General features: G+C 46.6%; 217 protein-coding genes and 4 tRNA genes (1 of these 221 cut by a window edge). 65 read left to right on the top strand and 156 right to left on the bottom strand.

Annotated features, from left to right (window positions below; all coding sequences use genetic code 11):
• Positions 1–4: 4 nt before the first annotated feature.
• The 11 genes from AWU77_RS18330 to flhA all read right to left on the bottom strand — a co-directional run bounded on the left by AWU77_RS18330 (position 5) and on the right by flhA (position 12,839).
• On the bottom strand, positions 5–487 hold the full coding sequence (locus AWU77_RS18330) for a hypothetical protein (RefSeq protein WP_062066974.1): 483 nt from the start codon (positions 485–487) through the stop codon (positions 5–7).
• A 42-nt stretch (positions 488–529) separates the two neighbouring features.
• Positions 530–1,405: a flagellar motor protein MotD gene (gene motD / locus AWU77_RS18335; RefSeq protein ID WP_062066977.1), complete on the bottom strand. Its 876-nt coding sequence runs from the start codon at positions 1,403–1,405 to the stop codon at positions 530–532.
• Between the two features lie 47 nt (positions 1,406–1,452).
• Positions 1,453–2,199 carry a flagellar motor protein gene (locus AWU77_RS18340; RefSeq protein WP_062066980.1) on the bottom strand — a complete coding sequence of 249 codons (747 nt, stop codon included), beginning with the start codon at positions 2,197–2,199 and terminating at the stop codon, positions 1,453–1,455.
• Complete coding sequence (locus AWU77_RS18345; RefSeq protein WP_062066983.1) at positions 2,199–3,329, bottom strand: chemotaxis response regulator protein-glutamate methylesterase; 1,131 nt, start codon at positions 3,327–3,329, stop codon at positions 2,199–2,201. The genes AWU77_RS18340 and AWU77_RS18345 overlap by 1 nt, the downstream gene beginning before the upstream one ends.
• Before the next feature lie 86 nt (positions 3,330–3,415).
• The gene (locus AWU77_RS18350; RefSeq protein WP_062066986.1) at positions 3,416–5,740 is read right to left on the bottom strand and encodes a chemotaxis protein CheA; all 2,325 of its coding nucleotides are present in this window, start codon (positions 5,738–5,740) and stop codon (positions 3,416–3,418) included.
• A 45-nt stretch (positions 5,741–5,785) separates the two neighbouring features.
• Positions 5,786–6,589, bottom strand: a complete 804-nt coding sequence (locus AWU77_RS18355; protein ID WP_062066989.1) for a protein phosphatase CheZ — start codon at positions 6,587–6,589, stop codon at positions 5,786–5,788.
• A 36-nt stretch (positions 6,590–6,625) separates the two neighbouring features.
• Positions 6,626–7,009, bottom strand: coding sequence for a chemotaxis response regulator CheY (gene cheY, locus AWU77_RS18360; protein ID WP_039914554.1), 384 nt, complete (start codon positions 7,007–7,009; stop codon positions 6,626–6,628).
• Positions 7,010–7,209: 200 nt separating this feature from the next.
• Entirely contained in the window at positions 7,210–7,953 is a 744-nt protein-coding gene (locus AWU77_RS18365; protein WP_062066993.1) for an RNA polymerase sigma factor FliA, read from the bottom strand.
• Positions 7,954–8,048: 95 nt separating this feature from the next.
• A complete protein-coding gene (locus tag AWU77_RS18370; protein WP_062066996.1) occupies positions 8,049–8,873 on the bottom strand; it encodes a MinD/ParA family protein in 825 nt (274 codons plus the stop codon).
• A gap of 171 nt (positions 8,874–9,044) precedes the next feature.
• Positions 9,045–10,598: a flagellar biosynthesis protein FlhF gene (flhF, locus tag AWU77_RS18375; protein ID WP_062066999.1), complete on the bottom strand. Its 1,554-nt coding sequence runs from the start codon at positions 10,596–10,598 to the stop codon at positions 9,045–9,047.
• A 21-nt stretch (positions 10,599–10,619) separates the two neighbouring features.
• Positions 10,620–12,839, bottom strand: coding sequence for a flagellar biosynthesis protein FlhA (gene flhA / locus AWU77_RS18380; RefSeq protein ID WP_062067002.1), 2,220 nt, complete (start codon positions 12,837–12,839; stop codon positions 10,620–10,622).
• A gap of 154 nt (positions 12,840–12,993) precedes the next feature.
• On the opposite strand from flhA, the gene AWU77_RS18385 reads away from it, so the two are divergent.
• Positions 12,994–13,242 (top strand): type II toxin-antitoxin system CcdA family antitoxin, encoded by a 249-nt coding sequence (locus AWU77_RS18385; protein ID WP_062067005.1) that lies wholly within the window; start codon positions 12,994–12,996, stop codon positions 13,240–13,242.
• On the top strand, positions 13,239–13,553 hold the full coding sequence (locus tag AWU77_RS18390) for a CcdB family protein (protein ID WP_062067008.1): 315 nt from the start codon (positions 13,239–13,241) through the stop codon (positions 13,551–13,553). Before AWU77_RS18385 ends, AWU77_RS18390 begins: the two co-directional genes overlap by 4 nt.
• Positions 13,554–13,566: 13 nt before the next feature.
• On the opposite strand, the gene flhB is transcribed toward AWU77_RS18390, so the two are convergent.
• The 18 genes from flhB to fliE form a co-directional block, all read right to left on the bottom strand.
• Positions 13,567–14,721 carry a flagellar biosynthesis protein FlhB gene (flhB, locus tag AWU77_RS18395; RefSeq protein WP_062067011.1) on the bottom strand — a complete coding sequence of 385 codons (1,155 nt, stop codon included), beginning with the start codon at positions 14,719–14,721 and terminating at the stop codon, positions 13,567–13,569.
• A gap of 9 nt (positions 14,722–14,730) precedes the next feature.
• Complete coding sequence (fliR, locus tag AWU77_RS18400) at positions 14,731–15,516, bottom strand: flagellar biosynthetic protein FliR (protein WP_062067014.1); 786 nt, start codon at positions 15,514–15,516, stop codon at positions 14,731–14,733.
• 28 nt (positions 15,517–15,544) lie between these two features.
• Entirely contained in the window at positions 15,545–15,814 is a 270-nt protein-coding gene (gene fliQ, locus AWU77_RS18405) for a flagellar biosynthesis protein FliQ (protein ID WP_062067785.1), read from the bottom strand.
• Positions 15,815–15,827: 13 nt separating this feature from the next.
• Positions 15,828–16,688, bottom strand: coding sequence for a flagellar type III secretion system pore protein FliP (gene fliP, locus AWU77_RS18410; protein WP_062067018.1), 861 nt, complete (start codon positions 16,686–16,688; stop codon positions 15,828–15,830).
• Between the two features lie 8 nt (positions 16,689–16,696).
• Positions 16,697–17,365, bottom strand: coding sequence for a flagellar biosynthetic protein FliO (gene fliO / locus AWU77_RS18415; protein ID WP_062067021.1), 669 nt, complete (start codon positions 17,363–17,365; stop codon positions 16,697–16,699).
• A 9-nt stretch (positions 17,366–17,374) separates the two neighbouring features.
• Positions 17,375–17,779 carry a flagellar motor switch protein FliN gene (gene fliN, locus AWU77_RS18420; protein ID WP_062067024.1) on the bottom strand — a complete coding sequence of 135 codons (405 nt, stop codon included), beginning with the start codon at positions 17,777–17,779 and terminating at the stop codon, positions 17,375–17,377.
• A 28-nt stretch (positions 17,780–17,807) separates the two neighbouring features.
• Complete coding sequence (fliM, locus tag AWU77_RS18425) at positions 17,808–18,845, bottom strand: flagellar motor switch protein FliM (RefSeq protein ID WP_062067027.1); 1,038 nt, start codon at positions 18,843–18,845, stop codon at positions 17,808–17,810.
• A gap of 9 nt (positions 18,846–18,854) precedes the next feature.
• Entirely contained in the window at positions 18,855–19,406 is a 552-nt protein-coding gene (locus AWU77_RS18430; RefSeq protein ID WP_062067030.1) for a flagellar basal body-associated FliL family protein, read from the bottom strand.
• A gap of 224 nt (positions 19,407–19,630) precedes the next feature.
• The gene (locus AWU77_RS18435; protein WP_062067033.1) at positions 19,631–21,136 is read right to left on the bottom strand and encodes a flagellar hook-length control protein FliK; all 1,506 of its coding nucleotides are present in this window, start codon (positions 21,134–21,136) and stop codon (positions 19,631–19,633) included.
• Positions 21,137–21,271: 135 nt separating this feature from the next.
• Complete coding sequence (locus tag AWU77_RS18440) at positions 21,272–21,604, bottom strand: Hpt domain-containing protein (RefSeq protein ID WP_062067036.1); 333 nt, start codon at positions 21,602–21,604, stop codon at positions 21,272–21,274.
• 52 nt (positions 21,605–21,656) lie between these two features.
• Positions 21,657–23,366: a fused response regulator/phosphatase gene (locus AWU77_RS18445; protein WP_062067040.1), complete on the bottom strand. Its 1,710-nt coding sequence runs from the start codon at positions 23,364–23,366 to the stop codon at positions 21,657–21,659.
• 50 nt (positions 23,367–23,416) lie between these two features.
• Positions 23,417–23,722: an STAS domain-containing protein gene (locus tag AWU77_RS18450; RefSeq protein WP_062067043.1), complete on the bottom strand. Its 306-nt coding sequence runs from the start codon at positions 23,720–23,722 to the stop codon at positions 23,417–23,419.
• A gap of 191 nt (positions 23,723–23,913) precedes the next feature.
• Positions 23,914–24,369 carry a flagellar export protein FliJ gene (gene fliJ / locus AWU77_RS18455; protein WP_062067046.1) on the bottom strand — a complete coding sequence of 152 codons (456 nt, stop codon included), beginning with the start codon at positions 24,367–24,369 and terminating at the stop codon, positions 23,914–23,916.
• A 25-nt stretch (positions 24,370–24,394) separates the two neighbouring features.
• Positions 24,395–25,780 carry a flagellar protein export ATPase FliI gene (fliI, locus tag AWU77_RS18460; protein WP_084618548.1) on the bottom strand — a complete coding sequence of 462 codons (1,386 nt, stop codon included), beginning with the start codon at positions 25,778–25,780 and terminating at the stop codon, positions 24,395–24,397.
• A 2-nt stretch (positions 25,781–25,782) separates the two neighbouring features.
• Entirely contained in the window at positions 25,783–26,712 is a 930-nt protein-coding gene (locus tag AWU77_RS18465; RefSeq protein ID WP_084618549.1) for a flagellar assembly protein FliH, read from the bottom strand.
• 55 nt (positions 26,713–26,767) lie between these two features.
• Entirely contained in the window at positions 26,768–27,799 is a 1,032-nt protein-coding gene (gene fliG / locus AWU77_RS18470; protein ID WP_062067049.1) for a flagellar motor switch protein FliG, read from the bottom strand.
• Positions 27,792–29,492, bottom strand: a complete 1,701-nt coding sequence (gene fliF, locus AWU77_RS18475) for a flagellar basal-body MS-ring/collar protein FliF (RefSeq protein ID WP_062067051.1) — start codon at positions 29,490–29,492, stop codon at positions 27,792–27,794. Before fliF ends, fliG begins: the two co-directional genes overlap by 8 nt.
• Positions 29,493–29,558: 66 nt before the next feature.
• Positions 29,559–29,933, bottom strand: a complete 375-nt coding sequence (gene fliE, locus AWU77_RS18480; protein ID WP_062067054.1) for a flagellar hook-basal body complex protein FliE — start codon at positions 29,931–29,933, stop codon at positions 29,559–29,561.
• Between the two features lie 227 nt (positions 29,934–30,160).
• Between fliE and AWU77_RS18485 the strand changes: the two genes are divergently transcribed.
• The 9 genes from AWU77_RS18485 (at position 30,161) to AWU77_RS18525 (ending at position 35,356) form a co-directional block, all read left to right on the top strand.
• Positions 30,161–30,361, top strand: a complete 201-nt coding sequence (locus AWU77_RS18485; RefSeq protein WP_062067057.1) for a PA3496 family putative envelope integrity protein — start codon at positions 30,161–30,163, stop codon at positions 30,359–30,361.
• Between the two features lie 224 nt (positions 30,362–30,585).
• A complete protein-coding gene (gene folD, locus AWU77_RS18490; protein ID WP_062067059.1) occupies positions 30,586–31,431 on the top strand; it encodes a bifunctional methylenetetrahydrofolate dehydrogenase/methenyltetrahydrofolate cyclohydrolase FolD in 846 nt (281 codons plus the stop codon).
• Between the two features lie 89 nt (positions 31,432–31,520).
• A complete protein-coding gene (locus tag AWU77_RS18495; RefSeq protein WP_062067062.1) occupies positions 31,521–31,841 on the top strand; it encodes a hypothetical protein in 321 nt (106 codons plus the stop codon).
• 102 nt (positions 31,842–31,943) lie between these two features.
• A complete protein-coding gene (truC, locus tag AWU77_RS18500) occupies positions 31,944–32,705 on the top strand; it encodes a tRNA pseudouridine(65) synthase TruC (RefSeq protein WP_062067065.1) in 762 nt (253 codons plus the stop codon).
• Positions 32,705–33,400, top strand: a complete 696-nt coding sequence (gene rsuA / locus AWU77_RS18505; RefSeq protein WP_062067068.1) for a 16S rRNA pseudouridine(516) synthase RsuA — start codon at positions 32,705–32,707, stop codon at positions 33,398–33,400. The genes truC and rsuA overlap by 1 nt, the downstream gene beginning before the upstream one ends.
• Complete coding sequence (locus AWU77_RS18510; RefSeq protein ID WP_062067071.1) at positions 33,397–34,464, top strand: methyltransferase; 1,068 nt, start codon at positions 33,397–33,399, stop codon at positions 34,462–34,464. Before rsuA ends, AWU77_RS18510 begins: the two co-directional genes overlap by 4 nt.
• Positions 34,465–34,667: 203 nt before the next feature.
• A tRNA-Asn gene (locus AWU77_RS18515) sits at positions 34,668–34,743 on the top strand.
• 93 nt (positions 34,744–34,836) lie between these two features.
• Positions 34,837–35,118, top strand: a complete 282-nt coding sequence (locus AWU77_RS18520; RefSeq protein WP_062067075.1) for a pyrimidine/purine nucleoside phosphorylase — start codon at positions 34,837–34,839, stop codon at positions 35,116–35,118.
• A 162-nt stretch (positions 35,119–35,280) separates the two neighbouring features.
• Positions 35,281–35,356, top strand: a tRNA-Asn gene (locus AWU77_RS18525).
• Between the two features lie 83 nt (positions 35,357–35,439).
• On the opposite strand, the gene AWU77_RS18530 is transcribed toward AWU77_RS18525, so the two are convergent.
• Entirely contained in the window at positions 35,440–36,942 is a 1,503-nt protein-coding gene (locus tag AWU77_RS18530; RefSeq protein WP_062067079.1) for an alpha/beta fold hydrolase, read from the bottom strand.
• The gene (locus AWU77_RS18535) at positions 36,942–37,658 is read right to left on the bottom strand and encodes a TIGR01621 family pseudouridine synthase (protein WP_062067082.1); all 717 of its coding nucleotides are present in this window, start codon (positions 37,656–37,658) and stop codon (positions 36,942–36,944) included. Before AWU77_RS18535 ends, AWU77_RS18530 begins: the two co-directional genes overlap by 1 nt.
• 377 nt (positions 37,659–38,035) lie before the next feature.
• On the opposite strand from AWU77_RS18535, the gene AWU77_RS18540 reads away from it, so the two are divergent.
• From AWU77_RS18540 to rhlE, 7 genes are all read left to right on the top strand, one after another.
• Positions 38,036–38,656 carry a DapH/DapD/GlmU-related protein gene (locus tag AWU77_RS18540; RefSeq protein ID WP_062067791.1) on the top strand — a complete coding sequence of 207 codons (621 nt, stop codon included), beginning with the start codon at positions 38,036–38,038 and terminating at the stop codon, positions 38,654–38,656.
• A gap of 26 nt (positions 38,657–38,682) precedes the next feature.
• Entirely contained in the window at positions 38,683–39,750 is a 1,068-nt protein-coding gene (locus AWU77_RS18545; protein WP_202966676.1) for an extracellular solute-binding protein, read from the top strand.
• Complete coding sequence (locus AWU77_RS18550; protein WP_062067086.1) at positions 39,750–41,501, top strand: diguanylate cyclase domain-containing protein; 1,752 nt, start codon at positions 39,750–39,752, stop codon at positions 41,499–41,501. Before AWU77_RS18545 ends, AWU77_RS18550 begins: the two co-directional genes overlap by 1 nt.
• Before the next feature lie 14 nt (positions 41,502–41,515).
• A complete protein-coding gene (locus AWU77_RS18555; RefSeq protein WP_062067089.1) occupies positions 41,516–43,057 on the top strand; it encodes an FMN-binding glutamate synthase family protein in 1,542 nt (513 codons plus the stop codon).
• Positions 43,058–43,093: 36 nt separating this feature from the next.
• Complete coding sequence (locus AWU77_RS18560; protein ID WP_062067092.1) at positions 43,094–43,666, top strand: DUF3806 domain-containing protein; 573 nt, start codon at positions 43,094–43,096, stop codon at positions 43,664–43,666.
• Between the two features lie 207 nt (positions 43,667–43,873).
• Positions 43,874–45,109, top strand: coding sequence for a multidrug effflux MFS transporter (locus AWU77_RS18565; protein WP_062067094.1), 1,236 nt, complete (start codon positions 43,874–43,876; stop codon positions 45,107–45,109).
• Positions 45,110–45,333: 224 nt separating this feature from the next.
• Positions 45,334–46,728: an ATP-dependent RNA helicase RhlE gene (gene rhlE, locus AWU77_RS18570; RefSeq protein WP_062067097.1), complete on the top strand. Its 1,395-nt coding sequence runs from the start codon at positions 45,334–45,336 to the stop codon at positions 46,726–46,728.
• A 97-nt stretch (positions 46,729–46,825) separates the two neighbouring features.
• Here rhlE and AWU77_RS18575 read toward each other — a convergent pair whose 3' ends face one another.
• The 9 genes from AWU77_RS18575 to AWU77_RS20210 form a co-directional block, all read right to left on the bottom strand.
• A complete protein-coding gene (locus AWU77_RS18575) occupies positions 46,826–47,032 on the bottom strand; it encodes a hypothetical protein (protein ID WP_062067100.1) in 207 nt (68 codons plus the stop codon).
• 200 nt (positions 47,033–47,232) lie between these two features.
• Positions 47,233–49,167 (bottom strand): response regulator, encoded by a 1,935-nt coding sequence (locus tag AWU77_RS18580; protein ID WP_062067103.1) that lies wholly within the window; start codon positions 49,165–49,167, stop codon positions 47,233–47,235.
• 28 nt (positions 49,168–49,195) lie between these two features.
• Positions 49,196–49,645: a response regulator gene (locus AWU77_RS18585; RefSeq protein WP_062067106.1), complete on the bottom strand. Its 450-nt coding sequence runs from the start codon at positions 49,643–49,645 to the stop codon at positions 49,196–49,198.
• Positions 49,646–49,699: 54 nt separating this feature from the next.
• Positions 49,700–51,193, bottom strand: a complete 1,494-nt coding sequence (locus tag AWU77_RS18590; protein WP_062067109.1) for a CHASE3 domain-containing protein — start codon at positions 51,191–51,193, stop codon at positions 49,700–49,702.
• Between the two features lie 30 nt (positions 51,194–51,223).
• Positions 51,224–51,439 (bottom strand): histidine kinase dimerization/phospho-acceptor domain-containing protein, encoded by a 216-nt coding sequence (locus tag AWU77_RS18595; RefSeq protein WP_062067112.1) that lies wholly within the window; start codon positions 51,437–51,439, stop codon positions 51,224–51,226.
• Positions 51,440–51,479: 40 nt separating this feature from the next.
• Entirely contained in the window at positions 51,480–52,802 is a 1,323-nt protein-coding gene (locus AWU77_RS18600) for a sigma-54 dependent transcriptional regulator (RefSeq protein WP_062067114.1), read from the bottom strand.
• 335 nt (positions 52,803–53,137) lie between these two features.
• A complete protein-coding gene (locus tag AWU77_RS18605; protein ID WP_062067117.1) occupies positions 53,138–53,614 on the bottom strand; it encodes a hypothetical protein in 477 nt (158 codons plus the stop codon).
• Between the two features lie 9 nt (positions 53,615–53,623).
• The gene (locus tag AWU77_RS18610; protein ID WP_238582526.1) at positions 53,624–53,917 is read right to left on the bottom strand and encodes a hypothetical protein; all 294 of its coding nucleotides are present in this window, start codon (positions 53,915–53,917) and stop codon (positions 53,624–53,626) included.
• Positions 53,918–53,970: 53 nt separating this feature from the next.
• A complete protein-coding gene (locus AWU77_RS20210) occupies positions 53,971–54,132 on the bottom strand; it encodes a DUF1328 domain-containing protein (RefSeq protein WP_084618550.1) in 162 nt (53 codons plus the stop codon).
• A gap of 501 nt (positions 54,133–54,633) precedes the next feature.
• Here AWU77_RS20210 and AWU77_RS18615 point away from each other — a divergent pair.
• From AWU77_RS18615 to AWU77_RS18640, 6 genes are all read left to right on the top strand, one after another.
• On the top strand, positions 54,634–55,305 hold the full coding sequence (locus tag AWU77_RS18615; protein ID WP_062067121.1) for a BON domain-containing protein: 672 nt from the start codon (positions 54,634–54,636) through the stop codon (positions 55,303–55,305).
• Between the two features lie 214 nt (positions 55,306–55,519).
• Positions 55,520–56,575, top strand: a complete 1,056-nt coding sequence (locus AWU77_RS18620) for a PhoH family protein (RefSeq protein ID WP_152625406.1) — start codon at positions 55,520–55,522, stop codon at positions 56,573–56,575.
• A 1-nt stretch (position 56,576) separates the two neighbouring features.
• Positions 56,577–57,044: an rRNA maturation RNase YbeY gene (gene ybeY / locus AWU77_RS18625; RefSeq protein ID WP_062067124.1), complete on the top strand. Its 468-nt coding sequence runs from the start codon at positions 56,577–56,579 to the stop codon at positions 57,042–57,044.
• 21 nt (positions 57,045–57,065) lie between these two features.
• A complete protein-coding gene (locus AWU77_RS18630; protein ID WP_193747559.1) occupies positions 57,066–57,923 on the top strand; it encodes an HlyC/CorC family transporter in 858 nt (285 codons plus the stop codon).
• 77 nt (positions 57,924–58,000) lie between these two features.
• Complete coding sequence (lnt, locus tag AWU77_RS18635) at positions 58,001–59,539, top strand: apolipoprotein N-acyltransferase (RefSeq protein ID WP_062067127.1); 1,539 nt, start codon at positions 58,001–58,003, stop codon at positions 59,537–59,539.
• A 37-nt stretch (positions 59,540–59,576) separates the two neighbouring features.
• Positions 59,577–60,089, top strand: a complete 513-nt coding sequence (locus tag AWU77_RS18640; protein WP_062067130.1) for a methylated-DNA--[protein]-cysteine S-methyltransferase — start codon at positions 59,577–59,579, stop codon at positions 60,087–60,089.
• 76 nt (positions 60,090–60,165) lie between these two features.
• Here AWU77_RS18640 and rpoS read toward each other — a convergent pair whose 3' ends face one another.
• The 17 genes from rpoS to AWU77_RS18725 form a co-directional block, all read right to left on the bottom strand.
• Positions 60,166–61,167 carry an RNA polymerase sigma factor RpoS gene (rpoS, locus tag AWU77_RS18645; protein ID WP_062067133.1) on the bottom strand — a complete coding sequence of 334 codons (1,002 nt, stop codon included), beginning with the start codon at positions 61,165–61,167 and terminating at the stop codon, positions 60,166–60,168.
• 147 nt (positions 61,168–61,314) lie between these two features.
• Positions 61,315–62,088: a peptidoglycan DD-metalloendopeptidase family protein gene (locus AWU77_RS18650; RefSeq protein ID WP_062067805.1), complete on the bottom strand. Its 774-nt coding sequence runs from the start codon at positions 62,086–62,088 to the stop codon at positions 61,315–61,317.
• Positions 62,089–62,365: 277 nt separating this feature from the next.
• Positions 62,366–63,040, bottom strand: a complete 675-nt coding sequence (locus tag AWU77_RS18655; RefSeq protein ID WP_062067136.1) for a protein-L-isoaspartate(D-aspartate) O-methyltransferase — start codon at positions 63,038–63,040, stop codon at positions 62,366–62,368.
• A gap of 111 nt (positions 63,041–63,151) precedes the next feature.
• Complete coding sequence (gene truD / locus AWU77_RS18660) at positions 63,152–64,135, bottom strand: tRNA pseudouridine(13) synthase TruD (RefSeq protein ID WP_062067139.1); 984 nt, start codon at positions 64,133–64,135, stop codon at positions 63,152–63,154.
• A gap of 76 nt (positions 64,136–64,211) precedes the next feature.
• Positions 64,212–64,688, bottom strand: a complete 477-nt coding sequence (ispF, locus tag AWU77_RS18665) for a 2-C-methyl-D-erythritol 2,4-cyclodiphosphate synthase (protein ID WP_062067808.1) — start codon at positions 64,686–64,688, stop codon at positions 64,212–64,214.
• A 27-nt stretch (positions 64,689–64,715) separates the two neighbouring features.
• Positions 64,716–65,444 (bottom strand): 2-C-methyl-D-erythritol 4-phosphate cytidylyltransferase, encoded by a 729-nt coding sequence (gene ispD / locus AWU77_RS18670; protein ID WP_062067142.1) that lies wholly within the window; start codon positions 65,442–65,444, stop codon positions 64,716–64,718.
• Between the two features lie 46 nt (positions 65,445–65,490).
• On the bottom strand, positions 65,491–65,769 hold the full coding sequence (locus tag AWU77_RS18675; RefSeq protein ID WP_062067145.1) for a septum formation initiator family protein: 279 nt from the start codon (positions 65,767–65,769) through the stop codon (positions 65,491–65,493).
• A gap of 92 nt (positions 65,770–65,861) precedes the next feature.
• On the bottom strand, positions 65,862–67,151 hold the full coding sequence (gene eno, locus AWU77_RS18680; protein ID WP_062067149.1) for a phosphopyruvate hydratase: 1,290 nt from the start codon (positions 67,149–67,151) through the stop codon (positions 65,862–65,864).
• Between the two features lie 80 nt (positions 67,152–67,231).
• A complete protein-coding gene (gene kdsA, locus AWU77_RS18685; protein WP_062067152.1) occupies positions 67,232–68,083 on the bottom strand; it encodes a 3-deoxy-8-phosphooctulonate synthase in 852 nt (283 codons plus the stop codon).
• A gap of 78 nt (positions 68,084–68,161) precedes the next feature.
• Entirely contained in the window at positions 68,162–69,781 is a 1,620-nt protein-coding gene (locus tag AWU77_RS18690) for a CTP synthase (RefSeq protein ID WP_062067155.1), read from the bottom strand.
• 217 nt (positions 69,782–69,998) lie between these two features.
• Positions 69,999–70,475: a regulatory protein RecX gene (locus tag AWU77_RS18695; RefSeq protein ID WP_062067158.1), complete on the bottom strand. Its 477-nt coding sequence runs from the start codon at positions 70,473–70,475 to the stop codon at positions 69,999–70,001.
• Positions 70,476–70,539: 64 nt separating this feature from the next.
• Positions 70,540–71,121: a DUF4136 domain-containing protein gene (locus AWU77_RS18700; RefSeq protein ID WP_238582528.1), complete on the bottom strand. Its 582-nt coding sequence runs from the start codon at positions 71,119–71,121 to the stop codon at positions 70,540–70,542.
• Positions 71,122–71,312: 191 nt separating this feature from the next.
• Positions 71,313–72,356, bottom strand: coding sequence for a recombinase RecA (gene recA, locus AWU77_RS18705; protein ID WP_062067164.1), 1,044 nt, complete (start codon positions 72,354–72,356; stop codon positions 71,313–71,315).
• 351 nt (positions 72,357–72,707) lie between these two features.
• Positions 72,708–73,751, bottom strand: a complete 1,044-nt coding sequence (locus AWU77_RS18710; RefSeq protein ID WP_062067167.1) for a hypothetical protein — start codon at positions 73,749–73,751, stop codon at positions 72,708–72,710.
• 171 nt (positions 73,752–73,922) lie between these two features.
• Complete coding sequence (locus AWU77_RS18715) at positions 73,923–74,675, bottom strand: LytTR family DNA-binding domain-containing protein (protein ID WP_062067169.1); 753 nt, start codon at positions 74,673–74,675, stop codon at positions 73,923–73,925.
• Entirely contained in the window at positions 74,668–75,798 is a 1,131-nt protein-coding gene (locus AWU77_RS18720; protein ID WP_084618551.1) for a sensor histidine kinase, read from the bottom strand. The genes AWU77_RS18715 and AWU77_RS18720 overlap by 8 nt, the downstream gene beginning before the upstream one ends.
• 220 nt (positions 75,799–76,018) lie before the next feature.
• Positions 76,019–76,600 carry a hypothetical protein gene (locus AWU77_RS18725; RefSeq protein WP_062067174.1) on the bottom strand — a complete coding sequence of 194 codons (582 nt, stop codon included), beginning with the start codon at positions 76,598–76,600 and terminating at the stop codon, positions 76,019–76,021.
• Between the two features lie 342 nt (positions 76,601–76,942).
• Here AWU77_RS18725 and AWU77_RS18730 point away from each other — a divergent pair, with 342 nt between their 5' ends.
• Positions 76,943–79,063: a winged helix-turn-helix domain-containing protein gene (locus AWU77_RS18730; RefSeq protein WP_062067176.1), complete on the top strand. Its 2,121-nt coding sequence runs from the start codon at positions 76,943–76,945 to the stop codon at positions 79,061–79,063.
• Between the two features lie 192 nt (positions 79,064–79,255).
• Entirely contained in the window at positions 79,256–80,218 is a 963-nt protein-coding gene (locus tag AWU77_RS18735) for a glycosyltransferase family 2 protein (protein ID WP_062067178.1), read from the top strand.
• Here AWU77_RS18735 and AWU77_RS18740 read toward each other — a convergent pair.
• Positions 80,195–80,686 carry a CinA family protein gene (locus tag AWU77_RS18740; RefSeq protein WP_062067180.1) on the bottom strand — a complete coding sequence of 164 codons (492 nt, stop codon included), beginning with the start codon at positions 80,684–80,686 and terminating at the stop codon, positions 80,195–80,197. The genes AWU77_RS18735 and AWU77_RS18740 overlap by 24 nt on opposite strands.
• A 139-nt stretch (positions 80,687–80,825) precedes the next feature.
• Between AWU77_RS18740 and AWU77_RS18745 the strand changes: the two genes are divergently transcribed.
• Entirely contained in the window at positions 80,826–82,403 is a 1,578-nt protein-coding gene (locus AWU77_RS18745; protein WP_152625407.1) for a serine/threonine-protein kinase, read from the top strand.
• Here the strand turns inward: AWU77_RS18745 and AWU77_RS18750 are convergent.
• On the bottom strand, positions 82,400–83,929 hold the full coding sequence (locus AWU77_RS18750) for a hypothetical protein (protein WP_062067188.1): 1,530 nt from the start codon (positions 83,927–83,929) through the stop codon (positions 82,400–82,402). The two genes, AWU77_RS18745 and AWU77_RS18750, sit on opposite strands and share 4 nt — an antisense overlap.
• Positions 83,916–85,358 (bottom strand): rhomboid family intramembrane serine protease, encoded by a 1,443-nt coding sequence (locus AWU77_RS18755; protein WP_062067190.1) that lies wholly within the window; start codon positions 85,356–85,358, stop codon positions 83,916–83,918. Before AWU77_RS18755 ends, AWU77_RS18750 begins: the two co-directional genes overlap by 14 nt.
• Positions 85,359–85,639: 281 nt before the next feature.
• On the opposite strand from AWU77_RS18755, the gene AWU77_RS18760 reads away from it, so the two are divergent.
• The 3 genes from AWU77_RS18760 to AWU77_RS18770 all read left to right on the top strand — a co-directional run bounded on the left by AWU77_RS18760 (position 85,640) and on the right by AWU77_RS18770 (position 91,975).
• A complete protein-coding gene (locus tag AWU77_RS18760) occupies positions 85,640–88,351 on the top strand; it encodes a TonB-dependent receptor (protein WP_062067193.1) in 2,712 nt (903 codons plus the stop codon).
• Between the two features lie 94 nt (positions 88,352–88,445).
• Positions 88,446–89,567: an arabinogalactan endo-1,4-beta-galactosidase gene (locus tag AWU77_RS18765; protein ID WP_062067196.1), complete on the top strand. Its 1,122-nt coding sequence runs from the start codon at positions 88,446–88,448 to the stop codon at positions 89,565–89,567.
• Positions 89,568–89,650: 83 nt separating this feature from the next.
• Complete coding sequence (locus AWU77_RS18770; RefSeq protein WP_062067811.1) at positions 89,651–91,975, top strand: glycoside hydrolase family 2 TIM barrel-domain containing protein; 2,325 nt, start codon at positions 89,651–89,653, stop codon at positions 91,973–91,975.
• A gap of 138 nt (positions 91,976–92,113) precedes the next feature.
• Here AWU77_RS18770 and AWU77_RS18775 read toward each other — a convergent pair whose 3' ends face one another.
• From AWU77_RS18775 to ffh, 6 genes are all read right to left on the bottom strand, one after another.
• Positions 92,114–92,998 carry a J domain-containing protein gene (locus AWU77_RS18775; RefSeq protein ID WP_062067199.1) on the bottom strand — a complete coding sequence of 295 codons (885 nt, stop codon included), beginning with the start codon at positions 92,996–92,998 and terminating at the stop codon, positions 92,114–92,116.
• Positions 92,998–94,689, bottom strand: a complete 1,692-nt coding sequence (locus AWU77_RS18780; RefSeq protein WP_062067203.1) for an Hsp70 family protein — start codon at positions 94,687–94,689, stop codon at positions 92,998–93,000. The genes AWU77_RS18775 and AWU77_RS18780 overlap by 1 nt, the downstream gene beginning before the upstream one ends.
• A 183-nt stretch (positions 94,690–94,872) precedes the next feature.
• Positions 94,873–95,880, bottom strand: coding sequence for a glycosyl hydrolase 53 family protein (locus AWU77_RS18785; protein ID WP_062067206.1), 1,008 nt, complete (start codon positions 95,878–95,880; stop codon positions 94,873–94,875).
• 179 nt (positions 95,881–96,059) lie between these two features.
• Positions 96,060–96,815, bottom strand: a complete 756-nt coding sequence (locus AWU77_RS18790) for a phytanoyl-CoA dioxygenase family protein (protein ID WP_062067814.1) — start codon at positions 96,813–96,815, stop codon at positions 96,060–96,062.
• Between the two features lie 162 nt (positions 96,816–96,977).
• Positions 96,978–97,589: a DJ-1/PfpI family protein gene (locus AWU77_RS18795; protein WP_062067209.1), complete on the bottom strand. Its 612-nt coding sequence runs from the start codon at positions 97,587–97,589 to the stop codon at positions 96,978–96,980.
• A gap of 81 nt (positions 97,590–97,670) precedes the next feature.
• A complete protein-coding gene (gene ffh, locus AWU77_RS18800) occupies positions 97,671–99,059 on the bottom strand; it encodes a signal recognition particle protein (RefSeq protein WP_062067212.1) in 1,389 nt (462 codons plus the stop codon).
• 255 nt (positions 99,060–99,314) lie between these two features.
• Here ffh and AWU77_RS18805 point away from each other — a divergent pair, with 255 nt between their 5' ends.
• On the top strand, positions 99,315–100,115 hold the full coding sequence (locus tag AWU77_RS18805; RefSeq protein WP_062067215.1) for an inner membrane protein YpjD: 801 nt from the start codon (positions 99,315–99,317) through the stop codon (positions 100,113–100,115).
• A 19-nt stretch (positions 100,116–100,134) separates the two neighbouring features.
• Here AWU77_RS18805 and AWU77_RS18810 read toward each other — a convergent pair whose 3' ends face one another.
• The 14 genes from AWU77_RS18810 to AWU77_RS18875 form a co-directional block, all read right to left on the bottom strand.
• The gene (locus AWU77_RS18810) at positions 100,135–100,425 is read right to left on the bottom strand and encodes a hypothetical protein (protein ID WP_062067217.1); all 291 of its coding nucleotides are present in this window, start codon (positions 100,423–100,425) and stop codon (positions 100,135–100,137) included.
• 32 nt (positions 100,426–100,457) lie between these two features.
• Positions 100,458–101,303 carry a Cof-type HAD-IIB family hydrolase gene (locus tag AWU77_RS18815; protein WP_062067219.1) on the bottom strand — a complete coding sequence of 282 codons (846 nt, stop codon included), beginning with the start codon at positions 101,301–101,303 and terminating at the stop codon, positions 100,458–100,460.
• Positions 101,304–101,307: 4 nt separating this feature from the next.
• The gene (locus tag AWU77_RS18820; protein WP_062067222.1) at positions 101,308–101,508 is read right to left on the bottom strand and encodes a hypothetical protein; all 201 of its coding nucleotides are present in this window, start codon (positions 101,506–101,508) and stop codon (positions 101,308–101,310) included.
• Between the two features lie 10 nt (positions 101,509–101,518).
• A complete protein-coding gene (gene cysS, locus AWU77_RS18825) occupies positions 101,519–102,919 on the bottom strand; it encodes a cysteine--tRNA ligase (RefSeq protein ID WP_062067224.1) in 1,401 nt (466 codons plus the stop codon).
• 1 nt (position 102,920) lies between these two features.
• On the bottom strand, positions 102,921–104,642 hold the full coding sequence (locus tag AWU77_RS18830; RefSeq protein WP_062067228.1) for a glutamine--tRNA ligase/YqeY domain fusion protein: 1,722 nt from the start codon (positions 104,640–104,642) through the stop codon (positions 102,921–102,923).
• Between the two features lie 121 nt (positions 104,643–104,763).
• Positions 104,764–105,828: an endolytic transglycosylase MltG gene (mltG, locus tag AWU77_RS18835; RefSeq protein WP_202966677.1), complete on the bottom strand. Its 1,065-nt coding sequence runs from the start codon at positions 105,826–105,828 to the stop codon at positions 104,764–104,766.
• 13 nt (positions 105,829–105,841) lie between these two features.
• A complete protein-coding gene (gene pabC, locus AWU77_RS18840) occupies positions 105,842–106,714 on the bottom strand; it encodes an aminodeoxychorismate lyase (RefSeq protein ID WP_062067231.1) in 873 nt (290 codons plus the stop codon).
• Between the two features lie 72 nt (positions 106,715–106,786).
• Entirely contained in the window at positions 106,787–108,028 is a 1,242-nt protein-coding gene (gene fabF, locus AWU77_RS18845; protein WP_084618554.1) for a beta-ketoacyl-ACP synthase II, read from the bottom strand.
• A 189-nt stretch (positions 108,029–108,217) separates the two neighbouring features.
• Complete coding sequence (acpP, locus tag AWU77_RS18850; protein WP_007640684.1) at positions 108,218–108,454, bottom strand: acyl carrier protein; 237 nt, start codon at positions 108,452–108,454, stop codon at positions 108,218–108,220.
• A gap of 193 nt (positions 108,455–108,647) precedes the next feature.
• Entirely contained in the window at positions 108,648–109,391 is a 744-nt protein-coding gene (fabG, locus tag AWU77_RS18855; RefSeq protein ID WP_062067820.1) for a 3-oxoacyl-ACP reductase FabG, read from the bottom strand.
• 56 nt (positions 109,392–109,447) lie between these two features.
• Positions 109,448–110,389, bottom strand: coding sequence for an ACP S-malonyltransferase (gene fabD / locus AWU77_RS18860; protein ID WP_062067237.1), 942 nt, complete (start codon positions 110,387–110,389; stop codon positions 109,448–109,450).
• A 31-nt stretch (positions 110,390–110,420) separates the two neighbouring features.
• Positions 110,421–111,425 carry a phosphate acyltransferase PlsX gene (plsX, locus tag AWU77_RS18865; protein WP_084618555.1) on the bottom strand — a complete coding sequence of 335 codons (1,005 nt, stop codon included), beginning with the start codon at positions 111,423–111,425 and terminating at the stop codon, positions 110,421–110,423.
• A gap of 24 nt (positions 111,426–111,449) precedes the next feature.
• Entirely contained in the window at positions 111,450–111,632 is a 183-nt protein-coding gene (gene rpmF / locus AWU77_RS18870; protein WP_062067242.1) for a 50S ribosomal protein L32, read from the bottom strand.
• A 40-nt stretch (positions 111,633–111,672) separates the two neighbouring features.
• A complete protein-coding gene (locus AWU77_RS18875) occupies positions 111,673–112,206 on the bottom strand; it encodes a YceD family protein (protein ID WP_062067244.1) in 534 nt (177 codons plus the stop codon).
• Between the two features lie 130 nt (positions 112,207–112,336).
• Between AWU77_RS18875 and AWU77_RS18880 the strand changes: the two genes are divergently transcribed.
• Entirely contained in the window at positions 112,337–112,954 is a 618-nt protein-coding gene (locus AWU77_RS18880; RefSeq protein WP_062067246.1) for a nucleoside triphosphate pyrophosphatase, read from the top strand.
• Here AWU77_RS18880 and AWU77_RS18885 read toward each other — a convergent pair.
• Together AWU77_RS18885 and rluC are read right to left on the bottom strand one after the other, a co-directional pair.
• A complete protein-coding gene (locus tag AWU77_RS18885; RefSeq protein WP_062067248.1) occupies positions 112,921–113,568 on the bottom strand; it encodes an HAD-IA family hydrolase in 648 nt (215 codons plus the stop codon). The two genes, AWU77_RS18880 and AWU77_RS18885, sit on opposite strands and share 34 nt — an antisense overlap.
• 13 nt (positions 113,569–113,581) lie before the next feature.
• Positions 113,582–114,580, bottom strand: a complete 999-nt coding sequence (rluC, locus tag AWU77_RS18890; protein WP_062067251.1) for a 23S rRNA pseudouridine(955/2504/2580) synthase RluC — start codon at positions 114,578–114,580, stop codon at positions 113,582–113,584.
• A gap of 847 nt (positions 114,581–115,427) precedes the next feature.
• Here rluC and rne point away from each other — a divergent pair.
• The 7 genes from rne to AWU77_RS18925 all read left to right on the top strand — a co-directional run bounded on the left by rne (position 115,428) and on the right by AWU77_RS18925 (position 120,901).
• Positions 115,428–118,268 (top strand): ribonuclease E, encoded by a 2,841-nt coding sequence (rne, locus tag AWU77_RS18895; RefSeq protein WP_062067254.1) that lies wholly within the window; start codon positions 115,428–115,430, stop codon positions 118,266–118,268.
• Between the two features lie 156 nt (positions 118,269–118,424).
• A tRNA-Ser gene (locus tag AWU77_RS18900) sits at positions 118,425–118,514 on the top strand.
• Between the two features lie 235 nt (positions 118,515–118,749).
• Positions 118,750–119,433 carry a Bax inhibitor-1 family protein gene (locus tag AWU77_RS18905; protein ID WP_062067257.1) on the top strand — a complete coding sequence of 228 codons (684 nt, stop codon included), beginning with the start codon at positions 118,750–118,752 and terminating at the stop codon, positions 119,431–119,433.
• A 65-nt stretch (positions 119,434–119,498) separates the two neighbouring features.
• Positions 119,499–119,888, top strand: coding sequence for a sulfurtransferase complex subunit TusD (gene tusD / locus AWU77_RS18910; protein WP_062067260.1), 390 nt, complete (start codon positions 119,499–119,501; stop codon positions 119,886–119,888).
• A 5-nt stretch (positions 119,889–119,893) separates the two neighbouring features.
• On the top strand, positions 119,894–120,256 hold the full coding sequence (tusC, locus tag AWU77_RS18915; RefSeq protein WP_062067263.1) for a sulfurtransferase complex subunit TusC: 363 nt from the start codon (positions 119,894–119,896) through the stop codon (positions 120,254–120,256).
• A 2-nt stretch (positions 120,257–120,258) separates the two neighbouring features.
• On the top strand, positions 120,259–120,567 hold the full coding sequence (gene tusB / locus AWU77_RS18920) for a sulfurtransferase complex subunit TusB (protein ID WP_062067266.1): 309 nt from the start codon (positions 120,259–120,261) through the stop codon (positions 120,565–120,567).
• Position 120,568: 1 nt separating this feature from the next.
• Entirely contained in the window at positions 120,569–120,901 is a 333-nt protein-coding gene (locus tag AWU77_RS18925) for a TusE/DsrC/DsvC family sulfur relay protein (protein WP_062067269.1), read from the top strand.
• Positions 120,902–120,911: 10 nt separating this feature from the next.
• On the opposite strand, the gene AWU77_RS18930 is transcribed toward AWU77_RS18925, so the two are convergent.
• From AWU77_RS18930 to AWU77_RS18970, 9 genes are all read right to left on the bottom strand, one after another.
• Entirely contained in the window at positions 120,912–122,261 is a 1,350-nt protein-coding gene (locus AWU77_RS18930) for a sodium:alanine symporter family protein (protein WP_062067272.1), read from the bottom strand.
• Between the two features lie 79 nt (positions 122,262–122,340).
• Positions 122,341–122,685 carry a preprotein translocase subunit YajC gene (yajC, locus tag AWU77_RS18935; RefSeq protein WP_062067275.1) on the bottom strand — a complete coding sequence of 115 codons (345 nt, stop codon included), beginning with the start codon at positions 122,683–122,685 and terminating at the stop codon, positions 122,341–122,343.
• A gap of 105 nt (positions 122,686–122,790) precedes the next feature.
• Positions 122,791–123,234 carry an AraC family transcriptional regulator gene (locus tag AWU77_RS18940; RefSeq protein ID WP_062067277.1) on the bottom strand — a complete coding sequence of 148 codons (444 nt, stop codon included), beginning with the start codon at positions 123,232–123,234 and terminating at the stop codon, positions 122,791–122,793.
• A gap of 226 nt (positions 123,235–123,460) precedes the next feature.
• Positions 123,461–123,934, bottom strand: a complete 474-nt coding sequence (bcp, locus tag AWU77_RS18945) for a thioredoxin-dependent thiol peroxidase (protein WP_062067280.1) — start codon at positions 123,932–123,934, stop codon at positions 123,461–123,463.
• Between the two features lie 94 nt (positions 123,935–124,028).
• Positions 124,029–124,724, bottom strand: a complete 696-nt coding sequence (locus tag AWU77_RS18950; RefSeq protein ID WP_062067283.1) for a GGDEF domain-containing protein — start codon at positions 124,722–124,724, stop codon at positions 124,029–124,031.
• A gap of 136 nt (positions 124,725–124,860) precedes the next feature.
• Complete coding sequence (locus AWU77_RS18955) at positions 124,861–125,757, bottom strand: carbon-nitrogen hydrolase (RefSeq protein WP_062067286.1); 897 nt, start codon at positions 125,755–125,757, stop codon at positions 124,861–124,863.
• The gene (locus AWU77_RS18960; protein WP_062067288.1) at positions 125,757–126,800 is read right to left on the bottom strand and encodes an agmatine/peptidylarginine deiminase; all 1,044 of its coding nucleotides are present in this window, start codon (positions 126,798–126,800) and stop codon (positions 125,757–125,759) included. Before AWU77_RS18960 ends, AWU77_RS18955 begins: the two co-directional genes overlap by 1 nt.
• 74 nt (positions 126,801–126,874) lie before the next feature.
• Positions 126,875–127,297, bottom strand: coding sequence for a hypothetical protein (locus AWU77_RS18965; RefSeq protein ID WP_152625409.1), 423 nt, complete (start codon positions 127,295–127,297; stop codon positions 126,875–126,877).
• Positions 127,298–127,523: 226 nt separating this feature from the next.
• Complete coding sequence (locus AWU77_RS18970) at positions 127,524–129,218, bottom strand: hypothetical protein (protein ID WP_152625410.1); 1,695 nt, start codon at positions 129,216–129,218, stop codon at positions 127,524–127,526.
• A 159-nt stretch (positions 129,219–129,377) separates the two neighbouring features.
• On the opposite strand from AWU77_RS18970, the gene AWU77_RS18980 reads away from it, so the two are divergent.
• Entirely contained in the window at positions 129,378–129,890 is a 513-nt protein-coding gene (locus AWU77_RS18980) for a molecular chaperone DnaJ (RefSeq protein ID WP_062067301.1), read from the top strand.
• Here the strand turns inward: AWU77_RS18980 and AWU77_RS18985 are convergent.
• The gene (locus AWU77_RS18985) at positions 129,880–130,698 is read right to left on the bottom strand and encodes a methyltransferase domain-containing protein (protein ID WP_062067304.1); all 819 of its coding nucleotides are present in this window, start codon (positions 130,696–130,698) and stop codon (positions 129,880–129,882) included. The genes AWU77_RS18980 and AWU77_RS18985 overlap by 11 nt on opposite strands.
• Before the next feature lie 38 nt (positions 130,699–130,736).
• Between AWU77_RS18985 and AWU77_RS18990 the strand changes: the two genes are divergently transcribed.
• The 4 genes from AWU77_RS18990 (at position 130,737) to AWU77_RS19005 (ending at position 138,117) form a co-directional block, all read left to right on the top strand.
• Positions 130,737–131,051 (top strand): GIY-YIG nuclease family protein, encoded by a 315-nt coding sequence (locus AWU77_RS18990; protein ID WP_062067307.1) that lies wholly within the window; start codon positions 130,737–130,739, stop codon positions 131,049–131,051.
• Positions 131,048–134,635 (top strand): DTW domain-containing protein, encoded by a 3,588-nt coding sequence (locus AWU77_RS18995; protein ID WP_084618557.1) that lies wholly within the window; start codon positions 131,048–131,050, stop codon positions 134,633–134,635. Before AWU77_RS18990 ends, AWU77_RS18995 begins: the two co-directional genes overlap by 4 nt.
• Before the next feature lie 136 nt (positions 134,636–134,771).
• A complete protein-coding gene (locus tag AWU77_RS19000) occupies positions 134,772–135,638 on the top strand; it encodes a PP2C family serine/threonine-protein phosphatase (RefSeq protein ID WP_062067310.1) in 867 nt (288 codons plus the stop codon).
• Positions 135,639–135,723: 85 nt separating this feature from the next.
• Complete coding sequence (locus AWU77_RS19005) at positions 135,724–138,117, top strand: bifunctional serine/threonine-protein kinase/formylglycine-generating enzyme family protein (protein WP_062067313.1); 2,394 nt, start codon at positions 135,724–135,726, stop codon at positions 138,115–138,117.
• 19 nt (positions 138,118–138,136) lie between these two features.
• Here AWU77_RS19005 and AWU77_RS19010 read toward each other — a convergent pair whose 3' ends face one another.
• The 4 genes from AWU77_RS19010 to uvrB all read right to left on the bottom strand — a co-directional run bounded on the left by AWU77_RS19010 (position 138,137) and on the right by uvrB (position 142,951).
• Complete coding sequence (locus AWU77_RS19010; RefSeq protein WP_062067316.1) at positions 138,137–139,573, bottom strand: RsmB/NOP family class I SAM-dependent RNA methyltransferase; 1,437 nt, start codon at positions 139,571–139,573, stop codon at positions 138,137–138,139.
• 118 nt (positions 139,574–139,691) lie between these two features.
• Positions 139,692–140,381, bottom strand: a complete 690-nt coding sequence (locus tag AWU77_RS19015) for an HTTM domain-containing protein (protein WP_062067319.1) — start codon at positions 140,379–140,381, stop codon at positions 139,692–139,694.
• Positions 140,378–140,818, bottom strand: coding sequence for a hypothetical protein (locus AWU77_RS19020; protein ID WP_062067323.1), 441 nt, complete (start codon positions 140,816–140,818; stop codon positions 140,378–140,380). The genes AWU77_RS19015 and AWU77_RS19020 overlap by 4 nt, the downstream gene beginning before the upstream one ends.
• A 120-nt stretch (positions 140,819–140,938) precedes the next feature.
• Complete coding sequence (gene uvrB / locus AWU77_RS19025) at positions 140,939–142,951, bottom strand: excinuclease ABC subunit UvrB (protein ID WP_062067326.1); 2,013 nt, start codon at positions 142,949–142,951, stop codon at positions 140,939–140,941.
• A gap of 194 nt (positions 142,952–143,145) precedes the next feature.
• On the opposite strand from uvrB, the gene AWU77_RS19030 reads away from it, so the two are divergent.
• Both AWU77_RS19030 and AWU77_RS19035 read left to right on the top strand, forming a co-directional pair.
• Entirely contained in the window at positions 143,146–144,522 is a 1,377-nt protein-coding gene (locus tag AWU77_RS19030) for an aspartate ammonia-lyase (RefSeq protein WP_062067329.1), read from the top strand.
• 134 nt (positions 144,523–144,656) lie between these two features.
• Positions 144,657–145,073 (top strand): hypothetical protein, encoded by a 417-nt coding sequence (locus AWU77_RS19035; protein WP_062067332.1) that lies wholly within the window; start codon positions 144,657–144,659, stop codon positions 145,071–145,073.
• Here AWU77_RS19035 and AWU77_RS19040 read toward each other — a convergent pair.
• From AWU77_RS19040 to sdhC, 16 genes are all read right to left on the bottom strand, one after another.
• Entirely contained in the window at positions 145,063–145,566 is a 504-nt protein-coding gene (locus AWU77_RS19040; protein ID WP_062067342.1) for an RNA methyltransferase, read from the bottom strand. The two genes, AWU77_RS19035 and AWU77_RS19040, sit on opposite strands and share 11 nt — an antisense overlap.
• A 57-nt stretch (positions 145,567–145,623) precedes the next feature.
• A complete protein-coding gene (gene nspC / locus AWU77_RS19045; protein ID WP_062067826.1) occupies positions 145,624–146,811 on the bottom strand; it encodes a carboxynorspermidine decarboxylase in 1,188 nt (395 codons plus the stop codon).
• 79 nt (positions 146,812–146,890) lie between these two features.
• Positions 146,891–148,090 carry a saccharopine dehydrogenase family protein gene (locus AWU77_RS19050; RefSeq protein ID WP_062067345.1) on the bottom strand — a complete coding sequence of 400 codons (1,200 nt, stop codon included), beginning with the start codon at positions 148,088–148,090 and terminating at the stop codon, positions 146,891–146,893.
• 65 nt (positions 148,091–148,155) lie between these two features.
• Positions 148,156–150,075: a biosynthetic arginine decarboxylase gene (speA, locus tag AWU77_RS19055; protein ID WP_062067829.1), complete on the bottom strand. Its 1,920-nt coding sequence runs from the start codon at positions 150,073–150,075 to the stop codon at positions 148,156–148,158.
• Positions 150,076–150,254: 179 nt separating this feature from the next.
• Positions 150,255–151,886, bottom strand: coding sequence for a pectate lyase (locus AWU77_RS19060; RefSeq protein ID WP_062067348.1), 1,632 nt, complete (start codon positions 151,884–151,886; stop codon positions 150,255–150,257).
• A 165-nt stretch (positions 151,887–152,051) separates the two neighbouring features.
• Positions 152,052–152,672, bottom strand: coding sequence for an NAAT family transporter (locus AWU77_RS19065; RefSeq protein ID WP_062067352.1), 621 nt, complete (start codon positions 152,670–152,672; stop codon positions 152,052–152,054).
• A gap of 139 nt (positions 152,673–152,811) precedes the next feature.
• On the bottom strand, positions 152,812–153,837 hold the full coding sequence (locus AWU77_RS19070) for a hypothetical protein (RefSeq protein WP_062067356.1): 1,026 nt from the start codon (positions 153,835–153,837) through the stop codon (positions 152,812–152,814).
• 146 nt (positions 153,838–153,983) lie between these two features.
• A complete protein-coding gene (gene sucD, locus AWU77_RS19075; protein ID WP_062067360.1) occupies positions 153,984–154,856 on the bottom strand; it encodes a succinate--CoA ligase subunit alpha in 873 nt (290 codons plus the stop codon).
• A gap of 10 nt (positions 154,857–154,866) precedes the next feature.
• Entirely contained in the window at positions 154,867–156,033 is a 1,167-nt protein-coding gene (sucC, locus tag AWU77_RS19080; protein ID WP_062067363.1) for an ADP-forming succinate--CoA ligase subunit beta, read from the bottom strand.
• A 122-nt stretch (positions 156,034–156,155) separates the two neighbouring features.
• Entirely contained in the window at positions 156,156–157,595 is a 1,440-nt protein-coding gene (lpdA, locus tag AWU77_RS19085; RefSeq protein ID WP_062067366.1) for a dihydrolipoyl dehydrogenase, read from the bottom strand.
• A 104-nt stretch (positions 157,596–157,699) separates the two neighbouring features.
• Complete coding sequence (odhB, locus tag AWU77_RS19090) at positions 157,700–158,893, bottom strand: 2-oxoglutarate dehydrogenase complex dihydrolipoyllysine-residue succinyltransferase (protein ID WP_062067369.1); 1,194 nt, start codon at positions 158,891–158,893, stop codon at positions 157,700–157,702.
• 62 nt (positions 158,894–158,955) lie between these two features.
• Entirely contained in the window at positions 158,956–161,787 is a 2,832-nt protein-coding gene (locus AWU77_RS19095) for a 2-oxoglutarate dehydrogenase E1 component (protein ID WP_062067372.1), read from the bottom strand.
• Between the two features lie 210 nt (positions 161,788–161,997).
• Positions 161,998–162,702: a succinate dehydrogenase iron-sulfur subunit gene (locus tag AWU77_RS19100; protein WP_062067375.1), complete on the bottom strand. Its 705-nt coding sequence runs from the start codon at positions 162,700–162,702 to the stop codon at positions 161,998–162,000.
• A 45-nt stretch (positions 162,703–162,747) separates the two neighbouring features.
• The gene (gene sdhA / locus AWU77_RS19105; RefSeq protein ID WP_062067378.1) at positions 162,748–164,520 is read right to left on the bottom strand and encodes a succinate dehydrogenase flavoprotein subunit; all 1,773 of its coding nucleotides are present in this window, start codon (positions 164,518–164,520) and stop codon (positions 162,748–162,750) included.
• A complete protein-coding gene (sdhD, locus tag AWU77_RS19110) occupies positions 164,520–164,891 on the bottom strand; it encodes a succinate dehydrogenase, hydrophobic membrane anchor protein (protein WP_062067381.1) in 372 nt (123 codons plus the stop codon). The genes sdhA and sdhD overlap by 1 nt, the downstream gene beginning before the upstream one ends.
• Positions 164,885–165,259 (bottom strand): succinate dehydrogenase, cytochrome b556 subunit, encoded by a 375-nt coding sequence (sdhC, locus tag AWU77_RS19115; RefSeq protein WP_062067384.1) that lies wholly within the window; start codon positions 165,257–165,259, stop codon positions 164,885–164,887. The genes sdhD and sdhC overlap by 7 nt, the downstream gene beginning before the upstream one ends.
• Positions 165,260–165,890: 631 nt before the next feature.
• Between sdhC and AWU77_RS19125 the strand changes: the two genes are divergently transcribed.
• Positions 165,891–167,171 carry a citrate synthase gene (locus AWU77_RS19125; RefSeq protein WP_062067391.1) on the top strand — a complete coding sequence of 427 codons (1,281 nt, stop codon included), beginning with the start codon at positions 165,891–165,893 and terminating at the stop codon, positions 167,169–167,171.
• Positions 167,172–167,352: 181 nt separating this feature from the next.
• Here AWU77_RS19125 and AWU77_RS19130 read toward each other — a convergent pair whose 3' ends face one another.
• Positions 167,353–168,597: an alginate export family protein gene (locus AWU77_RS19130; protein WP_062067394.1), complete on the bottom strand. Its 1,245-nt coding sequence runs from the start codon at positions 168,595–168,597 to the stop codon at positions 167,353–167,355.
• A gap of 484 nt (positions 168,598–169,081) precedes the next feature.
• Positions 169,082–171,547: a glycoside hydrolase family 3 protein gene (locus AWU77_RS19135; RefSeq protein ID WP_062067397.1), complete on the bottom strand. Its 2,466-nt coding sequence runs from the start codon at positions 171,545–171,547 to the stop codon at positions 169,082–169,084.
• A 556-nt stretch (positions 171,548–172,103) separates the two neighbouring features.
• Here AWU77_RS19135 and glk point away from each other — a divergent pair.
• A complete protein-coding gene (gene glk / locus AWU77_RS19140) occupies positions 172,104–173,108 on the top strand; it encodes a glucokinase (RefSeq protein WP_062067400.1) in 1,005 nt (334 codons plus the stop codon).
• Between the two features lie 71 nt (positions 173,109–173,179).
• On the opposite strand, the gene AWU77_RS19145 is transcribed toward glk, so the two are convergent.
• Positions 173,180–174,211: a LacI family DNA-binding transcriptional regulator gene (locus AWU77_RS19145; protein ID WP_062067403.1), complete on the bottom strand. Its 1,032-nt coding sequence runs from the start codon at positions 174,209–174,211 to the stop codon at positions 173,180–173,182.
• A 271-nt stretch (positions 174,212–174,482) separates the two neighbouring features.
• On the opposite strand from AWU77_RS19145, the gene AWU77_RS19150 reads away from it, so the two are divergent.
• On the top strand, positions 174,483–175,805 hold the full coding sequence (locus tag AWU77_RS19150; protein WP_062067406.1) for a sugar MFS transporter: 1,323 nt from the start codon (positions 174,483–174,485) through the stop codon (positions 175,803–175,805).
• Between the two features lie 61 nt (positions 175,806–175,866).
• Here AWU77_RS19150 and moaE read toward each other — a convergent pair whose 3' ends face one another.
• The 3 genes from moaE to moaC are packed head-to-tail and all read right to left on the bottom strand — an operon-like array spanning position 175,867 to position 177,051.
• Entirely contained in the window at positions 175,867–176,319 is a 453-nt protein-coding gene (gene moaE / locus AWU77_RS19155) for a molybdopterin synthase catalytic subunit MoaE (RefSeq protein WP_062067410.1), read from the bottom strand.
• Between the two features lies 1 nt (position 176,320).
• A complete protein-coding gene (gene moaD / locus AWU77_RS19160; protein WP_062067413.1) occupies positions 176,321–176,569 on the bottom strand; it encodes a molybdopterin converting factor subunit 1 in 249 nt (82 codons plus the stop codon).
• Positions 176,566–177,051 (bottom strand): cyclic pyranopterin monophosphate synthase MoaC, encoded by a 486-nt coding sequence (moaC, locus tag AWU77_RS19165; protein ID WP_062067416.1) that lies wholly within the window; start codon positions 177,049–177,051, stop codon positions 176,566–176,568. Before moaC ends, moaD begins: the two co-directional genes overlap by 4 nt.
• A 124-nt stretch (positions 177,052–177,175) precedes the next feature.
• On the opposite strand from moaC, the gene dusA reads away from it, so the two are divergent.
• From dusA to AWU77_RS19180, 3 genes are all read left to right on the top strand, one after another.
• Positions 177,176–178,192, top strand: a complete 1,017-nt coding sequence (gene dusA, locus AWU77_RS19170; protein ID WP_062067419.1) for a tRNA dihydrouridine(20/20a) synthase DusA — start codon at positions 177,176–177,178, stop codon at positions 178,190–178,192.
• 133 nt (positions 178,193–178,325) lie between these two features.
• Positions 178,326–179,279, top strand: a complete 954-nt coding sequence (gene tal / locus AWU77_RS19175) for a transaldolase (protein ID WP_062067422.1) — start codon at positions 178,326–178,328, stop codon at positions 179,277–179,279.
• Positions 179,272–179,745: a TerB family tellurite resistance protein gene (locus AWU77_RS19180; RefSeq protein ID WP_084618558.1), complete on the top strand. Its 474-nt coding sequence runs from the start codon at positions 179,272–179,274 to the stop codon at positions 179,743–179,745. Before tal ends, AWU77_RS19180 begins: the two co-directional genes overlap by 8 nt.
• A 12-nt stretch (positions 179,746–179,757) precedes the next feature.
• Here AWU77_RS19180 and AWU77_RS19185 read toward each other — a convergent pair whose 3' ends face one another.
• From AWU77_RS19185 to trmJ, 21 genes are all read right to left on the bottom strand, one after another.
• Positions 179,758–180,240 carry an STAS domain-containing protein gene (locus AWU77_RS19185; RefSeq protein WP_062067425.1) on the bottom strand — a complete coding sequence of 161 codons (483 nt, stop codon included), beginning with the start codon at positions 180,238–180,240 and terminating at the stop codon, positions 179,758–179,760.
• Entirely contained in the window at positions 180,240–181,439 is a 1,200-nt protein-coding gene (locus tag AWU77_RS19190) for a PP2C family protein-serine/threonine phosphatase (protein WP_062067428.1), read from the bottom strand. The genes AWU77_RS19185 and AWU77_RS19190 overlap by 1 nt, the downstream gene beginning before the upstream one ends.
• A gap of 173 nt (positions 181,440–181,612) precedes the next feature.
• On the bottom strand, positions 181,613–183,016 hold the full coding sequence (gene der / locus AWU77_RS19195; protein WP_062067835.1) for a ribosome biogenesis GTPase Der: 1,404 nt from the start codon (positions 183,014–183,016) through the stop codon (positions 181,613–181,615).
• Positions 183,017–183,173: 157 nt separating this feature from the next.
• Positions 183,174–184,403: an outer membrane protein assembly factor BamB gene (gene bamB / locus AWU77_RS19200; protein ID WP_202966678.1), complete on the bottom strand. Its 1,230-nt coding sequence runs from the start codon at positions 184,401–184,403 to the stop codon at positions 183,174–183,176.
• Complete coding sequence (locus AWU77_RS19205; protein WP_062067431.1) at positions 184,400–185,092, bottom strand: tetratricopeptide repeat protein; 693 nt, start codon at positions 185,090–185,092, stop codon at positions 184,400–184,402. The genes bamB and AWU77_RS19205 overlap by 4 nt, the downstream gene beginning before the upstream one ends.
• A 100-nt stretch (positions 185,093–185,192) precedes the next feature.
• The gene (gene hisS, locus AWU77_RS19210) at positions 185,193–186,464 is read right to left on the bottom strand and encodes a histidine--tRNA ligase (protein WP_062067434.1); all 1,272 of its coding nucleotides are present in this window, start codon (positions 186,462–186,464) and stop codon (positions 185,193–185,195) included.
• A 34-nt stretch (positions 186,465–186,498) separates the two neighbouring features.
• The gene (gene ispG, locus AWU77_RS19215; RefSeq protein ID WP_062067437.1) at positions 186,499–187,623 is read right to left on the bottom strand and encodes a flavodoxin-dependent (E)-4-hydroxy-3-methylbut-2-enyl-diphosphate synthase; all 1,125 of its coding nucleotides are present in this window, start codon (positions 187,621–187,623) and stop codon (positions 186,499–186,501) included.
• Between the two features lie 26 nt (positions 187,624–187,649).
• On the bottom strand, positions 187,650–188,609 hold the full coding sequence (locus tag AWU77_RS19220) for a RodZ domain-containing protein (protein ID WP_062067440.1): 960 nt from the start codon (positions 188,607–188,609) through the stop codon (positions 187,650–187,652).
• A gap of 16 nt (positions 188,610–188,625) precedes the next feature.
• The gene (pilW, locus tag AWU77_RS19225) at positions 188,626–189,429 is read right to left on the bottom strand and encodes a type IV pilus biogenesis/stability protein PilW (RefSeq protein ID WP_238582529.1); all 804 of its coding nucleotides are present in this window, start codon (positions 189,427–189,429) and stop codon (positions 188,626–188,628) included.
• Between the two features lie 22 nt (positions 189,430–189,451).
• Positions 189,452–190,630: a 23S rRNA (adenine(2503)-C(2))-methyltransferase RlmN gene (gene rlmN, locus AWU77_RS19230; protein ID WP_062067443.1), complete on the bottom strand. Its 1,179-nt coding sequence runs from the start codon at positions 190,628–190,630 to the stop codon at positions 189,452–189,454.
• 49 nt (positions 190,631–190,679) lie between these two features.
• Complete coding sequence (ndk, locus tag AWU77_RS19235; RefSeq protein WP_062067445.1) at positions 190,680–191,105, bottom strand: nucleoside-diphosphate kinase; 426 nt, start codon at positions 191,103–191,105, stop codon at positions 190,680–190,682.
• A 180-nt stretch (positions 191,106–191,285) separates the two neighbouring features.
• Complete coding sequence (locus AWU77_RS19240) at positions 191,286–191,708, bottom strand: SufE family protein (protein ID WP_062067448.1); 423 nt, start codon at positions 191,706–191,708, stop codon at positions 191,286–191,288.
• 22 nt (positions 191,709–191,730) lie between these two features.
• A complete protein-coding gene (gene sufT, locus AWU77_RS19245) occupies positions 191,731–192,267 on the bottom strand; it encodes a putative Fe-S cluster assembly protein SufT (RefSeq protein ID WP_193747560.1) in 537 nt (178 codons plus the stop codon).
• A gap of 23 nt (positions 192,268–192,290) precedes the next feature.
• The gene (locus tag AWU77_RS19250) at positions 192,291–192,647 is read right to left on the bottom strand and encodes an iron-sulfur cluster assembly accessory protein (RefSeq protein ID WP_062067454.1); all 357 of its coding nucleotides are present in this window, start codon (positions 192,645–192,647) and stop codon (positions 192,291–192,293) included.
• Between the two features lie 85 nt (positions 192,648–192,732).
• Positions 192,733–193,983, bottom strand: coding sequence for a cysteine desulfurase (locus AWU77_RS19255; RefSeq protein WP_062067457.1), 1,251 nt, complete (start codon positions 193,981–193,983; stop codon positions 192,733–192,735).
• Positions 193,976–195,298, bottom strand: a complete 1,323-nt coding sequence (gene sufD, locus AWU77_RS19260; protein ID WP_062067460.1) for a Fe-S cluster assembly protein SufD — start codon at positions 195,296–195,298, stop codon at positions 193,976–193,978. The genes AWU77_RS19255 and sufD overlap by 8 nt, the downstream gene beginning before the upstream one ends.
• 2 nt (positions 195,299–195,300) lie before the next feature.
• Positions 195,301–196,050, bottom strand: coding sequence for a Fe-S cluster assembly ATPase SufC (sufC, locus tag AWU77_RS19265; protein ID WP_062067846.1), 750 nt, complete (start codon positions 196,048–196,050; stop codon positions 195,301–195,303).
• Between the two features lie 77 nt (positions 196,051–196,127).
• Positions 196,128–197,564, bottom strand: coding sequence for a Fe-S cluster assembly protein SufB (sufB, locus tag AWU77_RS19270; RefSeq protein WP_062067463.1), 1,437 nt, complete (start codon positions 197,562–197,564; stop codon positions 196,128–196,130).
• A 39-nt stretch (positions 197,565–197,603) separates the two neighbouring features.
• Positions 197,604–198,764 (bottom strand): aminotransferase class V-fold PLP-dependent enzyme, encoded by a 1,161-nt coding sequence (locus AWU77_RS19275; RefSeq protein WP_193747561.1) that lies wholly within the window; start codon positions 198,762–198,764, stop codon positions 197,604–197,606.
• A gap of 60 nt (positions 198,765–198,824) precedes the next feature.
• On the bottom strand, positions 198,825–199,313 hold the full coding sequence (gene iscR / locus AWU77_RS19280) for a Fe-S cluster assembly transcriptional regulator IscR (protein ID WP_062067465.1): 489 nt from the start codon (positions 199,311–199,313) through the stop codon (positions 198,825–198,827).
• A gap of 177 nt (positions 199,314–199,490) precedes the next feature.
• Entirely contained in the window at positions 199,491–200,318 is an 828-nt protein-coding gene (trmJ, locus tag AWU77_RS19285; RefSeq protein WP_062067852.1) for a tRNA (cytosine(32)/uridine(32)-2'-O)-methyltransferase TrmJ, read from the bottom strand.
• Positions 200,319–200,585: 267 nt separating this feature from the next.
• Here trmJ and AWU77_RS19290 point away from each other — a divergent pair, with 267 nt between their 5' ends.
• On the top strand, positions 200,586–201,389 hold the full coding sequence (locus tag AWU77_RS19290; RefSeq protein ID WP_062067468.1) for an inositol monophosphatase family protein: 804 nt from the start codon (positions 200,586–200,588) through the stop codon (positions 201,387–201,389).
• An 83-nt stretch (positions 201,390–201,472) separates the two neighbouring features.
• Here the strand turns inward: AWU77_RS19290 and AWU77_RS19295 are convergent, their stop codons facing one another.
• The 5 genes from AWU77_RS19295 to queA all read right to left on the bottom strand — a co-directional run bounded on the left by AWU77_RS19295 (position 201,473) and on the right by queA (position 209,078).
• A complete protein-coding gene (locus tag AWU77_RS19295) occupies positions 201,473–203,482 on the bottom strand; it encodes a PAS domain-containing protein (RefSeq protein ID WP_062067471.1) in 2,010 nt (669 codons plus the stop codon).
• A gap of 140 nt (positions 203,483–203,622) precedes the next feature.
• A complete protein-coding gene (gene secF / locus AWU77_RS19300; protein ID WP_062067474.1) occupies positions 203,623–204,777 on the bottom strand; it encodes a protein translocase subunit SecF in 1,155 nt (384 codons plus the stop codon).
• 12 nt (positions 204,778–204,789) lie between these two features.
• Positions 204,790–206,703, bottom strand: a complete 1,914-nt coding sequence (gene secD, locus AWU77_RS19305; protein ID WP_062067477.1) for a protein translocase subunit SecD — start codon at positions 206,701–206,703, stop codon at positions 204,790–204,792.
• A gap of 109 nt (positions 206,704–206,812) precedes the next feature.
• Positions 206,813–207,952, bottom strand: a complete 1,140-nt coding sequence (tgt, locus tag AWU77_RS19310) for a tRNA guanosine(34) transglycosylase Tgt (protein ID WP_202966679.1) — start codon at positions 207,950–207,952, stop codon at positions 206,813–206,815.
• 31 nt (positions 207,953–207,983) lie between these two features.
• Positions 207,984–209,078, bottom strand: coding sequence for a tRNA preQ1(34) S-adenosylmethionine ribosyltransferase-isomerase QueA (gene queA / locus AWU77_RS19315; RefSeq protein WP_062067855.1), 1,095 nt, complete (start codon positions 209,076–209,078; stop codon positions 207,984–207,986).
• A gap of 223 nt (positions 209,079–209,301) precedes the next feature.
• Here queA and AWU77_RS19320 point away from each other — a divergent pair.
• The 3 genes from AWU77_RS19320 to AWU77_RS19330 all read left to right on the top strand — a co-directional run bounded on the left by AWU77_RS19320 (position 209,302) and on the right by AWU77_RS19330 (position 210,980).
• Positions 209,302–209,387, top strand: a tRNA-Leu gene (locus AWU77_RS19320).
• Between the two features lie 179 nt (positions 209,388–209,566).
• Entirely contained in the window at positions 209,567–210,463 is an 897-nt protein-coding gene (locus AWU77_RS19325; protein WP_062067858.1) for an adenylate/guanylate cyclase domain-containing protein, read from the top strand.
• A gap of 40 nt (positions 210,464–210,503) precedes the next feature.
• A complete protein-coding gene (locus AWU77_RS19330; RefSeq protein WP_062067861.1) occupies positions 210,504–210,980 on the top strand; it encodes an RDD family protein in 477 nt (158 codons plus the stop codon).
• 3 nt (positions 210,981–210,983) lie between these two features.
• On the opposite strand, the gene AWU77_RS19335 is transcribed toward AWU77_RS19330, so the two are convergent.
• From AWU77_RS19335 to lptF, 4 genes are all read right to left on the bottom strand, one after another.
• The gene (locus AWU77_RS19335; protein WP_152625412.1) at positions 210,984–211,349 is read right to left on the bottom strand and encodes an acyltransferase; all 366 of its coding nucleotides are present in this window, start codon (positions 211,347–211,349) and stop codon (positions 210,984–210,986) included.
• 145 nt (positions 211,350–211,494) lie between these two features.
• Positions 211,495–212,079, bottom strand: a complete 585-nt coding sequence (locus tag AWU77_RS19340) for an acyltransferase family protein (protein WP_062067487.1) — start codon at positions 212,077–212,079, stop codon at positions 211,495–211,497.
• Positions 212,080–212,084: 5 nt separating this feature from the next.
• On the bottom strand, positions 212,085–213,143 hold the full coding sequence (gene lptG, locus AWU77_RS19345) for an LPS export ABC transporter permease LptG (RefSeq protein ID WP_062067490.1): 1,059 nt from the start codon (positions 213,141–213,143) through the stop codon (positions 212,085–212,087).
• On the bottom strand, positions 213,136–214,236 hold the full coding sequence (gene lptF / locus AWU77_RS19350) for an LPS export ABC transporter permease LptF (RefSeq protein WP_062067493.1): 1,101 nt from the start codon (positions 214,234–214,236) through the stop codon (positions 213,136–213,138). Before lptF ends, lptG begins: the two co-directional genes overlap by 8 nt.
• 246 nt (positions 214,237–214,482) lie before the next feature.
• Between lptF and AWU77_RS19355 the strand changes: the two genes are divergently transcribed.
• From AWU77_RS19355 to AWU77_RS19365, 3 genes are read left to right on the top strand one after another with little or no spacing between them, the layout of a single operon-like run.
• The gene (locus tag AWU77_RS19355) at positions 214,483–216,033 is read left to right on the top strand and encodes a leucyl aminopeptidase (protein WP_193747562.1); all 1,551 of its coding nucleotides are present in this window, start codon (positions 214,483–214,485) and stop codon (positions 216,031–216,033) included.
• A gap of 2 nt (positions 216,034–216,035) precedes the next feature.
• A complete protein-coding gene (locus AWU77_RS19360) occupies positions 216,036–216,455 on the top strand; it encodes a DNA polymerase III subunit chi (protein WP_062067496.1) in 420 nt (139 codons plus the stop codon).
• Positions 216,456–216,493: 38 nt separating this feature from the next.
• Positions 216,494–217,141: a hypothetical protein gene (locus tag AWU77_RS19365; RefSeq protein WP_062067499.1), complete on the top strand. Its 648-nt coding sequence runs from the start codon at positions 216,494–216,496 to the stop codon at positions 217,139–217,141.
• Positions 217,142–217,175: 34 nt separating this feature from the next.
• Here the strand turns inward: AWU77_RS19365 and AWU77_RS19370 are convergent, their stop codons facing one another.
• Positions 217,176–218,396 carry a sugar efflux transporter gene (locus tag AWU77_RS19370; RefSeq protein WP_238582530.1) on the bottom strand — a complete coding sequence of 407 codons (1,221 nt, stop codon included), beginning with the start codon at positions 218,394–218,396 and terminating at the stop codon, positions 217,176–217,178.
• 181 nt (positions 218,397–218,577) lie between these two features.
• Here AWU77_RS19370 and AWU77_RS19375 point away from each other — a divergent pair, with 181 nt between their 5' ends.
• Entirely contained in the window at positions 218,578–218,895 is a 318-nt protein-coding gene (locus AWU77_RS19375; RefSeq protein WP_062067504.1) for a hypothetical protein, read from the top strand.
• 19 nt (positions 218,896–218,914) lie between these two features.
• Entirely contained in the window at positions 218,915–219,853 is a 939-nt protein-coding gene (gene ylqF, locus AWU77_RS19380) for a ribosome biogenesis GTPase YlqF (RefSeq protein ID WP_062067505.1), read from the top strand.
• A gap of 39 nt (positions 219,854–219,892) precedes the next feature.
• Here the strand turns inward: ylqF and AWU77_RS19385 are convergent, their stop codons facing one another.
• The 3 genes from AWU77_RS19385 to AWU77_RS19395 form a co-directional block, all read right to left on the bottom strand.
• Positions 219,893–220,831: a YidC/Oxa1 family insertase periplasmic-domain containing protein gene (locus tag AWU77_RS19385; protein WP_062067509.1), complete on the bottom strand. Its 939-nt coding sequence runs from the start codon at positions 220,829–220,831 to the stop codon at positions 219,893–219,895.
• Between the two features lie 137 nt (positions 220,832–220,968).
• Positions 220,969–221,862 carry a thioredoxin gene (trxA, locus tag AWU77_RS19390; protein ID WP_152625413.1) on the bottom strand — a complete coding sequence of 298 codons (894 nt, stop codon included), beginning with the start codon at positions 221,860–221,862 and terminating at the stop codon, positions 220,969–220,971.
• A 5-nt stretch (positions 221,863–221,867) separates the two neighbouring features.
• Positions 221,868–222,401 (bottom strand): YaeQ family protein, encoded by a 534-nt coding sequence (locus tag AWU77_RS19395; RefSeq protein ID WP_062067516.1) that lies wholly within the window; start codon positions 222,399–222,401, stop codon positions 221,868–221,870.
• A gap of 28 nt (positions 222,402–222,429) precedes the next feature.
• Here AWU77_RS19395 and AWU77_RS19400 point away from each other — a divergent pair, with 28 nt between their 5' ends.
• The gene (locus AWU77_RS19400; RefSeq protein WP_062067518.1) at positions 222,430–223,284 is read left to right on the top strand and encodes an RluA family pseudouridine synthase; all 855 of its coding nucleotides are present in this window, start codon (positions 222,430–222,432) and stop codon (positions 223,282–223,284) included.
• A gap of 121 nt (positions 223,285–223,405) precedes the next feature.
• Positions 223,406–224,668 (top strand): DUF418 domain-containing protein, encoded by a 1,263-nt coding sequence (locus tag AWU77_RS19405; protein ID WP_062067519.1) that lies wholly within the window; start codon positions 223,406–223,408, stop codon positions 224,666–224,668.
• Between the two features lie 78 nt (positions 224,669–224,746).
• On the opposite strand, the gene AWU77_RS19410 is transcribed toward AWU77_RS19405, so the two are convergent.
• The 4 genes from AWU77_RS19410 to AWU77_RS19425 all read right to left on the bottom strand — a co-directional run bounded on the left by AWU77_RS19410 (position 224,747) and on the right by AWU77_RS19425 (position 229,900).
• Positions 224,747–226,396 (bottom strand): glycosyl hydrolase family 18 protein, encoded by a 1,650-nt coding sequence (locus AWU77_RS19410; protein WP_062067520.1) that lies wholly within the window; start codon positions 226,394–226,396, stop codon positions 224,747–224,749.
• A 348-nt stretch (positions 226,397–226,744) separates the two neighbouring features.
• The gene (locus tag AWU77_RS19415; protein ID WP_062067521.1) at positions 226,745–227,974 is read right to left on the bottom strand and encodes a lipoprotein-releasing ABC transporter permease subunit; all 1,230 of its coding nucleotides are present in this window, start codon (positions 227,972–227,974) and stop codon (positions 226,745–226,747) included.
• Positions 227,974–228,669: a lipoprotein-releasing ABC transporter ATP-binding protein LolD gene (gene lolD / locus AWU77_RS19420; protein WP_062067522.1), complete on the bottom strand. Its 696-nt coding sequence runs from the start codon at positions 228,667–228,669 to the stop codon at positions 227,974–227,976. Before lolD ends, AWU77_RS19415 begins: the two co-directional genes overlap by 1 nt.
• Positions 228,662–229,900 carry a lipoprotein-releasing ABC transporter permease subunit gene (locus tag AWU77_RS19425; protein WP_062067524.1) on the bottom strand — a complete coding sequence of 413 codons (1,239 nt, stop codon included), beginning with the start codon at positions 229,898–229,900 and terminating at the stop codon, positions 228,662–228,664. The genes lolD and AWU77_RS19425 overlap by 8 nt, the downstream gene beginning before the upstream one ends.
• Before the next feature lie 125 nt (positions 229,901–230,025).
• Here AWU77_RS19425 and AWU77_RS19430 point away from each other — a divergent pair, with 125 nt between their 5' ends.
• Positions 230,026–230,598, top strand: coding sequence for a PilZ domain-containing protein (locus AWU77_RS19430; protein WP_062067527.1), 573 nt, complete (start codon positions 230,026–230,028; stop codon positions 230,596–230,598).
• Positions 230,599–230,638: 40 nt separating this feature from the next.
• Positions 230,639–230,686 carry the 5' end (the start) of a hypothetical protein gene (locus AWU77_RS19435; RefSeq protein ID WP_084618559.1) on the top strand. 273 nt of this gene lie beyond the right edge of the window, so 48 of the gene's 321 nt are visible here — the first part of the coding sequence; the start codon lies at positions 230,639–230,641; the stop codon falls past the right edge of the window.

Consider the following 230,686-nt stretch of genomic DNA (forward strand, 5'->3'; position numbering starts at 1 on the left):
GTTTCTAAGGTGTCCGATATTCGCGGTAGGGATCAAAGCGAGCCTGATCGCCAGTGCGAATTAAAAAAACACGATGGTCGCTCAAATTTTTTAACAGCCGAAATCGAATAGGCAATAACTGCTGGGGCGCATTGGCATTGTGCGGCATCCAGGTTACATCAACCCGCCCAAGCTCTATTTCGCGTAGAAGCCGATTATTGATTGGCATTACCGGTACAAAGTTAATTTGATAGGGGCCATGTGTTTCTGCTGTTTTAGCCAAAACCAATTCTAATAATTTACTAAAATAATAGTCGTCATGATCAGGTGTAAGATGTTTTTCACATGAAATCACCACTCTCATTAATGGTTTTATTTCATCGGCATAGGAATATTTAGACGTAACAACAAAGAAGCACAGAAAACAAATAAACGAACCTAAGAGTCCGACCACTATTTTTGGCGCAACGGAAGCTACAGCGCCTTTTATTTTTTGTTTAATAACCATAATGCTACCAAGCTCAATTTATGCTAATTGGCTGTTTGCAGGTTAATTTGACTGTGATGCACTGGATGCTGGAGGTGAAACTGCTGGCAGCGACACATTGATTTTAGGACGCTCCATTTTGCGCTTCGCCACCATGATGGTAACGCGACGGTTTTGCGCCCTGCCCTGCTCTGTATCATTTGCAGCCACAGGTTGATATTCACCATAACCCACCGCAGATAAACGCTCTGGCGCGACGCCTTTAGATGCAAGATATTTTACAATCGCACTAGCGCGCGCCGTAGAAAGCTCCCAATTCGTAGGATACTTAATGCTGTTAATAGGAATGTTGTCGGTAAACCCTTCAACTTGCACAGGGTTAGAATAATTTTTCAAAATTCCGGCGATCTCATCAAAGATTGTTTGCGCCTGATTGCTGGTATCTGCACTTCCCGACGTAAACAAAATACTGTCTTTTAACTCAATTTGCAGCCACAGCTCGTTGCTGGAGATTTGGATCAACTGATCGTTAATTAACTGGGTAAATTTTTCAGCCACCAAATCAGAAATTTGCGTTAATTCGTCGCTGGTTTTAAGTGATTCGTCTGCTCCTTGTGGCGCAACATCTGTTTGCGCATCAAGCGCAGACACTTGCTCGCCTACTACTGGTTCCAGCGCAGTTTGCCCCACATCAATAGGCGTAATAATATTATTGGATGGGGATGCATTATCTTGTGGCTCAGTGCTGGTTTGCGCATTAGTAGGCTGATTAAAAGCTTCGATAAAGGTATCGGATAGTACGCGATATTTGCTGTCATTGACTTGTGAAATAGAATACATCACCACAAAAAAAGCAAACAGCAGCGTAATAAAGTCGGCATAAGAAATTAGCCAACGCTCTTGATTAACATGAACCTCTTGCCGTCTGCGACGCGCCATAAAAACACTGCTATTGATTGTGATAAAAATCAGATGGAACAAACTACTTAATGAGGATGCAAATAACCGTTTAACTTCATTTCAATCGAACGAGGATTTTCACCATCAGCAATGGCAATAATGCCCTCAATTATCAGCTCACGGTATTGCGAGTTTTCATTCACACACATACGCAATTTATTGGAGATAGGAATAAATACCAAATTAGCCAAGGCGACGCCATAAATGGTTGCGACAAACGCAATAGCAATCCCTGGACCAAGAGTGGCAGGATCGGCCAAATTGTTCATCACATGAATCAACCCCATTACCGCACCAATAATACCGATAGTAGGTGCATACCCCCCCATAGATTCATAAAACTTAATCGCATCAAAATCGCGCTGCTCATCGACGATCAAATCGGATTCCAGAATACGGCGAATCACTTCCGGTTCGTTGCCATCGACCAATAGTTGTAGACCTTTTCTAGCAAACTTATCTTTTTCGCGCTCAGAAATTGTTTCCAGCCCCAGCAAACCATCTTTACGTGCGGCTGCCGCCCAGCGAACAATATTGGCGACGCCTTGTTTAAACGGAACGTATGGCGGTTTAAATACCCAACCAACTATTTTTAGCGCGCGCCGCAAGCTGTGTTTTGAGGTCTGCAACATGGCAGCACCCAATGTGCCTCCAAAAACAATAAATGCAGCAGGCCCATTGGCCAATGTAGCCAGGCCTCCGCCTTCCAAAAAGTTCCCACCAATAATTGCAGCAAATGCAATAATAACCCCGAAGATACTAAGTAAATCCATTACATAACCTCTCGCACCAAGCGTGGGCCTATGTCCTTCAAACTAAGCACTTTATCGGTTAAGCCGGCACGAGCGACTGCCATCGGCATGCCGTATATCACACAGCTCGCCTCATCTTGCGACCAGAGTGCTGAGCCAGCCTCTTTCAGCAAGCGCGCGCCATTACAACCGTCCGATCCCATTCCCGTTAATACAATACCAAGCACTTTATCGGCATACATATTCGCAGCGGATCCAAACGTAATATCCAACGAAGGCTTGTATGTAACTCGTTCGTCATCTGGCAATACACGCACCGAACCACCGTTGCGCTTATCGAGCATTAACTGTTTTCCGCCCGGCGCAAGCAGTGCCAACCCAGGTTGCAATTGATCCCCGTCAACTGCTTCACGTACACGAATATTGCATTGTTTATTTAACCGCTCAGCAAATGCTTTGGTAAAGTTTTCTGGCATATGCTGTACCAATACAATAGGCAAGGGAAAATTAGCTGGCAGAGTAATGAGTACTTCAGCCAATGCAACTGGGCCTCCCGTGGATGCGCCAATCACCAGTAATTTGGGTTGTTTTTTTAATCGATAACTATCAGACCCAGGTGATTTTGCAGAATCATCTTGCGATGCGCTCATCGGTGCGCGCGCTGGCACTGGAGCGACTGGAACTGGCGAACGAAAATTTGCAGGGGATGCAATCGATGAGGGCTTTGGCTCTGCAACTGGCGACACTCGCCCACTAACACCTGCCAGAGTAATTAAACGCTCGTGCAATTTTTTCTTGAGTGATGCAGAGCTGCGTGATACTTCCGCAAAATCTTTGGGGATAAAATCCAGCGCACCTGCAGCCAATGCATCCAGAGTCACTTTCGCCCCCTCATAAGTGAGGGAAGAAAACATCAAGATGGGCACCTTGCGACTCGCCATAATCAATTTTATTGCAGTAACACCATCCATCACTGGCATTTCAAAATCCATAGTGATGATATCTGGTTTAAGCTGCTCTGCCTTTTCTACCGCTTCGCGACCATTACTGGCAATACCAATAACTTTTAAATCCGGGTGCTCATTAATAATATCTTTCAGGCGGTGCTGAAAGAAATTTGAATCATCGACTACCAATACCCGGACAGGCATTTAACTCACTCCGCAGTAATAACTGCTTTGGAAAATACAATGGTTTAAATAACCCGACGTAAAAATGGGGGGCTTTTCAATGACCACTAGCTATGACCCCAACTGGTCGACCCTTTAGCATAGCGACGTAATAAGCTGGGAATATCCAAAATTAATGCGATAGTGCCATCACCTGTAATTGTTGCCCCTGCCATACCCGGGGTTCCTTGCAACATTTTTCCAAGAGGTTTAATCACTACCTCTTCTTGACCAATAAGTTGATCAACAACAAAACCAACACGGCGAGTCCCTACCGTTACAATCACGACATGAGCACTATCCGGACGCTCGCCATAGGCATTTTTGACTAGCCAATCCTTCATATAAAACAGTGGGATCGCCTGATCGCGAATTGCGATGCAATCTTGTCCATCAACTATATGGCTCTTATTAAGATCCATATGGAAAATTTCATTTACGCTCACAAGTGGAAACGCAAATGTTTGCTGGCCCAACATGAACATTAATGTTGGCATAATTGCCAATGTCAGCGGCACTTTGATAATAAAGCGCGTGCCTTTTCCTAATTCAGACTTAATTTCAACTGTGCCGTTTAGCTGGGTGATTTTGGTTTTCACCACATCCATGCCCACACCGCGACCTGACACGTCAGAAATTTCTTTTTTGGTTGAAAAACCCGGCGCAAATATTAAATTATAAGCTTCAGTGTCTGATAAACGATTCGCCGCGTCCTCATCAAACAAACCTTTTTCAACCGCAATATTGCGCAACTTAACCGGGTCCATACCTGCGCCATCATCACTGATAGACAACAATATATGGTCACCCTCCTGCTCCGCAGAAAGCACTACCTGCCCGATCCTGGCCTTCCCAGCCGCTTCACGCACATCAGGAAATTCAATGCCGTGATCTACCGAATTGCGCACCAAATGTACCAGCGGGTCAGCAAGCGCTTCCACCAGATTTTTATCCAAATCGGTTTCTTCGCCCACCAACTCCAAATTAATTTCTTTTTTTAAGCTACGTGCCAAATCGCGTACTACACGCGGAAAGCGACCAAAAACTTTTTTGATGGGCTGCATGCGGGTTTTCATTACCGACGTTTGTAAATCGGCAGTGACCACATCGAGATTTGCAACCGCTTTTACCAAGGCTTCATTGGTAGAGCTATTACCTAAACGCACCAAGCGATTGCGTACCAATACCAGCTCGCCCACCATATTCATAATATCGTCGAGGCGCTGAGTATCCACACGCACTGTTGTTTCGACTTGCGGTGCTTCTTTTTCACTGGCAGGTGGCGATGAGGCAACAGGTGTAGTGGTAGTTTTAGGCAGCTCAACTTTCTTAGGCGCAACCGACGCAGGTGCAGGCTTAGCCGCAACAGCAGCGGGCTTGGCCTCTGGTGCTTTTGCGGCAGGCGCTGCGGGAGTGGGCGCTACTGGCGCAGGCGCTGTGGCACTAACCCCCGGCCCCTTGCCTTTACCGTGAAGTTGATCAAGCAACGCATCAAATTCATCGTCACTGATTAAATCGCCTCCTGATGCTGCAGCCACAGGAGGAGGTGATGTTGTTGTAGGAATTGCTGGAGTAGATGTTTGAGCAACTGAGCCCGGACCAGGACCCTTTCCTTTACCATGCAGTTGATCTAGCAGTGCTTCAAACTCATCTTCTGATATTTCATCATTCGATGAACCGGCAGCAATCGGGGCAACTGCCGGTGCCGAAGCTGCCAAACCAGGTGCACCGCCTTTACCGTGTAATTGATCCAGCAAAGCGTCGAACTCGTCCTCAGTAATTTCATCATTACCAGACGCACTCACCGGGGTGGAAACAGAAGTGGGCGTAGCAGATACAGAAGCAATCGCCGTTGGTTGCCCTGCTATCGCATCAAGCAATTGTTCAAATTCTGCGTCGGTAATATCACCGCTAGGTGTTTCGGTAACAGGAACGCTCGCTGGGATAATCTCTTCATTTGCAGCAACTTCAGCAACCTCACTTTCAGCTGCTTCATTTAAGTCGGCACATGAAACTAAACGCTCCAGCGAAGCAATTAAGGCATGATCAACAGGAGGCAATTCTTCACGCTGGGAAACCAATTCAAATTGTTGGTTAACCATATCCAATGCTTCTAACACTACGTCCATTAATTCAGACGTTACCGCGCGCTTTCCATTACGCAAAATATCGAACAGGTTTTCAGTTAAATGACAGCATTCAACCATGGGAGTCAACGCTAAAAAGCCCGCACCACCTTTAACAGTATGAAAACCGCGAAAGATTGCATTAAGCAAATCTTTATCTTCAGGGCGCTGCTCCAGATCAACTAATTGCTGGCTAAGGCGCTCGAGAATTTCTCCCGCCTCTACCAGAAAATCCTGGAGAATATCCTCGTCATCACCAAAACTCATTCAACGTTCCTCGCGTGACCCGCAGATCTGCAAACTTAAAAAAATTTAGAACCCGAGACTCGACAACAAATCATCTACATCGTCTTGTCCGGAAACAACATCTGCACGCTCTTTATTTATTTGTGGGCCTTCAGCTTCGGTTTTACGCTTATGCATAATTTCCATATCGTGCTCTGCTGTTTCACTATCGTTAGAGAGCCCAGCAATTTCTTCAACTTGGCCAGCAATACGTACCAAACTGACTAAATCTTTTTCAACATCATTAATCAAACCAATTACGCGCTTTAATACTTGTCCGGTTAAGTCTTGAAAGCCTTGCTCAAGCACAATGTCCTGTAAGTTTTTACTTAATTGTTCGGTACCCGTAACCATCTGTCCTAAAAAACTATCCATGCGATCATAGAGCTGGCGAAATTCATCTGGCCCCATTTCGCGACGTTTAAGCCGCGCCCATTCGGTGCGCAGGCTATTCGCTTCCTGTCCAAGATTCATCGCTATAGGTGCAGCTTCATCGACCATATCCATGGTTTTTTCAGCAGCTTTTTGCGTAAGATCGATAACATAATTCAAGCGATTAGAGGCATCGTGAATATCTGAATTGGCAATCTTTGGCGGCTCTTTGGTTAAATCAGCATCCACATTGAAATTGACAATCGCGTTATGCAACCCACGTGTTAGCCGCCCTACCGATTGAAAAATATGCCGATCCCGCGCTTGGGTGATGGTATGAATCAACACCGATGCATCTTCGAATTGATTGGCCTGCAATTTTTCAGTGAGCAACTTAGCGCATTCTTTCAACTCGACAACAAATTCGTCATTGAAGGATGTTTGAAGTTCAGATGCCATAACAACGCCTTATTTATTATTTGATCGAGTTTTTAATTAACCTACACGATCAAAAATTTTCTCGATTTTTTCCTTGAGTGCTTGCGCAGTAAATGGCTTGACAACATAACCATTAACACCGGCTTGCGCCGCCTCAATAATCTGATCGCGCTTGGCTTCAGCGGTCACCATTAACACAGGTAAGGTGCGCAGCTTTTCATCAGCACGAACAGCTTTCAATAGATCGATACCAGTCATACCTGGCATGTTCCAGTCAGTAACCAAAAACTGAAAGTCGCCACTTTTAAGCATGGGCAACGCAGTAACGCCATCGTCCGCTTCATGGGTATTGGAAAAACCCAAATCCCGCAGCAAGTTTTTAATAATCCGTCGCATTGTTGAAAAGTCATCAACAATTAAGATTTTCATATTCTTATCCAACGCAACCTCCACTCACCCTGACGGGATTTTCATTTAATCATAGTCTAGTAGGAGTTGAAGGTTCGGCCAGTTCCGGCATACAAATCTTCAACTTTTAATTCGAATCATAGTCCAAATTGCTGAAAATACAGAGTTTTTGGTGATTTCACTGTATTTGGCCGACACTTTTTTAGCCAAGCCGCCTGAGATTTGATCGCACCCTAGTCCGATTGCCAATCGGCAAGTTTATGGCGCAACCGGGCGGCCGCTTGACTATGAATCTGACTCACGCGGGATTCACTGACCCCCAGCACCATGCCAATTTCTTTCAGGTTTAACTCTTGATCGTAATAAAGCGCCAAAACCATGCGTTCACGCTCAGGCAATAACATGATGGCATTCATCAGCGCCTGCTTTAGCCCATCGCGCTGAATTCCATCGAGCGGGCTGGCAAATGCACTGCTGTGCTCCGATGCATCTATATTGCTATCTTCTTCACCAAAAGTTTCTTCATAACTAAACAATCGGCTGCCATTGGAATCTTGCAGCATCTCAAAATATTCGTTTAGTTCAACACCTAATTCAGCAGCAACTTCAGCATCACTTGCATCGCGCCCGGTGCGCGCTTCAACGGCCGCCACAGCTTGCGATATACGGCGCGCATTGCGATGAACCGAGCGTGGCACCCAATCGCCACGGCGCATTTCATCGACAATCGCACCGCGAATGCGAATACCGGCATAGGTTTCAAAACTCGCGCCACGCGAGCCGTCGTATTTTTGAGAGGCTTCGATAAGGCCGATCATGCCGGCCTGGATCAGATCGTCTACCTGCACACTGGCAGGCATCCGCATCATCATGTGATAGGCAATACGCTTTACTAGAGGCGCGTAGTCTTCAATATTGATCTGAACATCAAGTAAGGTTTTTTTATCGTACATGGCTAAACCATTGACTGCGGCCATTGAGCACCTTCTTTTCAGCAACAACCCGGCGTTTTACCAACAGCCTTGCGGCACAACTTATTACATCCATCGCTTGTTCTGCACAGCGCCGTGTACTAACGCGCATTCGCAGCCTGCAGTAAACGCTCAACAAAAAACTCTAACCGCCCGGTGGGCGAATTGGGTAGCGGCCACTTGTCTACAACTTGTGCAAGCCCGCGAATCGCAACTGCCGCTTTAGATGTGGGTGCGAACTCCAGTAGCGACTTTTGTTTTTGTACTGCTTTGCGTACATTTTCATCAAACGGTACCTGCCCGACAAATTGCAACGCCACATCCAAAAAGCGCTCACACACCATATTCAGTTTATTAAACATATTGATGCCTTCCTGCGGTGTACGCGTCATATTGGCGACCACCCGGAACCGTTGCATACCATACTCTTTATTGAGCAATTTGATTAAGGCGTAGGAATCGGTAATCGATGAAGGCTCGTCGCAAACAACGATAATGACTTCGTTGGCGGCTCGAACAAAACTCACCACCGTATCGGATATACCGGCAGCTGTATCAATTACCAAAATATCAACCTGATCGGAAAGTTCATTAAACGCATTGATTAGCCCAGCGTGCTCAGCAGCACTGAGTTCTGCCATCCGCTGCACACCGGATGACGCCGGAACAATCTTCATACCGGCTGGGCCAGTTACTAATACATCCGCCAAACTGTGTGTACCGGCAAGTACATCGGCCAATGTGTGAGTGGCTCGAATACCTAGCAGTACATCGACATTCGCCAACCCCAAATCGGCATCCAATAACACCACTCTGCGGCGCAATTCTGCCAGCGCAATGCTGAGGTTTACGGATATATTGCTTTTACCCACTCCGCCCTTGCCGCCGGACACAGCGATCACTTGTACTGGTCGCATTTGGCTCATCTATACATAACTCCAAACCTATTTCTTCGAGTGGTGCCCTGCACTATTAATCTATTCGAGGGCACACCAATGGTGATCTGAGTATAGATAGGGATTATCAATTCATCCGACTAATTTCAGTTTCACCGACAAATTACTCTGGTTATAACCGTAACTGTTGATCTTTGCTGCTTACGAGACTGCCGTTGCTGGATTCGATTTAAGCAGGGCAACCGCTTTTGATACCAGTTGATGCGCACGCGCCACATCCAAATTTTTGGGGATATCCTGACCATCGGTTGTGTAAGCAATCGACAACCGGTTTTGAATCGCTACACCCAAAGCTTCACCAATACTCGCGGTTTCATCCAACTTAGTGAGAATACAGCCTTGAAGGCGCGCCTCGCCGTAAGCGTGGATCGATGCTTTGAGCATTTGCACTTGGCTATTGCACGACATTACCAGATAGGTTTTTACCAGCTGTTGATCGGCCAGCGCTTTAAGCTGGGCTTTTAAATGTGGGTCACCGTGGCGAAAACCAGCGGTATCGATCAATACCAACGAACAGTGCCGCAGGCTGCGCAATACCGAATCCAGCGGGTTTGCTTCATCCACCACACGCACTGGCACACGCAAAATACGCGCAAGTGAGCGCAGCTGGTCATGTGCCGCAATGCGGTAGGTATCCGTAGTAATCAGAGCCACTTTGTCAGCGCCGTGTTGCAATACATAGCGCGCGGCGAGCTTGCCAATGGTGGTGGTTTTACCTACGCCGGTCGGGCCGACAAAGGCAAACACCCCGCCCTGCTCGACTATATCGCGACCGTTAATGGGTAACTGATGCGCAAGATTTGCCAAGGCATCCGGCCAGGCATCGCTCAAGGTTTTGGTTTTTGTGCAAGCACTAATGACCGAGCTAATAACATCTTTCGGTAAATTCAAGCGTTCAAGGCGACGTGCCACACTGGCCAGCACAGGCGAGCTAATCGGGGCAGATTGTTGGCCGGTCAAGCGATCTAATTGCTGCTCTAACAAGAAGCGCATATCGGCAATTTCGGCCTGCAAATCGGTGAGCTGTGAGGATTGATCAACACTGTCATCACCACCGACTTGCGCGTTAAAGGATTCTTGTAAACGCCCCTCGTTAAGCAGGGTTTCGCGAAACGAGATGGCTTCTTTGCTCAGTGCCGGCGCGGGAGCTGGCACAGGGCTTGGCGTAGCGACTGGCGCAGGAGCGGCATCAATCAAAGGGTATTTTTCAGCTGCACTCATACCCACCATAGGTCTTTGCGCAGGTGCCGGAGTATTACGGGGAATACCCGCGTTAACAACGGTGTTTTTTCCAACGAGAAATTCTTTTGCTGACTCTTCGGCTTTGCGCGCAGCGAGCATACGCAAACGCGCTTTTTCGATATCTTCAGCCAACTGTGCACCGCTTTTACCTGCATTTGGATGGGCGGCAGCTGGTGTAATAACAGGCACCGCCTTGCGCGATGGGTTGGCGCCCAGCGCACGGGGGGATATATCGCCATCACTTAATAAAGGTTCGCTCAGCGCAAAAGTCGATTCCGCAAATGGGCGATTCTGCAGTTGTTTGAGCTCGTAATCGGACCCCATAGTAGTCAACAATTCCACCCCTTCCGGGATGCGATTGCTCGAGAGAATAATGGCATCTGGCCCCAACTCCTGGCGAACCAATTCCAACGCACGGCGCATATCAGCAGCTACGAAACGTTTGACTTGCATATTCAACTCCTACCACTTGGGCTACTTTTTATCAGCGCCGACACTCGCATCGATACTGATCTGTTTGTTTTCCGGTACTTCGGTATAAGCCAGTACACGCATATCGGGAACACTGTGGCGAACAAAGCGCGACAACATTGGCCGAAGCGGTGCAGCGACCAGCAAGACGAGTGGCTTGCCTGATAACTCTTGCTGCTGCGCTGCGCTGATCAGTGATTGCTGCAACCGATCCGCCAAGCCAGGCTCAATAAATGCGCTGTCGTCCGCGCCAGCTTTTTGGGCCTGCTGTACGGTATTTAGCAACAATTGTTCCAATGTAGGTTCAAGCGTGATAACAGGCAGGTTTCGCTCGTTTCCAATGATGTTTTGGACAATTTGACGACACAAAGCCACCCGCGCCAAGGCGGTAAGAGCGGCGGGATCTTGACTCTTTGCTCCTGCACCCGCCAAGGCTTCGGCGATGGAGCGGATATCGCGAATGGGCACTCGCTCGCGCAGCAAGTTCTGCAATACCTTGAGCAGTACGTTGATGCTCAAGGTGTTGGGCACCAACTCTTCCACCAATTTGGGGGATGATTTGGCCAACATATCCAACAGCTTTTGCACGTCTTCGTGGCCGAGTAACTCAAAAGTATGCTGCTGCAGGATTTGGTTGAGATGGGTCGCCACCACGGTACTCGGATCCACTACGGTGTAACCCAAGGTCTGCGCCTGCTCACGTTGACTGGGGCTAATCCAGATAGCATCCAGGCCAAATGCGGGGTCTTTGGTTTTAATGCCTTCGAGTGTGCCGAACACCTGCCCGGGGTTGATAGCCAGCTCCCGGTCCGGATAAACATCTGCCTCCGCCATGGACACACCCATCAAACTCAGGCGATAGCCAGTGGGGGTCAAATCCAGATTGTCGCGAATATGTACCGACGGAATTAAAAAGCCCATCTCCTGCGATAGCTTTTTGCGCACGCCTTTAATACGACCCAACAGCTCGCCACCCTGATTTTTATCGACCATGGGGATCAGGCGATAACCCACTTCCAGCCCAATCACATCCACCGGCTGCACATCATCCCAACCGAGTTCTGGCGATTCCGGTGTACCTTGCGGCAAAGCAGGCGCCGAGCGTTGCGGTGCAATACTGGCACCACCGCCCGAAGGTTGAGGCTCTCCGGCTGCAGCACGGCTACCGGCGGGGATAAAGTTATTGTCTTCCACCACCGCCGGTTGCTGTTTACGCCAATGAATGTAGTAAGCCAAACCGGCACACAACAAACCCAGACCAAGGAAAGCAAGGTGCGGCATACCGGGAACAGAACCCATAATAATCAACATGATGGCCGCAACTGCTAAGGCTTTAGGCGAGGTAAACATTTGGCCAACGACTTGTTTACCCATGTCTTCCGAGGTGTTTACACGGGTCACCAAAATGGCAGACGCAACTGATAATAAGAGGCCGGGAATCTGAGCGACCAAACCATCGCCAATGGTCAAAATGGTGTACTTTTCAAACGCATCGCCAAACGTCAGATCGTGCTGCATCATGCCGATGGCAAAACCACCAATAATATTGATAAACATAATCATGATGCCCGCGACCGCATCGCCGCGCACAAACTTACTCGCACCGTCCATCGCGCCATAAAAATCCGCCTCGGAAGAGACTTCTTTACGGCGCTCCCGCGCCTGATCCTGATCGATCAATCCCGCATTTAAATCGGCATCAATTGCCATTTGTTTACCGGGCATTGCATCCAAGGTAAAACGCGCACTCACTTCCGATATACGGCCAGCACCCTTGGTGATTACCACGAAGTTGATGATCATCAAAATGATAAACACCACAATACCCACGGCCAGATTGCCGCCAATCACCACATTGCCAAAGGCCTCGATTACCTTACCGGCAGCATCCCCACCCTCATGACCTTCAAGCAATACCACCCGCGTAGACGCCACGTTCAAACCCAGGCGCAGCAAGGTGGCAATCAACAAAATCGTGGGGAAAGCGGCAAAATCCAGCGGGCGCATGGCATAAACCGACACCAACAGCACAACGAGAGAAAGCGCGATATTGAAAGTAAAAAACATATCGAGCAGTAGCGGCGGGATTGGCAAAATAATCATTGCCAACAGCATGATCAATAATATTGGAATACCCAGATTGCCGCGCCCCATTCCCTGTAGGGAGTTTAGCGCCGCTTTGCCGTTAATATTATTGAGCTGGTTAAACGTTGGTAAGGCCATAAGCACGGATTCTTGACGGTTAGATCATTTATCCGTGATATCGCAAGAAGCATACCGATTTAAGCAGTCAGCTGAAGATAGTTAACCAGTGTTTATTATTTGACCTTTCAATTAAGTGCGCATACGATATGCGCATCACAAAAGGGCATTAATTATGAACAACATCTACGACGCCAGCGCGCCCAAAAAACCCACAAATGTGAGTATTAACAGCGAGTTACTGCGCAAAGCTAAAGAGTTTGAGATCAACCTGTCCGCCACTCTGGAACAGGCACTCGCAGAGAAAGTAAGGCAAAAACAGCAAGAGTTATGGCTGTGCGCCAATAAAAGTGCGATAGATGACTACAATCAATACACCGAACAAAACACCAGCCTCAGTGATTCACTGCGGAGTTTCTCATGAGCCAATTCCGCGCCTATAAAAATCACAACCCCGAAAACCAACACATTCCTTATTTACTCGATGTGCAAAATGACCTGCTGGAAGGTCTGGATACCCGCATGGTGATACCGCTTATCCGCGAGTCCAGCTTTAAAGGGAGTGGCATAACCACATTAACACCCAGAATAAATTTACACGGCGAAACACTACTGCTGCTCACCCCACAAATGGCCAGCATCAGCAAACATTTACTGGCTGACGAAGCCGCCAATCTCGTCGACTTTCGCTATGAAATTTTGGCGGCGATTAATTTGTTGATTGAGGGTTTTTAGGCAGAGTTGTAACTCAATCCTGCTTACCGCTAGCATCGTAACGCAGATCGCGCGGTACGTTGATGTTGCGTGGGTAACTTGGTTTTTCGCCTTTGCCTTTGCGGAAGTTACGCAGCTGGAAGACATAAGCCAAAATTTGCGCGACGGCCAGATACAGACCCGAGGGGATTTCTTGATCGACTTCAGTGGTATAAAAAATCGCACGGGCGAGCACCGGCGATTGAATGATTTCGATTTTATGGGCATTCGCAATTTCACGAATTTTTAATGCAGTATGATCCCCGCCCTTGGCAATCAAAATCGGGGTGTCCATTGCTTCTGGATCATATTTCAATGCCACCGAAAAGTGTTCAGGGTTGGTGATAATCACATCGGCCTGCGGCACGTTGGACATCATTCGGCGCTGCGCCATTTCCCGTTGCAACTGGCGAATACGCCCTTTCACTTCCGGTTTACCATCGGTATCTTTGGATTCGTCTTTTTGATCTTGCCGCGACATTTTTAACTTTTTGTTGTATTCGTAAATTTGCAGCGGAACATCAATAGCGGCGATTAAAATCGTCGTCGCCGACAGCGCAATCGTGGCAAAAATCGAAATTTCCAGCGAGTGAATAATCGAATTGCCAATGCTTTCATCCACCAGGCGAAACATATCCTGCGCATAGAATTTTAATAGCCAGATGGTCGCGCCCAAAATCACCAGCACTTTACCCAAGGCTTTCAACAATTCAATTAAGGATTTAACCGAAAACATGCGTTTAATGCCGGCGATTGGGTCCATACGGCTAAGCTTTGGTTGCATGGCTTTACCGCTATAATTCCAACCACCCAAAGCGATTGGCCCAACAATGGAGGCAATTAATAACACTGCCATCAACGGCGCAATACTGATAAGGCCGTCGTAAATTGCGCTGGCCAAATGCGCAATCATGGCGTTGGGGTCAAAAATAGTGGCGCGATTAAGAATAAAGTTTTCGCGAGTGAGGCCAATTAATTTTCCGCCCATAAAATCGGCCGAAAAATAGATACCCAATGCCGCCAACATCAATACGGCCGTAGTGGTTAAATCGCGGGATCGGGGAATCTGGCCTTCTTCGCGCGCTTTCTCAATCTTTCGCGCACTGGCCTCTTCCGTCTTTTCCTGACTGCTATCGTCTTCTTCAGCCATTGCAGTAACCTAGGGTGTTAATGCCAATGTGCGCAGCGCACCAATACCTTCTTCCATAATTTCAAAATACACCGGCAGGAAGTTGGCAAAAGTAAACCACATAAGAATAAAGCCAAAAATTAATGTGATGGGAAAACCCACGGTAAATACGTTCATTTGTGGCGCTGAACGGCTCATCACCCCAAACGACATATTGACGATCATCAACGAGGTAAACAGCGGCAAGGTAATTAATAATGCCGCGCTGAATAACCAGGAACCGAGATCAACAATCGTCATAAAATGCGCTCTGTTCATCCCTGCCCCACCAATCGGAAAAGTGGTAAAACTATCGATCATCAATTGCAAAACAACCAAGTGCCCATTGCTACTTAAAAACAACAGTGTCGACAAAAGCAAATAGAATTGCGACAAAATAGTCACACTGACGCCACTGGAAGGATCATTCATGGCGGCAAAACCCAAGCCCATTTTCATCGCCATAAATTGCCCTGCCAATACAAACACATGCAATACCACTTGCATTGCAAAACCCAGCGCAAGGCCAATTAACACCTCTTGTATAACCATCATAAAACCCTGCGCCGATAAAAACGAAACCACGGGTGCAGGCGGCAATACCGGAACAATGATGATGGTGGTAAAGAGAGTGAGAATAATACGAACACGCGCAGGAACCGTACGCGCACCAATAACGGGTACTGCAAAATAGAAAGCGCTGATGCGCAATAAGGGCCAGAGGTATTGGCCAATAAATTGTGAGAGCTGCTCTTCACTAATGATTAGTTCTTGCATAGCACGCGCTACCCGATGAGGCTCTACTCTACCCAATAAGCGATGGAACGCTCGAATACAGCCGATCAAACAAATCCATAAACTTGGTAATCAGCCAAGGACCCGCCATCATCAAGGTAATCAGTGTCACGATCAGGCGCGGCAAAAAACTCAGGGTCTGTTCGTTAATTTGCGTAGCTGCTTGAAACATACTGACGATTAAACCCACGATTAAGCCAGGACCAATAATGACCAGTAGCATTAAAATAACCAGATAAAATGCTTCTGCAAATAAATCCATAACAACTTCTGGTGTCATCATACAGCCTCCGTCATACCCCGTAGCTGGCGGCCAGTGTACCTACCACCATCGCCCAACCATCAACCAGAACAAACAGCATAATTTTGAACGGCAGCGAAATAATCAGCGGTGACAGCATCATCATACCCATTGCCATCAGCACACTGGACACCACAATATCGATCACCAAAAAAGGAATAAAAATAATAAAACCAATTTGGAATGCCGTTTTTAATTCACTGATAATAAAGGCGGGCACCAAAATATTAAAAGGCGTTTCTTCCGGCTCAGCAATAGGCGGATGTTTGGCAATGCCAACAAATAAGGCGATATCAGACTCGCGCGTTTGCGCCAGCATAAACGCATGGAACGGTGCCGCTGTTTTTGCCAAAGCTTCTTGCGCACCAATCTGCTGATTGATATAGGGTTGCAATGCATCTTCATTCACCTTGTTTAATACCGGCTGCATAATAAACAAGGTTAAAAATAGCGCGAGGCCAATTAAGATTTGGTTCGATGGCGACTGCTGTAAACCCAGCGCCTGACGCAAAATTGAAAACACAATAATAATTCGCGTAAACGATGTCATCATCATTAACAGCGCAGGCAAAAATGTCAGCGCCGTCATAATCGCGAGGATTTGCAGGGTTACCGTATATTCCTGGGTGCCGTCAGCATTGGTTTTTACGGTTAAGGCTGGCAACCCAGGAATCGCAGGTAAAGCGCCTAAATTTGACGGTGCGGTTTGTGCTAGTGGCAAACTATTCGCGGCATTATCCACTACCGGTGGCGTTGTGCTTTGTGCAGACACAAAACCTGCACACAAAATCAGCACCAAGGTTACGACAACTCGACAATAATCCCACTTTTTTTCTAGCGCATTTTTCAGCATGGCGTTTCCTAAGGCGCAGAGTTATTGTTGTTATGATCTACTGCAGATGATGACGACGATTTTTGCTGCAAGATTGCCATTAACTTACGGCTAAAATCTGACTGGGAATCCGCTTTAGTATCCAGCGCAATAGGCGTTTCAAACACATGTAAGGTATTTATAGTCGTGGATGTAATACCCAACAATAATTGCTGCCCACCCGCATCAATTAATACGATTCGCTCGCGCGTGCCCAATGGCATAGCCGATATCACTTTAATATGCGCATTTGCTGCAAAAGTCCCTTGACTGAAACGTTTTACAAACCAGGAAATCGCAAAAATCAAACCGATAATGCCCAATAGCGCCAGCGTTACATTCAATAGATGACGGCCACTGCCAATAGGTGCAGCATTGGTTTGTGCCGATTGATTGTGTGTCTGGATGTTGGCTGGTGTAACAGATTTGCTAACGGAGTGAACCTTCGTTTGCTCACTCGCGGGGACAACGTGTGAATCTGTTGTTGCACTGACAGTTGCAACTACCGCAGGTTGTTCGACCACAACTGCAGGTTCAACCTCACCTTTCACTGAGGCGTCTTGCGCATAGGCAGGCAAAACCAATAGCAACAACAACAGCCCTAGCCTTTTAACTACGAGCAATGACACAACAAGATTTTGCACAGTGACAAGATTCATTCGGTATTCCTAACGCAACTTTTTAATGCGCTCTGCAGGGCTAATAACATCCGTCATACGAATACCAAATTTTTCGTTAACCACCACCACTTCACCATGCGCAATTAACGTACCGTTGACCAATACATCGAGCGGTTCACCCGCCAGACGATCCAATTCAATCACCGAGCCTTGGTTAAGCTGTAACAAATTGCGAATAGTAATTGAGGTGCGCCCCACTTCCATCGAAATAGAAACGGGAATATCCAGAATTACATCTAGATCAGGGCTACCCGGCGCCTGTTTTGATACCTCGTTTTTTAATTCATCAAATGAAACTGTATTGGCCATGGTTTCATCAACATCCGCCTGCTCCGCCATAGCAGCAGCCCAATCATCTGCCATTGAGTCTTGATCAACATCATCATCAGCCATTTTAATCACCCTTAGTTGCAGTCACGCCTTACTCTTTAGTTTTAGTGTCAATTGCACCGCGCGCTTTAGCAATTTCACCTTTGGTACCAGTAATGTTGTAGGCGCTGCTGCGGTCAATAAACTCTCTAATTTTCAAACTTAAAAAACCATTGGATTGCCCCAGCTGGGTTCTAAACATAGGAACGCCATTCGCAGTCAGAACATGGTAGTCGGGAAATTCAATGGGAATAATATCGCCTGCTTTTAAGTCGACAATATCGCGCAAGGTAATATCGCGCCGAACAATATCGCACTCCAAATCTACACTCGCTGAAAGCACATCTTCGCGCAGCGCTTTTTCCCAGCGTTCGTCGTGTTCATCGCTGTCACTTTGCAAGCCGGCGTCTAGCACTTCGCGAATCGGTTCAATCATTGAATAGGGAACAGTGATGTGCATTTCACCACCACCGCCGTCTAACTCGATGTGAAAGGTACTCACCACTACCACTTCGCTAGGGCTAACAATATTTGCTAGAGATGGATTCACTTCTGAATGCACATACTCAAAATTGATAGGAAAAACCGCTTTCCATGCTTCAGTTAAATCAATAAACGCTTGATTCAACACCATTTGCACAACGCGCAGTTCAGTGGGCGTGAACTCGCGGCCTTCAATTTTTGCGTGGCGACCATCGCCACCGAAAAAATTATCCACCAATTTAAAAACTAAACGCGCATCGAGAATAATCAATGCCGTGCCACGCAACGGACGAAACTTCACCATATTTAAACTGGTGGGCACATAAAGCGTGTGCACATATTCGCCAAATTTTTGAATTTGTACACCGCCAACAGACACATCGGCTGTTCTGCGCAACAGATTAAACATACTAATGCGGGTATAGCGGGCAAAACGTTCATTGATCATTTCAAGCGTAGGCATTCGCCCACGCACAATACGATCCTGACTGGTGAGATCATACGTTTTTACCGTACCGGGCTCACTATCGCCCTCGGTATCTATGTCACCATCATCGACACCATGAAGGAGCGCGTCGATTTCGTCTTGCGAGAGTAGATCTTGCACTGTGGTTCCTTATTGCATTACAAAGGTGGTAAACAATACTTGCTCGACATTCGCCGAAGAAACCTTATCAGCCTTACCACTAGCAGCGAGTGCTTCTTGTTCTTTTTGCAATTGGTTGCGAATAATTTCCAAAGCCTCTGCACGGAGAGTTTCCTTCCCCTCGGTGGTCTGCAATTCATCAAAATTTTTGGCGCTCAATAACATCACCAAACCGTTGCGAATAGCGGGCATATGCAGTTTCAGCAACTCTTCCAAGAGTGGATCCCGATACAACAGCGTAATTGCGGCTTGTAAATAACGCTGGCGACCATTCACATTGAAGTTAATAGTGAAATTAGGAGTCATCGCATAATAAATAGCTGGCGCAAGTGTGGTGGGCGCATGCTGCTCAGCAGCTGCTGCTTCACCGGCTGGCGGTGCGGGTGACAATATCTTTAACGCAACCACAGTGCCGCCAATAGAAATAACAATCAGCGCGACCGCAATGCCAATCATTAAAAACAGTTTCTTTTTAGAACCTGACTCCGCACTGCCTGCGTCTGCTTTTGGGGCTGCCGCCATGTCAAAACTCCGTCACTTTCAAAGACTAAAATGGGTTGAGCAATACCTATGCCAGTATCGCCTCTGAAAGCTTAGCAGTGGATTATGGGTTTGCGAGCAAGAGCGCCCTAAGAGAGATAAGAATGTGTAAAAAAAAATTATAGAAAACAAAGATGTAGAGAACATAATCAATCTGATCAGGTTCTCTACAAAAAGAGCGAGGCAAATGAAGATATAGACTGGAATTACGCGTAGTGATCGACCAAGCGCATAGATATTGTTTGGCTGACAGCAACCTGAGACAACTCTTCATCATCGTCACCGCCGTTACTTTGATGCCCGGCAGATTCTTCCTGCTCTCGCTTAGTAAAAGACTTATCGGATACGTCGACATTAACCAGATTTAATCCCTGCTCGGAAAACATTTCACGCAACCGGTTTAACTGCTGATCCAAGGCTTCACGCACAGCCGGATGTGGACTGCTAAAGGTAACGCTAGCTTGATCCTGATTTACGCTCACCTTCACCTGCATTGGGCCAAGTTCCGGTGGATCCAAGCGAATTTCTGCCGCACTGACATTTTGCGCTGCAAGCCATAACACTTTATCGCCTACCGCTTGGCTCCATTGCGGGCTACCCACTGTGACTGGCACTCCGGTTTGAACAACAAACGCACGAGCGGCGGGTGATTGCGCATCAGTTAAGCGTGTCATTGCCTCTACCGCCGCACTAATGATTGCGGGTTTTACATCTACGGCGGAACTCGTTTTATCCAAATTTGCTGCCGCCATGGTGGTTTCGGCCAGCTTATTTAATGCTGCTTTGGAGTTCAATAACGCAAAATCCGGGTTATCTCCTGTTTCTGTATCTAGCAGAACATCTGCATCTGTATTGGGAGCAAGATCTATTTCAGCATTTGCTCCGCCCTGCGTTGCACCTGTGGCTATTCCAGCTGGGGCGGATTGGGCATCAACTCCTGCAGTCGCAGCACCTGCAACTAACTGGGTTTTCGAAACAAGTTGAAGACCAACCAATACCGCCTGCTCGCCATCGGCTGCCGCATCGCCCTCAATTTCGATGGGTCGCAAGGGAGTATTCATCGCTACAAGGCTTGGATCTATGACTATCATATCCTCGGATGATACCGATACATCGATCTCGTCTTCATTAGCAGACCCCTGTGTTGCCAAGGGCTGGAGTGAAACTTGACCAAGCAGGTGGGCAGATGAATCAACCGCATTATCAAGTTCACCTGAATCAGTAGCTACAGCTAATGCGGGATCATCAAGTGCAATATCTGCTTGTGCAACTTCACTCAGGTCGGACTTTTTCTCCTGTGCGGCGTTTCTAGTACCCAGTTGATCATGAGGCGCCGCAGATTGTTCCTCGCTGACGTCTTTTTCCTGTGCCACATACTCATTTTTTTCTTGAACCGAGTGATCGGCTACAGCTGTTGTTTGCTGATCATTTTTGTCAGTTTTTGATGAAGTGTCTGAACGCGCGAGCTCCCTCTGCGAATCCTGCCGAGCTGGTACTTTAGCGGCAGCGCGGGTGGCGTTCAGCGGTTCAGCGGGAGGATTTTCTTTGCGCACTACTGGTTTACGAGCGGCAATTTCTGGCCGCACTTGTTCCAGTGCCTGATGAAATTTTTCAGTCGATTCCACACGCGCTTTGGCCGCCATACTCTTAGTAGCCGCGGGATTAGCACTGGTTAAACCCAGTAAACTGTTTAAAAAATTACTATTGTTCATCTGCTGCTCCTGCGCTTGATCACGGCAAGGCTTTGCCGCTTGATCAGCCAACTATTCGGTTCAGGAGATACGTTGCAAAGCAGGTGCCAATTCAGAAGATCGGCCCTGTACAGAAGGGGCAGAGGTGAAGATGAATTACGAAAAAGAGCGCAGCAAATTCAGGACTTGCGCAAACTCTTGCTCAATTGAGTCAAGATCAGCCACAAGTCCATCAAGATTATTCTCAAACGCTTTTTTTTCCAATGCAGCACAGAGTGCCGATAACTGCAGCGCGCCAACATTACTACTACTACCTTTAAAACTATGTGCTGCACGGCGAATAAGGTCGGCATCTGAACCCTGAATAACCTTGCGCAAAGTAGCAATTCGGTCAGTAGAATCCTGCACAAAGGTGTCAATCAGCAAGGCAAAATCATCTTCCATGACTTGTTTCAGGGTGTTTAACGTTTCGTAGTCCAGATGTTCCATGGCCGGCTTCTCATTGATTGAAATGAAGAGTCACAGTTACTTCAATTTATCGTCAATCATCATTAACCCATGAAAAATCGACTTCGACAATATTACCGCATCCAATATAGGTAACAGTACCACAAAGTTTCTCCACCAGCGCGATACCACGCCCGCTATAACCGAAGGATGAAAGATTATCTGTTGTGCGCTGTTGATGATCAAAACCCTCGCCACTATCCTCAATACGAACCTTTAACAATCCGCCACTGTCGTTGGTTTTGTGAGAGATACGGATACGCACAAAGCCTTCTGTCACCTGGTTAATACGCTGTTCGCGCAACTCATAGTAATCAGAAAAACCTTCGGGTGTTTTTTTAAGATCAGAATCTAACTTTAATACGCCGTGCTCCAAGGCATTGGTGTATAACTCAGCGAGAATGGTGTACAGCGTGCTGCTGAAGGCGCGCAAGCTGGGCACTTCCATTAAAACGTTTAATAACATGGGCAACGGATCAAACACTTTAAAGCTGGTAGGTTTTACCTCAAACCCCATGAGCCATTCAATTTCCGAGTTGGCAAACTTATGGCTGGCTTCTTGGGCAAAACTATTCACCCGCGCGGGTTCATCCATGCGGATTTCCAATAGCGACAAATCGTCATCTTTTTCTCCGCTACCGACGAACTGTTGCACACCTTCAATAATTTCATTAAATAGATGCTCAGGGTTTTGGTTGCGATTAAACACTTCCTTCAGTCGCTCTTCGCCAAACATATCTCCCTCTGCATTGCGCGCCTCATGAATTCCATCGGACCAGACAAAAATCCGATCTTCTTTTTGTAGCTCAAAATATTCACAATTATCTTTAAAAGCGCGGTTGGATAATACACCCAAGGGCAAATGGGTTGATTTAACCGGTGTGATATTGCCATCTTGATGATGATGTATAAAACAATCAGGTAACCCGCCGTTCCAAATTTTTAAACGCTTTTTACGGAAGTTGATATCCATCATGGTGGCGCAACAAAAAATACCTACGGGTAAAATATTTTTTAGCTTTCCATTAATCTCGCGCAGTATATCGGTCATGGAAAAGCCTTTTGGCACCATGCCGTAAAAGGTCGAAGCCAAGGGCATAGCACCTATCGCAGCGGGCAAACCATGGCCGGTGAAATCACCCAGCAACACCATCATGCTGCCATTGGGGCGCATGGCGGCGACCAGTACATCGCCATTAAAAACAGCGAGCGACGATAAAAAATAACGCACGTTACTGGCATTCAAACAACCGCTGTGCGCGACGTTATCAAACACATGCTTTGCAACTGTTTGCTCTTGCAACAAACGATTGTTGTACTGCACGATTTGATTGCGCTGGGTAAGCATAGTGCTATGCATTTCGCGCATACGATTGAAGGATTTTATTTTGGCTTGCAGGATAATGCGGTTGTAAGGTTTGGAGAGAAAATCATCGCCCCCCGCATCCAAACATTGCACCAGTGATTCAGTATCAGAAAGGGAAGTGAGGAAAATAATAGGGACTAATTCATCGCCTGCCAGCTCTTTGATTTTTCGCGCCGCACCAAAACCATCAAGCTCAGGCATTAATGCATCAAGCAAGACGATATCGGGTTTCTCAGCAGAGTACACCTGAATTGCCTCTAGGCCATTGCAAGCGGAAACCACATGATGACCTTCTTTGCGAACAATGCTTTCAAGAATGAGCCTGTCGGTGTCTGTATCATCGGCAACTAGAATTTTTAAACGACGTACATCATTCATAAAATTGCTTCCATACATCACACAACATGCAGTAGCGCATGCCCGGCCACCTATTGAATATCAAACAGCTGCTCGAAATTAGAGATCAATAAAATCTTTTTTACGTCCGGCGCACAATTCACAATTTGAATATTGGATTGCTCTCCGCCAGCATAATCACGCAATAACAACAACATGCCCAGCGCGGAACTATCCATATAAGAGGTGCCCTGTAGATCAACTCGGTAATGGATGGGCGCCTGAGCAAGTTTTTCGTAGGCACCGCGAAATTCCTGATGGGAACTAAAGTCGAAGCGGCCTTGTATATATATAGTGACTTGATTGCCATCAGGGGAAACTGTTGACGTGATCGCCATGTCTTACCTCATCAAAAAAACGCTAAACATTCCTAGTGCCAGATAATCAAGAGGCAACCCTCCTGCACCAACACATCCTAAGGATAGCCTATAAAACTATAGTTGCTGGAGACTTCAAGCATTATAGTCTGTAAGCAACAAAATCATCCCCAAAAACCATTTACTCCGACAATTGCGCCTCTTGAGCACACTTATGTTGCGCTGTCTGACTGGCGCTGTAGCTGCTGAGAGCTTAATTCATCCATCTCTTTCTGCAAACGTTTATCGAGCAGAAGATTATCTTCACGCTGCAATCGAGCAATTAAATCCTCAATGGATTTACGCTTTTGGTACTTTAATCGCCACTGTTGCTGCAGCGACTCAAACAACACTTTATAGCGCTCAACCTTGTTTGCCTGCTCATTGCAGGCTGCATTAACCCGATTAATAAAACTGCTGTAATTGATTAATTCGTGGGCGAGAATTCCCTCCCGCAGTGCACCTTGGGCGGTCAAATACTGATCGGCATAATCGCGCAACTCCGCCAATTGGCGCTCTTCTTGGGCGAGCTGATCGCGGAATTGACTGAGCTTTTTAGCTGCTTCATCCTCCTGACGCAGCGCCAGAGACAACACAACCTGCATACGTTTAGCGCGGGACTCGGCCATGTTTCACACTCGCTGCATAAATGATTTAGCGTTGCCGATGCTGTTGTGCCAGCGGGCTATTGGCTTTGGTATTGGCAGGCGGCTTGAGCAGCACTTTGAGATTCGCAATGGATTCAGGCAGGCGCACACCCTGCTTGATCCCCTGCTGGATAAACGCGCGCAAATGAGGGAACCGCTCAATCGCTGCATCTGTTTCCGGGTCAGCACCCGCGGTGTAGGCACCAATGGCGATCAAATCGCGGTTCTGTTGATAGCGCGCGAGCAATTGTTTAAAGCGCTGCATCATTTTCAGGTGTTCATCATCAACGATATTTTGCATCGCCCGGCTGATGGAGGCTTCTACATCAATGGCGGGATAAACCCCCTCCTCAGCCAACCGCCGCGATAGCACCACATGGCCGTCAAGAATCGCCCGCGCCGAATCGGCAATTGGGTCTTGCAAGTCGTCGCCTTCAGTTAACACGGTATAAAAAGCAGTGATCGAACCTTCACCTTCCGCCGCATTACCAGCACGTTCCACTAATTGCGGAATCTTGGCAAACACTGAGGGCGGATAACCTTTGGTCGCCGGTGGTTCGCCAATAGCCAGCGCAATTTCCCGCTGTGCCTGGGCAAAACGGGTGAGTGAATCCATTAGCAGCAATACATTTAACCCCTGATCGCGATAATACTCGGCGATACGGCTGCATAATTGCGATGCGCGCAAACGCATCAAAGGCGCATCGTCCGCCGGTGATGCCACTACCACGGCGCGGCGCAAGCCTTCTTCGCCGAGAATATGGTCGATAAATTCTTTTACCTCACGACCCCGCTCACCCACCAAACCTACCACCACCACATCGGCCGTGGTAAAACGGGTCATCATGCCCAGCAGTACACTTTTACCCACGCCAGAACCAGCCATTAGGCCCAAACGTTGGCCGCGCCCGACGGTAATCAAGGCATTAATCGCGCGCACCCCCACATCCAGCGGCTCGCTAATGGGGTGACGTTGCAGTGGGTTAATTTCTTGTGGCGTGAAATCGAGAAACTCATCGCCGATGAGAGGGCCTTTGCCATCGAGCGGCTGGCCTATGCCGTTAACCACCCTACCCAACAACTGCGGGCCAACCCGCATGCCCATTTGAGTAGCGACGGGAATAACCCGTGCGCCCGGCTGCAAGCCTTCAACACGTTTGATCGGCATTAAAAAGACTTTGTCGCCCGAGAACCCAACCACTTCGGCTTCTATGCGGCGATTGTCACTATTGATAATTTCACACTGGCGACCGACAGAAACATTCAAGCCTACCGCTTCCAAGGTCAAGCCGACTGAGCGAGTGATGCGCCCTTCGGCCTGGGGTTCAACCGGCACCAATTTACGCGGTGCATAACTACGCAGACGGGAGCTTATGGATTGGCGTTCCGACATGATTATTCTTCATCCTGTTGCGCAGGACTTACGTCAATTTTTTTCTCACTCGTTACGTTTTTTTCTGCCACAGAATTTTCTGTTTTCGCATTGCCAAGCTCACTATCAGTAGGCAAGTTGCTTTGCGTAAATGAATCTTCATCTTCGTCATCATCGCTGTCGCCACCGGCCAACTGCTTGGAAATAAATTGCTCCAGCACCGTTTGCAAACGCGACGACACGGAAAAATCAACCCGGCTTTCGGGTGTTTCAATTCGACAACCACCGGGCAATAAATCCGCATCGCCAAAAAAACTCCAAGCTAGCTGCTGCTCTGCGGCATAGGTTTCTACTGCCGCCAGATCGTCGGGATTCAAACAAACACGAATATTTTTATTGCCGATGGGCAAGGCATCGACGGCATCTTTCACCAAGCGGACAATGTGTGATGAATCGGTCAGCAACTCGCGCTGCACGACACTTTGGGTAAGGGTACAAATCACATCTAACAACAGATGTTCTACGTCAGTATCCTGTTCATTGATGGGGTCGAGCAAGGCATTGGCCAGCGCCTGAAAACGTTGCTGCTCGGCAACCAATTGCGCGCGCATCTCCATCAAACCCTGCTGGCGCCCTGCTTCATAACCTTCAGTATTGCCCTTGGCAAAGCCAGCTTTATGGCCTTGTTCAAACCCGTCTTTTTCGGCGGTATCAAAAATGGCCTGCATCTCCTCTGCCGTCATGCCCATTTGCGGAGCCGCTTCAGGTTCGGGAATTTCAACCGTTTCGATGGTTTCTTTTTCGCGGCGCAATAATCGCTCGCGCCTTTCGCGTGCTTCCTTTTCCACTGACGACAAAATTTTGCCGTGTTCAGTGATCGGGGGAATCACCCAGGTCGTGGCACTCTCAACCGCTTCTGCGGGAATACGATTTTGCAAATTGTTATCCGACATGGATGTATTATCTCAATTGACGCTGGGTCTGCTTACCAACAATGCTTTGTGCGCATTAAACCATCTGGTCGCCACCACCACCCAACATAATTTCGCCCGCATCGGCCATACGGCGCGCCGTGATAAGAATTTCTTTTTGCGCTGCTTCCACATCGGCCAAGCGCATTGGCGGTTTGGTTTCCAAATCGTCGCGCAGCAATTCCGCAGCGCGTTTGGACATATTTTTGAAGATTTTTTCTTTGAGTTCGTCGTCTGCACCTTTGAGTGCAACCACCAACACATCGGAGGACACTTCGCGCAACAGCGCTTGAATACCGCGATCGTCCACCTCTTTGAGGTTTTCAAATACAAACATCAAATCCTGGATTTGATTGCCCATATCCTCATCGATTTCTTTGATGCCTTCCATCAATTCGGCCTCGATAGAACCATCCAAATTGTTCATAATTTCCGCTGCCACCTTGTAACCACCCATGGCTTTGGTTTGCGATGCCGCATTACCGGAGAATTGTTTTTCCAGAATATCGTTTAATTCCTGCAACGCGCTGGGCTGCACTGTATCGAGTGATGCAACCCGCATCATAATGTCGAGGCGAACCTTTTCCGGAAAATACGTCAGAATCTCGGCGGATTGATCCGAATCCAGATAGGCGATAACAATCGCCTGAATTTGCGGGTGTTCGTTACGGATGATATCGGCAATTGAACGCGCCTCCATCCATTTGAGTGTGTCTAACCCAGTGGTATTGCCGCCAATCAAAATACGGTCAATCAAACTGTTGGCTTTATCTTCACCTAATGCCGTCACCAACATTTTGCGAATGTAATTATCTGCCCCTACACCCAACCCGGTCAGGGTTCTGACTTCATCTAAAAAGTTGCCCAAAACGGATTGTACTTCTGACTGCTGAATATTTTGCAGCTGGGTCATTGCCGCGCCGATACGCTGTACTTCTTTTGGCCCCATATGCTTCAAAATTTCTGCCGCGTCAGCTTCACCGAGCGACATCAATAACACTGCCGCTTGGTCTACATAACGCATTTTGAATTTGGGTTTATCGACAGCTTTGTCGTTGGCATCAGTCATCGCGATTTATCCACTTCTTTACTACCTGAGCCACGCGGCCCGGGTCATCGGCAATTAAACCTTTAATTGCATTGAGTTGCTCTTCGTAGCCCTGCTCAGGGCTAGGTAACATTAGCGCATGGCCGCCGGTAAGGGTCACGGTTTCGTCAGACATTCCATCCAAACCGCCAGCGCCTGCAGCCTCCAAGGCCGCCAATTGCCGCGCCTCTTCTTGTTCCGCGAGCGCGCCACCCTGCTTGGACAGACTTTTAAACATAGGCCGCAACAGGCCAAATACGATCAATAAAATCACCAACACACTGGCGATGTATTTGATGTTTGGCATGATCCATTGCTCCCACCAAGGAACATCCAACCCCAGTGTAGGATCTTCTACCCGGTTGGCAAACGCAGAGTTCAATACATTGACACTATCGCCACGCACCGCACTGAAGCCCACTGCATCCCGTACCAGTATAGACAAGCGCTCCAATTCGTTTTCCGTCCAAGGCACCAGTGTTTCTGTGCCATCGGCATTTTTGACTAGTTTATCGTCCACCACCACCGCAACCGTCAGGCGTTTTAGGGTTCCCTGTTGATGTTTGGTATAGCTAACCGTGCGATCCAATTCATAGTTGCGCGTCGCCTGTTCGCGATTATTGGTTGGCTGCGCCGGGGCGACAGGCTGACCGGTGGCGGGATCAATTTGCTCCGGCGCTTCTGCGGCGCCAGGAGGCTGATTGGTTAAGGCACCGGGAATACCGGCGGCAACATCACCCGCACGGCGGGTTTCATTGAGTGTTTGCTCTGAGCGAATCGCCGGTAAATCCGGATTAAATGTTTCCGCCGCTTGCTCTACCGCAGTGAAATCTACATCGGCACTCACTTCGGCGCGGAATTTACCGCCACCCACTACCGGCTCCAGAATACCGTTGATGCGTTTTATGATGCTGTTTTCAACATCTTTGGAGTATTGATGTTGTTTCGCGGCCATCAATAAGTCAGCGCTATCCTCACCGGTAGAAATTAAATTGCCGTGTTGATCTACCACCGTTACATCAGCCATTTTCATTCCAGGCACAGATGAGGCTACTAAATTCATAATCGCTTTCACCTGCGCCGGTTCTACACTGCGCCCAGCAAACACTTCTACAAAAACCGATGCGGTCGGGTTAGCAGCATCGCGTACAAATACGGTTTTTTTCGGAATCGCCAGATGCACGCGAGCATTGCGAATACTGGTAATGCTGGTAATAGTGCGCGCAAGTTCGCCCTCAATACTGCGCTGATAACGGGTGTTTTCTACAAATTGGCTGGTGCCCAGTGGCTGCTCTTTATCCATTAATTCGAAACCCTGAGTCGGGCTTGATGGCAAACCAAACTCGGCGAGTTTCAACCGCGCCATGTGCACATCTTCACTCGCCACTAAAATGGCGCCGCTGTTTTGATCGACTTTAAAATTGATCCGATTTTGCTCCAACACATCCACCACATTGGCCGCATCCAGATTGTCCATGCGGCCATAGAGCGGGCGGTAATCTTCACCCTGCATCCACATCACAATGGCAAAACCAATCGCCACACTGGCAGCCAGCGTGATCATCAAGCCAACTTGACGCAACAAATTAAGGTTGCTTAAACCTTCCAAAAAATCGCCGCCAAGTTTTGACTGCGCAGGTGAGTTTTCGGATTCAGGGGCGGCACTGGTAGCCATAATCTCAACACCTTAAACAAATTTAAAACGTGCATGACAGGGTGCAAACAGCAGGAGAAACCAACACTAAATTGGCATATTCATCACATCGCGATAGGCATCTACTAATTTATTACGTACCTGCACCATTGCCTGAAATGACACAGACGCTTTCTGCGAGGCGATCATCACATCGGTAATATCCACACCGGCGACACCGCGCTCATAAGCATCCGCCATAGAGCTGGAGGTCTTTTGCACTTCGTTCACTTTATTCACGGCTTGCGTCATTAAATCGCCGAAACTCGGTGCTTTTGTCGCCCCCTCAACTGGCACAGCGCCGAGGTTGCGCATACCGTTAGGCGTATCACCCACACCTTGCGAGCGCTGAAACACTTGGGTTTGCGCCTTCAAACTACGCATATCGCCTAATAAGCGGTTGATATCTACGCGATCAGTCATGATGAGCCCCTCTTCACTTACGCAATTCACAGTGACAAATATTTGGCATTAAAGCCTTCAAACCTGCCTTTGCAGTGGAATTTGCACAAAACAGGCCAACCTTTGCCGCATGGCAAACACTTGCCCAAGCTGCCTGCGCTTTAATCAATTTGTCGCGATTTTTTAATCTAATTGTCACTCACCTGGCCTAGCATCAAGCCAGCTTCCAACCTATCAAGGAGTTTTTCATGAACAACATGAACGCGCTGAGTGAGCAGGAACTGATCGACAATGCCATGGCCAGTTTTATCGCCGACGTAGTCGTATCAAAATCTAAAAAACAACAGCTGCGCCGCAATATGGAATGCCGCCGCAAGCTGGAAGAAAAGAAAGAAGAACAAAAGTTACGGCGGGAAACTTGTGAATATGAGTTTGAGTATTTGCATTAACCTTAAAATGCAGGCTTCCAAACGCGCCATGGAAGCTCAGCCAAGGCCCCGCAAAACAGATTGCTAATCTTTGTTTTACTATACCGAACACGTATTCCCTACCACTATCACCAACTCATAATCCCCCAATCAAGAAATTCCCTTGGCGCTCCACCCTCACTGTGGGAAAATGCGCCCCCTCAGACTTATACCCTTCTCATTTACTACACAGGTAATTAGCGCCCATGTCCGCACTTGTATTGGATGGCAAAGCCCTTGCCGAAAAAACTGAACAGGAACTCTCTGCTCGTATCGCCGCCCTCAAGGCGCGCAGCAATGGCCAAACGCCTATTTTGGCCACCATTCTGGTGGGCGATGACCCGGCTTCTGCAACCTACGTAAAAATGAAAGGCAATGCTTGCACCCGTATCGGGATGGAATCATTAAAAGTGGAGATGCCTTCATCTACCACCACCGAGCAATTGCTCGCGAAAATTCAGGAATTGAACAACAACCCAAATGTGCACGGCATTTTGTTGCAGCACCCGGTTCCTCATCAAATTGATGAACGCTTGTGTTTTGATGCAATCAGCGCCGAAAAAGATGTAGACGGCGTAACCTGTTTAGGTTTTGGCCGTATGAGCATGGGCGAAGAAGCCTATGGCTGCGCGACACCAAAGGGCATTATGCGCCTGCTGGAGGCTTACGGAATCGAGCTCGCTGGCAAACATGCCGTTGTGGTAGGCCGCAGCCCAATTTTAGGTAAACCAATGGCGCTGATGCTGCTCAATGCCAATGCGACTGTAACTATCTGCCATTCGCGCACCCAAAATTTACCGGCATTAATTAAACAGGCCGATGTTTTGGTAGGCGCGGTGGGCAAACCGGAATTTATTAAAGCCGAGTGGATTAAAGATGGCGCTGTAGTGGTTGATGCTGGTTATCACCCTGGCGGTGTAGGCGATATTGAATTGAAACCGCTGGTTGATCGCGTTGCTGCATACACACCGGTTCCTGGAGGTGTCGGCCCAATGACGATCAATACCCTTATCTACCAAACCGTAGATTCAGGTGAAAAGAAAATCGGTTAATGCTTTAGTTGTCGTCTTTTGTGTTGCTGTAAACGTTGTTGATTGGTAGGGCTTGTTTCGCTATTTAACTTTTAAGGAGTAAAGATCAAATGCGTAAATTTATTTTATTGGGTAGTTTGTTGGCAGTGAGCATGTCTGCCACAGCAAATGATGCTATTAAATACACCTGCACTATGAGCAATACAGAGCGCGTTATTGAGGTTGTTTATGCCTCATCCGATAAACCCGTGCCCTGTTCGGTTAGTTACACCAAAGATGGCACAAGCCAAACGCTGTGGAACTATGAAAACACGGAAGGCCAGTGCGAAGCCAAAGCCGCAGAATTTGCCGAAAAGCAAAACAGCTGGGGGTTCAACTGCAGCAGTAAAGCAAGCAGCGAGACAACTGAAGCGACAGCAAGCGCACAATAGTTTTTAGAGTTTTACACTTCACGCACAAAAGCAGGCACTCGCCTGCTTTTGTTTTTATAGTCCAGATAATTACCAAGCAAAACCAACCTACAAGCCAATGCAATGACTGACATACTGCCGATCATTTACCGCGATGAATATCTGGTTGCCATCAATAAACCGGGCGGTTTATTAGTACATCGCAGCGAAATTGATCGCCACGAAACTCGCTTTGCGGTGCAGATATTGCGTGATCAAATCGGCCAAATGGTTTACCCCATTCATCGCTTGGATAAACCCACTTCTGGCGTTTTAGTGTTTGCCCTCTCGTCAGAAATCGCACGGCAACTCGGAGATATTTTTTCTCGCCACGCCGTGACCAAAACCTATGTCGCATTAGTGCGCGGCTTTGCGCCAGAGAAAGGTATTATTGATCATCCACTCGTTGAAGAGGCGGATAAGTACACCGACAAAAAAGCGCGCGCAAACAAACCAGCGCGAGAGGCCATTACCGAATTCAACAGACTGGCGCAGATTGAATTTCCATTCAGTATCGATAAGTATCCCTGCACCCGCTATTCACTGGTGCAATGCAAACCCAAGACCGGGCGCAAGCATCAAATTCGCCGCCATTTAAAACATATTAGCCACCCTATCATTGGCGATGCAAAACACGGCAAAGGCAATCACAATCGTTTTTTTCAAGAAAAATTTGCCTGCCCCGGTCTAATGTTGGCATCAACCAACATGGAATTTGTACATCCGGTTACGCAAGAAACACTTTCACTGACTGCGCCACTTGCAGCACAATTCACCCAGATTATTCACCAATTTGGCTGGGCAGATACCCTACCCGCCGATTGGCTTACTGCTCAGGATTATTAATGCGTCTCGACAAATTTCTCAGCCAGAATAGCGACTCATCGCGCTCACTGATCCAACAGGCAATCAAAGCCGGTAGAGTCTTCGTGAATAATGTAATCGCTAAAAAAGGCGATCAAAAATTACAGGGCGATGAAGTCATTACGCTCGATGGAAATATCGTAGAAGCATTTAAAACGCGCTACCTTATGCTGCATAAACCAGCAGGTTATGTGTGCGCCAATAGCGACAGTGACTACCCAGTGGTAGTGGATTTAATTCGCCTGCCGCGCTGGCAAGAATTACAAATTGTGGGGCGACTGGATATAGATACCACGGGATTGGTGCTACTGACCGATGATGGCCAATGGAATCACCGGATCACCTCGCCGCGCCATGAGTGCAATAAAATCTATCGCGTCACCACCGCTAATCCCATCAGCGCTGAAACCGCTGAACTATTTGCCACAGGGGTACAATTACACGGCGAAAAAGCAGCCACTCGCCCGGCACAATTAGAATTAATTTCCAGCCATGAAGCACGCTTAACCATTCATGAAGGCAAATACCACCAAGTTAAACGCATGTTTGCTGCTGCGGGAAATTTGGTGGTGGCGCTGCATCGCGAAAGCATCGGTAACATTCAATTAGATCCTGCATTAGCGCCTGGTGAATATCGCCCCCTAACGCAAGCAGAAATTATGAGCGTAACGCCATGAACGATTTACCTTTAAATTGGATCACTCAGGTGCTAACCAATACGCGCGCCGAAAGCGATGCACGTTTTCTCTGGTGTACCGATGAAAATGCACTCAATACCCTGCCTGCTGCATTGCATCAAGAACAATTATTAGTGCTCACCAATCGTTGGGATGTTGCCGAGCAAGCCAAAACGCGCGGCTTCACCACCGAATTTAATGATTTTGATTGCAGTGCAATTACGGACAACAGTCTCGATAAAATTTTCTATCGCATATCCAAAGAAAAACCCATCGTGCACCACTTGCTCAATCAAGCCTGGCGCTGCTTAAAACCCGGCGGGCAATTGTTGCTGGCCGGATATAAAAATGAAGGTACTAAAACCTATATCGAAAAAATCGCCAAGCTGATGGGCTGCGGAAAAAATAGCGAAAAAAATGGCCCCGTTTATTCCGCCGTACTGAGCAAGTACACCGAGTATGATTCAACCCAATTGTTGGATGATAACGATTACCGGCAGCCGCGGGCGATTGCACAGGATTCAAATTTAATCCTATTAAGCAAGCCCGGCTTATTCGGCTGGAATAAGGTAGATGCAGGCAGCGCATTGCTGATCGAACAACTCAAACACTTATCGCCGCCAGCGACGCCCTTTACCTGCTGTGTGGACCTAGGCTGTGGTTATGGCTATCTCACTATGGCGGCGGCCAAGCTCGATATCTGCCAAAACATCTCGCACTGGGTGTTAACCGACAACAATGCCGCCGCACTGCAATTAGCGCAGCAGAACCTATTAAACAATCAGTTAGCCGGTGAAGTAGTTGCTGCCGATGCAGGCAAAGGCATTCACACTAAAGCCGATCTACTACTGTGTAACCCACCCTTTCATCAAGGGTTTGGCATAGATGGCGATCTGACCGACAAGTTTCTGCACAGCGCCAAACACCTCTTGGCACCGCACGGAGTGGCACTTTTTGTGGTGAACCAATTTATCCCGCTGGAACGCAAAGCAGCGCCCTTGTTCAGCCAAATCAAACTGGTGCTTGATAATGGCAGCTTCAAAGTTATCCAATTAGGGCTTTAAACTCGCAGATCAAAATACAGCCAACACAAACCAGCTGACCAGCTTGTTTTGCACACTGTAAATACAGCTTGCAGAATTAATAAACAGCATTGAATTTGTTGAGGTTTTTTTACCGGAAAAGTTACCCAAAAGGGCTAAAAGCGGTTGACCAACCAAAACCTCACCTATATTATGCGCACCACTTCCGCAGAGGAAGTCACCGATCCGCCTTAGCTCAGTCGGTAGAGCAAATGACTGTTAATCATTGGGTCGCTGGTTCGAGTCCAGCAGGCGGAGCCAAATTTAAATAAAAAGGTCGCATTTATGCGGCCTTTTTTGTGCCTGTATTTTTTATCGGCTTGCATTCACTACCCACCTTGAACGGAGAACCCTATGTTTACAGTTAACGAATACTTTGGTGGCGCAGTTAAATCCATCGCATTCCAAACCGAAACCCTGCCAGCAACCATCGGTGTAATGGCCAAGGGCGATTACGAATTCGGCACCAGCCAAAAAGAATATATGACCGTTGTTAGCGGCAGCCTGACCGTTGTGCTGCCAGGCAGCGATAAAGCAGAAACCTTTGCCGCTGGCCAAACCTTCATTGTTGAAGCTAATCAACGCTTCAAAGTGTCTGCTGATGTAGAAACCTCCTACTTGTGCAAATACGAGTAAGTCGATTTTTAGCAACAGATAAAAAAGGCGCTTCGGCGTCTTTTTTGTTTTTGCCTTAGAGAAAAAAGTGAGGCAAAACACAATATTCGCTATTAAAACGGTTGACCGTTATTTTTTGTCTCTATATCATGCGCGCCTCTTCTGCGATATGAAGAGCACAATTCCGCCTTAGCTCAGTCGGTAGAGCAAACGACTGTTAATCGTTGGGTCGCTGGTTCGAGTCCAGCAGGCGGAGCCATATTGAACAAAGAAACAAAACAAAAAGGCCGCACTGAGTGCGGCCTTTTTGTTTTTTCGGGAATCAAAATCCTGCCGCTTTTACTAATCTCCCTCCTCTGCACAAGCAGTGAATGTCACATTGGGTTGATCGAAAAAGTCATCAATATGCTCCAACAGACAAGTATCAGTGCCCAGCACTGAATGGGCGACTTTCTCTCGCACACGCAATTGGCTATGTGGCCATTGTTGATGCATTGCTTGCGCCCAGCTCACCGGTGTAATTGGGTCCAATGCCCCTGCAAGCATTAAGGTTGGTATTTGCGGTGATCCACGCACTAACGGCGACTCACTGGTTAAATCATGGCACAGCTGATAGCGCCACTGATCGCGAGTATAGGCTTGCAACAAGGGATACTTAATTAAAGCCGCCACATAATCAACCTCTGCCAGCACCGGATTATCCGCACAATCCACTGCGACAAACGTCAAACTATTAAAGTCAGCGGTCATGCTGTGATTAATATAAGGTTCGATTAAGGGCTTTAATAAATCTGCATCGCGCGTATTGACTGCTCTCATCGCATCGATAATCACCGGCCAATCACTCGGGGTATAAACAGCGGAAAAACTGGCCGATAAAAAACGATGATCATTCACCACAAAATTAACCGGCACCTCACCATCCCAACGTTTGACGGTAATAGTCATTGGATGTGTTTGTAACTTGTGCAGTGTTTGCATAAACAATTCGGCCAACGTAGCTGTGGATGCATCTAATTCCTTAATACATTCTAGTTGCGCACTACAACCGTTAAAAAACTGTTTCATCCCGTCATCCAATACCTGCGGCCAGGTTTGTACGCCACCAAAACCAGCGGGATAAACAGAATCCAGCACCATCGATTTTAATTTAGCTGTTTGCGGGGCCAGCTGTTCTTGCCGGGCGATTTCCAGCGCTAGCCGCGTACCATAGGAAACGCCGAGAATATTCCACTGTTGATAATCAAGTTGCGCCATGAGCGCGCGAATATCCTGCGCGGATTTTTGCGTGCTGAAATTGCGATAATCCAATTGCGGATTTATTTGTGCGGCAGTGGAAAAACATTGCGCCGCCACCTGATAACCTTGGGATAACTCATCCTCCAGCGCACTGTTTTGTGGCAGTAACTGCTGATTAAATTGATTGTATTCACTGCACACCAACGCTGGTTGGCTGCGGCCAGTGCCGCGTGTATCGATTAAAATTAAATCGCGCTTTGTGTTGCTATAACGCAGCCAATTCAACCAATTTTTTATTCCATCGCTATGCAAACGTGCACTCGCACCCGGCCCGCCTTGCAGATACACAATGGGATCAGCGCGGCGCTGTTCGGCATCGTTGTGCAAAATCACCACTGATAAACGAAATTGGTCTGGCGTTTGCAATTCACCGCAGCTAATTGTTGCAGTCCAATCAGCATCAAACCAACAGCTTATTTTGATAAATTTATATTCATCATTAGCGACTGATTTTTCTGCTGTGGCAAATAAGGGATAACAATAGATCGCCAGCGCAGCCAATAATGCCAACACACTGGTTACACCAAGGCCGATTAACAATCGCATCAGAATTTACCACTCTGATATGCAGCAGACGACAGCTGTGGCCAAGGCAACAACCAGGGTTCACGCCACTCCTGCAGCGCAGCAGCAAACACATCACCGCTAAATAATTCACCTTCACGCGGCAGCTCGGTAAAACGATACTGTTTTTCACCCAATGAAAAGGCGAGGCTGTATGCGTGCAAATAACAGCGATCGCAAGCTGCACTTTGAGTTGCATCACCATAGAGTGAATCGCCGGCAATAGGTGCACCGATACTTTTTAACGCAACGCGAATTTGATGTGTTTTACCGGTGTGAGGTTTCACCACAAATAAACGCCGCCCCGCACTAATACTTTTGCTAAAAAATTGCGTGACGGCAGGATTCTCTTGTGCGTTGAGCAATTTCCACGCACCGCGCCGTGCGGCTGCCATATCGCCTTTTATTAAGCCTTGTTTTTTATTCGGTTTTTTTTCACTGATCGCAAGATAATATTTTTGTACCCGACGTTGACTAAAGGCATCACACAGCTGCCGATTAATATCCGGTGTTTTGGCCATGACCAATAAACCCGATGTCACCTTATCAAGGCGATGCACGGGAAACAGCTCCGTGAAACTCTCTTTTTGTTTCACTGTTTCGAATAAACCTAAGTCACCGGATTCGCTGTGGAAGCTGATGCCCGGTTTTTTATAAATCACCACAAATTCCGGATTATTTTCAACCATGTCATACATAAAAAGTGGCTCAATTAACGATGCAACGCAGGGTAACAGCCGGAGATTATTTCAGCTATAAGATTATTTTGGCTATAAAAAGCCTCGACTTGTTACTTATCAAACTAATGAATGGCTAGCGACAAAAGTGAGCCTGACTATAATCAATTCAGGTGTCCGCTTCGGTTGTCGTAATGACGGGTTTTCCCTAAGAGCGCTTATCTCAGTGCTCCATGTTTTGAATTGTGCCCAGCTTTTTGCTTAGGCAAAAGCGCCAGAGGCCAAGCAAACAAACCAATCACCTACAACCGGCGGACACCTTTTTTATTCCCTCATTTCCTGTTTGTCGCCCTGCCCTCTATAATTCCGCGCTCTTTCTGCCTGCTGCAATCATTGTTATGAATGACACCACTGAACGCTATCGCCAACAACATAAGCTGCGCTTGAGCTATATGCCTTGGCTTTATGCAAACCTGAAGCCCAACCATCGCAGCTGGGCGCAAGCCTGGCAAGAAGAATGGCAAGCCTATTTGATGGCGATGGAAACCATCGAGATCGGCAACAACTGTTTTATCGCCCCAGAAGCCAAATTATTTGCTGAACCCGGCCGAGCTATCGTCATTGGTGATAACTCTTATATCGCCGCTGATTGCGTGCTGCACGGGCCGATCACGCTAGGCCGCTCGGTGTCGATTAATCACCATGTGAGCCTCGATGGCGGCCGCAAAGGCATTTATATCGGCGATAACACCCGCATCGCAGCCTATAGCTATGCCTACGCGTTTAATCACGGCATGGATGAGCAAATGCTAATCAAGGATCAACCGGTCAGCTCGCAAGGTATTCACATAGGCAAGGATGTGTGGATTGGCGCTAACACAGGTATAGTGGACGGCGTGATTATTGGTGACCATGCGGTGATTGGTATGGGCAGCGTAGTCACCAAAGCTGTTGCCGATCACACCAAAGTAGCAGGCAACCCCGCCCGCGTGATTGGCAGCCGCATACCCAGCAAGTAAGCATCGGTGGTGCCCAGCAGCACCGCTTGAATGAACTAGAATCAAATGACTTCAGCATATTAGGTTCGGCAATGCGCTATTACTTTCGCTATTTCACTCTTTTGCTCAGCCTGATGTTGACGCCTTTGGTCAGCGCCACGCAAGTTTTAAAAGTGTTGGCCTGGGATGGATATGCCGATGCAGATTTAATTCAGGAGTTCGAGCAACGCCATCAAACAAAGGTAGTATTAACGCTTGTCTACTCCGATGACGAGCTCTGGAGTAAGGTCACCGAGGCCACCAATGGTGGCTACGATTTAATCGCAGTCAACACCGCCGAGTTGCAGCGATATATCCAAAAAGGTCTGGTGCGAGCAATTAATACCGAAAAAATTGCCAACCTCTCACTGCAGCTTCCGCGTTTTCAACGGCGGGAAGCCATTCCCGGGTTGATTAAAAATGAACAAACGTTTGCCATTCCCTATACCTATTCTGAAATGGGGCTTATTTACAACCGCAAATTAATCGAGCGCCCGCCCGAAAGCATCAATACATTGTGGGACTCAGCTTACGCAGGCAAAGTACTGGCATTTAATACCAGCAATCACAATTTCACCCTGGCCGCACTCGGGCTGGGCATGGAAAATCCTTTCAATCAATCGCCCGAACAATTACAGCAATCTGCGCGTCGCCTCGTTGAATTGCGCCGCAATATACTGACCGTTTATACATCGCCACAAGAAGCGGTTAAATTATTCAAGACCCACGAAATAGCACTGATCTACGCTAACTATGGCAGCCAACAATTAAAAGCCCTGTTGGATGCTGGCGCGGATGTAGGTTACGCAATGCCAAAAGATGGCACCCTCGCCTGGTTAGACTGCTGGGCTATAGGTGAACATGCAGGGCCTCTTGCGGAACAGTGGATTAATTTTATGCTGGAAGAAAAAGCCAGCCGCCGTTTAACCAATGCACAAGGGCTAGCCAATACCACACAGGAATCCGCCACCCATAACGCAGAAAAGATCATCTGGCTTGCACCTATTGAAAACGCAGATGCACGTGTCAGCTTGTGGGAGCAAATTATTTCCGGCGATGTCATGGAGCGGTTCTAATGATGGGATCAAGGATTGTTATTAAGCTCACTATCTTAATTGGATTGCTCAGTATTTTAAGCGCCGGGATCAGCGTATATTTCACTTACACCCACAGCCGGGCGCTGCTCATTCAGTCAGCCAAAGATAAGTTGGCCACTGCAACCCAAGTCCTCGCCAATCGCTACTCGTTTTTTATTACCGACATCACTAAAGATTTATTATTTATCGCCCAGCTTCCGGCAGTTGAGGAAATCGCTTCCAGTAAATCACCGCAGACTTCACTGCAGCGCAAAAGATTAGCCTTTGCGCTATCCGGTTTTCTTCGCTCACATGAAGAGTACAATCAGGTGCGGCTGATTGGCGCGCAAGACTTCGGCCGCGAATTAGTGCGTGTGGATAAAGCACACAACACAGTTCATGTTGTGGATGGCATAGCACTACAAGAAAAAGCGCACTTCTCCTACGTTTACAACACTCTATTACTCAAACCCGGTGAAATATTTGTATCGCGAATTCGCTTAAACAAAGAGCGCGGTTTATTGGACGGTTACGGAAAGCCCAGTGTTATTGTCGCCACTCCGGTGTATACCGCCAATAGCACCGTATTTGGCATTATTGTGATAAATGTCGACCTCGAAAAAATGTTTGCCCTGATTGAAACTGACATTCCCGAGGGCATTGATGTAATTGCCACCAATGCAACTGGCGATTACATTTTACATCCTGATCCGGAAAAAACCTTTGGCTTTGACAAGGGAGAGCAAATACTAATCCAAGATGATATAGCTATTACACAACGTATTTTTTCCGGTGAATACTCCAGTATTGTGAGTGAAATTCCAGACTTGCGCTCAGCCGACAAACGCGCCGTCATTTCACTCACTAAAGTTCCTTTTGCGACCCAATCAGATGAGAAATATATCGTTCTGGGTTTAATCAGCAATCTTGATTCGGTGCTGGATGATAGCCGTCAGCTAGGCATTACCAGCCTGAAAATTTCACTTGCGTTCGGTACTGTATTTGTTCTGCTATCGCTCATCCTTGCGCGCAAAATTACGACTCCGCTACAACGCATGGCAACCACCTTTGCACGCTTTAAACAGGGTGACCCGGTACCCGAGCTGAGCCTTAATCGCAATGACGAACTCGGCCTGCTTGCGCGCAATTTTTCAATTATGGCGAAAAAGTTAAACGCGCAACTTCTCGAACTTAATACCCAGCGCCAGTATTTACATAAAGTCGCACATCACGATTCACTGACCGGATTGCCTAATCGCATTTTGCTGGAAGACCGGATTGAACAAGCATTAATCAGCGCGCGGCGCGATAAAGCGGAAATCGCCGTTATGCTGGTGGACTTGGATGAATTCAAACCAGTAAACGACAAGTATGGCCATGATATTGGCGATAAACTTTTGCAAGAGTGTGCGGCGCGCATGTTAACCTGCATCCGCGAGACCGATACAGTAGCCCGCTACGGCGGCGATGAATTTATGATTATCATTTCTGCGCGGGATTTAATGCTGCGTGGCATGAGCGCTCGCCATGTGAGCCGACAAGTCGCCGATAAAATTCGTACCGCACTCAGCCAACCTTTTAAAATTGAAAACTTTGTTTTGAGTATTTCCTGCAGTATTGGCATCTCGCTTTATCCGCAAGAGGGCGAAGATAAAAACACGCTCATCAAACACGCAGATCTGGCCATGTACTATGCAAAATCAGCCGGACGAAATAACGTTAAACTTTACACTGATCTTCAAATCGACTAGGAACAGATAAGACTATGATTGATGCACACTGGGCGCTTAAGCTACTGACCTGGCTTGAAGTGAGTTTTATTTTATTAGTTGGCGGCATACTTTTAGCGATAGTTATTATGTATATCACTGACATTAGCCAAAACACTCATACTATTCGCAAAAACTATCCGGTTATCGGGCGGTTTCGCTATTTTTTTGAACATCTCGGTGAGTTTTTCCGTCAGTATTTTTTTGCCAATGACCGCGAAGAAATGCCCTTCAATCGCGCTGACCGCGCCTGGGTTTACCGCGCAGCTAAAGATGTAGATAGCAATATTGGTTTTGGTTCCACGCTCAACTCAAACGAACCTGGCACGCTGATTTTTTTAAACTCGCCCTTTCCAATTATGGAGAGCGATGCGCTCATGCCCTCACCGGTTACGCTCGGGCCTTTTTGCAAAACGCCTTACACTACCCACTCCATTTTCAATATTTCTGCGATGAGCTACGGTGCTATTTCCAGCCCTGCGATCAAAGCCTTATCGCGAGGCGCAGCCAAAGCGGGCTGTTGGTTAAACACCGGCGAAGGAGGCTTATCGCCATACCATCTTGAAGGCAATTGCGATTTGGTATTTCAAATTGGTACAGCAAAATACGGCGTGCGGGATTTAGAAGGCAATTTGAGTGATGCGAAATTAATTGAACTCGCCGCAAAACCACAAATCAAAATGTTTGAAATAAAACTGAGCCAAGGTGCCAAACCCGGCAAAGGTGGCATATTGCCCGCTGAAAAAGTATCTGCCGAAGTGGCATTGATTCGCGGAATTGCTGAAGGTGTCGCATCGATTAGTCCCAATGGTCACACAGATATTCGCTCGGTCAATGACCTGCTGAAGATGATCAACCATATCCGCAATGTCACCGGCAAACCCGTTGGGTTTAAAGCCGTACTCGGCGAGAGGAATTGGTTAATTGATCTGATCAACGAAATTCGTGTGCAAGGTATTGAAGCCGCACCAGACTTTATTACACTCGATAGCGCCGACGGCGGCAGCGGTGCTGCGCCACAACCTTTAATGGATCATGTGGGCTTACCGATTAAAGAAAGCCTGCCTTGGGTAACAGCGCTGTTGACGGAAGCGGGTCTGAAGGAACGAATTAAAATTATCGTTGCAGGTAAACTCGTCACCCCGCATATGGTTGCATGGGCGCTCGCGAGCGGTGCTGATTTTGTCAACAGCGCACGCGGCTTTATGTTTGCATTAGGCTGCATTCAAGCGATGCAATGTCATAAAAATACTTGCCCTACTGGTATTACCACTCACAATAGCAAGTTACAAAAAGGCTTGGACCCAACCAATAAAGCGGAACGTGTTGCAGCCTACCAATACAACATCACTAAAAGCGTGGCGATCATTGCGCACTCTTGCGGCGCAGCAGAACCGCGTCAATTGCGAAGCGAGCACATTCATATAGTCAACACCAATGGTTTCTCGGTACCGCTGGATGCGATCAACCCGCAACCATTGATTTTCACAGCTGCGGACTCACATCTCTCTGGCAGCGAATCTCTGACAAAAAATTAATTTTGTAATTAATCCCATTAAAGTTGTGAGGAAAAAATGCATTACTTGAAATCACTGATTGGCTTGATGCTCGTTTGTGCAATTACCGCCCATGCGCAATCACCTTTGAATGTTGTATCCAAACCCACAGCTAGCGCGCAGCCAAAAGCGCCGGTGATTAGCGATTTAGGTTGGATGGACAAAAGTAAGATGGATAAAGAGCTAACGGCGTTAAATGAGTTAACCCAAACCAAACTCGGCTCACCTATTCGCACTGACCTTAGCGATTTAGCCACAATGCAAAGGCTAATCGACAAAGAGCTAGTTGCACAAAATGATTACAGCACACAGCAGGCAATGGGAGTGGCGCTGGGAAATTTAATCCTGGCCGATTTCCCTAATACATTTGAGTGGAAAGTCTATGAAGATGAAATTGGCCGCAGCCGTGCACTGTGCGTCAAAAAAACCAGTGAATGCCTGTTTCCGATAACTATGCTATCGCGCCGCATGGAAGTTGGCAGCAAACCGGATGTCAAAAAAATTCACAACGATGCAATTTTACTTATGGAGCAACACCTTCCAAAACTGCCATACGATGGCGGTATTATGTACAGACTTAAGCGCAACTAATCGCATCACCCTCTCAATACCGTCACATCAAGGGCGCTCGCCCTTGATGTGAAAAAAATTGAGCTTCCTGTCGATTTCATAACATTTGATTCGACTAAACACAGCATTTGCCATCATGCTAACCCCTAAATACTTACTGACATCTATCAGTAATGCAATTGGGTATAGTTCATTTAGTATTAGTTTACTTATCGCGGAAGCTCATGTATGTCTGACTACTCAACTCACCCAACCGCATCGCGCATTTCATCCCAAGAATTTACGATCTTGATTGCGTTATTAATGTCAATCGTCGCCATGTCGATAGATGCACTGCTTCCTGCGCTGGGATTTATTAGTCGCGATATTCCCCTCGCCCACAGCAATCAAGCTCAGTACATTATCAGCGCATTATTTCTGGGGATGGCGCTTGGCCAATTGGTCTGCGGCCCATTGTCGGATGCGACCGGACGCAAAAAAATTCTCTATGCCGGAATCCTGTTATTTTTTTGCGGCAGCGTAATGTGCTTCTTTGCACAGGACATGAATACCCTACTTATCGGGCGTTTTATTCAAGGCTTGGGAGTCGCCGGGCCATATGTGTCAGCTATTTCAATTGTGCGCGATAAATATGCGGGCAATGAGATGGCGCGCATCATGTCGCTGGTGATGATGATTTTTATTATGGTGCCTGCCCTCGCCCCCAGTATCGGCCAAGCAGTTTTGCTGGTGAGTTCATGGCGCTATATTTTTGTACTTTATATTGTGTATGCACTCATCATTGGTGTGTGGATTTTTTTGCGGCTGGAAGAAACCCTACCCCAAGAGTATCGCATCCCCTTTAGTACCCGCGGGTTTATCGATGGTTTTAAGGAAGTAATCAGCAATTACACCACCATGTGTTACACCCTGTGTATGGGTTTATTTTTTGGCAGTTTTCTCGGCTATCTCAATTCATCACAACAAATTTTTCAGGATTTATTTCAAACCGGAAAATTGTTCACACTCTATTTTGGTGTATTAGCGTTGGTGTTTGGCGCGGCATCGCTAGTTAATGCGCGTTTTGTCCAAAAATGGGGAATGGATTATTTATGTACCCGCGCGGTATTGGGCATCATTATTAGCTCCGCTATTTTTCTCGCACTGCAGATGATACTCCCCGCCAATCTCTGGCTATTTATGATATACGCCTCAGTACTGTTTTTCTGTTTTGGTTTGGTGTTTGGCAATGTCAACGCTATGGCGATGGAACCCATGGGGCATGTTGCCGGAATCGCATCAGCCATTATCGGCGCAACCTCATCGATTATGTCGATGCTGATCGGCACTGGAATTGGCCAAATGTATAACGGCACCTTGATACCTGTCACCAGCGGTTTTTTAGTGTTGGCGACGTTGTCCTTGGTGATTTTGCAGCTGGCGCGCAACAAAAAAGCACAGCAAAACGAACCACTAATGGATTAAATAATATGAATAAGACCTTTCGCCATATACAGAAAGGTCTGCTTTTTGCACGGCGACCGAACAAAAAGTCACTGGCATACTGCCCAGCAACTGCGTAGTATGCGCGCCGACACCCTTAAGGTCAGTGTCGCCATCCTCTGTTGTCGAACACCTCAGCGTGTTTGCACATCTCAGCTCGCCAGACCTTGCCCGCCACGCGGGAGGCCGAGCAACAGGAAAACATTATGTCATTTGAAACTCTCGGTCTTCGGGCCGATATTCTGCGTGCTATTGCCGATCAGGGTTACAGCACCCCTACTCCTATTCAGTTACAAGCCATCCCTGCCGTTTTAAAAGGCGGTGATATTCTTGCTGGTGCCCAGACAGGAACCGGTAAAACAGCCGGTTTTACTCTGCCGCTGCTAGAAAAATTGAGCGCAGCACCCGCAACGCAAACAGGTGGCCGTCGCCCGGTGCGCGCGCTTATTTTGACTCCAACTCGTGAACTTGCTGCACAAGTATTTGAAAGCGTGCGCGATTACGGCAAATACCTGCCATTGCGCTCAACTGTGGTTTTCGGTGGCGTGAGTATTAATCCGCAAATGATGAAATTGCGCGGTGGTGTCGATATTCTGGTCGCTACACCAGGTCGTCTGCTCGATTTAGTTAATCAAAACGCCGTGAGTCTGCGTCAAGTTGAAGTGCTGGTTTTGGATGAAGCCGACCGCATGTTGGACATGGGCTTTATTCACGACATCAAAAAAGTTTTGGCGCTGCTGCCAAAACAACGCCAGAACCTGCTGTTCTCGGCTACTTTTTCTGATGAAATTAAAGCGCTCGCCGATAAGTTATTAGACCAGCCAACACTGATTGAAGTAGCGCGCCGCAATACGGCGTCCGAGCGTGTGACCCAACGGGTTCACCCGGTTGATCGCAATCGCAAGCGCGAACTGTTATCGCATCTGATTAATCAGGGCGATTGGCAACAAGTGTTAATTTTTACCCGCACCAAACATGGCGCAAATAAATTAACCGAACAATTACAAGATGATGGCATCAGCGCTGCTGCGATTCACGGCAATAAAAGCCAAGGCGCGCGCACCAAAGCGCTGGAAGATTTTAAACGCGGAGCGATTCGCGCACTGGTTGCAACCGATATTGCCGCGCGCGGAATTGATATCGACCAATTGCCACACGTGGTCAATTATGAATTGCCCAACGTCCCGGAAGATTATGTGCATCGCATCGGCCGTACCGGTCGCGCTGACTCAGAAGGCATTGCGGTTTCACTAGTCTGTATCGATGAGATTAAATTCTTACGCGATATCGAAAAACTGATCAAACGCGATATCGAAAAAGAAGTCATCGCCGGTTATGAACCCGATCCCAATGTAAAACCTGAACCCATTGTGTTGGGTCGCCGCATGACAATTGGTGCCGGCGCTGGCAAAAATGGCGGTGGAAGATCTGCTGCGAAAAAACCCGCTTTAGGGCAAAAACCTAAAAACGGTAATGGCAAAACCCAACAGAAAGACGGCGCGCCACGCAAACCTCACACAGGCGCTAAACCGCAAGGCAATGGCAATCGTGCAAACGCAGGTAAACCACAGCAAGCTCGTCGCCCTCAGGCTGCAAACTAATTATTAATTAGTAAACCTGAAATAAAGCCCGAAATAAAAAATCCCCGTAAGGGGATTTTTATTTGCCAAGACTGCAAACCAACTTCGATAGCCAGTATTAACAGTTCTTGTCGGACACTTCCTCACAAGCATCCTCAATGCCATCCTTAGCTTCATCGGCCGCGTCGTCCAGTGTATCGCGGGTTTCATCAAGCGCTTTATCAACATTTTCGCCCAGCTTTTCTGCAGCTCCATCATTGGAATCACAAGCAGCCAAGGGTGCAACTAACAAAGCGATGATAAATACACGTTGAAGTAAATTCATAAAAAACTCCTTATCCATTAGTGGTGGTGACAAGGATACTAATGCGGGTTATGTGCCAATTGTGCCAAACGCCCTGTTGGCAAGGGGGTTAGTGCCGCAACAGAATTCATAGCGAGGAAATAACGCTAATAAATTGCAATATTTACAAACAGAAATTCAAAAAAATACAAATAGCCATACCAATATTGCAGCGGGATCTATTAAACATTTAGCGCCGCCTCCAATTGTGCAAGCGACACAGGTTTTAACAAGCTGTTTGAAATGCCCGCTTCTACCGCGCGCAAGTTATCAACTGACTCACCGCTCGCAATTAGAATACGTATCGCTGGATAACGCTGATGAATTTTTGCAGCGCAAGCGTAACCATTCATATCCGGCAGATTTAAGTCCAGTAACGCAACATGCGGGATTTTTTGCTGCAGCGCTTGCAATGCGGCTTCTGCACTTTGCACACCTATCACCTGCCAACCCATTAAACTTAATAACCCTTCCATCGCTGCCAGCGCATCTGCATCGTCCTCTACAACCAAAATCGATTTTGGTAAAAGCTCCGCATCTAAACGCGCTGTGTGTTTAACAGGTAAATAAGTGGCGAGGCATTTATATAACCGCGTTTGATCGAGCGGCTTACCTAAGTACGCGGTAAACCCCGAGGCATAACACTGATCCATATCCCCCTTCATATGGGCTGCCGTCAGAGCGACCAATGGTTGGGAATAGCCTTCGCGGCGTAATTGTTGCGCTGCTTGATGTCCATCCAAAATGGGCATATGAATGTCCATCAAGATCAAATCAAAATGTTTGCCCAATAATTTATCGGCACTTACGATACGCACCGCTTCTGCGCCATCGCGGGCATAAACCACTTCAACACCGGTTAACTGTACAAAGTGTCCGATCAACATCCGAATGTCTCGTAAATCATCCACCACCAACACTCGTCCGCTAAAACGGGGAATTGCAACTTGATGATCAGGTGCCACATCCATATTTAATTGCAAAACTTCAGTCTCAACACCTTCAATTGGACCTGGGTCTAAAGTAAAACTAAATTCACTGCCTTTGCCCACTTCACTATCAACTTGAATGTGTCCACCCAAGCGCTCAATCAATTGTTTACTTATAGTCAACCCCAAACCAGTACCTGCACGCGGATGGACTTGCGCATTTTTCGATTGCACAAAAGGCTCAAAAATTACCGCGAGCGTTTCAGAACAAATACCTATGCCGGAATCTTTAATACAAAAGCGCAATTTATTTTTTTCATTTTCATAACACCAATCGATTTTTAATAGCACCTCACCCTCATGGGTAAATTTAATCGCATTACCCATTAAATTGAGCAAAATTTGCCGCAACCGCATGGGGTCAGTGTAAATAGTCACCGGTAATGGCTGGGGCGCTTCTACGCGCAATTTGAGGTTTTTATCGATGGCTGCGCCCTGCATCAGAAAATAAATATCCGTCAAAAAAGCGGATAATGAAACGGATTGCGCCTCTAACTCCAACTTACCTGCTTCAATTTTTGAGAGATCAAGAATGTCGTTGAGCAAACCCAATAAATGTTTTCCGTTGCGGTGAATTATGCGCAAATGTGCTGCGCTCTCAGTGTCAGAGCTTTTATTTAATAAGAGCTCGGTAAACCCTAGAATCGCCGATAAAGGGGTGCGCAACTCATGGCTTAAATGCGCTAGAAATTCACTTTTTAAACGGTTCTCTGCCTCAGCCTTTAAACGCTCTACCCGCTCCCGCTCCACTTCGCGCCGCGCCAATGCATAGCGTATCGAACGCGCTAATTGCTCCGCACTAAGATGAGACTTCACCAAATAATCGACGGCACCTGCACGCAATGCCTGCCGATCAACCTCAATTTGGTGCATTCCAGTAAGCAATATTATGGGGCCAGAGAATCCAACCTCATTGGCAAAGGTCAACAACTCAATGCCATCGCGCGCGCCCAGTTTATAATCCATCAGACAAAGATCGTGGCGATTTTCACGCAGCAGTAACTGCCCTGCTTCATAGGTAGGCGCCCAATCAAACGTACAGGTTTGACTAATTTCTGCTATTAAATCTTTAACAAGAAAAAAATCATCTTCATCGTCATCGATAATTAACAGTTTTACATTTTGCATATGACTGCCGCCTCGCCTGTAGAGCTTGCTATTCGTAGGGCAACTCTACAAACTCTACCCAATATTTACCCAGGGTTCGCATTAGCTCAACCAGCGCATCAAAGGTGACAGGTTTGGTGATATAAGAAGCGGCGCCAAGATCGTAGCCTTTAAACATATCCTCCTCCGCTTTGGAGGTTGTTAAAATGACTACCGGAATACGCCGCAATCGCGGGTCAGATTTAATTTCTGCCAATGCTTCCCGGCCATCCATTTTGGGCATATTTAAATCGAGCAGAATTAAACCTGGCATAGGGTGAAGTGTGCGATCAGCGAACTCATCATCACCGCGTAAATACCGCAACAACTGCACACCATCTTCAACAAAATGCAGTTCATTAAGCACACGGCTTTCATGCATTGCATCCTGTGCTAATAAGCGATCATCAGCATCATCATCCGCCATCAAAATGACCAGTGTTTTTTTGGGGATATTCATATCTACATCCTTTGTGAAATTCAGTTGTAATAACGGCAATAAAATAGATTGTTACTATTCATCCATTAGTAAATCTGCCAATGACTCCATAGCTACCTGTGTCATTGGCAGATGAATAATAAATACAGCACCCTCACCCGGCGCACTCTGTGCGGTAATAGTTCCACCATGGCGCTCAATAATTTTTTTGCACAAAGCCAAACCTATACCTGTGCCTGAATACTCATCCCGCCCATGCAGGCGCTGAAATAAACTAAATACACGCTCGGCATATTGCACCTCAAAACCAATCCCCTGGTCGGCAAAACGCAAACAGCACCATAAACGCTCGTCGTCGGCTAAGGGTGAAGCAAGATTTATTTCACAAGTTACCGTAATAATTGGCCGTGCACCCGGCGCATGAAACTTCAAACTGTTGGAAATTAAATTCATAAACACTTGCGCAATTTGTGAGCCATCTACATCCAGGGTTGGCAAAGGATCCATATGTAACTGAGCTCCCGACTCTTCTATTGCATAATCAAGATCACCCATTACCTCATGCATGATTTTATTTAAATCAATTTTTTCGAAGGGACGCTGTTTGGTAGTCACACGCGAAAAACTCAATAAATCATCAATCAAAACCGACATGCGACCTGACGCAGCCTGCATGCGCCCCACGTAATCCGCCCCACATTCTCCCAACTCCGCCGAGAATTTTTGCTGCAGCCGATCACCAAATGCGCGAATTTTTCGCAAGGGCTCTTGTAAATCATGGGATGCCACAAAAGCAAATTCTTCGAGCTCACGATTGCTACGCTGTAACTCTTCAGAGTATTGTAATAATACTTGTGTGCGCGCACTTACTTTGTCTTCCAGTTCGGCATTAGCGTTTGCCAATTCATCATTAAGCAATGCCACTTTTGACGCATTGCGATACCACAGAAAAAAAACGCCTAGCGACAATGCCAAGCCAATACCATTCGCCAGCAATAAAGTAACAATAATGAATTCACGATTTTTAGCCGCACTCGCTTTGCTTTTTCCTAACAAAGCAAATTCCTCATGCTCCATTTCTTTAATCATTTGAGATATTGCGCGCATCAGCTCAATACCTTCATCGGTTTTAACCTGTCGTATAGCAGAGAGAATTTTATCGCGGTCGGTTAAGGCTACGATTCGCTGCATTTCATGAATTTTATCGCGAACATGCTTGTAAAGAGTTTTAAAGCGCTCTTTTTGCACCGGTAACTCAGTAGAAGACTCGCTCAGTTTATGCAACAACTCATCGATAGAGCCCAGGGTTTGATGATAGGGCTCCAGGTATTCGGGATCGGTTGTCAGCAAATAACCGCGCTGACTTGATTCAGCAGCGGCAAGCTCTCTATGCAAATCTTTGATCAAGTTAATGGTTTGCAAGGTGTTATTAATACTGACATTGTTTGCGGTAATCACATCAATAGCGCGATAAGCCAGTACAGCACTGACTGAAAAGAAAGTGATCGCAGCCACTAGTGCCATCACCCAAATAGAGCGGGGAATTTTACTCAACGTATTTGAATTCATTTTGCTTGCTTCCGAACAGTTTTTTGGCGGCTATTCATCCGTTTCTATACCATTGAGCAAAGGGGAATTTTTTACCTCATCTAAAATTTGACTGCCTCGTTTACACTCAACCAAAATAGTCTCAAAGATACTAATCGCTTTGTGTAAATCGCCCGTGCGCTGCAGGGTTAGTTTTCCCAACTCAGCATTAATGGAGATTGTATTAAGTGGATTGCGCAAGTCATGAATAAACTGATTTTTGTTCATCGCCAGCACCTGTTCTCATTATCATTAAAGCTCTTTATGATTAAAACTCTGCCTCACCATATGCATTTAAACGGTTGTAAAGCGTTTTTAGGCTAATACCTAAAATATCTGCTGCTTGTTTTTTATCACCGTCAAAATGCTCCAGTGTTGACTCAATCAGCTCACGCTCCACCTCTTCAACTGTTTTTCCAACTCGAATACCTGCCGTTGTATGAGCCTGTGTTTTAGAGAAAGGGGATGATAGCTTTTCAGGTAAAACTAATATTTTTTTACTCTGATCCGCCATAATATACGCACGATGAATGGCATGGCGCAGCTCTCGCACATTACCTGGCCAATCGTAATCTATTAAACGCCGCAGAGATTCGTCACTAATGCCTATTTCGCCATTATATTCATGATTAAAATTCGCCAGAAAATATCTCACCAATAAAGGAATATCTTCTTTGCGAGAGCGCAACGGAGGAATATGAATAGGAAAAACGGCCAAGCGGAAATACAAATCCTCCCGCAAACAACCTTGTTGGGCTATATCCTGCTCTGCACGATTGGTCGCTGAAATCACGCGACAATTGATATCCACCGTACTGATAGCACCAACACGGGTAATTTTTTTCACCTCTAATGCGCGCAACAAATTTGGTTGAAGATCGACCGGCATTTCAGTTACTTCATCCAAAAATAATGTCCCTTTACTGGCCTGCTCGAACACACCAATTTTACGCTGTACAGCACCAGTAAAGGCCCCCTTTTCATGTCCAAACAATTCACTTCCAATCAGTTCCCGAGAAAATGCACCGCAATTGGTGGCAACAAAATCACCCTCTACATTACTTGCGTAATGAATCGCTGCCGCCACCATCTCTTTACCTACCCCACTTTCACCCAACAACATAATATTTGCTTTTGTTGTAGCTACACGTGAGATCATTTCGTACAAATGCTGCATAGGTGCAGATTCACCTACCAAATAGTTGAAATGCAATTCGCCCGATGGATTGCGAAGAGAAGGAGTTATTTTTTCATCGAAAAGAGATTTGAGTTGCTGCAGATCAATCGGCTTGATGAGATAGCCAATATTTGCCCCGTAGAGATTTTTGACAATTGATTTGATAGATGGATGACCGGTAATCAAGGTAATTTTTGTTTTACTATTCGCCGGTATACCTTCCAACAGATGTAGCCCACTACCATCGGGCAAAATAAGATCCAAAATAACATGAGTAAATTGATGGTTAGACATCAATTTACGTGCTGCCGCAACAGTATCTGCGGCCGTTACACTGTGCCCTAACAGTTGCAGTAATTGTACAGTTGCTTCCAAAAAGCGATTATCATCGTCAACCAATAAAACATCAGCCACAAGTAAACTCCTCTCATTAGCTAGTCGGCATCCAAGCTCATTCTAGCATCAGCAGGATATTAAAAATCAGCACCAATTAATAACTTCGCGATGAAAATCACCTTTACATTTAATTACGGTGTGGCGCCTGAGGAAGGAGAAATGGCATTAGAGAAGGCAATAATACTGTGCGCAACAAGCGTATCATCAACCCTTGTCGCACAAGCAGAAACGGGGCGACCGCTCCAAACACAAACGGTGCAAATATAAATGTTGCCAGAAATGAACCTGATCCGCTGGTTTTCAACCTGTGACCGTACTGGTGTAACAAAACAGATCTCTGCAACACTAAACAATCATTTTTCTGTTGAATGTCTTTCATTAAATTCATTATTGATACTCCGCATAAAACTGGAAATTTGATCACGAGTATAGGGCAGTGTCATACGCTTGCGATATTGAACAAATAACCAACGGCATGAAATTAACAATAGAATTTGCAATAAAAATACAGCTAACAGACTCAACCCAACATGTGCACTCAGGGCAAAAACAAACCATGCGATTAATCCGGAAAAAGCACACCAACTCAATAGGATAATCGGCATCATTAGTAGCCACAGCATGATTAGTTTTGGAAAACTTTTAACTGCCAGCAACAGTTCGGCACCAGCTAGATCCATCAAATCAATTGCAAACTTACTAAACTGCTTACCCAATAACAGAGTTTGCTCTAAATCATCCACCCATTGCGGCTGAGCATTTTGATTTGAACCCTCCTCTTGGGGCGCTTGCGCCCCAAGAGGAGTTTCATTAATGTCATGGTTATTCATGACTTATCCTTAGTGGCGGCGTTGTAACAAATGCGAAACCAGCCAGCCAGCGGCAAAAGCAACACCAACAGTAACCAGTGGTCGCGCTCTCACTACTTCTTCGGCTTTCTCTTCCAATTCGATTGCGCGAGCCTTACCTTCATTGAGGCGGACTTTTGCATTAGCAGCCGTTGCATTACCAATAGAGCCAACTGCATCGTAGATACTGGAAGTAGCCTCTTTAAATTGCGAGACAGCTTCTGCCATAGTGATGTCATTCAATTTTTCATCGACCGTATTTTTAACAGATGTTTGAGTAGCCATGGATATTACCTCTTAAGTTGTTGAAAAATAATTGCCTTAGTGTTGCAACAATACTAAAGGCGACGTCTACCGAAAATTAAAGAAAGAACAAATAACACAAGGAAAACAAAAAATAATATTTGTGCTATTCCGGTTGCCGCACCAGCAATACCGCCAAACCCTAAAAGACCGGCAATAATTGCAACGACAAAAAAGACCAACGCGTAATAAAGCATAATACTCTCCTTTTAAGGCTCATAAATTAACCTTCAATGTATTACCTTCAAGTAGCGTGCCAAACAGCACCAAAACACACTATTAGCGGTATTTTCGGCAATTAAAGTTATTATCAACCACAATAATTGCATTATTTTTTGCAAATCTTGCATTAATTGGAAAACTTTACATAAAAGGAACATCATTAATTCCCCCTACACAATCATCATCCAATTATTAGTACTTAATAAAATAAAAACCCTCCGCATAACGCTCCAGCTCACAATAACGTGAAAAAAAATTACACTGCAATGTAAACCTTTCAAAAAACAATAATATTTCTATTGAAAGCACGAACCAATAATCGTTTTATTTTTTAAAAAATATTTAGTAGCAGCAATCACTTAGCTATCAAATTTTGTTTTTGGCACAAAAAAAGCAAGAGACTGACTATGCGATTCATTGTGAACGCATCAATTCCACAACTTTTTTATTGCAAACACTATTCAAAGGAGCACACCATGAAAAGTTCATTATTGAATTCAACCATTATATCTGTTGGCACTATCGCCTTAATCACCTCAATGTCGGTAGCAGCAGATAACAGTACCACCAATAGCAATAATGGTTATACCGAGAAAAGGACAGCCGCTGAATTCTGGGCGGACTTTAAACAGGACAGCAAACAAACCTGGAAAGATAGTAAGTCGGCGTTTAAAGATGGCTGGATTGAAAGCAAATTGGAAACGGCATTAATCCTTAACAAACATTTAAATCCATTTGAAATTGATATTAGCGTGGACAATAACACCGCGACACTGGAGGGCGAGGTAAGCTCAGATATCGAAAAGGAACTTGCTGAAAATATTGCGTTAGGTGTTGAAGGTATTGATTCGGTGAGCAACAAGATCAGCGTAAATAGCAAGCCAACAAAAACCGCTAACGCCGCGCCATCCAAAAGTCGTAACTTTTCTCAATATGTGGACGATGTTACGACAACCGCAGCCATCAAAACCGAGTTACTAGCATCCAAGAATGTGAAGGGGCTCAATATCGATGTAGACACATTGAACGATAAGGTAACTCTATCAGGTAAGGTTTCATCTGCCGAAGAGAAAGCCCTAGCTCAAGCCATTGCAGCCAAACATGATGGAGTGAAAGGCGTTATCAACAATCTGCAGGTTAAGTCCTAAAAGGAGCGAGACTAGCAGAGTTGGGTAGTCACTGCGGGGGGACAACCCCGCAGCCTCATTTAGCTTACTAAACTCTTTAAATTCAAAGACTTAATCGCCTATTGACGCAGTAGCCCCCTAACCGGCCTCCCCTCAAGTGCAATTTATTCTTTATCCCGCCAGTTGAATGGTTTAGTCTTAGCTTAACTGAAGCTGTACGAGACTCATATCCGCTTTGAACAATCACGTCATTAGCCCCGAATCCATTACCCATCAACTCAGCCTAGAACCGGGCGACAGTCGTCGTCTTGCCAGCCTTAATGGCTTACTTGGTCAGCACCTGCGCCAGATTGAAGAGCGTCTTGAGATTGAAATCCGCAATCGTGGTACAGAGTTTGAGCTAATCGGTTCCGCCAATGCCACGCGCGCCGCTGCTGAGCTGCTACGCAACCTCTATAAGCACACTGAGCACAATGAGCTCACCCCCGATGAAGTGCACCTAGCACTGCAAACTTCAGGTATTGAACAACTTATGCAACAACTCGATAACGCTGAGTCAACATCCGTTGAAACTCAAGCCGGCTCCTCATCTATTGAAGACAGCAGCGATCAGGGAATAACGCTAATTCGCACTAAAAAATGCACCATTAAACCGCGAGGCTTAAACCAACAGCGCTATGTACGCTCTGTACAAAAACACGACATTAACTTTGGCATTGGGCCAGCGGGTACCGGCAAAACTTACCTCGCCGTTGCCTGTGCCGTTGAGGCTCTGTTGAAAAATGAAATCGAGCGCATTTTGTTGGTACGCCCTGCGGTAGAAGCCGGTGAAAAGCTCGGCTTCCTGCCCGGCGATCTTGCCCAAAAGGTCGATCCTTATTTACGCCCACTCTACGACGCACTATTTGAAATGCTCGGTTTTGATACTGTTGGCAAACTCATGGAACGCGGCGTGATCGAGGTTGCCCCGCTCGCATTTATGCGTGGCCGCACACTGAATAACTCCTTCGTCATTCTCGATGAAAGCCAAAATACAACGCGCGAACAAATGAAAATGTTCCTGACCCGCATCGGTTTTGGTACCACGGCAGTAATCACGGGCGACCCCACACAAATCGATTTGCCACGGGGCATGGCCTCCGGCCTTCGCCATGCGATGGAAGTGCTGGATAAGGTCAATGGTATTAGCTTCACTAACTTTACCTCTAAAGATGTAGTGCGCCACCCTATAGTGCAACGCATCGTAGAAGCCTATGAAGCATTTGATCAACAGCAGCCGAAGCAAGACTAAAATGGCTCATCAAATCGACATTGAAAGCAATAGCCAAAGCCAGCTGATCCCCGCCCTGAGCGAGATTGAACGCTGGATTGAAGCGGCCCTGCAAAGTCAAGATCTTGAAAATACTGAAGTCAGTATTTATATCGTTGATGAAGAAGAAGGGCAGGAACTAAATTCGCAGTATCGTGGCAGAGATTATCCTACTAATGTGCTCTCCTTCCCTGCCGACATCCCTGAGGAAGTCGGCACTCCATTGCTAGGTGACCTAGTAGTGTGTGCTCCGGTTGTAGAGCGCGAAGCTCAAGAGCAGAACAAGGCCTTAGCCGCCCACTGGGCACATATGCTGGTGCACGGCACCCTGCACTTGATTGGCTTCGATCATATCGATGATGGCGAAGCAGAAGAAATGGAGTCACTGGAAACCCAAATCATCATCGGTTTGGGGTATCCTGCCCCCTATCAAGACATCACTGAAGAATAAAAAACCTTGGGAAATTACATCATGTCGGACGACCATCCGAGTAGCATCACTACTGAAAAACACGAACGATCATGGCTGGATAAATTGCTCCATGCATTCAGCGCGGAACCTAAGTCCCGCGATGAACTACTGGAAATTATTAAAGATGCCGCTGATAACCAATTGCTGGATCAGGAAGCACTGAGCATTATCGAGGGCGCACTGGATGTATCTTCTCTGCAAGCGCGCGAAATTATGGTGCCGCGCTCGCACATAGTTGCAATCCGCCTCGACGACACGCCACAAGAATATTTGCCGCAACTTATCGAATCCGGTCACTCACGTTTTCCAGTTATCGGCGAAAATATTGACGACATTAAAGGTATATTACTCGCTAAAGATCTGTTACCTCTCGCGTTAAAAGGCACAGATAATTTTAATCTTGAAACCATTCTGCGCCCCGCCACCATTATTCCCGAAAGTAAACGCGTCAACGTGTTACTACGCGAATTTCGCGAAAATCGCTACCACATGGCGCTGGTAATGGATGAGTATGGGGGCATTACCGGGCTGCTCACCATTGAAGATATTCTGGAAGAAATTGTCGGCGAAATTGAAGATGAAACAGACGAACAAGAAGAAGCCACCGACTTTATCAAACGCGTCAGTGAAAATGATTACATCATTAAAGCCTTGACCCCCATCGAAGACTTCAACGATTTTTTCAATAAAGAGTTAAGCGATGAAGACTTCGACACCATTGGCGGCATACTGATGCAAGAATTTGGTCACCTACCAAAACGCAATGAAGTTGTGCAAATGGACAATATGCAATTCCGCGTACTCTATGCGGATAATCGCCAAATTCACTTGTTGCGACTGACAGTGCTTAACGACTAAGTTAACTAAAGTGATATCAACAACAATCCCGCCAACCGGCGGGATTTTTTTAACCAAACACATAACAGATAATATCTATGCCGGATAAAATCCTGAACTTATCACAGCCAATCGCCTTAATCATCGCACTTATCAGCGGCGCATTAATTACGTTGAGTTTTGCCCCTTTTAACATTTGGCCAATTGCCCTCCTCAGCCTAACCACCCTCGCGCTCTTATTAAAAGAACAATCATTCAAATCTATCCTATGGCGCAGCTTTGCTTTTGGTGTGGGGTTTTACAGCGCAGGCATTCACTGGATTTATGTGAGCATCCATAACTTCGGCGGCGCATCTCCGATGCTTGCAGGTTTTTTGGTTTTTATATTTGCTTGTATTATGGCAGTTGTTTTTACCCTGCCCTTTTATGTTTTTGCTCGCTGGTTTAATCGTCACGCTCTTGGATTAATAATTGCTCTGCCTGCCTGCTGGCTACTTGGGGAATGGATGCGCACCTGGTTGCTAACCGGATTCCCCTGGCTATTTTTAGGCTATGCGCATTTAAATTCACCGCTGACAGGATGGGCGCCAATCACAGGGGTGATGGGTATCAGCTTTATTCTTGTAATGAGCGCCGGCACACTTGCCGAATGGATATGGAAAGTAAAAGGCCAACCAACAAAAAAAATATCGCTAATTATTGCCAGTTTAAGCTGCGTGGCATTTTGGACTGCAGGCGCCAGCTTAAAAAATATCACCTGGGCAGAGCCAGATACTGCGCCGATAAAAATCGGCATGGTGCAACCCAATATCGATCAAAGCACCAAACTCAGCTTTAATCAGGACACCACTATCGCCGCACTCGATCAATTGCGTGATCTCAGCACCGACTTATGGACGAATGATTGGGTAATCTGGCCAGAGGCAGCAATTCCGACATCGCTTACTTATCAGGATGCACTGCCTTTTTTAGAGGAAATAAACAGCAAAGCCAGCGAACACAGTGCCGCATTATTTACCGGTGTAATTTATGAAGACCGCGCCAAACAAAAATACTACAACTCCATTGCCGGGCTGGGTGAGGGCTATGGCTTTTATCACAAACGCCGCCTAGTGCCCTTTGGTGAATACCTGCCCTTTCCAAATCAAGTACGCGGCTTGATTGAATTTTTTAACTTACCCACATCATTTATTCATTTGGGACCACAAGACCAGCATGGACTTATCGCAAAAGGAGTGCGTATCACTCCTGCAATTTGTTATGAAATTGTCTACCCGGATTTAATCGCCCAAGCAGCGAAAGAAACACAAGTACTATTAAGCGTGAATAATCTCGGCTGGTTTCTCGACTCAATTCAGTCGAAACAATTTATGCAAATGGCACAAATGCGCGCACTTGAGACGGGACGCTATCTGGTTTACAGCACCAATAATGGCCCGAGCGCGATTATCGACAACCACGGAAAAATCCTCAACCACAGCGATTCATTCAAGGCGCAAACCTTTACAGGTGTGATTTATGCTGTAAAAGATTGGACACCGTTTATGGTGTACGGCAGCGGGCCGCTCGCTATATTGTCAACCCTGCTACTGCTAAGCCTGAGCACGCCTTTATTACTCAAGCGCCAAGAGCAATAGCTGCATTTCTCTTCCACACCCAAAACAGGAGACCACAATGACAATCTATTTTGCTTCAGACACATGCTGGCTCGGTACTATTTTGGTAGCACAAAGCGAAAAAGGAGTGTGCGCTATTTTGTTAGGGGATAACCGGCAATCTTTAGTAGCTGACCTACAAAAACGTTTCCATCACATAAGACTGGTAGAAGCTGATAGCAGCCTACAAAAAACAATGAGCCAGATTATTGGAGCAATTGAAAACCCCAAGCTTCCAGTGGCAACTTCATTGGATATTCACGGCACGCCATTTCAGCAACGGGTATGGCAAGCACTGCAACAAATCCCCACTGGTGAAACCCGGAGTTACAGCGAGATCGCAGCGGCGATTAACGCACCAAAATCAGTGCGGGCTGTAGCCACGGCCTGCGCAGCAAATCCTATCGCCGTTATTATTCCCTGCCACAGAGTCCTACGTAGAGATGGCAGCCTATCCGGCTATCGCTGGGGCTTAGAGCGCAAGGAAAAACTATTACGAAGGGAAGCGATATACAAAACCGATTCAGTTTAAAGCGGAAAAAACAGTAACCAATAAAAAGCCCAAGCATTTAGCCTGGGCTTTTTAAGAACATCACTAGTCAAGCGATTTAAACACTAAATAAAGCCGCGCTGTCTAAACCTTGTTTTTCCATTATATCGCGCAAACGTTTTAATGCTTCTACTTGAATTTGACGAACACGCTCACGAGTCAAGCCTATTTCAAGCCCCACCTCTTCAAGTGTACTTACCTCATAACCACGCAAACCAAAACGGCGCGCAAGCACCTCACGCTGTTTTTCAGTCAACTCATCCAACCAATGATCAAGACTGGTGGTCAAATCTGCATCCTGCAAAAGTGCAGCAGGGTCTGACACATGAGTGTCGGCAATGGTATCTACAATGGCGCGGTCTGAAGAGTTTCCAATAGGCGCATCTATTGATGTCACACGCTCATTCAGACTCAGCATGTGTTCAACATCAGCTACAGGCTTATCAAGCAGATTGGCAATTTCTTCCGGTGTTGGTTCATGATCCAACTTTTGCGACAACTCACGTGCTGCACGCAAATAAATATTTAATTCTTTTACCACATGAATTGGCAAACGGATTGTGCGAGTCTGATTCATAATCGCACGTTCAATTGTTTGGCGAATCCACCAAGTAGCGTAGGTTGAAAAGCGGAAGCCGCGCTCTGGGTCAAACTTCTCAACAGCACGAATCAAACCCAAATTTCCCTCTTCAATTAAATCGAGAAGAGCCAGACCACGGTTAACATAACGACGGGAGATTTTTACAACCAGACGAAGATTACTTTCGATCATACGCTTGCGCGCTGCTTCTTCGCCCTTTAACGCTTTGCGAGCGAAGAACACTTCTTCTTCGGCACTCAGCAGAGGGGAAAATCCAATTTCATTTAAATATATCTGGGTAGCATCAAGTGTCTTGTTGTACTTATCATCAATGATTCGCTCGCTTGTGCTCGATGATGAAGACTTAGGAGACTCATCTTCTTCAGCCAACAATAATTCTGCTTCATCCAACTCTGCATCTGGAGCAATAAACACATCATCGCGATCAAATGTAGTTGTATCCCTATTTTGTAAAGTCATTTTTCAGCCCCTTATATCAATTTTTTATTTAACCGGCTGGCTTTTTATAAGTCATCCAGCTCGCTCAAGCTGTACCTTTAACATAGATGCCATATGTTGCCAGGTATTTATCCACAAGTTCCCGTTCTAACTTATGAATATGACACTTTAGCGTCGTGGTAGAAACTTTAATGGATCTACCGGGGTACCATCACGACGAATTTCAAAGTGAAGCTTTACTCTATCAGTACCACTTGAACCCATATCGGCAATTCTCTGCCCAACTTTAACGAAATCACCCTCTTTTACTAACAACCTATCATTATGAGCATAGGCACTAAGGAAGGTCTCATTATGTTTGACGATAAGTAATTTGCCGTATCCCCGCAGCCCACTTCCAGAATACACAACCTGTCCAGATGCCGCCGCCAGCACAGGCTCTCCCAATTTGCCGCCAAGATCAATACCCTTGTTCAAGGCATTGCTGCCCTGAAATGATGACAATAATGGCCCCATCGCAGGCCAGCGCCATTGTGGTGCACCCCAAGCCTGTGATTTACCTGTGTTATTGGCAGCCACTTTTGTTCTATTTTCTTGACGATTAGAATTGGCTACTGTCTTTACTGGTGGTTGTTTGGCACTGGTGTTTGACGCTTTGGCGATACTGGTAGCAGGTCCTGCTCTGCGAACTCCAGCCTCATCGATATCAAGGCGAATCACCTGAGACGGCCTAATGATATAAGGTGAAGAAATCCCATTATATTTAGCGAGAATTTCGTATTTTAAGCCATAGCGCCAAGCAATAGAAAACAAGGTATCACCAGCAATAACCACATGTGTCTTAGGGCGATCAGAAAGGCGCTGAGAGCGATCCAATACAGGAGCAGGAGAATGAGAGGCGCAGGAAGTAACCAATAGCAAAGTGATCGATATTAAGAACACTCTTAATGATTTAACCCGGTTATTAGATGACTCTTCCGACATGAAATCACTCAAGAGCTTAGGTTGTTTGTTGATCACCCTTATTCCATTTGGAACTTAATAATCGTAATTTATTTTAAAATTATCTAATATATTTATAAAAACGTGCACAAAAAAGGAATTCGCAAAACTAAAAAGCCGCGATAGTGAGTAAAAACGCACACTTTTAATTCATCACAACTCGCAAGTAACACTGCCACCTCAGCAAGCCTTTAAACTTTAGACTTCAGATTAAGAATTAACGCGAAGTACCTGAAAGAAAAGGAACAAATTTAACTGGCTCCAATATCTGCGTAATATAGTTTTCTGTTTCACCATCACGCAAAATCAAATGCAATTGTTGCTCTCTGCCGCCTATAGGAATAACCAGAACACCTCCTGGCGCAAGCTGTTTTAACAACTCATCGGGAACGGCTTGCGGTGCTGCAGTACTTAGAATGGCATCGTAAGGACCCGCTTCCGGCCAGCCAAACCCGCCATCAGCGTGGCGCAACTGTACATTGCGCAACCCTAATTGGCGCAAGCGCTCGCGCGCCTTATCTTGTAGCGGCTTAATTCGCTCCACACTGTATACGTTCGGTACTAATTGGGCGAGAACACTAGTCTGATAGCCAGAACCAGTACCGACCTCCAGCACCTTATTGAGCCTACCACCCGCAGCCCCCAACAATATTTCCGTCATACGCGCGACAATATAAGGCTGGGAAATAGTTTGGCCGTGACCAATAGGCAGCGCAGTATCTTCATAGGCGCGATGAGAAAGTGCCTCATCCAAAAAAATATGGCGCGGCGTATTCAGCAGCACATCCAACACCCGCATATTAGTTACACCTTGATCGCGCAAACGCTGAATAAGACGCTCACGGGTGCGTAGCGAGGTCATACCTACACCTTGCATCAATAAGTTAGTCATCTCCAGATTCTCTCCTATATACACAGCTGTAATGCGAACAAAAAATGCGCCATTAACCACTGGGACCGAAACACAAAGCAGCAACTATAGCATGGGTTATTATATTTCCCGCTAGACAGACGAAATTGTTGGTTCAAACGATTGATTCTGCAGCACAGCGAACTCATGCAAAATCGCTGTCGCAAATTCCCCCGCATCCAGTGAAAAATACAAAATAAGATCATCCCCCTCCCAGACCGAGCGAGCGTTGCGAGGTATTAATTGCAAAGCACGTCGTTCCTGCGATAAGCCGGCATGCTCAAGACCATCACACCACGCGGCCCAGTCAGCCAATGCGTTTTGCTCCAACTCAAGCAATGCACCTGACACCAGCGGCCGCCCTCTTCCCCATAATGGCCCAGATGGGTTGGGATTGATTTCACCGTCAATCTGATTAGCCCAGTTATTGGCGAGCACTCTCGCCGCCAATACCTGATTAAATAAATAGGAGCGCGCAGCGGATAACATCAGACCGCGCTTTTGTTTATCGCGATAACGCTTTCCACCAACAAGAATCGCTTCAGCTTCCTGCAAATTATTTCCACCTAAACCAAAACGTTGCTCACCAAAATAGTTGGGAACACCCTGTGTGAAAATACTATCGATTTTTTGTTGCAGCAGACTTCGATCATCTGTTTGCACATTACGCAAACGGATCACAAAATTATTTTGTTGATGTTCACCACGCCGCAATTTTGTTTGATGTCTGGAAACCGATAAAAGTTGAATGGACTCTGTATTCAATAATGTCCAATCCGGCTCAGGCGCTTTAGGAAGATAGACACTAAACCACTGGGCAGTTACTGCGTGACGATCTTTGCGCCCGCAATAACCCACATCAGTTACATTGACACCAGCAAGCTCAGCAATTTTTCCGGCGACCCAGGCAGTGTTTTCGCCACGTTTACACACATGTAAAAAAACATGCTCCCCTGAACCAGAAGGAACATAGCCTAATTCTTCATCAACCTGAAAATCCTCTGGTTGCGCGCGAAAAATAGCTGTTGCCGTTAACGCACCATGAGCGCGGGGAAATTCCAGTGAAAAATCAGTCACAGTACAACTCACAATATAAAATTTTTAAACGCACTGCCGAAAATCGACAATATATAAGTAAAATATAAATGCAGGATTAGCTACATTTTTCAAGCAAGACTACAGCATAACAAGCAATCCCTTCTTCCCGCCCAGTAAAACCCAAACGTTCAGTAGTTGTTGCTTTAACATTAACTTGAGTTAATTCACTCTGTAAGTCCGCAGCAATAGTTTCGACCATACGAGAAATATAATTCGCCATACGGGGCGCCTGTGCAACTATTGTCATATCCGCGTTAGCAAGCCGCCAACCCAACTGATTTACTTTTGCGTACACCATCCGCAACAAAGCGCGACTATCTGCATTGCGGTATTGCATATCCGTATCGGGAAAATGTTTGCCTATATCACCCAATGCTGCAGCACCCAACAATGCATCACACAATGCATGCAACAGTACATCCCCGTCTGAGTGAGCCACTAAGCCATGGTGATGCGGAATAACAACACCACCAATAACAATTTTATCGCCGGGACCAAAAGCATGGACATCATAGCCATGACCAATTCGCATAGACATAGAGTAATTCCGTAACTGTACTTAACTATTAATAAGGTGGGCATGCTGCTGCAAAATTACAGCTGCTATTGCCAAATCTTCCGGGCGAGTAATTTTTATATTATCGCTGCGCCCCTGTACCATTAATGGTTGATGACCATACAACTCTAGTGCAGAAGACTCATCGGTAATTAATTGGCCTTCCGCCAATCCACGCTGCAAACACTCACGCAATAATCCAAAACGAAACATTTGCGGTGTTTGAGCCTGCCATAATAAGCGTCGATCAATTGTGGCATCGATAACTGAGCTATTAACTTGTTTTAATGTGTCACTCACCGGCACACCTAAAATACCACCAACCGGATGATCACCTACCTGCTCGATCAAACGCAAAATACTCTGCGCATATACACAAGGGCGAGCTGCATCATGCACCAACACCCAATCATTAGGTGACGCTTTATCTTGCAACTGGTCAAGTGCATTTAATACTGAATTACAGCGCTCAGCACCGCCCACAACTCGGTGGATGTGATTATTTTTTGCGAGAGGCAATTCACCCCAATAACTATCACTTTCACCTAGCGCCAAATAAATACCTACAACATTCGGCAAGGTTAATAAGCGCTCCAGCGTATGCTCAATGACGGTCTTTCCCGCAAGCGATAGATATTGTTTTGGGCAATTCACTCCCATTCGCGCACCGACGCCGGCAGCAGGCACAATAATCCAATAGGAAGAAGTTTGGGGGGATGACAAATTATTCATGAGGGGACATCGAAATTGGATAGTTAATAAAATGTAGCTCTGGTAACTACTGCTCTTCATCCAAAATCATAAAAAAAGTTTCGTCTTTTTTGATCAGGCCGATATCGTTACGCGCGCGCTCTTCGATAGTATCAAGGCCCGTTTTTAACTCTTCTACTTCAACATCCAGAATGCGATTACGTTCACGCATACGATCATTTTCAGCTTGTTGCAGTTTAATATCGGCTTCCAAGCGGTGCGCTTGCGCCAAACTACCCTCGCCAATCCACAAACGATATTGCAGCCCGGCAAGTAATATTATCAATACACCCAGCAGCCATTTCATAACATTGTGCGATCTTTATAAACGTTAATTGCGAATTGATTATTATTGAACAAAACAAAGGCCGAATAACCGGCCTTTGTTTTTTAATCAGCTTACGACTTGAATTCAGCACGACCTTTATAAGGAGCAGCAGCACCCAATTCAGCCTCAATGCGCAACAGACGGTTGTACTTGGATACGCGATCTGAACGGCATAGAGAACCGGTTTTGATCTGACCCGCAGCTGTAGCCACAGCCAAATCAGCAATGGTGGTATCTTCGGTTTCACCTGAACGATGCGAAATAACAGCAGTGTAACCTGCATCTTGCGCCATTTTGATTGCGTCAAGCGTCTCAGACAAAGAACCAATTTGGTTAAACTTGATCAGAATAGAGTTAGCGATTTTTTTATCGATGCCCTCTTTCAAAATTTTGGTGTTGGTTACAAACAAATCATCACCAACCAATTGGATTTTGTGACCAATTTTTTGCGTTAAGTCAGCCCAGCCAGCCCAGTCGCTTTCATCTTTACCGTCTTCGATAGAAATGATTGGGTATTTAGCAGCCAAGTCAGCCAAATAATCAGAGAACTCATTAGTAGTAAATACACGGCCTTCGCCAGCCAAATCGTATTTTCCATCTTTGTAGAACTCGGTAGAGGCGCAATCCAATGCCAAGGTCACATTCTCACCGAGTTTGTAACCAGCCTTCTCAACAGCCTCAGCAATCACTTTCAATGCATCTTCATTTGATGGCAGGTTTGGTGCGAAACCACCTTCATCACCTACTGAAGTGCTCAGGCCTTTGTCGTGCAGAATTTTTTTCAAGGTGTGGAAAATCTCAGCACCAACACGCAGAGCTTCAGCAAAAGTTTTTGCGCCTACTGGTTGCACCATAAACTCTTGAATATCAACGTTGTTATCAGCGTGTTCGCCACCGTTGATGATGTTCATCATTGGAACTGGCATAGAGTATTTGCCAGGAGTGCCATTCAAGTCAGCAATGTGTGCATAGAGTGGTACTTTTTTGGAGATGGCAGCTGCTTTAGCATTTGCCAACGATACAGCCAGAATGGCGTTTGCACCCAACACGGTTTTAAAGTCGGTGCCATCCGCTTTGATCATGGCATTATCAAGCGCGCGCTGATCGAGCGAATCAAAACCCACAACCAAATTTTTAATGGTGGTGTTGATGTTATTAACTGCTTTTAAAACACCTTTGCCCAAATAACGTGATTTATCGCCATCGCGTAATTCCAACGCTTCACGCGAACCAGTAGAAGCACCTGATGGTGCAGTTGCAGAACCAATGGAACCATCTTCCAAAATCACTTCCGCCATAACGGTTGGATTGCCGCGGCTATCCAAAATCTCAAAAGCTTTGATATCAACAATCTTAGTCATTCGTTTTCTCCAGAGTTTGTTTCTACAAAATCAGTTAGTGCCTATTAATTATCAGCTAGTGCTTATTAATTAATAGGGAGTTATTTAATATCGAGCGGTGGAAAATTTTTCACCACATCATCAATCATTTTCATTTGCTGCAGGAAAGGCTTTAGCTTGTCGAGCGGCAAAGCGCTGGGGCCATCGCACTTAGCATTGTCAGGATCTGGATGAGCTTCCAGAAACAAACCAGCCAAACCAACTGCCATACCTGCACGTGCCAACTCAGCTACCTGATGACGGCGACCGCTAGACGCTGCACCCATCGGGTCGCGGCACTGCAGGGAGTGGGTCACATCAAAAATCACCGGAGCATTGCCGCTAACTTCGCGCATAGTGCGGAAACCCAGCATATCGACCACCAAATTGTCGTAGCCAAAGTTGGTGCCGCGATCACAAAGAATGATTTTATCATTGCCGCATTCGCCGAATTTTTCGACGATGTTTTTCATTTGCCCGGGGCTTAAAAACTGCGGCTTTTTGATGTTAATCACCGCACCGGTTTTAGCCATAGCGACAACCAAATCGGTTTGACGCGCGAGAAAAGCTGGCAACTGGATCACATCGCAAACTTCTGCGACAGGTTGACACTGTTCAATTTCGTGCACATCGGTGATAACAGGGATATTAAAGGTTTGTTTGATTTCCTGAAAAATCTTCAAGCCTTCTTCTATGCCTGGACCGCGATAAGAATGGATCGATGAACGATTTGCTTTATCAAACGAGGCTTTAAAAACGTAGGGAATGGCGAGTGCTTGAGTTGCCTGCACATAGGCTTCAGCTACCTGCATCGCCATGTCGCGCGACTCAAGTACATTCATGCCGCCGAACAATACAAACGGCAATGAATTGCCAACGCTCAAACTGCCCACTTTTACAATTTGCTGAGACACATGTATTCCTTTCAGAATAGTTCTAACTTTCATTGATGAATTGTATAAAAAGGGGCGCAGCTATGTGCGCCCCTCAAACTATTTTTTATTTGCCAGTGCCGCTGCTACAAACGCAGTAAACAATGGGTGGCCGTCACGCGGTGTCGAGGTAAATTCCGGGTGGAATTGACATGCCACAAACCAAGGGTGATCAGGAATCTCGACCATTTCAACCAAGGTATCATCTGCAGACCAACCGCCAATTTTCAAACCCGCTTTTTGTAGTTGATCAACATAATTGTTGTTCACTTCATAGCGATGACGGTGACGCTCAACAATAACGTCCGCACCATAAACATTGCGTGCATTTGAACCAGCGACCAAACGACACTCCTGCGCACCTAAACGCATAGTTCCGCCAAGATCGGAAGACTCATCGCGCTTTTCTACTTCGCCGTCAGAGGTGATCCATTCAGTAATCAAACCAATAACAGGGTGTGGGGAATTGCGATCAAACTCGGTTGAATTCGCCCCTTTTAGACCCAGCACATTGCGCGCAAATTCTATAACAACCGATTGCATCCCCAAACAAATGCCCAGATAAGGCACTTTGTTTTCACGGGCATATTGCACGGCCATTAATTTACCTTCTACGCCGCGCTCACCAAATCCGCCTGGAACCAAGATGGCATCTGCATCACTTAAAATGCCAACACCTTCATTTTCAACACGTTCAGCATCAATGTAATTAATGTTTACTTTGGTATGGGTATGAATGCCTGCGTGTGTCAATGCTTCTATTAATGATTTGTAGGCATCCAACAATTCCATGTATTTACCGACCATGGAAATAGTAACGCAATGAACTGGATTCAATTTACCTTCTACTACCTTATCCCACTCGCTCAAATCAGCTTCAGGACATTGCAGCCCAAGCAACTCAACAGCAATTTGATCCAAACCATAACTTTGCAGCAAGCGCGGAATTGAATAAATAGTATCGGCGTCGGGAAGCGGCACAACTGCGCGCTCAGCAACGTTGGTAAACAAGGAGATTTTGCGGCGTGAATCTTCATCCACCAAGCGCTCGGAGCGACACAACAAAATATCGGGCTGCAAACCAATGGAGCGCAGCTCTTTTACCGAGTGCTGGGTTGGCTTGGTTTTGGTCTCACCGGCAGTGGCGATATAAGGCACCAGAGTCAAATGCATCAGCAATGCTCGCGAACCCATCTCTACTTTCAACTGACGCACAGCTTCCAGGAAAGGTTGCGACTCGATATCACCAACGGTACCACCAATCTCAACCAGCGCGACATCAACATCGCGGCCACCCTCAAGGATACGGCGTTTGATTTCATCGGTAATATGGGGAATAACTTGCACTGTACCGCCGAGATAATCACCGCGACGCTCTTTACGTAAAACGGTCTCGTAAACCCGCCCAGTGGTAAAGTTATTACGGCGAGTCATTTTAGTGCGAATAAAGCGCTCATAGTGTCCCAAGTCCAAGTCGGTCTCGGCACCATCTTCGGTAACAAACACTTCGCCATGCTGGAACGGGCTCATAGTGCCTGGATCTACGTTGATATAGGGGTCGAGCTTCATAATGGTTACTTTGAGACCACGAGCCTCAAGAATAGCCGCAAGAGAAGCCGAGGCGATGCCTTTGCCCAATGAGGAAACAACACCACCTGTTACGAATATATAGCGCGTCATGTAAAACCTGATTAACTGTGAAAATGCGGAGCGGATTGGAGATAAATGCCAACAGCAGCACTCGTTGCGAGGCAGGGGGATTTATCGTTCAGGACGGGGCGCCAGAGTAACAGAAAGGCCTTTTCGGCTCAATGAAAAGCTCGCCCAAGTATCAAACCTGAGTATTAATGAATGGATTGGGACAAATAAACGACAAAAAGCAAGGTAACTAAACTGCCTAAAAATCACCTTTTTCGCCTGGGCTCGCAACAAATACAGCCTGAATATGCCTAGAGGCAAAACCACGAGAATGTAAAAAACGCATCTGCTTGGCGCGCTCGCGGGCATCAGCAGGTGTGGCGCCACGAAATTTTCTACTCCAGACATCACGCGCAAGCTCAAACCACACATCGTCCGTATCATCGAGAAATTGGGCAATTAGCTCAGGCGAAACGCCCTTTTCGCGCAACTCTATTTTGATTACAACAGAGCCTTTGCCCTGCCGCTGGCGCATGGACACAAAGGCCTGACAGAAACGCTCATCTGATTGCAGGTTATGTTCAATCAACCCAGCAATCGCCTCATCAATCAGCTCAACAGATGAAAATTTGCGCCCCAACTTCTCTTTTAATTCTTTTGCAGAGTGTTCACGCAGTGCCAAAAAGTTCATGGCACTAAAGCGAATATCACTGAGTGTAAATGATGCTTGTTGCATAAGAATAACCGCCCCTCATAAAAATGGCCGCAATCGCGGCCATTTAGATGAAGGCGCCCCCACCTTATTTAACTGGCGGAAATTGACCAATAACTTCAGTAACAGCACGACTCAACACTTCTCTCTGCTGCTGCGGAGCCATGCTACGACTTAAGCGCTTTTCTGAAACACCACGCCAAATAGGCTTTTCAGTTTTTGCATCGACAATATCAACAATCAAACTGCCCTGATTATAAACACGCAAACCTGAGCCTGGACCATGAAAAAACAAAGATGGATAGCGATAACCACGCCCATAGTAACCAAAACCATAAAGGTCGTCGTAACTACGTGGATCTAGCTTTTCTTCGATAACCACATGATAACTCACAATAAAATCAGGATTAGCTGCGGTAGATACACCTTGGTAGCGCTTCACCAGCTCAGTCTCTAATGCGGAGTGAATATGACTTAAAGTAAACGGAGATATTAAAATATTTTCTTTGCTATCTTGTTTTGTCTCAGCAACAGCAAAGGTTTTAAGCGATGAAAAATCGAAATCGGCCTGATGGTCAGTTTCTACACTAGGTCGTGTTGTGCAACCAGCAAACACCAAGGCGCTTAACACCACTAACAACTTACTCAATTGCTTCATTACAAATCCCACCCTTTCGCCAACCTGATTACCGATTATTATCTAAACACCTGCAACTCTCACCTTGCCACTCACATTCACCACTTATGAGGATTGCACTACAGCATAGAGAGGGGCACCCGGGGATGCAAGCACAGTATTTAATACAAAAAAACCTTCGCTGCACTCAAGCAAGCGAAGGTTTTTTAAAACGTCACAGCAGCTTATGCTTCCGCATCTTCAGCCACTTCACCACCACCTGGGCTCAATGAGAGCGCAGGAGTAGCCAAAAGTTCCGTCCTGACTTTAAGCTCCAACTCTTTAGAAATAACTGGGTTTTCCTGCAAAAACTTCATTACATTGTTTTTGCCTTGGCCAATTTTATTGCCTTGATAGCTATACCAAGCACCAGCCTTGTCAATTAAGCCCAGCCTTACACCATAATCGACAATCTCCCCCATGCGATTAATTCCCGAGCCATAAAGAATTTGGAACTCTGCTTGCTTGAATGGCGGTGCAACTTTGTTTTTCACTACTTTCACACGAGTTTCAGAGCCGATAACTTCTTCGCCCTCTTTTACTGCGCCGATGCGACGAATATCCAAACGCACCGAAGCATAAAATTTAAGTGCATTACCACCCGTAGTAGTTTCAGGGTTGCCAAACATCACGCCGATTTTCATACGAATTTGGTTGATAAAGATCACTAAACAGTTGGCATTTTTAATGTTACCGGTAATTTTACGCAAAGCTTGCGACATTAAACGTGCCTGCAGACCCACATGGTGATCACCCATTTCACCTTCAATTTCAGCCCGTGGGGTCAGTGCTGCTACCGAGTCTACAACCAACACATCCACTGCACCGGAACGCACCAGCATATCGGTTACTTCCAGCGCCTGCTCACCGGTATCTGGTTGCGAGATGATCAAGTCCTCAACATTGACGCCAAGTTTGGAGGCATAAATAGGATCAAGCGCATGCTCCGCATCAATAAACGCACAAGTACCACCGGCACGCTGAGCCTCAGCAATAACCTGCAGTGTCAGAGTAGTTTTACCAGAGGATTCAGGGCCATAAATTTCGATAATCCGCCCCTTAGGTAAGCCGCCGATTCCCAGAGCTACATCAAGACCAAGGGAACCGGTAGAAATTGCAGGAATAGCGACCTGTTCTTTGTCGCCCATACGCATCACAGTACCCTTACCAAATTGACGCTCAATCTGACTCAGTGCGGCTTGCAACGCCTTCTCTTTGTTCGCATCCATCTGACACCTCAACATAATAAATAATGAAACACACGGTTATAACACCTGATGCCCTACTCTTTGGCAGCAACTTATTATCAGGCAAGCTAAAAATCCTACCACTGGGTATAGCATACAGCAAAAACCTGTACGTGCAAACAGCACTAGTGTTTTATACAGTATTTTTGAGCAACCTAGAGAGATACGGCACCTTTTACCCTAAAGAAACGTGGTGCAGCAAATATTTCAACCAACCCGAACACTATGAGCTCTAGAAACCTCGCGGCTTTTCTTGAAATGCTGAACCGAAACCGGCCACTGAAACAGTGGCCGGCTTTTTTAGATCATTGTAGAGATTAAGTAGCTGATAACTTAGTTGGCGCCGATTGTGATGCGTCGCACATCACCGGTATTAAAATCCAACACGTACAACGTTTTACCATCAGGGCCTACATCAATCGAATTAGGACGAGAAAAAGTGGCCTGTGTAGCAGTGCCATTTGCCGAACCTGAAACACCCAGCGTACCTGCAATCAATTCAATATTGCCATTTAAATCCATGCGACGCACCACGTTGTCAAAAGGGTTCGGCATATAGATATATCCATTGAGATATCGCATATGATTCACTCGCGTGCCCGCCGTACCTATCTGCCGCACAACGCCACCAGTAATTTCAAAAATCTCTCCAGTTAAAAAGTTGGCCGCAAAATTTCTTCCCTGCCCATCACCCGTAATACCGACCACATTAGTAAGACCGCCGCCACTGGCATAAGAGGTAATTTTCTTATCGGGTGTAATCTTCAGCACCTCAGCACCTGGACTAGAGTCGCCATAAAGACTAACAAGAAGATTATCTTGTTCATCCACATAAATACCGGCTGGACCATTGAGCCCTGTGAAATACTCACTCACCACACCTTCAGGAGTAATTTTGTGAATGATATTGCCTGATTCATTAGCTACAAATAAATTACCTTGCGAGTCAAAATCAGACCCATTAGCAGAGCCAGTCGCAAAAGTGGCGATAAGTGAAACCACTCCACCTGGTGTCACCTTATGAACAGTCCGACCCTTTGAGGTTCCAACATAAACATTGCCGTTTTTATCTACTGATAAACCATCACCACTTTTAGCAGCAGCAGTAACAAACGTCGTCACCACATAACTGGCAGAGTTCGCGCTTGAATTAGCACTAGAAACCACACTTGAATTAAGGCTGGAAATTGTACTTGAGCTTTGCACACTAATGCTTGACACAACACTTGATTGACTGGCCACAACACTAGAGATACTACCGACCTGCGAACTTGCATTGGCATTTTTGATATTAGCGTCCGATGCACCACACCCAGTCAGCACAGAGGCAAACGCGATTGCACATAACGCAGGGGGTATTGTTTGAATTGATTTCATAGTCACTCCGCCGTGAGGTTATTATTAACCCGGTCTTTATATAATCTAAAGACCGAATGCGAAGCGATACTAAATGCATCAACGGCAGAAACAAGCAAAGTGTGACCAATTGGCCAACCGGAGGTATGAAAACAGTAGTTGATGGGGCTAAATAATTATCAGAACACACAATTACCGTTCAAATTTCAAAACACTTTCTTTATAGGTTTGACTTAACGAAGTAAAATTACCATTAGAGAGATAAATTCTATGCTGCCCATCATCTAAAATTTTTACTTCTGTAATTGCCGTCAATCTAACGATAGCACTGCGATGACAGCGAATAAATTCTTTAGGGTTAAGATTCTCCTCCAAATAACTAATCGTAACCCGATGTAATTGGCTGGAATCAGCCAACATTACTTCAACATAGTTACCACTCCCCTTAAACCAGACAACATCTTTTATATCAATAAGCTGAATACTACCGATTGAGCGAACAATTAACACCTTCAAATATGATTCATCCTGCCCAGCAACCAATTGTTGTGCAGCAATAGAATCGATTACGTCTTTTCTTCCTACCAAACTATTTAATCTATTTATTGTTTGCGTAAAACGCTCATCGCTAAATGGCTTTAGCAAATAATCCAGTGCATAGAGTTCAAACGCCTGTAAGGCATAATCACTATAAGCACTCACAAATACAATTAGCGGCGGATTCTTCAAATTTTTCAAACCAGCTGCCGCTAATAGCCCGTTCCTTTTGGGCATTCTAATATCTAAAAAAATAAGACTCGGCTGCAATTGCAACACATAGGTTTCAAGATCCTGTCCGCTCTCCAGCTCAAGTACGATTTTCCAATCGGTATACTGCTCGATAAGCTGCCGCAAACCAATGCGCGCCAAAGGTTCATCATCGACAATCATGACGGTTTTAATCATCTACTTGCCCCACAGAAAATAATATCCGTACAACAAATTTATGTTCATCGGAGTAGGTGTCCAATCTGGCATCCGGCCCATAGAGCAAGACCAAACGCTCCCGTAAATTTTTTAACGAAGTGCCAGCTCCCTCATTGTCAGTAGGTATGACTGGCGAGTTTTCCACGCTGATTAAACAAGAAAAATTGGACTCTTCAATAGTTAAATTAATCGCAATCGGGTTAGCTTTAACCATTTCAGTATGAGCAAACACATTCTCAACCAAGGTCTGGATACAAAATGGTGGGCAGAACACAGAGGGGCTAAGCGAATTAGTATTACAGTTAAACGTAAAGCACCCATCAAAACGAACAGATTGCAGTGCTATATAGTCCTTAGTGAATTTAAGCTCTTCCGAAAGTAACACTTGTGTTTGTCTAGATCCCTCAATGGCATAGCGCAACAAATCAGCCAAGCTAGCCACAACCTTAACAATACGGGCACTCTCTTGATTACGCGCCATAGCGCTAATAGAGTTTAGTGAATTGAATAAAAAATGGGGACTAAGTTGAGCTTGTAGCGCCTGTAATTGATAGCGAGAATTACGCTCCAATGCCTGCGCCGCCTCTCGCTGAAACCTTAGCGAACTAAGCTTTTCCTCATGCATTCTCGTGTAAAAAAATATTCCTGCACACGCACAATAGGTCATGATCGTTTTAAAAAAATTAAACACATATAAAAACGGGGATTCATTAACAATAACCTTAACCAAGGAAATTGACCTTCCGCCCATAAAGTGCACGGTCAAAAAATCCCTAATGATAGGTACCATTAGCAGCCACACCAGTGAAACTAATATAAATTGCAGTACCCAAAATAAGTTGCCTTTAGCTGGAGGATGTTTTTCTATAAGGAAATAGAAAAAAGTCGTAAGTAACGACCAGGAAAAATAAGCAGAAATAAACATTGCCAAATAGTTGGCGGAAGGATAATTGAACTTGCCAGACTGAAATGCCTCTAGATTTAACGATCCCAAATGTAAAATTGCCATGCAAACCCAAAAAACACCCGAGTAAAACAATATCTTTATGTAGTGTTTTATTTTTTTATAATTTATGCCCAGCAAAATCAGCATTACTTTCATCCTGTAACATTTCCAATGAGCCACCCTCGCCTACAACTAACGTATCTCTCCCGCGGACCACCCAATACCACCTCACAAACCTCAACATGGGTAAAGAATTAGCAGAGCGGAGATTTATCATTTATAATGATTATTCAGAAACCTCCCAAGCATACAAAAATGAAAAACAAATGCCGGAACAAGATTGCTCCGGCATTGCTACACTCAAACCATATCACTCCTATTTGACCTGTGGTGATACCCACTCCACCACATCTTTACTTAGATCCCTCAAGCATTTGCGCGTCGCTGAACAGACAGTCACGCCATTCCCCAAATCCAATACGTTAGTCGATGGGGTAAACTCATTCAATGTCATGATGGCGCAGGTGTGTTTCGCAGTGACCATATCCTCCGCCCCCTTGATTAACGCAACAGTGACTTGCACCTTTGGTAGCGGATTGCTTTGCTTGGTACCAAATTGACGCTCCTCACTCCCCAAAACCAATTGCTCAATATCAATAGCGACCACAGGTATAACACCATTGAGAATTTTGTCTGTAGTGCCAACAGGTTCAATCTGAATGCCATCCTGCTTGGCCTGCTCGACAATATTCTTAACCAATATCTTATCGATATTACAAGGGAACTCGGATTGCTTGTAGTTATAACCCTTCACATTAAAGCCAATATTTTTATTGATGTAGACCAGCGGCACCTTCTCATTCCTCGGCGCGGATTCAGGTGCAGCAACAGCAAACAGGGGGCATACAAACACAGACAGGAATAGAGAGCGTTTTATCAGTGATAATGAAAGTTTCATAACCTTACCTTTTGTAGTTACGATTAAGTAGTTGTGCGATTAATGAGGCACTCATCGATACGTCAGAGGATGTGTGTGAATTGAATATATTGCAAATGACGATAAAAACACTGACCATACCAAAACCTCGCGCTTACCTTTTGCTTACCAACTTTTTTCAATTAAAAATCAATAAGTTAAAACAACCATAAAAACCCACATTACTTGTATTTACACATTCATATCTTGCAAAATTACACCCATAGTCGCAGCTTACCGAATAGACTGCGAGCCAAACAAACCAATAAAAACACTGACCGGAAAAGGCTCAACTATGCTGACCGCAACAGGCTACACCCTGCAATGAACACCCAGCAAGAAAACAGTTTTATGTTAGGTGAGGTAAAGGTATCGCCATCACACAACACCCTTTGGGCACACAACCAAAGCGTCAAGCTGCAACCCAAAGCGATGGCCGTGCTGCACTACCTTGCCAGCAATCAAAGCAGAGTGATCAGTAATGAAGAGCTGATTGAACGCTTATGGGAGGGCCGCGTCGTCACTCATGGTTCAGTGCAAAAAAGTATTAACGCACTGCGCACGGCATTAAATGAGTTAATTAGCGATCAGGAATGGATTGCGCATTATTCCAAACGCGGTTACCAACTCATGATCGAACCGCAATTTCTAGCACCGTCACCGTCCGGTACAACGAGCGAACCCAACGCGGTTATACATCAGCCGAACAACACACCCAATCTGCACAGGTGGGGCATGATCAGCATGACGATATTGGTGCTGTTAGTGCTTGCAGTGACTTATAAAACCGTCAACTGGTATACCCTTTACTTACCACACCATCACCAAACAGTTTTCACTACAACACAAGGCTACACCAACGAAACCGGGCATGAGCGCAGTGCGACACCACACCCTGACAATCAACATCTCGCCTATATTCGCGAAAAACGCATTTCCGATAAATCGAGCGAAAATGAAATCATTATTCGCAATAAAAGCGGTAAGGATTGGCGCATCGCCAACACTGACGGCAACTGGTTCAAACTAGCCTGGTCCCCTGCCGGTAATAATTTGGTGGCGATTGAAGTAAAACGCCGCGACGGTTTGTCACTGGGCACACAATTTTACCAACCGCCTAATTATCTTTATTCCTTTCATATATTCAACTTGGATTTTACGCTGGAACGATTACTGGAAAAACAACAGCTAAGCCAATGGCAAGGCCATATCTTCAGTGTCACTTGGTGGGATGAAAACACACTTGAAATTGTCGCCAAACAAGGGCCCAACTCCGGCAATGCACGCTATCGCTACTCCATTCTGGATCAACAATTAACGCTACTGGACGAATTCGAAGGCGCAACTAATCCAGTTGCCAGCACAGTTCTCAAACAAAAAACAGCCATTGCCAGCACGCAAAAAAATCAACTCAACATTGATTTTCTAAACGCCCAACAAAAACGTATTAACCGTGTCAATTTGGATGTGAATTTAACCGATATGAGTTGGATTCCTGACGGCAGTGGCGTACTGGTATATGCCGAAGATGAGCGAAAACTAATCGCAGTCTATTTAGATGGAAAACAAACACTCATCCCGCTCGCCGATAGCAAAGATAAAATCTTTTCTCGCCCACACTATAGTGCGGACGGCAGCGGAATTTTTTACACAGAAGAAAAACGCAGCGCCAATATTGTACGAGTGGGACTGGACGGCACGAAAAAACAGCTGACTGAAAACAACGATTTAAATTATGCCGCAAGCTTTTCGCCGAACGGAAATAAAGTGGTATATGCCTCGGTGCGCAACAATCAAATACACTTGTGGTTAATAGAGAACGAGCAAGAACGCCAACTGACCCAACAACCAGTCCCCAAAAAAATCGATAGCATTATTTGGTCGGATGACGGCGAGCATATTGTTTTCAACGCCAACATTCAGCTCTTCCACCACGACTTTCTCACCAATGAAACAATCTTGTTAGTGACTAATAGCGATAAAATCGAACCAATCGCTTATTTCTCCACCAAAAACCGTCTTTTTGCCCTGAAGTATAGCGGCGACGTTAGAAACTTATGGCGTATTGAAGGCGAGCAACAAAAGCAACTCACCTTCGGTGCCGTCGGCTCAGCAGTAGAATACGGCGGCGATGTCTATTTTCAATACATCGGCGAAAACGGCCTTTGGGCGTTGCGCAGCAAAGATGACACGCTTGAACGTATAACACCCAACTTGGAACAATTCAGCAAATTACTGAAAGCCGACAGCAAAGGAATTTATTTTATAAATGGCGGTGTCTGCCAAGAATCCGATATTTACTATTTCGATTACGCAACAGCAAGCAAATCAACTTTTTTAATACAGAAAAATCATGCGGTATCAACCACATCATTTAATGTTGATAAAGGTCTATTGCAGACGGAGTGTTATTTGCCGGAGGCAAATATTGTGTTGTTGAATTAATAAATAACTACTCCGCCAACACTACACATCTAAAAGCCCAGACTGATTTTCATCAGCAAAAAGGATATACTAACGATCATCCACTATCAGCAGCAAAAATAAATTTCGCTGCAATAGCTACACACACCAACTCACATGCACTATTTTGTAGCAGCAAGTTTGGCATCAGCGAAAATTAGCAGGAGAGTTGAATTGAACCCACCACCAGACGAAAATGGAGTACTCTCGCCACTGCTAAGCATTGTGATATGTACTTATAATAATTCTGAATCATTAGCCATTACCATACAGCAAATACTGTCGCAAAAAATTAGTAATCCTGAGCGAGTAGAATTAGTTGTCATTAACAACAATAGCTCTGACAACACAAATCAAGTATTAGAAAATATACAAAATACAAATTTTCCTTTTAGGCATTACTTTGAGTCTCGCCAAGGCATTTCCCATGCTAGAAATACGGGGTTCGAAAACTCACTTGGCGCGTATATTTTATATACTGATGATGATGCTGAAATACCTCAATATTGGTTAGAGAGGTATATCAACAGGATATTGGTCAGCAATCCAGATTGCATCTTCGGAAAGATTACTGTTATTTGGGATATGCCGTCGCCGTGGTGGTATGAAGATGAAAAATATCAAAGTTTTTTTGCTGCGATTGATTATGGAGATGAAGAGTTTCAAATAAGCGATAAGAGATACCCCTTTCTCTCAAAAAATGCCTGCATTAGAAAAAACTGTCTTATCGAAATTGGTGGATTCGACCCAACCTTGGGGCGTAAAGGCGCGCTATTAGCTGGCGGAGAAGAAACTTTAGTATTTTATCGTCTTGTTGAAGCAGAAAAGACGATTTACTATTGCCCCGAATTGACAATCAGGCATAGATTAAAGCCGCGGGAATACAAAGAGGAAAACATAACCAATCAATATATGGCGTGCGCCAAACCCATATTAAGAATCGCAACACTGCAACCAGGAAAACGATTTCTAAACAAACCACTTGGCGTTTTAGAGAACCAAATAAAGGAAATAATATACAGCCTTCCAATGCTATTAACCGCATACATCACTGGCAACAAAAAAGAATTTTTTTATCAAAGCCTTCGTTTTCGAAGAGCTTTTTTAATCACTTTACTTTGGTTCGGAAACTTCTGATAGCTTTGTCACAGCAAAACTAATCGCCTGCCTTTGTATCGCTGCCCTATCCCCATCAAACCGCTTCAATTCAGTTTTAATTTCCCCTGTTCCAGTAGCCCAAGCAAACCAGACCGTACCAACCGGCTTCTCAACTGAGCCACCACTTGGCCCGGCAATACCGCTAATCGCAACCGCTATATCAGCGCCCGATAGTGCCAGTACACCTCTCGCCATTTCGATGACCACGGCTTCGCTCACTGCACCTTCGCGTGCGAGAGTTTCGCTGGATACACCGAGTAGTTTTTCTTTTGCGGCATTGGCGTAGCTAACGATTCCGTATTCAAACCAAGCGGAGCTGCCAGGAATTGCCGTGATCGCCGCAGCGACGCCACCGCCAGTGCAAGATTCTGCGGTGGCGATACGCCAATTACGCTGCAGTAATTGCTCACCGAGACGTTGGCTCAGCTGGTGTAGATGATCATCCATTGTGTGGAACCCGATTACGCAAAAATAAGATGGCGATAGTGTGCCGCGAATTGGTTGTAGATGCCAGCACGGGAAACTTTTAAGCGGGTGCGATAAGGCGATCTATACTTGAAGCCATATAACTGGTGAGAGATTGCGCGTGCAGACAATTCCGGGGTATCACATTAAAACGCTGATTGGCGAAGGCGGTATGGCCAAGGTGTATTTGGCAGTACAGAAATCCCTCGACCGGGCCGTTGCTATTAAAGTATTGGATGCAAGCCTGAACCAAGATCCGATCATTCAAGCGCAATTTGAACAAGAGTCCACATTGGTCGCGCGGTTAAGCCATCCGAATATTATTCAAATCATTGACAAAGGGATGAGTGAACAACAACTGCCCTATTTCGTTATGCCGTATGTGAAAAGTGTATCGCTCGAAACCATATTGCCGCGCACCGATATTAGCCTCACGCGCAAATTGAATATTCTTATCCAGCTGTGTAGCGCATTGGCTTATGCGCATCGCAACGGGGTTGTGCACCGCGATATCAAACCAGCCAATATTTTGGTGGATTATGATGGTCACGCCTACTTAGTGGATTTTGGTATCGCGGGTTACTTTACTGCGAATAAAGAAGCAACTGATCCCAATCAAGAAAGAATTATGGGAACCGGTGCTTACATGGCACCCGAGCAACACAGTGGCACATCGCACACTAATCAACTGAGTGATATTTATTCTCTTGGCGTTTTGATGCACGAGTTAATTTTTGGTGTAGTGCCCATGCTCGCCAATGAGCACACTTACGCACAACAAACCAACGACAAATACCAAATGGCCAATGCATTGCGGCCATTAATTAATCGCTGCATTGAAGCTGATCCCAAGCAACGCCCTAGCGGCGCTGATGAGGTTCGCCAGCAACTATTATTAATTTCGCAGGGGCGACATTTACAAGGCAATCGCTGGGGCAACGAATCTACCCGCGATAATATTCCGCCGAACTACACCTTGCTCGATGTCTTAAAAGAAAATCCTTTCGGTGCAACTTATTTAGTGAACGATCCTAATCGCCAACGTTTTTTGGTGATAAAAAAACAAAACCTCGATCACCTCGGCAACGCGCCGCAATACGCTGCCAAATTAACCCAGGTGCAACATCCCCATATAGTGCGCATCTTTGGTACAGGGAAAAATCCGCGGGTATTCATCAGCGCAATGGAGTATTTACCCGGCGGAAGCTTACAAGAGCGACTGACTCAATCGCTCAGCCTAGGGCAGTGTTTAACGATTGCACAACAACTGTGTAACGCCCTCGCCTGCGCCCATTCCTACGGAATCGTGCACGGCAATTTACGCCCTAGCAATGTATTGTTTGCGAAAAAGAATCATTTAAAACTGAGTGACTTTGGCTTTCCTGCACACAGCTATGGCGATGATGCTCACTGGTATCAACCTGCCAATGAAGCTGTATCTGCTGGTGCCGACGTCTATGCTTTGGGTGCAATGCTATTCCAATTATTTACCGGAACCCTACCATCACCCAGCTTATGGGGATTAAAAAATCGCTGGCGGTTACGCAAAGCACCACCCAAAGTACGCCGCTTGATTTTGCGAATTATCCACACTAGCCCGCACAAACGTATTGCCAGTGCGGAATTGGCTGGCAGCGTATTTAGCCAGCTACAGGGCGAGCAAAAAACACAGATTCTGGAAAAAATGATTGGCAATTAATCCGGTTTTTCAGCAACTGGCTCAAGTGGCACCAACTCCAAGGTAAGTCCGCTTATTGTAGTTCCAGATGGTGGGCCACCTTTACGCACCGCTTTCACACCTGTCGGTTTATGGTGCGCCTGCGCTTCAGTCACGCGCTTTTGTTCTTGCTGCAATACCAACGCAGCCTGTCTTTCATCAGCCTTACGTTTTAACTGCACCGCCATTTGCCGGCATTTATCCGCTTGCAATTGCATGTTCGGTATTTCAGTCAAAATATCAGCCAATAAATTATACGCATCAGGCAAACCGGAAAACTCGGGATACAATTTATGGATACCATTAAGCAACTTCACCGCTAACTTTGAATCCCCCTGCTGCTTCAACAAAGTAGCCAGTTGCACACGCATGATGGGTGAATCGGGAAGATAATCAGGTGCGACAAACAAGATCTGCTTAAACGTTGGCGTCAGTTTATCGAATCGTTTGCGACGATTGAGGAATTCCAAATAGGTCAGCCCGTAATCTTCCATCAAAGCCGTTTTTTTGCATGCGTAAAGTAAATCAAAAAACTTATCAAAAAATAGGGGTTCATTGGGGTATTGCTTAAACGCATGGTAATAAAGCTTTACTAGCTGTTCGTAATCCCCTTCTTTTAGCATGACTTCAATTTTTGCGCTAAGCCGCTCCTGTTCACTGCGCTGTGAACCTTCATCGTCTTCATCCGAACGTGCGCTGTAACCTAATTGTTCTTGATATTGGAACAACATGTAGCCCATCAAATGAAACATCACCACTGTGTAGTAATTTGAAACAATCGACTGCAACAAATACGACATTGCCGGAAACACTGCACCGATCCACTCATGCAAAACACCGACCGAGGTCATCATGATTAACATAAACACGATTAGCAGTCCGTAAGGCAAACCGATTGCGGCCATAAGCGCAATGGCGGCAAAAGGATTCATAGCCTCTAGCATATTTTCCGTTTGCGCAAAACGAATCAAAATAGCTGGATAAGAAAACACGGCGATGAAACCCAATAAACCACCGAGCGCTGCGCCGAGATAATAATAAGCAGCCCCAACAAGTACAGTTAACACCACTGTCATTAGCACCAGTTGCAATAACAACTTGATCCCGCCGGAATAGGCATCCATCACATCCGGGGCTTTCATTTCACCCATCGCGGTGCGTTCAAGACAAGTAAAGCTGTACTTCATCAGTGAGCCGGCAGCGAACAAATACATCGCTAAGGATAGAATCCATAAAAACGGCATAAGCGCTGCGAGCACTGAAATGATCGCTGTGATGACAATCAAACTCATCGAGTTAGCATTGACCGGATACTTAAACGCCTCTTTTAACCTGCGCCAAAATGGCTCTACCGTATTGGCAGAACCGAGACTTTCCAGCACTGCGCCGCAAACAAAACAATGCGCTGCCCTGTGTGCGTCATCAACACATTTATCACATTGCCGACTATTGCAGGCACGGCACGCATAGGTGGCGCCATCCAGCGGATGATATTTACAGTAATCCACGTTCAGCTCCTTGTGCGAGTTGTTGGGCTACAGCATCGTAATGGGATTTTTTCCCCGTATCGCGCAAGCGCAGAAAGGCTGCCGCTAATTTGCTCGCGTAAACCGAAAAGGCTGGATTGTTACAACCGCGCGCCTGTAGCTGCAAAAATAATTGCTCCGCCGATTGCGGGCTTTCCAACGCAGTAAATTGCATGCCCAGTTTTAATGCAGCTTGCTCGGATAACTGCATGTGCACATCAGGATTATCCTTCCACACCTTGTCCAACTTTTTCACCTCTTCCGGCGCTAGCAGCGGCACTGTTAATAAGTTTAACGTTGCTGGCAAATAGGCGTCGCCTCGCGAAATTTTTAGCAAATTGTAGCGAATCATCGCCACATCAAAGGTGAGCCCTTTTTCCTTGATCAGTGCATCTACCAACGCGAGCGCTTGTTCAAAACGATGTTTTTCAATTGCCGCATAGATATCGGCCAATTGTTGTTGACGAGGATCTATAGTTTGGTCAGTTTCAATATATTGCGTATTAAACATTTTACGGTTGAGCAACCATGCGATACCAATCAGAAATACACCTGCTACAAAACCGCCCGCATGCGCCATAAACGCCACATTGGATTCACTATCGCTGTGATAACTGTAAATTTCTTTGCCAATATAAAATGGCAAAATCAACAGTGCTGGGGCACGAAAATACCCGACAAAAAAGAAAAACCAGTAAAAAAATTCAATTTTTTTCAAGCGAAAGACGGCGAGATACATCGCCATCACGCCAGAGATGGCACCAGACGCTCCCACCAGCGGTGTAGTGCTGCTCCAATCAGACGCCACCTGTGCAAAGCCAGCAGCAACACCAGATAACAAATAGAATAATAAAAATCGCCAATGGCCAATTGCCGCCTCTACCGCAAAGCCACAGATAATTAAAAAGAACATATTGCCCAGCAAATGCATAATATCGCCATGCAAAAACTGATGCGTAATAAACGTGGAGACGCGCATATCGCTCGCTCGCAAACCATTGGCGATGTAGCTAACAGATTGTAATTGCGCATGCAGGCGCGTCCGCTCAGGCGCCCATTCGGCGTAATAATCCGGGGTAAAATAGCTGCGGTAATTTTTCTGCAGATAGGCGTAGAAGGCTTCGTTCATCACCATATCGCCAATAATCAAGTCAACATCACCCTGCTGAAATTGTTGGCGATAATTCTTCAGCAGTGTGAGGTCCTGCTTTTCTTCCAGATACTTTTCAAATACCGGCCACTCTTGCGCAAAATAATCTCTGGCTTGATAAGTAGTAATGGCCTCGATAATTTTTTTGGTATCGCCGCTCTGGTAGAAAAAAAACACCATCACGTTCATCAATACCAGTGCACACAGCACTAGCGGAGCATTGCGCCAATCCAGTTGTTTTTCAGTCGGGACTATAATCATTTTTTATTCTCTATTCCTTTTGGGTAACACATTTCATCAAAACAGTCGGCCTCACAGCTGACCAACGCCACGCCACTATGAATTCTACCCAACCTTTGCCGCCACACCTAATGCGGATTTAACCTAACCTCAATACGGCAGTGACTCCCATCAGCAAATCACTCCCCCCAAAGTTGACTATATATGAAGGCAGCCCACTTTCCTCTTGACACTTTTTCACTGATCGGTAATATTAGCCTATAAATATGATATATATAACAATCGATAAATGAGAGGAAGCCATGAGATACACCGCATCAACCCGTTTTGCACACTCCAGCCTGTTTTTGGCCATTAGCCTGTTCGCTTCTTTGGCCAATGCGCAAAGTGCGGCTAAAGATGATCTGGTCGAAGAGGTACTGGTTACCGGCAAGTTCTTGAAAAGCCTGCAATCTGCCGCAGAGATCAAACGTAACTCCGCCAGTGTAGTAGAAGCTATCTCGGCCGAGGATATCGGCCAACTGCCCGATGTATCCATCAGCGACTCTTTAAAGCGTCTCCCCGGCTTGGCACAGGATCGCGACCGTGGCAATGGCAGCCAAATTTCTATTCGCGGCATGGGCGGCATGCTCGGCTTCACGACGCTGAACGGCCGGGAAGTAGCGATTCTGGAAGAAACGCGCAATATCCGATACGACCAATTTCCATCGGAATTAATCAATGCTGCGCAGGTTTACAAAACACCTCAAGCATGGATTCCAGAAGGCGGGGTGTCAGGCACCGTCAACTTGGATACGATCAAGCCACTCGATTACGATTCGACCAAAGTGGTAGTGGACCTGCGCGCAACTTTATCCGAACTAGGGAAGGATATAGATGATGCCGCCAACGATGGCATGGGCCAACGCATCAGCATTTCTTATATCGATCAATTCCTAGATGACACACTCGGTGTTGCCATCGGCTATTCAGGCCGCTCTGAAGCTATTGCCACACAGCGCGCAGAAATTTGGAATTATGGTGATACCTGGCACAACACCCAATGGAATAACCAACTGGGCGCAAATGTGATCGCACCATGGGGCGGCTCTGCTCTGGTGCGTGGCGGCGAAGATGAGCGCCAAGGTGTAATGGGCGCAATTCAATGGCAACCCAATGACAATTTGGAAATCAGCTATGACGGCTTTTGGTCATCTTTTGATATACGCGAGAATCAGCGCGGCTTTGATTTTCAAATCAGCAACAATTTTGATAACCAATGGAATTTAATCGAGACAGCGCCCACCGCATACACCAACAGCGATCTCGGCGCGGGCGCAGTGGATTTACTTTCCGGCACAGTTAACCTCAGCTCGCTACGTAATCTGAATGAGGAATATGTGCAAGATGATGAGCTCTCCAGCCACGGAGTGAACGTAAAGTGGACGCAAGATTTATGGACCATTGCAGCTGACGCGGGCGTATCGGAAACCAGCCGCAACAAGCGCTGGGCAACTGTGCGTACCGAAAATAGCGCACCTGGCCGCGCAACCTTCGGGGCAACAACTGATGGCCGCATGACGTTCAAATTGCTCGATGCATCACTCACTAACACTAACAGCAATCAGGTCGCGAATATTCAGGTTCAGCCCCAAGCAGAAGGCGGCGATGAACTCAGCTCATTTAAACTGGATTTCACTCGCGAAATTGATACAGGTTTATTGCAAGCAGTTAAGTTCGGTGCCGCCATTTCCAGCCGCGATAAATTTGAACACGGACAAATCTGGTCGCAGACCGTTACACAAAATGCCGGTTCAGCGATTCCTGCAAGCGCTATTATCGATGCAAAAAGTGATAGCTATTGGAGCGACCTGCCCGACTATTTAGCGGTAAATCGCGCTGCCGTGATTAACAACTACTTCGGCGGTTTAAAAAATCCAACTCCAGGTGATGCCGATGATTTAATTTCCAGCTGGGATGTGAGTGAAGATATAAGCGCACAATACATTCAGTTGGATATGGGCACAGAAGTGTTTGGTCTGGCGCTAACCGGTAACCTCGGTGTACGCAGTGTTGAAACCGAAACCACCTCTAGCGGCTACCAACAAGGTGAAGATGTTTGGGTAGAAGTAACTCCCGGCAACTGGCAGCCTCAACAAGTGGTAGAAGCTATTTCTGTTGATCATGACTACAGTGATGTATTGCCGAGCACCAACTGGACATTACATTTAAACGATGAGCAGCTGCTACGTTTTGCCGCTGCTAAAACCATGGCACGAGCGCCAGTGAATATGATGAGCCCAAGCCTGAATCTCAATCAGGATTTATGGGGCTCCAACCCGGGTGAATCGACGTCTGGCAATCCCAAGCTAGATCCATTCCGCGCCGATCAAGCCGACCTGTCTTACGAATGGTATTACGCAGAAGGCTCGCAATTTGCTGCAACACTTTTCTATAAAGATTTGGAAAGTTTTATCGCTCGCGCCGCCGATGCAGAAACGGTGGTGAATAATGGCAAAGAGTACACGGTATCGCGCCCAATTAATGGCAGCGGCGGTTATATTCGCGGTTACGAATTATTGTGGCAGCAATCGTTTGATTTTTTGCCCGCGCCGTTTAATGGCCTGGGTATTTATACCAACTACTCGCACAACGAATCGAACGTTGAACAATTTGTACCGCTTAACAGCGATTACAAAGCGGGTCTGACGGGCTTGTCGGAAGATGTTGCCAACTTTACCCTCTGGTACTATCTGAATGGGTTTGAAGCGCGCACCTCATACAGCTATCGCAGTGCATTCCAACGCGACATTAATTTGGTGATGGGCGAAGAAGGCATGAACGATGCGGAAGGTTATTGGGATTTAAGCCTTTCTTACGAATTTAATGATCACTATAAAGTTTATTTCCAAGTACAAAACCTCACCGACGAGCCCTACAAAACCTATGGTTTGGAATCTAACAATCCAAACCATATCAACAAATATGAAGAGTTTGGTACACGCTATTCCGTCGGTTTGAATTGGAAGCTGTAATAAGCATACGTGTGTAAGTTGTAAATGGAATCCTCCCTTATTGCGGCTGCTTCGGCAGCCGATTTTTTTGGCCTTTTGCTAGCGTGACACTGTTATGAAATTTTCGCTAAAAACGTTAATCGTCACTCTTGGTAGTTTACTTACAAGTTTATGCCTGTACAGCTGGGCCGAAAAACCCTTTTATGTGGGCGCTGATTTATCCTATGTCAATGAAATGGAAGACTGTGGTGCAACCTATCGCGATAAAGGAAAAAAAGTTGACCCATTTACCTTGTTTGCCAACAACGGCGCAGACATTGTGCGTGTACGTATTTGGCACAACGCTGAATGGACAAAATATTCGGATTACTATGATGTAGAAAAAACACTACAGCGCGCGAAAGACAACAAGATGAAAACCCTGCTGGATTTTCACTATTCCGATACCTGGACTGACCCGGAAAAACAATTTATCCCAAAAGCCTGGGCGCATATCACTGACACTAATGAATTAGCCAAAGCGCTTTACGATTACACCACTGAAACCCTTCGCAAACTCGATGAAAAAAACCTGTTGCCGGATATGGTTCAAGTCGGCAATGAAACCAATATCGAAATACTGCAACAAGAAAAATCCATCGTACATGGCATTCCCAACTGGCCACGCAATGCACAACTATTAAATAGCGGAATTAAAGCCGTGCGCGATTACAGCAAAGCGTCAAACAAATCCATTCAAATAGTGCTGCACATAGCGCAACCGGAAAATGCACTTTGGTGGTTTAAACAAGCTAGCGAAAATGGCATTAAAGATTACGATATTATCGGTCTCTCCTACTACCCGCAGTGGTCTACCTATAAGCTGCCGGATTTGCCGGACGCCATTAAAACATTAAAAAACACCTATCAAAAAGAAGTGATGATTGTTGAAACTGCCTACCCTTGGACATTAAAAAACTTTGACCAAGCAGGCAATGTACTGGGTGAAAAAGCAATACAACCGGAGTACCCAGCCACCGTAAAAGGTCAATTGTTTTATCTGCTAGCATTAACCCAATTTGTGAAAGCCGCAGGTGGATTAGGGGTAATCTATTGGGAGCCGGCGTGGGTCAGCAACCGCTGCAAAACTCTGTGGGGCCGCGGCTCACACTGGGAAAATGCCAGTTTTTTTGATGCAACGCGCCGTAACAACGCTCTGCCCGCCTTTTTATTCTTTTCGGCAGAGTACACCGAATAATTAAACTCCCCCTGTAATTTAAAAGAAAACGAGTGAGAGACATTATGATAAATACCAAATTTTTCAACCGGGGCAAATTTTACATGTACAGCCTTGCGCTCTGCAGCCTTATCACCGGCTGCTCGCCCAGCGCACAAAATACAGCCCCGATTGCAGACATGCTCTATGACAAAGACTGGCAATTTTTCCGCAGCGACAGTGCGCTCGATTTAGCCGCAGCACAGCAATACAAAAACTGGGAAACGGTGCAAATTCCCCACACACCCAAAATTGAACCACTGGTTGTTAACGAACAATTTCAAGGCGATGCATGGTATAAAAAAATAATTACAATGCAGGAAAGCTGGCAGGAAAAACAAATCTCACTGAAATTTGAAGCAGCTATGAACGTGGCCGAGGTATGGCTCAACAGCGAAAAACTGGCAACTCATGTGGGCGGCTATTTACCTTTTACTGTCAACCTCACTAAAAGATTAAAATGGGATGCGCCTAATGAATTAATGGTACGCCTGGATAACCGCGACAACCCTGTCACCGGTCCGAAGCCATTAAAGGATTTGGATTTTAATACCTACGGCGGCATTTATCGTCATGTGTATTTGCAGATCAATAATGACCTGCACATTACTGATGCAGTCGCAGCAGGCAAAACTGCCAGTGGTGGAATTTTTGTAAGCTATCCACAGGTTACAGAAAAACAAGCCACTATCAGGATAAAAACACATGTCGCCAATACCCATATTGATCCAAAACAATTCCGTGTGGAGCAAACATTATTAGCAGGCGACAAAGTAATCGTTAATCAAACCGGCGAACTGCAAACCGTAAATGGAAATACCGACGCGGAAAATACTATTGATTTAGTACTTGCCAATCCACAACTCTGGTCGCCGAAAAAACCTAACCTCTACAACCTGGTTACTCGCGTTTATGAAGGCGATTCACTGGTTGACGAGCAAACCACTCGAATTGGTATCCGCGAATTTAAATGGGTCAAAAATCAGCTCTTGATCAACGGTCAGCCAATCTTTTTACGCGGTGTAAATCGTCATCAGGAATATCCGTATGTGGGTTATGCAACGTCTGACGCCGCAGATTATCGCGACGCTGTAAAAATAAAATCCGCTGGATTCGATTACGTGCGCCTATCACATTACCCACATTCGCCCGCGTTTATGGCCGCTGCCGATGAATTGGGGCTGGTCTTGCTGGATTCGATTTTAGGCTGGCAATATTTTTCTGAAGACCCGGCATTTCAAGCCCAGATTCAACAAACCTGTCGCGATTTAATTCGCCGCGACCGCAACCATCCATCCGTAATGGCCTGGGAGTGCTCGTTAAACGAATCCTGGATGACCGAATCTTTTATAGATTCACTTACTCAAATTATCGATGAAGAATATCCAGGGGCTATGTCTGCTGGCTGGCAGGAATATGGTTACGACATTTACTTACAGGCACGCCAACACCGATTGGAACATTACAAAAAACCAACGAAACCTTACATCGTCAGCGAATACGGTGATTGGGAATACTACGCCATGAATGCCGGTTTAAACCAAACCGCTTGGGCAAATTTATTGCAAGCTGACCGCTCCAGCCGCCAATTGTTAAGCGATGGCGAAACACGTTTATTGCAACAAGCCGCTAATATTCAGGAAGCGCACAACGATAACTTCAACACACCCGCATTTGCTGACGGCTACTGGGTAATGTTTGATTACAACCGTGGTTACGCTCCAGACCTGGAGGCATCAGGCATTATGAGCATCGACCGCCTACCTAAATACAGCTACTACTTCTACCAAAGTCAACGCGACGCCAATGAAGTTTCCGAAAAATTTAGTTCAGGCCCTATGGTATTTATCGCCAGTGAATGGAACGAAAAATCTGATACCAATGTGCGCGTATTCAGTAATGCGGATGAAGTAGAACTGTTGCTTAACGGAAAAATTATTGCCAAACAAACACCGGACCAAAACGGCAACAGCAACAATTTGCCACACCCACCGTTCACCTTTGCATTGGAAAAATTTGAAGCAGGTGAATTAAAAGCCATTGCGTACATCAATGGCAAAGCCGTCGCCGAACATCGTCAGGTTACCGCAGGTGCCGCAAAAAGTTTGCGACTAACCTTAGACACCAGCGGCAAAGCTGCACAAGCAGGCGTTAAGGATGCAATATTTGTATACGCGCAATTAGTAGATAGTGATGGCAATCCAACGTACAGCAATAATGTCCCTGTCTCCTTCAGTGTGAAAGGCAGTGCAAAACTAATCAGCCCTGTAGAAGTGAACACCAGCGGAGGTATTGCCAGTGCGTTAATTGAGATTGGTGATTCAATCGAAGGAGTTAGCCTTAGTGCAAACAGTGGGGAACTTGCTCCAGCCAACATCAATTTCCAATAACATTTTTAAGAGAGCAGAAAAGCCGTTAAAGGCACGGCTTTTTTGGTTTCTTCAACAAACGGGTTGCCTGGAGCTGACAGCTGAGATCAATATAAAAATACAGTCCAGTATTATTTTACGTAGTTTTAGATAAAAACATTAAAAATTAGATGAGCAGTGACGCAGTGCATTTAATATTGCTAACATAAAAAAAGCAGCCTGTAATAGACTTACAACCAGCCCCCTATAATCACGCACTTTGGTTTCAGTTGGGCGGGCCGATGCTGTTCCGTGACCGCGAACCAAAACTCCACCGCGCAACCCCTGCAAAGGTGACTGAAGCACTAAGGGCTCATCGATTCTTGTCAGTAGAGCGCGGCACAATCCTTCGCCAAATTCACTTTCCAAATAATATGCATTCTCTCGCCAAGCAAACAATTGATCAAAATAATGCGCTAGCCCATATGGCAGACTTTTATAGCGATATCTACCGCCTGAGCCTCGCACGCGCTGCTGCTCGTACTCAGCACACATCTTAAAAATCTGCTTGCCAAGATGCCAGTTAAAATGATCTTCGAGTATGTAAGGACTAGCAGAGATAAAATGCCACTGTTTCAAATCCTCTCTTAACACCTTGCCACCTAAAAGCGACTCCACCCGCGCGATAAGCTCCTCATATTCTTTGCGCCGCATCTCAGCCGCTTCGTTTAAATCCTTTTCATGCGAATCAGACTCCACAAATTGATTTACGCCAATCGATGGCGGCGCAGAACCTTCAGGTGATTGAACTGATTCAGCAACAAGCAACCGAGATGAATCCACGGCATCTTCTGTATGATCTTTTTCCCCCTCTTCACTTACCTCCGCATCACAAACATCTGAGTTAGCAGCATGATACAAGGCACTTCTGTAAGCCTCATGCAATAACTGAAACTCTGCCGGTTTTTCGTCCGGCTTGGTAAGTTTTAATCTTTTGGCATAAGCACGCTTAATTTCTCTTACGTCTATAGTCGCAGATAATCCAAGTGTTTCCCAAGGGCTCATTATAACCAGTCCTCGCTATCCAAGCTTTCCAATAACTCTTTAACTTGTAACTGTGCTTTTTTTATTTCATTAACGTTCTGCCGATCTAAAATGGCATCAAACTGACTTAGAATCGCAGCAATTTTCTCCCGCTTATCGCCCAGGCTTGCCTCATACAGACGCTCACCTTTTGCAATAAGCGCGCGATTTACTTCACTCTCTCGCGGATGAAATTTTAGCGCTGCCATTTTTTTCAATGATGCCTCTTTTTCTTTTTCCGACATAACGCCGGGGTTACGCTGAATGAGTTTTGAATAGGTTTTATTTTGAGACACTACAGTCACATCCACTTCCAGCAAACCGTTCATGTCGTAGGTGTAGCGAACATCAATCTCCTCTTTACCTCGTGGTGCTTTAGGAATTTTTATATTTAGCTGGCCAAGAAAAATATTCTTTTTCACCAACCGGTTTTCACCCTGATAAATTTCCAGTTGTAGCTCAGTCTGATTGTCCGCCGCAGTAGCAAGCCTGCGCACCACACTGACGGGGACGGTAGAGTTGCGCTCAATGATTGGCAAAAAATACAGACCTTGCTGGGGGCTATCCTCATTAACCACACCAGTACCCAAGGTGTAAGGGCAAACATCGGTAAGCACCATATCATCCAACGCGGAATTTTTTGACAGCAACGCCGCCTGCACGGCTGCCCCCAAGGCGACTACAGTATCCGGGTCGATATGAGTTGACGGTAGACGTCCGAATATACGCCCCACGGTCGAGCGAAATAACGCAAGACGTGTTGAACCGCCAACCAGTACGATATCGTCAATTTGTGCTGGCGATAAATTTGCATCGCTCATCGCTCTTTCGATGGGCCTTTTGCTGCGTAAAATAAGTGGCGTTGCGACACGTGAAAACCAATCGCGTGTTAGCGACCAGCGAATTTTTTCGCCACCAAAATCCAGTAAGATCTCTTGTGTATCCATTTGACTAACACGGCGCTTCGCAGACTCCATTTGCATATAAAGTGTTTGCAATAAACGCACATCCAACGAGGATTTTTCTATCTGCAATTCGTTAAGCAGTGCATCTACCATCGCTTCAACAAAATCTTCACCACCAAGAAAGTTATCGCCGGCGCTAGCATGCACTTCCATTACACCATCAAAAAACTCAAGGATAGAAACATCAAAAGTGCCACCACCCATATCCAGAATCAGAAATGTACCTTCTTGCTTTTGATGCAAACCATACGCAATAGCAGCTGCGGTAGGCTCATTAATCAAACGATCAACTTTCAACCCAGCAAGCTCCCCCGCAAGTTTGGTTGCATGGCGCTGATTATCATCAAAATACGCAGGGACACTAATGACAGCTTCAGTCACTGGCTCCCCCAAAAATGCTTCGGCGTCCTCTTTCAATGAACGCAACACCAAAGCTGATAATTCAGGGGCACTAAAGAGTTTTTTATTCAACATAATTTTATGATCAGAGCCCATCAAGCGTTTGAAAGCTGCGACGGTAGAACCACTGTGATCAATTAAACGTTCTTTTGCTGCCTTGCCTACAATCACTGCTCCCGCTTCATCCAGCCCTACAACCGACGGCGTCAACAACTCACCGAGCCGGTTGGGTATCAACTTGGGGCCATCCTCAGTCCAATATCCGCAGGCACTATTGGTAGTTCCCAGATCAATTCCTATTACTGTCATATTCTTATCTTTCCTGTATCCATTTTTTGTTACGCAGCACAGCCTGCATCATGAAAGGACAAGAATATTATCAGTTAAATTTAGCGTGCAGTAAGCCTAAAACAACCAGAATAAAAAAACCGCACAGAGAAGTTCTGCGCGGTTTTCGTTTTTGATGATTAAAGATAGTTACGCTATTGGGATTTACTTAAACGCGTCCCACACTGCAGTCGCTTTACCGTTGTTATCCATAGCGCCCAGGGTATAACCTTTCCAACCCGGGCGGGCCTCTGGCTCCCAGTAGAAAATCGCCAAGCCTTTACCACCGTTCACTTGCCCTAGTTTGGTGATCATATCTTTTACGATAGTTTGCGCTTGGGAGTTATCCCAAGGCACACCGATTTCAGAAATCATTACCGGCACAGCGTAGCGCGCGACCATATCGTTCAAATTATTTAAACAAGCGGTGTTTGCATTTTGCCAGGTGTAACCCGATGCGTTAGTGGGATAAGACGATGCGCCAATAACATCAAATTTTCCGCCATTTGCTTTCAGCCCATCAAAAATCCAGCGGAAATTGGCGCTGTCATGGCAATTGGCAAGATGCACAACGACTTTGCTGCTGGGGTAAATAGATTTAGCGGCGTTGTAACCCGTCGTGGTGAGCCAGGCATAATTTTTCATGTTGACCGATGCTTTTCCGTCACCCCATAACATGCCGTTGTTGGTTTCATTTCCGACTTGAACCCAGTCCACGGTAACGCCAGCATCTTTTACAGCTTGTAATGTATAAATCGTTGAATTCCACACCGCATCCATCAATTGTTGAAAGGTATAGTTTTTCCACGCAGCGGGTTTGGTTTGCTGACCTGGGTCGGCCCAGCTATCGCTGTAGTGAAAATCAATCATTACTTTCATGCCCGCCGCCTTGGCACGCTTGGCTTTAGCGACCACATCTTGCGTGCCGCTATACCAGCCATCGGCAGGGTTAACCCATACACGCAAACGCACCGCAGTCATGCCCTGCTCTTTCATAATCGCCAAAATATCTTTCTTAACACCGCTGCGGTTATAGAAGCTAATGCCATTGGCTTCAATTTCCGACATCCAGCTAACATCGGCTCCTTTTAAAGGTGCAGCAAAACTGGAGGCGACGGGAAATGTTAATGCTGTCGCAATGCAGGCGGATAACGCCCATTTCGTTAGTTTCATGATATTCACCATTATTGTTATTAAGCGTTTTCTCAACTATCCCGCTCAACACATGCGGAGATAGCCACCATGCGAGAGAACTGCATCTCACATCTTATTTATATTATATATATTAATTTAATGCAAGAGAGCTTAAAATGAGATGATGAAGGGGACCGACCAGAAATAAGGCAATAGCCTTAGAGAAGTGGAATTTCAGCCTGTGAGGTTGAACGGGAATTGGGTTTTGGTGGGTTATCGCCGCTACGATAGGTAAATACCATGGAGAATTTAGTCTTATCGGTAATGTTGCGCCCCGCGGCGTGAAATAAATTACTGTGAAATAACAATAGATCGCCCTGTTTTAATGGCACTGGCGTTGTCTGATCAAGCAATGAAGTATTTTTAGCGAGATCGGCACGTAAAAATTGACGCTCATCTAGCTGATCTGCCGCAATTGCCCAGTGATGGGAACCAGGCAAAACCAAAAGACAACCATTTTCTTTTTGCTCATCGCCCAGCGCCAACCAGGCTGAAATTAGATCGGGACGCGCAAAATTCCAATAGCGGCTATCGCGGTGCCAACCCGTTACGCTCGAAAAAGCTGGCTGCTTGGTCATGATGCAATTGTGATGCGCTTGGGACAACAAAACATCAGTGCCAAGTAACTGATGCAGGATTCCCTTGAGGGGATCAGCGGTCGCCCAATCAAGCAGTATCGGATGGCGCTGCGATGCCATCAACAACCGCCGCGCCGTTGCACCGCCCTCAGCAGTACGCGATAGCGGCGCGCCGGGGTATTGGGTATCCGCCTCAAATTCAATCGGCATGGCTTGCCGTTGCAGTTCACTTTTTGCCAAAGCCACAACACTTTCACAAAATGATTCACCGGAGAAACCGGGCAACACCAGATAACCCTTTTCTTTGAACTCGCGTATTTGTTCAGATTTAAGCATCGCAATAACTAACTCAAGAATGTAACCACTAAATATGCCCTTACAGCGCGGGCGGATTATATAGCAGGGCAAGTTAAGTACCTATCGATACCCACTAGTTTAATACTCCAAACAAAATGCATTTTTCAGCACATTAATCCAGTCGCGAAGAACATATTTGTCTTATTGCCTACTCTTTTGAGTCCACTCAAACTCCATCTGCCGTGCGGTAGCTTCAGCCAAAGGCATTCCGGCAGTACGCGAAACCAAATGTAAACTCATATCGATGCCCGCTGAAATTCCTGCTGATGTTACCACTGTGCCTTCATCAACCCAGCGCACATTATTCAATACATCGAGCGAGGGAAATGCAGTTTGGAGGCCAGCAATATCTTCCCAATGAGTGGTTACTTTTTGCGAGGTGATCACAGTAGATTTCGCCAACAAAAAAGCTCCTGTACAGACAGAAGCAGTAATTTTTGCTGAGGCTGCAGTGTGTTTAATCCAATCGATGACCGATAATTTTTCCATTTCAGCATTCACAACACCACCTGGGATAATTAAAACATCGACTGTAGGGTGCTGAGCAAAGGTGAAATCAGGTACAAACTTTAGCCCGGCCCTTGCTGTAACCGGAGCCACAGTTTCAGCGATTGAAAATACTGAAAACGCCTTCGGTGATTCAGAATGCAGGCGCGCGGCAACACGAGCGGCTATAGCAAACACCTCATAGGGGCCGGCGAAATCCAACACTTCCACTTCGGAAAATAGAAAAATACCTACATTAATTGTCATCGCAATCTCCTTGAAAAATGAAAACGCTCAGGCAATAAAAAACCCGCAAATTTGCGGGTTTTTTATTAACGAATGGCAAGCTTATTTACGAAAGCCTGGTGGTAACGCGCCGCCAGGAGGCATCCCGCCCGGCATCATACCACCGATACCACGCATCATTTTTTGCATGCCGCCGCCTTTCATTTTGCCCATCATTTTTGCCATTTGTTTGTGTTGCTTTAACAAACGATTAAGGTCTTGTATTTGGGTGCCTGAACCTGCGGTGATACGACGCTTGCGCGAACCACTCAGGTCATCCGGGTTGCGACGCTCTTCTGGAGTCATGGAATTAATAATGGCTTCCATGGTTTTAAATTGTTTGCCCATGTTGGCGCTCTGCGCCATTTGCGCCACATTGCCAAGGCCGGGCAACTTATCCAGCATGGAGGTTAAACCGCCCATGTTTTGCATTTGCAGTAACTGATCGCGCAAATCTTCCAAATCAAATTTTTGACCTTTGGTTACTTTCTTGATCAGTTTTTCTGCTTTTTCTTTATCGACGGTGCGCTCAACCTGCTCGATCAGCGAGAGCACATCACCCATACCCAAAATGCGCGAGGCAATACGATCAGGATGGAAAGGCTCAAGTGCATCCACTTTCTCGCCCATGCCCAAAAACTTGATGGGTTTACCCGTAATATGACGCACAGAAAGTGCCGCACCGCCGCGCGCATCGCCGTCGGCTTTGGTGAGAATGACACCGGTTAATGGCAGTGCATCGTTAAACGCTTTAGCGGTATTGACCGCATCCTGACCGATCATGGCATCGATCACAAACAAGGTTTCAATCGGGTTGATCGCCGCGTGAATATCCTTGATTTCGGTCATCAAATCTTGATCGATATGCAAACGGCCAGCGGTATCGACAATCAACACATCAAAAAATTGTTTTCTGGCATGGTCGATAGCATTACGTGCAATATCGAGTGGTTTTTGCTCACCGGTTGATGGGTAACACTCAACGCCCACTTCCGCCGCCAATGTTTGCAACTGCTGAATAGCAGCCGGACGATAAACGTCCGCACTGACGACCAATACTTTTTTCTTTTCACGCTCTTTTAAAAAACGCGCAAGTTTAGCCACCGACGTTGTTTTACCCGCACCTTGCAGACCGGCCATTAATACTATGGCCGGTGGCTGCTGCGCCAGGTTCAGCGATTCATTCGCCTGCCCCATGGTGGCAATCAATTCTGCTTCAACAATCTTGATAAATTGCTGGCCAGGATTCAGCGCCTTGCTAATTTGTTGACCCAAGGCACGGCTGCGCACCTGATCGATAAAGGCTTTAACAACTGGCAGCGCCACATCCGCTTCCAGCAATGCTTTACGCACATCGCGCAACGCATCTTTAATATTGTCTTCACTGAGGCGCGCCTTACCGGTAATACTGCGCAGCGTGTGGGATAAACGGTCGGTTAGATTCTCAAACATAGCCTGTCTCAAACAAACGGTTGATTCGCGGCGGGCCAACCACGATGGATTACTCCAAGGTCAGCCCATAAAAAGTGGCGGCAATTATACCCCCAAAGCCGGTGCAAAGGGTGCAATCTCCCGCAGAATCCCTCTGAAACCATAATCTTGTTAATAAGGATACTTCTCATCTACCCTTCTCTTTAAGGGTACCTTGTGACACACTTGCGGCCTTGGTTTAGCCCATGAAAACACCTACGGACCAGCCCTATCAGCATGATGACCCTAAGCGCCAACCTAATTGCCATTTTTATTTACACCACTGCTGCTATTTATTTTGGCAGCCAATTTGCGCGCCAAAAATCCTTCCAACCTTCACAAATACTCGGCACTGCCGCACTGGGACTGCTTGTACATGGCATAGGTGTTTATGGTATTAGCATGGATGGCAGCAGCTTGAACTTCAGCTTATTCTCTGCCTCGTCGCTCATTTTTTGGGTCATCAACGCGATTGTATTAGTTAGCAGCCTGAAAAAAGAATTACACAATTTATTCTTATTATTATTCCCACTGTCGGCGATTTCGGTTATCGCATCCATCAGCGCAACCAATCCCGAGTGGCAACACTCACTTAGCTACACCATTGCTGCACACGTTATTCTCTCGATACTTGCCTACAGTCTACTCACCATTGCCAGTTTGCAAGCCTTGATCTTGGCTTACCAAAACCACGCACTCAAAAACAAAAGCCGTATTGCAAATGCACGCCTTTTGCCGCCTTTGCAGACAATGGAATCGCTTTTATTTGAATTACTCTGGGTTGGAGAAATATTACTGACACTGGCGATTATGTCAGGGTTTTATTTCTTGGAAGATATGTTCGCGCAACACTTGGTACACAAAACTGTGTTTGCTTTAATTGCCTGGTTTATTTATGCCCTGCTGTTGTGGGGGCGCCACCAAATGGGTTGGCGCGGCAACAAAGCAATTCGCTGGGCACTAGCGGGTTTTATCTGTTTGATGCTCGCCTATTTTGGTAGCAAGCTCGTACTTGAAATTATTTTGAATCGCACATAAAAAGTAAATGCAAACGGACTTACTTTTGCTCTTTTGATTCTGCTTCCGTTATTTCACTTTCATTTGCCGCCGCTTGTTTATTGAAACGATCAATTGGCATCTCGCTACGCACTCTCAATTTATGCAATATCCAACCGCATAATGCTGCCACACCGATCAAACCACCGAGCAACACCACAAGCGCCAGCAAATACCCGCCCAGCTCTTGCCAACTCAACCCCCAACCATTCACCAGCAGTAAAATAAAACAGGCACCGGCGATAAGATTCAGTCCAAGGCCGCGACTTTTAAGTAGTTTGCGAAGAATCATTCAATGCCTCGAAATTAATGCCTCAATAAAACCTATGCCAAGCACAATTGCTCTAGCGCATAAGCAACACCCGCTTCATCCGCCGATTTAGTCACCCAATCGGCAACTGCTTTCACATTTTCATTGGCATTACCCATAGCCACACCTATACCGGCCATTTGTAAGAAATCCATATCCGATTCCGCATCACCAAACGCAATTACCTGATGCGCCGCCAGTTGATGGTGATTCAGCAAAAAATCAAATGCTCGCTGTTTGGTTGCAGCGCCGGCGATAACACTGGCGAATTGCCAGTCTGGATAAGCCGCTAAATAAGCACGCGCAAAAATCAATTGTGGAAACTGCTGTTCCAAGAGCGAAATCTTATCGCCCTGGGCGACACGATTTACACCCACCAATAATTTGGACACATTATTGTGCATCACTACCGATGTTAAATCGCTCAATTCAGGATTCACCCGCAAATGCGCTGCATGCACTCGGCTAATTTCCGTGTGTTGCGCCAAATAAAAACCAGTTGGAGTGTAGACTTCCGCATACAAATCGAGGCGCTGTGCAGCCTGCACTACCGCCAAAGCATCTGCACTTGGCAGCGGCACATCCAGTAGCGTCTGTTGCGAACGAGGATCAAATAAATGCGCGCCGGTATAAAACATACCGGCATCACTAATTCCCAATTCATCCACTAAAAAACGCGCGGCAAAATAAGGGCGCCCCGAGGCAATCGCTGTTTTAATTCCTTTTGATTTGAGATGCGCAATTGCAGAATAAAGCTGAGGATGAATTTGGCCGCGAGAATCGAGCAGCGTGCCATCAATATCAAAAAATGCCAGCCGGATATCAGCTGCCGCAGCTCGTAAACCTGCAGAGCGTTGCATGCCCCTAGCCAGCCACTACTTGCACAAATACATAAGTCAACGCAAACGCGCTAATCGCGATCAATTTTACCAGCAAACTTTTTTGAATAGCCGATAAAAACTGAAAGCGAGAATGTTTGCTCACCAGTAATTGCGCCAACACATAGACAACTAAAAACCCGCCCGCCCAATAAAGTGCGTATTGATTAAATAATTCTACTTTCATGATCACTCACTCAGGTCGACTCGCGACGCCATTGGGTAGTGCCATCACGCGAGTCTTCCAGCACCACACCGGCAGCGAGTAATTCTTTGCGAATTTCATCTGCACGGGCATATTGTTTGTCTTGTTTAGCTTGAATGCGCTCGGCAATTAACTGCTCAACCGTTTCAGCTGCAATTTGATCTGAACCACCTGCCTGCAAAAACACTTCCGGACCTTCTTGTAACACGCCCAGAATTAGCCCTAACGCTTTTAACTGACCAGCAAGATTTCTCGCCAGCTCAGGGTTACTTTTTGCATTATTTAATTCGCGCACCAAATCAAACATGCCTGCTAATGCCACGCGCGTATTAAAGTCATCATTCATGGCTTCAACAAAAGCCAAATAATAGGCGCTGGACTGCATTTCACTTAATGGCAAGGGTGCAACATCGGCATAATCACGCAAACCACCGTAAAAACGCTCAAGGCCGCTGCGCGCCTCAATCAAATTATCTTCCGCATAATTAATCGGGCTGCGATAGTGGCTGCTGATCAATAAAAAGCGCACCACTTCTGGGTGATATTTCTCCAACACATCACGAATAGTGAAAAAATTGCCGAGCGATTTCGACATTTTTTCGCCATCAACTCGTACCGCACCTGCATGCATCCAATAGTTTACGTACTTGCAACCATTTGCTGCCTCGCTCTGTGCGATTTCATTTTCATGATGTGGGAATGGTAAATCAGGGCCGCCGCCATGAATATCAAAGGTTTCACCGCAGCAATTTTTGCTCATCGCTGAACATTCAATATGCCAGCCAGGGCGACCATTACCCCAGGGGGATTTCCATGCAGGCTCACCTGTTTTGGCGGCTTTCCACAATACAAAATCACGCGGATCTTCTTTTACTTCGTCAACTTCGATGCGAGCACCGACCAATAATTCATCTACATTTTTATTGGTAAGTTTGCCGTAATCGGCAAAGCGCGTAACACGGTAATAAACATCGCCATTGGTTGCTGCATAAGCAAAACCTTTATCAATCAAGGTTTTGTTCATATCCACGATTTGATCGATATAAGCTGTTGCGCGCGGCTCAATGTCCGGGCGGGAAATTCCCAAACGAGCTTCATCTTCATGCATATAATCGATAAAGCGTTTGGTCAGCGCATCAAACTCCTCGCCATTTTCATTTGCGCGCTTGATAATTTTATCGTCGATATCGGTAATATTGCGCACATAACTCACATCCCAATTCTGACTACGCAAAAATTTGGTAATGACATCAAACGCAACTAATACACGCGCATGCCCAATATGGCAATAGTCATACACGGTAATACCGCAGACATACATAGAAATCTTGCCCGGATTAATCGGTTTAAAAATTTCTTTTTGACGTGTGAGTGTGTTGTATATCTGCAGCATGTTATTCCTGATCTTCCGTTTTGCCGAAGCTGTCTTTTAAACTAATGGTGCGATTGAAAACCGGTTTTTCGGTTGTGCTGTATTTGCTATCCAAGCAGAAGTAACCCTGCCGTTCAAATTGATAGCTATTCCCAACCGAAGCAGTCGCCAAACTAAGCTCCGCCTTACAACCTTGTAGAACCTCCAAGCTGTCGGGATTGATACAATCGAGGAAGTTTTTACCGCCTGCATCAGGCGCTTCATCGATAAATAAACGGTTATACAAACGCACTTCACAATCGAGATTCTGTGTAGCCGAAACCCAGTGAATAACCCCCTTGGGTTTCACTCCATCTGCAGGATCTTTACCCAAGGTGCCCTCAATAATACGTGCACGCACTTCAATAATATTGCCCGCAGCATCTTTAATCGCTTCATCCGCTTCGATCACATAAGCACCGCGCAAACGCACACGCTTGCCGGTCACCAAACGCTTATATTTTTTATTCGCTTCTTCACGGAAATCTTCTTGTTCGATAAATACTGTTTGTGTAAACGGCAAAGTGCGATCACCCAAATCAGCACGATTGGGATGATTATGAACCGTTAAAGTTTCCACTTGATCGGCCGGACAATTAGTGAGCGTCACCTTCAAAGGTTTTAACACACACATGGCGCGCGGTGCGTTTTTATCCAGATCATCGCGCACACAAAATTCCAGCACACCCACATCGACGATGCCATCTGAACGGGTCACACCAATGCGCTCACAAAATTCGCGCAGCGCCGCTGGAGTAAACCCGCGGCGGCGCATACCGGAAATGGTGGGCATACGCGGATCATTCCACCCATCAACATGGTGCTCGTCCACAAGTTGTTTAAGTTTGCGTTTGCTGGTTACCGAATAATTAATATTTAAACGCGCAAATTCATATTGGCGCGGAATTGCGGGCACTGGCAGGTTTTGAATAAACCAATCGTATAGTGGTTTGTGATCTTCAAATTCCAGCGTACAAATCGAGTGAGTGATACCTTCAATCGCATCACTTTGACCGTGAGCAAAATCGTAAGAAGGATAAATGCACCATTTGTCACCGGTTTGATGATGGTGGGCTTTTTTAATGCGGTAGATAATCGGATCGCGCAAATTAATATTGGGCGATGACATATCAATTTTTGCACGCAGAGAGCACGCGCCCTCTTCAAATTCACCCGCGCGCATTTTTTCAAACAGCGCAAGATTTTCTTCCACACTGCGCTCACGAAAGGGGCTATTTTTACCCGGCTCGACCAAAGTGCCACGATATTCACGCATTTGCTCTGCATTTAAATCACAGACAAATGCCAAGCCCTTATTAATCAAATCAATCGCCCAAGCATGCAGCTGATCAAAATAATCGGAGGTGTAACGCACTGCGCCATCCCACTTAAACCCTAACCACTCCACATCTTGTTTAATGGCATTAACGAATTCTTCGTTTTCTTTTTCGGGGTTGGTATCGTCAAAACGCAAGTTACATGCGCCACCAAACTCATCTGCCATGCCAAAATTCAAACAGATAGATTTCGCATGACCAATGTGCAAATAGCCATTAGGTTCCGGTGGAAAACGGGTAACGATTTTTTTATGCAGCCCTTGCTCCAGATCTTTGCGGATAATCTGTTGAATAAAATGCAAAGGTTTGGTTTTTACTTCAGTGCTGCCAGTATCGGCAGCACTCATCGCTGAATGATTGTCGCTCATGGGATAAAAAATCCGTTAGGTGTGATCGTAAATCTGGGGTGAACTTGATAATGGCGCTATTGTACTGAGTCGAGATCGCTTTTCATACCGAGAAAAAGAATGCGCAGCGAGCAAAAAACACTCAATTACCCGATGCTGGCGGTGGTGCGGCACGATAATCGCTGCGCCGATTTAATTGATAGCGCCTGACCGCTTGATTGTGCATCTCAAGACTGTCGGAGAACTCGCTGGTGCCATCGCCCTTGGCGACGAAATAAAGCGCTTTGCCCGATGCCGGATTGAGCGCAGCCTTAATCGACGCAGCACTGGGAAGAGATATAGGTGTAGGAGGCAGCCCTTCTATAACATAGGTGTTATAAGCGGTTGCCTCCTGAAGGTTTTTGCGCGTAATGCGCCCTTTGTAGTTATTACCCATGCCATAAATGACTGTCGGATCAGTCTGTAATTTCATACCCTGCTGCAAACGACGCACAAACACGCCCGCAATCTGATCTCGCTCACTGTGATGCCCCGTTTCGCGCTCGACGATTGAAGCCATAATCAAGGCTTCATAGGGTGTTTTGTAAGGTAGATTAGGGGCACGCTTTTCCCACTCCGCAGCTAACAATGCCTGCATTTTGTGATAGGCGTTTTGTAGGATTTCTACATCTGAAGTATTACGACTAAAACTATAGGTATCCGGGAAAATCCAACCCTCCAGTTCTTTTATGGGTAGCGCCAATAAAGCCAATTGCTCTGCGCTAGATTTGCCCGAAAGCTGATGATCAATAGCATCCATTTTTTCCAAAGCAGTCAGCGCCTGCTTCAACGTCCAACCTTCAACAAAAGTGACCTGATACAAAATTACATCGCCTTTCATAAGCTTTTGTAACAAACTTTTAGGCGTTGTGCCCTGCGCAAAAAAATACTCCCCTGCATGCACTTTATTTGCATTGTTAAAACGCGCATAAAGCCGCAGTAGACGCGGGTGATGCAATATTCCCGCACTGCCCAAATCATTCGCCAAAAACCCTAAAGATTGACCTTGTTTTAGCTCATAGGTATAGCCCGATTCATCGATTTGCAACGGCGTATCCAACCAATTTTGCACGTAAAACCATAGCGCCAAAACAGCCAAACTTGCAGCAAAAAAAATACCTGCCACTAGGGCAAATAACTTCAGCATCAAAGAGGATTTTTTACTCATAATAAATTCGTTGTTATTCGCCCATTAAGCGCGCGAGCTGTTGCTGTAATGCTCGGGTGATTTGATCGTCAGTATAGCTTTGTTGGTTTACAACAGTGCTTTGACGCTCATCAACCAAGGTGTTTACCGGCCAAATACCATAGACACTATTACACAGAAACATTTCATCGGCTGCACGCAAAAAATTCAAATCCATATCCACAACATGACAAACCAAGCCCAATGCGGGTGCCAATTTTTCAAGAATTGTTTGGCGCATAATGCCTGCCACACCTGCAGCAGATAGATCCGGTGTATACAGCTGATTATTTTTTACTGCGAACAGATTGCTAACCGTTGCTTCAATCACTCTGCCCTGTGTATCAAGTAGCAGCCCTTCAGCAAATTCATCGCGCCACTCTGCACGCGCCAAAATATGCTCCAGCCGATTTAAATGCTTCATTCCCGCCAGCGCCGGTGCTTGCGCTAAACGTAAATCGCAAATACGTACATTAACGCCGTTGCGATACTGTTCAGTTTGCAGCTCACTGCCAGAAAAAACACCAACACAATAAGTAGGCTCTATCTGATCTAGTAACCGATATCCGCGCCCACCAATACCGCGAGTTAAAGTGATTTTTACTACAGCCGATGAAACATTCGCATCACTTAGCTGCACCATCATGGACGCGAGATATTGATTTAATAAATGTTCGTTGAGCGGAATTTTTAGTCGCGCGGCACTGCGCATCAAACGCTCGCGATGACACTGCCAGAGGGGGATAGAGCCATTGGTATAACGGCAGGTTTCAAATACGCCGTCGCCATAAGCGAAGCCGCGATCCAGCGGCGAGATGGTCGCACCCAGAACACCGTTGACACTGATAAGAGGGAAATTGATTGGCATAAACGGGAGTCTATACAAAAACGCCGGACTGTCTCCAGTCCGGCGTCATTTTTAACTCAAAATAAACAGTATTTAGAGCTTACGGAAAACCAAAGAGCCGTTAGTGCCGCCAAAACCAAAGGAGTTAGACAGTACCGCTTCAATTTTTCGCTCTTGCGCTGTGTGTGGCACCAGATTGAGATCGGCGCAAGACTCTTCTGGGTTATCCAAATTGATGGTGGGCGGCGCCACTTGATCGCGAATAGACAGCACGCTGAAGATTGCCTCAACGGCGCCCGCAGCACCCAGCAAGTGGCCGATCATGGATTTAGTTGAGCTTACGGCAACCTGCGCTGCAGCCGCACCCATAACCGATTTAACCGCCTCACACTCAGCCTTATCGCCAGCTGGCGTAGACGTTCCGTGAGCGTTAATGTAGTGAATCAATTCTGGGGATATACCTGCATCCAAAATTGCATTGCGCATGGATGCCGCAGCACCTGAACCATCTTCCGGCGGAGAAGTCATGTGATAGGCATCACCGCTCATACCAAAACCAATCAGTTCAGCGTAAATTTTTGCACCGCGCTTTTTGGCGTGTTCGTATTCTTCCAGCACCAATACACCGGCACCATCACCCAACACAAAGCCATCGCGATCTTTATCCCAAGGGCGGCTCGCTGCTTGCGGATTATCATTGCGGGTTGATAGCGCACGCGCGGCCGCAAAACCGCCCAAGCCTAATGGTGTAGTGGCCATCTCGGCTCCACCAGCTACCATCACATCGGCATCACCGTACTGGATCATACGTGCAGCAAAACCAATACTGTGCGTACCTGTGGTACAAGCGGTGGTAATGGCAATATTCGGGCCGCGCAAACCAAACATGATCGACAAGTTGCCCGAAATCATATTAATAATGGCACTGGGTACGAAAAATGGGGAGATACGACGCGGCCCTTTATGTTCAAGTGTCGAGGATCCCTCTTCAATGGTTCCAATACCACCGATACCTGAACCAATCGAGACGCCAATTCGCCCTGCATTTTGCTCCGTAATTTCCAGCCCGGAATCGCGAATCGCTTGAATGCCAGCAACCATTCCGTACTGGATAAACGGATCCATTTTGCGCGCTTCTTTGCCGGGGAAATAATCATCCACCACCAAACCTTTCACCGACGCACTAAATTGCGTGGTAAAAGCCGATGCATCAAAGTGGGTAATTGTTGCCACACCACTTTTTCCATTGACAATGCCATGCCAAGTATCTGCAACGGTATTACCCAGTGAACTGATCATACCAAGACCAGTAACTACAACTCTTTTACGCGACACGATTGCGGTTCTCCTGCGAAAGACAATTAAGCGCAATCAAAACGCCCAATCACCTTGGTGATTCGTAAGAAATCGGAAAGTACAATTAAACCTGCCTTACGGCAAAAGAAAAAGCCGTACTATTTTGCAATAATACGGCTTTTCAAAAACAGGTATCAGCTGCCAGTCAAATCACAACAAGCAGGCGAATTATGCCAAGTTGGCATTAATGTAATCGATAGCTAATTGAACAGTGGTGATTTTCTCGGCTTCTTCATCCGGAATCTCAGTTTCGAATTCTTCTTCGAGAGCCATTACCAACTCTACGGTATCCAAAGAATCAGCGCCCAGATCTTCGACGAAAGAAGCTTCATTTTTAACTTCGTCTTCTTTCACACCCAGTTGCTCAGCAACGATCTTTTTTACGCGTTCTTCAATGCTACTCATGATGTTATGTAACTCCTAGTGGTTATATGTTCGAAACACCTGACGGTTCAAGCTAAAATTAGCTGGGCCAAGCGTTCCGGTCAAAATCGTCGCGCATTTTACATCGATTTTCAGGATGTTGTAATGCCAACAGGCAAAATTCTTTAACTTTTAGAACATAACCCATAAAAATCAATGAGTTATATCTTAAAAATTACGCCATATACATCCCGCCATTGACGTGAATTGTCTCCCCGCTAATGTAAGCACCCGCATCACTGGCAAGGAAAACCACAACCGACGCAATCTCTTCGGGTGCACCGAGACGCCCTAAAGGTATGCGGGATAACAACTGTTGTTTTTGCTCTTCTGGCAAAACCTTGGTCATGTCAGTGTCAATAAAACCCGGCGCAACCGTGTTAACGGTAATATTGCGCGAGCCTACTTCTGCAGCCAGCGAGCGCGCAAAACCAGCAACACCGGCCTTGGTCGCAGCATAGTTGGATTGCCCTGGATTACCCATAGCACCCACAACAGAGCTGATATTGATGATGCGGCCCCAACGGGCTTTCATCATGCCGCGCAACACACCCTTGCTCAAACGGTAAATAGCACTCAGATTAGTATTGATAACATCAAACCACTCTTCATCGCTCATACGCATCAATAAATTATCTTTAGTGATGCCCGCATTGTTTACCAAAATTGCCGGAGCACCGAACTCATCGCCAACATCTTTTAACAAAGCGACAACCGAATCCGCATCAGTCACGTTTAAAACTTTGCCGGCTCCACGAATACCCAGCTCAGCAAAGCGTGTCGAAATTTTTTCCGCACCTGCGGTACTTGTTGCCGTACCGATAACAATCGCGCCCGCCTTACCCAATTGCTCGGCAATAGCTGCACCAATACCGCGACTAGCACCAGTAACCAATGCCACTTTATCGTTAAGGTTCATCATTGATCTTTCCCTTATAAAAAACTAACTAGTAGAAAACTAAAAAACAAAATTCGTTATGCCAAGCTCGTTAACGCAGCCTGTAATTCTTCTGGTTTCTCAACCGACATCACAACCAATTCCGCATTAATGCGCTTATTCAAACCCGAAAGTACTTTGCCTGGACCACACTCGATCGTAGTAGTAATTCCAGCTTTCGCCATAGTATTAACGCACTCAACCCAGCGAACTGGGCTGTAAATTTGCTCAATCATTAAGGCTTTAATTTTTTCTGGGTTGGATTCCACTTCTGCAGTCACATTGTGCACCACAGGAGTTTTAGGAAAAGAAAAAACAGTCGCTGTGATTTGCTCCGCCAAACGCTCTGCTGCCGGACGCATCAACTCCGTATGAAAAGGCGCACTTACCGGCAAAGGCAAAGCACGCTTCGCCCCAGCTTCTTTACATAACGCACTAGCACGCTCAACTGCTGCTGCAGTACCCGCAATAACAACCTGCCCGGGAGAGTTAAAATTAACCGCCGCAACCACTTCGCCCTGCTCTGCTCTTTTACATGCGTCTAGAATTAACGCATCATCAAGGCCAATAATCGCCGCCATGGCACCCTGCCCAGCAGGAACAGCCTCTTGCATAAACTTTCCGCGCTGTTGTACCAACTTCACAGCGTCCTTAAATGCAACTACGCCCGCGCACACTAACGCAGACCACTCGCCAAGACTATGCCCTGCCATAAGCGCAGGCTGCGCGCCATTTTTTTCCTGCCATGCACGCCATACCGCAACACTTGCAGCCAACAATAACGGCTGGGTACGCTCAGTTAAATTAATTTCGTCTTGCGCACCAGCTTGCACCAGTGCCCACAAATCGTAACCCAAAACCTCAGACGCTTCAGCAAAGGTTTTCTCTACAATCGGAAACTCAGTCGCCAACTCGGCTAACATGCCAATTTTTTGCGAACCCTGACCCGGAAATACAAAAGCAAGATGTTGACTAGTCATAATGAATAAACACTTCTCTTTTTACGAAAATTTAATGTTGTGACAATGCCTGCTGAATTCGCAGTGGCACCTGTTGAATCACCTGCTCACGCGCCACCATCAATGCATGCATAAACGCTTTTTCATCGGCACTGCCATGGCTTTTGATGACTGTTTTTTGCAGCCCAAGAAAACTGGCGCCATTATATAACGACGGATCTAACTCATGCTGCAAACGCTTCAGTAAAGGCAACAACAGTAGACACAACACCCGATTTAATACATTTTTCTTTATAAGTTTTGCAATTCTATTTGCAATAAATCGCGCAACGCCTTCGCTGGCTTTCAATGCAATATTGCCATGAAAGCCGTCGCACACAATCACATCGGCAGCACCAGTAAATATGTTGTTCGCCTCAACAAAACCGGCATAGTTAATTCGCTCATCACTCTGCAGAAGCAACTGCGCAGCCTTTAAAATATCAGTTCCTTTTTGTTGCTCGGTACCTATATTTAATAGCGCAACACGCGGGGCCATTTCAGCTGAAGCACTCGCAAGGACACTGCCCATCAATGCAAATTGATGAAGATGTTCTGGAGCGCAATTGATATTAGCACCCAAATCCAGCAAGTAAGTTGCGCCAGCATCAACAGGCATAGATTTACATATGGCCGGGCGATCAATCGCAGAGAAGGTTTTGATTAGATGTTTTGCTATAGCCAACAATGCGCCCGTATTACCAGCGCTAACGCATGCATCAGCCGAATCATTACGCAACAGATCCAGCGCCATCCACATAGATGAGCCTTTTTTATGGCGCAGTGCAAACAGAGGATCATCATGCATACTCACCACATCGGAAGCATGCACAAGAGTAATTCGCTCATGTAATTTTTTAACTGGAGGGAGCAGAGAAAGAAGCTGGGGTTCATTGCCGACCAGCAGCAAATCCACATCTGGAAATTGAGTTACAAATTTTTGCGAGGCTGAAATAGCAACGCGGGGACCTAAGTCCCCGCTCATAGCGTCAACCGCTATTCGAATTCTTGCCGACAAGGTTCAGTGTTCTTGAGTAAAAAATTACTCGTCACTGCCTTTATCAATCACTTTACGACCGCGATAGAAACCATCAGCAGTCACATGGTGACGGATGTGCTTCTCACCGCTAGTAGCGTCAACTGACAAGGTTGGGCCAGTCAGGGCATCGTGTGAACGACGCATGTCACGCTTGGAACGAGATTTTTTGTTTTGTTGAACTGCCATGATTTACTCCTATTTACTTACTCATTGGAACCGAGGCGCCTCAGGATTTCGGCGAGCTCTTTAGTTGTTCCAACACCTGAAATGGGTTTCTCTCTTTTTTTACCTCGACTGGCTTACCACTTGAATAGAGTTTGCTGTCGATGCAAAGCTCTTCGTGATAAGCAACCGCAGGTAAACTTAACAGCAGCTCTTCTTCGATCATATCGTAAAGATCTGCCATTCCCTCTCCCGAAATCCAGGGCTCAAAGTGCGGTGGCAATTTATTTGCCCCCTCTTCGTCCCACACAATACCGAGCGAGATGTTACTTTCAACAGGTACAGTTACTGGCTCTAAACAGCGTTGACATATTAACAACAGGTCAGCACTTGCAGTTCCAACAACAACCTTTTTCTTTTCCTCACTAATCTTAAATTCAAGCCTTACCTGAACTTCTCCACCTGAATTTTCTGCTACCTCAGCAATGCGAGGCAAATCAGAAGTAGCAATGCAACCCTCTAAAACAACGCCGTGTTGAGCGAATTTTCGGGGGTCACCCTGCCGAGGCAGAACTTTATTAGAAGGGGTCTTAAACATAAGCGCGCCATAATAGGGATATCACCCCAGAGTGTCAAAGAAAAACTCGCCAAATAGCGCTATTTAGTGGCTTAGGAGTAAAATCACCACCCTATTTAGCGTTCACCCACCCAAAAAGCGCGACTCTTTTATGAAAAAACCCAAAATATTACTCGCTTCAAGCTCATCTTATCGCCGCGAATTACTACAAAAACTGGGACTGACCTTTAATTGGGATAGCCCAAACATAGATGAAAGCCACAGATCAAACGAGAGCCCCACCGCACTTGCACTCAGACTAGCCGAGAGCAAGGCTCGCCATCTTGCAAACACCTACCCCAACCACCTAATTATCGGCTCCGACCAAGTCGCAACAATCGACAACCAAATCATTGGCAAACCACACACCCATGCAGCAGCCTTTTCCCAGCTCGCGAGTTTTCGCCAGCGCGAGGTCACATTTATAACAGGGTTATGTTTATTGAATTCAGCAACCAATCGCATTCAACTTAGCGCTGAAACCTACAAGGTCAAATTTCGCCAGTTCACAGACACACAAATAGAGAACTATTTGCAGCGCGAGCAACCCTATGACTGCGCAGGCAGTTTTAAATCGGAAGGGTTGGGTATTTGTCTATTCGAAAAATTTGAGGGAGATGACCCCAATACACTAATAGGTCTACCACTGATTGCACTCACTCGAATGCTGATCAATGAAGAGGTAGACCCACTGGATCAACCCACCAGCTTTTCCCATGAAAGCAGCTGATCGAATTGATCCAAACATAATTCAGGCTGGTAAGAATACAGGCGATCAACGTGATGGGCACCATAACTCACCGCAATTCGCGGCATATTGATTCGCCGCGCCATCTCCATATCGTATTCGGTATCACCGATCATTACTGCCTGATCCGGAGCAACACCAAATTCATTTAGCAACTCTTCTAACATTAATGGATCCGGCTTGGATGCGGTTTCATCCGCACAGCGAGTCGCGTGAAAAAAATCAGCCACACCCAAAACACTCAATATACGATCCAAGCCTTTACGGCTCTTGCCGGTAGCAATAGTTAACGCATGCCCATTTGCCTTTAGGCGATCTAAAGTATCGATCACACCCGGGAAAAAATCAGAGGGGCGAGTCTCATCTAGCGATAAAAAACGGCTCGCATAAGCATCTCGCAAACATTGACGACCAGACAAATCCGTATCGGGATACAACTGATGGATAGCCTCCGGCAAACCCAAGCCAATAATGTTGTGGATAAGATAGTCCTCTAACGGGCTCCAGCCTATATCTTGCGCAGCAAGCTGCATGGCTGTGGTGATCTTGGCTTTTGAGTCGCTCAGGGTGCCATCCCAATCAAAAATAAACAGCAATTACACACTCCAACTAAATAGCAGACAGCTTACCTAACGGAATTGATAGATCGGGGAGCAGCGGAGCTTCAACATGCGTAAGCTCTTCAGATTCCGGTAAATAAAAAGAAAGCGCAGAGGCATGTAGAAACAATCGCTTAACACCCTTCTCGCGCATCACCGCATTAATCTCATCGTTGCCGTATTTTTCATCGCCAACAAGGCAGCAACCCGCATATTGGGCATGCACACGAATTTGATGCGTTCGACCAGTGATAGGGCGCGCCTCAATCAAGCTGAAACCATCAAAGCGCTGCAACACCTTAAACTCAGTCAAACTTGGCTTACCTTCTGGATGAACCCGCACCACTCGCTCACCGCCAGCCACCTCTGTTTTTAATAAAGGTGCATTAACCTGATGAATCCGCCTTGGCCAATCCCCAACAACCAAGGCTTGATAGACCTTGGTAATGCCGCCCGCTCCAGCCGACTTTTCACGCAAAGCAGCCTGTAAATGCCGCAAATAACTGCGCTTTTTAGCCACCATAATGCAGCCGGAAGTGTCGCGATCAAGCCGATGAACCAACTCCAAATGGCGCGCTTCGGGGCGCACCTGACGCAAAGTTTCAATCAGACCAAGAGTGATGCCACTGCCACCATGCACAGCAAGACCCGGAGGCTTATTGATCACCAACAGACCATCATCTTCAAATAAGATCGACTTAGCCAGCAACGACATCATTTGATGGCTCGCTTTCGCCTCTGTACCCGCCTCCGCCGTTCTAATGGGCGGAACCCGCACAGAATCCCCCTCCACCAGTTTATACTCCGGTTTAATCCTTCCTTTATTGACGCGCACTTCGCCCTTGCGAATAACGTTATAAATTTTCGATTTGGGAACACCTTTGAGGCGCGCAATCAGAAAGTTATCGAGCCGCTGGCCAGCTTGATCCGCGTCGATAGAGAGAATCGTCACCTGAACAAGCGATGAGTCACCCGTAGTTTGTGCAGTTTTTTCAGAGAGTATTTTCATGGCGCCATGATACTCGATACTGCTGAACTACCACACCCGTCACAACCTAAGCATCACCAAAAAGACAGGTAAATCACTGATTTAATTGCCGCATATCTAGAGAGCTGCTATATTCAGACGGCTGATACAGGCTGGTTTCCGGGTCGCGCGCAAAAGACAGGCGCATCATTAGGAAATACCGCTGACAGCAAGAGCGCCAGCTTCAATACACAATGAATGTATAAAGCTCCCGCTCTTGATGAAACTGACAACGGTAGAAGCTGAGCTGCGCTCTGCAACTACCCTAACAATTGCGTCAACCAACGTTGCACTCATTGTTAACACTGTTTTTGTTTTGTTGAGCTCAAGAAAGCTCTATTTGTAAATTCCGGATGAGAGCATCGCATGCGATGCAGCAGCTTATCCGATGCTAATTTTGCAGGTTGCAAATTTAATCTTGTGGTTGAACCATTAACACCAACCATTTGATTGAGAAGCCGATTTGAAGATCGATTATCTTCACGACTGACACTCAATCAATCAAGATGAATGAATGCATAACCCGGTCGCAACAGGATGGAATACCGCCTTGACCGAGCACCACTAGTAAGCACCACAAATAGAAATGCCGGACACTCCGGTATAAATGAATGAGCCAAATGGGCCATCTGGTTATTAAAGGCAAGATATTGCAGTCGCTGCAAAGCGATCACACTGCGCAAGCCAACAGGTAAACCCCACCAACCGCTAATGCGAGCCCACCATCAACCGGGTAGCGCATTAGTCCACTAGGTTGCGCAGAACAGCACAGTGTTAACCCTGATTGTTACGTGAGTTAGACGCTCCCAGACAAACAATTAGGTAACACATGAAAAGAATGCTCATCAATGCAACTCAACCAGAAGAGTTGCGCGTAGCGCTAGTCGATGGACAATGGCTGTACGATCTAGACATTGAAAACCGCAATCGCGAACAGAAAAAATCCAACATTTACAAAGGCCGTATCACCCGCGTTGAACCTAGCCTCGAAGCCGCATTTGTTGACTATGGCGCCGAGCGTCACGGCTTCCTTCCATTAAAAGAAATCTCTCGCGAATACTTCAGCAAACATTCTGGCGAATCTGATGGCCGCATCAAAATCAAAGATGTGCTGAAAGAAGGCACAGAAGTAATTGTACAAATCGATAAAGAAGAGCGCGGCAACAAAGGTGCCGCCCTAACCACCTTTATCAGTCTTGCTGGCCGCTACCTTGTATTGATGCCCAACAACCCGAGAGCAGGCGGAATTTCTCGCCGCATTGAAGGTGAAGATCGCGCCGAACTGAAAGACGCCCTGGGTGAAGTTGAAGTCCCAAATGGCATGGGCGTTATCATCCGCACCGCCGGCGTTGGTCGCAGCTCTGAAGAACTGCAGTGGGATCTTAACTATCTGCTACAACTCTGGGAATCCATAGCAACAGCAGCCAAAACCTCCCCTGCACCAGCATTTTTATTCCAGGAAAGTAACGTTATTATTCGCGCGATCCGCGATTACTTACGCCAAGACGTGGGCGAAGTGATCGTTGATAACCAAGAAGCCTTTGACCTTGCAGCAGGATTTATCCAGCAGGTAATGCCGAATTACCGCAGCAAAGTAAAACTGTATAAAGACGACATCCCGTTATTTAATCGCTACCAAATCGAGTCTCAAATCGAGACCGCATTCCAACGCGAAGTGAAATTGCCTTCCGGCGGCTCAATTGTAATCGATGCAACCGAGGCCTTGGTTGCTATCGACATCAACTCTTCACGCGCCACCAAAGGCGGCGATATTGAAGAAACTGCACTGCAAACCAACCTTGAAGCAGCGGATGAAATCGCTCGTCAATTGCGCCTGCGCGATATGGGCGGCCTGATTGTTATTGATTTTATTGACATGCAGCCAGTACGCAATCAACGCGAAGTTGAAAACCGTGTGCGCGACGCACTTATGATGGACAGAGCGCGCGTACAAATTGGCCGCATCTCCCGTTTTGGCCTGATGGAAATGTCTCGCCAACGCTTGCGCCCATCTTTAGGGGAAACCCACTCAAAAATCTGCCCGCGCTGCGATGGTGTTGGCAACATTCGCGGCACACGCTCCTTGGCTCTTTCCATCCTTCGCTTGGTTGAAGACGAAGCACAAAAAGAGCGCAGTGCTGAAATTCGCGCGATCTGCCCAGTATCTGTGGCCACATACCTGCTGAACGAAAAACGCAAAACTATTTCCAGCATTGAACTGCGCAACAATACCCGCGTGGTCATTGTTCCCAGCGCAGAATTAATGACCCCGCACTTTGAAGTTCAGCGCTTACGCGATGATGACGAAGGCACATTGGAAACCAGCTACAAAATCGTTGCTCATGTTGACGAAACCAAGACTGACGAAGAAGATTTTAAAGCCAAGCCCATTAACTTGCCCAAACCGCTGGTTCAACCAAGCAGCCCAAGCCAACCAGCACCTGAGCCAGCCAAGAAGCCCGGCCTGCTGTCACGCCTACTCGGTTCATTAAGCAGTATTTTTAGCGGTGAAAAGAGCGAAGAAGCTAAAGGTAAGCGCGAACACAAACGCGATAGTCGCCGCAACTCCGGCCGCAATAACCGTCGCGACGGCCGCAACAATCGCCGCGACAAAGATCGTAAAGAGGATCGCGAAATTCTCGACAACCTCGATCATCGCCCAGCTGGTGAAACAAAACCCTCACGCGATCTGGATAAGCGTGACGGCAGAGATAGCGAAAAACGCGAGAGTTTTTCACGCGACTCACGCGATAACGAACAACGCCGGTCACGCAACAACCGAGATCAACAACGCGAACAGCCACCGCGCGATGTACAAACAGGTGATGATGAACCACGCCAGCAGCGCAACCGCAATCAGCGCAATGAACGCGACAACAGTCGTCGTCAAGCACCAAAAGAAGAACATGCAATACTGGCAGCTGACACCAGCGTCAATGAAGCAGTAGCGCAGGATGAAAGCGATGAACAACGCCCATCCAAGCGCCCTGCTGGACGCCGCACTCGCTCACAACAACGTCGCCGCAGTCGCCACGAGGGCAGCGAGAATGAGACGCAGCCAGTAAGCGCTGAAGAAAAAAATGCGATGCAACCAAGTGCATCAGATGAACCCAAAGTGCTGAGTGAATCAGCCCAATTGGCACAACAAATTTCTGCAGCCATAGCCGAACATGCGCAACAAGCTCAAGCTACTAAGCCTGAGCCTATCGCGAGCGCTGAAACATCAGCGCAGTCGACAGAGACGGCAACGAGCATACACAATACCGAAACAGTAATTGAGGTAGCTGCGACGCCAGTTGAAGTACAAACAGAAAAACCACTTGGTAGCAGCAACGAAACAGATTTGACACCTGAAATCATCAAAGCTGCTGAACCAATCACCAATGAGGCACCTGCAACTACAACTGCAACAACTCCTGAAGTGGAAATTGAAACGCCCGAAAGAAAAATAGTAACTGAGATCAATCTTGCACCTCCAGCAAGAGCGAGCAATGATCCACGCAAAGCACCAAAACCGGTAAGCAACGTGAGCATCATTACTGAAACAATTGAAGCGCACGCTTCGCGCGCGCTGGACACCAGCTTGCCACCTAGCGTCGATCACAACCCGCGCCCGCTCTCAAGGCCGTCAAATGATCCTCGCCGAAACAAGCACAACATCAGCGAGTAAAATCGAGCAATAAAAACAAAATGGCCGAATTGGAAACAATTCGGCTTTTTTATGCTCAACAGTTAAGGTTGTTAAAAAATTAACTCGATATTTGGCTATAAAAATAGTATTTTTCTCTTGCCCAATAAAAAAAGCTATGTATAATTTGCCGCACTCGGAAGGGTGGCAGAGTGGTTTAATGCACCGGTCTTGAAAACCGGCGTAGGTGCGAGCCTACCCAGGGTTCAAATCCCTGCCCTTCCGCCATATCAAAAAAGGCGCTAGATTTTTCTAGCGCCTTTTTTATTTGTTGCTCATTCGCGCCGTCAATAGTAATGAAACCCCCATCATTTTTTCTGGTCAAAAATCACATCATCGCACCCAACCCAGCATGTGCTGACATTAAGTAAATTCGTAATAGCTTGGCTTTGTAGTTGCTTATTTGTATTATCGCCCCAAGCTTCTTATATGTTGTTTCAGTAATTATTTGATGGAGGGTTTTATGCAAGAACTTTATAACGTTCAAACAGCTCAAACACTGAGCCAAACAGAAACCAGCAAAGTACTGCGCAACACCTACATGCTGCTGGGCCTGACACTGGCATTCAGTGCCCTTGCTGCAGGGGCATCCATGGCGGCGGGCTTGGGACATGGCGCAGGCTTAATCATGAGCCTTATTGCTATGGCACTCATTTGGTTTGTGCTACCACGCACAGCCAATTCGGCTACCGGCCTGCTGGTTGTGTTTGCCTTCACCGGCCTAATTGGTGCTGGCCTTGGCCCAATCATTAACCGCTACCTCAGCATGGCGAATGGCTCCGCCATCATCATGCAAGCATTAGGCGGAACCGCAATCGTTTTTGTCGGCCTCTCGGCCTATGTACTCACGACACGCAAAAACTTCAATTTCCTCGGCGGATTTGTCGCTGTAGGTATGATGGTCATGCTCGCGGTCATGGTGTTTTTATTGGGCGCGTCATTCTTTGGCTACCAATTTTCCGGCCTTCAATTAGCATTTTCGGCTGGTATTGTTCTGCTGATGTCGGCATTGATTCTTTATCAGACCAGTGAAATTATTCACGGCGGTGAAACCAACTATATAATGGCCACCACAAGCCTGTTCCTTTCTATAGTCAACCTGTTTACCAGCTTACTGCATTTGCTCGGTGTTGCCAGCGACGACTAATATTCTTAAAGTGTTCACTCAAGGCTCCCTTGTGGAGCCTTATTTTTTGGGTTTCGCCTTAAATCATGATTTTTTCATTAGCCGTTTACGCTGCCCCTTATTCATCCCAGGCAAGCTACAGTGCCTACAAGTTTGCAATGGCGACATTGGAGCAAGGACACAAGCTACACCGCATATTTTTTTATCAAGATGGTGCACACAACGCTACAAACCTGGCCTCACCACCACAGGATGAGTTTAATCTGCAGCAAGCATGGCAATCATTAGCTAAAGATCACAACCTCGATCTTGTAGTATGTATAGCCGCTGCCTTACGTCGCGGTGTACTTAATGAGAGCGAAGCCAAACGCTACAACAAGCCTTCGCACAATCTCGCAGATGAATTCACCATTAGCGGCCTTGGGCAATTAGTTGAGGCAGCCGTTGTATCAGACAGATTAATTAGTTTTGGTTAACCGGAATGAGCAAAAAAATATTATTAATAAGCCGACAAGCACCTTACGGCAAGAGCACCGCGAGAGAGGCAATTGACATTGCACTAGCAGCGTCGGTTTACGATCAGGATATAGGGATTTTATTTATGGATGACGGTGTGTTCCAATTACTCAAAAATCAACAAAGCAATCAGATTGATCAAAAAAATATTGCTTCCATACTTCCAGCACTCGCCCTGTATGGAATAGAAAATATTTATGCGCACCAAGAATCATTAAATGCACGAGCTATAAGAGCGGATGAACTTATTCTCGACAATCTACAATTGCTAAATAATAAGGACGTAGGAAGCTTACTAAACCAACAGGATCATCTCCTGAGTTTTTAAATATGAGCACACTACACACAATTAATAAATCACCTTATTCACACAACACTCTCACCTCCTGCTTAGCAGTATGCTCGGAGAATGATGGCATTTTATTACTGGAAGACGGTGTATTTGGCGCTATTACCTCTGCACCAGTAGCAGATGAACTGCAGAAACTGATTCAAAATGGGATTAGTGTGTTTGCATTGATCAGCGATATCAAAGCGCGCGGACTGGAAGATAAGCTGGCCCCGAACATCAAGCTAGTTGATTACAATATTTTCGTTCAATTAACTATTAATCATCGATCAGTGCAAAGCTGGTATTAATATGCAGCTCCACATACATGGGCGCGATATTGCGCTAGACAAGGACGGCTACCTTATCAACCTTGAAGATTGGGACAAAGAAATCGCCAACACAATTGCCGCACAAGAAAATATTTTGCTAACGCCCGCCCACTGGGAGATTATCGCTCTTTTACAAGAGTTTTATCGCGAGTTTGAATTGTCCCCAGCAATGCGCGCACTGGTAAAATATACCGAGAAAAAACTCGGCACAGAGAAAGGACACAGCATTTATTTGTTAGAGCTTTTCCCACCTAGCCCAGCGAGAATTGCAAGCAAAATAGCAGGGCTACCGCGCCCCACTAATTGTTTATAAATATACCCAACTAAAGATTATTTTTATCAAAATAATCTTTAGTTAATTTTAGTACCACAGGGCTCAACAACAACAATGCAATCAAATTTGGGATCGCCATAAGCGCATTTAGCGTATCAGCCAGCAACCATACAAAATCCAATTGAAAAACAGCGCCACCAAATACAGCCAACACCCAAAGCACACGGAAAGGTAATACTGCTTTACGGCCAGCCAGATAAATCCAGCATCGCTCCCCAAAGTAACTCCACCCTAGAATTGTGGTGAATGTAAAAATCAACAGTGCGATCGCCAGAAAATAGCCGCCCACACCAGGCAACGCAGACTCAAAAGCCGCCGCCGATAAACTGGCACCTTTTTCGCCACTCGTCCACACACCCGAACAGATAATAGTTAAGCCAGTCATGCTGCAAATAATAATGGTATCGATAAAAGTACCTATCATACCAATCAATCCAGAGCGAACCGGGCTATTGGTTGTGCCAGCCGCTTGGGCAATGCCACCCGTACCCAAACCTGCCTCATTGGAAAAAATCCCACGCGCAACGCCGTATTGAATTGCCATCATCACTGCAGCACCAGCAAATCCGCCAGTAGCCGCCGACGGGGTAAATGCATGAGTAAAAATCAAGCCAAATGCTGCGGGAATGCGATCAGCATAGATTGCTAAAATAATAGCTGATGCAATGACATACCCAACACACATAAAGGGCACCAATGAACTGGAAACTTTGGCAATACGTTTGATCCCACCCAATATCACCAATGCAACAATGATCGTAACAACCGAACCCGTAATCCATCGCTCAATATGAAAGGTAGACTCCAACACATCAGCCATACTATTGGACTGCACCATATTGCCAATGCCAAATCCAGCAAGCCCGCCAAAAATAGCAAATGCAAACCCCAGCCATGCCCAAGATTTACCCAGCCCATTTTTAATCGCATACATCGGGCCGCCACAATACTCCCCGCGCTCATCTTTTTCGCGATATTGCACAGCCAACACAATTTCCGAATACTTAGTCGCCATACCAACCAAAGCAGTACACCACATCCAGAATAACGCGCCTGGCCCTCCCAAAAAAATAGCGGTCGCTACGCCCACGATATTTCCCGTACCTACCGTAGCTGAAAGACAGGTCATCAATGCCTGAAATGGGCTCACATCGCCAGTAGCTGGGTCACCCTTAGCCCTTCCACCCCACATTAACCGGAAGCCCATTAAAACCTGAAAAATGGGCATTCCCTTTAAAGCCACCATCAAAAACAACCCAGTACCCAGAATTAGGATAAGCATAGGTGCGCCCCAAACTATGCCGTTTAACCAGGCCACACACTGATGAATTAGCTCCATAAGAACTCCAGAGAAATGCGAAAGATGGTAATCAGAACAATAAAAAAGGGGCCTAAGCCCCCTTTCCAGTTTTTAACGTTTAAGCCGCATCAATGGACTTGATTGTGCCTTTTGGCAGAACAGCGTGAACTGCCACTTTTTGAAATTTAAGCTCCACGTTATTACCAGTTTCGATGACGACATAAGCATCATCAACTTTAAGAATCTTGCCTAACATACCGCTGGTCATGATGACCTCATCACCTTTAGCCAAGGCAGATACCAGATTCTGGTGCTCTTTTTGGCGCTTGCGCTGGGGACGAATAATCAGCAGATACATGAACAGGAACATGCCACCAAACATTAATAAAGTAATCATTGGATTACTTTGCGGTGCTGGCGCTGTTTGAGCCTGAGCCATTGCGGATGCTATAAAGAAACTCATGAAACTAACCTCGTAGAATAAAGAGCGCTAACTCTACCTCTTTTGAAAGGTACAGGCAATTAGCGATCTTTAATCAAACAAGACTGTCAAAAAGAGGGATATAAACTAAGCGTAATCACGGAATAGCTTTCTAAATACACTAGGAGAAAGACTTGTCCAACGTTTGAAAGCATTCGTAAAACTAGTGCGATCCGAAAAATCCAATGCTTTGGACACAGTATCAACACTCATGTGTTCATCAATGAGGTATTTAATCGCATAATGAAAACGCAAAATGTCGCGCAGTTGGGCAAAGTTTGCACTTTGCTGTTGTAAGCGACGCTGAAGGGTTCTTTTTGAAAGCTTCAAATCTTCTGCAATTCGATCAATAGAGAGGTCGTCCCGCCCAACTCTTTGCTTTAAAGCATCTATGACACGTGCCGAGACACCTTCAAACTTAGGAATGTCGGCCATAGCTAAATACTCTTCATAAGATCTAACGTCAGATCCCTCAAAAGAGTTTTCAGAATAATGCTCACTATTGCGGTAAATTCGTTGTAATTGGATCATCCAGGCGTCTCCTTTGCCAATTAAGGGCGTTTATGAAATCGAGCAGGAGTGTTTTTTATTGGTAGCCTAAAAATACTACCGTATTATTAAGCACCATCCGTGAAGCACTCAAACAACTCTCAGTACCAGTGATTATAGACGAACTTTTTTTGAATCAAAGTGAAATGCGTATAAATTCTATTCAAAGCACGTGCTTTTTATCACAAGTAATTATATGAAAGCCACTTTAAATGCCATTACGTAAAACATTGAGCACTTCTTGATTATGCGTCTTGGTATTCACCTTATCAATAATATGCTTCAATCGACCATCTTTATCGATAATAAAACTGGTACGCAATATTCCCATAAACTCACGACCCATAAATTTTTTGAGCCCCCATACACCGTATTTTTCCGCAATCGCATGCTCTTCATCAGCCAGCAAATCGAAATTCAAATTGTACTTGTCGATAAATTTTTGCAGCTTAGTCGGTGCGTCAGGACTCACGCCGAGCACAACCGTGTCAAGCGCTTCAAACTCGGCAAGAGTGTCTCTGATACCACAAGCCTGAACCGTGCAGCCCGGCGTTGAGGCTTTAGGGTAGAAATACAACACAACATTTTTTTTGCCTTTGAACTGCTTTAATGCAACTTCGATTCCGGCTTGATTTTTAAGTGCGAATACTGGAGCGAGATTACCAATTTTGGGAAACGACATTAACTTATCAACCTTAAAGAATAATTTGTAAGATACGCCAAAATAATACGTATGAAACTATTGCAGTAGATAACAACATGAGCAGAAAAAGGATTTACTTGTCAGAACCAAACACACCAAACAGCGCATCCTTTTCTTCCGTGGTAACGGTCGTACTCACATCGGCAGGTTCAACAACAGGGCTTTTTACGCAATTGCGCCCCGCATGTTTCGCTTGATACAGCCATGTATCAACACGCTCGATGAAGCCTTCCGGGCTATCACTGTGGTTACCGCGATATTCATCAACTCCTAAACTTGCTGTGATAACAATCGACTCCTGCTCATGCTCCAAAGGGGAGATAGCAATAATTTCACGCAACCGTTCGGCGACATTGACGGCCTGCCTCAAATCAGTATTTGGCAGCAAAATAACAAACTCTTCACCGCCAAAACGACAAGCAAAATCCAATTTGCGAATGGTCAATGCGATTAATTGTGCAATATGAGCCAAGGCGCGATTGCCTAATTCGTGCCCCCAGCGATCATTAAATCCTTTGAAATGATCAATATCCAAAACAATCAGCGATAGCGGCTGAAAGGAACGGCTCGCACGCTCCATTTCCAGGGGCAGTGCATCGGAAAAAAAGCGAAAATTATATAGCCCGGTTAGTGCATCAGTACGGACCTGTTCTTTTAATAGATCCACCTCTTGCCGCAGAGTTTGCAGCTCCTGCAGAAATTGGCAGGGAGCGTCGCCAAGCGGACAGGAAAGCGCAACAACATCAGGAGGGGATGCAGAAGAATCCATAATCAATATTGCTTCTTTTTCAAGGTGTTAAGTTAATTTCCTGCACCAAGTCTAGACGAAATAACTCACCCTAACCAGAAACTATTTTCCGAAAAAATCAGTAAAAAAGCCGTGCAGAACACGGCTTTTTTACTGATCAATCCCGATAAATTTTTATCAACTCACCGTAATGGTCTATGCGGCGATCGCGCAGATAGGGCCACATGCGGCGCACTTGCTCACTACGCTGCAAATCAACAGTAACCACTTTGGTCTCTTCCTGATCGACACTCGCACTGAACAAAAACTCGCCTTGCGGACCAGTGACAAAACTACTTCCCCAAAAATCCAACCCCACTCCACCTGCCGGGTCTGCTTCATGGCCAACACGGTTGACGCTAATTACCGGTAAGCCATTTGCAATCGCATGGGCGCGCTGCACCGTAACCCAGGCATCACGCTGACGCACCTTCTCATCGGCATCTTCATCCGGAGCCCAACCAATTGCGGTTGGATAAATTAACAGCTCGGCTCCGGCCATAGCCATCAGGCGCGCGGCTTCAGGAAACCATTGATCCCAACAAACGAGAATCCCTAACTTTCCGACCGATGTTTGAATGGGCTGAAAGCCTAAATCGCCCGGCGTAAAATAAAATTTCTCGTAATAGCCAGGATCATCCGGGATATGCATTTTGCGATATTTGCCCGCGATAGTGCCGTCGCACTCGATAACCACAGCGGTATTATGGTGCAAACCCACTGCGCGCTTCTCAAATAGAGAGGCAACAATAACAATATCCAACTCCTGTGCAAGCGCTCCCAACACTTGGGTGCTTGGCCCTGGAATTGTTTCTGCCAAATCAAAGTGTTCAGCCATTTCCTGCTGGCAAAAATATAGACCGCGATGCAATTCCTGCAACACCACCAACTTCGCCCCCTGTTGCGCGGCGATACGAATTTGCGCAATTGATTTGGCGAGATTAGCAGCGAGATCCGCGGTACAGGATTGCTGCACTAGACCCACCTGCAATGTTTTTACAACAGAGTTCAACATTAGATTCGCTCCCTTACACCTTCAGGAATTTGCATAGTAATGCAATGTAAACTTCCGCCCTGCTCGATCAACGACAAACAGGGAATGCCAAAAATTTCGTAGCCCGGAAATGCTTGAGAAATAACTTCCAACGCATCTTCATCCATTGGCAAGCCATAAATGGGAACCAAAACAGCTTCATTGATAATTAAAAAGTTGGCGTAGGTCGATGGCAAACGTGCATCGCTTTCATCACCCAATACTTCGCCTGCCCAAGGCAATGGTAGCAAACGATAAGGCTCACCCTGCGCATTGGTAAAAGTTTGCAGCTGTGCCTCCATTTTTTTGAGTTCGACATAATGTTCGTCTTGCTCATCATCACAGGCGGTATAAACAATTGTATTGTTAGGGCACAAGCGCGCCAGCGTATCTATATGGCCGTCGGTATCATCGCCAGCAAGGTAGCCGTGATCCAGCCAATTAATTTTTGTCACGCCAAATGCTGCGCTCAAACGCGCTTCAACATCGGCCTTCGATAAATTTTGATTGCGATTTTTATTGAGCAGACACGATGATGTGGTCAGTAACGTGCCCTGCCCATCAACCTCAATGGAGCCACCCTCAAGCACCCAATCCTGCGTTTCAATACTGGCAAAAGGAAATGCACCTTGGGAAAACAATTGGTGAGAAATTTGATTATCCAAATCATGCGGGAATTTATTGCCCCAACCGTTAAATTGGAAATCCAGTAATTTAAAACCCTCGGGTGATTCAACAGTCAATGGTCCATGGTCTCGCGCCCAGCTATCATCACTCAGGCAGGCATAAAGATGAATATATTCCAGTGGCGCCCCCATCACCTCAAGGCGACCGCGAACTTCTTCTAATTGGTCGGCAGGTACCGCAATCACTACATCGGCGTAATCGCAAATAACGGTAGCCAAGGCCTCGTACAGCTCGACAACATCGTCCAGAATCCAATCCCAAGGGGAATTTTTATGGGGCCAGGTCAGCATGACAGCATCTTGTGGTTCCCATTCGGCGGGCAATCGTTGGCTTGACATAAAATATCCTCAATAAAACGCAAAATGGCCAGTCATTAGCTGGCCATTATAAACAAAGCGCTTACTCCTATGAATTAGCGCGGAGAAATAGTCTCTTGCGCAGGTAGCGAAATAACAGCATCTGCTTTTTTTGTACTGCTGGTGGTAGTGACCTTTTGCACTTTCACGACAGGATTACCCACTTGCACTATAGCTGCAATAACACGGGTTTCAGTCACATCATCAGCCTCAACACTGATATGTAATTGCACATAAAAGCGGCCATCAGCAGTTGCACTCAGTGTTAACGGCACCTGATATTCACTATCCGCCTGCAATTCAAATTCAAAATGACGCGCCGGTGAAACTATGTCTACTCCCTCACTGGATGATAAATCAATTGCCATCTTGCCAGTCTGACTGGGTGAAACCAATACTAATGAATGCTCATATACACCCGGTGCGGCAAAAAAGAGTGGCTCAGTATTTTTCAACTTTACCGCTGCACCTGGTTTCACCAAAGAATGCGTTTGATGTAGCTCTTTTTTACCTTTAGTTGACGCACTTGTTTCACTATTTGTTATTAGCTCACCCAGCGCAGTTACATTTTGTACGCCAGTAAATTGCTCCGAGGGCTCTGCTGCGTGTTTTCCACACCCATACATCGCAGTACACAGCGCAATTATTGTAAGCGACAACCGAAAAGGCCTAGCAACCCTGTTATTCACCATTCAACACTCCAATTTAATTAAGTCGCTCAACTCGCACATCAAAACAAGCAGTGATGTCGTCTGTGTTATCAACATCTATAGCGCGATCATCAACAAGCTCGAGCACGTAAGTCCCCACTGATAAAAACCGGGACAATCCCTCTTGATCAATCATCGTGCTCTCAGCCAATGCCAACAGACTTCCTCGACGATAAAGATAAATATCCGGGTCGGAATCGCCCGAATCGTCACCTGCCTCCTGCACAGTAATTTGATAAGTGCCCGCTGAAGCAATATCCAATCGCAAAAACTGCGCTACCGCTAGCTTGTTATAAGCGCCAAAACGATTGGTACTGCATACATTAATTTTTGTATTGTTCACCGGCAAGGTTTTATATACCGGCAAACTACCCGTATAGCCACCACTATTACTTTCTCCATCACCAAAAGCGGAAGTGGCTTCAATATTTTGCTCAAGCAATAATGCATTAAACGTTGGAATTTGTGCGGGAATCATATTGCGCAACACATCTGTAAATAGGTAAACAGATACCATTGCCGAATTATTTGCATAAGTAGTTGAGTTAATAACAGAGAAAATATCGGTGAAATCCCGCGCCACCCTTCCATTATTACTGGTGTAAAAATTATAAAAAACAGATTGTATCGATGCCTCTGAATACCAGCCACGCACGCTGTGATTTTTACGGCTGACATTACTCACAAAACCATCACTTTGCTGCGCGCCGCTAGCATCACGATAATTGGGATCATCTAGCATCATGGCTGAAAACGCATTGGCAAAACCTTCAGACATGGCCACGCGCATATCCAATTTATCACCGTAAACATGATCGCCGCCAATGCTGTCAGAGCGAGCCAAATTACTTTCCAAATAATGCCCCCACTCATGCAAGATTACATGGCGATCGTATTCATCTATATCGTTATTTTCATCGCCCAATATATAGATTGCGGCACCACCGTAAAAACTAGTGCCAATTTCGCCCAAGGTTAAATCACCATCAGCCGCTTTATTTTTAACACTCCAGCGCAGCTCCAAAGGGGGAAAGTCGCGCGTATTACCTGCTGCCACAACACGCTCAACACCTAAGTAAATAGAATCTAAAATCGCAAAGGGGGCGGCAACACGGGGCTGCGTATAACCTGCTCCTGTCCAACCAGATGCTGCATGCAAATCACGTGTCGCAGTTGTTTCATTGGCAGCAACCAAACTGCCGTCCATTGCATAAAGGCTATTCCCACTCGTATTGTCCGTAACAGTAAAATTCCATGCGGGTGACTGAGACCGCAGGAGCTGGGCTTTCACCCGCACCTTCACCTGTTTATTGCGCTCAATGACCAGACTATAAACACCTTCACTATTGGTGGAGGTGGTTGCTAACACCTGATTATTTGCATCAAGTAACTCAACCACCAAACCACGACCAGGTTTGATGCTGATAGCAGAGTAATCCAACCCGATTTGAGTGTTATTGTGAGGGACAAAGTCATAAGTCACCTTACCACTGAGGGTGACACTACTTGATAGCGATGAGCTAGCAGCTGTTGAACTCGGTGTAGATGGTAGCGATGACAAGGATTTACTGCTCACTGGTACCAGATTTGAACCGCCGCCACCTCCGCTCCCACCACCACAGGCAAAAAGCAATGCACAAGTAAATAAAAACAGCGCTCGTAAACTCCACCTTGGTGCAGGTAAAGCCATGAATGATCTAATTGTTCGCCGCATATGGCTAATACCCTGAGTAATACACGAAATTGATAAATAGACTTCAAGCATAGCCAAGATCAGCCGTGACACAAAATGAGGCTACCGACAGCAAAACCTTGTGCCTATAATGGCGCCCTGCTTATTGGAGGCATTATGCTTAAAATCCTGTTCTTTGCGGTCATAGTAACATTCATTATTATCGGCGGCTCTCGCTATAAAAAAATGGATCCAGTACAACAACGCAAGACCCTATGGCGTATGGGCACAGGCATATTTCTCTGCGTACTCGTGCTCTTGGTCATCACCGGGAAAATGCATTGGATCGGCGCGGCAATAGGTGCACTCATTCCATTTGTCCGCAATGCTTATGGGCTGCTTAGCCAAGTATTACCATTTTGGTTAGCACGCAAAAATGCCCAGCAAACCGGTCAGACAGATGAACCCTCCATGCCCCAGCGCCCACTGACGCCCATGCCAATTCAAGAAGCCATGGAAGTGCTGGGTTTATCCGGCGACATCAACAAAGGCGAGATAACCGAGGCGATGGTTCAGGACGCGCATCGCCGATTAATTCAAAAACTCCATCCAGATCGCGGAGGCAACGATTATCTTGCCGCAAAAATAAATCAGGCACGCGATCTACTTCTGGAGCAAATCAAACACTAGCCACTGAGTTCCGCAACAAAAGATGAACATAGCGCCCCAATGAGCGGTAGGGTTCTTGTTGCGAAAACGCCAGCTCCATTTGTAATAAAGTCTGCGGCTCGCGCTCGCGATGCTCTTCATTAAAAATATAATCGTGAAATACCCGGATACCACTGTGACTGAGCAGCTGTAAGGGTAGCTCTGCCACCCAAGCCAATACCTGTGAGGGATCCAACGGGTTAATCGGTGTCAGGCTGCCCGCCGCACCGCCATAATCTTTATTAATAATTTTCTTAAAATTCGTGCGCAGTAAATTTTTGTAAATCAGCGAATGAAGATTATAAAAGGTTAGCGATAAATAACCCTGCGGTTTGAGATAAGACAGCAGCACCGGCAGCAATGATTGCGGCTCCTGCATCCACTCCATAACGGCATGGCAGATAACAAAATCAAATTGCGACTGACCTTGTGGCAAATGCTGCGGCAAATCTTGTAATGCACAGTGAATCAACTGCACGCGATCAGCCAACCCCAATTGCTCGACTTGTTCCTGCGCAAGTTTGAGCATTTCTGCCGAAATATCGCAAATCACCACCCTGTGCCCAGCTTGCGCCAAGCGCAACGAAAACTGCCCTTGCCCACCGCCAGCATCGAGAATTGTCCAGCAGTCATTCGATGTATTAAACGGCGCAACAGGAATATGCGCCGCACAATCGCGCTCCAACACCGCTAGGCGAACATCGCCTTTTAGGCCACCGTAAATATTTTTTTTAAAGCGCTTGGCCAGATCATCAAAATTGCGATCCTGACCGGTTGATTCTTTTGCCATATAATTCTCTTTACATAACCCACAACTAGCGCAGTGATATGACTTCATCAAACCACTGGTTTGTCTATATGATCCGCACAAGCGATGCGCAAGTGTACACCGGAATTACCACGGATATGACGCGCCGCTGGCGTGAACACGCCTCGGGAAAAACCGGCGCGCGTTATTTTCGCGGGCGCAAACCAGTGCAGCTGTGTTATCTGGAAGCGGAGCACAATCGCTCCAGCGCCAGCCAGCGTGAATACGCGATTAAATCCCTGAGTTCTGCCGCCAAACGCGAGCTAATCGCCGCACAATCAGCCAACACACAGGCACTGATTGCACTTCATCAACTGGGAGACCTGCCCCATTGAGCGCCACTCAAACGTCTAAGCGCAGCCTGTGCGACAAGTGCTGCAGACCCGCTCGCAATTGCATCTGCGCCTTAATTCAAGTGATATCCAATCAGGTTGAAATACTGATTTTGCAGCACCCGGATGAAACCACCAATGCAAAAAATACGGCGGGGTTATTACACCTGAGCTTAAAAAACAGCCAAATTCGAATCAGCGAAAGCTTTACCGAAAACGATCTACACAGCTGGTTATTTGCCGATCAAAAACAACCGCTGCTGCTTTACCCTGAAATCGTCGAATACAGAGCGTTAGGATTGGCCCCGCCGCAATCGCCCTTAGTACTAAAAGAGTTTAGTGCCGATCAACTTCGGCTAGTGGTAATAGATGCAACCTGGCGCAAAAGCCGCAAAATGCTTTATCTCAATCGGGCTTTGCAAAGCCTGCCGCGCCTGACGCTGAACGAAACACCGGCTTCGCTGTACAGCATCCGCAAAGCACATAGCGAAAATCAGCTTTCCACGCTGGAGGCAAGTTGTTACGCTCTACAACAACTGGAACAGCAGCAGGTTGACTATGCGCCACTGCTACACGCCATGCGCCGTTTCGTTGCGCAACAAAGCGCATTTGTTCCCAAGCCGATTACCCAGCAAATCCATTTACTCCGACCAGAGAACCATGAGCTTATGAGTTATCCGACGTTTGAATTATTGCGCAGCCAAACAATCGATGCGTTGAAAATCCGTGTTGAGGAATATCGCCACAAGGTTACTGGCGCTCAGCATATCCATTTGGCGGCTAATAATGATGAAAACGTTTTTCTTGTCGCACTGCGCACCGTGCCGCACGACTCTACCGGTGTTGCACACATTCTGGAGCACACCGCACTCTGCGGCAGCCAAAAATATCCGGTACGCGACCCCTTTTTTATGATGGTGCGCCGCTCACTCAACACCTTTATGAACGCCTTCACCAGCTCCGACTGGACCGCCTACCCCTTCGCGAGCCAGAACCAAAAAGATTTTAATAATTTGCTCGACGTTTATTTGGATGCAGTATTTTTCTCGCGTTTGGATGAGTTGGATTTTGCACAGGAAGGCCATCGTGTTGAATTCGCCGAAACGGATAACCCGAATTCCGATTTGGTTTTTAAAGGTGTGGTATTTAATGAAATGAAAGGAGCGATGAGCTCAGTATCATCGCAGGTGTGGCATACGCTGTGTAAATATCTTTACCCTACTACCACCTATCACTACAACAGCGGCGGCGAACCGGAAGATATTCCCAACCTCACCTATCAACAGCTGCAAGATTTTTATCGCACTCACTACCACCCCAGCAATGCAATTTTTATGACCTACGGCAATATTCCTGCCGCAGTTCATCAGGAAAAATTTGAAGCGCAAGCCTTAAGTAAATTTGAAAAGTTAGATGAAGTCATCGCGGTTGGCGATGAAAAACGCTATCACGCGCCCATCGCGGTAGAGGAAGCGTATCCGCTCGATGAAAACGATGCGGATGATATCGAGCATAAAAACCATGTGGTAGTTTCCTGGTTGTTGGGCAAAACCACGAATCTGGATGATTCACTTGAAACACAATTAATTTCCAATATTTTGCTCGACAACAGCGCCTCACCGTTACAACAAGCGCTGGAAACCAGTGAGCTTGGCCAAGCGCCCTCACCGCTCTGCGGCTTGGATGATTCATCGCGCGAAATGGCGTTTGTGTGTGGCCTTGAAGGCTGCGCGCTGGAAGACGCGGCCAAAGTAGAAGCGATGATTTTGGATGTAATGCAAAAAGTCGTCACTGATGGCATACCGCAAGAACAAATAGAAGCCTCGTTGCACCAGCTGGAATTATCCCAGCGCGAAGTTGGTGGCGATGGCTACCCCTATGGTTTGCAATTAATTTTAACCGGCCTCACCTCTGCGACACATCGCGGCGACCCGATTGCGCTGCTGGATATGGATGCCGCGCTGGAAAATTTGCGCCGCAAAACTCAGAACCCGCAATTTATTCAAGAAACCGTGCGCAAATGGTTGCTCGATAATCCGCACCGTGTGCGCTTGACCATGCGCCCGGATTTGCACATGAATAGCCGCATTCAAGCCGCAGAAACGGCGCGCCTTGCGCAATTAAAAGCAAACCTGAGCGATGCAGAAAAACAAACCATTATCGCCCGCGCGCACGCGTTACAAGCGCGACAAGTACAGCAAGATGACGAGAGCATTTTGCCTAAAGTAGGCCTGGAAGATATCCCTGCCAATTTACATTACATCGCCGGTAGTCACGAGCAGGTCAATGAGTTTCCGCTGCGCCGCTACAGCGCTGGCACAAACGGTTTGGTGTATCAACAAATCACCTGCAAATTGCCCGCACTCAGCGATGCGCAAATAAAATTATTGCCCTACTACAGCATTTGCCTCACCGAATTAGGCGCGGGCGATAAAGATTATTTGGCAACGCAACGCTGGCAAGCGGAAGTGGTCGGCTCCATTCATGCTTTCAGTAGTATTCGCGGTGCCGGCGATGACGTACAAAAAATCGATGCCTACTTAACACTCTCCGCAAAAGCCTTAAGCCGCAATAACGCAGCAATGAATGACTTGATGAAAGAAACCTTGCTGCAGGTGCGTTTTGATGAACTGGATCGCATCCGCGAATTAATTGCGCAAAACCGCGCGCGCCGCGAGCAAAGCATCACCGGCCACGGCCATAGTTTGGCGATGACCGCTGCCTGCGCCGGCATGAGCCCTGCGGCAAAACTATCGCATCAACTAGGCGGCCTTGAGGGAATCGCGGCAGTAAAAGCGCTCGACAATTCTCTCGATGACGAAAAAAGTCTCGCCGATTTTGCTGCGCAATTAAACGCGATTCATCAATTGGTGTTGCAAGCACCAAAGCAATTTTTAATTGTGGGCGAGCAAGAACATCTGGATAACTATCGCGATGATCTGCAAGCACGCTGGCCACATGAAAACACCAGCAGCAACTTCACCACATTTGATCTCGCGCCGGTCAGCGAAACCATTCGCGAAGCCTGGATCACCAATACCCAAGTGAATTTTTGCGCAAAAGCCTATCCGACTGTGCCGAGTGAACATCCTGATGCCGCTGCATTAACGGTGCTCGGCGGATTCTTGCGCAATGGTTATTTGCATCGCGCTATTCGCGAACAAGGTGGAGCCTATGGCGGCGGTGCAAGCCAAGACAGCAATAGCGCAGCTTTCCGCTTTTATTCCTATCGCGACCCGCGCTTGAGCGAAACCTTAAAAGATTTTGACGATGCACTGGTTTGGCTGCAGGAAACCGATCACCAATGGCAAGCAGTGGAAGAAGCCATTCTCGGTGTTATCGGCAGTATTGATAAACCCGGTTCCCCAGCAGGCGAGGCAAAATCGACTTATCAAGCAGAACTGTTTGGCCGCACCCGCGAGAAGCGCGAGCTATTCCGCAACCGTGTATTAAAGGTCACGGCTGCCGATCTTAAGCGTGTGGCCAATACCTATTTAATGCCAGAAAACGCCAGTATCGCGCTGGTGACCCATGCCGGTCACAAAGAGCTAGCAGAAAAAATGGGCCTCGCGCTTAAGAGCTGTTAATCGCAGTGTATTAGCTAAGTGTGCCGGGGCGCATAGTTTTTCCCCGGCCACATAGTTTTCCCCACTAAAGTCATCTAGTATTGGGCAATAACGACACAACACCAACAATAAGCTGCATTGATGCCCGCCAACACTTATGACCATCAACCCGCTGGAATATAGCGCCGCCTCCCACCCGGGATTACTGCGCGACAACAACGAAGACTGCTTTCTCAGCCAGCCTGAACACGGGCTTTGGCTGGTTGCCGATGGTATGGGTGGCCATGAAGCGGGTGAAGTTGCCAGCGCAATCGTACGCGATACCATTGAACACGAAACTGCAGAAAATCCGAATATCTCCCTGCTCGACTCCATCCAGCATGCTCACACCAGCATCCTCAACTCTGCCGCGCAGGGCATTGGGGCTCCGGGTATGGGCTCTACAGTTGTCGCACTTAAAAGCACAGAGGATAAATATCAAGTAGCCTGGGTTGGCGATAGTCGCGCTTACTTGTGGACTCCCACCCACGATGGCGGTCGCTTGCAGCAACTAAGTACAGATCACTCTTATGTACAAATGCTGGTAGAAACAGGGGTCATTCGCCCGGAGGATGCCGAATTTCACCCGGAAAAAAACATCATTACCCAATGCCTGGGAATGCAAGAACTTACCCATGTAAAAGTCGATGTGGTTGAACAACAGTGGCAAAAAGGTCAGTGGGTTTTACTGTGTAGCGATGGACTGACAGATGAAGTTAGCGATAAAACTATCGCCCAAATTTTATACGAGTCGCCAGATTGTTTGGCCGCCGTAGATCAACTCTTGCACGCCGCACTCACCAGCGGCGGGCGCGACAACATTACTCTGCAAATTATTGAATCACCACTGCGCGACAATTATTCACGCAAAGGTCTTTGGCAATGGGTGCCCTATTTAACCGGCAAACCCAATCTTGATGCCTGGATTTTTGGTACGGCATTAGTATCGCTCTTTGCGCTTTTGATTTATGTGGTAAATGTTTAACAATGCCCAACCGCTGTACGATTTTTAACACGGCCGCACAGCAATAAAAACTACACTGAACACTTTATATAGATACTGATTTTTTATGGCGCTGCAAATTCCCGGCTATCGGGTGATAAGAAAAATTAACCAAGGTGGAATGTCCACCGTTTACCTCGCAATCCAAATCAGCGTGGGGCGTGTTGTCGCATTAAAAGTAATGAACCCGCAACTCAATAGCGACCCTGCATTTAGCGAACGTTTTCAACGCGAAGCCACTATCGTCGGGCAATTATCACACCCCAATATTGTGGCGATTTACGATATTGGCCGCCATGAAGATTTAAACTACATCGCTATGGATTACCTGCCCAACGGTTCAGTGCACGACAAAATGAGCACCGGATTAAGTGGCGAAGAAGTACTCCGCATCACCCGCGAAATTGCCAGCGCACTCGATCATGCACACGACAAAGGCTATATTCACCGCGACATTAAACCGGAAAATATTTTATTTCGTGCCGACAACTCTGCGGTGTTATCCGATTTTGGCGTTGCACGCGGCCTTGCAGCAAACTCGCGAATGACCCATGTAGGCACAGTTGTAGGTACACCGCACTACATGAGCCCCGAGCAAACCAAGGGTAACAATGTTGATGGCCGCTCTGACCTATATAGTTTGGGCATTGTCTTTTACGAAATGCTCACTGGTACACTGCCCTACCAAGGCGATGAAGCTGTCACTATTGCACTCAAACACATCAGCGCTCCAATTCCAAAATTGCCGATACAATACTTGGCATATCAAAAAATTCTGGAAAAATTATTAGCGAAAGACCCTGAACAGCGCTTTCAGCACGGGTGCGATCTCATTAGCGCCATTGAAAATCTGGAAAAAAATTACCGTGCCCCCAGCACCACAGCATCGCACTCAGCCGACTTAACGGTGGTCAACTTAGCCAAAGCCTTGCTATCGGCAACGTTCAATGCGGTGCGCTGGCGCTGGAATAAAATCCGCGCACTGCGCTGGAATCCAAGCCGCGGGTTTTATGCGCGCCCCTCAACCAAAATTACCGAAATATTTTTTAATGAGCTGCATACACCTGCTTTAACGGTGCGCGCTGAAATTGAAACCCAGGTTCATCAGGCGCTGAGCGGTAAAAATCTAGCGTTCACAAAGCTGGGGATTGTCGTCGTAGCCCTATTGTTAGCCTGGTGCAGTTTCAGTATTTGGTATGCCAAAACGACAACACCCACAGAACACATATCCGTCGCAGGAAAATTAGCACTCGTAACGGCAGATATTTTTATCGCACTACCCAATACCACAGCATCAAACTCCACAATTGCTAGCGCAACAGCAAGCAGCACACAAACAAGCAGTGCTATCTCCCCCGATGCTGCAACACCGGTAACTGACAGCAACACAACAATAACCGAAACAACACTGACAGCTACCAACATAGAAAGCCCGATTACAGCCGAGGGCACTACTGACAATATCAGCAGCGAAAGTTCGTCCAGCAGTGCGCCACTCATAACTTACGCGCTCACAGTAAAAACCTTGCCGGAAGGGGCGCGGGTGCGCATTTTAAATATCCCAGAGCGCTATCAGCCAGGGATTCAATTACCTGCTGGGCGCTACCATATTGAAGTCAGCCAAGCGGGTTACAACACTGAACGCAGTTGGATTGAAATAGTTGATCAAAGCCTCTCGCCCAACATTTCCCTCACCGAGGATATAGCGCCGGGTGAAGCAATAAGCAGTCAGGTGATTACCTCAATTAAAAGCGCCGGGCCGGAAATGATCAGCATCCCCACTGGCAGCTTTTTTATGGGCAATAAAGATGACCCATTAACCATGCCCGTACACAAGGTGACGATTAGCAAACCTTTTGCGATGAGCAAATATGAAATCACCTTTGCGGATTACGATATGTTTGCGCAAGCGACCAATCGTACACTGCCTAGCGATAATCGCTGGGGGCGAGGCAATCGCCCAGTCATTAATGTGAGCTTTGATGATGCCCTCGCCTATACAAATTGGCTAAGCCAAACCACCGGCAAAAAATATCGCCTGCCCACCGAATCCGAATGGGAATATGTCGCACGTGCGGAAACCAACTCATTATTTTGGTGGGGCAATGATGTCAAAGATGCAAGCGGCCGCGCCAATTGTCGTCGCGGTTGCAACAGCAAGTTCTCGGGTTTATTCGGCGCAAAAACAGCGCCGGTGGGCAGCTATCCTGCAAATGGTTTTGGGGTTTACGACACAGCGGGAAATGTCGCTGAATGGGTAGCAGATTGTTTTGCTGACAACTACACGCTGCACCCTAAAAATGGTCAAGCGATGCTCGTGAAAAATTGTACTGCGCGTGTAGTACGTGGCGGCTCAGCAAAAGACAATGCCGATCGCCTAGCCAGCCACATTCGCGATTATAATCGCGCAGAAATTTTTGATGTGCACTTGGGCTTTCGTGTAGTGATGGAATTAAAGTAATCCATCTCTACATTTAACCTTATGGATTTTCACGCGCTAAAACCGCAACAAACATAGTGTCTGAATTTAACTCAGGCACACCCAAAATACGCTGTGACTGCAAAGAAAATTCTGGATGTTGCCGTAAAAACCATTCGATCTGTTGTTCATTTTCACTGACTTGCCAACTGCAGGTGGCGTATACCAAATGGCCGCCTGCGCGCACGGCTGGCGCCGCATTGGTGAGCAGTTGTTGCTGTAACTGAATTAACTCTTGCGTGTCATTTGCATCAAAACGCCAGCGGGCGTCCGGGTTGCGGCGCCAGGTTCCAGCGGAGCTGCAGGGGGCATCAATCAATACCCAATCAAACCCGCGTTGCTGTGCAATTTCTTTGGGCAAACGCAGTGGCTCTAAACCTGTCCAGGTAAATGCGCGCACATTAAAAATATCGGCGCGTTTTACCCGGCGCTTTAATTCATCTAATTTGTATTCATGCAAATCAGTCGCAACAACCGCGCCTTTATTATTCATCTGCGCTGCAATCGCCAGCGTTTTTCCGCCTGCACCGGCGCAGGCATCCCAGACTTTTTGGCCGGGTTTTGCGGCAACACTTAATGCAATCTGTTGGCTGGCAATATCCTGAATTTCTACCAAACCATTTTTATGTTCATCTGTACCATGCACGCCAGCGCCACCCTGCGCAAACAATTGGCCTTTGTCATCGCGGGATGCCTTCACCCCCTGCCGTTGCAGCGCCTCAAGCACTTGCTCAGGATCTGCATTTTTTTGTACGCGCAACCAAAGTGGCGGTGTAGTCACTTGTTGCTCGATAAATTGCTGCAACAGTTGCTCGGACCATTCACTTTTGCGCTGGCGGGCGATTAATAATTCTTGCCACTGCGGACGCAAGCCATACCACAACAGAAACACCGGCATATTGGCCATAGTCGCCTGCTGGATAAATTGATCGAAAAATTCGCGGCGCTCTTCTGAATCGCGCAGTTGCGCCTGATTTTTTTTGGCGTGGCTGCCCGTCACGCGCAATTGAATCCAGTACCACAAAGCGATAGGTGCAATACCTTGCGCATCGCGGTGTTGCCATTCCAAATCCCACTGCAACCAGTCGATAGGCTCCGCTTGATTGCGGTAGGCAAACTCCAACGCGGTGGCCAACTGCTGAAAACGCAAAGCGGAAAACATCGCCAAACTCAGCGCCGCCGTATCGGCAGCTTCAGCGCGTGCATAGGTTTCCGCTGTTTTTGCTGCTTTGAATTTATTGTGTTTTTTAATCTCATCGTATTCCGGCATAGAAGTTGGCCCGGAATGCGCAAATTGGCGCACGCTGTTTTTCAGCCACTTATCCAAAGGAATACTGCCCGCCACCTCGCACCATGAGCGCCAGAGCGGCACTAAGCGAGAATCTTCATATTGCGCAGCAGTGAGGGTATTGGAAGAGGTTTGAACAGGAGATTGCATAAGAGGCGCCACTGTAGATAGGGTTCAAGAGACCCAAAAGTGGCGCATTCTACCAGTGATAGGGGTTTCTTGGCAGCTTAACGTCTCTCGCACGCTTGAGGCGTGTGCTATTAACCGCTTAAAACGCTGCCAGCAAACGCGCCTGAAACCAAATAATCACCGTGTATGCCGCTGGCCAAATCCAAAAAAAACGATTTAAGCCAAACAAACAGGCATTAGCCAAATGAAATACTGCTGCAATGCCCAGTGCAGTGATTAATAGCGTTTGATTCAGCAATGCGAGCGGAAATAACAACTCGAATACAATGACCGACCAAGACATGAATAACATTACCTGCGGGCGCCCTGCCCACATGCGCACCGCCTCACTTACCGGATAGGCGCTGAGTGCAAAAACCTGCTGCAATGCACGGCCACTGCGCCACTCAGGATTAATTACTTTTACCCAGCCAGACTGAAAATATGAAAGTGTTAATTGAATCGCCAAATAACCTAACGCAATTTCCTGCCAATAACGGGTCGGTGCCAAATGGGATAACCATAAACACAAGAGCACCAGCACCGTCATGGTATCGCTGCCACCATTGTACGGCCCTTGAAAGCGCCAAATTAACATTACCGCGGTCACTAACAATGCCGATTCAACCAATAGAGGTTGTAACCCCAACATCAATACAATCGCTAAACCAGCACGCACAAGCCCGAGTGTTTTTTCCGGCGCTTGGCCGCGCATAAACTCCAGACTTTGCTGGAAAATCGCAAAACCCAACACAATTTCCGCCAAGCGAACAGCAAGCTCCAATGTCATTGTTTATCCCCCGCAGCCTTCAACAAAAATGGTTTGGAGACAAACACAACATCATCGCGCACCTGCCCTCCCTCAGACTCTAGCGCACGAATACGAAATACCAAATATTGAAACTCACCAACAACACTTATCTCTTTATTGACAACAGCCGCCACCAAACGCAAACCAATTTCCCGCTCACGAAACTCAGAATACCCTTCAAACAAATGTTCCGCACAAGTATTGATATACAAACGTTCATTCCACTGGGGATTGTGAAACAACCGTTGTAAGCCGAGCGTGAAGTTGATTCTTTTTGGTAAAGGGCGAAACGGCAACCACTCTTGTGGTTCAGAATTTTTATCAACAACAAAACCCACCTCAATACGCGGCGATGGGCCAATGCTGCTGAAAAAGCGCCATGAGGGGAAAATAACGGGGAGCAAGTATTTAAACATTTTTTATTTCCGTAGGGGTTCAATTTATTGAACCCGAATATTCTCAACTAGAGACCAGATTACATAGTTAAAATCATTGGGCGAAATAAATTGCGCCCCTACGAAACATATCATCGACAATCACATCGCCTTTTTCTTCAACTTCTCAATCTCATCGCGCAGTTTAGCGGCGACTTCAAATTCCAAATCTTTTGCGGCCTGGAACATTTGTTTTTCCATTAGCTCGATGGTTTTCCAAATATCTTTTGGATTTACATCTACCGTGTATTTACCAGAGCGCTCCGCAATAGCCATGGCTTTATTGCGTGCACTGCGGCCGCCAGAGCCAGGGGCGACTGAACCTTCCATGATATCGGCGATGCTTTTATTGATGCCTTTGGGGGTAATGCCATGTTTGAGATTGTGCGCGACTTGTTTCTCGCGGCGGCGATCCGTCTCCCCTATCGCACGCTCCATAGAACCGGTGATGCGGTCGGCGTAGAGAATCGCTTTACCATTGACGTTACGCGCAGCGCGGCCGATGGTTTGGATGAGTGAGCGATCGGAACGCAAAAAGCCTTCTTTATCCGCGTCTAAAATCGCAACTAAAGACACCTCAGGAATATCCAAACCTTCACGAAGTAAGTTGATACCAACAAGCACATCAAATTGCCCCAAACGCAAATCGCGAATAATTTCGATACGCTCGACTGTATCAATATCTGAATGCAAATAGCGGATGCGAATGCCATGTTCGGCAAGGTATTCAGTAAGATCTTCGGCCATGCGTTTAGTGAGCACGGTAATTAATACCCGCTCACCTTTTTCAACCCGTAAGCGAATTTCGGAAAGCACATCATCCACTTGAGTAGTCGCGGGGCGAATTTCAATTTCAGGGTCAATCAATCCCGTTGGCCGCACAACCTGCTCGACTACTTGCCCTTGATTTTCTGCTTCGTATTTTCCGGGCGTGGCAGAAACCATAATCATTTGCGGGGCGATGCGTTCCCATTCATCAAATCGCATGGGGCGGTTATCCAATGCAGAAGGCAAACGAAAACCGTATTCGACCAGTGTTTCTTTACGCGAGCGGTCACCTTTGTACATGGCGCCGATTTGCGGAATCGTCACATGGCTTTCGTCGATCACTAACAGCGCATCGGCGGGCAAGTAATCAAACAACGTCGGTGGTGCATCGCCGGAATTGCGACCCGACAAATAGCGCGAATAGTTTTCAATGCCGTTGCAGTAGCCCAACTCCTGCATCATTTCCAAATCGTAACGAGTGCGCTGCTCCAAGCGCTGCGCTTCAACGAGTTTGTTATTTTCGCGCAAGTATTCCAAGCGCGTGCGCAATTCTTCTTTGATGTTTTCAATCGCATCCAGAATTTGTTCGCGCGGCGTTACATAGTGGGACTTTGGATAAATGGTAAAACGCGGAACCTTTTGCAACACTTCGCCGGTAAGCGGATCAAAAATCGAAATCTGATCAACCTCATCGTCAAACAATTCGATGCGCACTGCTTCTATATCCGAATCGGCGGGGTAAATATCAATTACATCGCCGCGCACGCGATAAGTGGCACGGGAGAATTCCATATCGTTACGTGTATATTGCAATTCAGCGAGGCGACGCAAAATCTGGCGCTGATCGATTTTGTCGCCGCGCACTATATGCAGCAACATTTTCATATAAGCTTCGGGATCACCCAAGCCGTAGATTGCAGACACGGACGCGATGATGATGGCGTCTTTGCGCTCCAACAGCGCTTTAGTTGCCGACAAACGCATTTGTTCAATGTGTTCGTTTACTGCTGAATCTTTTTCGATAAAGGTATCAGACGAAGGCACATAGGCTTCGGGCTGATAATAGTCGTAGTAGGAGACAAAATATTCCACAGCGTTGTTGGGGAAAAACTCTTTAAATTCACCGTAGAGTTGTGCCGCCAGAGTTTTATTGTGCGCCATGATCAATGTGGGGCGCTGCACCTGAGCAATCACATTGGCGATGGTGAAGGTCTTGCCCGATCCGGTCACACCCAACAGGGTTTGATGCGCTAACCCCGCCTCTATGCCTTGCACAAGGCCAGCAATGGCGGTGGGCTGATCGCCTGCGGGTTCGAACCCACTATTTACAACAAATTGCTTGGACATAAAAACTCAGTAATGATTTTGAAAATGGGATTGTAACTAAAAGCAACCCAAACCAGCGACTTAACTTGCCGATGGATTGCCAAATACAATGGCTAGCAAGTGCTATTACTCGCTAGACTTAAAGATCAGGCAGCCTAACCCCCGCATCTGACAACCTGTGTCAGCAGCCCTTTCGCTAACCCAAGGAGGTTTATATGAACGAGTTCCGCACCGAACACGACAGCATGGGCGAGGTACAAGTACCCAAAACGGCGCTCTACGGCGCTCAAACCCAGCGTGCGCTCGACAACTTCGCCATCAGTAGCCTTACCCTGCCGCCACGCTTTATCCACGCTGTAGTCCATATCAAGAAAGCCGCTGCACTCACCAACCGCGAACTGGGGCTATTGGACGAAGACATGGCCTGGGCGATTTGTGCCGCTTGCGACAGCATAGCCGCAGGACATTACGTCGATCAGTTCCCGGTAGATGTATTTCAAACCGGCTCGGGCACCAGCACCAATATGAATGTGAACGAGGTGATTGCCCATATCGCCAGCGATCTGGCCGGGCAAAAAGTGCATGCCAACGACCATGTCAACATGAGCCAAAGCAGCAACGACACCATTCCCAGCGCAATCCACATCAGCGCCGCCCTCGCCCTTAAGCAACAATTATTTCCCGCACTGGAAGAACTGCACACCAGTTTGCTCGGCAAAGCCGAAGCATTAAGCGATGTAGTTAAAACCGGTCGCACTCATTTAATGGATGCAATGCCCGTAACCTTCGGGCAAGAACTTAATGGTTGGGCGAGCCAAATGGAAAGTAATTACGTGCGCCTGCAGATGGCATTACCGCAGTTATTGCGCCTAGCACAAGGCGGCACCGCGGTGGGTACCGGCATTAACGCGCACGAAGAATTTGCCGAAAAATTTGCCGAACATTTAAGTGAGGCAACGGGTTTAGCGTTTGTGCCGGGCGATAATTTTTTTGCTTTGATGAGCGCACAGGATACTTCCGTTGCCATATCCGGCCATTTAAAAACCCTCGCCGTCAGCTTGATGAAAATCGCTAACGATTTGCGCTGGATGAATTCCGGCCCACTCGCCGGTTTAGCCGAGATCAGTTTAAAACCACTGCAACCCGGCTCATCAATTATGCCAGGCAAAGTCAATCCGGTGATTCCTGAAGCGGTGACCATGGTCTGCGCACAAGTCATGGGAAACGATGTCAGTATTGGTATCGCTGGGCAGTCTGGTAATTTTCAATTGAACGTGATGCTGCCATTGATCGCTTACAACTTATTGCAATCGATTGAATTGCTCAGCAATGCGAGCAATGAACTGGCCGATAAAACCATCGCAACCTTTACCGTTAATCACATCAACTTACAAAAATCACTCGCACAAAATCCGATTCTGGTCACCGCATTGAATCCGATTATTGGCTACGAAAAAGCCGCTGCAATTGCGAAAAAGTCCTACAAAGAAGGCCGCGCGATTATTGATGTCGCGCAGGAAGAAACAGAATTAAGCCGCACAGAGTTGGAACAATTGCTTAACCCGGAAAAGTTAACGCGCGGCGGATTGTAATGTCAGCATCAAGTGATTAGCAACCGACTCATTTGCAGATACCGATTGTTACAATTTATTGAGTTCTGTTAGGGCAGTATTGGCACAAAGAAGCCTGCGTTTAATACCTGCATTCACGACCAGAGAAACTATGTATGAAGGACTTTACCTACCTGAGCCGTCGGTTAACATTAATCATGCTGAGCTGCAGTATCGGGGCCTGCGTGGTCACCCCGAAAAAAGCGGCAAGCTATGACGAAAAATGCATGGTATCTACGCAAAAAATTGTACTTACCACGGAGCAAATGCGAACGTTCGATAACGTAGACTGCCTGACCAAAAGCTGCAAGTCAGAGCTGACAGGAGCATTAGTCGTTGCGACGTTAACGGCTACCACAAGCGCAATTGTATCGGGATCGGTAGCATTAATAGGCAACACACTCTACTGGCTAGAGAGCCAAGGTGAATGTCCTAATAAAACACGTCAAGAAAAAGATTCACTCAAAATATTGCCAGAGATAACAGACGAAACTTATTTAATCAGAGAAGAAATAGTTACCGCTAAATTTTAGCTTTATTATTTACATCCCGATTCTCTGCAATCGGACGCTCATCAATCACCGCCCTGCCCGATTTTGCCATGCGATCATAAAGCACCACATGCACGGTGGCAGCCAGATTCATGCAGCCGACGGTGGGAATGTAAACAACGTGTTGACAGTGATCCAACAGCTCCTTTTTGATCGATCCATCTTCCGGGCCAAAAATATAATAGGCGTTGTCCGGGTGAACAAAATCCATCAATGGCGTTGCGCCTTCGATTAATTCCACCGCCACCAAGGATGCACCATCTGGAATATCATCCAATAAATTTTCAACTTCAACCAAAGCAATTTTGCTGCTGGCATCTTTGGTGTCCGCTGCAAATTTTTGCGCACGAGCAAAACGTACTCCGCTGTAAAAAACTGTGTCCGCTTCGTAACAACCGGCAGCGCGCATAATCATGCCAACATTGACGGGGTTTTTAGGGTTAACCAAACCAATGTGGGAATATTTTTTACTCATAATTACAGCCTGACTTATCGCGCACAAAAAAAATCACAAAGATTGAATGAAAAGACTTTAAGACAAACGATTTTTAAAATCGTCATATTCAAATTCACGAATAACATGTAGCTCATTGCTGCGCGAGTCCCATATCGCAATGGCAGGCAAATTAATGCCGTTAAATGTGGTTGTTTTGACCATGGTGTAATGTGCCATATCGTCAAACATCAAGCGCTGACCAATTTGCAAAGGTTGTGCAAAAGAATAGTCGCCAATCACATCGCCAGCCAAACAGGTCATACCACCCAAACGATAGGTATGAGCAAATTCATTTGGCATGCCTGCACCTAAAATATCCGCGCGGTACGGCATTTCTAATACATCTGGCATATGGCATGTAGCAGAAGTATCTAAAATCGCCTGTGCCATAGTATTCCAAGTGATATCCAACACTTCGGCCACTAACACACCACTGCGAATAGCAACTGCTTCACCCGGCTCCAAATACACTTGCAATTGATGGCGCGCCATAAATGACTTAACCGTTTGGATTAACTCATCCACTTGATAATCTTCACGGCTGATATGGTGACCGCCGCCAAAATTAATCCATTGAATACGCGAAAAATACTGGCCAAACCTTTCTTCTACTGCCGCCAAGGTACGCTGCAAAGGTGGCAAATCTTGCTGGCAAAGTGTATGAAAATGCAAACCGGTAATGCCATCTAAAATATCTGGATCATTCGCTAACGCTTGCTCAAATTGTGCAATGGGCACACCCATGCGTGAACAAGGCGCACAGGGGTCGTACAACGCCACTTCACCTTCGGAGTGCTCTGGGTTGATACGAATACCAAAATGCAATTCAGGGCGAGTTTGTTGTGCCGCCAGTGCCAAGGATTTAAACCGCGACCACTGCGAAAAAGAATTAAACAAAACATGATCGGCGATTTTTAAAATTTGAATTAAATCTGCCTCTTTATAAGCCGCAGAATAACAATGTACTTCACCACCAAATTCTTCCCGCCCTAAACGTGCCTCGTGCAATCCACTCGCACAGGTTCCCGACAAATACTGACGAAATAAAGGTGCGAGGCTCCAGCAGGAAAATGCTTTTAAGGCACCCAACACTTTTGCACCGCTTTCACGCTGCACGCGATTGAGGATGGTTAAATTATCTTCCAGCGCTGCTTTGTCGATCACAAAACAAGGGGATGGCACACGGGTAGGATTAAAGTGAGTGAAATATTCGCGTTTTTGCATAAATGGGCACATCGTTTAATCAAAATGACGGTGGGTATCGCTTAGGCTCCACCCACCCTACTGCAGCAATGAATCAATATCAGCCGTTTATTGCGCTGGGATCAACCGCAACAACTTGCCAAGGCAGACCGTATTTATTCAAATCCTCCATAAACGGATCAGGATCATACTCCTCCATATTCCACACGCCCGGCTTTTTCCACTTGCCTTCCAAAATCATTTTTGCACCGATCATCGCCGGCACACCAGTGGTGTAGGAAATCGCCTGGGATTTTACTTCGCGATAACACTCTTGATGGTCGCACACGTTGTACACAAACATCGCCACTGGTTTGCCATCTTTCACACCCTGAGCAAAACAACCAATACAGGTTTTGCCTTTGGTTAAGGGGCCAAGGCTTGCAGGGTCAGGCAGCAGTGCTTTTAAAAATTGCAGCGGCACTATTTCACGCCCTTCAAACATGACTGGCTCAATACCCGTCATGCCCACATTGCCCAACACTTCCAAGTGTTTTAAATAATTGTCGGAAAACGTCATCCAAAAACGCGCACGTTTAATTTCTGGAAAGTGTTTTACCAACGACTCTAATTCTTCGTGGTACATCATGTAGATTTTTTTGGGGCCAATCTCCGCCGGGAAATCAAACACTTGATTGACAGACAATGGAGGAGTTTCAACCCAGCTGCCATTTTCCCAATAGCGACCATTAGCAGTGACTTCGCGGATATTGATTTCCGGATTAAAGTTGGTTGCAAATGGCAAACCGTGATCACCGGCGTTGCAATCGATAATATCCAGATAGTGAATTTCATCAAAATAATGTTTTTTCAAATAAGCGGTATAGACATTGGTGACGCCTGGATCAAAACCTGAACCCAAGAGTGCGGTCAAACCGGCATTTTTAAATTTATCCTGATAAGCCCACTGCCAGGAGTATTCAAATTTAGCGGTATCCAACGGCTCGTAATTGGCGGTATCCAAATAATCCACACCGGCTTCAAGGCAAGCATCCATAATGGTGAGATCTTGATATGGCAGAGCGACATTGATTACCAAATCAGGTTTTTCTGCATTAATCAGCGCGACCAACTGCGGCACATTGTCGGCATCAACCTGTGCGGTTTTAATAGGACGATTTAATTGCGCGGCAATGGCTTTACATTTTGCTTCGGTACGGCTTGCCAATACAATTTCGGAAAAGACTTCTGGCAATTGTGCGCACTTATGCACCACAACACCGCTGACACCACCGGCACCGATAATTAATACTTTTGCCATAACAGGCCTCCACTAAAATAAAAAATGTTATGCCTGCGCACTGGCAGCCACAGAAGTGTTAAAAATCATTTCTCGAAATAGGTATAGCCGCGCAACCCTTCAGAGTAAGCCGCTAACATTTGCTGCCGATCGGCAATAGTGATGATGTTATCGCGTACTGCCTGTTCAGCCGTTTGGCGGAATTGTTCGTAGAGTGAGTTGGGCTTGTATTCCACGTAGCTCAATACATCGGCAATGCTATCGCCATGCAGTTCGTGTACGAAATCAATGCTGCTATCGGCGTTAATCCGCACGCTGGCGACATTGGTATCGCCAAACAAATTATGCAAGTCACCCAATGTTTCCTGATACGCGCCAACCAGAAATACGCCGAGATAATATTCATCGCCTGCAGCAATTGGGTGCAGTGGCAAGGTTGTAGACTCACCTTCTGACGTCGCAAATTTTTGCAGTTTGCCATCGCAATCACAGGTGAGATCTGCAATCACGGCCTGACGAGTAGGCTCTTCGTTGAGGCGATGAATGGGCATTACCGGAAATATTTGCTCAATCGCCCAAGCGTCGGGCAAAGATTGAAAGATGCTGAAATTACCGTAATAAATATCGGCCAACAATTGTGGCAAGCTTTCTAATTCAGCCGGAATGCGTTTCATGGTTGGCAAGAGTGATGCAATTTTTTGCAGCGCCGCCAAATAAATATTTTCGCCCAATACGCGATGACGCAGATTAATATCGCCCGAGTGAAACAAATCGCGAATTTTATCGCGATAGTAAATCACATCATTGTAAGACTCTTGCAAACCGACAGCCTTAATAACCGACAAGGTGTGCCAGAGGTTTTCAATCATCTCATGGCAACCAACCGGTAAAGACTCAGGCATAGATGTAGGTTCAAAATGGGTAACATCGAGAATATTAAATAACAACACCGATGTATGCGCGACAGTCGCACGCCCGGATTCGGTGACAATAATCGGATGAGGAATTTGGTGGGCATCAAGACTTTCCTGTATCGCCTCTACTACATCGATACAATACTCTTTTACCGAGTAGTTACGACTGTGGCCGTTAGTGCTGCAGGTACCGTCGTAATCAATTGCAAGGCCGCCACCTAAATCCAAATAGCCCAGTGGCGCGCCCTCGCCGACTAATTCAATATAATAACGGCAAGCTTCCAATACCCCGGCACGAATACTGCGAATATTCGGAATTTGCGAACCCAAATGAAAATGCAGCAATTGAAAACAGTGCAATAAATTAGCGTCGCGCAATGTATCAATTACCGCTACCAATTCATTGGTATTTAAACCGAATAGGCTGCGGTCACCGCTGTCTTCGCTCCAATGCCCTTCAACTTTGGTGGATAATTTCAAACGCACGCCAATCAATGGCTCAACATCCATCGCCCGACTGCGTTCAATTACCGACTGCAATTCACTCAGGGTTTCCAATACAAAAAAACATTTGAAACCTAATTTACGCGCTTCCAATCCCAATGAAATAAATTCGGCATCTTTGTAACCATTGCAAATAATTAAGCTATCGCGATTAGTTAATGTCGCCATTGCAATCATTAATTCTGCTTTGCTGCCTGCTTCCAATCCGTGGTTGTAGCGCTCGCCAAAACGGGCAATCTCGGCAATCACATGACTTTGCTGATTTACTTTGATAGGAAATGCGCCGCGGTATTGACCGCGATAACCACTCGCTTCAATAGCCTGAGCAAATGAGTCATTCAAAATACTAATGCGGGAATCAAGAATATTTTCAAGACGCAACAGAACCGGCATTTGTAAACCGCGCTGTTGCAGACCATCGACTATGTCCATCAGTGATACACTGACTTCGCCCGCTGCTGTAGGTGCACGAACAACCACCTCACCTTTTGGCGAAACGCCAAAATAACCAGTACTCCACTCATCGATACCATAGAGATCGGCGGACTTACGCGCAGACCATGTCGTTGGTTGCTCTGAGTTGTTCATAATTTCGTCCTGCATTGTTAACGGCTTTTCCACGACAAAAAAATAACAACCCGATAGATACTGGATATTGGGTCAATTTTTATCGCGAAAATGAAAAATGGCGCGCAATTTTCCACATTTTGTGTGAAAAATAAAGCTTCGCGCCATTATGAGCAGAAATTAATCAGCAACAACCTTTTCTATTGTGCTGACTGTTGTTGCAGATATTGAATAAGCACACCCATATTTTTGATGTAAGCACCCGTTGAAATTCCCTTCACGGGATTATTCACCGGATAGGGCGATGTATCCCATTCATCGCCGACCATAGTAGCAGCATAGTCATTAGTCGCTCTGGTGATTGGCGCATTCCCTTTATAGGGATTGGTGGTGTAATACAGCGGTGTCGGCCAGTAGCCCTGCTGATTGAGCTCCGCGACCAAAGCCGCCGCTTGCTCTGCCAAGCTATCTGCAACAGGCATTTTTTGCGCACGAAAATTCAAATCAGAAACACTGACCTTGCCCAAGGTAAAATACCGGGGAAGCACGATCTCCCCCATCGCTTTCAAGGGTGAATTTGCGGTGGCTTGATCTGGGGTAAGCGCTAGCGCATCTTGATAATCGGCACGTAACTTGGCCACATTAATGATGCTGGCTGATTTGTAATGCGCAAGCATATTGCCCGGCGTGTAATCCACATAATATTCACCATTGCTCACATTCGCTCCGCGCCTGTGGGTAAATAGGGACCTATTAGTGCCCAACTCAATAAACGACGGATGGCTACGCCCCTCGTATTCCGGCTTGTGAGTCGCGAATTGCAGGCTCTCCAACCAATCTAACGCGGCGGGGATCGGCGCGAGAAACTTTGTCTCTCCCGTCATACGGTAAAACTTGATGAGTTGCTGGATATTCTCTGCCGTGGTTGGCGTATGCAGCGATTTTGGTTCATAGGAACGAGCACCTGCCGGTACGAGTTCAAGGGTGTATTGCAGCGCCCAACCCGGTTGCGGCTGCCCCATCTGTGTCACCAAAAAACTGTTCATCGCACGGATAACAGGCTCGCGCACCCGCGCTTCTCCCAAAACTTGATAGCACATCAATAAGAAATCGATATTTTCTGCAGCGACATCATCGTTAAAGGTAATGAATGAAGAATAGTCAGCATGATCCTTTGCAGGATGATCGTGCATCAACGGAAAACGCTGCGGCCAGCCGCCTATGGGATATTGGCTATCCAACATAAAGTCGATTGCTTTAGTCAGTGCCGGGCGATATTTGGGATCCAGCTTTTCTACATACAAACGCAAAAGGAATTTTGCCGCCTCTGCCGTGCCCACATCATCAAAGGTCGCATTGCCGTAATAGTGCTGGAACTCCTCTAGCCGCCAAGCGCTTTTCCCGATAGTCGCATACCAATCCTTGAGCGATGCCTCACCATTAAAGTCCGCAACGTAATTCCAGCCACCACTGGGGTGCTGAGCATAGATAATCGCTCCTGCCACCCGCTCAGCAGCCGTGTAATAGAATTCATCACCTGTAGCATGGTAGGCATCCAAAAATAGATGCCCCACGCTTGCGGTGCCTGGCGGCTGCATCCAGATCATCGACCGCCGCGCTTCCAACTCACCCCACTGGCGGGAAAAGTCCGGCAAATAAGACCACACAAAACCACCACGATAACTCGCCTTTTCCAACATAAATTGGCTGGCCGTTTTCATGGTTTTATAAATTTTTTCAGGTGCAGCTTCTGCCGCAAATAAGCGCAACGATAAAAGCAAAGAAATCAGAATGAAAATACAACGGGAAAAATTCGGGTTGATTATGCGCATAGCCAGTCTCTATTGTTATGGATTCTGCGACCAAAAACCGTTTGCCGACAATTACTTATAATATTTTTTAAATAGCGATATCCAATATCACACAAATAATAAGCATCGTGACAACTTAGTTATAGTCGATTAACACTTATTATCCTTACGCTAGAATCGCCTCCGTCAAATAGCCAACTGCGGGAACATCCCTTTTATTCCACCCGCTATAAACTCTACCGCTATCGCGACCAGCAACAGCCCCATAATCCGCGTAGACATAACAATACTGCGTTTACTGAGGTGTTGACTGAACCAAGGTAAAAATTTGAAGCAGAGCAATAGCGAAAGGCTGACGAACAGGATACAAAGGGTAATCGCCAAATAATGTACGACTGAACTGGACTGGTGAGCATAAACAATCACCGCACTCATAGCACCCGGGCCAGCCAGGAGTGGCATTGTTAGTGGTACCAAGGCTATGGTTTCATCCTGGGCTGCTTCAATATCTTCCGGCGTATGCCCTCGAGACTTTAACATCGTCAGCCCCATTAGCAGCAATATAATTCCACCGGCGCAGCGAAACGCATCAATACTGATACCAAAAGCCCAGAGAATCCACTCCCCAATTAATAAAGCAACCATCAGCGCTGCACACACAGAGATAACCGTTAGGCGAGCAGTTTTTATCTGCTGCTCATGGCTTTGGTGAACGGTTAACGCAATAAAAACAGGAATGGCCCCCAGGGGATCGACGATGGCCAACAGGCCTATGAGGAATTTGGTGTATTCAGTGATTTCGAGCATGATTTTTCTTCTGAAATTTTCTCTAAGTCTAGATCTATTTTGAAAAAACACCGCAACAATCGAAAAATCTGGTTATTGCGAAGAAGTTATTAATTTTTATCTCATCACCCACGGAAAACCGATATAGACGATAGCATATCTATTTTTTCTTATGTCTATTTCCCTTTTTGCTTTTTTCATCACTACTTGTTTTACTTATACGACCAGAAAGGTTTTTAGTTTTACTTTTTTTGACCCTTTTTTCTCGCTTCTTTTTTTCTTTTTGATCTGCTCGCCATATCTCTTTTTCACGGCGCTGCTTTTCATAAGCATCATCAGGCATTTCAAGCACCATGCCTTCCGACTGTGCAGAATCAATAGCTCGACGTGACTGGCTGCGAACCCTAGTGCTCACTGGCCTGGGAGGCAAAGAGGCTCTAATTTTTTCTACATATTCATTATCCTGTACTTCAGCCACGCCATCAGACCCCACTGTTTTGGAGTCTTCAGCAATCACCATATTGTGAGAATCCTTCACTTTATATGAGGAAGTCACTTTGTTTAGAAAATAAAAACTTGGGTCACCTGCAATATTTGAACAATATTCAGGGATTGTTTTATATTCCATCGTATTACCAACATTATCAGCATCCTCGGCTTCCTCCTTTGCAGCCTTTTCAATCTCTGAAAGATGCGCTGAATTATGCCCTTGGCTTCCCCATGCCAGATTACCCACTTCAACTCCTGAACCGCCCAAATGAGCATTAATCAAATGCATCGCTGTTAAAACACCTTTACGCCCTTTCATCATAGGCTGCATATCTTCGGCGACAAGTGTCAAGGAATCCTTTCCTACAGGATCATTGTCTGGATCAAGCGTTCCATCCAGTCTCAGGTTAATCGATGCACTACCTGAACGTTGCTGCGGCCGTGACGCGTATTGAGGTTTACCGATAATTTTTATGCGCTGCAATGGAGTAATGCTGTTATTTATTTTTTTATCCGCCATTAGTTGCGCAGCAGCGCCTAATTTAACCTGCGCTGGACTTGCAGCCATCAAAGATTGCAACTGCATCGTTTTGTGAGCGGCGGTTCGATTATCAACAATTCCTTCAGAATCCAATTTAACCCGCAACTGATCACTCTGTTGCTCAGCACTCTCTTGGGGCCGGTTTGCATAGGTCATTTATTACCTCGACAGTTTCCATAAATCGGAATGCAATTCGTTCGGGGACAATCAAAAAACGTGTTATGCCTTGCAAGGCAAAATCAATGTATAAAAAAAGGCGATCCGAAGATCGCCTTTTCGAAAACACTAAGCAAGTAAATTAATTACCAGCCAGTGATTTCCTTCAGTGCTTTACCGATATCGGCCAAGCTCTTAACGGTTTTAACACCAGCATCTTCCAGTGCAGCAAATTTCTCATCAGCAGTACCTTTACCGCCAGAAATAATCGCACCAGCGTGACCCATACGCTTACCAGCAGGTGCAGTTACACCAGCGATATAAGACACAACAGGTTTAGTCACGTTTGCCTTGATATAAGTAGCCGCTTCTTCTTCCGCAGAACCACCGATTTCACCGATCATTACGATCGCTTCAGTTTGTGGGTCAGCTTGGAACAACTTCAAAATGTCGATGAAGTTAGAACCTGGGATCGGGTCACCACCAATACCAACACAGGTAGACTGGCCGAAACCGTAATCGGTAGTTTGTTTAACCGCTTCATAGGTCAAAGTACCGGAACGTGAAACGATACCTACTTTACCTGGCTTGTGGATGTGGCCTGGCATAATGCCGATTTTGCACTCACCCGGAGTGATAACACCTGGGCAGTTAGGGCCAATCAGGCGCACACCCAACTCGTCACACTTCACTTTTGCGTCAAGCATATCGAGAGTTGGGATACCTTCAGTAATACACACGATCAACTTGATGCCGCCGTTAGCTGCTTCAAGGATGGAATCTTTACAGAAAGGAGCCGGAACATAGATAACTGATGCAGTCGCACCAGTCGCTTCTACCGCTTCAGCAACAGTGTTAAACACTGGCAGGCCAAGGTGAGTTTGACCACCTTTACCTGGAGTTACACCACCAACCATTTTGGTGCCGTAAGCAATCGCTTGCTCAGAATGGAAAGTACCTTGCGCACCGGTAAAACCCTGGCAAATTACTTTGGTATCTTTGTTAATTAAAACGCTCATGTGTCACCCCTTATTGATTCGCAGCAGCTGCAACTACTTTCTTGGCAGCGCCAGTCAAGTCGGTATCAGCGATAATGTTCAGGCCGCTTTCGGTCAGCACTTTAGCGCCAATCTCAGCGTTGTTACCTTGCAAACGAACAACAACAGGAACTTTTACGCCTACTTCTTTAACCGCACCAATTACGCCTTCTGCGATCATGTCGCAACGTACGATACCGCCAAAGATGTTGATGAATACGGCTTTAACAGCGTCATCAGACAAAATAATTTTGAATGCTTCAACGACACGCTCTTTAGTTGCACCGCCGCCTACATCGAGGAAGTTAGCCGGTTGACCACCGTGCAATTTAACGATGTCCATGGTTCCCATCGCCAAACCAGCGCCGTTAACCATACAACCGATATCACCACCGAGTGCAACGTAGTTCAATTCCCACGCTGCGGCATGAGCTTCACGCGCATCTTCTTGTGATGGATCTTGCATTGCTTTCAATTCTGGATGACGGTACAGAGCGTTGCCGTCGATTACCAATTTGGCATCCAGGCAGTGCAAGTCGCCAGCTGGAGTAATAACCAATGGGTTAACTTCCAACAGAGCTAAATCTTTTTCTTTGAACAATTGCGCAAGACCCAAGAAAATCTTTACGAATTGATTGATTTGCTTGCCTTCCAAACCGAGTTTGAAAGCCAGATCGCGCCCCTGGAAAGGCTGCGCGCCAACCAGCGGATCAACAGCAACTTTTAAAATCTTTTCTGGAGTATCGTGTGCTACTTTCTCGATCTCTACACCACCTTCGGTAGAGGCCATAAACACGATGCGACGGCTAGAGCGATCAACCACCGCACCCAAGTACAATTCTTTGGCGATATCGGTGCAAGTCTCAACTAAAATGCGGCTTACTGGCTGGCCTTTTTCATCAGTCTGGTAAGTCACCAGATTCTTGCCTAACCACTTTTCAGCGAAAGCGCGAATATCTTCTTTGCTCTTAACCAGTTTTACGCCGCCCGCTTTACCGCGGCCGCCAGCGTGAACCTGAGCTTTAACGACGAACATATCGCCGCCGATTTGATCTGCGGCAGCAACAGCCTCTTCAACAGTCGCAGCAGCAATGCCTTTAGAGACAGGCAAACCATATTGGGCAAACAGCTGCTTACCCTGATACTCGTGCAAATTCATGGTGTAGTTCCATTTGACGATGGTTGGACATGAAATTTTGATAAACATGCCAACTGGGTTATCGATGGGGACAAGCCTTATGAGCCTGCCCCCGCCTAAAAAACGAGGACTCTATGGTTCTCTTAACGCTTCTTCTTGTTGGCAATGTGGATGGCATGACCATGCACCGCCAATGCTGCTTCGTGGATTGCTTCCGATAGGGTTGGGTGACCAAACACCATCATGCCCAAATCTTCTGCACTTGAACCGAACTCCATTGCAATCGCCACTTGCTGAACCAAATCTGCAGCACTTGGACCAACAATGTGGCAACCGAGGATGCGATCAGTTTCAGCGTGAGCAATAATTTTTACCAGACCTTGCGTTTCGTTGGCAGCCATTGCGCGACCAGAGGCTGCGAACGGGAAAGTACCAACATTGTAAGGCTCGCCAGAGGCTTTAATTTGCTCCTCGGTTTTACCTACGGAGGCAACTTCTGGGTGGGTATAAATTACGTTTGGAATAATGTCGTAATTAATTTGTGATTTTTGACCTGCGATACGCTCGGCTACCATCACACCCTCTTCGGAACCTTTGTGCGCCAGCATCGGACCACGCACTACATCACCAATCGCCCAAACGCCCGGCGCATTAGTTTCACACTGTTCGTTTACAAAAATAAAACCGCGCTCATCCAAATTTACACCGCTATCAGCAGCTAACAAATTTTCAGTGAATGGACGGCGGCCAACACAGACGATCAACTTATCGAAAGTCTCTTGTTGCTCCTTACCTTCTTTATCCAAATAAGTCACGGTTACTTCTTTACCGTTTACTTTTGAACCCGTTACGCGTGAACTGGTGCGGATATCCAAACCTTGCTTGGTCAGAATTTTTTGGGTTTCTTTGGCGATTTGTTGATCCATGATGGCAAGGAACGAATCCAACGCTTCCAACACGGTCACTTTAGAACCGCAACGATTCCAAACAGAGCCTAATTCCAAACCAATTACGCCAGCACCGATCACACCCAAACGCTTTGGCACTTCAGTAAATTCCAATGCGCCGGTAGAGTTAACAATGACATCGTTATCAACAGGCGCTGGAGGAATATTGATTGGGCTAGAACCTGAAGCCAAAATAACATTTGCGGCTTCATATACAGTTACATTGCCATCGAAATCAGTGACTTCAACTTTTTTACCTGCAAGCAATTTACCTGTACCAAACAAACTAGTAACACCGTTAGATTTAAACAGTCCAGCAATACCACCAGTCAGATTTTTGATGATTTGATTTTTGCGCGCAATCATCGAGGAAACATTCAGCTCTACGCCTGAAGTGGTGATACCGTGAAGGCCAAGATCTTCTTTTGCTTCATGGTATTTGTAAGAGCTATCGAGCAACGCTTTAGATGGAATGCAACCCACATTCAAACAAGTACCGCCATTAACACCCTTGCCTTCTTCGTTTTTCCACTTTTCAACACAAGCTGTTTTCAAACCAAGCTGTGCAGCGCGAATGGCAGCAACATAGCCCGCGGGGCCAGAGCCGATAACTATCACATCAAATTTTTCAGACATAACAATGTTCCTAAATTATTAACAGTCGGTTACAGCCTTGTGAGCAGTAACCCTTCACATAAAAAAACGCTCTTAGGTTGCCAAGAGCGTTTCAAAAAAGCAGGTTATATTTCTAGCAAGATACGCGCTGGATCTTCCAGCAAATCTTTGATGGTCACAAGGAATTGCACAGCCTCTTTCCCATCGAGCAAACGGTGATCGTAAGACAAAGCTAAATACATCATCGGCAGGATTTCTACCTTGCCGTTGACCGCCATTGGGCGCTCTTGAATTTTGTGCATACCCAAAATCGCTGATTGTGGCAAGTTCAAAATTGGAGTCGACAAAAGTGAACCAAACACGCCGCCGTTAGTGATAGTGAAAGTACCGCCAGACATTTCTTCAATACCTAATTTACCGTCACGTGCACGCAGGCCGAAATCACGAATAGTATTTTCGATGGTAGCCAGGCTCATGTTTTCTGCATTACGTAACACCGGCACCACCAAACCTTTATCAGTTGATACGGCAACGCCAATATCCTGATAACCATGGTAAACGATATCGTTGTTGTCGATTGAAGCATTTACAGCAGGGAAACGACGCAGTGCCTCTGCAGCCGCTTTTACAAAGAAACTCATAAAGCCTAAACGTGAACCATTATGCGCTTTTTCAAATTGATCTTTGTATTTTGCACGCAGAGCCATTACCGGGCCCATATTCACTTCATTAAATGTAGTGAGCATTGCAGTAGTGTTAGAAGCCTCAAGCAAACGTTCTGCGATACGCTTACGCAGACGCGTCATGGGTACGCGCTTCTCAACACGATCACCTACCGCTTCAATTGCTGCGGCAGGCGCTGCTGCAGGTGCGCTAACAGCAGGTGCTGATTTCAAATGATTAGCAACATCTTCTTTGGTCACACGGCCGTCTTTACCACTGCCAGATACGGCAGCGGTATTGACGTTGTTTTCTTCAGCCATTTTACGCGCAGCCGGATTAACCAACTTTTCAGCGGTAGTCGCAACGGGAGCTGGTGCAGTTGCTGCAGGAACAGCGGCAACAGAAGCGCCTGGCGCGGCACCCTCAACAAAACGTGCAATAACTTCATTGCTCAAAATGGTTTCGCCTTCGCCTTTAATAATTTCAGCGATGCTGCCATCGGCAGGCGCAACTACTTCCAATACAACCTTGTCGGTTTCAATATCAACAATCAACTCATCGCGCTTGACGGCTTCACCTGGTTTTTTGTGCCAGGTTGCTACCGTGCCATCGGCAACGGATTCAGGGAAGGTAGGGGCTTTGATTTCGATACTCATGCTATTCCATCTCTCTGTAGCGCTAGGATTATTTGATCTATTAAATCAGTTAGTTAAAGCACTCACACAGTGAGCGCTTTATTTACAAAACTTCTTTCTTCTTCAAGGTGTGCAGACATATAACCGCCCGCGGGTGCAGCCGATGGATCACGACCGACGTAATCCAGGTACATTTCTTTACCAAACAGCGTTTGCACAACATGGCGCATATGATGCTGACTGCTATACCAAGCACCTTGGTTCATAGGCTCTTCCTGACACCAGAAGATATCTTTAATATCTTTGAACGGGGCCATGGCCGCTTTCAGCTCTTCTTCAGGGAAGGGATACAACTGCTCTAGACGGATCAGTGCAATATTTTCCTGATTGCGGGCAGTGCGCTCTTCAAGCAGGGTGTAATACACCTTGCCACTACAAAGCACAACACGCTCCACTTTTGCAGGATCAACACTATTGTCGCCAATGACATTTTGGAAGCAACCATTTGCCAATTCTTCCAAAGTTGAAGTTGCCAACTTATGGCGCAGCAACGATTTAGGGCTCATTACTACTAATGGACGACGCATAGGGCGAATCGCTTGGCGGCGCAACATATGGAATACCTGTGCAGGTGTAGTCGGCACACAAACTTGAATATTGTGCTCAGCGCACAATTGCATAAAGCGTTCAAGACGAGCAGATGAATGCTCTGGTCCCTGCCCCTCATATCCATGTGGCAACAACATAGTCAAACCGCACAACCGACCCCACTTGTGTTCACCACTAGTTATAAATTGGTCGATTACCACTTGTGCACCATTTGCGAAGTCGCCAAATTGCGCCTCCCAAATCACCAACCCAGTTGGTGCTGTTGTTGAATAACCATACTCAAAAGCAAGTACAGCCTCTTCTGACAAGTAAGAGTCAAACAACTCAAAGGATGGCTGACTCGGCGCCATATTTGCCAAAGGGACGTAAGCTGCGCCATCTTTCTGACTGTGTATTACCGCATGACGATGAGAGAAGGTACCACGACCAACATCCTGGCCGGTCATCCGAATCTGAAAACCCTGCTCAATCAAGGTTGCATAAGCCAAAGTTTCAGCCATACCCCAATTCAGCGCCAATGCTCCAGCAGCCATTTTGCGGCGGTCTTCGTAAATTTTCTCAACTTGCTTTTGCAGCACAATGCCATCTGGAATTTCGCACATTTTATTAGCAGCTGCTTGCAACGTTTTGAGATCGCAGCCAGTGTTAGCTGGAGTGAGCCAGTCGTGACCAATGTAGGGCGACCAGTCCACAAACAAACTGCGATCCGGCTCGCTTACTAAACCACTGGCAACATTCTCTCCACGGTCTAATGCCGCGCGATATACAGTAGTCATATCATCTGCTGCAGCTTGGCTGAGGATATTTTCAGCGACTAATTTGTCCGCATACAGAGTGCGGGTAGTTTTCAAGCTGCGAATGATTTGATACATCAGCGGTTGAGTAGCCGAAGGCTCATCGGTTTCATTATGACCACGGCGGCGATAACAAACCAAATCAATCACTACATCTTTCTTAAACTCATACCGGTAATCCATTGCCAACTGCGCAATAAAAAGCACCGCTTCAGGATCATCACCATTCACATGAAAAATTGGACACTCAATCATTTTTGCAACATCAGTGCAATATTCTGTCGAGCGGGCATCTTCACGCTTGTTAGTGGTAAAACCCACTTGGTTGTTAATCACAATATGCAAAGTACCGCCTGTGCCATAAGCGCGAGTTTGGGACATTTGGAATGTCTCCATAACTACACCTTGACCAGCGAACGCGGCATCGCCATGCACATTGATCGGCACCACTTTGGCACCAGTCTTATCATTGCGGCGATCTTGACGCGCGCGAACAGACCCCTCAACAACAGGTGATACAATTTCCAAATGCGACGGGTTGAATGCCATCGCCATATGTAATTCGCCACCCGGGGTCATTACATTAGAGGAAAAACCTGAGTGATACTTAACATCACCTGAGGTATTCAATGAACGCTTGCCATCAAATTCGGCAAACAATTCTGCGGGGCTTTTACCAAACACATTAATTAAGGTATTTAAACGACCACGGTGAGCCATACCCAAAACAATTTCTTTTGCGCCGTAGGTGCCTGCACGCTTTACCAAAGCATCTACGAGTGGGATGAAACTTTCACCGCCCTCAAGACCAAAACGTTTGGTTCCAGGATATTTACTGTCGAGATGACGCTCAAGGCCTTCAGCAGCAGTCAAACGCTCAAGCAAGGCAAGACGCTGTTCTTTACTGAACTCGGGATTAGAACGCACACTCTCAAGACGCTGCTGCAACCATTGTTTTTCGGCGAGTGGCGTAATGTGCATAATTTCAGCACCGATATGACCACAATAGGTCTTTTCTAATGCTTCAATAATTTCACGCAAAGTTGCCTGCTCTTTACCAATAAACAAAACACCGGCGTTAAATACAGTGTCTAAATCAGCATTGGTAAGGCCATGAAAGCCTAACTCTAAGTCAGGAACTGGGTCGCGTTTCATTATGCCCAATGGATCGAGCTGGGCTTTTTGATGACCGCGGAACCGGTAAGAGCTAATGAGTTGCAGTACTTTAATTTGTTTTTGTTCGTGTTCTGCACTGACAGCTCCCCCTGCCACTGAGACAGTGCGAACACGGGATTTACCCAACTGTTCGAATTGGGCACGAATGACCGAATGGGGAGTATCTTGAGTCAGTACACCGTTCACACGGGGAAGCTGATCGAAGTAATTGCGCCATTCTTCAGGAACGGCATTAGGATTGTGTAGATATGTGTCGTAGAGCTCTTCGACATAAGCAGCGTTCCCACCAGAGATGTGAGACGTACTCCAAAATTGCTCCATAATGCTGTCTTGCATTCCACTCACCTTAATCATTGGGGACTCAGGCAAATCCCCTGCTATCAACTAGCGGTTAGCTACCAAACGCTTTCAACTTGTGATTAAAAGCGCCGCTTTTAAGTCGTCGCAACATTGAGTTACAACAAACAGTTTTTCAACGCTGTGAGTGCCAAGGCGCTCACTTTGTCATCATATTTTTGTCAGCTTCAGATACAGAAAAGCGCCACCTTAGGTAGCGCTCTGTAACAACATATTACGAATATGACCAATGGCTCGTGTCGGGTTTAACCCTTTGGGGCAAACCGCCACACAGTTTTGAATACCATGACAACGGAATACACTGAAAGGATCATCCAAATTGGCCAGTCGCTTCTCTGTCGCCAAATCACGGCTATCTGCCAGGAAACGATATGCTTGTAACAAACCAGCAGGACCAATGAATTTATCGGGATTCCACCAGAAAGATGGACAACTCGTTGAGCAACAGGCGCAGAGTATACACTCATAAAGACCATCGAGCTTCTCGCGATCTGCAGGTGATTGCAAACGCTCGATTGCCGGCGCAGGCGTATCGTTTTGCAAGTAAGGTTCAATTTTCTTGTATTGGTCGTAGAACTGAGTCATATCAACCACTAGATCGCGGATTACTGGCAAACCAGGCAAGGGGCGCAGAATCAGCGTATTGTTTTTTACGCATTCAGAAATTGGCTTGATGCAAGCCAATCCATTCTTGCCATTAATATTCATACCGTCAGAGCCACATACACCTTCACGGCATGAGCGACGATAAGCCAAGCTTTCATCTTGCGCTTTCAGTAATTCCAATACATCCAGCACCATCAAGTCTTTACCCTGAGTGTCTAACTCATAGGTCTTCATATAGGGCGCATTATCTGTGTCAGGGTTGTAGCGATAAACTTGAACTTTCAACATAATTTTTCTCCCGATTAACCTATGCGGTTATTACCAACGTGGTTATTAATAGGTGCGTTTTTTAGGTTGGAAAGCTTCCATAGTGCGCGGTTTGAAATTTACCGCACGCTTGCCTACACGCTTTTCACCGGGGAAATACATTGAGTGACACAACCAGTTGGCATCATCACGATCCTCAAAGTCATCGCGCGCATGAGCACCGCGTGATTCTTTGCGCTCTTCCGCCGCGATTGCCGTTGCCTCAGCCACTTCAAGCAAGTTTTGCAATTCCAATGCCTCAATACGAGCTGTATTAAACGCATTGCTCTTATCGGTAATGGAGACGTTTTCAATGCGCTTGCGCAGCTCTGCAAGCTGCTCAATACCTTTCTGCATAAACTCACCCTTACGGAATACACCGAAGTAGTTTTGCATGATGGTTTGCAACTCTTTACGGAGAATCGAAGCACTTTCACCTGTGGTAGATGTATTGATTTTGTTCAGGCGCGCCATGGCCTTGTCAATGTCTGACTGGGTTGCATCACGATGTTCAATACCTTCACGCAATGCCTTTTCGATGTACAAACCAGCTGCACGGCCAAATACTACTAAATCGAGCAGTGAGTTACCACCTAAACGGTTGGCACCGTGGACGGACACACAAGCCACTTCACCACAAGCAAAAAGGCCATCAATAACTACATCATTGCCTTCCGCATCAACAGTCAACGCCTGACCATTCACGTTGGTAGGAATACCACCCATCATGTAATGGCAGGTTGGAACCACCGGAATTGGCGCATAAACCGGATCAACATGAGCGAAGGTGCGCGACAATTCGCAAATACCTGGCAACTTGCTTTCCAGTACCTCTTCACCCAAATGATCGAGCTTCAGCAATACGTGATCTTTATTCGGGCCGACACCGCGCCCTGCGATAATCTCCTGAATCATCGAACGCGCCACTACGTCACGACCCGCAAGGTCTTTTGCATTGGGCGCATAACGCTCCATAAAGCGCTCGCCTTCCGCGTTGATCAGGTAACCACCTTCACCGCGGCAACCCTCGGTCACCAATACGCCAGCTCCAGCGATACCGGTTGGGTGGAACTGCCACATCTCGATGTCTTGCACTGGAAAACCAGCACGCAATGCCATACCAACACCATCACCGGTATTAATATGCGCATTCGTCGTGGATGCATAAATACGCCCTGCGCCACCGGTCGCCAATACGGTTGCCTTTGCTTTTACATAAACGGTTTCACCGTCTTCAATATTAATTGCGATAACACCAACCACCGCACCGTCTTCATTTTTTACCAAATCAACGGCAAACCATTCGTTCAGGAATACAGTTTTATTTTTCAGATTGCCTTGGTAAAGAGTGTGCAGCAATGCATGGCCGGTACGGTCTGCAGCAGCACATGTACGTGCCGCCTGACCACCTTCGCCGAAATTTTTAGATTGACCGCCAAATGGACGTTGATAAATACGCCCCTCTTCAGTACGAGAGAATGGCAAGCCCATATGCTCTAGCTCAAACACAGCCTCTGGACCGACTGAACACATGTATTCAATAGCATCCTGATCACCGATGTAGTCAGAACCTTTTACAGTGTCATACATGTGCCAGCGCCAATCGTCATTTGGATCAGCACTAGCAATTGCACAAGTAATACCGCCTTGGGCAGATACAGTGTGTGAACGGGTTGGAAATACTTTAGTAATTACTGCTGTTTTATAACCGGATTGAGCCAATTGCAAAGCTGCGCGCATGCCCGCGCCACCGCCGCCAACCACAATACCGTCAAAAGAAATCGTGCGCATAGTAGCCATTAGTTAACACCCCAAATTACCTGAACACCCCAAACCAAATAGGTGACTGCAACTGCACCCAGAACTATCTGGGCGAATATACGTAAGAAAGTTGCTTTGGAGCCTAATAGACGAGTAGTTAAATAATCAGTCAGCACCGCCCACAAACCAATCCAAGCATGGGATATAAAGGAAAGAAGAGTGACAAGAGTAAACACGCGCATCCACAATTGATTGTAAAGGGATTGCCACTGCTCGAAAGTCAGCTCAGGATTTAATGCCAAATAGGCGACAATAAAAATCGTGTATGCCGCCATAACAGCACCACCAACACGCTGGATCAGCCAATCGTAAAGACCACTTCTCCCGAAACTGGTTACTGAAGTTACCATACCCACACCCCCGCCAATACGATCAGAACAATGGCAACAAACAACGCAATCTTAGCGCCGGTTTGACCGCCTTGAAGTGATTCACCAATACCGAAATCCATAATCAAGTGGCGAATACCTAACACCATGTGATAAGCCAACCCCGCCAACACAGCCCAGAGGACAAATTGACAAATAGGGTTTGCAGCCATATCACTCATGCTGTTAAAACCTTCCTGCGAATCAAGACTGGTATCGAGCATCCACAAAAGGACAGCAACACCGGCAAAAAGGAAAACACCAGAGGCACGATGAAGAATGGAAACGTAGGCAGTAATGGGGAGTTTAATCGTCGCTATATCTAGGTTGACAGGTCTTTTCTTGTTCACGGTCTATCTCACCTTTATGCCCATCGCGGGCAGGTTTAAGAATAAGCGCTTCATTTTTTTATCATTTAAAAATGACCTTAAATGAAACACGCCCTGCAAGTCGCGCAGCATTATAGAGATTGGCCTCTGGAAACACAAACAAAAACCCCAATGGAAACCAACCCAAATTACAACATCAGAATATCGCCATTTTTTTAACGGCACTTTTACGCAACGCCTTGATTACATTAAAAGATTCCAACAAAAACGCACCTCAAGCGCGCACTTTCGGGCGCACCGCTCCAGATGAGTGCAACCACCTAAACAGCCCCTAGAGATAACCTAACGCACCACCACTGAAGCGACACTCAACCATGCAATTTTTTTCAAAAAGATAAAAGAAATTACCCCAGAGATGCGCCAAAAACTTTCTCCTTAACAATTAACTCATCTATAATGCCGCTCGCACACGGCAGCGTCGACCAACTACATAAGAAGTCGACCAGCCCATAAAAATATAGCCGGCCTATGACGCTATTAAATGTAGGGCTACTTGCACAACGCGCAGCCACCTACAGCTTTTATCAGTTGAGCAGAGCGAAACATGCTTCTCTCAAGCCTTAAGTCCAATCAGTAAGCACAGGAGTCAGTAATGACTGACAAGAAAGCACATCTCACGATTGATGGCATTAATACGACGATTGAATTACCTATTTATTCAAGCACTATCGGCCCCGATGTCATCGACGTTACCAGCATTACCAAGAATGGCTTTTTCACGTTTGATCCGGGCTTTATGTCCACCGCCTCATGCGAATCAGGTATTACATTTATTGATGGCGAAGAAGGAGTGCTACTCCACCGCGGCTACCCGATTGAACAACTGGCTGTCTCCTCTGATTACCTTGAAACCTGTTACCTCTTATTAAATGGCGAACTGCCAACACCAGCACAAAAAGAAGAATTTACTGCCGCAATCAAGCAACACTCCGCTGTAGACCCCTCCATTGCCAATATCATTAAAAGCTTCAAGCGCGAATCCCATCCTATGGCGATTTTGTGCAGCGCTGTTGCCGCACTCGCAGCGGTTTACAACGACGAAATCGATATTACCAATGAAGCAAGTCGCAAACTAACTGCTTATCGATTAATTGGCCAAATGCCAACGCTTTCTGCAATGGTTTACAAGCATCGTCAAGGTGAAGAGTTCATCGCACCAGACGACAGCCTCAGCTATGCCGAAAACTATTTGAACATGACTTTTGGCACCGCAGGCAAAGCACCTAACGTGAGCAAAACCATTGCCAAAGCAATGGATCGCATTTTTGTATTGCACGCAGATCATGAACAAAACGCATCAACATCTACCGTGCGTCTGTCTGGCTCATCAGGCACCAATCCGTTTGCAGCTATAGCCGCAGGGATCTCAACTCTGTGGGGGCCTGCACATGGCGGCGCCAATGAAGCCGTGTTAGAAATGCTGGAAGAAATTGGTAGCGTTGAAAATATTGAAGCGTGTGTAGCGCGCGCAAAAGATAAAACATCAGGTTTCCGCTTGATGGGCTTCGGTCATCGCGTTTACAAAAACTTTGACCCGCGCGCCAAAGTAATGAAACAAACTTGCGATGAAGTATTAGCTGAATTAGGTTTGGAAAACGATCCACTCTTAGCGATTGCCAAGCGTCTGGAACAAATCGCTCTGGAAGACCCCTATTTTATCTCCAAAAAGCTGTACCCAAATGTTGACTTCTATTCGGGCATTATCATGAAAGCAATCGGTATTCCTACCGAAATGTTCACCGTGATTTTTGCACTTGGTCGCGCAGTAGGCTGGTACTCTCACTGGGATGAAATGGTCAGCAGCCCCTATAAAATTGGGCGCCCTCGTCAACAGTACACCGGCAGCCCGAAACGCGATTACCCACAAAAATAATTGCGCTTGCAGGTAAACTCAAAAAGGTCGCATCGCGGCCTTTTTTATTATTAAACACAAAGCCTCACCAGAACCATAAAAAAATCCCGACTGCAACCAGCCGGGATTTGTAGTCAACCAACAAACAAACAAGCCACTTCGGAATATATTTGTTACCGATAATCCAAAGAAAAATTAAAGCTTAGAAATTCCAATCTGCCATCAACCAAAACTTATTGGTATCTACCACTTTAGTTGCCGCATCACCCATTGCATATTGAGCATATTTTGCAGTCCAAACCACGGCACCGACTTTTTTCGTGAGGCTAATATCGATTTCATCACCATAGTCTGCGCTACCAAAATCAGCATCGAATTTATGGTAACTAACCATGGCTTGAGCACCCGCAAAGGTCACCCCGAGATTCAAGTATTTATCCTGCAAACCATCTTTTGGAGTTGCCAAAAACTTATCAGCCCAACCATTAAATGCATGCAAAGTTGCCAAGGGAGTTGCAAAACCATAAGCGCCATTGTCAGAACCTAACACCTCATACCCCAAACCAACACTGAAACGAGAAATATTAAAAGTACCTTCAGCGAGCATATAATCCGCATCAAAAAGTTGCTTTGCTCCCGCGTCTTGCTGTGTTGCATATTCCAAATTGTAAGTAAAAGCATCACCTACGGCACCCTGCCAGCGCACACCATAGGTATCACTTGTCAGACCAAATTGTGCAATAGGGTTTTCTACATCCAACAAGTAGGCATACCCAATTAATTTACCCGCATCAAAACCGGTGTAGCTGGCATTCAATACATGGCTATTCATATTTAAATCACCTAATGCCGCATTTGCTTCACCAAATACACGGTTAACATTTTTGATATAGGCGTAAGTAAAGTTGGTATAACGAACTGCTTTGTTGGTCCAAGAAACACCATCATAAGTTTGCTCGTTCTGGCGCCAGCCCACATTACCAATAAAACGTGAATTATCGAGTACCAAACGTTGGCGCCCATACTTAACTTGATTGTTAAAAGTAGTGTAAGAAACAAACCCTTGATTCAGCTCTGTGCCTATAGGGTCAGCAATAACAGCCTTGGTCGTGTTCTTTGGATCATTACCCGCAGTTCTATAATCAACGTCGTTGGTCATCTCACTGACATTATCCATTTCCAGAAAAAATCCAAAACCATTCCATGGACCCGATTGATAAGACAAACGTGATCTTGTTGTCCAGGCATCGGCCTCCTTCTCGCCAGTTTTATTACCCTGCGTATTCAACACATCCTCAGTGACGTCTTCATAACGCGTGCGAAAATTAACTTTTATTACACTGCCCTGCTGCATAGATTCCGTGAATGTTTTTGCAGAGACACCTGGCGCTGCACAAATCAGTGAGCTAACGGCCGCAGCAAGAAGATGAATCGTATTTTTTTTCATAGAACCTTCTCCAAAGTTTTTCGATGTGTGTGTTAGATAATCAGCACCGCGTTAATAAATTTAATTTCAAATTTATTGTTTGTTGTGCACTAAAAATGAAGCTTATTAATTTGCAAGCACAACATGGGGATGACTGATAACTAGTAGAGCAAGGCTTATGCCAATTGATTTTTTAAAGCAGAAACAATGAAACAATTCATTATTTATCAATAGGATATAAATTTTAAAAAAGTCATTTTAAAAAAAATGCATTTTTTTAGCTCGCCCTGTTATAGGGACATGGGATTTTTTAGCGCGCCATTTTCAATCAAATTGGATTATTAACCAGGGCAATTTTGGATCACAAAAATGCACGCCAACTTTTTATCATGCACAATAACGGATCAAAACAATGGAAAAGGAAAAAAGGTATGTTTAGCTGATAAAAAAAGCCGCACTATGTCTGTGCGGCTCTCTGATAATAGTTACCAAGCAATAAAGAAAGCTATAGCGCACTCAAACGTACACTCGCCCCTTGAGCCAAATCTTTTTCTATACGCACATGTGAAAAGGTCACATCCATTTGGCCATTAGCTACCAACGCAAAAGGCTCCAATATCAATGCAAACAGCTCTTGCGGCGTTCTCTTCAGACCAAAATCAGTACCTGCATCAGGATAACATTTAAGGTCAACCATAAGCCTGTGCCATCCGCAACCCGCGATACTAGTTAACTCTTGCGTAATATCCACCTGCGAATAGCAGGAGGGGCCACAACCGATTCGCACCCATGCTTTGTGCTCCGGCGCCAGATCTACCTTAATATCCACTACCAATGCCGAGTTGGATTCATAATAATCGCTCAACACCTGTCGATTGGCCGTCGATATGGCCACTAGCCCCTCCCCTGCTCCATTCCACACTGCGCGGCGCGCATCTTCTTGCACATCGCGATCAACACAAGTTACCGTGAGTGTCGTTACACTGGCGACATTGCCATTAAGATTAGTTCGGTCATTATTTTTGCCTTCCAAAATAATGCCATAAGCCCCCATGGGGCGACGATTGAATAGCTCTAACACCGCAGAACTAGCTTCAAAAACGATTCCCTCTTCCGACAAATTATCGCCTAAGGTATCTACATCACCGTATTTCAAACCAAAATCGTAGGCGAACAAAGGATCGTAATCTTTATCACCAATATTTAACGTGCCTTGGTCTGGCGACTTAGGCCAGGAAAATGCCAAGCGACCTTGCACTGGGAAATTAATTTTGTCATTAGCATTCTTGAAGATCACATCAGCCACACCGGCACCTTCAGTACCCGGCTGCCAAATTACCGCAAATGCATCGGATGCATTTAATTCGCGGTTAATCCACATGGGGCGACCAGTGACAAACAATGCCACCACGGGAATCCCCTGAGACTTTAATTTCTTAAGCAACTCCAAATCGCTGGTATCACCCGCTTTTAATAGCTGATGCTGAATATCGCCCTGCATTTCAGCGTAGGGATCCTCTCCAAATATAACGATCGCAACATCCGGCTTTTCACTGAAAGTACCATCGACACTTAGAGTGACCTTTCCACCAGCATTAGCAACCGCACTCTGGATACCCGACCACAAGGTGGTCGCGCCAGGAAAATCGGCCATGGTGTTGCCAGTGCCTTGCCAATTGACTGACCAACCACCTGTCTGCTTACTAATATTGTCTGCCCCATCCCCAGCCACAAGGATATTCAACTTGGCAGACAAGGGCAGAATATTATTTTTATTTTTTAGCAATACGATAGATTCACGGACCGCCTGACGTGCAATGGCGCGATGCTCACGAGCACCGAGCAATTCATCTTTACCCGCAAGTGGGCGCGTAGATGGCAGGCCTTTTTCCCATAGCTTTGCACGCAGTTTGACGCGCAGAATACGACGCACAGCATCGTCAACTCGCGCCATGGGGATAACACCTGTGCGCGCTTGCTCGACTGTATTGCTAAAAAGCTGTTTCCAATCTGGATCAGGCACCATAAAGATATCTAATCCGGCGTTAATCGCTTGCGGGCAGTTCAATACCGTTGCACCTGCCACAAAACCATGACCATTCCAATCACCCACCACCAAACCATCAAAACCCATCTGATTTTTCAGCACGTCGGTCAACAAATAGCGATGTCCATGCATATGCTCGCCATGCCAACTATTAAAAGAGGCCATCACACTTTGAACTCCAGCCTCAATTGCGCTGTAGTAACCCGCTGCATGCACACGAAACAATGTCTCTTCATCATCAAGACAATTGCCGCGATCAATGCCGTTATGGGTGCCGCCATCGGCAATAAAATGTTTTGCGGTTGAAATGACACTGTATTTGGAGAGGAAGCTGGCATCACGCGGATCACCCTGCAAGCCTTCTACCATCATGCCTGCGTATTCGCGCACGAGCTCAGGATGTTCAGAATAGGATTCGTAAGTGCGCCCCCAGCGATCATCTCTTGCAACAGCAACAGTGGGAGAAAAATCCCAATCCAAGCCAGTAACAGCAATTTCAGTTGCCGTAATGCGACCAATTTCTTTTATCAACTCAGGGTTGCGCGCTGCGCCAAGAGCAATATTGTGCGGAAACAAAGTCGCCCCAACGATATTGCCCACACCGTGTACAGCATCTGTACCCCACATAATTGGAATAGCCAGTTTACCGTCGCTGGTATCCATGGATGCTTGATAATAAGCGTCAGCAATTGCCAGCCAATCCGCAGCTTTTGAATAACGATTGCCATTGGGAACCGAGCCACCGCCATTTAACACCGAGCCAATGTGGTAATCCTTAACATCTTGCGGTGTCAGGTGGCGAATTTCCGGCTGGATCATCTGCCCCACTTTTTCCTCAAGACTTAACTGCGCGAGCAATTCATCGATTTTCGCCTCAAGCGCTGGATCTTTTTTCACTTTGCTGGTGATGCTGGGCCACTGCACGTTTGCAACCTCCGTAGGGGTGTCTAGCTAATAATAGTTAATGTATTGACCGATATCTAAACTGGCATGGCAGCCTGATGGGTGACTCCTATTTAAAGTAGCAGCCATTTGATCATTTAACGGAAGACTCCTTGAGCTCCCCGTTGAGCAATATCTTATCGGGGCGAGAACTTATCTATGCAGTGCACTCATCAGTGAGCACCTAGTGTGACATCACATTTCTTATGTAATTACGACCACAATACGACTCATATTACTTCCAGGCTGCCGCAAACTACTATCTAATGACAGCGCTGTCAACCAATGAATAGACAGACTCCAGCCAGCATTGCAAAAACTCAAAAAAATAACTTGATGAGTAACCTATGTGAATAAATCATCCCGAAAGCACCAGAAATGTGCACTGAAAAAATCACCGCACTCACCTAACATATGTCAGCAAAGTGAATTTCCGCCCATTCAGTTTAATGTTATCCTCCCGCGCCTAACCACTACCCAACAACACATACCCCCTATAACTATTTAATCTTCTATATAAAAGAAGTTGAGGAGTCACATGAGCCTGTTACTGGTTGCAGATATCGGCGGCACCAATGGCCGTTTTGGTTTAGTCGAATACGATGCAGAAAATGTTCGCGCAAATGGCCAAATTAATTACACAGCAGAGCGTCAAATTACACTCAAGTGTGCTGAGCATGCCGACATGGCAGCGATGATTAAAGCATGTTGTAGTCAATTTGGAATTGATATTCCCGCCTATGGCTGTCTTGCGATTGCAGGCCCTATTGAAAATGGTCAGGCATCTATGACCAACTTGAATTGGAAGTTCTCAATTGATGGTTTGCGCGATCAGCTGGGCATGAAAACTCTACACGTTATTAACGATTTCGCCTCTCTCGCCTATGCGGTTCCATTTTTACAAGAAAACGAACTCGTCACGTTGTACGAATCCAACAAAGCCAACGCTGAGGCACCGATTGTAGTCATGGGGCCTGGTACAGGTTTTGGTATGGCGGCATTGGTCCCAAGCCAAAACAACTGGAAAATCATTCCTACCGAAGGTGGTCACGCCAGTTTTGCCCCCACCAATGACAAAGAGCTCGCGATAAAATCATTTTTATTGAAAGAGCAAGCTCACGTATCAGTCGAAAATATTTTGTCGGGCGGTGGCTTGGTAACACTTTATCGCGCACTCGCCCATAACTCGGGAGCCGAAGCAAAACCCTATACTCCCGCCGACGTAAGCACCAAAGGCCTCGCTAATGAAGACCCGCTATGCCGCGAAGCAGTGTTAACTTTCTGTGATGTATTGGGTGAAGTGGCTGGCGACAAAGCGCTGTCAGTTGGCGCGCGCGGCGGCGTTGTTATCGGCGGAGGAATTACCCCCAAGCTGAAAGATTTGTTGCCCGAGTCTCACTTTCTTGAGCGCTACAAAAACAAAGGCCCGATGGCGGGATATGTCAGCGATATTTCTATTCGCCTGATTGTGAATGACAAAGCCGCGCTGGTCGGCTCTGCCGCCTGGTTAATTCACAACACTGTCGAATTAAAAGCACATTGATATAGTTCAATATCCTGTTAATAAAAAATGCACCCGCGGGTGCATTTTTTATTTGAGCAAGATTTATATTTTTAATGTTTATCTTTGGGCTTAAGCAACGGCCCGGTTGACTCGCGAGAGATGATACTGGAACTCAGCATACTCGCAGGCAATTGAATCTCACGCCCTTTTAATTGCTTAAGTAGCAAATCAGTTGCCTTTTTTGCCATTTGCCGAATGGGCTGACGAATCGTGGTTAATGCAGGCCAAATCTGGTGCGCGACGGGGGTATCATCAAACCCCGCAACCGACAACTGCCCTGGAATTTTAATGCCCATCTGATGCGCCACCATCATTACTCCTGCTGCCATATCATCGTTCGCAGCAAAAATAGCTGTAGGTCGCTGGGCATCGCCCAATAACTTTTTCCCGCACATTTCACCTGATTCAAATGAGTTATCGCCCTGCTCCACCAAGCTCTTTATCAAGGGTATATCGTTTTCTACCAGCGCAGCCTTATAACCTTCATAGCGCAATGACATGGCGCGGTGATCTGGATGGCCGCAGATAAACCCGATGCGCGTATGCCCCATAGCAATAAGTTGACAAGTCATATCGTAGGAGGCTTCTTCATCGTTAGTTTCAACATAAGGTGATGCTGATTTATTTTCCGTCGGCGCCACACGCACAAATGGAATATTCATCTTCTTCAGCAAATTGATCACGTTCATATTGTCAGATAGCGGCGGTGTCAGCATCACACCATCAACACGCTTTTCCAAAATCATGTCGGTCACATCATTAATCAGATTGGGGTCGCGATGAATAGCCGGATGCACCAGAAGTTCATAGCGCTGTGGGCGACAAATTTCCAATACACCTTCTTGAATATCCAATACATAGTGCGCACTTGGGTGACCGTAAATAAGCCCTAACAGATAGGAGCAGTTGCCAGCAAGGCTGCGCGCAGATTGATTGGGACGATAATCCAAAGCACTAATTGCAGCTTCAACCTTTTCACGGGTTGCCGGGCGAACGTTGGGCTCGTTGTTTACCACACGCGACACCGTTTTCATGGAGACGCCCGCGAGAGCGGCCACGTCGTCGATGGTTGCTTTTGCCACAGGGGTTACCTCTAGGTTGATTTTTATCGCTTTTCTTATCGCACGCTTTTTAATTGCCACGGCCAATTAATTCGTACGCTGCACTCAATCATATAAGTCAGACTGACCATAAGATGGATATTAGATTCCAGATTGTAAACCGGGAACAAACAATGTGACAGCCTAATAGCCTTGGATTATAGTACTGCGCGCTTGACGCAGGCTTTTAATCGGTAATCGTCAATTTAAGACCACGACAAATACAACTATTTTTATAACAAGAGGTAAAACCATGGCCAGCATTCCGCAAGGCTCATCAACGCAACACAGCTCGGTGGACACAGGTAACAATACTGTGCCTCTCATTATTATCACCATCCTGTTTTTTATGTGGGGTCTATTAACATCAATGAATGATGTTTTGATTCCACATTTAAAAAGTGTTTATACATTAAGTTATACCCAAGCGATGCTGGTACAGTTTTGCTTCTTCGGCGCCTATTTTGTTATCTCATTGCCTGCCGGTGCGCTCATTAAAAAGCTCGGTTACCAAAATGGTGCTGTTGCTGGTTTGATTATCGCGGCATCAGGCTGTGCATTGTTTTATCCCGCCGCCACCAGTGGTTACGCCATTTTCCTGCTTGCGTTATTTGTGCTTGCATCTGGCATTACCATTTTACAAGTTGCTGCAAACCCCTATGTCACCATACTTGGCCCAGCCAGAACCGCATCCAGTCGCTTAACATTGACTCAAGCATTTAACTCTTTGGGAACCACCATCGCCCCTTGGTTAGGCGGGATTTTAATTCTAGGAGGAGCGGTTCTAACTGCCGATCAGCTCAGTTTATTACCCGCAGCAGACGTTATTGAATACCGCGCAAAAGAAGCGGCTACCGTTCAAGGCCCCTATCTTGCACTGGCTGCGGCATTACTCGGTTTGGCATTATTTTTTGCTTTCGCTAAATTGCCAAAAATTCAGCACGAAGATACACCCGGTGTATCCGGTGATATGGCATCTAATAAAGAGTCTGCACTTTCACATAAGCATTTGGTATTGGGCGCGATCGGAATCTTTTTGTATGTTGGCGCAGAAGTCGCCATCGGTAGCTTGTTAATTAACTTTTTTGGCGAAGAAAACATCGCTGGCCTAAAAGAAGCAGATGCAGCTCACCTGGTAAGTTATTACTGGGGCGGTGCGATGGTTGGTCGCTTTATTGGTTTTGCAGTAATGCGTTATGTCAGCCCAGGCAAAACCTTGGCATTCAACTGCATCTGTGCGGTCTTGCTGGTTTTAACCGCTACGTTCAGCGAAGGCAAGCTGGCTATGTGGGCCATTATCGCTGTTGGCCTATTTAACTCCATCATGTTTCCAACCATCTTCAGCATGGCACTACACAACCTAGGTAAGTTTACCGGCCAAGGTTCTGGCGTTTTGTGCATGGCGATTGTTGGCGGCGCACTTGTACCGCTGATCCAAGGTGCATTAGCGGATACATTTGGTTTGCAAATTTCCTTTTTATTGCCCGCAGCTTGCTACCTGTACATTATGTATTTTGGTATTAAATATGCCAGCATCTACAAAGCAGCACCAGATTCCGAACCAGCGCATCTCTAGTTTTTGATAATTAAATGGGCGCTACGGCGCCCATTGTTTACATACTATGTAGCTATTATATTTACCAACGCTGCGTTGCCTTAACATCTTTAACATTTTCCTCAACCCATATCGCACCTTGACTAGTTATTTCTTTCTTCCAAAATGGCGCGCGGGTTTTTAAAAAATCCATCAAAAATTCTGCTGCTTGAAATGCGTGTTCACGATGCACACTGGTAACTCCAACAAATACGATTTGGTCAGCCACTTGCAATTCGCCAACGCGATGAACAATGCGCGCAGCTAATAGCTCCCATCGCCCTTTTGCCTCTTCTAAAATTTGCTGCAAAACAGTTTCTGTCATACCGGGATAATGTTCGAGCGACATACTCTTTACATCGCGGGCATGATTCATATCGCGCACGCGACCAACAAAAAATACCACCGCTCCTGCCGCCGTATCGTTTGCTGTTAGCGCAGCATATTCGTGCCCAACATCAAAATCGTGCACTTGCACTGCAATCGAAAAAGACATATTAACCTCCGGTAACCGGTGGAAAAAAAGCAATTTCATCACCTGATTTAATCGATACGTCCGCTTTAGCGTAGGCATGATTTACCGCAACCAGCAATTTACTATTGGCAATAAACGGTTCCCAATGTGAATGGTTAGTTACCAGATATTGCTTAAGAGTTGAGATACTAACAACACTGTCATTGTGGATATGCAACTCAGCAGTACCCAACTGCTCGCGCAATTGGGCAAGAAATAACACCCGGATCATTCTTCAAGCTCCTGCCGGCGATAATGACCTCGCCGTCCGCCAGATTTTTCCAATAAACAAACCTGTTCGATCACCATCTCCATATCAACAGCCTTGCACATATCATAAATAGTTAAAGCGGCAATGCTCGCTGCTGTCAGCGCCTCCATTTCAACACCGGTTTGTCCAGTGAGCTTGCAATAGCTAGTAATCTCCACCGCCGATTGTTGGTCATCTATTGCGAAATCAACTGCCACTTTACTCAGCGCCAATGGATGACAAAGCGGAATCAAATCGGCGCATTTTTTAGCCGCTTGAATACCCGCAATACGTGCGACAGCTAATACATCACCCTTTTTCAGACTGTTAGCTTTGATTTGCGCCAATGTGTCGGGCTTCATTAATACCCTCGCAAAAGCGCGCGCTTCACGCACGCTGGCCGGTTTTTCCGAGACATCCACCATACTGGCGTGCCCATGGGAATCTATATGAGTTAGTGACATAAACAGCTAGTCCGAGGTAATACGCCACACTTTACCGTGCAGCTGGGAGTAAATATCGCTATCATAAAACACCTATCGGCCATGACCGCACTTTTATTTCCTCGCAGCAGAATTCCACAGCCTAATGACTTCAAGCCACTCTCTCGACCGCCGTTTTACCCTTGCCCCTATGATGGAGTGGTCAACATCAGACTGCCGCACTTTTTGGCGCCTGTTAACTAAAAAAGCGGTGCTCTACACCGAGATGGTTACTACTGGCGCATTGCTTCACGGCGATAAATCGCGCTTTCTGGATTACAACGCCTGTGAACACCCGCTAGCCCTGCAATTAGGTGGTAGCGACCCTATAGCACTTGCAGAATGCGCGCGCATTGCAGAGGACTGGGGTTACGACGAAGTTAATCTCAACTGCGGTTGCCCGAGTGATCGCGTACAAAACGGCATGATCGGCGCCTGTTTAATGGCAGAGCCCGAATTGGTTGCAGATTGCATCGCCAGTATGCAAAACGCAGTAAAAATCCCTGTCACCGTCAAGCACCGTATTGGTATTGACGACATGGAAGATTACGAAGGGCTGGTTAAATTTGTGGGAACCATAGCTGAAACTGGCTGCCACACGTTTATCGTACATGCGCGCAAAGCCTGGTTGAAAGGTTTAAGCCCCAAGGAGAATCGCGAGATTCCACCGCTACAGTACGATAAGGTATATCAGCTGAAGCAGGATTTCCCGCACCTGAATATCATCATTAATGGCGGTATTACAACGCTTGCGCAAAGCAAAAACCTGCTGGAACATGTTGATGGTGTCATGATTGGGCGCGAAGCCTACAGCAACCCCTATCTCTTGGCACAAGTTGATCAGCAAATCTACGGCGTTGACAGGCCTGTAGTCAGCCGGGGTGAAGTCATGCAAAAATTCATACAATATTGTGACGAAGAACTAGCCAACGGCACTCGACTCAATCATCTAACGCGACATATTCTTGGGCTTTATCAAGGCTTGCCTGGTGCTCGTCAGTTTCGCAGGATTATCAGTGAGCAAGCTCATAAACCGAATGCAGGAATTGAAGTGCTTGAGCGCGCTCTTGCTGTATTAAATGAGGTACCATTAGCAGATAACCTTGAAACCGGAAATGCTTAAGGCCTCAAACACTATTCAATTATCTGTTTATAAAAAATGACTGCTTTCAACATAAAGTCATGAAGACTATAATATATCTGACGGCAATTACCGAAGATCAACCACTTGTACTTTCAGAGATAGGATTACCACTGTGACTAGTAAACTTGAACAACTGAAACAATTTACCGATGTAGTCGCCGACACTGGCGATATCGAAGCCATCCGCCTTTACAAGCCACTGGATGCAACCACCAACCCATCACTGGTGTATAAAGCCGCACAAATGCCGCAATACCAAGACTTGCTTGCGGCATCCATCAATGCCAGCAAAAGCATTACTAACAGTGCACAACAATTAAGTGCCGCCTGTGATCACTTGGCAGTAGGAATTGGCTTGGAAATTTTGAAAATTGTTCCCGGCCGCATCTCAACTGAAGTAGATGCACGCTTGTCGTTTGATACTAAAGCCTCTATCGCCAAAGCTCACGAACTGATCAGTTTGTACGAAAAAGGTGGCGTCGATAAGTCCCGTGTACTGATTAAACTCGCGTCCACTTGGGAAGGCATTCGCGCAGCAGAAGTGCTGGAAAAAGAAGGTATCAACTGCAACCTCACCCTGCTGTTTGGTTTTAATCAAGCCGCTGCCTGTGCTGATGCGGGTGTATTTTTGATTTCTCCTTTTGTAGGCCGCATTCTGGATTGGTACAAAGCCAACACAGACAAAAAAGAATATACCGCTGAAGAAGATCCAGGCGTTATATCTGTACGTCACATTTACAATTACTACAAGCAAAATGGCTATAACACTGTAGTAATGGGAGCCAGCTTCCGCAACCTTGGCGAAATTGAAGCACTTGCAGGCTGTGACCGTTTAACTATCAGCCCGCAGTTACTGCAAGAGTTAGAGCAAGACAAAGGCGAACTCAAGCGTGAGCTTTCACCTAATAACACCGGTGCAGCAATTGCCAAACAAATTGAGACTGAAACAAGCTTCCGTTTTGGCTTGAATCAGGATGCAATGGCGACCGAAAAACTAGCTGAAGGTATTCGCGGTTTTGTAAAAGATCAGATCAATCTTGAGAATTTACTGAAAGCTCGTGCTTAATAAACTCTCGCGCTTTATCGAGCGTCACTTGCAACCTGCAAGTGACGCCTCGCCCACACTATCCAATCACCAAAAACAATTGGCGGTAGCTGCTTTACTGGTTGAAGTAGCCTTGGCAGATCATCAATTTTCCGGTGTGGAATTGCATAATCTAAACACTATTCTTGCGCGCAAGTTCTCTTTATCACCTGATGAACTCACCGAGCTGATTAATCTCGCTAAAAACGAGACAAATCATGCAACGTCACTGCATCAATTTACTCAGCTTATTAATCAAAATTGTAGCGCAGAAGAAAAATTTAACTTGATGAGAGCCATGTGGGAAATGGCTTATGCCGATGGGGATCTGGATAAATACGAAGACTATATTATTCGCAAAGTGGCGGATTTAATTTATGTGCCACACGCCGATTTTATTCGCGCCAAAAGCCTGACTAAGGCGAACTTAACAAAAAGTCATGAGTGAATCTGGGAAGGGTTAACAGCTTTCGAGCATATTGACCAAATTGCGGAAAGTATCAGCATTACTGGCATTTAATCCCATTAAAATTTTGTGCGCCTCAATCACCTTTTCTTTTACTTCCTGTTCATCACAATTAATACAATTAAGAGCATGCTCTGCCAGAACTGGCGCATCTAATTTATCGACAATGGTAAATATATCGCCAAACCCCATAGTTTGCAGAATGCGCTGGATGCTAGGGTTGCTCGCCAAAATCACTGGCATGATACCGTGCCGCTCCTGCCCCAGAATGGAAATTTTTGCCATCAAACCCAATGTGGTGCTATCGATTGCTTCAGCATCAGAGAGATCGAATAAGACTGAGGCAAAATTCTCACTTTTGAACATAGCATCAATAAACTGATCGAACGAGATACACAAAGTCAGGCGCACATCGCCCAACATTTTGATCACATAGACCCCATTATGATCGGCAACTAAAATCTGGCCGGCTTTCATCAACTCACACCTCGGGTGATGGACAAGACTGCAATGTCATCCGGGTTATCGCGAATCTCTTTTATAACTAAAGTATTACAGACCGAATCCAAACCGCCACTACTTGAAGCAATTAGTTTTAACAGCTGAGCCTCTTTCTCTTGCAGCTCTTGTTGAGATAAGGTTTCCAGTATCCCGTCAGAAAAACAAACCAGCGCAAATTTCTCTGGCAACTGACGCTCGTAAACTTCCCAACTGACCTCTTTAAAAATTCCGACAGGCTTACCACGCCCCGTTAAATACTCTGCCCCTTCATCAGTAAGCAGAATAGGCATAGGTAAGTGACCGGCGACTACATAGTGCATTTTGTGCGTCACTGTATCTATAACGCCAACAAAGAGTGTTAGGTGATGACTTAGGCGAGTCTCATGTAGTTCGCGATTAATCTGCCGCAACATAAGGTCTGCGCCCTGCGCAAAGGAGCTCTCATCGCCAAACAAGCCCTCTTCCCGCACCATACGACTAACCAAATGTTTAAGCCAAATGGTGACAAAAGCAGAAGATGCACCGTGCCCGGAAACATCAGCCAAATAAAATGCGAGGTAACGTCTTTTAATGTGGGCGTAATCAACAAAATCGCCACTGAGAAACAAGGAGGGAACAATAGTATGTGCTGCGGTGTAACCTTCTTCGGTGGTGAAGCCCGATGGCATTAAACGACGCTGTACCCGTCGCCCTGCTATTTGGTCACGCTCAAGTACCCGTAGGTTCTCTTTTAACTCGCGATTTGCATTTTCCAATTGAACCCGGTAACGCTTGTTTTCCTCTTCCAGATCCTGTCGATCAAGCACCTTATTAATCGAATGGACTAGCACCTCTAAATCGACTACTGGCTTTATCAAATAATCACGGGCACCTAAACGCAAGGAAGTCACCACATCATTCATCACACCAGCACCGGAAATCACAATCACTGGCAGCGAGGGGTGGCGATCATGCAGAAGCTGCAATAACTGCAGACCATCGCCATTAGGCATACGTAAATCGGTGATAATCAGATCAGGAAGTGAAAGGTCAGGGTTGGCGAGTAATTCAAGTGCTGCAGTGGCATCAGACGCGGAACATACACAAAAGCCACTGTCCGTCAGATAAGTCACTATACTCTGGCGGACAAGGACATCGTCATCGATGATAAGCAGCTTGCGGCTTGCGGGTGTCATCTTCTGCTCGGGCTTTTATGGTTAAAGGTGAGTGAGGACAATCAAATAAGGCGCGTAACACTACTCCTTCACCTTAAAGAGCGCAAGCCATAGTAACTAGCATTCCCTGCTTAGGTAATTAAGTTTTGTAATGCAGCTCTTCTGGCACAAACACTGGCCAACCCTTGTTTAGCTTATTTAGGCTTGTTGCGATTTCTATCGCGCTCTGCCTTGCGGCGCATATCAATTAATTGACGCTGGGTCATTTTACTTTTGCGCTCAGAATAAGGGTTTTCATTATTCCGAAATTCAATCTTGATTGGTGTGCCATGCAAATCGAGCACACGCCGGAAGGTTTTTTCCAAATATTTGGTGTAATGGCTTGGGACATCGTTAGTTTGGTTGCCATGCACCACAATAATCGGAGGATTGTGTCCCCCCGGATGTGCATAGCGCAGTTTAATGCGACGTCCTTGAATCATCGGCGGTTGATGTTCACGTACCGCATCTTGCAATATACGAGTGAGGAAGTTGGTGCTGAATTTATCAGTTGCAGACTGGTAGGCCAGCTCAATCGATTTGTACAGATTACCTACACCGGTGCCATGTAAGGCTGAAATAAAGTGAATGGTAGCAAAATCCACAAAACGCAACCGGCGTTCAATTTCACTTTTCACATACTGTTTATGCGCATCATCCAGGCCATCCCACTTATTCAGCGCGATAACCAGTGCACGCCCAGCCTCAATGGTTGTACCCATCAGGTGCAGATCTTGTTCAACAACACCTTCGCTTGCGTCCATTACTAATACAACAACATTGGCATCAGCAATGGCCTGCATTGTTTTAACAATCGAGAATTTCTCTACCATCAAATCAATATTCTTGCGCCGCCGCACCCCAGCGGTATCGATCAAGGTGTAGGGCTTATCAAAGCGGGTATAGTTGATATAGGTGCTGTCGCGAGTGGTGCCTGGCTCGTCGTAGACTACTACCCGATCCTCACCCAGCAGACGATTCACCAGAGTCGACTTTCCTACATTGGGACGACCAACAATGGCAATTTTTATCCCGGTGGCCTCATCAGGTTGATAATCCTCAGGTAATTCCGGAATATCAGCCAGTACCTCTTCCATTAAGGATCTAACACCACGGCCATGACTAGCCGTCGTTGGGTGAACTTCGCCAAGCCCCAACTCATAAAAAGGCGCCAGTGCGATATCGGGATCCATACCATCAATTTTGTTGGCGACTACGTAGGTCTTTTTATTATTTACGCGCAAGTGTTTGGCAATAATCGCATCGGCAGGATTCAAGCCCGCACGACTATCCACAATGAACAGCACTATGTCAGCTTCCTGAATTGCCAGAAGCGATTGGCCAGCCATCATGCTATCAATGCCCTCTTCCTCACCGCTGATACCACCGGTATCGATCACGATAAAACGGCGATTTTCCAAGGTGCCTTCACCGTATTTACGGTCCCGAGTCAAACCAGGGTAGTCAGCTACCAAGGCATCGCGCGATTGGGTTAGGCGATTGAATAGTGTGGATTTACCCACATTAGGGCGACCAACAAGTGCTATTACGGGGATTATCATAAAAAGTATCAGTTGAGATGAAAAACAAAGAACTGCAGCCATGATCACTGCATAAATTCAAACACACAAAAACAAAACCAGCCGCGTTCAAGTTTACCTTATTCAACTAAGGTAAGCTCAAGCGGCTGGTCAGTGTTAACCATTTAGCGGTAAATTACTTGTCCTTTTCGGCTCTAAACGCGATCAACTTACCACTATTGGTGTAAACATAAAGTGTCTCACCATCAGTCAACATAGGCGCGCGCGCACCTTTTCTATCAACTTTGGTTCGGGCAACAAACTCGCCGTCACTCTGGTTGACAACGTGCATATAGCCTTTGAAATCTACCACAGCAACATAATTGCCAAATACTTGCGGACCATTTAAGAGGCGGCGCAACATTTTTTCATTGCTCCACAGTTGCTCGCCAGTTGTCGCATTATAGGCAACCAGCTTGCCATCAGTGTGTGCGACAAACAATTTACCGTCATCAGACAAGGCTAAATTTTCACTAGTAGAGCCATCTTGCCCCCAGAGCGGTTTGCCAGTGCCACGAGCCAGTGCACTAATTCGCCCCTGATAGGTGCCAACATAAATAACACCATCCTTAATCATCGGACTGGAATGAATATCCACCATACGCTCTAATTCTGAGCGGCCTTTTGGCGAGGCAACACGTTGCTCCCACAAGATGAGACCATTGGCAGGATTAAATGCCATCATCCGACCATTAGAAAATCCAGAATAAACTGCCGTATCTGTCACTATAGGAGAGGGTGTTCCCCGCAAGGTTAGTATCGGTGGAGGGCTATCATAAAACCATAACTGCTCGCCCGTTTTTGCATTGAGTGCGAATAATTTACCATTCACTGTCTGAGCAGCCACCACAATACCGTTAGTGCGAGGCGCTGAAACGACTTCACCAGGCAACTGCGTCCGCCATAATTCCTCACCAGTATCTTTGGACAAGGCCATTACTTCACCAGCATAAGTAGCAACTAGCAGTAAACCGTTCTCTGCCGCTATACCACCCACTATTTGGCGATTGGGGTCACCTGCCACAAAAAAACTTTTCATCCAAGCCCATAAACCTAACTGCGATTTATTGACCTTGCGTGTCCATAGCTTTTTACCAGTCTGATTGTTCATCGCAACAATCAGACCCTCGTAATCTACCGCATAGATAGCATCGCCATCCAACGCAGGAGTAAGGCTACTGAACCCTTTGTTTTGACCTTCACCTATACCGCGCTTCCATACTTTGTCGAGATCGAGTGTTTCTTTAAAATCGACTAACTCCATTGGCTCATTTCCGGTTTTTTTGCTAAACCATGAACAGCCAGACATAGCGAATGCACAAAGCAATATTAACCAGCTCAGGTGCCTCACAGAGACTTGCATCATTGGGCGCTCTCCCCAGCCGGAACTGCAGAACCTTCCACTTTCAAATCATCAACTTTCATTTGCAGTAACATGTAACGCTCTTGTTGTTGTGGATCTGTCGCAGCCAATGCTTTTTCAAAAGCAGTGCGTGCCGCATCCAAATCACCTTGTAATTTAAGAATATCGCCGCGAGCTTCTGCATACTCTGAAGTAAAAGCAGCGGCAGGTTCGGGAGATAATTGTGCTAATGCATCGTCAAACGCTTTTTGTGCCGTTAATACTCTCGCTAAACGCAAACGCGCTAGCTGCTCAGTAGCAGCTTCTGGTTGGGCAGACAAAACCCACTTAAGTTCATCTACTGCAACATCCAATTTGCCCTCTTCCACCGCGAGTTTCGCCAGAAAAAAAGCAGCACTATGCGCATACAAGCTTTTGCTATTGCCATCTTTCAACTCACCGGCGAGGTGTGTAATAGTTGCCTTATCTGCATCGGTTAACACTTTGCCTGGCTCAGCATTGGCAAGCTTAAGCAATTGCTCATACACCTCTGAAGCTTTTTCCATTTTCTGACGTTTTTGATCTTGCCACGTGGTGTACCCAAAGTACCCGACAACTGCCACTAACACTGCAATAATCACGGTTCTTCCGTAATCTTTCCACCAGCGTTTTAATACCTCTAATTGTTCTTCTTCTGAAAGATGTACGCTCACAATTGACTCCTGTAGGTCTTAGCGCAATGCGCAAAAAATAGGGAATGATTAAAATAAAACGTTATTTTTTTACTCAGTTAATACATCACTCAAGCTCTGTTTACTCAAGCGCTTGCAAATAGGCAATTGCCTCATCAAAAGCGAGTGTTTGCTGCTCGACTTCTTCACGCAAAAATTTAATTGTGACCCGCCCTGCTTTGGCCTCATCCTCTCCTAAAATAAGGGCAATATCAGCACCACACTTGTCAGCTTTTTTAAATTGATTTTTAAAGTTTCCTCCGCCACAGTTGCTTAGCAGACGAACAAACGGCAACTCATCTCGAATTCGCTCAGCTAGCTGCATGGCAATTGCTTGGACATCGCCGACGGCGACGAGATATATGTCCGCTTGTTGATCGAGATAATCAGGCACCATTTCTGCTGCCTGCAAGAGTAAAACCAATCGTTCAAGGCCAATACCAAATCCAACTGCTGGCGTTGACTTACCACCTAACTGCTCAACCAAACCATCATAGCGACCTCCCGCACAGACCGTACTTTGAGCACCTAATTTGTCAGTCACCCACTCGAACGCCGTTTTACCATAATAATCGAGGCCGCGCACTAAGCGCGGATTAATCTGATAACGAATACCAGCTGCATCTAGCAAGGATTTTAACCCTTCAAAATGCACACGCGACTCTTCATCTAAATAATCCAGTAACACAGGAGCGTCATTAAGTAATTTTTGGGTGTTTGCATCCTTGGAGTCAAGAATACGTAGAGGATTCGTGGAGAGGCGACGCTTGCTGTCTTCATCTAATTGATCGTGAAGAGCACTTAAATAAATAACTAAGGCATCTTTATAGGCAGCACGAGCATCCGCACTACCGAGCGAGTTAATTTGCAACTGCACATGTTCAGCAACACCCAGCTCACGCAAAATACGCGCGCTAAGCACCAATACTTCAGCATCGATATCTGGCCCTTGAATACCAAAAGTTTCCACACCAATTTGATGGAACTGACGATAACGGCCTTTTTGCGGACGCTCATGACGGAACATAGGGCCCATATACCAAAGGCGCTGGGTTTGGTTGTAAAGTAAACCGTTCTCTTCACATGCACGAACACAACACGCAGTACCTTCAGGGCGCAGAGTAAGACTGTCACCATTGCGATCTTCGAAGGTATACATTTCCTTTTCGACGATATCAGTCACTTCACCAATCGAACGTTTAAATAACTCGGTTGATTCAACAATTGGAAAACGAATTTCCTGATAACCATAACGCGCCAAAATATCGGTAACTACACTTTCTACGTATTGCCATAGCGGTGAATCTGCTGGAAGCAGATCATTCATACCGCGAATTGCCTGTAATTTTTTCAATTTAAAACCTTACTTATCACGCGCTAAAAAGTAACTAACCCTTAGCAATAATATTCTTGGCATCAGCGTCCATTTGCGACTGCTTTTGCGCCGCTTTTGCGCGAATTAACCGCTCAAGATTATCAACCAAATTTTCATTGGTTAACTTTTGATTGGGCTCACCATCGATATAAATTAAGTTGCTAGGCGTTCCGCCAGCAAGACCGAGATCAGCCTCTTTTGCTTCTCCCGGGCCATTAACTACACAGCCAATAACTGCAACGTCGAGCGGAACAGTAATATCTTCCACGCGCTGTTCCAAATCATTCATAGTTTTTATGACATCAAAGTTTTGCCGTGAGCAGCTAGGGCAAGCAATAAAATTCACGCCTTTACTACGCAAGCGCAAACTGCGCAGCATATCCCAACCCACTTTAATTTCTTCAACCGGATCGGCCGCCAGTGAAACGCGAATGGTATCGCCGATACCATCCATTAACAGCATTCCCAAACCTATTGAAGATTTCACGGTACCGGAGCGTAAACCACCCGCCTCAGTAATTCCCAAATGTAATGGCTGATCGATTAATGTCGCTAACTTACGATACGCAGCAACCGCCATAAATACATCTGATGCTTTGACGCTGACTTTAAAATTGTGAAAATTAAGTGAATCGAGAATTTCAACATGGCGCAATGCGGACTCCACCAATGCATCCGGTGTCGGCTCGCCATATTTTTTTTGCAAATCTTTCTCTAGCGAGCCTGCATTGACGCCAATACGAATGGGGATATTCAGATCCCGCGCTTTATCAACTACCGCTTTAATACGCTTTTCGCGACCAATATTTCCAGGATTGATACGCAGGCAATCCACACCCAAATCGGCAACTCGCAGGGCAATTCGATAATCAAAATGAATGTCCGCCACCAAGGGAATTGTTACTTGTTTACGGATCTCACCGAACGCCTCAGCCGCTTCCATGGTAGGCACAGAAACACGAACAATATCAGCGCCAGCCAACTGAATGCGGCGAATCTGCTCTACAGTTGCCGCAACATCTGTAGTTTCAGTGTTCGTCATACTTTGTACTGAAATAGGTGCATCACCGCCTACTGGAACATTACCCACCATAATTTGGCGAGACTTACGGCGTTTAATTGGAGACTCACAGTGCATAGTTATTCCTGATGACTTTTGCGTGACTACTCGTGAGTAGACTCACCCACTGTTAACGACAGTACATTAGTGCCCAATGCAGGCACTACAGCGACTTTGTCGCCATTTAATTCTATTTCGGCGCCCGGAGCATTTCCGAGCTTCACATAAAATGGCGTCTTACCCTGTAAAACCAAATGACTGCCAGACCGCTGTAAATCAGCCACTAATACATCACCACGCGCATCACTGACCTCAACCCAACATTCTTCGGTAAAAGAAAATTTGATTGAATCCAATTGAGTCGTATCACTAACTTGCACTGCACGTATTGACGAGGCTATTGAAGATACAGATGAATTAGCTGGGGCAACCACACTTGAATTTTGTACAAATGAAAGTTCACCACTCATCACGTCATCTTTCGCTGTATTTTCCTTAGTTTCATTTTCACTTACCAGTGTGGGTGGTGTAAGCACTGAACCACCGATAGACGAAGCCTGACTCACACTAGATTCATTTATTGATTGAACACTCAGCGCAGTTTCAACCGGCGGAACAACAGCTATAGGACGGTTATAATTGGGTTGCTGACGATTATCAAAAAACCAAATTGACACGAGCCACAGAATTAATAACGCGCCCAAAATCCACACAACAAATTGCCACAAGGGCTTATTAGGCGACTCGACTCGACAAGGCAACACCTGCTCAACCAACCCATGTTTTTGCGCGTGACGATCATAGGCGGCAAGCACCTGCACAACATCGAGCTTCACTAAATTGGCGTAAGCACGTAAATAACCGCGAGTGAACGTGTCTGAGCCCATATGACGATAATCATCAGACTCGAGCGCGCGCACTTTAGTCAAGGTCATGTAGAGTTCTTTTGACACCTGTTCTTGAGTTAAGCCTGCACGCTCACGCGCCCAGACTAATAATTTGCCAGGTGACAGCTCGCGAAAACGACCATCATCATTCGTTTTTTTTTCGTCGTCAGATACCATTGAATGCCCGTCAATATTAATAACGTTTGTTGTTATACATCATCGTTTGTTTGTACTCCAAATACTCTTTGGAATAGGGATAGCGATTCTTCAATACCAACAAATAACTGGCCTCTTGGTCCTTGTTGCCAAATACACGCTCTAACCGAATACCCAGTAAAAGCGCACGTGCAGATTGCTGCCCAAGTGCTTGATAGCGATCCAGATGCTTTTTAGCCTCAGCATATTCCTGATTAATAAAACTCATTGCAGCTAATTCAATATGCGGTTCAGCAAGCCCCCGGTCCAATATGCTTGCATGTTCAAATGCTGCCTTGGCTCGCTCGTTCTTGCCAAGTAATAAGGCTGTTCTACCCACATTCACTAACGCGGAAGCACGCCCATCATAGTCGAGATCACTGGCGGCTAACTCAAACTCCACCAAGGCCTCTTCATAGCGTTTAAGGCCGAATAAGAACACACCGTAGTTATTGTTAGCTAAGGTGAAGTTTTTCTTACGTTTAAGTGCCTTTTTAAATGTCTTCTCGGCTAGTTCAGGCTCACCCTCTAACTGATAAAGTCGTGCCATGGCCTCCATTGCATCCGCTGAATTCTTATCGATTTCGGATGCTTTACGTAAGTGATGGCGCGCAGATTCACGATTTCCTTTTTCAATGTAACCTTGTGCCAAACGAATATGCAGTTCTAATGATTTTGACTTGTCTACCTGACGCGTTGATTTACTTCCACTACCCTCCGATACACAGCCGGTAAGAAAAGCTGCCACGACAAAAGGCACCAAGGTTAATTTCAGCAATCTTAGAAAATTATTCATTTGCATCATTCACACCTTTACGTTGAATCTATTGACTAACAATTTTTACCGCTTGCACCTCATCAAATTGTGCGCGGTAGCGCTCGCTGCGACGAGTCACGTCATTGACCTGCCCTGCCAATTGACCGCAGGCTGCATCTATATCATCTCCCCGTGTTGTGCGGACGGTTGTGATGTAGCCCTCTTCCATCAAAATGTCCTGAAACTTACGTAGAGCGTTATTACTCACGCGCTTGTAATTTGACAAATTAAATGGGTTAAATGGAATCAGATTTATCTTGACCGGAACATCACGCAGGAGTTCCGCCAGCTCACGCGCATGGTGAGGGCGATCATTCACTTGATCGATTAAGGTGTATTCAATCGTGATTTTACGATGGGTATCGGGCATGGCTTCGATATAACGTTTGGCTGAATCAAGCAACATCGCAATTGGATATTTACGATTAATAGGCACTAATTCATTGCGCAACTCATCGTTTGGTGCATGAAGAGAAATAGCAAGACAGGCATCGGTATACTGACTCAAGCGATCTAACTGCGGCACTACTCCAGAGGTACTCAGTGTTACGCGGCGTTTGGAAATACCGTAAGCATTGTCGGCCATCATCAAATTCATGGAGTCAACAACATTGTCAAAGTTGAGCAATGGTTCGCCCATGCCCATCATTACCACATTGGTTACTCTGCGCGGGCCATTCGCTTGCAATTGACCAAAGGATTTTGCAGCAATCCAGACTTGACCAATAATCTCTGCTGCAGTTAAGTCGCGATTAAACCCTTGCTTGCCGGTTGCACAAAAACTGCAATCCAACGAGCAACCGACCTGAGACGACACACAGAGAGTACCGCGATCGCCATCGGGAATAAAAACTGTTTCAATTACATTATTGCCACTGACACGGATCAAAAACTTGCGGGTGCCATCGGTTGAATCAAATTGCTGTACCACTTCCGGCATACGGATTTCAGCAATATTTTTTAACTTTGCACGCAAATCTTTACTGACATTGGTCATATCATCAAAATTGTCGGCGCCCAACTGGTGAATCCATTTCATTACCTGAATAGCGCGAAATTTTTTCTCGCCAATTGATTCAAAAAAAGCCACCAACTTAGCTTCTGGCAAACCCAGTAGATTCATTTTGACAGAGCCCTCTGCAGCCTCCTCGATTGCGGGAGATGTTGAACTTGATACTTCAGTCATGGCTCTTTACCTAATGAACGACATGGGGAACAACAGTGATTAAACAATATTAACGAATAACAACTTCATTGCTGGCAAAGAAATAAGCAATCTCGCGCGCAGCAGATGTAGGCGAATCTGAACCGTGCACAGCGTTTCTGTCTATCGCCTCAGCATAATCAGCGCGAATAGTACCTGGCGCTGCTTTAGCTGGGTCGGTAGCACCCATTAATTCGCGATTAGCTACAATGGCATTTTCACCAGACAACACTTGTACAACAACTGGACCGGAGGTCATAAACTTGACCAAACCATCAAAGAACGGACGACCTTTGTGCTCTGCATAAAAACCTTCAGCTTGAGCATTGCTCAACATCATCATGCGCTGGGCGACAATTTTGAGACCAGCCTTTTCAAAGCGCGCAACAATTTCACCGATATGATTTTTGCTAACGGCATCGGGTTTGATAATAGATAAGGTTTGTTCAACAGCCATAAGATGCTCCACACGCGATTTTCCGGTTACTGCAGGCTGGATTACATCGCTAAAAGCGGATTCACTACCTACAAAATACAAAACCCGCGAATTATACGCGGGTTTACATTATTTTTATATCCTAGCTATTTGATTAATAAACAAAATCGGCTAAGGGAGCGCACCCAAATAGCACCAAACCTAATTGGTCTGACTGGCGCGATCTTGAATACGCCTCACCATTGCCTTAAGCCCATTACCTCTGGTAGAGCTTAGATGTTGAAGCAGGTCGAGTTGGGCAAAATACGCATCTATATCAAAGGCGAGGATTTCACCGGGTGTTTTACCATTAAACGCAGCCAAGACTACTCCCAACAGCCCTTTAACGATAAAGGCATCGCTATCCGCCTGGAAAAACAACTTGCCTGCACGCCACTCATCAACCAGCCACACCTGACTCTGGCAACCGCGCACCAGATATTCATCCGTGCGCAAACTGGCATCCATCTCCGGCAAATCTTTGCCCAGATCAATAATGTACTTATAACGCTCTTCCCAGTTATCAAAAAAACCGAGGCTATCGACAATGTCATCGACGGTGACATCTATACCAAATTGGGTCATTAAATTTCTCAATACTGTGTGATCAATAAAACATTCCAGTCTGCAGCTGCGCCTCTTCACTCATCATATGGCGCTGCCATGGTGGATCAAACACCAGCTCAACTTTGACAAGTTTTACATTGGGCACTTTGCGCACACGATACTCAACATCACCTACTAGTACCGGCCCCATGCCACAGGCTGGCGCAGTCAACGTCATTTGAATATCGACTCGCTTGGCCGACTGATCCACTTTGACGCTGTAGATCAGCCCAAGATTGACCAAATCCACTGGAATTTCCGGATCAAATACAGTGCCGAGGGCTTGCCAAACTTGCGCCTCAACAATCTGATCATCCACTGGTTCAGGAAAACTGATTGTTTCAGACTCAAGTCCAAGCAGATGCGCATCAGTACCATCTACCCGCACCATCTGCCCGTGATAGGTCAATGTGTAGTTACCGCCCAGCGCTTGGGTGATGGTAACAAAGGTACCCTCAGGAATAGTCAGTGGCGTACCATCAGGAACGCGTCGCGCCGGACAGTCCGCCTGAGCTACTACCATACGTCTTTCAGACATAGTCATTCTCTACGCAACGCGCCTTAATTAACGCTAAAACTTTCACCGCAACCGCAATAATCTTTAACGCGCGGATTGTTGAATTTGAGCTGGCGATTCACACCCTCGGTGACGTAGTCAATTTCTGTACCACTCACCACCGACAGGCTTTTTGCATCAACCAACAGCTCAACGCCCTCTTCCAATTGCATATGTACATCATCCGCTTTGGCTTCATTAACCAAATCAACAACGTACATCCAGCCAGTACAGCCACTTTGCTTTACGCTCAGACGCACCGCTTTAGCATCTTTTGCGGAACCCAGTTGCCGCTTGAAATGCGCAGCGGCAGTAGACGTTACCTGCACAGGTTGCTGCGGATCAAATGATGCGACGCTCATACCAGTCTCCCAATTAACTCACCGTTCGTGAGAGCATTACTCGTTAAACCATTTTTTACTTCAAGGATTTGCTGCAACACTTTTATTACAACAAAAAGGTTTTCGCTTTTTCAATCGCGACAAATAAACGATCCACCTCAGCAAAGGTGTTATAAAAACTAAAACTTGCACGCACAGTACCGGGAATACCAAACTGATCCATGATGGGCTGGGCACAGTGATTACCTGTACGCACCGCCACACCTTGCTTATCTAATAAGACACCGACATCTGCCGGATGTGCACCCTCAAGCAAAAAACTCATTACGGATGTTTTATCGGTAGCCGTGCCAACCAATTTCATACCAGCAGTTGCACGCGCTTTTTCCTCAGCATAATTTAACAGTGCCTGTTCATGCGCAGCAGCAGCAGTACGGTCAATTGAGTTTAAATAATCAATCGCCGCACCAAAACCTATAACGCCCGCGATATCAGGTGTGCCCGCTTCAAACTTGTAAGGCAGCTGATTAAACGTTGTGCCCGCAAATGAAACCGTTTCAATCATTTCACCGCCACCTTGATAAGGCGCCATAGCATTGAGCAAATCTTCTTTGCCGTACAGCACACCTAAACCGGTAGGGCCAAATAATTTGTGTGCGGAAAATACATAAAAATCGCAATTTAGTTGTTGCACATCCACTGCCCAATGGCTCACCGCTTGTGCGCCATCAATCAATACCCGCGCGCCAATCGCATGCGACAAGGTGATAATTTTTTCAATCGGATTGATCGTACCCATTGCATTGGATACATGCCCAACTGCCACCATTTTTACCTGAGCATCAAGCATCGCTTCAAAAGCCCGCATGTCGATACTGCCGTTGGCATCTACGGGAATTGGCTCAACCTTTGCCCCCGTCGTTTGGGCAATTAATTGCCACGGCACAATATTCGAATGATGCTCCATGGCCGAGACCAGAATGCGATCTCCGGATTGCAAATTGGCTTTACCCCAAGAGGCTGCAACCAAATTAATGCTCTCCGTTGTGCCGCGCGTCCAGATAACTTGTTTAGCTGCAGGCGCATTTAAAAACCGTGCAACTTTTTCCCGCGCGGTTTCAAACTTCACCGTAGCGCGATCTGCCAGTGCGTGTGCACCGCGATGCACATTACTGTTGTCATTGCGATAGTAATCGCTGATTGCATCAATAACGGCATTGGGTTTTTGTGTGGTTGCGGCGTTATCCAAATACACCAGCGGCTGCCCATTTACCTGTTGATGCAGGATAGGAAAATCCGCGCGGATTTTTTCCACATCAAAATTTGCTGCAGTAACACTTGCCAACGGCTTAGTCATCGGCAAGCTCCGCTAATACATCGGCAGCGATCAAGCTGTTATCGCGACCAAAGAGTTTCGCCAAACGCGGCTGCAAATAATCATGCACTACCGGCTGCGCAATTTGCTCAAGCAACTCGTTGATAAAACCGAAGCTCAACATCACGTCCGCTTCGGCACGGGAAAGACCACGGCTTTGCAAGTAATAACGGGCATTGGCATTGAGCTGGCTAATGGTAGCACCGTGGGCGCACTTCACATCGTCGGCGTAAATTTCCAATTCAGGTTTGGTGTTCACTTCCGCCTTGTTGGATGTGAGCATATTTTTGTTGCTTAATTCCGCCAGGGTTTTTTGCGCATCTTGGTGGATATAAATACGGCCATTAAAAATAGCCTGCGCTGAATCACTCACAATACCGCGAAACACTTCATTCGATTTACAGTGCGGGACCCAGTGGCAAACATTGGTGTGATAATCCACTACCTGCTGGTTGCGCGGCAGGTACACACCCTGCAAATCCAACTCCGCACCCTGCCCGCGATGATTCAATTGATAATCCACACGCATCAGGCGTGAACCCAATGCCAGTGCAAATCCACGCAGCCGGGCATTGCGTTGCAAATCTACATGCACTGCACCTATATGTTGCGCCTGCTCTTCTTCCATATTTAAACGGTAGTGATGCAAGCTAGCGTTATCGCCGATATGAATTTCAGTCAGCGCATTGGCAAAACTGTTTTTTGCATCGAGACTTGAGCAATAATGTTCAACAACTTCAGCTTGGGCATTCTCATCCAACACAATCAACAAGCGCTGATTACTTGCTGCTGCATCCGCAGTCACCAGATTGACGATATAAACCGGTTTTTCTAATCGTTGATTACGCGGCACATGAAGTAAAACACCATCATCAAGCCAAGCATTATTGAGCGTAGCGAATAGATGGCGCTCACCCTCAACAATCTTGCCCAAGTATTTTTCAATCAAGGCTTGCTGTTCGGCATTGGCATGGGAAAAACGTATAACTGCTTCTGGCAGGCTGCTGGAGTATTCTGCGTTAAATATCCCATTCACGAATACCAGCCGATACGCATCTAGCGGGATCAAATCGTTCTGCTGAGCACTGTCTAATATTGGCTTGGCAGCGGAGCTAAGTACCTGTAGCTGTGTATTTTGCAAACCCTGCATTGGCGTGTATTTCCAATGCTCAGTTTTACGCGTTGGCCAAGGCTGCGCCAACCATGCATCGGTAGCTTGGGCGCGCAATGATTCAAGCCAAACTAATGGCTGTTGTTGTGCAGTCAGTCGTATTGCTTGCTGTTGAAAATCACTCATGCTTATACGGCCTCGTTTTCAAGCCAGGCATAACCTTTTTCTTCCAGCTCCAGCGCCAACTCTTTGCCGCCAGTTTTTACAATGCGGCCATTCGCCAGCACGTGAACATAATCCGGCACAATATAATCCAGCAGACGCTGATAGTGGGTCACCACAATAAAACTGCGCTCCGGTGAACGCATCGCATTTACACCATTTGCTACAACTTGAAGTGCATCAATATCCAAACCTGAGTCTGTTTCATCGAGAATGCACAGGCTTGGCTCAAGCAACATCATCTGCATAATTTCGTTGCGCTTCTTTTCGCCACCGGAGAAACCCTCATTCACGCCGCGCTTTAAAAATGCTTGATCAAGGTTTACGCGTTTGCTGGTTTCCCGTGCGAGCTTCATAAATTCAACTGCAGACAACTCCGATTGGCCGTGGTGCTTGCGCTTGGCATCTACCGAGGCTTTTAAAAACTCCATATTGCTAACACCGGGAATTTCTACCGGATACTGAAAGGCAAGAAATAAACCTTCACGGGCGCGCTCTTCGATTTCCAGCTCAAATAAATCTTTGCCATTAAAATCCACGCTACCGCCAGTCACTTCATAGCCTTCGCGACCAGATAACACATTACCCAAGGTACTTTTGCCCGCTCCGTTTGGCCCCATAATGGCATGCACTTCACCGGGCTTTACGGTCAGATTTAAACCTTTAATGATTTCTTTCTCTTCAACACGGGCAAACAAATCAGTAATGCGTAACATAAATTTTTTAGTCCGATAGTTTTCTAACACGGTAAATTCAATTGTTTTCGTTTTTGTGAGCAACAATAAACCAAACATTAACCAACAGAGCCTTCAAGGCTGACTTCCAGCAATTTGCCAGCTTCAACAGCAAACTCCATTGGCAGCTCTTTAAATACTTCACGGCAGAAACCATTCACAATCATGGACACTGCTTTTTCCGCATCCAAACCGCGCTGCTGACACAGGAACATTTGGTCTTCACTGACTTTTGAGGTGGTCGCCTCATGCTCAATCACTGCGCTTGGATTTTTGCTTTCGATATAGGGAAATGTATGGGCGCCGCACTTATCACCAATCAACAGTGAATCGCACTGAGTGTAATTGCGCGCACCTTCCGCACCGGGGTTGATACGCACCAAACCGCGATAAGCATTGGAGCTTTTACCGGCCGAAATGCCTTTTGAAATAATCGTAGAGCGAGTATTTTTACCGATATGAATCATCTTGGTGCCGGTATCGGCTTGCTGATAATTATTAGTCAGCGCAACAGAATAAAACTCACCCACACTGTTATCGCCACGCAAAATACAGCTCGGGTACTTCCAGGTGACCGCTGAACCGGTCTCAACCTGCGTCCAGGAAATTTTGGCATTGGTATGGCACACACCGCGCTTGGTTACGAAGTTGTAAATACCGCCCTTGCCTTCTTCATTGCCCGGATACCAGTTCTGCACGGTGGAATATTTAATTTCGGCATTGTCGAGCGCGATCAATTCAACCACCGCAGCATGCAATTGGTTTTCATCGCGCATAGGCGCCGTGCAGCCTTCGAGATAACTAACGTGCGAGCCTTCATCGGCGATGATTAAGGTACGCTCGAATTGACCGGTATTTTGTTCGTTGATGCGGAAGTAAGTAGACAACTCCATTGGGCAGCGCACACCTTTGGGGATGTACACAAAGGAGCCATCAGAAAACACGGCGCAGTTGAGCGCGGCATAATAGTTGTCTTTTTGCGGGACAACTGAACCAATATATTTTTTAACCAAGTCGGGGTACTTATGCACCGCTTCGCTGATCGAACAGAAAATAACGCCGACCTCAAGTAACTTTTCACGGAAAGTCGTCACCACCGACACAGAGTCAAACACCACATCCATCGCCACGCCGGCAAGTGCCGCCTGCTCATGCAAAGGAATGCCGAGTTTTTCATAGGTGCGCAATAATTCCGGATCAACCTCATCCAAGCTTTTCGGCTTTTCATCCATGGACTTAGGCGCGGAATAATAAGAAACAGCTTGAAAGTCAATGTCGTCGTATTTGACATGCGCCCATTCCGGCTCGTCCATTTCCAACCAGGCGTGATAGGCCTTCAAACGCCATTCGAGCAACCACTCCGGCTCATTTTTTTTCGCCGAAATAAAACGGATAACATCCTCATTCAACCCGGGTGGCAGGGTTTCTGAATCGAGGATGGTATGAAAACCCGCCGCGTATTCTTTTTTAATGAGATGTTCGACTTGTTCAGACATGACATTTACCTTTTTTTGCAGAGGACTGGCAAAACAACACTAGGCCTTATGCAGCTTGGCGATAACACCGCGAAGGTGTTCAATCGCATATTCAATTTCATCGGCAGTAGTGTAACGGCCGAGACTAATACGCAGCGACGCTTGTGCCGTTTCGTCGCTCAAACCAATCGCTTTCAACACATAACTGGGCGACATGCTCGCGGAATTACACGCAGAACCACTTGAAATAGCCAGATCGCGCAACGAGAGCAGTAGCATTTCACCATCGGCATCACCAAAGGCGATATTTAAAATGCCGCTGACACAATCAATACTTGAACCATTGCGTTTAATGCCCGGCAAATCCGCAATGCCTTGCCATAAACGATCACGCAGGAGCTTGATACGTTCGGCATCTGTGGCGAGATGCTCAACCGCCAATTTTGCTGCTTCGCCCATACCCACTAACTGGTGGGTTGCCAAAGTACCGGAACGCATACCGCGCTCATGACCGCCACCGTGAATCTGCGCAGCAACTTTCACTTCGCCAGCGCGACGCACATAAAGCGCACCAACACCTTTGGGGCCATAAAATTTGTGTGCCGAGAGCGACAATAAATCCACGCCGAGCGCTTTAACATCAACAGCAATTTTCCCTGCGCTTTGCGCGGCATCGCAGTGCATTAAAATACCGCGCGCTGTGCAAATTTCACTTAAGCTTTTGATGTCATTAATGCAACCCAACTCATTGTTGACCTGCATGACACTGACTAAAAAAGTATCTGGCTGCAGAGCATAAGCAAGCGTATCCGCCGTGATAATCCCTTCATCAGTCGGCTGCAAACGGGTTACACGAAAACCTTGTGTTTCCAACCAGCTCGCCGGATCGAGCACTGCTTTATGCTCAATTGCAGACACAATAATATGACCGCCACTGCTGTGTTGCGCGCGATAGGTTTCAGCAATTCCCTTTAGTGCCAAATTGTTTGCTTCGGTTGCGCCGCTAGTCCACACGATTTCGCGCGGGTCGGCATTGATTAAACCGGCAACCTGTGCACGCGCCTCTTCTACCAGTTCTTCTGCTTGCCAACCGTAAAGATGTGAACGCGATGCGGGGTTTGCGAACGCGCCCTCTAATGTCAGGCACTGAGCCATACGCGCAGCCACTTCAGGGGCAACGGGTGTAGTCGCGGCGTAATCTAAATATATGGGTTTGCGCAAAACAGTGGGTACCTTAACGGTGAAAAAACATGATGCTAAATAACAAGGTCACGGCAAGATTTACAAAATCTCACTGACTGCAATATGCGATTCATCCTTTTGCATGGTCACTACACGCAAATCCTGACGCGCGCGAACTGACTGGATATCGTTGCGCGCCACCAAGTCAGCTAGGGTGATATCACTCAAAAACTGATGGATTTGCGCGCTTAAGTCTTCCCATAAATGATGCGTCAGGCAGACTTCACCCTCATGGCAATTACCCTTGCCTTCACAGCGGGTCGCATCCAATGACTCACTCACTGCATCTACCACCTGGGCAATAGAAATATCGGCTGTGCTGCTCATCAGGCGATAACCACCACCTGGCCCGCGCACACTTTTCACTAATTTAAAGTGACGCAAGCGCGCAAATAGCTGCTCCAGATACGAAAGGGATATGCCTTGGCGTGTGGATATATCCGCCAGACTGACAGGTCCTTCATCGCTATGCAGTGCCAAATCAAGCATGGCGGTAACTGCGTAACGACCTTTGGTGGTAAGTCTCATAGCGGAGAAGCCTCGCTGCAAAATCCCGGAATACATGTGTTGCCGCGCACAAAATAGCACGCAAATGCAGACACGACGCCAATTCCGAGTATTTTACTCAAGTATTCAACTTTTTCCAACGGGCAATCCTTGTTGCGACAGATTATCGTCTGTATTTAAGCGTCCTGCTCACCAATACTATTCGGCCGGCTTATCGTCTTTGGTTAATTCCCGCATGGACTCCAAACCCGGCGTTTTGCCAAATTTAATCATAACCTTGCCACTGTAGTGGATGTAGTTCTGCACCGCCGTTAGTACACCGCGCAGAATATTCAGCTCCATTTGATCCATACGCACCCGGTTATAGAGGCGACGCAGGCGAGTCATGGTCTGTTTGGGGTTATCGCGATCGAGGAAGTTCAGTTCAGCGAGTGTTTGCTCAAGGTGTTCGTAGTAGGTCTCCATGGCTTGTGCCTCAACTGGCGGCATATCCCACTGGTGCTGCGGCAGCGTATTGCCTTCCGCTGCCTGCAAATACGCCATGCGCACTTCATAGCTGATGACCTGCACCGCGGTCGCGAGGTTCAATGAGCTGTAATCCGGGTTGGCTGGAATATGCACGTGGTAATTGCACTTATGCAGCTCTTCATTGGTCAGGCCGCGATCTTCGCGTCCAAAAACAATCGCCACTTCATGGCTGGCTGCCTCTGCCCAAACGTTTTCACCACACTGGCGCGGATCCAACAACGGCCAAGGGATACGACGCTCGCGCGCGCTAGTGCCCACAACCAAACTACAACCGGCGATGGCTTCATCGAGCGTTTCAACAACGACGGCATCATCCAGCACGTCAGTCGCACCGGCCGAGCGCCATACCGCTTTGTCGGATGGGAAATCCTGCGGTGCAACCAGATAAAGACGCGATAAGCCCATGTTTTTCATCGCTCGCGCGGCACCGCCAATATTGCCGGGGTGGCTGGTATTAACCAAAACGATACGGATATTGGCAAAAGGCTGGGCTGACATAGGCAAATCTCGCGCTGAAATGAAGTGATAAATCGCGTCACATAAAAAGGCGCGCAGTATACAGTCAACTATCACTAGCCTCCAGTGAGGACTTGCCGCTATAATTCGCGCCCTTGGCGAGAGGTGTGAGGCAAGAGTTGCTCAAATCACCTGCGGCCCTGCTCTTTATACAATCCCGACCCCCTGAATTAGCGCTATCTAATCGATAGGATCTAATTGCTTGATTAACATTGGCTTATGCTTTTTAGCTAACTGAATTGGTGCTTTATGGAACCCATGTTGACAATAGCCTTGCGTGCTGGACGCAAAGCTGCTGAATTGATTGAACGCGCATTTGAACGTGTTGACCTGTTAACGATCGAAACCAAAAGCCGCAACGACTACGTTACCGAAGTCGATAAAGCTGCCGAAAAAGAAATCATCTACCATCTCCGTAAAGCCTACCCCGATCACAGTATCCGCGGCGAAGAAGGCGGCCACCAACCAGGCAAAAATCCCGATTACGAATGGATCATCGATCCGCTTGATGGCACTACCAACTTTATTCACGGGGTTCCGCACTTCTCCATCTCCATCGCTTGCAAATACAAAGGCCAGATCGAACACGCCGTTGTTATAGACCCTATCAAACGCGAAGAATTTACTGCTAGCCGTGGCCGTGGCGCTGCACTTAATGGCCGCCGTATTCGTGTGTCCAGCCGCCGCAATCTTGAAGGTGCATTGATTGGCACCGGCATTCCTTTTAGTGGTTACGCACTGGAGCACATCGGCCCATACCTTGCCTGCGTGCAGGAAATTGCAGGCCAAACATCAGGCATCCGCCGCGCCGGTTCAGCCGCATTGGATTTAGCCTATGTAGCCGCAGGCCGCTTTGATGCTTTCTGGGAAATGAATTTGAATGAGTGGGATATTGCAGGTGGAATCCTGTTGGTCAAAGAAGCTGGCGGTTTGATCAGCGACTTTAATGGCGGTGGCGACTATTTGGAAAGTGGCCACATCGTCTGCGGCGCGCCCAAAGTATTCAAACCTGTTTTACAGGTAGTGCAAAAAAATCTTGGGCATTTGAAATAAACAACAGGTTTACTCAGTCCATAAAAAACGGCGAGCCTAAGCTCGCCGTTTTTCTATTAAAAGCCCACACCAAATCATTTGCATTAATGATCGTGCAACAACAGATTGAACACATCTATGAGGCGATGAATATCAACCGGCTTGGTCAAATAATCATAAAAGCCAGCGGTACGCCCGCGCTCCACGTCATAAGGCATAGCGTTGGCCGAAAGACCAATCACCGGGATTGCTCGTGTATCAGGATCGTTTTTCAACACACTCAACACTTCATAACCATCCATGCCCGGCAAATTAATATCCAATATCACCAAATCAGGCCGAGTACTGCGCGCCTTATAAATCCCTAGAAAAGCCTCCTCTGCAATATCCAGCTCAAGCTGCGGATAACGCGCAAAAATTTGCTGCAGCAACCGAATATTAGTTGGGTTGTCTTCTACATAAAGTACCTTGCAAGGACGCTGCACATGCAAAATTGCCGGAGTGTAATCTTTGTGAGAAGAAACACGCACAATCGATTCCGCATTCCACTCAGCAGCCATGGGAAAATCCATCCAAAATGTAGTCCCCATACCTTCTGCGCTCGTGAATTCGAGGCGCCCCTGCATCATCTCAACTAATTGCTTGGTAATAACCAAGCCCACACCAGAGCCTTCAATATTGGTATTTTCCGCAGTTAAACGGTTAAAAGGCTGAAAAACCTCACTTTGACGCTGCAGCGGAATACCGCGCCCGGTGTCACGCACACCAATGCGCAATTGCTGGCCGGGCTGGGCAGCAAGGGTTACTTCAACTTCCCCCCCGACAAAGTTGTATTTCACTGCATTACTTAACAAATTTAACAATGCCTGCTTAAAACGCACATGATCAGCAATCACATAAGTATTGGAAAACTCTGCCAGCGATGAAGACAGGCGAATCCCTTTGGCATCAGCCTGCGGTTGCACCAAGGTAAAACATTCAGTAATCAAGCGCGAAACCAGTACCGGCTCAAGCGACACCGTCATATTGCCCGATTCAATTTTGGCAAGATCCAACACATCGTTAATCAACTGCAGCAAATGTTCGCCCGCTTTGCGAATTTCGCGCACATTGTCGATCTGCTGGGATTTCAAATTGCCATCGTATTCAAACAATTGGGTGTAACCGAGAATCGCATTCAGTGGGGTGCGCAATTCATGGCTCATGCTCGACAGAAATTCAGACTTGGCGCGATTGGCTTTTTCAGCCTGTTCTTTTGCCTGGATAACCCGCTCCTCTGCGCGCTTAACTTCGGTAATATCCATATTACTGCCCGACATCATAATCGGCTGACCTTTATCATTAAATACCGCACGCCCACGGCCGCGAATCCAACGAATCTCACCATCGGTATTGATAAGCCGATATTCCACATCAAATGGAGCCCGACCTGCCATATGCTCAACGAGCGCCTCATCAAATTTAGAGAGGTCTTGCGGATAAATATGCCGGCGCCAAATTTTTAGGCGATCTTCACCTTCTGTCAGCACATCGTCCAGATCCTGATAGCCTAATAACTCCCAGCAGCGATGGGAAAAATGAAATCCACCGCGATCGGCATACCACTCCCAAATGCCATCGCTAGACGCCTGAATAATGCGTACCTGACGCGCCTCACTCTCCCGCAAGGCGGCTTCAACTTTTTTAATTTCAGTGATATCAAAGTTCACGCCCGACATAATAATTGCGCGGCCTTTTTCATCGCGCATGGAATCGGCGCGAACCTGAGTCCAAATATAATCACCGGCCTTGGTTTTAATACGATAAGACACATCCAGCGGGATACCACTGCGCAAATGTTGACGCGCCGCCTCAATCGCATATTCGCGATCATCCGGATGCATATAAGCCAATACATTGGTTGCATCGCTGATCCCGCCCACATCGTCCGGACCATAACCCAATCGCTCCCAAAACCCACCCGACCACTCTATATGATGGGTCTGTAAATCCCACTCCCAAAAACCGTAGCCGCTACCGTTAAAAATGCGCTGAAAGCGACCTACCGTAGTGCGCAGCAACTCGATGTCATCACTCAATTGCAATGCAGGATTAAAACTGATGTGTTCAATCATAGGATTTTAATGGGTGAGTTAAGGGAAATTGGCAGGACGATACCCGAGATATTCCGATTGTACAATCGCAGTACAAAATCACTAACCATAAAGAACAACAGCGCCGAAGGGCGCTGTTGTAGATGGCAGAAGTGAAAAAATCAGGGCGTTTCGTCGAACTCTGCACCTTCTTTTTCTTTTGGCATTAGGTCCTCTTTACCTATCCCTAATGCGGCAGTGATATTGGCCGCAATATAAATCGACGAGTAAGTACCAACCACAATACCGATAATCAATGCAGTCGAGAAGCCACGCAATAATTCTCCACCGAACACAAATAAGCAAACCAACACAATAAATACCGTCATGGATGTCATGACTGAACGCCCTAAGGTTTGCGTCAGAGAAATATTGATTACATCCAATGCATCCATCTTACGCAACACCCGGAAGTTCTCGCGAATACGATCATAAATAACAATCGTATCGTTGATGGAGTAACCAATCAAAGCCAGCAATGCAGCCAATACGGTTAAATCAAAATCCCACTGGAAAAAAGAAAAAACACCCAAGGTAATGATGACGTCATGACACAAGGCAACAATCGCACCGACCGAAAACTTCCACTGAAACTGCACTGCAACATAAAGAAATACCAAGATGAAGGCGGTCAACAAGCCTAAACCACCTTGATCGCGCAACTCATCACCAATTTGCGGCCCCACAAACTCAGAGCTGCGCAGCTGGATTTTTGCACCGGTTGCAGCCTCCATATCGGCAAGCAGCGCTTTTACATACACAGAATCCAACGAGTTTTCTAATGCTACCAAGGTTTTATCATCGCGCTTGGCGTACTGCACGCGCCCGAAATCCGCCTCACTAATTACCGCTGCTTGCTGCAATGCTTCTGCACTTAAACCCGCAATGACCAACGCATCCGAGAAACCTTCATACTCTCTGCCGGGACGCTCCACTGCTTCCAATACACCGCCAGCAGCGGTAATTTTTTCAGCAATTAATTCACGTCCTTTTACCTTCATTTCATCCTGGGTGCGAATCATAACCTGTTGATCCGAACCAAACAGAACAGCAACTGGACTTTCTAATTGCTTTTCTTCTAACAGCGAACGGACCTTGCTTAATTCCGCGGGGCGATCAAAAAGCAGCTCCAATTGTGTACCGCCGGTAAAATCCAGGCCACCCTTCAAACCAAAAATAGCGATCGACAAAATAGATGCAATCACCATTGCAATCGAGATAGCGGAAGTTAACTTCCGCACACCCATAAAATTAATTACTTTGAGCTCTTGGGACATGGTATTGATCTCTTAGTGCAGACGATTGAAAGGTGGGAGTGCATTAATCGCAATTGATTGCAAATTTTTGCGCCCGCCATAAACCAAATTTGCCAATGCGCGACTACCAACAATAGCGGTAAACATGGAGGTCAAAATACCAATCGTCAGGGTGATAGCAAACCCTTTTACTGGGCCGGTACCAATTGCAAACAAAATCACTGCAACAATCAGGGTCGTCAAGTTGGAATCAAGAATGGTGACAAAAGCGCGCTCGTAACCCGCATAAATCGCCTGCTGAGGAGACGCGCCATTTTTTAACTCTTCACGAATACGCGAGAAAATCAACACGTTTGCATCTACCGCCATACCAATGGTCAAAACGATACCCGCAATACCAGGCAGAGTGAGTGTTGCGCCAAACATAGAAAGAATGGTCAACAACAACAACAGGTTCAACGCCAAGGCCACGTTGGCAAAAACACCAAACATGCCGTAGAAAACCACCATAAAAACTAGCACCACAGCCATACCCCACAGGGTCGCCGTCAAACCTTTTTCAATATTTTCTGCACCCAATGATGGGCCAATAGTGCGCTCTTCCACAAAATGCATTGGCGCCGCCAATGCACCTGCACGTAATAGCAACGCCAATTCAGATGCTTCTGCAGGATTGTCTAAACCAGTAATGCGGAACTGCACGCCCAGAGCACTCTGAATAGTCGCGAGACTAATCACTTTACGCTCAACGTACTGAGTCATTTTTTCTACTTCTTCACCCGCTGCGTTTTTGCTAATCGTGGTGCGGGTTTTGTATTCGATAAACAAAATGCCCATACCGCGCCCAACATTGTCACGAGTAACCCGGTGCATTTGTGCACCGCCGAGACTATCGAGCGTAATATTTACTTGTGGCTGATTGGTTTCTGGATCAAAACTGCTGGTAGCGTTAGAAACGCGATCACCAGTAGCAATAATTGAGCGCTCAAGCACCGCATTGCCGCGTTGCATTTGGGTCAATTCATCTTTGTAGGGGAACTCTTCGCGGTTCGAAACCAGCGTTTTGTCATTCGCGCCCAAACGGAACTCAAGATTGGCAGTTTTACCAATCACACGCTTGGCTTCTGCAGGGTCTTGAATACCGGCAAGCTGCACGATAATACGGTTACGACCCTGACGCTGCACCATTGGCTCAGACACGCCCAATTCATTTACGCGATTACGCAGCGTGATCAAGTTTTGGCCTACGGCGTAATCCTCGATTTCACGCACCGCCGCTTCGCTGAAACTCGCTATAAAAGTGGCATCAGACTCAGGGCCTTCAACATCGGGAGTGGTGAATAACAATTGTGGATAATCGCTACGCAATTCGCTTAAAGCGGCATCGCGAATTTCTGCACTGCGAAAACGCGCAACAATTTGATTGTCTTTGTTGGCATCAATCGATGCATAGCGCACCTTGGCATCGCGCAATTTGGATTTCATTTCATCAGAATTTACTTCCTGACGCTTCGCCACTGCAGAGACAGTATCTACCTCCATCAAAAAGTGCACGCCACCAGCCAAATCCAAACCTAATTTCATCGGCGCTGCACCGAGGGCTTGCAACCAAGCCGGTGTAGTTGAGGCATTATTCAATGCGACCACAAAACCATCACCCAAAGAACGCTGAATAGCGGTACGCGCCAGCATTTGTTGATCGCGGGTTTTTAACCGCACCATTGCAGTATTTGGGTTCACTTCAGCACCGAAGTAATCAATGCCAGCCTCTTTGAGCGAGGCCTCTATTTTGGATAGAGTTGCCGCATCCAGTACCTTGGCACTGGAGTCGCCAGAGACCTGTACTGCAGGATCGGGAACATAAATATTAGGAATGGAGTAAACGAAACCTACGATGGTCACAAAGATCAACAGTAGATATTTCCAGAGCGGGTAGCGATTTAACATAGGGGTTTCCCAACTTAATTTTACTTGCTCGCAGTCATCGATGTGACTGAGGTATGGTCAAGGGCGCCGGATTATACCCTTTAATTCACGCACAACAACGATGCCGCACTCATACTGGGGGCGCAGGCGGGACTTCCAAGCCTTGACGGCCATAGAAATCCGTTAAAAACGCGTCAAATGTATTATCAGTCAGAGCCTGACGCATATCGGCCATGATGCGCTGGTAGTAACGCAAGTTATGGATGGTATTGAGTTGCGCACCGAGCATTTCATTGCATTTATCCAAGTGATGCAGATAAGCGCGGGAGAAATTTTTGCAGGTGTAGCAATCGCACTGCGCATCCAGCGGTCCGGTATCATCGCGATATTTTGCATTGCGCAGCTTGATCACACCTTCGCTGGTGAACAAATGACCGTTGCGTGCATTGCGTGTCGGCATGACGCAATCGAACATATCCACACCGCGACGCACACCTTCTACTAAATCGGCGGGTTTGCCCACACCCATCAAATAGCGCGGTTTGTGCTTGGGCATTTGTGGTGTGAGGTGCTCAAGCACGCGCAGCATATCTTCTTTGGGTTCACCGACTGACAAACCGCCAATCGCATAACCATCAAAACCAATTTCAACCAATCCGGTTAGCGATTCAGTGCGCAGGTTCTCGTACATGCCGCCCTGCACAATACCAAACAGCGCTGAAGGGTTATCACCATGCGCGACTTTAGAGCGCTTGGCCCAGCGCAGCGATAGCTCCATCGAATCGCGCGCCTCGTGAATCGTGGCAGGATACGGCGTGCATTCGTCAAAAATCATCACAATATCGGAGCCCAAATCGCGCTGCACTTGCATCGACTCTTCCGGCCCCATAAACACTTTGCTGCCGTTGATTGGCGATCTAAAGGTCACACCGTCTTCGGTGATTTTGCGCAACTTGCCCAAACTAAATACTTGGAAACCGCCGGAATCAGTGAGGATCGGCCCTTTCCACTGCATAAAATCATGGAGGTCGCCATGAGCCTTTATCACTTCAGTGCCGGGGCGCAACATTAAATGAAAAGTGTTGCCCAGAATGATATGCGCACCTATATCTTCTATATCGCGCGGGGTCATGCCCTTCACTGTGCCGTAGGTGCCAACCGGCATAAAGGCCGGAGTTTCGACTGTGCCGCGCGGAAACTTCAACCGGCCACGACGCGCCCTGCCCGTCTGGCTATCTAATTCAAATTCCATAAAACATTCGTTAGTCACGATCTTCTCTCTCGGCTCAGATAAATAGTATTTAAACAGAAGCGCCCACTGGTTGTTTCACTGGTTGTTGTGCAGCAGCGGGATTACGGGTGATAAACATGGCATCACCATAACTGAAAAAACGGTATTGCTGGGCGACAGCTTCTTTGTAAGCCGCCATGGTAAAACCATATCCAGCGAAGGCCGACACCAACATAATCAAGGTCGATTCGGGCAAATGGAAATTGGTCACCAGCGCATCGACTACCTGAAATTCATAACCGGGATAAATGAAGATACTGGTCTCACCCTGATAAGGATGAATCGCGCCTTTTTGCGCGGCATCGGCATAACCCTGCGCGGCCGATTCCAAACTGCGAACACTGGTTGTTCCTACGGCGATCACACGCTTACCTGCCGCTTTAGTGGCGCGCACCAACTCACAAACCTCGGGCGATACATCCATAATCTCTGAATGCATCTGGTGCTCGGCGATATTATCGACGCGCATATTCTGAAAAGTACCCGCGCCCACATGTAGAGTGACAAACGCAATATTCACGCCTTTTGCACGCAGTTGCTCCAACATTAACTCATCAAAATGCAAACCCGCGGTAGGCGCCGCAACCGCACCCTGCTCTTTGCTGTACACGGTTTGATAGCGCTCGCGGTCGGCGGCAACATCGTCCCTGTCTATATAAGGAGGTAATGGCATATGGCCGATACGCTCCAGCACAACCAGCGCCGGATCATCACCCAAAAATTCCCACTCAAACAAAGCATCGTGGCGCGCAACCAATTGCACGCGCGTGCCGTCCTGCAAAATAACCTGCGAATCCACTTTGGGTGCTTTGCTGGCACGGGTATGAGCAAGCACGCGGCGATTATCCAGTACACGCTCCACCAGAATCTCTACCTGCCCACCCGAGGTTTTCTGGCCAAACAGACGCGCGGGAATCACGCGGGTATTGTTAAATACCATCAAATCGCCTGGCTCGACTAAATCGAGCAAATCGGGAAATTGCTTATGACTGAGCTGTCCACTCAGACCATCCAACTGCAATAAACGGCTACCGCGCCGCTGCGCAGCAGGCGCACGAGCGATAAGTGAATCTGGCAATTCGTAAGAAAAATCCTGGCGGCGCATACAATCAGACAACTTCAAAAAGGTTGGCGTTAAAAAGGCCGGCAGGGTAACCCAATTTAGGGCTGTTGCAAAATCAGACAAACGGATTAATCCCGCGAATAAACTGCTTTTTGATCAACTTGCCTAGTAATTGAATCAAGTGGATAAGTAATTGCAGAGATTATGAAGTTTTTGTAATTAGTGTTTGACAGCGGACGGCAAATCATTAAAATGCGCACCACTCGCCAGTGTGGCGGAATTGGTAGACGCACCGGATTCAAAATCCGGCGCCCTTAAAGCGTGTCGGTTCGAGTCCGACCACTGGCACCAAATCCGAAAGGGGCTTACAGCAATGTAAGCCCCTTTTTTATTGTCGTACATTTGTAATGCAGGTTTTCCTCGAGCTCATTGCAACAATTATCGCCGTTCCTGATCACTCGTTTTTGCGCCTACACACCAAAGCGCATATCATACGCACCCACCCCCTCAAACGTTTTGTCACGGATCGCATGAATCAACACAGCCAAACTCAAGCCATTATGTTTGCCGATGTTTCCGGTAGTTCGGCGCTGTATAAGCGGGTGGGCAATGAAGAAGCTAAAGCGACTATTGATGATGCAGTGCAGTTTATGACGGCGCTGACCATAGTGCATGAAGGGACACTGGTGAAAACCATTGGCGACGAAATCATGGCGCGCTTTGATTTGGTTCACCAGGCTTGCGAAGCCGCCATCGCGATTCAACAACGCAGTATTAAAGAGCCGCGCTTAAAGGATTTAGGGATTCGTATTGGCATCGCTTATGGCGATGTTCTTATCACACCCACTGATGTATTTGGCGATAGGGTTAACGATGCCGCTTGTGTAGCGCATATCGCCCGCGCCAATCAAATTGTGATAACCCAATCGGTGATTGATGCAATGGACGACGCTCTGCGCCGCGACTGCCAAATGTTTGATCGTATCAACATCAAAGGCGAAACAGAGAAAACATTGATTTATCGTTTGGAATGGGAACACTCGGGCAAAGATAATCGTGCAACGATGGTGATGCCGATTCACGATGTCACCCGTTTTGTCGATAAATTCCAACTGGAGTTGGTGGTCAATGAGCGCACTATTTCACTGCTGCCAGAACAAACTCCTTTTCACATCGGACGTGATCCGCACAAATCCCAATTATTGATTGAAAATGATCTGGCGTCGCGCGAACACTGCCATATTGATTTCCGACGCGGCAAATATGTATTGGTCGATCACTCCACCAACGGCACCTATGTGTATGTAGATGAGCAGGCGCCGATTTACTTGCGCCGCGAAGAGTTTCCGCTACAAGGCCAAGGATTTATCGGTCTCGGTCAAACAGCCACGTCCACCACACCTTGGGCACTGCATTTTAAAGTGTAATCGCCCACCCTGAATAACCCCCACTATGAACGCCCCCACCATGAATAACCCAAACACAGTTGAATTTGCCTCCCCTAGTCTGCTGCGCCGTTTCGCCGCTATGGTTTACGACACTTTATTAATTATGGCGATTAGCATTTTGTATGGCGCGGTTATGACCGGCATTAATGTAGCGGTTAAAGGTGTACCGGAAACGGGGGAACGTGTTACTTGGGGAATATTCGGCGTAGTGGTTTTTATCGGATGGATTTTTACTATAGGTTTGTTTTTTTGTTATTTCTGGCACAAATCTGGTCAAACACTGGGCATGAAAACCTGGCGTATGAAAATCGTAAATGGCGACAACCTGAACTGCCCTAGCTATGCACAATGTATTATTCGCTTTCTCTGCGCACCGCTATCACTTTGTTTTTTTGGTGCTGGTTATTGGCTGATGTACACCAACGCCGAACGTCAAACGCTGCACGATAAAATCAGTAAAACACGCACAGTATTGCTCAGTAAGGAAACCAAATAATCATTAGCGAATACGAACTTTTGCTGAGGGCTTTTCTATATACGTCCAAGTCAGATGTGCTATGGCAACACCCATTCCCAACGCAACCCAAGCCGCACCAGTTAAGTCTGGCACAAAAGTGACCAGCAATTTTATCGCCGTAATATGAAACAGATAAAGACTAAAACTGATAAAACCAAAATAGCGCAATATCGGCCACGAAAAAACCTTTGCCATTCCGCCCTTACCACTAACACAAGCCCACAACACCATTGACCACAAAAAACCATAGAGCAAGAATTGGCGATGAAAATGCATAATTGATATTTGTTTTTGCAACGCTAACGAGACCAAAGCGGGCGTCATACACACAATAATCAACAAGGACAACCACCCGCTCCATTCAATCAATCTGCGTGCAGCACGGGAATTTTGCAAAGTAGATTGTTTCCACCAGTAATAAATAACCGCCAAGGCGGCACCCATTAAAAACAGACAAAGATAAGGGCCAAGATATGGAGAATTCAGCGGCACACTATCTTGTGTGCCAAAATACTTGTGTCCCGGCAATCAATACAGCGGAGATTATTAGCGCCAACCACAACCGGGCGCGAGCAATAAATACATAAAGTGCGGCCACTAACGGCAACACAAAATAATAACGAAACTCGACTGGAATACTCCAAGTTACCGAGTAGCCTTTTTGCAACAACAAATGAGCAAAAAAATCAGACCAATTCAGTGCAAATGGAATACCGCCAAGCGGAGTATAAATATCGAAATACGCCACCAACCAAGTACCCAGCACACAGCTCAGCAAATAAAAAACAAACAGCGGATAAATGCGGAAAAATCGCCGTACACCATAATTAACCATTGGGCGAATGGCGAACGCAGACTTACCTTTTTCCAAAAATGGCAGGGTCAATAGAAATGAACTGAGTAAAAAAAACAAATAGACCCCCCCCTTCCCAATCCCGGAGAAATCGAAACCAGGCAAGAGATCCATATTGTTTTTGCTGGCGTGACTGACAAACACCATCAGCACCGCCAGCCCGCGTAAACCATCTAGCGCGTCAATCTGAAAACGGCTATCGGATAACTCACGCCCTTGTAGCATAGTGGTTAGCGCGCCCTATTCAGCAAGTAAATCCCCAATGCGATGCACAACAGGATAGGAATCATCACTGCAATTAACGGCGGGAATCCAAACACTAAACTGGATGGCCCCAGCAGTTTTTGTAGCAATACAAACACGATACCAAAAATTACGCCGGTAAAAATCCGCTGCCCCATAGTTACACTACGCAGCGGGCCAAACACAAACGAAATGGCGATCAAAACCAAACTGGCAGTGGCAAGTGGCTGTAATATTTTTTGCCAAAACGCCAAGTTGTAATTATTGGCCGTGAGATTTTGCGCCTCAAGATAATTGATGTAGTAATGCAGGTTGCGCATTGAAATGTCTTCTGGCGCCAGCACTAAAATATTAAATAAATTAGGTGTTAACGGCGTTTCCCAGCGGCGCTCGGCAAGTGTTTCATTGCGCACACCATCGGCGCCCATAAACGTAATAGAGATCTCTTTTTCTTGCCAATAACCTTCTTGATAAACAGCCTCTTTAGTAAAACTCGCCGATTCCAACTGATGCTGATCATTAAATTTGTAGCGCGTTAAGCCATAGATAACCCCATTAGGCAATACTGCGCTCACATACATAAATTCATTACCTTCACGATTCCACACTTTCTGTGGCGCCTGTTGGGTTACGTTGTACTTTAGAAAATGGCGACGGTTATCTGCCATCTGCTCGGTATAAGGCGCAACAAACTCACCCAACAATAACGCGATAGCAATAAAAATCAGCGCTGGGCGCAACGCAATCCACGCAATACGTTTTACCGAGACACCTGCCGCACGCACAATCACCAATTCACTGGTGCTGGCTAATAAGCCCAAACCCGCGAGACAACCAATCAAACAGGCATAAGGGATTAGATCGTAAAGACGGCGCGGCACAGTAAGCGACATATAATAAAAGGCTTCTAGCGCAGTATAGGTTTCCGTCACTTTTTCCAACTGCGCAATCAAACCAAAAATAAAATCCAGTGCAACAAACACCAGAAGCGTCATCGCAATTGCAAAAAAAACCGTGCGGGATATATAAGCGGTAATTTTATGCATGTGCAGCCCCCACAGATTTATTACGCAACTGCAACAGCACCTGCCAATTCAGCATCAATAGAGCAGTGATCAAAAACGGGATATGCACGACCCATACACCTAGCCACACCGGCAGATCACCTTCAGCAACGGCGCCGCGCGCATTAATTAAAAAAGCGAGGTAAAAAATATAAATCAAAATAGCTGGCAGCATTTTCAGGTAGCGCCCTTGGCGCGGATTGGTTTTGCTCAGCGGCACCGCCAGCAAGGTTGCAATCAATACCATTAACGGCATGGAAATGCGCCATTGCAGCGCCGCTTTACTTTCCAAATCCGTCGCAGCAAACAATTGTACTGTGGTTTTAGCATCGGCTTCACTTTCAAATTCTGCTTCGCTGGTGGTGGGTGGCAAGTACCTGCCCCACTCTTTGAATTGAGTAATTTTGAACTCGCTGGTACCAGGCAAGCCTTCATAGAGATAGCCGTCGTGCAGCACTAAATAACGCTGACCATAGTCCGCTTTGTAGGCCTGTTCACCGGTTTCAGCAATCACAATAGTAGAATTGGTTTGGCCATCTTGCTGAGCTACAAACACTTGATTAAGGCGCTTATTATCGTCACTTATTTGCTCAACATAAGTCATGATGCGCCCCTGACTTATCGCCTGAAAACGCCCCGCCTGTAGGCTTTCAAACTCGCTGCGATTACGCTGCTCCGCGAGCACCTGCTCAGTGAGCTGCGCACCCAATGGGCTCAACCAAAAACTAAATGCCGCCACAATCAGCGCAACTACAGCGGCGGGGATTAAAGTAATACGCACCAATTGCCACTGACTCATGCCGGTCGCTGATAACACCACCATTTCACTTTCGATGTACATGCGCCCATAGGCGAGCAAGATCGCCAAGTAAAATCCTAGCGGTAAAATCAATTCCAATAAGTTGGGCATACGATAAGCGATGATAGTGAATAGCACATCAACGGCGAGCTTGCCTTGAGCTGCATCTTTCAGGTAATCACCGAATTTTCCAGAGAGAAAAATAGTGAGCAAGATCGCGCTCACCGCCAGACTGGTAATCAATAAATCCCGCGAGAGATAACGAAAAATAATCAAAGTGATAATCCTGTCATTCGACATTGGCTAGTGACGCGTACAAAACTTGTTCAACCCTTTATCCGATAAAGCCAACAAGTAATGGCGATGCAATCCGCAGACGAGGCTAGTGACTTGCGTTACGCGACAAGGTTCAGATTTTCACCGAATTTTGCCGCCATGCCCCGCTTAAATTGTGGCATTATCACGCACCGCGCCCGATTTGTCTTGAGCGAATTTTCCATTGCTTTTTACCAAGGACTTTCTATGACCGCCGCCAAAGCCCCTGCAAAATCTGCCAAACCTGCGAATCCTAAATCCAGCCTGATTCAATTTTCAGCCAAAGTAGTTGAACCGGTTAAACAAACAACCCAATGTCTGGTTGTTGGCAGCTACGAAGGAATCAAACTCGCCCCCGCCGCCAGTGCGGTAAATGTTGCCGATGCACACCAGCTGGACGCACTGCTCAAGCGCGAAGGCTTTCAAGGTAAGGCAGGACAAAGCCTGCTGCTATTAAATCCACAAGGAATAGCGGCAGAGAGATTGTTAGTGCTGGGTTTTGGTGCCACCAAAGATGGCCATGTGAACGCCGACAACTATCGCCGCGCGGTACAAAAAATCGCTGACGCATTGCGCGCGACCACTTGCACTGAAATCACCATCGCACTGGCTGACATCAGCGTTGCTGAGCAGGACGCCCAATGGCAGGCGCGCCAAGTAGCGGAAAGCCTTAGCCTACTTGATTACCGCGCCGACAAACTCAAAAGTAAACCCGCTGAAATCAGTCTGCAACTGAAGAAAGTGATATTCGGTGCAGCCAAAACACAAGTTGCCGATGCAACTAAAGGCCTGCAGCTCGGCCAAGCCATCGCCAAAGGTGTCAATTTGGCGCGCGAACTGGGCGATTTACCCGGCAACATTTGTACCCCCACTTATCTCGCCAGCGAAGCAAAGCGCCTTGCCACCAAACAAGCCAAGCTGAGTGTTAATATCCTCGAAGAAAAACACATGAAAGAGCTGGGCATGGGCTCACTGCTGTCAGTTGCAGCGGGCAGTGATCAGCCAGCAAAACTCATCGTGCTGGAGTACAAAGGCGGCAACAAAAAGCAGGCGCCCATCGCGCTGGTCGGCAAGGGTATTACCTTTGATACCGGCGGCATCAGCCTGAAACCCGGCGCTGCGATGGACGAAATGAAATACGACATGTGTGGCGCGGCCAGTGTACTGGGCACCTTTCAGACCCTGATCGATCTGCAATTGCCGATCAATGTGGTTGGTATCATCGCCGCCTCAGAAAATATGCCCAATGGCAATGCCACCAAACCGGGTGACATAGTGACTTCTATGTCCGGCCAAACCATTGAAATCCTCAATACCGATGCCGAGGGCCGCTTGGTGCTGTGCGATGCTCTCACCTATACCGAGCGCTTTAAACCCGAAGCCGTGGTGGATATAGCCACCCTCACCGGCGCCTGCGTCATTGCGCTGGGCAATCACGCCACCGGTCTGTTTAGTAACAACGATGAGCTGGCGAAAACGCTGCTGAAAGCGGGCGAAGAAGCGGGTGATCGCGCATGGCAAATGCCGCTGTGGGATGACTACCAAAAACAACTCGACAGCAACTTCGCCGATATCGCCAATATCGGCGGGCGCGAAGCAGGCAGCGTCACCGCAGCTTGTTTCCTCTCGCGCTTTGCCAAGAAATTTGCCTGGGCGCACTTGGATATTGCTGGCACCGCTTGGCGCTCAGGTGGGGCCAAAGGCGCTACCGGTCGCCCGGTGACTATGCTGGTGCAATACCTGCTGAATCAGGTTTGATCGTGACTCAGGTTGATTTTTATATACTGCCAGAAACAACCAGCGACGCCCGCTGGTTGTTTGCTTGCCGTTTGATCGACAAAGTACAGCGCATGGGCATGCGGGTACTGGTAGCAATGGATAGCGAAGCCGACGCGCGCGCGTTTGATGAGTTGCTTTGGACCTTTAAGCCGGAAAGTTTTATCCCGCACCAATTGCTTAACGGTGGCAAGCCCGCGCCAGTAGAGATCACCTTCAGCCAAGAAGCTGGCGATCACCAGAGTTTATTGCTTAACTTGAGCAAGGCCACACCGCCCTACTTCAGCCGTTTTGAACGTTTGAGTGAAGTGGTCATTCAGGAACAAGAAAGCTTGCAAGCCAGCCGCGAACGCTTCAGCTTTTATAAGAGCCGCGGCTATCCCATTGAAACCCGGAAATTGTGATCCGCACACACAGACAATGCGATTGAAAGGTAAGCATTATGGCCAATACGAATAAAACCAAAGCCGAAATTTTGCAAGAACTGGAATCCATCAAAGGATTATTACTGGAAGAAGATAACATCCCTATCTTGCAAGAAATGGAAGGAGAAGATGAAATTCTCGATGAGGAATTTCATAGCGAGCCGCCCCTACTGGTCACCCGACATGAATCCGTTTTGCCCGGACAAGGCTCACTGTTTGAAGAACCTAAATCCACCCTCGCCAAAATTGCAGATCAACTCAACAACCATACGACTTCATTAACGGATTCGGCGAAACATCACCATTCAACTCAATCACAAGAACACAAAAGGGAAGGCTTTAACGCGCATTTAAGCGGCACTCACACGCCGCACAACGATCATCGCCCACTGGCCAAAGCCAGCGGCGAAAACCCATTTTTGCCGCAACACATTCGCGAACGCCTGCACGGCAACAACCCGCCACCGCTATTCGAATACGAAACCGCAAAAAAAATTGTCAGCTCCACCAAAAATATTGCCCATAAGGTCAATAAACCTCGTCAATATTTAGTTGAAGAGGTAATGCTGAGCATGATGCCGCAAATAGAGCGCGAATTGCGTCACCGCCTGTTTGCAATGAGCGTGGAAGATTTGGAAAAACTATTAAATGAAGATGAAGATTAAAGTGCAGCGATAGAGTAAACAGCACAGCGATAAATTAATCACTGCATGAACCGCTGCTCTGCGCTAATTCGCGCGAAGTTTTCACTTTACCAAACACCCAAATAGCGACAAACACCAGCAGGATATTAACTAAAAACACCTGATGGTAACCATAATAATCCGCCACCAAGCCCACCATTAAACTGCTCAACAAATTGCCGATGTGTGTGGTATTGGTGTAGAGCGCTGAAGCGCCACCCGAGCGCCCCGGCATCAGATCCTGAATAACTGACACGCCCAACCCCGCTAAAACACCGATAAAAATCGCATTAAAAATCTGTAGCACAAATAAGTGCCATAATTCATTCGCGAAATAAATGCCGATATAAAGCAACAATGCTGCAATGCCCGCACAGCGCACCAAACTAATCAAACGGAAACGGCTGGCATAGTGCCCAGCCAATAACATAAAGGGCACTTCCAACGCGGCGGTCGTGCCCATCACCCACCCCATCCAGTAGGCATCTAGGTGCAAATTATCCTTCAGGTGAATTGGCAAGCTAATAAGATAGGCATTGTTCACGCCCCACAATATCGAAAATGCAATTGCACATAACCAAAGCGATTGTTTAATCGACGGCGATAAAAGTGGCAGCGCTACACGCTCACCGGCAACATTCACCGGCTTATTTTTTTGCGGCAACCGCGGCAATAATTTAACACTCGCGATGGCAACCAGCACATACAACAGCGCAGCAATACCGTAACTCACATCAAAACCAAAATAAGTCGCCAACAAAAAACCGGCTGGCGGCCCCGCCACCCATGCAAAAGCAATTTGCGCGCGCATGATGGCATTGAACAACGGAATGCGCTCAGTTGGAATTTCCGCCTCGGCGTAATCCAGGCTGTAAGCCATAATTTGCGAAAAAGACACCATCGACAAACTGAGTAAAAACACGGCAGTAAAAGCCACCAGCCAATAATTGCGCGATAACGCAAATATTGCGCAGGCAAGCGTGCCGAGCAAACAGCACATAATCACCAGCGGGCGGCGATCGGCAAGCTTATCCGACCAGTGTCCCAACCAATGGTTGTAGCCGATACTCGCCAAGGCAATTCCCGCAAATGCCAAACCAACCAACAGCGGACGCACTCCAATTTCTTTGGCAAGAAACAAACTAAAGGTGGGCAACACCAGAGCACCCACTACTCCTGCCGTAAAAAACAACAGATATAAACCCAACGCAATCGGGCGGAATAAAGGAGAAGACACAGATTTTACCGAAGGGAGAAAAGAAGGCCGCATCATAGCTGAAACCGGTTACTGCCTAAATGGGGCGGCGGAAGATTAATCCTTCTTAACAACCCACCTGCTTGGATATACCCCGAGTTATTCAAGGTGATTGGCTTGCGCTTTCTGTATAATCGCCGCAATTGCACCCGAGGATCAGCCAATGCAATGCATCAGCATTCAAATCCAACCCCAATACAGCCGCGAATTTGATCGCGACGCGTTTTTGCAGCGCGTGCGCGGGATTCGCTCACCCGAAGTGGACGCGATTGAAGAAAAAGGCAAACTCTATTTAAGTTTCAATTTCTTCACCGAGTTTCCTGCCCCACTTTGGCAGGCGCTCAATGAATGTCTCTATCAAGACGCTACTTACGCCACTATCATCGCGCCGGTATCGGTTGTTATTTGCGAAAGCGAGTCCGATGACGAGTGTCTATTACTGCATCATTTCGATTCCAGTGAACCGCTGGATACGCTTTAAATTCTCCTTCGAGTAAATCATGTCAACTATTAATTGGTTCCCCGGCCATATGCACAAGGCCCGCAAAGAAATTGCGGAGGTCATGCCCCATGTGGATGTGGTAATTGAAGTGATTGACGCACGCATTCCTTTCTCCAGTGAAAATCCGCTGGTGCCAAGTTTGCGCGGCGATACACCACTCATTAAATTACTCAACAAAGCCGATTTGGCCGATCCGGCGATTACCGCACTGTGGGTGGAAAAAATGGAGCAGGAAGCCGGTGTAAAAGCCCTGCCGGTGAGCCAGCAGCGCCCGGAGCAAATTCGAAATTTATTGAATGTGTGCACCAGTTTAGTTAGCGAGCGTCAGCGCGATCTGCGCCCGGCACGCGCGATGATTATGGGCACTCCCAATGTGGGTAAATCCACTATTATCAACACCCTTGCCGGGCGCGTCATCGCAAAAACCGGCAACGAAGCCGGTGTGACTAAAGCACAGCAAAAAATCAAATTGGAAAACGGTATTTTATTAACCGACACCCCTGGATTTTTGTGGCCTAAATTATCACCGCCCTCCTGCGGCTATCGCCTTGCTATTACCGGTGCGATAAAAGATACGGTGTTTGACTACGCCGATATCGCCCTTTATGCCGCTGAGTATTTGTTAAACGCTTATCCAGATGCATTAAAAACACGCTATGGTTTGGCAGAATTGCCAGAATCAGATTTGGAAGTACTCGATGCCATCGGTATCAAACGCGGCTGCGCACGCAAAGGCGGCGGCGTGGATCTGCAAAAAGTGTCATCCATATTAATCACCGAAATACGCGCCGGTTTACTCGGGCCGATTAGCTGGGAAACACCGGAAATGACGCAAATTGAAGTGGCGACCGCCAAAGCAGAAGACGAGAAAAAACGAATCGAAAAAGAAGAAGCTGATCGTATTCGCCGTTTAAAAACCAAAAAAAATCGCCGCTAGAATGTGCGGCGATTTTTTTAAACTTTCAATCCAAGCTGTTTACAGCAAACTGCGCACATAGGCAGCAAGCGCTTGAGGTTCAGGATTTTTTGCTAAATCATTTGGCAGTTTTTTCACATGCCAAATCACTGTCCACTCCAGATATTCTCCTGGTGCCAGCGCCACTACAGCGCCCTGCTGCTTCATCTCAATGAAAATATGCTCTACGTGTGCAAATATTTCTATTTCCCGCTCACCCGTGGCTATAGCGGCGGGAGGGTTATCAGCAAACTCCTTGACTAGCAAATAGCCTTTATCGACATAGGCAACCCAGCCTTCTTTGCCATCTTGCATCACCTTGTGATGATCGGTGCGAATTTTTTTTGCGTCGTAGTGATACCAGGTTAGCTCATCAATATTTTGCACATCCAGCGGATAAAAAATACCACTAATGGGATCAGTGTCACCGCGCGGATAAAACAAATCACCCGACGGCGGCAAACGCGTCACTTCTAATGGCGCAACATTTTTTTCATGATCGCTGTGATTGGTGATGCGGTAAGTTACGGCGATACGATCATTGCCAGTAGGTAGATAGGTTTTGGTAAATTGATAGCCAGTTTTTTTATCCACTTCACTGGTTAACACTACACGCTCATCATCTGTTGTTAGCGAGTAAGGTTTACTATCAAGGGTATCTATCGGAGGCCAATTCCACTCAGCTTGAGGGCTAGACCAAAATACGGTGCCCCAATCGGTGATACTAGTTTGATCCGCGTCGGTCACCAGCAGCTCATGGCCATCGTATCGTAACGACGAAACGCGCCCAGCCACTTTAGGCATGATTTCCATACGGAGTTTGCCCTGCTTAATATAAAGCCGCGAACCGTCTTTTTTGCAAAACTCGGGCAAGGGAGTCGCGTCCTGACTGTTTTTGCCACACCCGAACAAAGCCAAACAGATGGCCAGGAATGCGATCAGGGAATAGCGCTTACTCATTGTCTATCATAATCCTCTAGCAGCATGGTGGCTGCCATTAGGGGGGTAGGCTCTGTTGGAGCCCACATTACGGTTTTTTTACAGATGTTCAGTGTACCCACTTTTGCTGGCAGCGACCATTTGCCATGAGGTAAAGGCTAGTAAAGCAAGGTAAATAACTTGCGCTGAAACTCTATCGCCAAGGGGTCCGCCTTCCCCAACACTGCAATAATTGCAGTAAAAGTTTTGCGCGCCTCGCCTTCGGCAAAATTGCGCTCAACGCGAATAATATCCAATAAGTGCTCTAACGCAGGGCGATACAGAGATTCTTGCTGATATTGCAAAGCCAATTGATAGCGCAGAGTTAAATCTTGCGGAGCTTCGGCATAAGCATTTTCCAAAGCAGCTAATTCCGGTGTTTTGGCAGCCTGCTTTTTCAGTGCTATTTGTGCAGTTAACTGTTCGTAATATGCATCCTGATCGGTCATTTTAATCGTGGATAAAATCGCTTCTGCATTATCGATTCGATTAAGCGCCACATGACACTGCGCCATTAACAGCGCAATACTCGCCAATTGTTGCGATGCTTCATGTGCCTCGCGCAGCAAAGGCAATGCGTCGGCAAAATTCTCTGCCGCCATTAGCGCTTGCGCTTGATCTAGCGGCGCCTCCCACGCTTTGGGCAAATACTTGGCCAGCAATTCACGCACTTGCATTTCAGGTAAAGCGCCAGTAAAACCATCGATTGGCTGACCATCTTGCATCACCATAACCGTGGGCAAACTGCGCACACCAAATTGTGATGCAATCATTTGCTGATCATCTGCATTGACCTTGGCCAATAAAAAAGCGCCTGCGTATTCATTGGCCAGTTTTTCCAACACTGGCATTAAATTTTTACAGGGGCCACACCAATCGGCCCAAAAATCGACGACGACAGGGCGATTAAAGGATTCATCAATTAAAAATTGTTGGGCGTTATCGAGGGTAATATCCACAATTGCCAGCAAAGGCACATTCATATTTGATAAGGACATGTTAGGTATGGTCATTTCAGCTACTCCATCTCGCGTAGGGTAATCGCCACACTGTCTGTCGCGGTAGAAACATAGGCGATGGATTCAGTAATCGTCACTGAGAGATTCATCGTTTTATCCGCGAGCGCAGTTAACGCGTGTAACTCATCGGCAGCAAAGTAATGGATACTCACCTTGGGTAGAGAGCGAATAGCCGTGCTGTTGGTTTTCCACCAAACATCCATGCCACGGCCGTAACTAAACAGCTGAACGGACTGTGCTTGACCCGAGGCTTTTTTCAAGCGATCTGGCGCTGGCTGACCTACTTCAATCCACTCCAGAATCGTGCCGTTGTCGTGTTTCAGCCATAAATCCGGCTCCTCCATGGAGGACAAACCTTTGGTAAAGGTTAAATTTTCCGCAGCGCGATAACAAAAGGCTAGAATACGCACCATCATGCGCTCAAGGGTTTCTGAAGGATGTAGGGCGATAGTCAAATTAAAATCGCCAAACACATTGCGATCCATATCCGATACGCTCAGGTTCGCTTTATAAATAGTTGCCTTTACCGCCACAATTTTCTCACTTAATTAAAGCTAAATAATGTCTGATACTTCATTTGAAATACCGCAAAAATTCGAATTCACCGTGACTAAAGCCGAACAAACCGCGTTGGATTTGTTAGCAGAAGGCACCGGCCTGTCCAAGCAGCGCATTAAAGATGCCATGAACAAAGGTGCTGTCTGGTGGACACTCAAAGGCAAAACACTGCGCTTACGCCGCGCCACCAAGATGCTGTACAAGGGTTCAAAAATCCAATTTTTTTACGATGAGCAGGTGCTTGCACGCAAACCTGAAAGTGCCAATCTGATTTACGACGGCGGCAATTACAGTATTTGGTTCAAGCCTGCGGGCATGCTCTCCCAAGGCTCCCAATGGGGCGACCACTGTAGCATTTTACGGTGGGTTGAAGTGAATGGCCAACCGAATGACGGCCAGCGCCAACGCGAATGTTTTTTGGTGCATCGTTTGGATGCCGATGCGATGGGGTTAATTATTCTCGCACACGACAGCCAAAGTGCCGCGAAGTTATCTGCCCTGTTTCAAGCGCGCGACATGCGTAAATTTTATCAAGCCTGGGTGATTGATGATTGCGACTTACCCGCTGATGGTATGACGCTGAATAATGAGCTGGATGGTAAATCCGCAATTACTCATATCAAAAAGCTGCGACTGGAGAATAATAAAACATTGCTCGACGTGCATATCGAAACGGGTCGCAAACATCAGATTCGCCGTCACCTTGCCAATATCGGCCACCCGATTGTGGGCGATAAACTGTACGGCACCAAATCCTCTTCCGGTTTACAGTTATTGGCCTATCGCCTTGAGTTTATTTGCCCCAATACCAAGCAGCCAGTCATTGTGGAGTTACCGCAAGAATTGCAGTTTAACTAGTCATTTATACAAAATAATAAAACAGCTGAATCCAAAACAAGGCGATATGGTGTCTCAACCATAGCATTCTTAATAGCCGGCCATTAGCGACCGGTTTTACCAACGGCGCAAGGAATCACCTATGACAGCATCCCCCATCTTTATACAGTCACCACAAAAAATGGATCGAATAGTGACACTGGATGTCCTGCGTGGTTTTGCCCTTTTTGGAATTCTCTATGCGCATATGATTTTTTGGTATGCCGCTGGCCCACTGCCACAAGAGACCTACCAACTTTATAAAGATCTCGGCAGCGGCATCGCCATTGGAACTTACATGATTTTTATCCTCAGTAAGTTTTTTGCCATTTTTTCATTCCTGTTTGGCTTAAGCTTTTACATCCAAATTCAAGGGCTTATCAACCGCCAAGAACCAGTGATTAGCCGATTCGGCTGGCGTTTAATTATTTTAGGCGTCATTGGTTTATTGCATCACACCTTTTGGCGCGCGGACATTTTATCAATTTATGTTCCGCTTGGATTACTGCTGTTATTTTTGCGCAACCTCAGCAACAAGGCACTGTTAATTATTGGGGTTTTACTGGTACTCAATATTCCCACCAAATTCGCCGAACTTATTTCAATTCTGCTGCGCGACAAATTAACACTGCTGGATTTTGACCAGAAAATAGCAGGGGCAGAATATTACGCCATCCTGAGCGAAGGCTCTTTTACCGAGATGATTAAACACAATATTGCTGCCATGGGTGATAAATACATATATCAAATAAACAGTGGCCGACTGATTATTACGCTTGGTTTCTTTTTATTAGGTATGTTTGCCGGACGCATGCAGTGGTTTGAGAATATTGCCAATCAGGCAAGGCTCTTTAAAAACGTTTTGAAAAAAAGTAGCTGGGTAGTAGCTATCACACTTTTGTTAGGTGTGGGCTTCGGAATCACTACATTCATGTTAGAAATTGATGTAGAAAAAACACCCTTGGCCGGATGGCTGGGTGGTTTTATGCTGGAGTTTTTTAATGCTAGTCTGACGCTCATCTATATCACCGGCATTAGCCTACTAATGCTCAAACCGCGATGGTCAGCAAGGTTAATGCCGCTTGCTGCGGTTGGGAAAATGGCGTTAACCAGTTATTTGATGCAAACCCTCTTCGGTGTCTTTATTTTCTTTAACATTGGCTTGGGGCTGTTTACCAAAACCTCACCTGGCACAAATGCACTCTTATGTTTTGCAATTTTTGGATTACAGATTTTATTTTGCCGCTGGTGGTTAACTCATTTTTATTACGGCCCGATTGAATGGTTATGGCGTTCGGCAACCAATTTCAAATGGCAGCCGCTCTATAAAGGTCGTCAGACTCCAAATGCTCCCGCAGTAGATTAAATATTTTCCGCGCAAGATAAGACGGCGAAAAAAATCCCACTCATTTCACAATGAGTGGGATTTTTATTTAAGCGCCCATTAATTACATTGATTCAAGATCGCACAATTTCTCAAGCTATTAGAGAATGCATAGTTGGTTAGATAATCCTCATAGGTTGACCAAGCCATTATGCCGCGCAAATCCGGATAGATTTTGGCAGGCTTGTATCCATTGCCACAATCGCCAGAGCGCAAGCAACGCATCGCTGCTTTTACTACTGCTGGATTGGTATAGCCACTACCAGCGGCTGTTGGCGATGATGATGCGGGCAGACCGATAATAATTCGGTTAGCCGGTAATCCAAGATAGCTAACACCGGTACTGCCAATCGCAAAGCCTTCAATCAGCGCTTCCGTCCAGGCAACTAAGCCATCTTGCGTGGCCGCGTTGTAGAACTGGCCGTTTTTACCGGGCATTGAACCCGTATTGTAGTACTGCATTTGCACCCAACTAATGTCATCGCGCAGTACATTCATCAAGGGCAAATACACACCCCAGTTGTATTGTCCTAACCAGTTATTGGCGAGATTAGCACCAATGGTGTGAGCAGTTTCCGGTGCCATAGTGAGTAAGAAACTTGCACCATAACGCGCCTTCAAACGTTTGATAGCGCGCGCAAGATAATCAGCTGAATATTGCGGATTGGTTAAACTAATTTGTGCATTGGGGTTAGTGTGCAAACCTTTTTCGGTATCAATATCAATACCGTCCAGACCAAACTGGTCCTTGATTGCGATAAAGGAATTCACGAAATTATCTTCCTGAGTTTGATTATTCAGGACAAATGTCGCGTTAGCTCCCCCAATTGATAGCAATACTTTTTTGCCTTGTGCTTTTGCGGCGGCAATTTGTTGTGCTGTCGGATTGTTTTGATATCCACCCTCATTACCCAAAAATAGCGAGCCATCTGCATTGATGCGCGGGAATGAAATATTCAACACAGTGTAGTTAGGAATTGCAGTCATCTCTTCCATTGGCCAGTGCCAGTTTTCCCAGTAACCTACTAAATCTCTTGCATTGCCCGATGCCACAGAACTGCTGCTAACAGAGGAAGCGCTGGAGCGAGAAGTGCTCACACTGGATGAGCTGGATGAAGGAACCAAACTGCTGGAACTCGAGCGAGAGGTGCTAGATGTACTGGTACCCGTGCAATTACCTCCAGCCGTCCACACCTGTTGCCAATAGCTACCAGTCCCAGGCGCATAAGCCCAGGCTGCAGTTGATGAACACCAGCCCGGAACCTGACAAGTATAAATACCACCGGCATTGGTCACCACTGTACCTGCAACGTAAGCGGTTCCAGCCACAAATGCGGGGCAAGAACCAACACTGGCGATTGATGAAGAAGAAATACTGCTACGCGCGATTGAACTGGGTGTTGATGAGCGCGAACTACTTGGAGCACTGGAACTCGGCGCGACACTCGAGCTGGGCGCGACGCTTGATGTGGCACCATCGCAAACACCATTATCTGTCCAGTGTTGCCATTGGCCCGATGAGGTGGTGGGGTTATTCGCTTGGGTCCAATAATTCGCGGTATAGCCGCGATTTAAATGCTGAACTTTATTGCCTTGAGTGTAAACACTGCCGCTATTCCATTGCGGTATACCTGCGCAGTTCACCGCCAAAGCTTGGGTGGATATTAGGGCTGCACTAATCAATGCGCCCAGAGCGATTAGTTTTTTCATCGACGTTATTTATCCTTTATTTATCGTTAGTTAAAGAAATGGAGCTGACGAATCGCAACAAAACTCTCTCACCGTCACTAGCTGTTGCATAAGGCTAAAGCCTCTATATATTCGCCGAAATTCAACTGTCAACGTTGTCATTTTAATGTACGGAAATCCTCTAATAATAAAAACGGTATCTAGCATCAGGGAAATTAACGTATATAGGAGGGAGACAAACTTACTTCAAAACAGTCGATGAGAGGAAGAATAAGTACATCTTTTAGCCAATGCAAGTTCGACTTTTTTTAAAACAGGAACCAACTAACAAATTTTGATATAAAACTAGAACTTCAGCCGCGCATGCGTCTATTCATAGCGCAACGCATCTGCGGGTTGAATTTTGCTGGCTCGCCACGCTGGATAAAGACTCACAAAAAAACTAATCAGTAACGCCGTAAAGACCACCTTGGCAATATCACCCGCAACCATTTCCGATGGCAAATAAGTGATGGGATATACATCGGAATGCAAAAACTGAACACCAAAAATTTTCTCGATAAATTGCACCAGTGGCGTCACAAAATAAGAGAGAGTCAACCCCAGAACTAAGCCAATTGAGGTGCCGATCAAACCAATCAAACCGCCCTGCACCATAAAAATCGCCATAATTTCCTTAGTAGATGCACCCATGGTGCGCAGGATGGCTATGTCGCCCTGTTTATCAACCACCACCATAATCAAGGTGGACACTAAATTAAATGCGGCAATAGCAATAATTAAAAACAACAACATACCAACCAAATTTTTGGACATTTGAATCGATTGGTACACATTGCCGTGAGTGCGCATCCAACTGGAGCCATAATAATCAGCTGGTAACGTTTGCATAATGTTGTGCACGATTTCCGGTGCCGCAAACACATCATCCACCTTCAAACGCACACCGCTAATTTGACCAGGGTAACCCGCTAGATCAGCAGCGGTTTGAATATCCATCAAGGCCAGCGCATTATCGACGTCACTATGGGTATCAAAAATGGCGATTACAGTGACAACCTTAATGCGCGGTGAGGAATTGCCCTCGACAGGAATAATCAAACTTATGGAATCAGCCTCTGCCACTTGTAATTTTTCTGCGACACCGCGACCTATCACAATACCGGCTTCAGCAACAGCTAGCTGCTCCAAAGTGCCAGGGGGCAGAAGTTGAGGCAGCTTGGATGTCGTAATTTCTTGCTCAGCATCTATGCCAAAAATATTTACCGGTGCGACACTTTTTTGATAACTCAACAGCCCCTGCAATTGCACAAAAGGTGACGCGGCGACCACACGCGGATGCTGTTTCAAATCGGCAATTAATTGCTCGGGATGTTCAATCGCGTAGCGGTGATAAATCATCGCTTGTGGCATAACACCTAAAATATTGTCGCGCAGCTCTTTATTGAATCCATTCATAATCGACATCACCAAAATTAACAAGGCAACACCAATCACCAAACCCGCAGTGGATAAACGCGAAATAAATGAGACTAAATGATTACGCCCCTGCGCAATACCGTAGCGAGTACCCACCAAAAAAACATAGCGGTTAAACATTAATTAGCCTCTGCGCCAACCAGCGCACCATCGACGAGCGTGAGGGTGCGGTCCATACGCGCGGCGAGACGCGGGTCGTGAGTCACTACCACAAAGCTGGTGCCGATCGATTGGTTTAGTTCCAGCATGAGCGCTTGAATTGCCTCTGCTGCGTGGCTATCGAGATTGCCCGTTGGTTCATCCATCAAAACACAAGCAGGGTTGGTTACCAGCGCACGCGCAATTGCAACTCGCTGACGTTCGCCGCCTGAAAGCTCGGAGGGTTTGTGATCAACCCGTTTGGCTAAACCTACGCGGCTTAATAATTCCTGCGCACGCTGCTTGGCAATGGCCATGGGTTGTTTACCAATTAAGAGCGGCATAGCCACATTTTCCAGTGCAGTAAACTCCGGTAACAAATGATGAAACTGATACACAAAACCTAAACTGCGATTGCGCAAACGACCGCGTTCATCGGCACTCAGGTGCGATAAACGCTCACCCGCGACACTCACTTCGCCAGCATCAGGCACATCCAAACCGCCGAGGATATTTAATAAGGTAGATTTGCCAGAACCAGATGCTCCGACAATCGCCACTCGCTCACTGGGCTGAATATGGAAATTGACATTGCGCAACACATCGACCGAGAGCGCGCCTTGACGATAACTTTTACTGACCTGCTGACAAATTAAAACAGGAGTGGAATTATTCATAACGCAGAGCCTCCGCAGGTTCAATTTGTGCAGCGCGATAGGCTGGATAAAGGGTGGCGATAAAACTGAGCAGCAATGCGACACCACAAATCAATGCGACATCTTGCCAAAGTAATACTGAGGGTAACTGAGTGATGAAATACACATCTGGGTCAAACACTTGCATACCCAACATTGATTCAACTGCATTCATAATGGGTGTTAACGAAGAGGCGACAATACAGCCTACAACTGTGCCGATAAAGGTTCCGAAAAAACCAACCGCACTGCCCTGCACTATAAAAATAGCCATGATTTGTCGCGCACTGACACCCATGGTGCGCAGCACCGCAATGTCCGAGCGCTTGTCGGCCACCATCAACACCAGACTGGACACTATATTAAACGCCGCCACGGCGATGATAATCATCAGCAGTGCACCTACGACAATTTTCTCCATCTTCACCGCTTGAAATAAGCTGCCCTGAGTTTGACTCCAATCTTTGACTCTATAGTTATCACCCAATTGAGCGCGCAATTCACTCATCACTTTTGCGGCAGTAAACATATTGTCAGTTTTTACATGCAGCCCTTGCACCCCGGTTTTACGCAAGAATTTTTGCGCATCCTGAACATGAATTAATGCTAGCGTGCTATCCACCTGCGCGCCCACTTCAAATACACCGACCAGGGTAAAACTGCGCGAGCGGGTAAAAGCACCCATCGGAGTGATATTGACTTCAGGCGAGATAATGCGGATTTTATCACCAGGTGTCAGCATTAATCGGGCAGCCAAAATACGCCCCATGACAATGCCGTACTCACCTGGCTGCAACTGTGCCATCGAACCAACCAGCATACGCTGATCGACAATTGATACCTGCGCTTCCGCTTCGGGCAATATGCCCTGCAGCTCTATCGGATCAACCCCACCCGCATAATTCACCATGGCAATACTGGCAATATAGGGGGCAGAAGCAACAACTTGCGGATGTTGGTTGACCTGAGCAGACAATTCTTGCCAATCATCCAAGGCGGGAAGCTGATCGATAAAACCGTGGGGGATCACACTGAGAATACGTTCGTGCATTTCGCGACCAAAGCCATTCATCACCGACAGCACTATAATCAATGCCATGACCCCCAGCGCCATGCCCACCAACGAGAAGGCACTAATAAAGGAGATAAACTGATTGCGGCGCTTGGCGCGGGTATAGCGCAAGCCGATATAAAGGGGGATGTTTTTTAGCATGGGCGCATTAAACCCAATTGGCTCCATTTGCTCAAGCAAAACCGCTAGAGCACTCGATAAAGCTGCGCCACATATCGCTGGCTGTGCTATGTTTACTGCATCACAAAATTTGGAAGATTCAGGATATGAGTGAGCGTCGTAGTTACTTTCGTATTGATGAAAGTATCGCCATTGAATTCAAAGAGGTTGATGAGATTACTGCAAATACCGCTGCGGCTGAATTGCAGTTCCCTAATACGGCCTCACTCAAACTCTTTGCCGAGTTGCGCAAGCTCGATAATGACAACGCTCACCTATTTCACCAAATCAAAGATACCAGCCGCGCACTTGGGGAGTACTTGCATAACCTCAACCGCAAGATAGATATTATCAGCCAACAGCTGATGCAAGATTCCAAGCCGTTGCCTCCCTCCAAAACGATTAAACAAGTAAACCTGAGTGAAGGCGGTATAGCTTTTGGCAGCTCAAGGCATCTAGAAGCCAACTCCCATATCGCCTTGAGGTTGATATTTTTACCCAGCAACGCAGGCATGGTGCTTTTTGCAAAAATCATTCGCTGTGAACCCAGTAACACCGGCGAATATCAAATTGCGGCAAAATTTCATAGCGTGACCGATGCGCAACAGCAGTTAATCGGCCAACAAATCATGCGTGCGCAAATGGCCGAACGTCGCAAGAACCAACACTATCTGCAATAAACCCTACTGTTAACCCATGCACCAAGGTGTTTTATCAGCCATGATTCAGCGCAAACTCCTTAGTATCGCCCTAACCTGCTCATTAGGA

The sequence above is a fragment of the Cellvibrio sp. OA-2007 genome, from assembly GCF_000953825.1.
GTDB lineage: Bacteria > Pseudomonadota > Gammaproteobacteria > Pseudomonadales > Cellvibrionaceae > Cellvibrio.

Bases quoted from the DNA above. Each gene is read 5' to 3' on its own strand.
- AWU77_RS19385 (WP_062067509.1), bottom strand. From the start codon at position 220,831: ATGAGTAAGCGCTATTCCCTGATCGCATTCCTGGCCATCTGTTTGGCT.
- moaC (WP_062067416.1), bottom strand. From the start codon at position 177,051: ATGTCACTAACTCATATAGATTCCCATGGGCACGCCAGTATGGTGGAT.
- AWU77_RS18785 (WP_062067206.1), bottom strand. From the start codon at position 95,880: ATGAAACTAACGAAATGGGCGTTATCCGCCTGCATTGCGACAGCATTA.
- AWU77_RS18930 (WP_062067272.1), bottom strand. From the start codon at position 122,261: ATGGAGCTAATTCATCAGTGTGTGGCCTGGTTAAACGGCATAGTTTGG.
- AWU77_RS18575 (WP_062067100.1), bottom strand. From the start codon at position 47,032: ATGAATTTACTTCAACGTGTATTTATCATCGCTTTGTTAGTTGCACCC.
- rpoS (WP_062067133.1), bottom strand. From the start codon at position 61,167: ATGACTTTACAAAATAGGGATACAACTACATTTGATCGCGATGATGTG.
- AWU77_RS19150 (WP_062067406.1), top strand. From the start codon at position 174,483: ATGGCCAGCATTCCGCAAGGCTCATCAACGCAACACAGCTCGGTGGAC.
- AWU77_RS18695 (WP_062067158.1), bottom strand. From the start codon at position 70,475: ATGCAACAAGCATCATTTACACTCAGTGATATTCGCTTTAGTGCCATG.
- AWU77_RS18980 (WP_062067301.1), top strand. From the start codon at position 129,378: ATGCTTAAAATCCTGTTCTTTGCGGTCATAGTAACATTCATTATTATC.
- fliG (WP_062067049.1), bottom strand. From the start codon at position 27,799: ATGACTGATGCCAACGACAAAGCTGTCGATAAACCCAAATTCAAAATG.
- AWU77_RS18330 (WP_062066974.1), bottom strand. From the start codon at position 487: ATGGTTATTAAACAAAAAATAAAAGGCGCTGTAGCTTCCGTTGCGCCA.
- AWU77_RS18370 (WP_062066996.1), bottom strand. From the start codon at position 8,873: ATGAGCCAAATGCGACCAGTACAAGTGATCGCTGTGTCCGGCGGCAAG.
- AWU77_RS18610 (WP_238582526.1), bottom strand. From the start codon at position 53,917: ATGGCTACTCAAACATCTGTTAAAAATACGGTCGATGAAAAATTGAAT.
- fliO (WP_062067021.1), bottom strand. From the start codon at position 17,365: ATGAATCTTGTCACTGTGCAAAATCTTGTTGTGTCATTGCTCGTAGTT.
- AWU77_RS18345 (WP_062066983.1), bottom strand. From the start codon at position 3,329: ATGCCTGTCCGGGTATTGGTAGTCGATGATTCAAATTTCTTTCAGCAC.
- AWU77_RS18340 (WP_062066980.1), bottom strand. From the start codon at position 2,199: ATGGATTTACTTAGTATCTTCGGGGTTATTATTGCATTTGCTGCAATT.
- AWU77_RS18955 (WP_062067286.1), bottom strand. From the start codon at position 125,757: ATGTTGAACTCTGTTGTAAAAACATTGCAGGTGGGTCTAGTGCAGCAA.
- AWU77_RS18495 (WP_062067062.1), top strand. From the start codon at position 31,521: ATGCGTAAATTTATTTTATTGGGTAGTTTGTTGGCAGTGAGCATGTCT.
- AWU77_RS19050 (WP_062067345.1), bottom strand. From the start codon at position 148,090: ATGGCAAAAGTATTAATTATCGGTGCCGGTGGTGTCAGCGGTGTTGTG.
- rlmN (WP_062067443.1), bottom strand. From the start codon at position 190,630: ATGACTGAAGTATCAAGTTCAACATCTCCCGCAATCGAGGAGGCTGCA.
- recA (WP_062067164.1), bottom strand. From the start codon at position 72,356: ATGGATGCGAACAAAGAGAAGGCGTTGCAAGCCGCACTGAGTCAGATT.
- AWU77_RS18450 (WP_062067043.1), bottom strand. From the start codon at position 23,722: ATGGCGATCACGTCAACAGTTTCCCCTGATGGCAATCAAGTCACTATA.
- AWU77_RS18655 (WP_062067136.1), bottom strand. From the start codon at position 63,040: ATGACTAACTTATTGATGCAAGGTGTAGGTATGACCTCGCTACGCACC.
- AWU77_RS18365 (WP_062066993.1), bottom strand. From the start codon at position 7,953: ATGGCCGCAGTCAATGGTTTAGCCATGTACGATAAAAAAACCTTACTT.
- AWU77_RS19415 (WP_062067521.1), bottom strand. From the start codon at position 227,974: ATGTTTAACCGCTATGTTTTTTTGGTGGGTACTCGCTACGGTATTGCG.
- tusB (WP_062067266.1), top strand. From the start codon at position 120,259: ATGAGCACACTACACACAATTAATAAATCACCTTATTCACACAACACT.
- AWU77_RS19365 (WP_062067499.1), top strand. From the start codon at position 216,494: ATGGCCAATACGAATAAAACCAAAGCCGAAATTTTGCAAGAACTGGAA.
- ylqF (WP_062067505.1), top strand. From the start codon at position 218,915: ATGTCAACTATTAATTGGTTCCCCGGCCATATGCACAAGGCCCGCAAA.
- sucD (WP_062067360.1), bottom strand. From the start codon at position 154,856: ATGAGCGTTTTAATTAACAAAGATACCAAAGTAATTTGCCAGGGTTTT.
- sufD (WP_062067460.1), bottom strand. From the start codon at position 195,298: ATGAGTGATTTTCAACAGCAAGCAATACGACTGACTGCACAACAACAG.
- AWU77_RS18585 (WP_062067106.1), bottom strand. From the start codon at position 49,645: ATGAATATCCCCAAAAAAACACTGGTCATTTTGATGGCGGATGATGAT.
- dusA (WP_062067419.1), top strand. From the start codon at position 177,176: ATGACTTCAAGCCACTCTCTCGACCGCCGTTTTACCCTTGCCCCTATG.
- AWU77_RS18780 (WP_062067203.1), bottom strand. From the start codon at position 94,689: ATGACAGTAATAGGAATTGATCTGGGAACTACCAATAGTGCCTGCGGA.
- nspC (WP_062067826.1), bottom strand. From the start codon at position 146,811: ATGCAAAAACGCGAATATTTCACTCACTTTAATCCTACCCGTGTGCCA.
- ndk (WP_062067445.1), bottom strand. From the start codon at position 191,105: ATGGCTGTTGAACAAACCTTATCTATTATCAAACCCGATGCCGTTAGC.
- AWU77_RS18880 (WP_062067246.1), top strand. From the start codon at position 112,337: ATGAAAAAACCCAAAATATTACTCGCTTCAAGCTCATCTTATCGCCGC.
- secF (WP_062067474.1), bottom strand. From the start codon at position 204,777: ATGTCCCAAGAGCTCAAAGTAATTAATTTTATGGGTGTGCGGAAGTTA.
- AWU77_RS18820 (WP_062067222.1), bottom strand. From the start codon at position 101,508: ATGAAAGTAGAATTATTTAATCAATACGCACTTTATTGGGCGGGCGGG.
- lptG (WP_062067490.1), bottom strand. From the start codon at position 213,143: ATGCATAAAATTACCGCTTATATATCCCGCACGGTTTTTTTTGCAATT.
- AWU77_RS18510 (WP_062067071.1), top strand. From the start codon at position 33,397: ATGAACGATTTACCTTTAAATTGGATCACTCAGGTGCTAACCAATACG.
- ybeY (WP_062067124.1), top strand. From the start codon at position 56,577: ATGGCTCATCAAATCGACATTGAAAGCAATAGCCAAAGCCAGCTGATC.
- AWU77_RS18875 (WP_062067244.1), bottom strand. From the start codon at position 112,206: ATGTTTAAGACCCCTTCTAATAAAGTTCTGCCTCGGCAGGGTGACCCC.
- AWU77_RS18795 (WP_062067209.1), bottom strand. From the start codon at position 97,589: ATGACAATTAATGTAGGTATTTTTCTATTTTCCGAAGTGGAAGTGTTG.
- AWU77_RS18440 (WP_062067036.1), bottom strand. From the start codon at position 21,604: ATGGAACATCTGGACTACGAAACGTTAAACACCCTGAAACAAGTCATG.
- AWU77_RS18565 (WP_062067094.1), top strand. From the start codon at position 43,874: ATGTCTGACTACTCAACTCACCCAACCGCATCGCGCATTTCATCCCAA.
- AWU77_RS18435 (WP_062067033.1), bottom strand. From the start codon at position 21,136: ATGAACAATAGTAATTTTTTAAACAGTTTACTGGGTTTAACCAGTGCT.
- speA (WP_062067829.1), bottom strand. From the start codon at position 150,075: ATGAACAACTCAGAGCAACCAACGACATGGTCTGCGCGTAAGTCCGCC.
- lpdA (WP_062067366.1), bottom strand. From the start codon at position 157,595: ATGTCTGAAAAATTTGATGTGATAGTTATCGGCTCTGGCCCCGCGGGC.
- AWU77_RS18430 (WP_062067030.1), bottom strand. From the start codon at position 19,406: ATGGCGGCAGCCCCAAAAGCAGACGCAGGCAGTGCGGAGTCAGGTTCT.
- fliN (WP_062067024.1), bottom strand. From the start codon at position 17,779: ATGGCTGATGATGATGTTGATCAAGACTCAATGGCAGATGATTGGGCT.
- AWU77_RS19295 (WP_062067471.1), bottom strand. From the start codon at position 203,482: ATGATTGAACACATCAGTTTTAATCCTGCATTGCAATTGAGTGATGAC.
- AWU77_RS18485 (WP_062067057.1), top strand. From the start codon at position 30,161: ATGAACAACATGAACGCGCTGAGTGAGCAGGAACTGATCGACAATGCC.
- AWU77_RS19030 (WP_062067329.1), top strand. From the start codon at position 143,146: ATGAACGAGTTCCGCACCGAACACGACAGCATGGGCGAGGTACAAGTA.
- AWU77_RS18555 (WP_062067089.1), top strand. From the start codon at position 41,516: ATGATTGATGCACACTGGGCGCTTAAGCTACTGACCTGGCTTGAAGTG.
- fliP (WP_062067018.1), bottom strand. From the start codon at position 16,688: ATGCTGAAAAATGCGCTAGAAAAAAAGTGGGATTATTGTCGAGTTGTC.
- pilW (WP_238582529.1), bottom strand. From the start codon at position 189,429: ATGCAAATGAATAATTTTCTAAGATTGCTGAAATTAACCTTGGTGCCT.
- AWU77_RS18755 (WP_062067190.1), bottom strand. From the start codon at position 85,358: ATGATTATAGTCCCGACTGAAAAACAACTGGATTGGCGCAATGCTCCG.
- AWU77_RS18520 (WP_062067075.1), top strand. From the start codon at position 34,837: ATGTTTACAGTTAACGAATACTTTGGTGGCGCAGTTAAATCCATCGCA.
- ispF (WP_062067808.1), bottom strand. From the start codon at position 64,688: ATGCGAATTGGTCATGGCTATGATGTCCATGCTTTTGGTCCCGGCGAT.
- AWU77_RS18615 (WP_062067121.1), top strand. From the start codon at position 54,634: ATGAAAAGTTCATTATTGAATTCAACCATTATATCTGTTGGCACTATC.
- AWU77_RS19425 (WP_062067524.1), bottom strand. From the start codon at position 229,900: ATGCTAAAAAACATCCCCCTTTATATCGGCTTGCGCTATACCCGCGCC.
- AWU77_RS18810 (WP_062067217.1), bottom strand. From the start codon at position 100,425: ATGATTCTTCGCAAACTACTTAAAAGTCGCGGCCTTGGACTGAATCTT.
- AWU77_RS19240 (WP_062067448.1), bottom strand. From the start codon at position 191,708: ATGACCCAATTTGGTATAGATGTCACCGTCGATGACATTGTCGATAGC.
- AWU77_RS18715 (WP_062067169.1), bottom strand. From the start codon at position 74,675: ATGATTAAAACCGTCATGATTGTCGATGATGAACCTTTGGCGCGCATT.
- tusC (WP_062067263.1), top strand. From the start codon at position 119,894: ATGAGCAAAAAAATATTATTAATAAGCCGACAAGCACCTTACGGCAAG.
- AWU77_RS19000 (WP_062067310.1), top strand. From the start codon at position 134,772: ATGACCATCAACCCGCTGGAATATAGCGCCGCCTCCCACCCGGGATTA.
- AWU77_RS18535 (WP_062067082.1), bottom strand. From the start codon at position 37,658: ATGTATGACATGGTTGAAAATAATCCGGAATTTGTGGTGATTTATAAA.
- AWU77_RS19410 (WP_062067520.1), bottom strand. From the start codon at position 226,396: ATGAAAAAACTAATCGCTCTGGGCGCATTGATTAGTGCAGCCCTAATA.
- AWU77_RS18940 (WP_062067277.1), bottom strand. From the start codon at position 123,234: ATGATCCAATTACAACGAATTTACCGCAATAGTGAGCATTATTCTGAA.
- pabC (WP_062067231.1), bottom strand. From the start codon at position 106,714: ATGCCAATCAATTTCCCTCTTATCAGTGTCAACGGTGTTCTGGGTGCG.
- fliR (WP_062067014.1), bottom strand. From the start codon at position 15,516: ATGCAAGAACTAATCATTAGTGAAGAGCAGCTCTCACAATTTATTGGC.
- fliI (WP_084618548.1), bottom strand. From the start codon at position 25,780: ATGTCGGAACGCCAATCCATAAGCTCCCGTCTGCGTAGTTATGCACCG.
- AWU77_RS18540 (WP_062067791.1), top strand. From the start codon at position 38,036: ATGAATGACACCACTGAACGCTATCGCCAACAACATAAGCTGCGCTTG.
- AWU77_RS18790 (WP_062067814.1), bottom strand. From the start codon at position 96,815: ATGCTTAAATCTGAACAAATACGCGAGTTCAAAGAAAAGGGTTATCTG.
- sufB (WP_062067463.1), bottom strand. From the start codon at position 197,564: ATGTCTGAACAAGTCGAACATCTCATTAAAAAAGAATACGCGGCGGGT.
- AWU77_RS19125 (WP_062067391.1), top strand. From the start codon at position 165,891: ATGACTGACAAGAAAGCACATCTCACGATTGATGGCATTAATACGACG.
- AWU77_RS19040 (WP_062067342.1), bottom strand. From the start codon at position 145,566: ATGAGTAAAAAATATTCCCACATTGGTTTGGTTAACCCTAAAAACCCC.
- lolD (WP_062067522.1), bottom strand. From the start codon at position 228,669: ATGAATAATTCCACTCCTGTTTTAATTTGTCAGCAGGTCAGTAAAAGT.
- AWU77_RS18775 (WP_062067199.1), bottom strand. From the start codon at position 92,998: ATGAGCCCTTGGGAAACACTTGGATTATCTGCGACTATAGACGTAAGA.
- AWU77_RS19095 (WP_062067372.1), bottom strand. From the start codon at position 161,787: ATGCAAGACAGCATTATGGAGCAATTTTGGAGTACGTCTCACATCTCT.
- AWU77_RS18350 (WP_062066986.1), bottom strand. From the start codon at position 5,740: ATGAGTTTTGGTGATGACGAGGATATTCTCCAGGATTTTCTGGTAGAG.
- AWU77_RS19005 (WP_062067313.1), top strand. From the start codon at position 135,724: ATGGCGCTGCAAATTCCCGGCTATCGGGTGATAAGAAAAATTAACCAA.
- AWU77_RS18675 (WP_062067145.1), bottom strand. From the start codon at position 65,769: ATGAAATGGCTGCTGGGTGTATTGATAATATTACTTGCCGGGCTGCAA.
- AWU77_RS18720 (WP_084618551.1), bottom strand. From the start codon at position 75,798: ATGAAAGTAATGCTGATTTTGCTGGGCATAAATTATAAAAAAATAAAA.
- ispG (WP_062067437.1), bottom strand. From the start codon at position 187,623: ATGCACTGTGAGTCTCCAATTAAACGCCGTAAGTCTCGCCAAATTATG.
- yajC (WP_062067275.1), bottom strand. From the start codon at position 122,685: ATGAGTTTCTTTATAGCATCCGCAATGGCTCAGGCTCAAACAGCGCCA.
- fliQ (WP_062067785.1), bottom strand. From the start codon at position 15,814: ATGACACCAGAAGTTGTTATGGATTTATTTGCAGAAGCATTTTATCTG.
- eno (WP_062067149.1), bottom strand. From the start codon at position 67,151: ATGACTAAGATTGTTGATATCAAAGCTTTTGAGATTTTGGATAGCCGC.
- AWU77_RS18690 (WP_062067155.1), bottom strand. From the start codon at position 69,781: ATGACGCGCTATATATTCGTAACAGGTGGTGTTGTTTCCTCATTGGGC.
- AWU77_RS18830 (WP_062067228.1), bottom strand. From the start codon at position 104,642: ATGAGCGACAATCATTCAGCGATGAGTGCTGCCGATACTGGCAGCACT.
- fabD (WP_062067237.1), bottom strand. From the start codon at position 110,389: ATGACTAGTCAACATCTTGCTTTTGTATTTCCGGGTCAGGGTTCGCAA.
- flhB (WP_062067011.1), bottom strand. From the start codon at position 14,721: ATGGCTGAAGAAGACGATAGCAGTCAGGAAAAGACGGAAGAGGCCAGT.
- AWU77_RS19190 (WP_062067428.1), bottom strand. From the start codon at position 181,439: ATGACACCCGCAAGCCGCAAGCTGCTTATCATCGATGACGATGTCCTT.
- AWU77_RS18445 (WP_062067040.1), bottom strand. From the start codon at position 23,366: ATGAATGATGTACGTCGTTTAAAAATTCTAGTTGCCGATGATACAGAC.
- sufC (WP_062067846.1), bottom strand. From the start codon at position 196,050: ATGTTACGCATTACTGATTTGTTTGCCCGTGTTGAAGAGAAAGAAATC.
- AWU77_RS18760 (WP_062067193.1), top strand. From the start codon at position 85,640: ATGAGATACACCGCATCAACCCGTTTTGCACACTCCAGCCTGTTTTTG.
- rluC (WP_062067251.1), bottom strand. From the start codon at position 114,580: ATGAAAATACTCTCTGAAAAAACTGCACAAACTACGGGTGACTCATCG.
- AWU77_RS18770 (WP_062067811.1), top strand. From the start codon at position 89,651: ATGTACAGCCTTGCGCTCTGCAGCCTTATCACCGGCTGCTCGCCCAGC.
- AWU77_RS18710 (WP_062067167.1), bottom strand. From the start codon at position 73,751: ATGAAATCAATTCAAACAATACCCCCTGCGTTATGTGCAATCGCGTTT.
- flhF (WP_062066999.1), bottom strand. From the start codon at position 10,598: ATGCAAGTCAAACGTTTCGTAGCTGCTGATATGCGCCGTGCGTTGGAA.
- AWU77_RS19430 (WP_062067527.1), top strand. From the start codon at position 230,026: ATGAGTGAGCGTCGTAGTTACTTTCGTATTGATGAAAGTATCGCCATT.
- AWU77_RS18580 (WP_062067103.1), bottom strand. From the start codon at position 49,167: ATGCAAAATGTAAAACTGTTAATTATCGATGACGATGAAGATGATTTT.
- ispD (WP_062067142.1), bottom strand. From the start codon at position 65,444: ATGAATAATTTGTCATCCCCCCAAACTTCTTCCTATTGGATTATTGTG.
- AWU77_RS18730 (WP_062067176.1), top strand. From the start codon at position 76,943: ATGAACACCCAGCAAGAAAACAGTTTTATGTTAGGTGAGGTAAAGGTA.
- AWU77_RS19290 (WP_062067468.1), top strand. From the start codon at position 200,586: ATGGAACCCATGTTGACAATAGCCTTGCGTGCTGGACGCAAAGCTGCT.
- AWU77_RS19400 (WP_062067518.1), top strand. From the start codon at position 222,430: ATGTCTGATACTTCATTTGAAATACCGCAAAAATTCGAATTCACCGTG.
- AWU77_RS18970 (WP_152625410.1), bottom strand. From the start codon at position 129,218: ATGGCTTTACCTGCACCAAGGTGGAGTTTACGAGCGCTGTTTTTATTT.
- rsuA (WP_062067068.1), top strand. From the start codon at position 32,705: ATGCGTCTCGACAAATTTCTCAGCCAGAATAGCGACTCATCGCGCTCA.
- AWU77_RS18960 (WP_062067288.1), bottom strand. From the start codon at position 126,800: ATGTCAAGCCAACGATTGCCCGCCGAATGGGAACCACAAGATGCTGTC.
- fliF (WP_062067051.1), bottom strand. From the start codon at position 29,492: ATGGCTACCAGTGCCGCCCCTGAATCCGAAAACTCACCTGCGCAGTCA.
- rpmF (WP_062067242.1), bottom strand. From the start codon at position 111,632: ATGGCAGTTCAACAAAACAAAAAATCTCGTTCCAAGCGTGACATGCGT.
- AWU77_RS19070 (WP_062067356.1), bottom strand. From the start codon at position 153,837: ATGACCTATGCAAACCGGCCCCAAGAGAGTGCTGAGCAACAGAGTGAT.
- ffh (WP_062067212.1), bottom strand. From the start codon at position 99,059: ATGTTTGAGAATCTAACCGACCGTTTATCCCACACGCTGCGCAGTATT.
- AWU77_RS19330 (WP_062067861.1), top strand. From the start codon at position 210,504: ATGAATAACCCAAACACAGTTGAATTTGCCTCCCCTAGTCTGCTGCGC.
- truC (WP_062067065.1), top strand. From the start codon at position 31,944: ATGACTGACATACTGCCGATCATTTACCGCGATGAATATCTGGTTGCC.
- sufT (WP_193747560.1), bottom strand. From the start codon at position 192,267: ATGTCTGAAAGACGTATGGTAGTAGCTCAGGCGGACTGTCCGGCGCGA.
- secD (WP_062067477.1), bottom strand. From the start codon at position 206,703: ATGTTAAATCGCTACCCGCTCTGGAAATATCTACTGTTGATCTTTGTG.
- AWU77_RS19065 (WP_062067352.1), bottom strand. From the start codon at position 152,672: ATGCTCGAAATCACTGAATACACCAAATTCCTCATAGGCCTGTTGGCC.
- AWU77_RS19375 (WP_062067504.1), top strand. From the start codon at position 218,578: ATGCAATGCATCAGCATTCAAATCCAACCCCAATACAGCCGCGAATTT.
- acpP (WP_007640684.1), bottom strand. From the start codon at position 108,454: ATGAGTAGCATTGAAGAACGCGTAAAAAAGATCGTTGCTGAGCAACTG.
- tusD (WP_062067260.1), top strand. From the start codon at position 119,499: ATGATTTTTTCATTAGCCGTTTACGCTGCCCCTTATTCATCCCAGGCA.
- trxA (WP_152625413.1), bottom strand. From the start codon at position 221,862: ATGACCATACCTAACATGTCCTTATCAAATATGAATGTGCCTTTGCTG.
- AWU77_RS19250 (WP_062067454.1), bottom strand. From the start codon at position 192,647: ATGAGCGTCGCATCATTTGATCCGCAGCAACCTGTGCAGGTAACGTCT.
- sdhA (WP_062067378.1), bottom strand. From the start codon at position 164,520: ATGGCTACTATGCGCACGATTTCTTTTGACGGTATTGTGGTTGGCGGC.
- AWU77_RS18740 (WP_062067180.1), bottom strand. From the start codon at position 80,686: ATGGATGATCATCTACACCAGCTGAGCCAACGTCTCGGTGAGCAATTA.
- fliJ (WP_062067046.1), bottom strand. From the start codon at position 24,369: ATGGCCGAGTCCCGCGCTAAACGTATGCAGGTTGTGTTGTCTCTGGCG.
- odhB (WP_062067369.1), bottom strand. From the start codon at position 158,893: ATGAGTATCGAAATCAAAGCCCCTACCTTCCCTGAATCCGTTGCCGAT.
- AWU77_RS18630 (WP_193747559.1), top strand. From the start codon at position 57,066: ATGTCGGACGACCATCCGAGTAGCATCACTACTGAAAAACACGAACGA.
- AWU77_RS18805 (WP_062067215.1), top strand. From the start codon at position 99,315: ATGATGACCCTAAGCGCCAACCTAATTGCCATTTTTATTTACACCACT.
- AWU77_RS20210 (WP_084618550.1), bottom strand. From the start codon at position 54,132: ATGCTTTATTACGCGTTGGTCTTTTTTGTCGTTGCAATTATTGCCGGT.
- mltG (WP_202966677.1), bottom strand. From the start codon at position 105,828: ATGAGTAAAAAATCCTCTTTGATGCTGAAGTTATTTGCCCTAGTGGCA.
- sucC (WP_062067363.1), bottom strand. From the start codon at position 156,033: ATGAATTTGCACGAGTATCAGGGTAAGCAGCTGTTTGCCCAATATGGT.
- fabG (WP_062067820.1), bottom strand. From the start codon at position 109,391: ATGAACCTTAACGATAAAGTGGCATTGGTTACTGGTGCTAGTCGCGGT.
- sdhD (WP_062067381.1), bottom strand. From the start codon at position 164,891: ATGGTAACTTCAGTAACCAGTTTCGGGAGAAGTGGTCTTTACGATTGG.
- uvrB (WP_062067326.1), bottom strand. From the start codon at position 142,951: ATGTCCAAGCAATTTGTTGTAAATAGTGGGTTCGAACCCGCAGGCGAT.
- AWU77_RS18595 (WP_062067112.1), bottom strand. From the start codon at position 51,439: ATGAACAAAAATCAGTTTATTCATGACTTGCGCAATCCACTTAATACA.
- AWU77_RS19020 (WP_062067323.1), bottom strand. From the start codon at position 140,818: ATGTTTAAATACTTGCTCCCCGTTATTTTCCCCTCATGGCGCTTTTTC.
- AWU77_RS18725 (WP_062067174.1), bottom strand. From the start codon at position 76,600: ATGAAACTTTCATTATCACTGATAAAACGCTCTCTATTCCTGTCTGTG.
- motD (WP_062066977.1), bottom strand. From the start codon at position 1,405: ATGGCGCGTCGCAGACGGCAAGAGGTTCATGTTAATCAAGAGCGTTGG.
- AWU77_RS19010 (WP_062067316.1), bottom strand. From the start codon at position 139,573: ATGCAATCTCCTGTTCAAACCTCTTCCAATACCCTCACTGCTGCGCAA.
- AWU77_RS19255 (WP_062067457.1), bottom strand. From the start codon at position 193,983: ATGACTAAGCCGTTGGCAAGTGTTACTGCAGCAAATTTTGATGTGGAA.
- AWU77_RS19100 (WP_062067375.1), bottom strand. From the start codon at position 162,702: ATGTTGAAAGTTCAAGTTTATCGCTACAACCCTGACACAGATAATGCG.
- rne (WP_062067254.1), top strand. From the start codon at position 115,428: ATGAAAAGAATGCTCATCAATGCAACTCAACCAGAAGAGTTGCGCGTA.
- AWU77_RS18905 (WP_062067257.1), top strand. From the start codon at position 118,750: ATGCAAGAACTTTATAACGTTCAAACAGCTCAAACACTGAGCCAAACA.
- AWU77_RS18640 (WP_062067130.1), top strand. From the start codon at position 59,577: ATGACAATCTATTTTGCTTCAGACACATGCTGGCTCGGTACTATTTTG.
- AWU77_RS18465 (WP_084618549.1), bottom strand. From the start codon at position 26,712: ATGTCGGATAACAATTTGCAAAATCGTATTCCCGCAGAAGCGGTTGAG.
- rhlE (WP_062067097.1), top strand. From the start codon at position 45,334: ATGTCATTTGAAACTCTCGGTCTTCGGGCCGATATTCTGCGTGCTATT.
- AWU77_RS18815 (WP_062067219.1), bottom strand. From the start codon at position 101,303: ATGCAACGCTCTGCAGGTTTACGAGCTGCGGCAGCTGATATCCGGCTG.
- AWU77_RS18560 (WP_062067092.1), top strand. From the start codon at position 43,094: ATGCATTACTTGAAATCACTGATTGGCTTGATGCTCGTTTGTGCAATT.
- trmJ (WP_062067852.1), bottom strand. From the start codon at position 200,318: ATGTCAGCCCAGCCTTTTGCCAATATCCGTATCGTTTTGGTTAATACC.
- AWU77_RS19185 (WP_062067425.1), bottom strand. From the start codon at position 180,240: ATGAAAGCCGGCCAGATTTTAGTTGCCGATCATAATGGGGTCTATGTG.
- bcp (WP_062067280.1), bottom strand. From the start codon at position 123,934: ATGTCGTTTCCCAAAATTGGTAATCTCGCTCCAGTATTCGCACTTAAA.
- glk (WP_062067400.1), top strand. From the start codon at position 172,104: ATGAGCCTGTTACTGGTTGCAGATATCGGCGGCACCAATGGCCGTTTT.
- AWU77_RS18925 (WP_062067269.1), top strand. From the start codon at position 120,569: ATGCAGCTCCACATACATGGGCGCGATATTGCGCTAGACAAGGACGGC.
- AWU77_RS18605 (WP_062067117.1), bottom strand. From the start codon at position 53,614: ATGAATAACCATGACATTAATGAAACTCCTCTTGGGGCGCAAGCGCCC.
- folD (WP_062067059.1), top strand. From the start codon at position 30,586: ATGTCCGCACTTGTATTGGATGGCAAAGCCCTTGCCGAAAAAACTGAA.
- AWU77_RS18390 (WP_062067008.1), top strand. From the start codon at position 13,239: ATGAGCCAATTCCGCGCCTATAAAAATCACAACCCCGAAAACCAACAC.
- AWU77_RS18950 (WP_062067283.1), bottom strand. From the start codon at position 124,724: ATGGATTCTTCTGCATCCCCTCCTGATGTTGTTGCGCTTTCCTGTCCG.
- AWU77_RS19035 (WP_062067332.1), top strand. From the start codon at position 144,657: ATGAAGGACTTTACCTACCTGAGCCGTCGGTTAACATTAATCATGCTG.
- AWU77_RS19405 (WP_062067519.1), top strand. From the start codon at position 223,406: ATGACAGCATCCCCCATCTTTATACAGTCACCACAAAAAATGGATCGA.
- AWU77_RS19340 (WP_062067487.1), bottom strand. From the start codon at position 212,079: ATGCTACAAGGGCGTGAGTTATCCGATAGCCGTTTTCAGATTGACGCG.
- AWU77_RS18990 (WP_062067307.1), top strand. From the start codon at position 130,737: ATGACTTCATCAAACCACTGGTTTGTCTATATGATCCGCACAAGCGAT.
- AWU77_RS19130 (WP_062067394.1), bottom strand. From the start codon at position 168,597: ATGAAAAAAAATACGATTCATCTTCTTGCTGCGGCCGTTAGCTCACTG.
- queA (WP_062067855.1), bottom strand. From the start codon at position 209,078: ATGCGCCGCCAGGATTTTTCTTACGAATTGCCAGATTCACTTATCGCT.
- AWU77_RS19355 (WP_193747562.1), top strand. From the start codon at position 214,483: ATGACCGCCGCCAAAGCCCCTGCAAAATCTGCCAAACCTGCGAATCCT.
- moaD (WP_062067413.1), bottom strand. From the start codon at position 176,569: ATGATCCGGGTGTTATTTCTTGCCCAATTGCGCGAGCAGTTGGGTACT.
- AWU77_RS19325 (WP_062067858.1), top strand. From the start codon at position 209,567: ATGAATCAACACAGCCAAACTCAAGCCATTATGTTTGCCGATGTTTCC.
- iscR (WP_062067465.1), bottom strand. From the start codon at position 199,313: ATGAGACTTACCACCAAAGGTCGTTACGCAGTTACCGCCATGCTTGAT.
- AWU77_RS18765 (WP_062067196.1), top strand. From the start codon at position 88,446: ATGAAATTTTCGCTAAAAACGTTAATCGTCACTCTTGGTAGTTTACTT.
- AWU77_RS19060 (WP_062067348.1), bottom strand. From the start codon at position 151,886: ATGCGCATAATCAACCCGAATTTTTCCCGTTGTATTTTCATTCTGATT.
- flhA (WP_062067002.1), bottom strand. From the start codon at position 12,839: ATGGCCTTACCAACGTTTAACCAGCTCAATAATATTAACGGCAAAGCG.
- moaE (WP_062067410.1), bottom strand. From the start codon at position 176,319: ATGTCTTTTTCGATTGCAGTGCAAGTGCACGATTTTGATGTTGGGCAC.
- AWU77_RS18385 (WP_062067005.1), top strand. From the start codon at position 12,994: ATGAACAACATCTACGACGCCAGCGCGCCCAAAAAACCCACAAATGTG.
- cysS (WP_062067224.1), bottom strand. From the start codon at position 102,919: ATGCTGCAGATATACAACACACTCACACGTCAAAAAGAAATTTTTAAA.
- lnt (WP_062067127.1), top strand. From the start codon at position 58,001: ATGCCGGATAAAATCCTGAACTTATCACAGCCAATCGCCTTAATCATC.
- AWU77_RS18550 (WP_062067086.1), top strand. From the start codon at position 39,750: ATGATGGGATCAAGGATTGTTATTAAGCTCACTATCTTAATTGGATTG.
- AWU77_RS18590 (WP_062067109.1), bottom strand. From the start codon at position 51,193: ATGAATTCAAATACGTTGAGTAAAATTCCCCGCTCTATTTGGGTGATG.
- AWU77_RS18530 (WP_062067079.1), bottom strand. From the start codon at position 36,942: ATGCGATTGTTAATCGGCCTTGGTGTAACCAGTGTGTTGGCATTATTG.
- AWU77_RS18355 (WP_062066989.1), bottom strand. From the start codon at position 6,589: ATGGCATCTGAACTTCAAACATCCTTCAATGACGAATTTGTTGTCGAG.
- AWU77_RS19220 (WP_062067440.1), bottom strand. From the start codon at position 188,609: ATGGTATCTGACGACGAAAAAAAAACGAATGATGATGGTCGTTTTCGC.
- fliE (WP_062067054.1), bottom strand. From the start codon at position 29,933: ATGACTGATCGCGTAGATATCAACCGCTTATTAGGCGATATGCGTAGT.
- AWU77_RS19015 (WP_062067319.1), bottom strand. From the start codon at position 140,381: ATGACATTGGAGCTTGCTGTTCGCTTGGCGGAAATTGTGTTGGGTTTT.
- bamB (WP_202966678.1), bottom strand. From the start codon at position 184,403: ATGATGCAAGTCTCTGTGAGGCACCTGAGCTGGTTAATATTGCTTTGT.
- AWU77_RS18985 (WP_062067304.1), bottom strand. From the start codon at position 130,698: ATGGCAAAAGAATCAACCGGTCAGGATCGCAATTTTGATGATCTGGCC.